Source organism: Aquimarina algicola, assembly GCF_006443095.1.
Taxonomy (GTDB): domain Bacteria; phylum Bacteroidota; class Bacteroidia; order Flavobacteriales; family Flavobacteriaceae; genus Aquimarina; species Aquimarina algicola.
Window position 1 is genome coordinate 1 of sequence record NZ_VFWZ01000006.1, and the last position, 230,686, is coordinate 230,686.

The 230,686-nt window shown below is 33.0% G+C and carries 183 protein-coding genes and 1 tRNA gene; 83 read left to right on the plus strand and 101 right to left on the minus strand.

Annotated elements, in window-relative coordinates:
• The 6 genes from FHK87_RS17970 to FHK87_RS17990 all read right to left on the minus strand — a co-directional run.
• Positions 1-1,675, minus strand: a 1,675-nt coding sequence (locus tag FHK87_RS17970; protein ID WP_140595160.1) for a type VI secretion system Vgr family protein, incomplete at its 3' end; no start/stop codon positions are given.
• Positions 1,676-2,324: 649 nt separating this feature from the next.
• Entirely contained in the window at positions 2,325-2,897 is a 573-nt protein-coding gene (locus FHK87_RS17975; protein ID WP_140595161.1) for a hypothetical protein, read from the minus strand.
• Between the two features lie 3 nt (positions 2,898-2,900).
• Entirely contained in the window at positions 2,901-4,727 is a 1,827-nt protein-coding gene (tssD, locus tag FHK87_RS17980; RefSeq protein WP_140595162.1) for a type VI secretion system tube protein TssD, read from the minus strand.
• A gap of 242 nt (positions 4,728-4,969) precedes the next feature.
• Complete coding sequence (locus FHK87_RS26335; protein ID WP_226294313.1) at positions 4,970-5,143, minus strand: hypothetical protein; 174 nt, start codon at positions 5,141-5,143, stop codon at positions 4,970-4,972.
• 181 nt (positions 5,144-5,324) lie between these two features.
• On the minus strand, positions 5,325-5,606 hold the full coding sequence (locus FHK87_RS17985; RefSeq protein WP_140595163.1) for a hypothetical protein: 282 nt from the start codon (positions 5,604-5,606) through the stop codon (positions 5,325-5,327).
• A gap of 24 nt (positions 5,607-5,630) precedes the next feature.
• The gene (locus FHK87_RS17990) at positions 5,631-5,906 is read right to left on the minus strand and encodes a hypothetical protein (RefSeq protein WP_140595164.1); all 276 of its coding nucleotides are present in this window, start codon (positions 5,904-5,906) and stop codon (positions 5,631-5,633) included.
• Positions 5,907-6,113: 207 nt separating this feature from the next.
• Here FHK87_RS17990 and FHK87_RS17995 point away from each other — a divergent pair, with 207 nt between their 5' ends.
• Positions 6,114-6,512, plus strand: a complete 399-nt coding sequence (locus FHK87_RS17995) for a helix-turn-helix transcriptional regulator (RefSeq protein WP_140595165.1) — start codon at positions 6,114-6,116, stop codon at positions 6,510-6,512.
• Positions 6,513-6,514: 2 nt separating this feature from the next.
• Here FHK87_RS17995 and FHK87_RS18000 read toward each other — a convergent pair whose 3' ends face one another.
• The 3 genes from FHK87_RS18000 to FHK87_RS26340 are packed head-to-tail and all read right to left on the minus strand — an operon-like array spanning position 6,515 to position 7,493.
• The gene (locus FHK87_RS18000; RefSeq protein ID WP_140595166.1) at positions 6,515-6,733 is read right to left on the minus strand and encodes a hypothetical protein; all 219 of its coding nucleotides are present in this window, start codon (positions 6,731-6,733) and stop codon (positions 6,515-6,517) included.
• A 9-nt stretch (positions 6,734-6,742) separates the two neighbouring features.
• Positions 6,743-7,303, minus strand: a complete 561-nt coding sequence (locus FHK87_RS18005; RefSeq protein ID WP_140595167.1) for a hypothetical protein — start codon at positions 7,301-7,303, stop codon at positions 6,743-6,745.
• 28 nt (positions 7,304-7,331) lie between these two features.
• Positions 7,332-7,493, minus strand: coding sequence for a hypothetical protein (locus FHK87_RS26340; protein WP_226294314.1), 162 nt, complete (start codon positions 7,491-7,493; stop codon positions 7,332-7,334).
• 370 nt (positions 7,494-7,863) lie between these two features.
• Here FHK87_RS26340 and FHK87_RS18010 point away from each other — a divergent pair, with 370 nt between their 5' ends.
• Positions 7,864-8,355 (plus strand): hypothetical protein, encoded by a 492-nt coding sequence (locus FHK87_RS18010; RefSeq protein WP_140595168.1) that lies wholly within the window; start codon positions 7,864-7,866, stop codon positions 8,353-8,355.
• Between the two features lie 502 nt (positions 8,356-8,857).
• Here the strand turns inward: FHK87_RS18010 and FHK87_RS18015 are convergent.
• From FHK87_RS18015 to FHK87_RS18035, 5 genes are all read right to left on the minus strand, one after another.
• Entirely contained in the window at positions 8,858-11,557 is a 2,700-nt protein-coding gene (locus tag FHK87_RS18015; protein ID WP_140595169.1) for an ATP-dependent DNA helicase, read from the minus strand.
• 164 nt (positions 11,558-11,721) lie between these two features.
• Entirely contained in the window at positions 11,722-12,249 is a 528-nt protein-coding gene (locus tag FHK87_RS18020) for a hypothetical protein (RefSeq protein WP_140595170.1), read from the minus strand.
• On the minus strand, positions 12,246-12,992 hold the full coding sequence (locus FHK87_RS18025) for a S1 family peptidase (RefSeq protein ID WP_140595171.1): 747 nt from the start codon (positions 12,990-12,992) through the stop codon (positions 12,246-12,248). The genes FHK87_RS18020 and FHK87_RS18025 overlap by 4 nt, the downstream gene beginning before the upstream one ends.
• A 414-nt stretch (positions 12,993-13,406) precedes the next feature.
• Positions 13,407-13,811 (minus strand): hypothetical protein, encoded by a 405-nt coding sequence (locus FHK87_RS18030; RefSeq protein ID WP_140595172.1) that lies wholly within the window; start codon positions 13,809-13,811, stop codon positions 13,407-13,409.
• A gap of 73 nt (positions 13,812-13,884) precedes the next feature.
• Positions 13,885-14,520, minus strand: coding sequence for a hypothetical protein (locus tag FHK87_RS18035; RefSeq protein ID WP_140595173.1), 636 nt, complete (start codon positions 14,518-14,520; stop codon positions 13,885-13,887).
• 216 nt (positions 14,521-14,736) lie between these two features.
• On the opposite strand from FHK87_RS18035, the gene FHK87_RS18040 reads away from it, so the two are divergent.
• The 7 genes from FHK87_RS18040 (at position 14,737) to FHK87_RS18070 (ending at position 18,616) form a co-directional block, all read left to right on the plus strand.
• Positions 14,737-15,684: a 2-hydroxyacid dehydrogenase gene (locus tag FHK87_RS18040; RefSeq protein WP_140595174.1), complete on the plus strand. Its 948-nt coding sequence runs from the start codon at positions 14,737-14,739 to the stop codon at positions 15,682-15,684.
• Positions 15,678-16,307, plus strand: coding sequence for an HD domain-containing protein (locus FHK87_RS18045; protein WP_140595175.1), 630 nt, complete (start codon positions 15,678-15,680; stop codon positions 16,305-16,307). Before FHK87_RS18040 ends, FHK87_RS18045 begins: the two co-directional genes overlap by 7 nt.
• Before the next feature lie 105 nt (positions 16,308-16,412).
• Positions 16,413-16,739 (plus strand): TM2 domain-containing protein, encoded by a 327-nt coding sequence (locus FHK87_RS18050; protein WP_140595176.1) that lies wholly within the window; start codon positions 16,413-16,415, stop codon positions 16,737-16,739.
• A gap of 84 nt (positions 16,740-16,823) precedes the next feature.
• Positions 16,824-17,147, plus strand: coding sequence for an ArsR/SmtB family transcription factor (locus tag FHK87_RS18055; protein WP_140595177.1), 324 nt, complete (start codon positions 16,824-16,826; stop codon positions 17,145-17,147).
• Between the two features lie 19 nt (positions 17,148-17,166).
• Positions 17,167-17,652, plus strand: a complete 486-nt coding sequence (locus tag FHK87_RS18060) for a DUF6428 family protein (protein ID WP_140595178.1) — start codon at positions 17,167-17,169, stop codon at positions 17,650-17,652.
• 19 nt (positions 17,653-17,671) lie between these two features.
• On the plus strand, positions 17,672-18,172 hold the full coding sequence (locus FHK87_RS18065; protein ID WP_226294315.1) for a GNAT family N-acetyltransferase: 501 nt from the start codon (positions 17,672-17,674) through the stop codon (positions 18,170-18,172).
• A gap of 18 nt (positions 18,173-18,190) precedes the next feature.
• Positions 18,191-18,616 carry an arsenate reductase ArsC gene (locus FHK87_RS18070; RefSeq protein WP_140595180.1) on the plus strand — a complete coding sequence of 142 codons (426 nt, stop codon included), beginning with the start codon at positions 18,191-18,193 and terminating at the stop codon, positions 18,614-18,616.
• Between the two features lie 75 nt (positions 18,617-18,691).
• On the opposite strand, the gene FHK87_RS18075 is transcribed toward FHK87_RS18070, so the two are convergent.
• Genes FHK87_RS18075 through FHK87_RS18085 form a run of 3 tightly spaced genes read right to left on the minus strand, consistent with a single transcriptional unit; the run spans position 18,692 to position 22,314 of the window.
• On the minus strand, positions 18,692-20,500 hold the full coding sequence (locus tag FHK87_RS18075; protein ID WP_140595181.1) for a GNAT family N-acyltransferase: 1,809 nt from the start codon (positions 20,498-20,500) through the stop codon (positions 18,692-18,694).
• A 53-nt stretch (positions 20,501-20,553) separates the two neighbouring features.
• Positions 20,554-21,807: an aspartate kinase gene (locus FHK87_RS18080; protein ID WP_140595182.1), complete on the minus strand. Its 1,254-nt coding sequence runs from the start codon at positions 21,805-21,807 to the stop codon at positions 20,554-20,556.
• Between the two features lie 27 nt (positions 21,808-21,834).
• Positions 21,835-22,314, minus strand: coding sequence for a GNAT family N-acetyltransferase (locus tag FHK87_RS18085; protein WP_140595183.1), 480 nt, complete (start codon positions 22,312-22,314; stop codon positions 21,835-21,837).
• Between the two features lie 194 nt (positions 22,315-22,508).
• Here FHK87_RS18085 and fbp point away from each other — a divergent pair, with 194 nt between their 5' ends.
• The 5 genes from fbp to FHK87_RS18110 all read left to right on the plus strand — a co-directional run bounded on the left by fbp (position 22,509) and on the right by FHK87_RS18110 (position 26,983).
• Positions 22,509-23,507, plus strand: a complete 999-nt coding sequence (fbp, locus tag FHK87_RS18090; RefSeq protein ID WP_140595184.1) for a class 1 fructose-bisphosphatase — start codon at positions 22,509-22,511, stop codon at positions 23,505-23,507.
• A 258-nt stretch (positions 23,508-23,765) separates the two neighbouring features.
• Complete coding sequence (locus FHK87_RS18095) at positions 23,766-24,119, plus strand: fructose 1,6-bisphosphatase (RefSeq protein WP_140595185.1); 354 nt, start codon at positions 23,766-23,768, stop codon at positions 24,117-24,119.
• 17 nt (positions 24,120-24,136) lie between these two features.
• The gene (locus tag FHK87_RS18100) at positions 24,137-24,961 is read left to right on the plus strand and encodes a cell envelope biogenesis protein OmpA (protein WP_140595186.1); all 825 of its coding nucleotides are present in this window, start codon (positions 24,137-24,139) and stop codon (positions 24,959-24,961) included.
• The gene (locus FHK87_RS18105) at positions 24,948-25,445 is read left to right on the plus strand and encodes a Rab family GTPase (RefSeq protein WP_140595187.1); all 498 of its coding nucleotides are present in this window, start codon (positions 24,948-24,950) and stop codon (positions 25,443-25,445) included. Before FHK87_RS18100 ends, FHK87_RS18105 begins: the two co-directional genes overlap by 14 nt.
• The gene (locus tag FHK87_RS18110; protein WP_140595188.1) at positions 25,445-26,983 is read left to right on the plus strand and encodes an ATP-binding response regulator; all 1,539 of its coding nucleotides are present in this window, start codon (positions 25,445-25,447) and stop codon (positions 26,981-26,983) included. Before FHK87_RS18105 ends, FHK87_RS18110 begins: the two co-directional genes overlap by 1 nt.
• A 39-nt stretch (positions 26,984-27,022) precedes the next feature.
• Here the strand turns inward: FHK87_RS18110 and FHK87_RS18115 are convergent, their stop codons facing one another.
• Positions 27,023-27,454, minus strand: coding sequence for a TerB family tellurite resistance protein (locus FHK87_RS18115; RefSeq protein WP_140595383.1), 432 nt, complete (start codon positions 27,452-27,454; stop codon positions 27,023-27,025).
• 273 nt (positions 27,455-27,727) lie between these two features.
• On the opposite strand from FHK87_RS18115, the gene FHK87_RS18120 reads away from it, so the two are divergent.
• The 4 genes from FHK87_RS18120 to pdeM all read left to right on the plus strand — a co-directional run bounded on the left by FHK87_RS18120 (position 27,728) and on the right by pdeM (position 33,664).
• Positions 27,728-28,753 carry a ligase-associated DNA damage response exonuclease gene (locus FHK87_RS18120; RefSeq protein ID WP_140595189.1) on the plus strand — a complete coding sequence of 342 codons (1,026 nt, stop codon included), beginning with the start codon at positions 27,728-27,730 and terminating at the stop codon, positions 28,751-28,753.
• Positions 28,750-30,351: an ATP-dependent DNA ligase gene (locus tag FHK87_RS18125; RefSeq protein ID WP_140595190.1), complete on the plus strand. Its 1,602-nt coding sequence runs from the start codon at positions 28,750-28,752 to the stop codon at positions 30,349-30,351. The genes FHK87_RS18120 and FHK87_RS18125 overlap by 4 nt, the downstream gene beginning before the upstream one ends.
• A 42-nt stretch (positions 30,352-30,393) precedes the next feature.
• Positions 30,394-32,925, plus strand: coding sequence for a ligase-associated DNA damage response DEXH box helicase (locus tag FHK87_RS18130; RefSeq protein ID WP_140595191.1), 2,532 nt, complete (start codon positions 30,394-30,396; stop codon positions 32,923-32,925).
• Positions 32,926-33,022: 97 nt separating this feature from the next.
• The gene (gene pdeM, locus FHK87_RS18135; RefSeq protein ID WP_140595192.1) at positions 33,023-33,664 is read left to right on the plus strand and encodes a ligase-associated DNA damage response endonuclease PdeM; all 642 of its coding nucleotides are present in this window, start codon (positions 33,023-33,025) and stop codon (positions 33,662-33,664) included.
• 330 nt (positions 33,665-33,994) lie between these two features.
• Here pdeM and FHK87_RS18140 read toward each other — a convergent pair whose 3' ends face one another.
• From FHK87_RS18140 to FHK87_RS18165, 5 genes are all read right to left on the minus strand, one after another.
• Complete coding sequence (locus FHK87_RS18140; RefSeq protein ID WP_140595193.1) at positions 33,995-34,555, minus strand: hypothetical protein; 561 nt, start codon at positions 34,553-34,555, stop codon at positions 33,995-33,997.
• Between the two features lie 185 nt (positions 34,556-34,740).
• On the minus strand, positions 34,741-35,115 hold the full coding sequence (locus FHK87_RS18145; protein WP_140595194.1) for a hypothetical protein: 375 nt from the start codon (positions 35,113-35,115) through the stop codon (positions 34,741-34,743).
• 563 nt (positions 35,116-35,678) lie between these two features.
• Positions 35,679-35,960 (minus strand): hypothetical protein, encoded by a 282-nt coding sequence (locus FHK87_RS18155; RefSeq protein WP_140595195.1) that lies wholly within the window; start codon positions 35,958-35,960, stop codon positions 35,679-35,681.
• A 2-nt stretch (positions 35,961-35,962) separates the two neighbouring features.
• Positions 35,963-40,579 (minus strand): DUF6443 domain-containing protein, encoded by a 4,617-nt coding sequence (locus FHK87_RS18160; RefSeq protein ID WP_140595196.1) that lies wholly within the window; start codon positions 40,577-40,579, stop codon positions 35,963-35,965.
• 7 nt (positions 40,580-40,586) lie between these two features.
• Positions 40,587-43,982 carry a hypothetical protein gene (locus FHK87_RS18165; RefSeq protein ID WP_140595197.1) on the minus strand — a complete coding sequence of 1,132 codons (3,396 nt, stop codon included), beginning with the start codon at positions 43,980-43,982 and terminating at the stop codon, positions 40,587-40,589.
• Between the two features lie 369 nt (positions 43,983-44,351).
• On the opposite strand from FHK87_RS18165, the gene FHK87_RS18170 reads away from it, so the two are divergent.
• The 9 genes from FHK87_RS18170 to FHK87_RS18210 all read left to right on the plus strand — a co-directional run bounded on the left by FHK87_RS18170 (position 44,352) and on the right by FHK87_RS18210 (position 55,743).
• Positions 44,352-44,615 carry an SET domain-containing protein gene (locus FHK87_RS18170; protein WP_140595198.1) on the plus strand — a complete coding sequence of 88 codons (264 nt, stop codon included), beginning with the start codon at positions 44,352-44,354 and terminating at the stop codon, positions 44,613-44,615.
• Positions 44,616-45,382: 767 nt separating this feature from the next.
• Positions 45,383-46,525: an aminotransferase class V-fold PLP-dependent enzyme gene (locus FHK87_RS18175; protein ID WP_140595199.1), complete on the plus strand. Its 1,143-nt coding sequence runs from the start codon at positions 45,383-45,385 to the stop codon at positions 46,523-46,525.
• A 117-nt stretch (positions 46,526-46,642) separates the two neighbouring features.
• Entirely contained in the window at positions 46,643-48,373 is a 1,731-nt protein-coding gene (locus FHK87_RS18180) for a helix-turn-helix domain-containing protein (protein ID WP_140595200.1), read from the plus strand.
• 119 nt (positions 48,374-48,492) lie between these two features.
• The gene (locus FHK87_RS18185; protein ID WP_140595201.1) at positions 48,493-48,678 is read left to right on the plus strand and encodes a hypothetical protein; all 186 of its coding nucleotides are present in this window, start codon (positions 48,493-48,495) and stop codon (positions 48,676-48,678) included.
• Between the two features lie 294 nt (positions 48,679-48,972).
• On the plus strand, positions 48,973-49,497 hold the full coding sequence (locus FHK87_RS18190; RefSeq protein ID WP_140595202.1) for an RNase A-like domain-containing protein: 525 nt from the start codon (positions 48,973-48,975) through the stop codon (positions 49,495-49,497).
• An 86-nt stretch (positions 49,498-49,583) separates the two neighbouring features.
• Positions 49,584-49,862, plus strand: coding sequence for a hypothetical protein (locus FHK87_RS18195; RefSeq protein WP_140595203.1), 279 nt, complete (start codon positions 49,584-49,586; stop codon positions 49,860-49,862).
• Positions 49,863-49,918: 56 nt separating this feature from the next.
• Entirely contained in the window at positions 49,919-53,278 is a 3,360-nt protein-coding gene (gene mfd / locus FHK87_RS18200) for a transcription-repair coupling factor (RefSeq protein ID WP_140595204.1), read from the plus strand.
• Positions 53,279-53,565: 287 nt separating this feature from the next.
• A complete protein-coding gene (locus FHK87_RS18205) occupies positions 53,566-54,465 on the plus strand; it encodes a helix-turn-helix domain-containing protein (protein WP_226294316.1) in 900 nt (299 codons plus the stop codon).
• Positions 54,466-54,555: 90 nt separating this feature from the next.
• Positions 54,556-55,743 carry a serine hydrolase domain-containing protein gene (locus FHK87_RS18210; RefSeq protein ID WP_140595205.1) on the plus strand — a complete coding sequence of 396 codons (1,188 nt, stop codon included), beginning with the start codon at positions 54,556-54,558 and terminating at the stop codon, positions 55,741-55,743.
• 211 nt (positions 55,744-55,954) lie between these two features.
• Here FHK87_RS18210 and FHK87_RS18215 read toward each other — a convergent pair whose 3' ends face one another.
• The 6 genes from FHK87_RS18215 to FHK87_RS18240 all read right to left on the minus strand — a co-directional run bounded on the left by FHK87_RS18215 (position 55,955) and on the right by FHK87_RS18240 (position 61,471).
• Positions 55,955-56,884, minus strand: coding sequence for an NHL repeat-containing protein (locus FHK87_RS18215; RefSeq protein ID WP_140595206.1), 930 nt, complete (start codon positions 56,882-56,884; stop codon positions 55,955-55,957).
• Between the two features lie 24 nt (positions 56,885-56,908).
• Positions 56,909-57,838: an NHL repeat-containing protein gene (locus FHK87_RS18220; RefSeq protein ID WP_140595207.1), complete on the minus strand. Its 930-nt coding sequence runs from the start codon at positions 57,836-57,838 to the stop codon at positions 56,909-56,911.
• A gap of 79 nt (positions 57,839-57,917) precedes the next feature.
• Positions 57,918-59,039, minus strand: coding sequence for a helix-turn-helix domain-containing protein (locus tag FHK87_RS18225; protein WP_140595208.1), 1,122 nt, complete (start codon positions 59,037-59,039; stop codon positions 57,918-57,920).
• Positions 59,040-59,257: 218 nt separating this feature from the next.
• Positions 59,258-60,157 carry an aldo/keto reductase gene (locus FHK87_RS18230; protein WP_140595209.1) on the minus strand — a complete coding sequence of 300 codons (900 nt, stop codon included), beginning with the start codon at positions 60,155-60,157 and terminating at the stop codon, positions 59,258-59,260.
• Positions 60,158-60,180: 23 nt separating this feature from the next.
• Positions 60,181-60,540 carry a YraN family protein gene (locus FHK87_RS18235; RefSeq protein WP_140595210.1) on the minus strand — a complete coding sequence of 120 codons (360 nt, stop codon included), beginning with the start codon at positions 60,538-60,540 and terminating at the stop codon, positions 60,181-60,183.
• Positions 60,541-60,568: 28 nt separating this feature from the next.
• The gene (locus tag FHK87_RS18240) at positions 60,569-61,471 is read right to left on the minus strand and encodes a S66 peptidase family protein (protein WP_140595211.1); all 903 of its coding nucleotides are present in this window, start codon (positions 61,469-61,471) and stop codon (positions 60,569-60,571) included.
• A gap of 103 nt (positions 61,472-61,574) precedes the next feature.
• On the opposite strand from FHK87_RS18240, the gene FHK87_RS18245 reads away from it, so the two are divergent.
• The 8 genes from FHK87_RS18245 to FHK87_RS18280 all read left to right on the plus strand — a co-directional run bounded on the left by FHK87_RS18245 (position 61,575) and on the right by FHK87_RS18280 (position 73,280).
• On the plus strand, positions 61,575-63,092 hold the full coding sequence (locus tag FHK87_RS18245) for a DUF1800 domain-containing protein (RefSeq protein WP_140595212.1): 1,518 nt from the start codon (positions 61,575-61,577) through the stop codon (positions 63,090-63,092).
• Positions 63,093-63,098: 6 nt separating this feature from the next.
• Positions 63,099-64,730, plus strand: a complete 1,632-nt coding sequence (locus FHK87_RS18250) for a DUF1501 domain-containing protein (RefSeq protein WP_140595213.1) — start codon at positions 63,099-63,101, stop codon at positions 64,728-64,730.
• A 400-nt stretch (positions 64,731-65,130) separates the two neighbouring features.
• Positions 65,131-66,591, plus strand: a complete 1,461-nt coding sequence (locus FHK87_RS18255; RefSeq protein ID WP_140595214.1) for a DUF1800 domain-containing protein — start codon at positions 65,131-65,133, stop codon at positions 66,589-66,591.
• A gap of 5 nt (positions 66,592-66,596) precedes the next feature.
• On the plus strand, positions 66,597-68,210 hold the full coding sequence (locus FHK87_RS18260) for a DUF1501 domain-containing protein (RefSeq protein WP_140595215.1): 1,614 nt from the start codon (positions 66,597-66,599) through the stop codon (positions 68,208-68,210).
• A 196-nt stretch (positions 68,211-68,406) separates the two neighbouring features.
• Positions 68,407-70,461: a methionine--tRNA ligase gene (gene metG, locus FHK87_RS18265; protein ID WP_140595216.1), complete on the plus strand. Its 2,055-nt coding sequence runs from the start codon at positions 68,407-68,409 to the stop codon at positions 70,459-70,461.
• Positions 70,462-70,520: 59 nt separating this feature from the next.
• Positions 70,521-71,951, plus strand: a complete 1,431-nt coding sequence (locus tag FHK87_RS18270) for a hypothetical protein (protein WP_140595217.1) — start codon at positions 70,521-70,523, stop codon at positions 71,949-71,951.
• Between the two features lie 12 nt (positions 71,952-71,963).
• Positions 71,964-72,866, plus strand: coding sequence for a histone deacetylase family protein (locus FHK87_RS18275; protein ID WP_140595218.1), 903 nt, complete (start codon positions 71,964-71,966; stop codon positions 72,864-72,866).
• A gap of 63 nt (positions 72,867-72,929) precedes the next feature.
• Positions 72,930-73,280: a DUF2116 family Zn-ribbon domain-containing protein gene (locus tag FHK87_RS18280; protein ID WP_140595219.1), complete on the plus strand. Its 351-nt coding sequence runs from the start codon at positions 72,930-72,932 to the stop codon at positions 73,278-73,280.
• Here the strand turns inward: FHK87_RS18280 and FHK87_RS18285 are convergent, their stop codons facing one another.
• Complete coding sequence (locus FHK87_RS18285) at positions 73,281-73,751, minus strand: CBS domain-containing protein (RefSeq protein WP_140595220.1); 471 nt, start codon at positions 73,749-73,751, stop codon at positions 73,281-73,283.
• Between the two features lie 183 nt (positions 73,752-73,934).
• Between FHK87_RS18285 and FHK87_RS18290 the strand changes: the two genes are divergently transcribed.
• Together FHK87_RS18290 and FHK87_RS18295 are read left to right on the plus strand one after the other, a co-directional pair.
• On the plus strand, positions 73,935-76,349 hold the full coding sequence (locus FHK87_RS18290; protein ID WP_140595221.1) for a M28 family peptidase: 2,415 nt from the start codon (positions 73,935-73,937) through the stop codon (positions 76,347-76,349).
• A 13-nt stretch (positions 76,350-76,362) separates the two neighbouring features.
• Positions 76,363-77,181 (plus strand): NAD-dependent epimerase/dehydratase family protein, encoded by an 819-nt coding sequence (locus tag FHK87_RS18295; RefSeq protein WP_140595222.1) that lies wholly within the window; start codon positions 76,363-76,365, stop codon positions 77,179-77,181.
• On the opposite strand, the gene FHK87_RS18300 is transcribed toward FHK87_RS18295, so the two are convergent.
• The 6 genes from FHK87_RS18300 to FHK87_RS18320 form a co-directional block, all read right to left on the minus strand.
• Positions 77,178-79,880 carry a TonB-dependent receptor gene (locus FHK87_RS18300; RefSeq protein WP_140595223.1) on the minus strand — a complete coding sequence of 901 codons (2,703 nt, stop codon included), beginning with the start codon at positions 79,878-79,880 and terminating at the stop codon, positions 77,178-77,180. The two genes, FHK87_RS18295 and FHK87_RS18300, sit on opposite strands and share 4 nt — an antisense overlap.
• Positions 79,867-80,637: a GLPGLI family protein gene (locus FHK87_RS18305; RefSeq protein WP_140595224.1), complete on the minus strand. Its 771-nt coding sequence runs from the start codon at positions 80,635-80,637 to the stop codon at positions 79,867-79,869. The genes FHK87_RS18300 and FHK87_RS18305 overlap by 14 nt, the downstream gene beginning before the upstream one ends.
• A 99-nt stretch (positions 80,638-80,736) precedes the next feature.
• Positions 80,737-80,910 carry a hypothetical protein gene (locus tag FHK87_RS26345; RefSeq protein WP_226294317.1) on the minus strand — a complete coding sequence of 58 codons (174 nt, stop codon included), beginning with the start codon at positions 80,908-80,910 and terminating at the stop codon, positions 80,737-80,739.
• Between the two features lie 325 nt (positions 80,911-81,235).
• Positions 81,236-81,982, minus strand: coding sequence for a succinate dehydrogenase/fumarate reductase iron-sulfur subunit (locus tag FHK87_RS18310; RefSeq protein ID WP_140595225.1), 747 nt, complete (start codon positions 81,980-81,982; stop codon positions 81,236-81,238).
• Positions 81,983-82,055: 73 nt separating this feature from the next.
• Complete coding sequence (locus FHK87_RS18315) at positions 82,056-84,071, minus strand: fumarate reductase/succinate dehydrogenase flavoprotein subunit (RefSeq protein ID WP_140595226.1); 2,016 nt, start codon at positions 84,069-84,071, stop codon at positions 82,056-82,058.
• A 14-nt stretch (positions 84,072-84,085) separates the two neighbouring features.
• On the minus strand, positions 84,086-84,745 hold the full coding sequence (locus FHK87_RS18320) for a succinate dehydrogenase cytochrome b subunit (RefSeq protein WP_140595227.1): 660 nt from the start codon (positions 84,743-84,745) through the stop codon (positions 84,086-84,088).
• 321 nt (positions 84,746-85,066) lie between these two features.
• On the opposite strand from FHK87_RS18320, the gene FHK87_RS18325 reads away from it, so the two are divergent.
• The gene (locus FHK87_RS18325; RefSeq protein ID WP_140595228.1) at positions 85,067-86,212 is read left to right on the plus strand and encodes a methionine aminotransferase; all 1,146 of its coding nucleotides are present in this window, start codon (positions 85,067-85,069) and stop codon (positions 86,210-86,212) included.
• A 15-nt stretch (positions 86,213-86,227) separates the two neighbouring features.
• Here FHK87_RS18325 and dinB read toward each other — a convergent pair whose 3' ends face one another.
• Positions 86,228-87,334 carry a DNA polymerase IV gene (gene dinB / locus FHK87_RS18330; protein ID WP_140595229.1) on the minus strand — a complete coding sequence of 369 codons (1,107 nt, stop codon included), beginning with the start codon at positions 87,332-87,334 and terminating at the stop codon, positions 86,228-86,230.
• Between the two features lie 87 nt (positions 87,335-87,421).
• On the opposite strand from dinB, the gene FHK87_RS18335 reads away from it, so the two are divergent.
• From FHK87_RS18335 to FHK87_RS18345, 3 genes are all read left to right on the plus strand, one after another.
• Positions 87,422-88,084: a Rossmann-fold NAD(P)-binding domain-containing protein gene (locus FHK87_RS18335; protein WP_140595230.1), complete on the plus strand. Its 663-nt coding sequence runs from the start codon at positions 87,422-87,424 to the stop codon at positions 88,082-88,084.
• Positions 88,085-88,107: 23 nt separating this feature from the next.
• Complete coding sequence (locus FHK87_RS18340; protein WP_140595231.1) at positions 88,108-88,575, plus strand: CYTH domain-containing protein; 468 nt, start codon at positions 88,108-88,110, stop codon at positions 88,573-88,575.
• A 138-nt stretch (positions 88,576-88,713) separates the two neighbouring features.
• Complete coding sequence (locus FHK87_RS18345) at positions 88,714-89,619, plus strand: hypothetical protein (protein WP_140595232.1); 906 nt, start codon at positions 88,714-88,716, stop codon at positions 89,617-89,619.
• Positions 89,620-89,724: 105 nt separating this feature from the next.
• Here the strand turns inward: FHK87_RS18345 and FHK87_RS18350 are convergent, their stop codons facing one another.
• Positions 89,725-91,671 (minus strand): T9SS type A sorting domain-containing protein, encoded by a 1,947-nt coding sequence (locus FHK87_RS18350; RefSeq protein ID WP_140595233.1) that lies wholly within the window; start codon positions 91,669-91,671, stop codon positions 89,725-89,727.
• A gap of 265 nt (positions 91,672-91,936) precedes the next feature.
• Positions 91,937-94,300, minus strand: coding sequence for a penicillin-binding protein 1C (gene pbpC / locus FHK87_RS18355; protein ID WP_140595234.1), 2,364 nt, complete (start codon positions 94,298-94,300; stop codon positions 91,937-91,939).
• 302 nt (positions 94,301-94,602) lie between these two features.
• Here pbpC and FHK87_RS18360 point away from each other — a divergent pair, with 302 nt between their 5' ends.
• The 5 genes from FHK87_RS18360 (at position 94,603) to FHK87_RS18380 (ending at position 100,561) form a co-directional block, all read left to right on the plus strand.
• Complete coding sequence (locus tag FHK87_RS18360; protein WP_140595235.1) at positions 94,603-95,070, plus strand: hypothetical protein; 468 nt, start codon at positions 94,603-94,605, stop codon at positions 95,068-95,070.
• A 115-nt stretch (positions 95,071-95,185) separates the two neighbouring features.
• Positions 95,186-95,935: a family 16 glycoside hydrolase gene (locus FHK87_RS18365; protein ID WP_140595236.1), complete on the plus strand. Its 750-nt coding sequence runs from the start codon at positions 95,186-95,188 to the stop codon at positions 95,933-95,935.
• 97 nt (positions 95,936-96,032) lie between these two features.
• Positions 96,033-97,505 carry a sialate O-acetylesterase gene (locus FHK87_RS18370; RefSeq protein ID WP_140595237.1) on the plus strand — a complete coding sequence of 491 codons (1,473 nt, stop codon included), beginning with the start codon at positions 96,033-96,035 and terminating at the stop codon, positions 97,503-97,505.
• A 303-nt stretch (positions 97,506-97,808) separates the two neighbouring features.
• Positions 97,809-98,777, plus strand: coding sequence for a helix-turn-helix domain-containing protein (locus FHK87_RS18375; protein WP_140595238.1), 969 nt, complete (start codon positions 97,809-97,811; stop codon positions 98,775-98,777).
• Positions 98,778-98,875: 98 nt separating this feature from the next.
• A complete protein-coding gene (locus FHK87_RS18380; protein WP_226294318.1) occupies positions 98,876-100,561 on the plus strand; it encodes a CocE/NonD family hydrolase in 1,686 nt (561 codons plus the stop codon).
• 137 nt (positions 100,562-100,698) lie between these two features.
• Here FHK87_RS18380 and FHK87_RS18385 read toward each other — a convergent pair whose 3' ends face one another.
• The 13 genes from FHK87_RS18385 to FHK87_RS18445 form a co-directional block, all read right to left on the minus strand.
• Positions 100,699-101,616 (minus strand): bifunctional metallophosphatase/5'-nucleotidase, encoded by a 918-nt coding sequence (locus FHK87_RS18385; protein ID WP_140595240.1) that lies wholly within the window; start codon positions 101,614-101,616, stop codon positions 100,699-100,701.
• Positions 101,606-102,379, minus strand: coding sequence for a 5'-nucleotidase C-terminal domain-containing protein (locus FHK87_RS18390; protein WP_140595241.1), 774 nt, complete (start codon positions 102,377-102,379; stop codon positions 101,606-101,608). Before FHK87_RS18390 ends, FHK87_RS18385 begins: the two co-directional genes overlap by 11 nt.
• A gap of 594 nt (positions 102,380-102,973) precedes the next feature.
• Complete coding sequence (locus FHK87_RS18395; protein ID WP_140595242.1) at positions 102,974-104,374, minus strand: SH3 domain-containing protein; 1,401 nt, start codon at positions 104,372-104,374, stop codon at positions 102,974-102,976.
• Positions 104,375-104,404: 30 nt separating this feature from the next.
• On the minus strand, positions 104,405-109,972 hold the full coding sequence (locus FHK87_RS18400) for an alpha-2-macroglobulin family protein (protein WP_140595243.1): 5,568 nt from the start codon (positions 109,970-109,972) through the stop codon (positions 104,405-104,407).
• 502 nt (positions 109,973-110,474) lie between these two features.
• Positions 110,475-111,545, minus strand: a complete 1,071-nt coding sequence (locus tag FHK87_RS18405; protein WP_140595244.1) for an isoaspartyl peptidase/L-asparaginase family protein — start codon at positions 111,543-111,545, stop codon at positions 110,475-110,477.
• 2 nt (positions 111,546-111,547) lie between these two features.
• On the minus strand, positions 111,548-112,531 hold the full coding sequence (locus tag FHK87_RS18410) for a toll/interleukin-1 receptor domain-containing protein (protein ID WP_140595245.1): 984 nt from the start codon (positions 112,529-112,531) through the stop codon (positions 111,548-111,550).
• Between the two features lie 284 nt (positions 112,532-112,815).
• Entirely contained in the window at positions 112,816-114,132 is a 1,317-nt protein-coding gene (locus FHK87_RS18415) for an ATP-binding protein (RefSeq protein ID WP_140595246.1), read from the minus strand.
• 70 nt (positions 114,133-114,202) lie between these two features.
• Positions 114,203-114,478: a hypothetical protein gene (locus tag FHK87_RS18420; protein WP_140595247.1), complete on the minus strand. Its 276-nt coding sequence runs from the start codon at positions 114,476-114,478 to the stop codon at positions 114,203-114,205.
• A gap of 129 nt (positions 114,479-114,607) precedes the next feature.
• A complete protein-coding gene (locus FHK87_RS18425) occupies positions 114,608-116,302 on the minus strand; it encodes an eCIS core domain-containing protein (RefSeq protein ID WP_140595248.1) in 1,695 nt (564 codons plus the stop codon).
• A gap of 91 nt (positions 116,303-116,393) precedes the next feature.
• Positions 116,394-117,164 carry a ParA family protein gene (locus tag FHK87_RS18430; protein ID WP_140595249.1) on the minus strand — a complete coding sequence of 257 codons (771 nt, stop codon included), beginning with the start codon at positions 117,162-117,164 and terminating at the stop codon, positions 116,394-116,396.
• 68 nt (positions 117,165-117,232) lie between these two features.
• Positions 117,233-118,651, minus strand: coding sequence for a vanadium-dependent haloperoxidase (locus FHK87_RS18435; RefSeq protein WP_140595250.1), 1,419 nt, complete (start codon positions 118,649-118,651; stop codon positions 117,233-117,235).
• Positions 118,652-118,755: 104 nt separating this feature from the next.
• Positions 118,756-119,322, minus strand: coding sequence for a HEAT repeat domain-containing protein (locus FHK87_RS18440; RefSeq protein ID WP_140595251.1), 567 nt, complete (start codon positions 119,320-119,322; stop codon positions 118,756-118,758).
• An 84-nt stretch (positions 119,323-119,406) separates the two neighbouring features.
• Complete coding sequence (locus tag FHK87_RS18445; RefSeq protein ID WP_140595252.1) at positions 119,407-123,750, minus strand: eCIS core domain-containing protein; 4,344 nt, start codon at positions 123,748-123,750, stop codon at positions 119,407-119,409.
• Here FHK87_RS18445 and FHK87_RS26350 point away from each other — a divergent pair.
• Positions 123,749-123,895 carry a hypothetical protein gene (locus tag FHK87_RS26350; protein WP_226294319.1) on the plus strand — a complete coding sequence of 49 codons (147 nt, stop codon included), beginning with the start codon at positions 123,749-123,751 and terminating at the stop codon, positions 123,893-123,895. The genes FHK87_RS18445 and FHK87_RS26350 overlap by 2 nt on opposite strands.
• 75 nt (positions 123,896-123,970) lie before the next feature.
• Here FHK87_RS26350 and FHK87_RS18450 read toward each other — a convergent pair whose 3' ends face one another.
• The 16 genes from FHK87_RS18450 to FHK87_RS18520 all read right to left on the minus strand — a co-directional run bounded on the left by FHK87_RS18450 (position 123,971) and on the right by FHK87_RS18520 (position 148,435).
• Complete coding sequence (locus FHK87_RS18450) at positions 123,971-125,770, minus strand: contractile injection system tape measure protein (protein ID WP_140595253.1); 1,800 nt, start codon at positions 125,768-125,770, stop codon at positions 123,971-123,973.
• Positions 125,771-125,774: 4 nt separating this feature from the next.
• Entirely contained in the window at positions 125,775-132,851 is a 7,077-nt protein-coding gene (locus FHK87_RS18455; RefSeq protein WP_140595254.1) for a hypothetical protein, read from the minus strand.
• A 1-nt stretch (position 132,852) separates the two neighbouring features.
• Positions 132,853-137,688, minus strand: coding sequence for a hypothetical protein (locus FHK87_RS18460; protein WP_140595255.1), 4,836 nt, complete (start codon positions 137,686-137,688; stop codon positions 132,853-132,855).
• Positions 137,689-137,704: 16 nt separating this feature from the next.
• Positions 137,705-138,127 carry a GPW/gp25 family protein gene (locus FHK87_RS18465; RefSeq protein ID WP_140595256.1) on the minus strand — a complete coding sequence of 141 codons (423 nt, stop codon included), beginning with the start codon at positions 138,125-138,127 and terminating at the stop codon, positions 137,705-137,707.
• Positions 138,128-138,137: 10 nt separating this feature from the next.
• Positions 138,138-138,428: a PAAR domain-containing protein gene (locus tag FHK87_RS18470; protein WP_140595257.1), complete on the minus strand. Its 291-nt coding sequence runs from the start codon at positions 138,426-138,428 to the stop codon at positions 138,138-138,140.
• Positions 138,429-138,437: 9 nt separating this feature from the next.
• Positions 138,438-140,228, minus strand: coding sequence for a type VI secretion system tip protein VgrG (vgrG, locus tag FHK87_RS18475; RefSeq protein WP_140595258.1), 1,791 nt, complete (start codon positions 140,226-140,228; stop codon positions 138,438-138,440).
• Entirely contained in the window at positions 140,225-140,932 is a 708-nt protein-coding gene (locus FHK87_RS18480) for a CIS tube protein (protein ID WP_140595259.1), read from the minus strand. The genes vgrG and FHK87_RS18480 overlap by 4 nt, the downstream gene beginning before the upstream one ends.
• Entirely contained in the window at positions 140,932-141,099 is a 168-nt protein-coding gene (locus tag FHK87_RS26355) for a DUF5908 family protein (protein WP_226294320.1), read from the minus strand. The genes FHK87_RS18480 and FHK87_RS26355 overlap by 1 nt, the downstream gene beginning before the upstream one ends.
• Before the next feature lie 12 nt (positions 141,100-141,111).
• The gene (locus tag FHK87_RS18485) at positions 141,112-141,564 is read right to left on the minus strand and encodes a phage tail protein (RefSeq protein WP_140595260.1); all 453 of its coding nucleotides are present in this window, start codon (positions 141,562-141,564) and stop codon (positions 141,112-141,114) included.
• A gap of 29 nt (positions 141,565-141,593) precedes the next feature.
• Positions 141,594-142,061 (minus strand): phage tail protein, encoded by a 468-nt coding sequence (locus FHK87_RS18490; protein WP_140595261.1) that lies wholly within the window; start codon positions 142,059-142,061, stop codon positions 141,594-141,596.
• A gap of 38 nt (positions 142,062-142,099) precedes the next feature.
• Positions 142,100-143,071: a hypothetical protein gene (locus FHK87_RS18495; RefSeq protein WP_140595262.1), complete on the minus strand. Its 972-nt coding sequence runs from the start codon at positions 143,069-143,071 to the stop codon at positions 142,100-142,102.
• A gap of 31 nt (positions 143,072-143,102) precedes the next feature.
• Positions 143,103-144,014, minus strand: a complete 912-nt coding sequence (locus FHK87_RS18500; RefSeq protein WP_140595263.1) for a hypothetical protein — start codon at positions 144,012-144,014, stop codon at positions 143,103-143,105.
• Positions 144,015-144,042: 28 nt separating this feature from the next.
• Positions 144,043-145,440 carry a phage tail sheath family protein gene (locus FHK87_RS18505; RefSeq protein WP_140595264.1) on the minus strand — a complete coding sequence of 466 codons (1,398 nt, stop codon included), beginning with the start codon at positions 145,438-145,440 and terminating at the stop codon, positions 144,043-144,045.
• A gap of 126 nt (positions 145,441-145,566) precedes the next feature.
• Complete coding sequence (locus FHK87_RS18510) at positions 145,567-146,892, minus strand: hypothetical protein (protein ID WP_140595265.1); 1,326 nt, start codon at positions 146,890-146,892, stop codon at positions 145,567-145,569.
• Positions 146,893-146,894: 2 nt separating this feature from the next.
• Entirely contained in the window at positions 146,895-147,530 is a 636-nt protein-coding gene (locus FHK87_RS18515) for a DUF4255 domain-containing protein (protein WP_140595266.1), read from the minus strand.
• A gap of 212 nt (positions 147,531-147,742) precedes the next feature.
• Positions 147,743-148,435: a helix-turn-helix domain-containing protein gene (locus FHK87_RS18520; protein WP_226294321.1), complete on the minus strand. Its 693-nt coding sequence runs from the start codon at positions 148,433-148,435 to the stop codon at positions 147,743-147,745.
• Positions 148,436-148,752: 317 nt separating this feature from the next.
• Between FHK87_RS18520 and FHK87_RS18525 the strand changes: the two genes are divergently transcribed.
• Both FHK87_RS18525 and FHK87_RS18530 read left to right on the plus strand, forming a co-directional pair.
• Positions 148,753-149,829 carry a PA0069 family radical SAM protein gene (locus tag FHK87_RS18525; RefSeq protein ID WP_140595267.1) on the plus strand — a complete coding sequence of 359 codons (1,077 nt, stop codon included), beginning with the start codon at positions 148,753-148,755 and terminating at the stop codon, positions 149,827-149,829.
• Between the two features lie 510 nt (positions 149,830-150,339).
• Positions 150,340-151,557: a S8 family serine peptidase gene (locus FHK87_RS18530; RefSeq protein WP_140595268.1), complete on the plus strand. Its 1,218-nt coding sequence runs from the start codon at positions 150,340-150,342 to the stop codon at positions 151,555-151,557.
• 103 nt (positions 151,558-151,660) lie between these two features.
• Here FHK87_RS18530 and FHK87_RS18535 read toward each other — a convergent pair whose 3' ends face one another.
• The 4 genes from FHK87_RS18535 to FHK87_RS18550 form a co-directional block, all read right to left on the minus strand.
• On the minus strand, positions 151,661-152,314 hold the full coding sequence (locus FHK87_RS18535) for an HD domain-containing protein (protein WP_140595269.1): 654 nt from the start codon (positions 152,312-152,314) through the stop codon (positions 151,661-151,663).
• A 15-nt stretch (positions 152,315-152,329) separates the two neighbouring features.
• The gene (locus tag FHK87_RS18540; RefSeq protein ID WP_140595270.1) at positions 152,330-153,325 is read right to left on the minus strand and encodes an acyl-ACP desaturase; all 996 of its coding nucleotides are present in this window, start codon (positions 153,323-153,325) and stop codon (positions 152,330-152,332) included.
• Between the two features lie 17 nt (positions 153,326-153,342).
• Positions 153,343-154,083, minus strand: coding sequence for a lysophospholipid acyltransferase family protein (locus tag FHK87_RS18545; RefSeq protein ID WP_140595271.1), 741 nt, complete (start codon positions 154,081-154,083; stop codon positions 153,343-153,345).
• A gap of 149 nt (positions 154,084-154,232) precedes the next feature.
• Positions 154,233-154,643, minus strand: coding sequence for a BrxA/BrxB family bacilliredoxin (locus tag FHK87_RS18550; protein WP_140595272.1), 411 nt, complete (start codon positions 154,641-154,643; stop codon positions 154,233-154,235).
• 214 nt (positions 154,644-154,857) lie between these two features.
• On the opposite strand from FHK87_RS18550, the gene FHK87_RS18555 reads away from it, so the two are divergent.
• Positions 154,858-155,595, plus strand: coding sequence for a TerB family tellurite resistance protein (locus FHK87_RS18555; RefSeq protein WP_140595273.1), 738 nt, complete (start codon positions 154,858-154,860; stop codon positions 155,593-155,595).
• Positions 155,596-155,611: 16 nt separating this feature from the next.
• On the opposite strand, the gene FHK87_RS18560 is transcribed toward FHK87_RS18555, so the two are convergent.
• From FHK87_RS18560 to crtD, 3 genes are read right to left on the minus strand one after another with little or no spacing between them, the layout of a single operon-like run.
• Positions 155,612-156,751, minus strand: a complete 1,140-nt coding sequence (locus tag FHK87_RS18560; protein WP_140595274.1) for a lycopene cyclase family protein — start codon at positions 156,749-156,751, stop codon at positions 155,612-155,614.
• On the minus strand, positions 156,752-157,378 hold the full coding sequence (locus FHK87_RS18565) for a carotenoid biosynthesis protein (RefSeq protein ID WP_140595275.1): 627 nt from the start codon (positions 157,376-157,378) through the stop codon (positions 156,752-156,754).
• Between the two features lie 3 nt (positions 157,379-157,381).
• Entirely contained in the window at positions 157,382-158,866 is a 1,485-nt protein-coding gene (crtD, locus tag FHK87_RS18570) for a 1-hydroxycarotenoid 3,4-desaturase CrtD (RefSeq protein ID WP_140595276.1), read from the minus strand.
• A 192-nt stretch (positions 158,867-159,058) separates the two neighbouring features.
• Here crtD and FHK87_RS18575 point away from each other — a divergent pair, with 192 nt between their 5' ends.
• The 6 genes from FHK87_RS18575 to FHK87_RS18600 all read left to right on the plus strand — a co-directional run bounded on the left by FHK87_RS18575 (position 159,059) and on the right by FHK87_RS18600 (position 164,096).
• Positions 159,059-160,537 carry a S41 family peptidase gene (locus FHK87_RS18575; protein ID WP_140595277.1) on the plus strand — a complete coding sequence of 493 codons (1,479 nt, stop codon included), beginning with the start codon at positions 159,059-159,061 and terminating at the stop codon, positions 160,535-160,537.
• A gap of 65 nt (positions 160,538-160,602) precedes the next feature.
• A complete protein-coding gene (locus tag FHK87_RS18580) occupies positions 160,603-161,133 on the plus strand; it encodes a DUF1572 family protein (protein ID WP_140595278.1) in 531 nt (176 codons plus the stop codon).
• A gap of 109 nt (positions 161,134-161,242) precedes the next feature.
• A complete protein-coding gene (locus FHK87_RS18585; protein WP_140595279.1) occupies positions 161,243-162,106 on the plus strand; it encodes a methyltransferase family protein in 864 nt (287 codons plus the stop codon).
• Between the two features lie 15 nt (positions 162,107-162,121).
• Positions 162,122-162,697: a hypothetical protein gene (locus FHK87_RS26360; protein ID WP_226294322.1), complete on the plus strand. Its 576-nt coding sequence runs from the start codon at positions 162,122-162,124 to the stop codon at positions 162,695-162,697.
• 49 nt (positions 162,698-162,746) lie between these two features.
• A complete protein-coding gene (locus FHK87_RS18595) occupies positions 162,747-163,247 on the plus strand; it encodes a YfbM family protein (RefSeq protein ID WP_140595280.1) in 501 nt (166 codons plus the stop codon).
• Between the two features lie 96 nt (positions 163,248-163,343).
• The gene (locus FHK87_RS18600; protein ID WP_140595281.1) at positions 163,344-164,096 is read left to right on the plus strand and encodes a hypothetical protein; all 753 of its coding nucleotides are present in this window, start codon (positions 163,344-163,346) and stop codon (positions 164,094-164,096) included.
• 21 nt (positions 164,097-164,117) lie between these two features.
• Here the strand turns inward: FHK87_RS18600 and FHK87_RS18605 are convergent, their stop codons facing one another.
• The 4 genes from FHK87_RS18605 to FHK87_RS18620 all read right to left on the minus strand — a co-directional run bounded on the left by FHK87_RS18605 (position 164,118) and on the right by FHK87_RS18620 (position 169,319).
• Complete coding sequence (locus FHK87_RS18605) at positions 164,118-164,873, minus strand: LytR/AlgR family response regulator transcription factor (RefSeq protein WP_140595282.1); 756 nt, start codon at positions 164,871-164,873, stop codon at positions 164,118-164,120.
• Entirely contained in the window at positions 164,870-165,919 is a 1,050-nt protein-coding gene (locus FHK87_RS18610) for a sensor histidine kinase (RefSeq protein ID WP_140595283.1), read from the minus strand. The genes FHK87_RS18605 and FHK87_RS18610 overlap by 4 nt, the downstream gene beginning before the upstream one ends.
• A gap of 140 nt (positions 165,920-166,059) precedes the next feature.
• Entirely contained in the window at positions 166,060-166,926 is an 867-nt protein-coding gene (locus FHK87_RS18615) for a DUF4249 domain-containing protein (RefSeq protein ID WP_140595284.1), read from the minus strand.
• Positions 166,927-166,931: 5 nt separating this feature from the next.
• The gene (locus FHK87_RS18620) at positions 166,932-169,319 is read right to left on the minus strand and encodes a TonB-dependent receptor (protein WP_140595285.1); all 2,388 of its coding nucleotides are present in this window, start codon (positions 169,317-169,319) and stop codon (positions 166,932-166,934) included.
• 175 nt (positions 169,320-169,494) lie between these two features.
• On the opposite strand from FHK87_RS18620, the gene FHK87_RS18625 reads away from it, so the two are divergent.
• Complete coding sequence (locus FHK87_RS18625; protein WP_140595286.1) at positions 169,495-170,412, plus strand: DMT family transporter; 918 nt, start codon at positions 169,495-169,497, stop codon at positions 170,410-170,412.
• A gap of 6 nt (positions 170,413-170,418) precedes the next feature.
• Here the strand turns inward: FHK87_RS18625 and FHK87_RS26365 are convergent, their stop codons facing one another.
• From FHK87_RS26365 to FHK87_RS18640, 4 genes are all read right to left on the minus strand, one after another.
• Positions 170,419-170,574, minus strand: coding sequence for a hypothetical protein (locus FHK87_RS26365; RefSeq protein ID WP_226294323.1), 156 nt, complete (start codon positions 170,572-170,574; stop codon positions 170,419-170,421).
• 40 nt (positions 170,575-170,614) lie between these two features.
• Positions 170,615-172,711: a ferrous iron transport protein B gene (gene feoB / locus FHK87_RS18630; protein ID WP_140595287.1), complete on the minus strand. Its 2,097-nt coding sequence runs from the start codon at positions 172,709-172,711 to the stop codon at positions 170,615-170,617.
• A 12-nt stretch (positions 172,712-172,723) separates the two neighbouring features.
• Positions 172,724-172,951, minus strand: a complete 228-nt coding sequence (locus FHK87_RS18635; RefSeq protein WP_140595288.1) for a FeoA family protein — start codon at positions 172,949-172,951, stop codon at positions 172,724-172,726.
• A 102-nt stretch (positions 172,952-173,053) separates the two neighbouring features.
• A complete protein-coding gene (locus FHK87_RS18640; RefSeq protein ID WP_140595289.1) occupies positions 173,054-173,725 on the minus strand; it encodes an SCO family protein in 672 nt (223 codons plus the stop codon).
• A gap of 158 nt (positions 173,726-173,883) precedes the next feature.
• On the opposite strand from FHK87_RS18640, the gene rseP reads away from it, so the two are divergent.
• The 4 genes from rseP (at position 173,884) to FHK87_RS18660 (ending at position 181,062) form a co-directional block, all read left to right on the plus strand.
• On the plus strand, positions 173,884-175,236 hold the full coding sequence (gene rseP / locus FHK87_RS18645) for an RIP metalloprotease RseP (protein ID WP_140595290.1): 1,353 nt from the start codon (positions 173,884-173,886) through the stop codon (positions 175,234-175,236).
• Positions 175,237-175,335: 99 nt separating this feature from the next.
• Positions 175,336-175,409, plus strand: a tRNA-Asn gene (locus FHK87_RS18650).
• 186 nt (positions 175,410-175,595) lie between these two features.
• A complete protein-coding gene (locus FHK87_RS18655) occupies positions 175,596-176,012 on the plus strand; it encodes a hypothetical protein (RefSeq protein ID WP_140595291.1) in 417 nt (138 codons plus the stop codon).
• Between the two features lie 16 nt (positions 176,013-176,028).
• Positions 176,029-181,062: a DUF4132 domain-containing protein gene (locus FHK87_RS18660; protein WP_140595292.1), complete on the plus strand. Its 5,034-nt coding sequence runs from the start codon at positions 176,029-176,031 to the stop codon at positions 181,060-181,062.
• Between the two features lie 68 nt (positions 181,063-181,130).
• Here FHK87_RS18660 and FHK87_RS18665 read toward each other — a convergent pair whose 3' ends face one another.
• Entirely contained in the window at positions 181,131-181,328 is a 198-nt protein-coding gene (locus tag FHK87_RS18665; RefSeq protein WP_140595293.1) for a hypothetical protein, read from the minus strand.
• A gap of 196 nt (positions 181,329-181,524) precedes the next feature.
• A complete protein-coding gene (locus tag FHK87_RS18670) occupies positions 181,525-182,508 on the minus strand; it encodes a fasciclin domain-containing protein (protein ID WP_140595294.1) in 984 nt (327 codons plus the stop codon).
• 375 nt (positions 182,509-182,883) lie between these two features.
• Between FHK87_RS18670 and FHK87_RS18675 the strand changes: the two genes are divergently transcribed.
• The 12 genes from FHK87_RS18675 to FHK87_RS18730 all read left to right on the plus strand — a co-directional run bounded on the left by FHK87_RS18675 (position 182,884) and on the right by FHK87_RS18730 (position 197,953).
• Complete coding sequence (locus tag FHK87_RS18675) at positions 182,884-184,326, plus strand: lipopolysaccharide biosynthesis protein (RefSeq protein WP_140595295.1); 1,443 nt, start codon at positions 182,884-182,886, stop codon at positions 184,324-184,326.
• 59 nt (positions 184,327-184,385) lie between these two features.
• The gene (locus FHK87_RS18680) at positions 184,386-185,795 is read left to right on the plus strand and encodes a glycosyltransferase family 39 protein (RefSeq protein WP_140595296.1); all 1,410 of its coding nucleotides are present in this window, start codon (positions 184,386-184,388) and stop codon (positions 185,793-185,795) included.
• Positions 185,795-187,537, plus strand: coding sequence for an asparagine synthase-related protein (locus FHK87_RS18685; protein ID WP_140595297.1), 1,743 nt, complete (start codon positions 185,795-185,797; stop codon positions 187,535-187,537). The genes FHK87_RS18680 and FHK87_RS18685 overlap by 1 nt, the downstream gene beginning before the upstream one ends.
• A complete protein-coding gene (locus tag FHK87_RS18690) occupies positions 187,530-188,555 on the plus strand; it encodes an ATP-grasp domain-containing protein (protein ID WP_140595298.1) in 1,026 nt (341 codons plus the stop codon). Before FHK87_RS18685 ends, FHK87_RS18690 begins: the two co-directional genes overlap by 8 nt.
• Before the next feature lie 19 nt (positions 188,556-188,574).
• The gene (locus FHK87_RS18695; protein ID WP_140595299.1) at positions 188,575-189,600 is read left to right on the plus strand and encodes an ATP-grasp domain-containing protein; all 1,026 of its coding nucleotides are present in this window, start codon (positions 188,575-188,577) and stop codon (positions 189,598-189,600) included.
• 7 nt (positions 189,601-189,607) lie between these two features.
• Positions 189,608-190,525 (plus strand): glycosyltransferase, encoded by a 918-nt coding sequence (locus FHK87_RS18700; RefSeq protein ID WP_140595300.1) that lies wholly within the window; start codon positions 189,608-189,610, stop codon positions 190,523-190,525.
• Entirely contained in the window at positions 190,525-191,529 is a 1,005-nt protein-coding gene (locus tag FHK87_RS18705; RefSeq protein ID WP_140595301.1) for a lipid II:glycine glycyltransferase FemX, read from the plus strand. The genes FHK87_RS18700 and FHK87_RS18705 overlap by 1 nt, the downstream gene beginning before the upstream one ends.
• The gene (locus FHK87_RS18710) at positions 191,526-192,593 is read left to right on the plus strand and encodes a DUF354 domain-containing protein (RefSeq protein WP_140595302.1); all 1,068 of its coding nucleotides are present in this window, start codon (positions 191,526-191,528) and stop codon (positions 192,591-192,593) included. Before FHK87_RS18705 ends, FHK87_RS18710 begins: the two co-directional genes overlap by 4 nt.
• Entirely contained in the window at positions 192,593-193,342 is a 750-nt protein-coding gene (locus FHK87_RS18715; protein ID WP_140595303.1) for a polysaccharide deacetylase family protein, read from the plus strand. The genes FHK87_RS18710 and FHK87_RS18715 overlap by 1 nt, the downstream gene beginning before the upstream one ends.
• Before the next feature lie 300 nt (positions 193,343-193,642).
• Complete coding sequence (locus tag FHK87_RS18720) at positions 193,643-194,785, plus strand: sugar transferase (RefSeq protein ID WP_140595304.1); 1,143 nt, start codon at positions 193,643-193,645, stop codon at positions 194,783-194,785.
• 39 nt (positions 194,786-194,824) lie between these two features.
• Positions 194,825-195,601 carry a polysaccharide biosynthesis/export family protein gene (locus tag FHK87_RS18725; RefSeq protein ID WP_140595305.1) on the plus strand — a complete coding sequence of 259 codons (777 nt, stop codon included), beginning with the start codon at positions 194,825-194,827 and terminating at the stop codon, positions 195,599-195,601.
• A gap of 21 nt (positions 195,602-195,622) precedes the next feature.
• A complete protein-coding gene (locus tag FHK87_RS18730) occupies positions 195,623-197,953 on the plus strand; it encodes a GumC family protein (protein ID WP_140595306.1) in 2,331 nt (776 codons plus the stop codon).
• Positions 197,954-197,975: 22 nt separating this feature from the next.
• Here the strand turns inward: FHK87_RS18730 and FHK87_RS18735 are convergent, their stop codons facing one another.
• The 4 genes from FHK87_RS18735 to FHK87_RS18750 form a co-directional block, all read right to left on the minus strand.
• On the minus strand, positions 197,976-198,212 hold the full coding sequence (locus tag FHK87_RS18735) for a hypothetical protein (RefSeq protein ID WP_140595307.1): 237 nt from the start codon (positions 198,210-198,212) through the stop codon (positions 197,976-197,978).
• A 323-nt stretch (positions 198,213-198,535) separates the two neighbouring features.
• Positions 198,536-199,498: a Gfo/Idh/MocA family protein gene (locus tag FHK87_RS18740; RefSeq protein WP_140595308.1), complete on the minus strand. Its 963-nt coding sequence runs from the start codon at positions 199,496-199,498 to the stop codon at positions 198,536-198,538.
• A 5-nt stretch (positions 199,499-199,503) separates the two neighbouring features.
• On the minus strand, positions 199,504-200,079 hold the full coding sequence (locus FHK87_RS18745; protein ID WP_140595309.1) for an acyltransferase: 576 nt from the start codon (positions 200,077-200,079) through the stop codon (positions 199,504-199,506).
• Between the two features lie 6 nt (positions 200,080-200,085).
• Positions 200,086-200,685: a hypothetical protein gene (locus FHK87_RS18750; protein WP_140595310.1), complete on the minus strand. Its 600-nt coding sequence runs from the start codon at positions 200,683-200,685 to the stop codon at positions 200,086-200,088.
• A 671-nt stretch (positions 200,686-201,356) separates the two neighbouring features.
• On the opposite strand from FHK87_RS18750, the gene FHK87_RS18755 reads away from it, so the two are divergent.
• From FHK87_RS18755 to FHK87_RS18780, 6 genes are all read left to right on the plus strand, one after another.
• Entirely contained in the window at positions 201,357-202,373 is a 1,017-nt protein-coding gene (locus FHK87_RS18755) for a GntR family transcriptional regulator (RefSeq protein WP_140595311.1), read from the plus strand.
• A 195-nt stretch (positions 202,374-202,568) separates the two neighbouring features.
• A complete protein-coding gene (locus tag FHK87_RS18760) occupies positions 202,569-205,637 on the plus strand; it encodes a SusC/RagA family TonB-linked outer membrane protein (RefSeq protein ID WP_140595312.1) in 3,069 nt (1,022 codons plus the stop codon).
• A 39-nt stretch (positions 205,638-205,676) separates the two neighbouring features.
• Positions 205,677-207,281, plus strand: a complete 1,605-nt coding sequence (locus FHK87_RS18765) for a RagB/SusD family nutrient uptake outer membrane protein (protein ID WP_140595313.1) — start codon at positions 205,677-205,679, stop codon at positions 207,279-207,281.
• Between the two features lie 131 nt (positions 207,282-207,412).
• Positions 207,413-210,778 carry a VCBS repeat-containing protein gene (locus FHK87_RS18770; RefSeq protein WP_140595314.1) on the plus strand — a complete coding sequence of 1,122 codons (3,366 nt, stop codon included), beginning with the start codon at positions 207,413-207,415 and terminating at the stop codon, positions 210,776-210,778.
• Between the two features lie 36 nt (positions 210,779-210,814).
• Positions 210,815-212,581, plus strand: a complete 1,767-nt coding sequence (locus tag FHK87_RS18775; RefSeq protein ID WP_140595315.1) for a glycoside hydrolase family 36 protein — start codon at positions 210,815-210,817, stop codon at positions 212,579-212,581.
• A gap of 3 nt (positions 212,582-212,584) precedes the next feature.
• The gene (locus FHK87_RS18780) at positions 212,585-214,153 is read left to right on the plus strand and encodes a sodium:solute symporter (protein ID WP_140595316.1); all 1,569 of its coding nucleotides are present in this window, start codon (positions 212,585-212,587) and stop codon (positions 214,151-214,153) included.
• A gap of 28 nt (positions 214,154-214,181) precedes the next feature.
• Here FHK87_RS18780 and FHK87_RS18785 read toward each other — a convergent pair whose 3' ends face one another.
• The 3 genes from FHK87_RS18785 to FHK87_RS18795 all read right to left on the minus strand — a co-directional run bounded on the left by FHK87_RS18785 (position 214,182) and on the right by FHK87_RS18795 (position 217,309).
• Entirely contained in the window at positions 214,182-215,195 is a 1,014-nt protein-coding gene (locus FHK87_RS18785; RefSeq protein WP_140595317.1) for a hypothetical protein, read from the minus strand.
• Positions 215,196-215,249: 54 nt separating this feature from the next.
• A complete protein-coding gene (locus tag FHK87_RS18790; protein ID WP_140595318.1) occupies positions 215,250-215,801 on the minus strand; it encodes a hypothetical protein in 552 nt (183 codons plus the stop codon).
• 116 nt (positions 215,802-215,917) lie between these two features.
• The gene (locus FHK87_RS18795; RefSeq protein ID WP_140595319.1) at positions 215,918-217,309 is read right to left on the minus strand and encodes a hypothetical protein; all 1,392 of its coding nucleotides are present in this window, start codon (positions 217,307-217,309) and stop codon (positions 215,918-215,920) included.
• A 90-nt stretch (positions 217,310-217,399) separates the two neighbouring features.
• Here FHK87_RS18795 and FHK87_RS18800 point away from each other — a divergent pair, with 90 nt between their 5' ends.
• A complete protein-coding gene (locus FHK87_RS18800; RefSeq protein ID WP_140595320.1) occupies positions 217,400-217,765 on the plus strand; it encodes a VOC family protein in 366 nt (121 codons plus the stop codon).
• A gap of 69 nt (positions 217,766-217,834) precedes the next feature.
• Here FHK87_RS18800 and FHK87_RS18805 read toward each other — a convergent pair whose 3' ends face one another.
• Positions 217,835-219,412 (minus strand): solute:sodium symporter family transporter, encoded by a 1,578-nt coding sequence (locus FHK87_RS18805; protein WP_140595321.1) that lies wholly within the window; start codon positions 219,410-219,412, stop codon positions 217,835-217,837.
• A 270-nt stretch (positions 219,413-219,682) separates the two neighbouring features.
• Between FHK87_RS18805 and FHK87_RS18810 the strand changes: the two genes are divergently transcribed.
• The 3 genes from FHK87_RS18810 (at position 219,683) to FHK87_RS18820 (ending at position 221,881) form a co-directional block, all read left to right on the plus strand.
• Positions 219,683-220,711: a M12 family metallopeptidase gene (locus tag FHK87_RS18810; RefSeq protein WP_140595322.1), complete on the plus strand. Its 1,029-nt coding sequence runs from the start codon at positions 219,683-219,685 to the stop codon at positions 220,709-220,711.
• A gap of 130 nt (positions 220,712-220,841) precedes the next feature.
• A complete protein-coding gene (locus FHK87_RS18815; RefSeq protein WP_140595323.1) occupies positions 220,842-221,387 on the plus strand; it encodes a hypothetical protein in 546 nt (181 codons plus the stop codon).
• On the plus strand, positions 221,387-221,881 hold the full coding sequence (locus FHK87_RS18820) for a nuclear transport factor 2 family protein (RefSeq protein WP_140595324.1): 495 nt from the start codon (positions 221,387-221,389) through the stop codon (positions 221,879-221,881). The genes FHK87_RS18815 and FHK87_RS18820 overlap by 1 nt, the downstream gene beginning before the upstream one ends.
• Here the strand turns inward: FHK87_RS18820 and FHK87_RS18825 are convergent.
• The 8 genes from FHK87_RS18825 to gdhA all read right to left on the minus strand — a co-directional run bounded on the left by FHK87_RS18825 (position 221,878) and on the right by gdhA (position 230,648).
• Positions 221,878-222,537: an HAD family hydrolase gene (locus FHK87_RS18825; protein WP_226294324.1), complete on the minus strand. Its 660-nt coding sequence runs from the start codon at positions 222,535-222,537 to the stop codon at positions 221,878-221,880. The two genes, FHK87_RS18820 and FHK87_RS18825, sit on opposite strands and share 4 nt — an antisense overlap.
• 18 nt (positions 222,538-222,555) lie before the next feature.
• The gene (locus FHK87_RS18830; protein ID WP_140595326.1) at positions 222,556-224,964 is read right to left on the minus strand and encodes a TonB-dependent receptor plug domain-containing protein; all 2,409 of its coding nucleotides are present in this window, start codon (positions 224,962-224,964) and stop codon (positions 222,556-222,558) included.
• Between the two features lie 4 nt (positions 224,965-224,968).
• Positions 224,969-225,688 (minus strand): DNA repair protein RecO, encoded by a 720-nt coding sequence (gene recO / locus FHK87_RS18835; RefSeq protein WP_140595327.1) that lies wholly within the window; start codon positions 225,686-225,688, stop codon positions 224,969-224,971.
• 62 nt (positions 225,689-225,750) lie between these two features.
• Positions 225,751-226,245 carry a hypothetical protein gene (locus FHK87_RS18840; RefSeq protein ID WP_140595328.1) on the minus strand — a complete coding sequence of 165 codons (495 nt, stop codon included), beginning with the start codon at positions 226,243-226,245 and terminating at the stop codon, positions 225,751-225,753.
• Positions 226,246-226,296: 51 nt separating this feature from the next.
• The gene (locus FHK87_RS18845; protein WP_140595329.1) at positions 226,297-226,821 is read right to left on the minus strand and encodes a DUF4136 domain-containing protein; all 525 of its coding nucleotides are present in this window, start codon (positions 226,819-226,821) and stop codon (positions 226,297-226,299) included.
• A gap of 126 nt (positions 226,822-226,947) precedes the next feature.
• Entirely contained in the window at positions 226,948-227,895 is a 948-nt protein-coding gene (locus FHK87_RS18850) for a DUF5018 domain-containing protein (RefSeq protein ID WP_140595330.1), read from the minus strand.
• Positions 227,896-228,117: 222 nt separating this feature from the next.
• Complete coding sequence (locus FHK87_RS18855; RefSeq protein ID WP_140595331.1) at positions 228,118-229,050, minus strand: DUF5018 domain-containing protein; 933 nt, start codon at positions 229,048-229,050, stop codon at positions 228,118-228,120.
• A gap of 254 nt (positions 229,051-229,304) precedes the next feature.
• On the minus strand, positions 229,305-230,648 hold the full coding sequence (gdhA, locus tag FHK87_RS18860; RefSeq protein ID WP_140595332.1) for an NADP-specific glutamate dehydrogenase: 1,344 nt from the start codon (positions 230,646-230,648) through the stop codon (positions 229,305-229,307).
• Between the last annotated feature and the right edge of the window lie 38 nt (positions 230,649-230,686).

Consider the following 230,686-nt stretch of genomic DNA (forward strand, 5'->3'; position numbering starts at 1 on the left):
CTGCATTTTCTAAAACTTCCTTAGCAACAAGGGTTTTATTTTCTTCAATGGTTTCTGTAGAATTTTTTGCATTTAGGGATAAATCCTCTGTAGCCCTACCAATCAGGTTTGTTCCTGCATTGATCTTTACCTCTTCAGAAGCGTTGATCTCAATATTCTTTGCATTGAAGGTAATGTGTTCTGATGCTGAAACCTCAATACTGTTGTTTGCTGTATCGATACGAATGATGTTACTATTTTTGTCAGTAATGGTGATGTGTTCTGCTCCTTCAATCTCGTTGAACTCTAGGGTATGTCCTGATTTAGTGCGTATGGCTTTGATCTCGTTGTTTTGGGTTTGCCAACCCCCTGCATTGGCTGTACCGGTATATAAACTGCCCAGTACAAATGGTTTTTCGGCATGGTTCCCTTCAAATCCTATAATGACCTGTTCGCCTGTTTCCGGCAGAAAATGAAAGCCCTTGTCTGCTCCTGCATGTGGGGTCATCATACGTAACCAAGGGGTAGTTTGCCCACTCTGTTGCTGCCAGGGGAACTGTACCTTGATTCGGCTTAATCCTTCTGGATCATTGTTCTCTACTACTGTAGCAATTTGCATTTCACTCTTAGGAAATCTATGGAGATCCATTTTGGGATATACAGTAATCTCTGCTGCTACCGCCTCAAAGGTATTCTTATAAATCCCTCCCTCTGTATTGGTATGGGTAATTTTGGTTACTCGATATCTGCCATATCCTTCTACAGTGATCACTTCGCCAAGATGCACCCCGGGGTTATCGCTTTCTCCTTTGGCTAGTACCTGTTTCAAAGCTTTGGCTTTGGTATACTGTTCTACCTGTGTGTCTAATCGTGATTGCACACTCTGATCGGTATATGTGTGATGGTATACCTGCGTTTGTTTGGTAAAGGTATCACTTGATCGTTGATGAGTAAATCCTTGATACCCCTCTGATGGGGGAATAACCTCACTACTGTTTTTGGTATGTAGCGCATCGGTAAGGTAATCGTTGGTAACATATTGAAAGGTATTGGGCACAGTAGTAAGTGCTAAAGTAAAATTCTGTAGATCGGTACCATAGTGTAATTCTGTTTCCTCTTCACTAGGAGCACCAAAAATCAGTTTACTCCCATCATAATAAAACCATTGGTTGTAATAGGCTGCCAATCGACCGGCAAAATCAAAAGCACTTTGGTTGTGTTGTACTGCATAAGGTATGGTATCTGAGGAGGTAGGCAAGAATCGGGTTTCTAGCTTGCCTCTATCATATTCACCAAAGGTATCCTCTAAAATCTCTGCAAGTCCAACATCGGTAAATGAGGCATAATGTGCCCCATCATCAGCGAGGATAGAGATGCTTTTGGCATAAAAGGTAACCATATCACTCTTGCCATACTCTGATCCTTTTGCGCCTTGTACACTGGTAATAATCCCTTTGAACTCTAGCTCTCGATAACTACCTATGTCTATACTCGGCGCAATACGAATGGTAATGGTAGCGCCCAAATGCTCTTTGCTCTCCCCTATCAGTTCGCCTGAAAGCCCATCGACAACATCAGCACGACACACCAATGTAAGGTCGTGGTGGTCGTCTAGGGATTGGGTTAATGTTAAACTTACATAAGAGGGTACAGCCGTACCGGAGATATAGACTTGTGTAGTAGTTTCTAATGCCATTTGAGAGAGGGTGTTTGGTAATTACTATTTTGGTTATAAGCGATTTGTATTAAAAAAGGTATCAAACATACAGCTATGTTTTGGTGCAAACAATAGGCACAACAGGGGAAAAACCACCTTTTTTGAAAGAAAATACATGTTTTTTTGAGTTTTTGTGCGATATCAATTATCATACCTAATTATCTACATGATCAAACTGCTATACATATTCCAATAACAACAGTCGCTTTATATTAATGTCTCTTGTAATCAATTTGTTACCCTTAATACGGGTATTTATTTGTTTTTTTGAAAAGTTAGTACAGCGTATACAGTAGTGAGCAGTGAGAACACGCTTTGTATTTTTAAGCTATTATCATAATGCATTATTGAATTTTTTAGTTCCTGATTTATTGTTAATGTTTTTTGGATCGGCTTGTGCGATGCTGTATCAAGTACAGCATGACGTGTTTTTTATTGATTTTATTTCTCGTTTCATTTTCAGCATGACGAAAAAAGGAAGTAGGGGTATCTATCCATCAAATCAACCCACACAAACTCAAAACATAAACAATGTGGTTGTTCAACAGATAATTATTAGAAGGGTAATAAGGTTATGTAATATCTTTTTTTATTTACCTATTATTCAATGTACATTGAATAATAATTGCTAAAATTCTATTGGAATATTTTTATAAGAAGAAGAATCTAAAGGCATATCATATAAACTAAAACGTATAAAGCCTTTTAGACTATCTGGAATTTTTTTTGAAATTATCTTATTTACATCAATTAAAGGATTAACATCATATACTTCTTTTTTATGTTTTAATTGTACAAGTTTACTCCCTTTCAATAATTGATTTTTTTCTTTATCAGTTAAATAAGTTTGATAGCTAGCATATAATGAAAATACTTGTTTTTCATTCTCTGAAAATATTTGTTTATATGGTGGAAAAACTAAAGAATCTTTAAATGCATATAATCTAGAACCTTTTTCACCATATATATTTGCACCAGATAAGCTTAATCTAGTTTGAACCAACCTTGTTTTGTTACTTCCATTTTTTACTAACAATTTTTGTGGAAGCATTATGTTGACAATAGTACTATCGTTATAGCTTTTAGATATTGAAATTTTAACAGGTAGATCGGTTGGCTGTTTTGTAATCTCGATTTCTTGTGATTGACAAGATGTTACAAATATGTATATCACGAGAATAATTAATTTTATTTGTTTCATTATTTATTGTTTAATGATTGAATCAATTAAAAATCTTTGCTCTCCTTTCACTGTATGAGTTTTAATTATATATGTGTAAAAAACATTGCCTTTGTCATTTCTAGCGTCAATTAATTCACTTAATGTTTTAATTTTACCATTCATTACAGCACAATGATTTTCATGAGAAATATCTGTTTCTAGTGAATAGTTTGATATTTTCGCTCCATCAGTCTGCATAAAAGTTCTAACGGAAGATAAACCATTTTGTTTTGCTTTCTCTAATGCAACTTGGATAAATTCTTTGGTGTCTCCTAATATTTCACTCGCTACTTTATTTGCAATAATATCAGTTGCAAACAATAACGCTCCAAAACCTGTTAAAGCACTTGATAGACCGGGTATCACTTTTGCAGAGGTTGATAATGCGGTGCTAGAGATGCTATATACTGTACTAGGGTTAGGGATATTTAAACTCATACCCTCATCAGGTAATAAATCAAGTACTTTTTTGGGCATCTCTAGATAATCTAAGAACTTTAGTACATCATTTACTTTATTGAAAACAGCTACTGCACCATTCGCTATATCTAAAGGGTTAAAATAATCTGAAAATGCTTTTTTGGTATGCTCTATCCTTTCTTCTATATCAATATAGCTAAACGAATCTTTGATCACATAATTACTGGCTTCTGTTACCTCATATCCAAAACCCTTGCTTATATTGGTTCTAAGATCAATCCGCTCGGTATAGATATGTTTTTTGATCATATTAACCTCTGATATCATCATGGTTTTTGTGGTGATCTTTATTTTTGTGGCCAAGAAGTGAGAAACTTTGCCTGTAATACCATATGCCTCTGCAATATCTTTTGCTGCTCCTAATGCAAACAAGACAAGTTTACCCTCGCTAGTATACATCTCAGGCATCTTTACTCCCTCTACCGCAGGTTTTATAAATAGGTCTTGATTACTATAGGTTACTTTTAATCGGTACTTATCAGTATTAGCCAGTTCTGTAACAGTGCCATTGTAGGTAGCTTTGCAATAGAGTTCTATATCCTCTACGCCTAAAGTTACTTTGTCTTCTTGTTTGATAACAGGCTCCCAACTGTGTTGTAGTTCTATTTTTAAGATTGCCATACCCGTATCTTCTACGGTAACGGTTTTGATCACAGGATCATTAGGAAATTTATCAGTATCACGATCAAGATAATCAGACCAAAAAATCTGATCATAATCAAATAACTGTAATTTGATCTGTGAACCTGCATCAATATCTCTAGTTTTTACACAAAAGTACATGGTATCACCTAAGTGTAAACGGTTCTCTTTTTCTTCATAATATCGATATACGTCTTGTCCTGCCTCATCATATGCCCAATAGCCATCTACAATTCTCGGGGCTCGGGTTTCTTCTTCCTGTTCTTCTGCCACTTGTTCTGTCAATAATGGGGTTACTCGCCAACCGGCTGAGTATTCTTCGGGAGAATTAGAATCTTTTAACCCCGCAGCAGTAATCTGTATCTTTTCGGCAACAGGTGTTGTACCATCTGCTTTATAGATCGTAGTAAACTTTATTACAATCGCATCAATCAAGTATAATGTATGGCTTTTGCCATTCATAGCAACAAGTGTGCGTACCAATTTGCATTGCAAAAGGTTATACGATTTTAGTGCTTCTTCAAAAAAGACGTTGTCTTTACTAGCCTCGATAACCATTTCTAATCCTGCAAAGAGAGGTTTAGCACATGGTCTATTGCTGTAATCAATGTTTTGGTCGATAGAAAACTCGTATTCTAATACATTATACACCTTATCGTGTATATAAAATTTTGTTTGGATACTCATTTAATTTGTCTTCGCTTTTTAGGTTTTAATAGTTATTTGATCATTTACGTTAAAGCTTAGTACAAATCTGCGGGTAGAGCAGCAAATATAGAACAATGCTTGTGATCTATTGCTGTGGTAAAACCGCATATTTTTAAGCTATTATCATAATGTATTATTGAGTTTTTTAGTTTCTGGTCTATTGTTAATAGTTTTTGGATCGGCTTGTGTGATGCTGTATCAAGTACAGCATGACGTGTTTTTCATGGGATTCTGTATTCGTTATATAAACTATAAATTTTAGCGTATAAGATGACTTCGCGAGGCTCATCATTAAAGAGTTTGTGCATAAAATCACCTAGTTCTATATTAAGAACTTTTAAAATCACTTGTAATACCTCTGGCGGTATTCTCGTTGTCGGGTCTTGTATCGGCATATGGTTTTAAGGTTAAAAAATAGGAGCAATCAAAAAATCAACTTAAAAAAACCATGTGATCACTCCTATTTGGGTTGCACTGTTACTATAAAAAAGGAAGCAGGGGTATCTATCATTTTGGCGTAAAAAAACTGGTATTAAACACCCCCTGCACTTCCCTTTTGTATTGACGATATGCTCGCTACGTCAAAGTCGGGGGTATGTACCGTTGTATTGACATATTGCAATCTTTGAATGATAAAGGTTTACCCTCTCTAATCTTATCTATAGATAAGTGAGAGTTTGAGATCATTGTGGCAACTTCGTGTACACTAGTACCTTTTTGATACGCTTCTATAATCCAGTGGCGTAGCAATAATGCATAGCCTCTATGCTCTTGTACACATTGATTAAACTTCGACTGTTTAATCGATAGTAACCGTAATACGTGTTGCTCAAAATCGGGGTTTGGGGTAATTTTCATCTTCTTACTTTTTTATAAATTCTATTACATTGTTTTTATCTTTTTTAGTTCGTCTTCGAGTTGTGTTATTAGCGCTGTACTTGTTTTAATCTTATTTTTTTGTACTCGTATTGATGTTTTGATCATATCCTTTACAATACTTTTATCAGGTTCTTTCTTTTTACGATCTCTGATATTGATAATAGTATTGTGGTGTACATCAAATTTTTCTGCTATTGCCATTAAGTCTGCCCTTGTCAACGATTTTTTGAGCAAATTGGATAATAGGCCACTTATTGGTTTGCGATTATTTATAGACATATGCTAATCAAATAGATTTAAAACATACATTATGAAATAGTACTACAGGTCTTGAAAAGTAAATAGTTATCCTTGTTTTCATATATTTGTGTATTAGTAAAAAACTTATCAAAAATAAGAGTAATTTTACTCTTTTACAACTAAAAAAGAGTAAAATTACCCTTTTAAATATCTAAATAGTTACATTTTAATAGTGTTACATTGGTTTTGAATATAAAAAAGGAAAGAATAGAAAGAGAAATGACACAGCAACAATTTGCTGAATTGCTTGGTGTTACAAGAAAAACTATTGTAAACTATGAATCTGGGGGTAATATTCCTGAAACTAAAGAAAAGTTGTTTAAAAACATTTTAAAAAATTACGATAATAATATTTCATTTTCGGAAGCAAATCATATTAATAAGACAGTTAATGTTCCAAATAATATTTTAGAAAAGTTTAAGGATATTTCAGATGATGAAGTTGCATTATATGTAGATTATAAAAGAGCTTCTTTCTTAAAACACTCTTTAATCAAATCTTTGATAAAAGCAGAAGCATGGAGAATTGTTGAGAACGAAATGAGAGAAGTTATTATTGAAAACAAACTATCGTCTAAGAAATAAATTTAATAGTTTTCCAATCTATAACTAAGTAAATTTAAAAAATTATCTCTTGACATTATATCCTGTGATTTCAAAATATCAATGGAATTTTTTTTTGAGTTCTCTACTTCTTTCCTATTTTTTTCTAGTGCTAGAGCCATTAACTCATTAAGAGTGTCTTTATCAGTTATAAACCCTTTTTTCTTTAACCTTTCTATAATTTTAACCTTATCCTTACTCATCTCATTCTCTTATTTGCTTGTTTTGTCAAGAACTTCCCACATTTCTTTATCAAATACTTCATGATCTAAATGATGTGATTTATTATTTCTAGTTTTGACAATAAAGAAAATTAACTTTCTAATTTTCATTTTAAGACGATGTTTATTGAGTGTTAGCTTTAAATAAAAGAAGTGAAATAATTTTGATATGATAATGAAGTACTCATTGGAGAAAATAATTAGTAAAGACATAACCGCAGCGACACTCCAACCTACTAATTCAGAATAAAAGCCTTCATCTATTTTATCTACAGGAGCAACAATAAAAATTAGCTGATAACAATAAATTAAGAGTGTCGGAAATAAAAAATGCTTTATAGTAATTTTTCTATTTAGAAAATTTATTGGCTTAGGTTTCAAAAAGAATAAACTAATAAAAATAATTGGAGCTACTTTTGATAAAAAAGCAAACAAAAAAGAGTAAGATGAAGTAAAACCATTAAAATCCCATTGATAGCTTAAAAATGTAACTGTTTTAACCTTTGGCAAAAAACGATAGCTATACAAGACAACCGGAAGTATAGCTATCATAGTGTAACAAAAAACACTTTTTAATCGATCACCCTTTCGAACCAGGTTGGACTTCTTCTTTGTCGATTTTATAATATTGGTCTTGTTGTAAGTCTTCGATCGCTGTTTCATCATTAATCTGTTGTGTCTCGCAGCTACTGATAAAAATACCTATAAGTAGCATGCTGCATAGGATGATAAGATTTTTCATTTTGATATCATATTTTAAGATTAGTATCTCCTAAAATACTACTAAATGTGCATTTATATCTTACATCAAATGGATTATTATCACTCTAGGTAAGAATGATTTGGGGAGGTATCATGATGCGCATGATAGAATCAATCTTGCCTTGTATTTGTTTTTTATAATTACCTATGCCCAAAGATACTAAAGAAGGGTGCTTTTTTGGATACGGTTTTGCCGTAAGTAACTGTTTTTGTGCAAGATAAACAATATTACGATATTGATTTTTAACTGTTTATCCCATCAAAAAAAAATAAAAAAAATCGCGAGTCCCGAAAAATGAAACTGTGATGCAGTATCCTTGCAGCATTATTAATTTTAAAACCAAAAACAAATGGCATTAGAAAATCTAATCAGTGTAACTTTTACACAAGAAGAACTCACCAGATTGACCGAAGGGATGCAAATGATCAAAGAGGTACTGGCAGACAAAACCGTTAATTTAACACCCGATCAAAGAGGGCAATATGGGCGTATTGCCAATCAAAACAAATTGATCGTAGACAAAGCCAAAAACTATATGGAGCAACACCCAAGCTGGGTTCCTCGTTTTTTGGACAAAGAAGAGTTTGATCGTGATTATACCACACGAAATCAAATAGAGAGCCATGTACAACAATTGCAAAACCTGTCACAGCAGTTAGTTGATACCAAAACGCTATTGGATCATGATAATTATACCAATGCCTTAAGCTTTTATCGTATGATGCGTTTTTTGGCAGGTGAGAACGAACCAGGAGCCAAAACCGTTTATCAGGATATGAAAGTCTTATTTAAACGAAATGTAACTAGTGATCCTGCTATTGATGATGATCGAGCGGAGTAGTCGATACCCCAAGCAAAGGTAGTTGCACGCTTCATAAAAGTACTTTTGAGCCATAAAGAGGTAGTTGCAACCCTTATTTTGATCCTTCGAGCTATCATACAGATGGTTCGAAGGGTCATAAAGGTACTTCAAGGCCGCGCAAAGGTAGTTCGAACCACCTCTTTTTGGGTCGACACCCCAAAAATTATCAAAAATATCCGTCAATATATGCCCTCGAGGCCATAAATGATCAGAAAAAAGGGTGAATCGATGGCTTCGAAGCGATAAAATATGGGTAAAAAGGATCAAAGTGCGGCCTCGAACTACCTTTGCGCGGTATCGACCCCGTGTCATCAAGAGGGTACCCCCTACCCTGTAAGGGGTAATATTTTTTTGTCAAAAACTACTTCTCAAACTTAATAGTCGACTTTTTAAGCCCTCTGAATTTTACCTCTTAAATAGATCCTAGAAAAATGAAAGGCTTGTGCAACGGTTACCATTCTTATAAGCCGTTTTTATCATTCTACAGACCATACTTTTTCTTCAGCAAAGAATAGTCTTTTCTATTAAATTTTGTTTTGAAACCCCCAAGAATTTTCTTTTCAGATTCTGGTGTCCAATAAATTTTCAGTTTTTCCCTGGCCCTTGTTATTGCCGTGTAAAAAATATTATGCGAAATCATTTCTTCCACTTCGTCAGTGATAACAATTTTCACAGAATTATATTCTAAACCTTGAGCTTTATGAATTGAAACGGCATAGGCAACTTGGAAAGGTATAATATTACTAGAGTCGTCATCGTCATCGTCTGTACTCTTATATTTATCCACTGTGAAACGAATGACAGAGTAACCATTTTCTGCATTATCTAAAAGTTCAAAATCGTACCATTCAGTATCGAATTCATTAAGTACAAGAAATACTTCTATGTCAAACTGAATTTTATCTTCAAGTAATTCGATACCGGAAATTCTACCTTTTAAATTATTATAAATTAAAGGTGAAAATCTGCCCGATTCATTAAAAATGATAGGATCATTTACTTTGTAAGTATGAGTTCCCCAAACAAAAGCCTTATTGTTATTACTACTTTGAAGAAATGAGTTTATGTTGTTAATTCCATAAAGCCCATCATAATTAAGACAAAGAATTATTTCATCTTTTTCTGTACTTTGAAAAATCGAGTTGTTAAGAGTAGTAGAATATTGATGTTTTGTTAAAGTTTCTAAAATCGAGTCTTCAATATTTCTGACTCTTTGCCAAAGACGTAGTAAATTTTGATTATTACTTCTATAAGGTTTTTCAAGCTCAAAAACAGATGATTCTGGAATGAAATATTTAATTAGACTGAACCAATTGCCAAATAGTATTGATTCGATTTGAAAAATGTCACCAACTAGTATAAGTAATCTAAATTTTGCCTTATTAAGTATCTTAAGCATATCAGAGTTACTGACTGTACTACATTCATCAATAATTAGAATATCGTATTCATTCTCATGACTCCAAGAGAATTTTGTTATTGTTTTAAAAGTACAATTTGCAACTTTTATGTTTCTATTTAAATTGTCAACAGCAGGATTCGTATTTGCTAAATACAGTTTACTTTCTTTATCAAAAAAGTTAGAAATATGATTAATCATTGTTGATTTACCTGTTCCTGCTGCACCATAAATCAAAGCAGCTTTAGAATGCTCGAACAAGTTTTTGAGAGCTGACTTTTTTTCATCACAATCTATACTATATGAAGTTGACTGGAGCCAAGATTCTATAGAGTTTTTGTAATTTTTGATTCCATCTGATGATACCTCTTTTAATTTTTCTATGATATTATAAGTGTCGGCTTCATAACCTTTTATGAATGCATGTTTTTTATAAATTTCAATGCGTCTATTTTTGTGTTTCCAATACAAATTATCATTCCACTCATCAATTAGCTCTTCTATATTTTTAAAGTTTTCAATTTCATTAATTTGAGTGTATAATTGTCCCTTTTGCTCAGTATTGTTATTAATATGTCTAGCTAAGATTTCATGTTTTCTATTATCAACATTTATAGATGCAAAAAGATCGCTAAGTTTAGGATTATGATTGATTAAAGCTGAATTAAACGGCATTTGGTCAAAAGGAATGCAGCCATATTCTAGTTTTAGATTTGATAATAACTCACAAGAAGTGTGATTATACTGCTTCTTAATTATTTTATTATTAAGCCTAAGTAGTAAATACCTAATAACATTATAGCCATTACTTGTATTTTTACTCATTTCTCGACATTTATCTAAAAGTTTGAATATGCGAGAAACCCTTGCTTTTTCAGTTATAGTTTTTTTTACGTAATTATAATACCAATCATTCAAGTTTATTACTTCTATCAAGTTTAATCCTGACGATGTTAAGTATTTCATTAGCTCGTATAACTCTTTACCACTACTAATTTTAGAGCTTACTCCAAATATTTTTGCGAAGTTGTCTATTTCACAAGGTCGTATCGAAACTTCCCATTCATCTATTATTTTAATTGGCATTCTTTTATCTAAAATTTCAATGTAGTCTATGCTAATGGATAGTTTAACTGCATAATTACCAAGAATGTCAATATTTGTAAACGCTATAATTCTATCAAACTTGCTAGTGTAATCGTTCGCTCTCTTGAAAGTAACTTCATAATATATTCCACCATTTATAAAAAAAGGTTTTATCTTTTGAATATAATATCTGTCTTTGTAGTCGCTTTTAACTCGATTTTCTTTAGGTTGATTTATAAGTTGAGATATTTTCTCATAATATTCTTTAAGATTTGAATCTGTTTGAATTGGAAATTCTTCAAGATTATATAGGACTTCCAAATTACATGTATCCATTAGGAAGGTTTTTATTTTTATTAAATACTCATAGTATTTTAGTAATAACCTTTCTGAACTTTCTTCATTTAGGGTATAATGAGAAGCTGTAATCTGTAAGAGTTTGTGAAACTTTGATAAGAATTTTAAATCGCCTCTAGCTTTTATATATTCAATAGCATTTTGGATGTTCTCATAATCATTACTTAATTCTGTATTTTGAGCATCTTCAAGAATTTTTAATGCAATGTGCTCAACGAAATTCCTAAGTTGAGATAATATATTCTGTGATAATAATCCTCTTTCCTCTATATCGAATTTCTCTATGTTTTTACATATGGCTTTGTCGATATTGATTATATGAGAGGTTATTTCATTCATCTGCATTGTTTGGTTTGGCTTGTGGCTAACATCTCATATAAGAATAGTAGCGGATTTGTACACACTAACTTTTCGGCTATACACAGACCATTTTTAGATTTACTTACTTTAGTTTTAGCGATAAGACCGCTATTATTTTTATACATTGTTGCCAGTAGTACTTTTTACTTTATAATGCTGACCCATTGATTATTCAGTCCAAATTCATTGTATCCGTTAGAAGAATCACTTTCAAAGTGTCCAATGTATCTTAAATTCAAATCGAAAATACTGTATCCATTTTGTTGATGCTTAACACCAAATCTTGTATTAACTAAATTGGTATTAAATATTTGAATAAAATCATTATTAACTTGGACAATAAATTCAACTGCTGTTAACGACATATTATAAATGAATAGTCCATCGTAATTTCTATTAATATTAGGATTAATCATCCTGTTAATGTTTGGATTAATCATCCTGTTGATATTAGGATTAATCATCCTGTTGATGTTCGGGTTAATCATCCTGTTGATGTTCGGATTAATCATCCTGTTGATATTAGGATTAATCATCCTGTTGATATTAGGATTAATCATCCTGTTGATATTTGGATTAATCATCCTGTTGATATTTGGATTAATCATCCTGTTGATGTTCGGATTAATCATCCTATTTATAGATGGATTTTTAGTTCTTGGTATAATCATTTTACAATAGATTTAGTTTGAGTAATATGACTAATTATAGAATCTAAAGGTACGCAAACAGCATATCCCGAATTATAAAATTCTTCACGAGTAAATTGTCTTTCGTGTTTGTTTTTCCATTCAGTAACAAATGGTATATATCTTGATATTATTCCAATAATTTTAGTTTCTCCATTTTCTAAAGGATAAATAACAGGTCCTCCGCTATTTCCATAAAATGCAGGACAATCGATTATAAAAGTATTTTCTTTACTATGAATTCCAGCAATAATTCCTCTTCTCAACAAAGGTCTATTTATATCAAAAAATTGAAACCCTTCCAAGTAAAGGGAAGATGGGAATCCAACTTGAATAACATTAGAAGCAATTCTTATATCATTTAGAGATAATAGGTCTGATTCTTGGGCTGAAATGATATTATTCCCCTCTTGTTGAATTTTGTAGTTAACATCTTTAATGAGTTGAACAATAATAATATCTTCTCCATTAAATTCATTAATTTGAGATTTTGATAAATCGATAATTATTGTTTTTGCTTCTTCAGGTTCTCCAATACTATTTTGGGAAGTACATAAAAAAGAATCACTTCTTAAATTATTCTCTTTATCAATAATTACGTGTTTTGCAGTTATTAAGTATTCATTATCGTCAATATCAAGTCTAAATCCAGAACCTGTAGAAACTCCAAAGTCCATACTACTCAAAAAAGCGGAATAACTAAAATTTTCTGTTGTTAAACTCATTTTATGTTTGTTATGGTATTACTGGCAACAACAATATATACCCACCTCTACCTAATTAAACATTTGTACCTGTTTACAATCATTTGTATTTGATCACAGATAGTGTATACACTATTGTACAAAATTAATCCTTCCAAAAATCAACAATCTTTTGTTAGGTTTTTTACGGATTTCCACATTTGGGTGAGGTTTTTATGCTTTTTCAGCCTGTAACAAGTGTATCTAATTGGTTATCAATAATTATAGATAAGAAAGATTTCTTGTTAACAGATATTCTAATCGTGGGAGGTGATAGCGAATGTTTTGGGTTCAGAAGATTGTTTGTAAACCTATTTTAGGATGATATTATATTGTATATCACCAGTTGCAAACTGGCGCTAGCAGAGGCTAGCAAGAGTTGTTATCCGTAGTTTTTTAATACGTTTTTAGTTCAGATGATTCGATCCAGCCTTTAGAATAAATCATTGCTTTTTTTAACATTTTCATCGCATCATCTAAAGATTTTGTGCTTCCTCTTGTACGAGCGTTTTCCCAAGGTTCGGATTCACTGGGAACTTTATAATCAATATGATATTCATCTGTCGATGTTGCTATGGTAACAAAATTCTCAGAAAAATCGTCTACATTTTGTAAGTTTAAATGAAGATTAGCAGTGTCTGCCCAAATTTTTGTTTCTTTAAGTTCTTCATTAATTCGCTCAATCCAATGTAACATGAGGGTTGCTGCACCTTTTGTGAACCCATATGGAGTTTTCGTTTTTTCTGTGTAAAATTCAATCAAAGTTTGATCGTCTTGATTCCTATTTCTTTTTATCGGCATTGTTAGTCAAATTTAATACAATAATAAATTCACTCCTGATTTTTGCAAAACACAAATGTATGTATACATTTTTTTATTTTTTCTTCAATAGTATTTTAGAACCATTTTTGTAGTTAAGTAGTAAATAAAATTTTGAGAAGTGTATGATCTCTATGGCTTCATCACTATCAAAAAAGAAAACATTCTCTTTTAGATCAATACGCCAGTTGCTTTGATCAAAGTGCTTCTCTTCTCCTTGCTTACCAAGCAATACTTTTTGATCTGATTTTAAATGAACCCATCCATTTTCTTTGAACAATACATCAAAATCCCCTTCTTTTTCTAGAGCCTTTACAATCCAAATACCATAAAGATCTTTTTTTTGTGGTTTATGTAATCTTCTAAATACTAAGTCTTCTTTTCTGTAGCTTTTTACCATTAACGTGTCTTTATGCAAATGCAACACAGTCATCATATTTCTATATTCTTCATGTTCTTTGTTTTTAATATAAATAGTGTCGTTTTTATATTTCCAAAAAACAGGATTTCTAAATTTGATGATGATCTTATTATCAGGCAAAAACTCTAATAATGGTGGAAAAGGATATTCTTCTTCTGCATCTACATTGTCTATCGTTGCTAATTGCCACTTCCCTAATAATTCAGATTCTTGAGCATACGTTGTTATCGAAAGAAGTGAAACTAGAAACAGTATGTATATTTTTTTCATTAAGAAGAATAAGTTTAAAAAATTATTATTCACACAAAGATTACTGCTCAAAACTAACCATTTCATTATTCTTTTTAATGTCTTTGTATCATTAAATATACTTTAGCTAAAAGAAGGTCGAAAAGATTGTGAATTTTTCTTTTTACAAAGCATTACAGCAAGAGTCCTATAATTATCCTTCATTACCTATCTTTGAAATACTAATTATATTAAAACATGAATATCCTTCACCTCGATACAAATCATCCACTATTAATAGAACAATTACAAGAAGTAGGCTTTCAAAACGATGAAGATTATACATCATCCAAAATTGAAATCGAAAACAAAATCAATACATATGATGGTATTATCATTCGAAGCCGTTTTGCTATTGATCGTACTTTTTTGGACAAGGCAAAAAATTTAAAATTTATTGGGCGTGTTGGTGCAGGTTTAGAGAACATTGACACAGAATATGCTAAAAAACTAGGTATAAAACTGTTTAACGCTCCCGAAGGAAATCGTAATGCTGTTGGAGAACATGCTTTGGGTATGATCTTGTCTTTATTCAATAAACTAAACCTTGCAGATCAAAGTGTAAGAGATGGCAAATGGCTGCGTGAAACACATCGCGGGATAGAATTAGACGGCAAAACAATTGGAATTATCGGCTACGGAAATATGGGGAGAGCTTTTGCAAGAAAGCTTAGAGGGTTTACCGTCGAAGTGATTTGTTATGATATTCTAGAAGATGTCGAAAATAGCGATGCTACCCAAGTTGGACTCAAAGAATTGTTTGAAAAAACTGATATTCTTAGTCTGCACACACCGCAAACCCCAAAAACTATGGGAATAATTAATCAAGATTTTATCAATAGTTTTAAAAAACCATTTTGGTTGATCAATACCGCTCGCGGCAAAAGCGTTGTTACTCAAGACCTGGTAAATGCTATCAAACAAGGCAAAATATTAGGAGCCGGACTAGATGTTTTAGAATATGAAAAATCGTCTTTTGAAAATCTATTTGCTCCAGAAGAACAAACAGAAATACCAAAAACATTACAAGAACTTCTCTCAATGCAAAACGTACTCTTGAGTCCTCATGTAGCTGGTTGGACTGTTGAGTCTAAAGAAAAACTTGCGCAAACTATTGTAGATAAAATCAAAGCTAAATTTTGCTAAAAGAAACTTTCATAGAACTCTGCACTCAATATATTAATGATGCTATATACATTGAATCTTTGTGGATAGATATTGAAAAACAGCATACCCAAAAGAAACGATACTATCACAACCTTTCTCATCTCGAAAACCTACATAAGCATCTTATTCATGTCAAAAATGATATCAAAGATTGGGATATGACCCTTTTTGCTTTATTTTATCATGACTACGTTTACAATATTCTAAAACAAAATAATGAAGAAGAGAGCGCAAAAAAGGCTGTATCTGTGTTAAAAATGATGGGCGTAGCAGAAAACAGAATACAACTTTGCAATGATATTATACTAGCTACAAAAGGCCATACTATAGACAAAAACAAGGATGTTAATTACTTTACAGACGCCGATCTTTGTATTTTGGGTAGTGATTGGCTAGCATATCAAACATACTATAAGAATGTAAGGAAAGAGTATCAATACTACCCTAATTTTTTATATAACAAAGGTAGAATTAAGGTTTTAAATCACTTTCTAAAAATGCCAAAAATATTTAAAACAGTATATTTCTCTACCAAATTCGAGAAAACTGCTAAAGAAAATATAGAAAAAGAAATATTCAACCTCAGTAATATAAAGCCTTAAAACCCTATAGAATTACTAAGTTTTAAATATTCTTTTTGATCTTAATACTCATAATTAATATTTTTTTGTATTTTTCCTCCATAAACTAATCATACATAATAAAATATGAGTGAAGAAAACAACAACACTGGAGACAATATAGGAAACGAAGCAGGAGAAACTGCAAACGACTTTTCATCTGGAGCTCAAGAAGTTCTTAATCAAGAGAATAAGAAAATGATCGCTGGAATCTTAGGTATTATTCTTGGAGGATTTGGTGTTCATAAATTCTACTTGGGATACACAAAAGAAGGTATTATACAACTTATTGTAACGATCGTTACTTGTGGTGCTGGTTCAATAATTGGACTTATTGAAGGTATTATTTACCTTACAAAATCAGATGACGAGTTCTACCAAACCTATCAGGTAGGTAGCAAACCTTGGTTCTAAAAAAAACATAAAAAAGCTGAAATAATATCATTCAGCTTTTTTCTTATCAATTATTATCGTAATATTGCGATATAACAATTATAAATGGGAATTACTAAAACGCAAATATTTGATCAGCAGCAAAATGAACTTGCTCATTTTTTTAAAATACTAGGTCATCCGGCACGTATTGCTATTTTACAATATATCAGTAAACAAAATGCTTGTATTTGTAATGATCTTGTTGAAGAAATAGGCTTGGCTCAGGCAACCATTTCCCAACACCTTAAAGAATTAAAAAGCATAGGACTTTTAAAAGGAGAAATCGAAGGAAAAAGCATCTGCTATTGTATCGATATCGATCGTTGGAACGAAATTCAAGAAAATTTAAACACATTTTTTAATACTACAAAAACAAATTGTTGTTAACACCTTAAAGTATCAACTCATGAAAATATCAGAATTTATATCACTATTAACAGAACATCAAGGAAAATCACTATTATTCGAATATGCTCCGGGTATGCTCGTTGGTTCTAACTATCATATTACAGAAGTAAAACACGTTACTATCGATGCTGTAGATTGCGGAGCTGGTACAGATTTTTGGAAAGAGACTATTATTCAACTTTGGGAAAACCCCGGAGAAATAGGAAAACCAGAATATATGAGTGCCTACAAAGCGCTTGGTATTTTAAAGAAAGTAGAACGAATAAAACCGTATGAAATGGATACCATAGTAAAAATGGAATATGGAAACACTATGTTTCATACTGCTCAATTACATATTACAGATTTTGAAATCAAAGAAAGTAAACTTATCATCAAACTAGCTGTAAACCCTACTGATTGTAAAGCAAAAGAAGCTTGCGGTGTTCTAGAAAATAATGCCCAAGAAACCTCATCTTGTGCTCCTGGTAGTGGTTGTTGTTAAAAAAACAAAACTACACTTTTTGATCTCTGAAAAAGTCAAAATATTATCCTTCGACAAAGTAGACTGGTCTTCTATTTCTAGAATATATCAGCAAGGATTAGATACAGGTATCGCTAGCTTTGAGCTAAAGATTCCTACTTGGCAACAATGGGATATAACCCATCATAAATTTTGCCGATTCAAAGCTGTTATAGAAGATAAAATAGTAGGTTGGGTAGCACTATCCCCTACTTCAACTAGACAAGTATATAGGGGGGTAGCTGAAGTTAGCATCTATATTTCTTCTGAACATAGAGGGATGGGCGTTGGTAAATCTTTGCTGCAAAGACTTATTCAAGAAAGTGAAAAGGAACATATCTGGACCTTACAAGCAAGCATTTTTAATCAAAATAAAGCTAGTATTGCATTACATACTGCTGTTGGGTTTAGAACAATTGGATATAGACAAAAAGTAGCCAAAAGATTAGGAGTTTGGCATGATAATATAATACTCGAACGAAGAAGTAACATCATCACATAACCAAATAATTATAATCACATGAATATTTTAGTACTTTGTACAGGAAACTCTTGCCGAAGTCAAATGGCAGAGGGATACTTAAAGTTTTTTGCAAAAGAAAATGCAACTATTTATAGCGCAGGTGTAGAAACACATGGAGTGAACCCCAGAGCAATCGCTATTATGAAAGAAGATAATATTGATATTTCTAACCATACCTCTAATAATCTTGATGAATATCTTGATATAAAATTTGATTATATTCTTACCGTCTGCGATAATGCAAAAGAAAGATGTCCTTTTTTTCCTGGTAAAGCAGAACGATTACATTATAACTTCTTTGATCCTTCAAAAGTAGAAGGAACAGAGGATGAAATACACAAGGCTTTTACTAAAACAAGAAATCAAATTAAAGCATACTGTAAAAATTTTGTAGAGCAACACATTATCACTTCAACTTTATAATAAGTTACGAATACAAAAAAGAGGCTTTAATTTTTAAAGCCTCTTTCTTACTATCATTTGGAATAGGATAAGCAATTACTTATCCCCATTTTTAAAATATTTTTGCTCTAATTCTGCTTGAAATTCCTCCATTACAGGTTTGACCGTACTGTCAGGAAGGTCTGCAATACGAATATACATTAAACCATCTACAGCGTTATTAAATAAAGGGTCTACGTTGAAGGCTACTACTTTTGCATTTTGTTTGATATATTTCTTGATCAATACAGGTATACGAAGACTTCCCGGCTCTACCTCATCAATAATTTTGTCAAATTTATTCAGGTCACTTTTGCTTTCGTCAAAAACAAAATCTTTATCCGCATCTTTGAGTTTTACTTTAAATTCTTTTTTAGGCCTTACATATTGAGCAACATAAGGATCATAATAATGGGATTTCATAAACTCGATCATCAGTGATTTAGTAAAATTACTAAACTTATTACTGATACTTACTCCCCCTATTAAGTACTTGTGTTCAGGAAAACGTAAAGTGCAATGTACTATCCCTTTCCAAAGTAAAAATAAAGGCATTGGCCTTTGTTGATATTCGTTTATAATAAAAGCCCTCCCCATTTCTATAGATTGGCTCATCATCTTATGTAACTCCGGTTCAAAACGAAATAAATCCTGAAGATAGAACCCATTGATCCCATATTGACTATAGATTTTGGATCCCATACCCATTCGGTACGACCCTACTAACCTTTTGGCATCATTATCCCACAAAAACATATGATGGTAATAATCATCAAATTTATCAAGATCAATAGAATTGTTAGTTCCTTCTCCAATTGCTCTAAAGGTAATTTCTCTTAAGCGTCCTATTTCGTGCAAAACGGTAGGTACTTCATGTTTTTTTGCCAAAAACACCTCATAATTCTTACTTTTCAATAAGCGTTTGTTGTGTTCTCGACAGTATTGAAGTTCTGCTTCGATAAGTTGGGTATTCCCTTCACCTGCAATCTCTTTAGGAGATTTAGGGAGTTTAAGATTTTGAGGAATTGTTTCTCTTAATGTCTTTTTCTCGTAGGGATTTGCCAGCATGTATGTTTTCTTCCGTAAAAAGCTCGACAAGTCTTCTAGATTTTCATGTTCTTCCTGATCTTTTACAGAGATTGGTTTTCCGATACGAACTTTTATGACTTTATTTTCCTGAGAAAACAACTCACTGGGTAGCTTTGCTGTTCTCAAAGTACCACTAATAGAAGCTAATCGATAAAAAAGCCTACTATTACGAGCATGAAAATAGATAGGTATGACAGGAACTTTTGCTTTTTGAACCAGTCGCATAACACTAGGTTCCCAAGTACGGTCAACATAGTTTTTACCCTCTTTGATGGTAGACACTTCTCCCGCAGGAAATATCCCAAGAGGTTTACCATCTCTTAAATGTAAAATCGCTTCTTTGATCCCTTTATGACTCGACTTTGCATTTTTTCTGTTTTCAAAAGGGTTTACCGGTAATACATAAGGTTTAAGAGGCAATAAACTGTGAAGTAAAAAATTTGCTATTATCTTATAATCAGAACGATGTTCAAGCATAAGTTTCAGCAATAAGATACCATCAAGTCCTCCTAAAGGATGATTTGATAGTGTAATAAATGCTCCGTCTTTTGGTAATCTTTTTAGATCTTCTTCTGGTATTTCATAAGTAACTCCATGAATTTCCAGTCCTTTAGTTAAAAAATCCAAATCCTCTAAATGACTAATCTTATCATACTGCCTATTTACCTTTGACAGCCTTGTCATCTTTAGGATTATCCAACCCATAAAGTTCCCTATAAAACCGAGTTTATCTAGTTTGAGCCCTGAGGCTACTTCTCTTGCTGTGACTATGGGCATTAAATATAATTTGCGCTAACTGCAAATATAGCAAAATCCATGAATTGATTTTATTATTTGCGCACAACCATTTGATATGTTTCTCTTGTAATTTGTTTTAACAAAACCTCTCTACCTTCTTCTAAATTTTGAATAGATTCTTGCGTAAAATGTCTAACCGTAAATAATGAGACATCCAAATTATAAAACACTTCAAATTTTGCCTTTAGTATTTCGATAAGCTTTTCAAAATGCCCAAATTTATCATCAAGGCATACAGAAAAACTAATTGCAGAATTCTGAATAAGATCTACTTTAATCTGATATTTATGAAACAGGTTAAAAATCTCACTGATATTATCCTCTACAATAAATGAGAAGTCTAATGAAGAAAGTGATAATAGAATCAGGTTTTTCTTTACAATATAACATGGGATATGAGGGTAAAGAGGTTGGCCTTTTTGCACAGAGGTTCCTTCTTGTTCAGGATGAATAAATGATTTTACATACAAAGGAATCTCTTTGCGTTGCAAGGGTTGAATAGTTTTAGGATGAATAACCGAAGCTCCATAAAATGCTAGTTCTATAGCTTCTTCATAAGAAATATGTGAGAGTAATGTGGTTTTTTCAAAAACGCGAGGATCTGCATTAAGCACTCCATCAACATCTTTCCATATGCTTACACTTTCTACATTCAAACAATACCCCAGGATTCCTGCTGTGTAATCACTACCTTCTCTACCAAGAGTTGTCGTAAAATTATTTTGATCTGAGCCGATAAAACCTTGAGTGATCGTAAGGTCATTTTTTTTTATGGCTTCACCTATATTTTGATGTGTCGTTTCCCAATCAACAATAGCACCCCTATATGTATGATCTGTTTTTATTATTTTTCTCGCATCAAGCCATGTATTGGTATAGTCATTATAATTCAAATATTCACTTACGATAGTAGTTGCTATTAATTCACCATATCCAACTAATTGATCGTAAACAAAATCATATTGAACAGATTTGTTTCTATCCATTGTTGTTTGCATATCATCAAACAATGCATTGACTTTATCAAAAACAATGTGAGAACTCTGTTCAAAAAGTTTATTGAGAATAGTATGATGATAATTCTTTAGATCAAAAATTGAGGACTTGAGATCAGAATCATTCTTAAGATACTGATCTATGATATGTTCTAAGGCATTTGTAGTTTTTCCCATTGCAGAAACTACTATAACTAGATTAGAAGCTCCTGTCGCTTTTAGTACTTTAACTACATTTTTTACCCCATCAGCATCTTTTACAGATGCACCCCCAAACTTAAATATTCTCATGGCTAAAAGCTCGTTCGATTATAGATGTTACAATGTTGCTACAAATTTGTTTACTCCCTCTTTATCCATCTGTACCAAGTACCAGTCTTTTAAGAGTTTTGCTCCACTTTTTTCATAAAAATCTATAGCATTCTGATTCCAATCCAATACAACCCACTCTACTCGCCTTACTCCCTTTGTTTTAGCGTACTTTAATACTTCTGCATACAAAGCACCTCCAATACCGGTACCTCTCATAGATTCTTTTACAATAAGGTCTTCTAAATGGATTGAGCGTCCCTTCCAGGTAGAAAAACGGTAGTATACCAAAGCAATACCTACGATAGTATGCTCTACTTCTGCGACAAAACAATGAAAAAGAGGTTGTTCTCCAAACCCTTCTTTTATCAATTCTTCTACTGTAACCTCAACAGCATCAGGTTCTTTTTCAAAAACAGCCAATTCTTGAATCAAATTCAATACCTGTGGCATATCTTGCTGATGAGCATCTCTTATTATAAAATCCATAACTGTACAAAATTTATCAAAACTATAAAATATGAATTAGAATTTCAGAAATTTTATAATGTTATCATACAATCTTGCAATGTTTTTACAATTCTTGATAAAGTCTAAGAATTTAAACTTACGAAAACCTTATAGTTACTTAAAAAATAATATTTTTACACCAAATAAAGCATTCATAACAAAACTCATCATTAATGCAAAGAAAAAATCAAACTTTAGGAGAATTCATTATCGAAAATCAAAAGGACTTTCCTTATGCCAGTGGCGAGCTTTCTCGTTTGATAAACTCCATTCGTTTAGCAGCAAAAATGGTGAATCATGAAGTAAATAAAGCCGGACTAGTTGATATCACAGGTGCTGTAGGAGAAACCAACATACAAGGAGAAGATCAACAAAAATTAGATGTTCTGGCCAACGAAACTTTTATAAATACGCTTACCAATAGAGAGATCGTTTGTGGTATCGCATCAGAAGAAAATGATGAATTTATTACAATCAAAGGACAGAAAAACGATCATCGTAATAGTTATGTTGTCTTGATGGATCCACTTGACGGAAGTTCTAATATAGATGTAAATGTATCGGTAGGAACAATCTTTTCGATTTATCGTAGAGTGACCCCGGCAGGTACACCGGTTACTCTAGAAGATTTTCTTCAACCGGGCAATCTTCAGGTAGCAGCAGGTTATATTATATATGGAACTTCTACGATGCTAGTATACACTACGGGTAATGGAGTGAATGGTTTTACCCTTAATCCTGCATTAGGAACATATTATCTATCACACCCAAATATGAAATTCCCAGAAGATGGGCATATCTATTCGGTAAACGAAGGAAACTATATTCATTTCCCTCAAGGGATTAAAGACTATATCAAGTATTGTCAGGAAGAAAAAGAAGACAGACCTTATACTTCGAGATATATCGGATCATTAGTAAGCGATATCCATCGTAATATGATAAAAGGTGGCGTATATCTGTATCCTAGCACTTCAAAATCACCTAACGGAAAACTAAGGCTGCTTTATGAATGTAATCCTATGGCTTTTATCACAGAGCAAGCCGGAGGAAAAGCAAGTGATGGGTATAGAAGAATTCTAGATATTAAACCTACTAATCTGCATGAACGAACTCCTTTTGTATGTGGAAGCAAGAATATGGTTGAGAAAGTAGAATCTTTTATGGAATAAATCACAGAAATATAACCCATTAAAAATTATTTCTTTCTAAACTATTTAATTCTTGCCTAAGGTTTTGTTTTGTGGTATATTTATATATCTCCTTAGATATTTACCCCTAAATTTTTAGAGTAAACACATAGAAGCAACTTAATAAATGATGTTTTTATAAAAAAATTAACATTATAGGTTGCAAAGCCCCTATATTTAATGTTACTTGTGTTAACTTTACAGAGAATGTAAATAAAAAATCTAATAAACCAATCTAAAATGGCTAAAGAAAAAAAAGCTGTTGAAGAAAAAGTATCAAACGATCCTTCTTCAAAAATAGAAGCAATCAAGAATTTAATATTTGGTGAAAATATCGCCGCATATAATTCTGAGTTCGAGCAGGTAAAAAACGATATTCAGGTTAAGAAAAAAATACTTGAAGATCTTATAGAAGACACTCGCAAAGAGCTCAATCAAGCTATTGATAATCTAAGTACAGATGTCAATATAAGAATTACAGAACTAGAAGATAACCTCAATGATAAGATAGAAACGCTAGATACCAATAAAGTTGACAAAAAAACACTGGGAGATCTTTTTATCTCATTAGGTGAAAAAATTAGTCAAAAATAATCCAATCTATCCCGGATATGGAAGATAAGGATAAACTTAAAATTCTCAAAGATCTTCTTCTTGATGAGGAAAAAGAATTTACTGGCTCTATTGCAGAAAAAGTAGAAGAGCTTTCTAAAATCGTATACAAAAAAGAAGAGCTTTCGCACAAAGTTGATCCTATAATCGATGACAAACTTGATGAGTTTATTGAAGAAATTCCGAAAACACTTGGTCCAACTATTACGCAAACACTAAAAGAAGAAATAAAGAACTCTCAGGATGCCGTTGTAGAAGCGCTATTTCCTATTATAGGAAAGATGATAAAGAAATATATCGCTCATGAGATGAGATTATTAAGCGAAAATATCAGCCGCAAAACAAAAAGTGCATTCTCTTTTAAAAACTGGTTTCGCAGAACCAAAGCCAGAGCACAAGGCGTTACTGATGGAGAATTAGCGATCTCTGATTATGCAAAACCTAGATTAATACAAATCTTTGTCATCGAAAAAAATTCTGGGATTTTAATATCTGATTACAGTCCATTATCTGATGGCACCATTGATAAAGAGATGATAGCCGGTATGCTTACTGCCATAAAAAGTTTTGTAGAAGATGCCTTTAGAGGTGGTGACCAAAACCTCGAACTTATTGAATACGAATTACATACCATACACATACAAAATTTTTACTCATATTACGTAGCTGCCGTTATTTCTGGAGCCTACACTATGATGTTCAAAGAAGTGTTAGAGGATCAAATTATAGACTTTGCCAAGAATCATATTTCTAACAAAGAATTACAAAACAGCACCTTATTTACTAAAAAGTTAAAAAAATATTTTACAGATGAAATTGTCTAAGAAAGTAGTGCTTTTAGGACCTTTTGGAGTCGGAAAAACGTCACTTTTCAGACGTTTTGTTGACAACGAATTTTCTGAAGAATACAAAGTAACTCTTGGAGTACAAATCAAAAAAAAAGTGGTTCAACTGCCGGATGGCAGAGAACTCTCAATGATTATTTGGGATACCGAAGGTCACTCAGATAATGTAGAAGACACCCGAAAATCATATCTTTTAGGGTCTCACGCTTTTATATATGTTTTTGACCTCACCAGAAAAGAAACATATGCCTCTCTGAATCATGATATTGATTACCTGACAAAAACCTACCCAAAAGTAGTAGCAAAGGTAATTGGCAATAAATTAGATTTGGTAAACGAAAAAGAAATAACCTCTCAACTTAAAGAACATAATATTGAGTTTGATTGTTTAACAAGTGCCAAAACCAACAAAAATGTTCAGGATTTTTTCTCTGACCTGGCAACAGAAATAACAAAAACCTAATGGCAAAACAAGTTAAAAACGATCTATACTTTAACCCGCGAATACAGGTTATCAAAGTCTCTAATGAAGGTATAATACAAGAAACAAACAAAACTTTTTTTGACTGGGATATAAAGACCTCTATCTACGAAGCACACCCGTTTTTTGAAATTTTAAGGACATTTGCAGAAGAAGACACCGGTCAAGAAGAATTAAATTTTCCTTGTATTCATTTAGAAGATGACCAATCAGAACGAATCTGTGATGTTTCTTTTGCTTTTGCCACAAAAGATATCACTATTGTCCTTTTTGATTATACGCAAAAGTATAAGGATCTAAATAAAATTGCGCAGCAAAGAAATGAATCTGTATTACTTGCAAAAGAGCTAGAATTAAAAAACAAATTTTTATTAGAAAAAGAAGAGTTTAAAAATAGCTTTATCGCAAATATTAATCATGAAATAAGAACTCCTCTTACCAGTATTTTGGGGTTTGTCGAAGTGCTTGAAAAAACAAAATTAACATTCGAACAAGAAGAGCTCGCAAGAATCATCAAAAGAGAAAGCTTACATCTTAATGCTTTGATAGATGATATGATTGACCTGTCTAAGATAGAATCAGGAACATTAAAAATTCTAGAAGAACGTTTTTCTTTTCAGGAATTAATCAAAGGGTTTGAAACGTCATACTCCAAAGTAGCAAAAGCACAACAAATCTCTTTTGAAACCCACGTAGAAAAAGGAATACAAGAATATTTAATCGGTGACAGAACAAGAGTATATCAAATCTTGAATAACCTTCTCAGTAATGCTTTCAAATTTACGGAAGAAGGAAAAATATCATTATCAATCACCAAAAACTACCAACGTACCAATAAAGTGAGTCTCACTTTCAAAATTGAAGACACTGGAATAGGTATTTTAGAAGAAAATATTCCTTACTTATTTGAACGTTTTACAAGATTTGATCTCGATAAAAGAGTCTCAGGAACAGGTTTAGGTCTTGCAATCGTAAAAAACCTGGTAGAACTTTTAAACGGAGAAATTAAAGTTGATAGTATCCCCGAAAAAGGAACGGTTTTTACAATTAAGCTCCCTTTTAGATTCGAACTCCTTAAGTCATCGCCAACACAAAAAAAGAAAAAATATACGTTACCTGATACCAAAAACAAATTCAGAGTTTTACTTGTAGAAGACGAAGAAGTAACACAGTATCTTATCATGAAAATTCTGATTTCAAAAGGTAACTTTTATGTAGATGTTGCTATGAATGGTGAAGAAGCCATTAATCATATCGAGAGACGTAAGTATGATCTTATATTAATGGATCTTACAATCTCAAAAATAGATGGGTATCAGGCAACCCGAATCATTCGTAATAATTATGGAGATAAATTTATTTCTGAGGTACCCATAATTGGGATATCCGGAAAAGCAGATGAAACCGAAAGAGATAAGTGTATTCGCTCAGGAATGGATGATTTTATAACAAAACCATTTGAGCAAGAAGAATTCATCTATAAAATCACAAAACAAATCGCAAAAAAGGCTACCCACTAGGTAGCCTTTTTTATATTATATATCCTCTAATCAAAATAATTAGTGATTCATATTTTTTATCTCTTCATAAAACGTATCTGCATCAACACCTTTTTCAACCAAAAACAGCGCTTTGTCTATAATATACTTTGTATTATCGGGATTAAATCCTAGTCCTACGCCAAGTTTTTCTAGTAAAATCACCTGCTCGTCCCCTTTGATATGATCTGCGTATACCATACGAGCCAAATCAAATAGACGTTCTAATCTACGTTCATAGCTCACAGGAGGATTAATAGGGTGACTGTTATAATCTTTTAAGATTTCTTTATAATCATTTTCAGAAATATGCAAATTACGAGCAAGTCTATCTAAAAAAGCACGCTCTTCATCAGTGATAATACCATCACTCATAGCTACTCTTACAATTGCAGCAAAGTGATTTTGATTTCTTTTCTGAAATCCACTATCAAATAAGTCAGATATTGACATCATATACTTTCTTTTAATTTGGCGCAAATATAACCAAACTCTACTCCTTTTGAAATTTATAACAATGATTTTTTATAGTGAAGAATTTTAGGGTAACCCAAGAGGCATTTACAGGAAACTAATTTTTGATTTCGAGGTAAGCTTCAGAGCATTTAAATCTTGATTATCGAGTAAAACAACTCTTAATGTTTTCACAAACACTTTTAAGTACTTTTAACATTTATTAATTTAACACAAAAGTGTTTTTTACTATACAAATTCTAAATATACTTCATGAAAAAACCACTATTAGAATTCACTAATAAAGGCATTTATTGCGCTGCTGCAAAAGTATATTTAGATCCCTGGAAACCTGTTGACAAAGCAATAATTACCCATGGTCATTCTGACCATAGCCGCTGGGGACACAAACAATATATTACACACCATACTAATATTCCTATTATAAGGCACAGATTAGGCGATATTAATGTAACTGGTAAAGAATATGGAGAATCATTTATAATCAATAATGTCAAATTCAGCTTTCATCCTGCAGGCCACATTATTGGGAGTTCACAAATAAGGGTAGAACACAAAGACGAAGTTTGGGTATTTACAGGGGATTATAAGATCGAAGACGACGGTATTTGTACACCTTTTGAACCTATACAATGCCATACTTTTATCACAGAATGTACCTTTGGGCTACCTGCATTCAAATGGACACCACAAAAAGAAGTATTTAATGACATCAATAATTGGTGGCAACAAAATCAAAATGAAGGAAAAACCTCTATTCTTTTTGGTTACACCTTAGGCAAAGCACAACGATTGTTAAAACATCTCGACACATCCATAGGGAAAATATACACACATGGAGCTGTAGAAAATATGAACGAAGTCATACGTACAATCAATACACTTCCTGAAACTATACTGATTACTAGAGAAACAAAAAAAGAAGAACTTTTAGGTAATATTGTGATTGCACCCCCGAGTGCACATGGCAGTACCTGGATAAGAAAAATGGTTCCTTATGTCACTGCCGCTGCAAGTGGATGGATGACCTTTAGAGGAGCGAGACGCAGAAGGGCTATTGATAAAGGTTTTGTGCTTTCTGATCATTGTGATTGGCAAGGGTTACTTACTGCCATCAAAGAAACAGGTGCTACGAAAATTATAAGTACACATGGATATACGGATATTTTTTCTAGATATTTGAGAGAAATAGGATATGATGCCAGAACCGAAAAAACACAATATGAAGGGGAATTATCTGAATTAGAAACAAAAAAAGAAAGTGAGGTTTCCTCATGATACATTTTGCATCACTCATCAAAACCCTAGATAGTACTAACAAAACCAACATAAAAGTAGACGCACTAGCCTCTTATTTTAAAACTGCTCCAGACGAAGACAAAGTATGGACCATTGCGATACTATCGCATCGTAGGCCGCCTAGACCAGTAAATACTACATTGCTTAGAACATGGGCATCTGAGTTGGCAAAAATCCCGCTATGGTTGTTTGAAGAATCGTATCATATTGTCGGAGACCTTGCAGAAACGATAGCATTAGTGATCCCTACCTCAACAGAACAATCTGATAAAAGCTTAACAAAGTTTTTGCAAGAGATGATAGCCCTCAAAAAACAAGATGATGAACAAAAGAAAGCATATCTCTTTGAGAATTGGAAAAAATTAAACTATTATGAGCGTTTTGTATTTACAAAACTCATCACCGGAGGTTTTAGAATAGGAGTTAGCCAAAAACTTATGACCCGGGCATTATCAAAAGCTACCGGAATTAATGAAGATGTACTCGCCTATAAGCTGATGGGCAATTGGAATCCCAATACCATTTCTTTTCACGATTTGGTTATCGAAGAAAAAGAATCTGACTTTTTATCCAAACCTTACCCCTTTTATTTGGCATACGCCATAGAGAATGAAGTCAATGATCTGGGAAATATTAATGACTGGTATGCAGAGCATAAATGGGATGGCATACGTGCACAAGTTATTATTAGAAACAAAGAACTGTTTGTATGGAGCCGAGGAGAAGAATTGGTCACAGATAAATATCCCGAGTTTCAGGAGTTTTTAAAATATATCCCCGATGGAACTGTTTTAGATGGTGAAATACTTCCTTTCCCAGAAGGAAAAATAGGAACCTTTAATGATCTACAGACCCGAATCGGAAGAAAAACAATATCCAAAGCACTTTTACAGAAAACACCGGTAATCCTAAAAACATATGACATCTTAGAATGGGAAAACAATGATATTAGAGCATTGCCTTTTTATAAAAGAAGAGAAATTCTTGAACATCTGTATCAACATTTACAAAAAGAACCAGAGCAAGTCAATGCTATACAATTATCTCAAAAAATGACTTTTGAAAGCTGGCAAGAAGTAGCAAAAGAACGAGAACGATCTAGAGATGTTCATTCTGAGGGGTTGATGTTGAAGAGAAAGGATTCTCCTTATCAAGTAGGACGAAAAAAAGGAGACTGGTGGAAATGGAAGGTAGATCCATTGACCATAGATGCTGTACTCACTTATGCAATGAGAGGTCATGGCAGGCGATCCAATCTATTTACAGATTACACCTTTGGGTTATGGAACGATGATAAAACTGAATTGGTCACTTTTGCTAAAGCATATTCTGGTCTTACAGATGCAGAATTCAAAGAAGTTGATAAATTTATCAAAGCTAATACCCTAGAGCGATTTGGGCCGGTACGCAGTGTAAAAACAGAGCTCGTTTTTGAGATCGCTTTTGAAGGTATTGCCCTCTCTAAACGACACAAAAGCGGCGTAGCAACCCGTTTCCCAAGGATTTTACGATGGCGTCGTGATAAAAAAATCGAAGAAGCCAATACATTAGAAGATTTAAAAATATTAATCAAATAACATTTTAAGAATCGATCAAAGGTTAAATGACATGCATCTATAATGACAAAAAGAGGGAAAACGTCTAATAAAAAAACATCTTCTGCAAGCACAAAAGAACTTTTTGAACTTGCAGAGTCTTGGTTTCAACAACGTGGTTGGAAAGCATTTCCCTTTCAAAAAAAATCCTGGAAAGCTTTTTTGCAAGGTAAAAACGGTTTGCTGAATGCCCCTACAGGAAGTGGTAAAACGTATGCGCTTTGGTTTCCAATAGTATTACATTACATCAAAAACAATCCCGAATATCAAACCAAACATAAAAGAGGATTAAAAGCTATTTGGATTACTCCTTTACGAGCGCTTTCGCAAGAAATCAAGCAAGCAGCAGAACGTGTAGCCGAAGACCTAGACACACAGTTGACTATAGGCATTCGTACAGGAGATACTTCGCAAAAAGAACGTGCCTCACAAAAACGAAACATGCCGGATTTGTTGATCACAACACCAGAAAGTTTACAGCTACTTTTAGCATCCAAAGGATATGACAAAACGTTCAAAGATTGTAGTGCTATTGTTATTGACGAATGGCATGAGCTTTTAGGAACAAAAAGAGGTGTCCAAATCGAACTAGCACTATCAAGACTCAAAACCATATCCCCCAACATCAGAATTTGGGGGATCTCTGCAACCATTGGTAACTTAGAACAAGCGAGAGAAGTATTATTAGGCACCAATTCTCACGCTTTTCATAACTCTCTGTTGATCAAAGCAAGTATCAATAAAAAAATTAAAGTGCAGAGTATTATTCCCGACCAGATGGAGACTTTTCCCTGGAGAGGGCATTTGGGAATACATTTATTAGACGAAGTCATTCCTATTATAAAAAATAGCAAAACCACTTTACTCTTTACCAATACGAGAAGTCAATGCGAAATATGGTTTCAGAAAATACTGGAAAAATATCCTGAATTTGCGGGAGAAATGGCCATGCATCACGGAAGCGTCAATAAAGAAACTCGACTTTGGGTCGAACAAGCAATCCGTAATGAATCTCTAAAAGCAGTGGTCTGCACCTCTAGTCTTGATCTTGGGGTTGACTTTGCACCGGTAGAAACAATTATCCAGATAGGAGGCCCCAAGGGAGTTGCCAGATTCTTGCAACGTGCGGGACGTAGCGGTCATCAACCCGGAAAAGAAAGTGTTATCTATTTTCTACCTACCCATGCTATCGAATTGATAGAAGCTTCTGCATTACAACAAGCAGTGCAGAAAAACACTGTAGAAGATAGAATCCCTTATCTCAATAGCTTTGATGTTCTGGTGCAATATCTTACAACGCTGGCGGTTTCTGATGGATTTTATCCCAAAGACATTTACCCTGAGGTAAAAAATACATTCTGCTATCAAGCATTGCAAGAAGAGGAATGGCAATGGGTATTGAACTTTATTACTATAGGCAGTCAAAGTTTACAATCCTACGATGATTACAAAAAAGTAGAGATTGAAGCTGATGGGCGATTCAAAGTAAATAATAGAGGAATTGCTATGCGTCATCGCTTACAAATAGGTACAATTGTAAGTGATGCTGTATTGAATGTAAAATACTTAAAAGGCGGTTATATCGGTAGTATTGAAGAATTTTTTATTTCAAAATTAACGCCAGGAGATGTGTTTACCTTTGCAGGCAGAAACCTTGAACTAGTTCGGATTAAAAATATGCAGGTACTCGTACGAAAATCCAGTAAGCGCACGTCTAAAGTACCAAGCTGGATGGGAGGACGATTAACGTTGACCTCGCAAATGTCTGAACTGCTCAGAAACGAATTATACAAGGCCTCACCAAGTATGCAAGAATCTGTAGGGGATAAAAAAAGTGTCTCTAGAGAACTTAAAGCACTTTCTCACATTTTTAAACAACAGTCAAAAGAAAGTATTATTCCCGGACCAGATCAATTTTTGATTGAAACCTTTAAAACAAAAGAAGGATACCATGCTATTTTTTATCCATTCGAAGGGCGTTTTGTACATGAAGCTTTAGGGAGTTTATTAGCCTATCGAATTAGTCTGCTCTCTCCTATAACCTTTTCTATCGCATTTAATGATTATGGTTTTGAACTGCTATCTGACCAAGAGGTTGATATGCAACAAGTCATCGATAATGATTTATTTACCACTCGATATTTACATCAGGATTTACAAAAAAGCTTGAATGCCACAGAAATGGCAAAGCGAAAATTTAGGGATATTGCTGTAATCTCAGGTTTAGTTTTTATAGGGTATCCAGACAAAATGCTTAAAACAAAACATCTACAATCCAGCTCACAATTACTTTTTGATGTATTCAGAGATTATGAGCCCGAGAATTTATTATTCAAACAATCCTTTACAGAAACGTTTGAACATCAACTAGAAGAAGGTCGTTTACAGCTGGCATTAGAACGTATTGCAACACAAGAAATCGTATGGAAACCCTGCCAATATACAACACCGTTTTCTTTTCCGATTATTACAGATCGATTACGAGAAAAATTATCCAGTGAAAAATTAGAAGATCGAGTAAAACGAATGGCTGCATTGCTACTGAAAAAAAAGTAATATATCAAAAAACTAATCTTTTCAATAAATGTTCATCTCTATAAATCATTAATTTTGTATTCTTAGCTATATCAAAGAATTGAGAAAAACATCATATTTGAAAACAGTAGATATCGAAATATATCATCAATCTTTTACATTACACCCTTCTGGGGCTATATTTTGGCAAGAAACTCAAATGGTATTGATCGCAGATGTTCATTTGGGTAAAGTTTCTCATTTTAGAAAACACGGCAGTGCTGTCCCGCAGGATAGCATTCAAAAAAACTTTGATCAGTTAGATACTGTGATTTCTTTTTTTGCTCCAAAAGTGGTTTGTTTTCTGGGGGATTTATTTCATAGTTCATTAAATAGTGAATGGTCACTTTTTGAAAAATGGGTGTCTCTACAACAAGATATACAAATTGTACTTGTAGCAGGCAACCATGATATTATTTCTCCTCTTAAATATGAAGCGCTTGATATCCATATTTCTGAAGAATGGCAAATCGGTTCAATATTGCTTACACATCATCCGGAAGAAAGAGAAAATACTTTTAACTTCTGTGGGCATATCCATCCCGGCATAATGCTTAACGGTTTAGGCAAACAGAAATTAAAACTTCCTTGCTTTTTTCAGTCACCTTATCAGATGATTTTGCCGGCATTTGGAGAATTTACCGGTACTTATGTTTTAGAACCTGATCAAGAAGATCATGTTTATGCTGTCACTCAAAATGAAGTGATCCTAATATCATAGTGCTCTTAAAAAAAGAAACTTTCGTAACCCTTTGTATAACAATAGATTCAAGCGGTTTTTATTTTTTGGCACAGCAATTGTTATTATGATAATAGAAACATCATATTAATTAAAAACAATAGGGATATGAAAACTTTATACACATTTACATTTAGATTGAATATTAAGCCATTTATTAACTTTTTAAAAGAATTACCTTCTTCATCTAGCTATGCAATACATAGGTAATCATGGAGGGGTACATCACATATCTTTTTTTTAAGAAAAAAGGATACAAAAAGTAAAAAGCGAGATTGAATATTGATCTCGCTTTTTTTATTAAAAATTGTATTAGTGTATATCATCAGGATAAGCCAACCATTCTTTTGGCACTTCTAAAACCTTATAATAGCCCAAAACCCTCCAATCTTCTCCTCCTGAACCATATTTCATAATTAATGTATCATTAGATACTTCAAAACTTGTTTTAACAAAACTACCACAATTCATAGTTGTATAGTTCATGATTACATTCTTTTTATGATCTATTACAAACCCAATATCTCCATTAACAGGATTAAACGACGCTTTATTAATAATAGGATCATTACCAGTTAATCTGTATATATACATATTACCTGAATCATAAAACCTATAATATGTTTTGCTATTTTTTTTAAAAACTAATGTATCCTCAATTTCATCATAATAATATCCTAAATCCTGATACACTGCATCTGTTCGTATTTCTTTATCATTCGGGTTGATACGCTTTTTTAAATATTTTTTATATAGCTGTTTACTCCTAAGTCCAGTTCCTCCTATGCTTCCTGTATGATCACAAATATTAAAAAAACCACAAGAAGATAAACAAAACATAGAAAACACAACTAAACAAAATTTATTTACCATAATGTAAACTGGTTTGGAGATTTGTATTGGAAATAAGTGGTCGATACCCTTTCTTTTTATTTTCCTATGCATTTGCACAAAATACCAGTTTCATTTTTTTGAAACTGGTATTTTATCATTGTACTTATACTTTATATAACTTTGACAGTACTCGACATAGACAAGCGCTAGCGGGGGAGTTAACTTTATAACTTATGTTTCCATCTTACAAAGGTATAGAAAAAGGTAGAGTTTACAGGTAATTGAAAACCCCAGCATTCTTCAATTAAACCATCTCTATACAGTTTTATCTTTTTCTCATTAGAATCTATCACTAAAGAATCATTTATCCTTATTAAAAATAATCGATTCATAATGACTTCTGCTTTTTTATCTTGTATAATACATAAATAAGATTTATATTCATTTCTTACATCGTATGTGTCTGTATCAGATGTGGAGACATCAAGAGTCACTATTCCAGCACCATTAGAAATATGTATTTTCTCTTTAACTATACCGGAAAAAGAAATATCAAATTCTCTAAAATATTTTTCCTGATTCACAAGTGAAACATTCATTTTATTAAAATAAAAATATAACGGGATTATAATTAATGTAAAAAAAAATAAAACTATAGTTATTATTTTAAAAAATTTCATCATTATTTTAAAATTGAATGATTTAAATGGTTCACTTGCTGGCGCAAGTTTGTAACTTGTGACTAATGTAATCATTTTGATAATCCCAATAACATTACATCACTATCAATTATTAAAGTAGTATGGTTGCCATTATAGTTTCTGGCACTACTATATTTCCAGTCTGTAGGATCAATCACAAAACCAGACTCAACCGGATTGTTATGAATACAATCTATTTTTCTCTAACAAAAACATCAATCTAATACACAGTTGCAAAACTTACAAAGTATAATCCTTACTTGTTATGAAATTTATAATTTCTACTCATCTAAGCAAAATACCAGTTTCAAAAAACGAAACTGGTATTTTTATTCGTAATCATACTATTTCTTATATTGATATAGCACCAGTTACAAACTGGCGCTAGCGGGGGATCTACAAAAAAGAATGATATAAAAAAACCGCCACTTTGGGCGGTTTTCGTTTTTATCGCCTTTAATTTAGAATGGAATTAGTTCCATTTGACCTAAACTATATAAGATTATAATTAAAATAATAGATATAATAATTTCTTTATTGGTTTTAATAAATTTCTTTTTCCAAAACAAAAGGAGAACTCCTAACAATTGGATTATTAAAGGTATTAAAAGAATATAAGGGATATATTTCTCACTTGAAGCACTTGCTCCAATTCCAAATAGGAAAAAAACTAATACACTCATCATTCTTAATACTACAAATAATACTAAGTTGAGCACAACTAATATGATAATCTTTTTCATTATTATTTTTCTTTATAAGTAAATTCAATACCTAAATTCTCTAAGGTCTTTTTAAATTTATCAATAGCTGATTGATTAACACCATCACTACTAGAAACTGCAGAAAGAAAGGCCTTTAATTCTTTATTAAAAGAAGCGTTTTTATGAGACGTTGCGACATTTCCAACCTTTGAATGAACATTATCTGCTCCTTCAATATCATTCCCTGATAATCCATCAGATACGTGACTTATAGCAAAAGTTGAAACCCCATCTACAGCATTAATTGAATTAGATTGATGTGGTGCTAAGTTTAAAGAATACTCGATAACATTATTAGCATCTGCAAATAATTCTGAATTTTCTCGAATATATTCCATAAGTCTACGTGTATATCCTTGTCCAAATGCTCCTCCTCGACTATGGGTGTAAATTTGAATTTTTTCAGTGATTTTACCTGTTTCTGGATCTCTTTCTAATTTTGCTATGATATTATCAATATCTTTCCCTGCCGCAGAATATCCAGCTTGATTTCTACTTCCTGCTGATACAGCGTATTTTTCACCTGTTCTAGGGCCTCTCGCATATTCATAAAAACTAGATTTATAACCTCGATCACCATCAACATAATGAAATTGTCCACCTGGATTCGCTATACCTGATCCTTTTATAGTAGCTATAATTTCGGTGTCCCAATATGATTGATCTCCTCTTTCAGAATCACTACTAACTCTACCATTAATTAAAATAGGTAACTCTCCATCTAAATCTAAATATACAATAGGGGAATTTAACGCATAAACATACTGTGAGGAAGATTCTAAAACATCAGCAGCAGGATCAATATTCATCCAACGACCTATTGAAGCGTTATAGTTTCTAGCCCCAAAGTCCAACCATTCTAAACCAAGTTCGTTCTGTTCCTCTTTCCCATTATATCCGTAAGGGTGTTCGCGTCCAGTAATAGTATTATTATAACCGCGATGTTCCAACCCAAAAGGATAATAATTATTTTCTTCGATAATCTCATCTTGTGTGATTGTACCGTCTTTATCAGCATCTTTATAAGACAATCTAATATTACCTAAGTGATCTTTGTATTGGTAAATGTAGTCAAACCCAGTAGTTGAAGGTTCTATATAGCCTTCGGGATGGTTAAAAAACTCTAAATCTCCATTGTTATAGATATAATTACCCGCATATATTGTGTTACTAGTTCTAGTTCCATTTTCTGTAATAATCTTTTGCAATTTTACTCCAGTGGCATCATAAATATAGCGGATATACTTTCTGGCAGAATCAACATTAACTCGAGTAGGTAAATTCAAATGGTTATATACGATGCCTGTTATATTTTTATTAAAATCCATAATCATATTCCCATTAGCGTCGTAGCGATAATCTTCTTGTTGATCGTTATTTGTTTTATACCCATAGTTTGTATCTCCTAAATCGAATACTTGCTGTAATTGGTTTCCGGCATTGTAATTGTAAAACAAGTTATCCATCAATCCAAAAGCACTTGCCTGATCGTTAATATGCCCATATCGGGTTAATTGCTCGATATTACCTGCCTTATCATATACAATCCCTGAAACAGTATATCGATCGTCACCACTGTCTGCTTTTGTAATTCGATTCAACGCATCATAGTGGTAGGTGTATGATCGTAAAACATTATCATTGGCAGTTTTCCAAATGATTTCACTGATATTACCATTATATAGTGCTACGGCATCAGGTTTTTGAGTAGGTAAGGTATAATTAATTTGAAATGAAAACAAATGATCTGTCAGATTATTTATATCATTAATCCCTTTTAACCAACCTCTTACATTATAGGTATAATCTACCTCTTGTAATCCATTTCCGGTTTGATTTACAGATCCCCCTACTCGTTTAGATATGAGTTGTCCTAATTCATCATATTCATTACTAGAAATTATTTCACCATCGCTATCATTGATAGTTTGAATTTGGGTAAGTAGCCTACCCATATGATCATAGGTAAAAGAGTCAATAGTGACTATAGGTGTATTGCTATCTTTGGTATGAGTAATTTTGGTTTCTTCTAATCTTCCTATAAAGTCTAGCTTATTTTCTGTAATATCAATTGTATGTAGATGCTCATTTTTACTAGCTATATAAATTGGTCTTGCCTTTTTATCATAATACGTTACCGAAGTAATCCAATTATTTGTGTCTAATACTTTTATTTTGCTACCTGTAGCTAGAGATTGGGGTCTGTCATTAATCGTTTCTTCATAAACTGTACTTGGAGTATTAAGTCCTCCTTTATCAAAATTATAATTATCATAATAATTGATGGTTAAAGTTTCACCGGTTGCCACTTTTGGAAACCCGCCATCATTATAATTCATGGCAACACTTCCAAGAGTTATTTCATTACCTTTTTCTACCCATAACTTGCCGGTAAAAGCAGTAGCTTCTGCCTGTATCGTTTCTCTATCTCTAACATCTGTTAACTTTCCTGTATAGGCAACTCTTCTAAACGCATCATATTTGGTATATAGCCAGGTAGATTTTGCCTTTAATAAGGCATCTTGCGTCATAATAGGCTGATCAAGTTTATTATATACAATAAATTCCCATCCCTTGCCCGGGATTTTCTTTTCAATTAGTCGATTTCGATAATCATATTTATATTGGTATGATAATTCATCGAGTTCTTCTTGATTTACCCCATCATTAGTGTTGACTCTTGGAGGTAGTACATAAGTAAGATTATCAAAATCATCATAAACATAGTAGGTGTCATAAGGAATGTTCTCATTATAGGTACGTTTCAAGACTACCCTGTTTTGCTTATCTGTATATTCTTTGGTGGTATGATCATTAGCAAATGCTTGATCCGGTTGCCAATTCTCGTCTTTGGTAATGGTTACGTATAACTGATTCGCTTCATAATCCCCTTGTTTTGTTAATTCAGGTTTTTCGGTATCATTATTTGTAAATGTTACCGTAAAATAAGGAATTTGATTTGCCGCATTGGTTTCCCAATCATATTTGATAGTGTGATCTTTATCACTATTGAGGTTAGCTTTCCATGATTTACCGGGAGCTCCTTGTTCTTTTACTCTATTTAATGGAGAAGGTTCAAAAACATTTTCAGAATAAGCATTAACTTCACCCGTCACCATTCCGATAAAATCATCACCATATTTATTTTTATAATAAGAATTGATATCAGTATTAACATCTACTATTTTATACCCTGCAGAAGGAACATTTCTTCTTTCAAAAGGCAAGTATTCTTTTGACTGTCTACCATAGTTATCATAATCGATATGAGTAACAATATCTTTAATGCTGGGAGATGCTTTAATAGCTATTTGTTGTTTGGGTCTCCCTAAACCATCAAAATAAACAATACTCTCAATTACTTGTTCATGAGAAGTGATTTGATCCGAAGAAATCATAGGTTCTTGAAATATTCTTGTTAGTATATGATTTTCAGGAGAATAAATACACCCTTGGAATTCTCCAAAAACATCCGGACAAACATCATCTGCATTCGCTACATATCCTTGAGGTTGATCACAAGAAAGTATACTATCATTAGGGTTACCAAAACCATCACCGTCTATATCACTATACCATTCTGCAGGAGGAACTATTCTATAATTTATAGCCCTACTTACGCTCCAACATTTATTCGTAGTATTATATGCTCTCAAATAATAAATATTTCCTGAAGTTTTTGTAATGGATTTACTAGAGTTAGAAGTGTCTTCACTATCAGGGGAATCATGCCAATACCATACGATTCCGTTTGGAGGTTCATTTCGAGTTAATACTGTGCTATTACAATTTTCTTTAATAGTAGGTACTTGAGGTATATCAGGCTTATCATTAATCGTGTAGTTTATTCTTCTAGCCCTGCTCCAACAGCCTGTATTATGTTGTCTTGCTCTAAGGTAATAGACATTACCACTTGTTAATGTTATACTTTTTTTTATGTTCCCAATTGGTATTTCTGTTCCTTCAAAAGAATCTTGCCAGAACCATGATACACCACCAGGAGCTGTACCCATAGTTAACACCACACTTTCGCAATTATAGGAAATTGAAGGAGGAGAAGGAATGTCAGGAACTACATTTTCATCAATATCGCCATCACAATCATTATCTACACCATCACAAAGCTCTGTTGCAAAAGGATGGACATTAGGGTTTTCATCATTACAATCTCTTTTGTCTAGTATATATCCAGACGGTTGTGTGCTTGATATTTTTGTAACGTTGACATCTCCATATCCATCTCTGTCTTTATCTCTATACCAGGTTTTAGGTGTTCCTGTTTGGGATACTGCGAGTCCACTTGTAGATCCATTATTACTATAATCAATTAAAACACTTCTTCTATTACTCCCAGAATAGGGCTGGCAGGTAACTTGAATTCTATCAATAGTTACCTGTCTTATCGTTAACCATGAAGGAACATTACTAAAAAATATTTGTCCGATACAGTCATTATTAATATCTAGATATACTGTACCACCTCCATTAGCAAAAGAAACTGTAGATGGGGTTAAAGTACATCTTGCATTTATCTGATGGGTAGTAAATATCGTAATTAATAGTATCCATAAAAACGTATATTTCGTATAAGTATTCATAAGGTAATTAGTTTTTATAGTAGTATTTGTATTCAGTTATTAAGTTATTATTTACATCGCGTACTTCTTTTAGTTGATTAAAATCATCATATATGTAGTATGTGATATATCCTTTGGGATCAGTCAAACTAGTCATGCCAACCAATGGATCATATGTATAAGTGGTGATCATTGCATCTTTTAAATCTTGATGATTCCTTAGATTCTCTAAAGAAGAGATACTAGTTTCATTAAAGTTTTGTAAATCTGATGCTGTAATCCCTAATGCATCTGCCAACTGTGTGAAAGTAGCATTTTCAATTTTTGCCACTGGATACATTCGGTCATAACTCCAAATATAGCTGGTGGTTACCCCATTATTCCTCTTGTGCTGCAATAAGTTTCCGTTACTATCGTATTTTTCATAACGGATGCGTTCTTCAAGGGGCGTATTTGCTTTGGATGTCTCAACCGAAGTTTGAAGGGCTAAATTAGAAGTAGAAGGAGTCGCAGAGTAATTAAGTAATCTTGCAGATTGTAGTATCTCTGTCGAACTTCCCTCTTTTTTAAGATAGTTTTCTGTTTTTATTGGGATGTTAATTCTATACTGTTGGTTAAGTACATGAGATGTAGCAAATAGATCTGGTGGGTATTGACTTTTGGTAATTCTCTCATCATTACCACTTTCTATCAACACTGTCTTAGTAGGCATATAATGCTTATTACTTTCGTAGAAATATTGGGCAGTAGTATTTACTTCTTTTCCTTTAAAATAATCCTTGGTAGTTTCAGATTCGAGTCGCACCCAATCCGGGCGTAGTTGATAATGCGTCATAGGTAAGCCCAGGATAACATTGCTAATTTGGATGCCTCGAGAGATAAAATCTCCAAAAGTAATGGTATAGTTATAGAATTTTTGCTTCAGTAGTGTATTGTCTTCACTATAATAATGCTCGGATAGTAACTTACCTGCTAGTGATGTTTGGATTAAAGGTTTAGGAGGAAAAATCTCAAATCCTTGATATCCGGATGCAGTCGAATATGTTTGTGGTGGTTGATAATTATACTGTGTTTTACCTTCTCCTGTAATTTCTGTTACTTTATTGTAAGCAATATGCGAACCTGCAAAATCCAAAGTAAATGGATCACTCGTTGAAAATAAAAAGAATTTTCCTGAACTATAAAACCTTTTAAATTCAGTTATGGCATCTGCTAAAGCGCCTTCATTTCCAAAGGCGTCGTAATAACGCCAACCAAAAAGATCTCTAGAGATATCATAGTCAAAGTGGTATTGAAATTTGGGGTTAAAAAGTAATGTAGCCTTATCATATTCATAACGGTTTGATTTTAAAATACTCCCATCAGCGTCTAAAAAGTTGACCTGTTTTACTCGTAGCCCCCCTACATAATAATCAGATTCTACAGCAGGTATGGTTTCAAACTTTTCTATCTTTACAGAAGACATATAACAAAGCGAAGCTTTACCACTTACTCCATATCCATACACTTTGATTTTGTAGGTTTTTCCCTGAGTTAAATTCTCTAAGCTTTTTATGTAAGTCTCTCTACCATTATTAATGGCATTGCCTACAGTAGAATATCCATACCCAATTTTAACCTGATTAGTAACCGGATCTATGATTTGAAAGGCAGGACCGGTAGAGGCTCCACAACTTCCAGGACTTGAGTATTCCCAAGTATTCTCTGTAAGTGAGGCGCGAACACGATATTTGGAAGGACTACCTGTCATAACAAAATTAGTTTCCTTTACTATCGAAGTTTCACCATCTGGAGTACCACTACCAGTATCACGCCCCGTTTGAATTACCCAGCCTTCTCTAGTAAAAGTTCGGGTGTCATTTTTATGCACTTCGTAATCAAACATTACACTACCTTTAGTAGGATATACGATCTTGTTTAGTGTTCCTGCTTTAGTGTACTCAGGATATACTTTACGATCACCACTTTTACTAAACGGTTCGTTTTTTTCCGGGTATAAACTTCCATTATTATTTTCTCCATTATAGTACCCCCATTTATCCTTAGCGAATGATAATCTTGGAGGTAATGCATTGGTTTCATCATAAAAGAATTCGTGAGTCTTCTTTTCACCAGTAGTACAAGAAATTTCATCGAGTGAAACTAATTTTAAACGTCTTTTACTGGAAGGGTCTGTTGTATCCCCGTATATATTGGTCTCAATAGGTTCTGTCCCTGATACAAAATAAGAATGGTTAAGCTTGAACCTTTTGACACAATTACCTTTATGGGTCACAATAATTTCATCGATCTTTTGTGGTGTAGCCCCTATATTAAAAACATCTGTTCTGTTTGAAGTGTTAAATAATATCTCTGTGTCACCAGCTATAATCTTCTTAATAACAGGAGATCGATAATTGAGTTGTGTAGTTACTCTCGCCTCATTGCTACTCGTATTTATAAATTGTTCCATTGCCTGATCATAAGCATTTATTGGATTTTCTCCATAAGCACATCCGCTAGCTCCAGAGCCATTATATGTAAAACAAAATTGAAAAGTCCTGCTGGAAACAATAGCACTTCGATACGTATTCTCAATATATTCAAATGATATCGATCTGTTGGTTGCCGGATTATCAATGCGGCTCATATACCATGCATTATCTTGCCAGTTTGTTGGGTTGACCCCAAAATTGGTAGTACAAGATTTTTCAATTGCATTTTCTTGATTTCCATATGTCATCTTTAATCCGTTAGAACCAGTAATAGTCCATTTGGTAAACCTAGGTCGTACAGATGTAGTATAGGTTTCTCTTATTTTATAATCATTAGCATCATGAAGGATTGGGGTACGGTTTTCATCAAAAAAGAATTTTCCTAAATTACCTAATCCACTAAATGAAAATAAATCCGGTTGTGTGTCTAATTGTCCTGTAGCTACATCTTGCGAGAATGGCCCTATAGTTTGACCTGCTTGTATAGGGGATAAAGATTTTAAAGCACTCAAATCTTTAAGTCCATAATTTTGATAATATCCTCTAGTTTCAACAATACCATTTTGTGGTACTGCATAATGATTCCCTTCATCGTAAGTGCCCTTTACAATTCTGGATACAGACCCTCCTACATTCAAAGACCATTTTAGCCCTACATTACTGGCGAGGTCTTCTACTTTTATGCCACTGGCATCATAAGATAGGGTAATAGGAACTTTCATGCCCCCATATTCAATAGTATATATAGGAATTGAAATTTGAGGGGTACCAGTATTCAGGCTTATAGGCAAACTTATATATTTCCCTAAATATGCTGTTTCCGGGGTTTGAGGTTTGAGTAAAAGATCAGGGTTTTCGAAATCATTTTGAGCAACCCCTAAAGTTGTGGTAAGAAGTAAAACAAAGATGATGATGCTTTGATTCCTTCCAATCTTAAATCTATTTTTCATATTGACTGATAGGTGTTAGTTTTTTATAAATAATTGTTACAGATACTTTCTTAAAAAAAGGGAAGGGATTATAGTTTCTCCAATTACAATATTAAACCTTGCGAGTTCCATTTTTCGGGACTCTGATTTTTTTAATGTTAATTTTTTGTTATAATTCTTTAGCCTTATATCGATAACTCTTCTATATAAAATCCAAATGTAAACCTCGCCGCTTTGTCATATACATAGCTTTGTAAGCTTGCATTATACGATATCGGTGCATCCAGCATTTTCATCAAAGCAATGATGCAATATAACTTTGTACGAGAGATCGCTAAGCGTGCTGCCAGCTGCTCAGGGGTGCCTGTACGCTGTAAGTAAAATAATCAGTTGATCAATACGACGGATAAGGTCTATAGTGGCTATAAAAACAGTCATAAAATAGCTGAATATATATCATGTAAGGGTACTTCTTCAGTAGGGTACCCTACTGAAGAAGTACCCCCTCCTACTGCTATACAGGGATGGGGTACACATCTTGTAGGAACACCCGGTAGCTATGCAGGTTGGGGTACTGCATTTGTTAAAGATCCATGTAGATTTGTTAAAGCGCTCAGCGCATTTGTTAAAGAACCCGGTCGTTTTGTACGATGACCCACTGCGTTACTACCTCAGAGGGCAATAATCGCAGGTTTGATAGCAGTTTAAGAGGTGCTTTGTGCATTATCAGCAAGGCTATAATATAGATAGCAATTTTAAAAAATCAATTCATAAAATTTAGAGACGTGTCCTTATAAAAAAATGAAATCACTCTGGGCGAAGACACAAGAATTTGATTAGAAAACAACTTCAATTTTGAGACAAGCTTCGAAGTATTTAAATCTCAATTATCAAGTAATGTTGCTTTGTTCATACATTATTAGAAATGTCGTTTTCCCATATCCCAATAGACATTTTCAAAGCTGTAATCGTTTTTAAAAATTCCCCCGTGATATCACGGGAGAATTTAAAACTGCAAAAAATTCAGCTAATTGCCGAAATAGTTGTGATGAGACTTCCTCATCTTTTCTAACTTCTATACCTGAAATGCCTACCCACGACTTCATACAGAATAAAAGCTAGATATTGTAAAATGTTCATCATTGCAAATTTTGGTTGATCACCAAATCTCATTATTGCAAAACGTTTTCACATGGCAATATTAATACATGCCAGTTTCATTTTTCGGGACTGGCGAAAAAAACTATTTTTTTTTCTTATTCCCATTAATATATGTTAGCAACAGGAGAAATGTTACCCTCTTTTTTTAAAAAAAATATGGACTAATTGTATTTTAATTCACTACATCCCCTAATATCAGTGGTATCAAATATTAAAAATTAGGAGACAAATTTTTATTTTTACTTAATTAAACACAAATCATGCAAAATCAAAAACATCTTTTTGACCTTACTCAAAGTGTAACATATCTTAATGGGGCATATATGTCTCCACAATTAAAATCGGTAACCCAAATTGGTTTAGAGAGTATAACATTAAAATCAAAACCCGAAAAAATAACTCCTGAGGATTTCTTTTCGCAAAAAGAAATTTTGAAACAACGATTTGCTACCTTGATAGAAGCACCTGATTTTAAAAATACTGCGATTATCCCTTCGGTTTCTTACGGTATTGCTAACGCTGCAAATAATGTCCCCATCCATAAAGGAGATGAAATTATATTAGTTGATGAGCAATTTCCAAGTAATGTATATATCTGGAAAGAAGTTGCTAAACAAAATGAAGCTAGTATCAAAATTATAAAACCTCCAATGCAACTAAAAGATAGAGGCAAAATATGGAATCAAAACATACTAGATGCTATTACTTCAAAAACTGCTGTAGTTGCTATGCCCCACATACACTGGGCAGATGGCACTCTATTTGATCTCAAACTCATTAGAGAAAAAACACTTGCTGTGAATGCCATGCTAATTATCGATGGTACACAAAGTATAGGTGCTTTGCCTTTTTCTATACAAGAAGTAGCCGTAGATGCCCTTATATGTGGAGGGTATAAATGGATGCTCGGTCCTTATTCTATAGGTATGGCATATTACAGCGACGCTTTTAATACCGGTACCCCTATCGAACATAATTGGATGAATCGATATAACAGTGAGGACTTTACAGGGCTTACCCAATATGAAGATCGTTATCAAGAGAAAGCTGCAAGGTATTCTGTAGGCGAAAGCAGTAACTTTGTGCTCGTTCCTATGCTCACCAATGCTATTGAACAGCTCATCGAGTGGACGCCTGCTTCAATACAAAAATATTGTCAGGATATTTCTATTGAAACTGTTGAACGGCTAAGGGATTTAGGATGCTTTATTGAGCAAGATCAATATCGATCTCATCATTTATTTGGGATCTATTTTCCTGATACTATTGATATCGAAGCCATTAAACTCAAATTAAAAAAAGAGAATATAATGGTTTCCTTTAGAGGAAAAGCTATGCGTGTATCACCTAATGTATATAATACCGAAGAAGATTTTAAACATTTGATCAACTGTTTTGAATAGAGACATTGATTCAATTTATGCCATAAAATTTGCCTTTTGCTCAAAATCTGGTAGTTAAACCAGATTTTTTTCTTATCTAAATCTGTAGATTTGTTTTTATAAAAATATAAATTTCATATGCTATTTTATTATGGTCTTACTAAAGTAAATGCTGCAAAACATTTATATTTTATACTCATTTTATTATTGAATAGTATATCAATCTTTGCTTTTCAATCTGATAATGATAGTTTGCGTACTAAAAAATATGAGTATCTAACAGATAAAGTATTCCAAAATGCTAAAGACTCTTCTATAGCAATCATATATGCTCGATCTTATCTTAATAAAGCAAAAGAAGACAATGATACTTTAAAAATAGCGAATGGATTTTATTATTTCTCAGGAATTATCAAAGACAAAGAGCTTACTGAAAAATATGTAGACAGCATGTTGCTGTATTCAAAAAATCTCAAAAACAAAACCTTTCCTGCGCTGGCTTATTTTTATAAAGCAAAAATTGAATACAATAAAGGGAATTATAAAAAAGCCTTGGAACTATATCTCAAAACAAATAAAAAAGCAGAAGAATTTGAAAACACCCATATTTTTTATGCCAGTAAAAAAAGTATTGGGATCATAAAAAGTAGAATTGGAGAACATGAAACATCACTATATGAGTTAAAAGAATGCTATCAATACTATTCAAAATTAAAATCAGAAAAACCAAGGACATATCTCAGCACTTTATTTGCCCTATCAGACGTTTATCATTTAAACAATAAACTTGATTCTGCATCAAAAATCAACCGTATGGGGTACAAAGAATCTGTATTTTTTGAGCAAAATGATTTCAGGTATTATTTCACACTAAACGAAGGGATTAATTTATTTAGTAAAAAAGACTTTATAGGAGCGCAAGATAGTTTGTCAGTTGCCATAAAAGAATTTAATAGCAATAACGACAAGGCAAATCTATCTATGGCATATTTTTATTTAGGTAAAACATTAGCTGCTTTAGGAGATGAAAAAAAATCAATTGAATCACATATCAAAGTAGATGAAATATTTCGGGAGACTTATGAAATAATGCCTAATAATCGAGAAAACTATGAGATTCTAATTAATCATTACAAAAAACAAGATGATAAGGATAACCAATTAAAATATATTCAGCAATTATTAAAAGTAGACAGTGTTCTAAACACTAATTACAAGTATCTTATAAAAACTATCATAAAAGAGTATGACACTCCTAAATTATTATCAGAAAAACAAAAAATCATCACTAGTTTAGAAGATAAAAAACAGGTTTCAAATACTACAATACTAATACTACTGGGTGTTAGTATTTTACTTCTTATACTTTGGTTAATCAATAGAAATAAACAAAGGCAATATAAGAAGCGTTTCGAAGACTTATACAACAAACAAACGTCACAAAAAAAAGAACAACAACTATTAGAAAAAGAAAAACCATCACTTTCTATACCTCAAGAAATTATAAAAGACATCCTTAGTAAATTGACTGTATTCGAAAATGAATTAGGGTTTATTCAATCTAATCTTACAGTGCATAATTTGGCAAAAGAGTTTGGCACCAATTCAAAATATCTTTCAAAAATCATCAATACATACAAAAAAAAGTCTTTTAATTACTACATCAATGACTTAAGAATAGAACAATCAATCATACGACTCAAAACCGACTCTAAGTTCAGAAATTATACAATACGAGCAATTGCCAAAGAAATTGGGTTTAAAACTACCGATACCTTTTCTAAAGCATTTTACCGAAAAAACGGGATCTATCCATCATATTTCATAAAAGAATTAGAAAAACAATTAGAAACTGAAGAAATAAAATAAGTTGAACGTTTTTTAACACTCTGTTTTCTGGGAAAACAGGTTTACTTTCCAAAAAAACTAACTATTACTTTTTGTAATCAATTATATTTGAGCTTCACACATTTTAAATTTCAAATACAATGAAAAGAAAAAAGTTGAACCTAAAAAAAATAAAAATTACTCGATTAACACATTTACATACTATCAAAGGGGGAACCAATATGCTTAGTGAAAGTGAATGTTATCCTGAAACTAGACATCCATGCATACCAGATACTAAAACAGATGATGACCTTCTTTTTACAGAAGATGGTAGAGGAGGATAAACAGTGATGTTTTCAAAATATATGACCAAGCATCAAAAAAGTAGGCTAATAATCATTTATTGACCTATTAGCTTAACCGAGTATTGAAAACTATATCTCCTATATTGTGTTAAATACATTAAAAAAACATTATATAAATTTTCAAAATATAAGGGATATTGCCATCTGGTTAACTTTGATATAACCAAAGACTAACACTTTGATTATAAGCAATCGTGATTTTAATTCTACTTTAGCATTTATGTAACACAATTCTGGCCAGAGTTTTTTTAAAAATCTTTTAAAATTAAACTCATGAATCTCTTTAAACTAAAGTATTTTACTCGTTCATTACTTATTGGATTATTAGTCTCGTTATCTTTTATTTCTTGCGAAAAAGATGGTCTTTCTTCTGTAGATGAAATTCAACAGATCGAAAACAGTAACGATTCTTCGATACAACAAAAAGGCTCGGGATTTTTAAGGCAACAAGAAAGCCTTGGCGGGCATACCATAGAACGTCATATTGCAAAATCAACAGATTACCTTCGCAATAGATTAAATACAAGTTCAATAAGTGCAGCAAGTACTTTTTATGAATTAAATCAAGCTGGACAAGTAATTGTAAACGCTATTAATGCTAATAACAGCAGAGTAAACAGTTGGTTAAATAGTGGTAGCAGCCGATTAGTGCTAAGTTACACTCATTGGAGAAATATCGGTGTAGTTTTAAGACGCGGACAAAGCAATCCAACCCCTTCTAGGTCATTTAGAGTCATTTTACAAAAACGATCCAATGCGCCTAACGGGTATTATGTATTAACCTCATATCCTAATTAAAAAATCTATAGTAAAAGAACCTTAAAGCAAGTTATAAATCCTTATCTTTAAGGTTCTTTTACTTGTATAAATAAAACCTTAAGCTAATGCTAGAAATACAATATCCAAATGCGTTTCAATTTCTGACAGGATATTTTCCTGAGGCAGACTTAGAATATAAATCCGACGAAGACGTAGTTACTATTTTTATTGATGAAAATGCTTCAAATATCATAACTGATACCAAAGAAGAATTACAGAAACTTACCAATGACGAAACGATGTGGCAAGAAGCTGCAAACGAAGCCAATCGTCATTTTCAGGATACGCAAGAAATCGAGACTTGGCTAAAAACAATTTTTTCTTACTTTCCAGAAAACTTATAAAAGGCAATTTACCTAAAAGTCTAAAATAGTATATTTGCCAAAAAATTCTTTGCTTCGTGAGTGTGTCTTTAATCTCGCAAACTTTTTCAAAGTCTCTGCCAACTCAGAAACTAGAGAAAGCTATTGCCCAACATCAGGCAAAAATACATCTACAAGGATTATTAGGTTCTTCATTATCTTTTGCCATTTCCAATACTTTTTCGTCTGTAGAAAAGCCTTTTTTATGCATTTTTAATGATAAAGAAGAAGCTGCCTATTACCTTAATGATCTTGAGCAATTGCTTGGTGACAAAAATGTATTATTCTATCCCGGCAGTTATCGCCGACCTTATCAAATAGAAGAAACTGACAATGCTAATGTGCTGTTGCGAGCAGAAGTATTAAATAGAATCAACTCGCGTAAAAAACCTGCATTGATCATTACATATCCCGATGCCTTATTTGAAAAAGTAGTTACACGCAAAGAATTAGAAAAAAATACTTTAAAGATAGGGGTTAACGATACCTTATCACTGGATTTTGTAAATGAAGTGCTTTTTGAATATCATTTTCAACGAGTAGATTTTGTAACCGAACCTGGTGAATTCTCTGTACGTGGTGGTATCGTAGATGTGTTTTCGTTTAGTAACGATCAACCCTATCGTATTGAGTTTTTTGGTGATGAAGTGGATAGTATCAGAACCTTTGATGTAGAAACACAACTCTCTACAGATCAAATCAAAAAGATTACGATCATCCCAAATGTAGAAAACAAAGCCATGCAAGAAACCCGAGAAAGTTTCTTAAAATACATTTCAAGCAAAACCATTGTTTTTACCAAAGATATTGATTTACTATCGGCTCGACTTGATAAAAATTTTGAGAAAGCGCAACAAACTTTTGAAACGCTTTCTAAAGAGATCAAACACAGTTCTCCCGAAGAACTTTTTGCTACTGCCTCCCTTATCAAAAAGCAATTACTCGATTTTACTTTGCTCGAAATTGGAGACCGCCCTGTGACCAAAGCAGAATATGCAGTAAAATACAATACCAAACCCCAACCCTCTTTTAATAAACAATTTGATCTCTTGATCAACAACCTCAACGAGAATCATGATCAAGGATATAAGAACTATATTTTTTGTGTAAGCCAACAACAAGCTAAACGTTTTCATGATATTTTTGATGATGCTGATCTTGATGTAAAACAGTATGAAACTGTAGTTTTCTCAGCTTTTCAAGGTTTTATTGATCATGATCAAAAAATTGCATGCTACACAGATCATCAAATTTTTGAACGATACCACAAGTTTACGCTCAAGAATGGATATGCAAAAAAACAAGCCATTACCCTCAAAGAATTAACCAATCTAGAAGTGGGTGATTATGTTACACATATTGATCACGGAATCGGAAAATTTGGAGGTTTACAAAAAATTGATGTTGAAGGTAAACAACAAGAAGCCATCAAATTGATTTATGGAGAACGAGATGTACTATACCTAAGTATTCATTCTCTACACAAAATATCAAAATATAATGGCAAAGATGGTAGAGCCCCACAAATTTATAAATTAGGTTCTAAAGCCTGGAAAACACTAAAACAAAAGACCAAAGCCCGGGTAAAACATATTGCTTTTAATCTTATTCAGTTATACGCAAAGCGAAAATTACAAAAAGGATTTCAATATGCACCCGATAGCTATTTACAACATGAGCTCGAAGCTTCGTTTATCTATGAAGACACTCCCGATCAAAGTACTGCTACAGAAGCTGTAAAAGCTGATATGGAAAGTGAACGCCCTATGGATCGATTGATCTGTGGTGATGTAGGTTTTGGTAAAACCGAAGTTGCTATAAGAGCTGCTTTTAAGGCAGTAGACAATGGCAAACAAGTAGCAATACTTGTCCCCACAACGATTCTTGCATTTCAACATGCAAAAACATTTAGAGAACGACTCAAAGATTTTCCGGTGACGGTAGATTATGTAAACCGTTTTCGTACTGCAAAACAAAAACGAGAAACACTCGAAAACCTTGAAGCAGGCAAAGTAGATATTATTATTGGCACACATCAATTGGTTAACAAAAATGTAAAATTCAAAGACTTAGGATTACTTGTTATTGATGAGGAGCAAAAATTTGGAGTATCGGTCAAAGACAAGCTCAAAACAATCAAAGAAAATGTAGATACACTAACACTCACCGCTACACCAATCCCAAGAACATTACAATTCAGCCTTATGGCAGCACGGGATTTATCAACCATTACCACGCCTCCACCAAACCGATATCCTATAGAAACCAATGTGATACGGTTTAGTGAAGAAACAATTAGAGACGCGGTAAGTTATGAGATACAACGAGGTGGACAGGTATTTTTTATTCATAACAGAATCGAAAATATCAAAGAGGTTGCGGGGATGATTCAACGGGTAGTACCTGATGCAAAAATAGGAGTTGGTCATGGTCAAATGGAAGGCAAAAAATTAGAAAGTCTTATGCTTTCTTTTATGAAAGGTGAGTTTGATGTACTTGTCTCGACAACAATTATAGAAAGTGGGCTTGATGTACCTAATGCAAACACTATTTTTATCAATAATGCCAATAATTTTGGAGTATCAGACTTACATCAGATGCGTGGCCGTGTCGGACGAAGTAATAAAAAAGCATTTTGCTACTTTATCACTCCACCATACTCTGCCATGACTGAAGATGCCCGTAAGCGTATTACTGCTCTAGAACAATTCTCTGAATTGGGTAGCGGTTTTAATATTGCAATGAAAGACTTAGAAATAAGAGGTGCAGGTGATTTATTAGGTGGTGAACAAAGTGGTTTTATTAATGAAATCGGATTTGATACTTATCAAAAAATACTCAATGAAGCGATAGAAGAACTTAAAGAAAACGAATTTAAGGAGTTATATGAAGAGGAAGAAGGCGAAAAAGTATACCTAAAAGACACACAAATCGATACTGACTTTGAACTATTATTTCCAGATAATTACATTAATAATATTACAGAGCGCCTTAATCTCTATACAGAACTTAATAGCGTCAAAGACGAAGAAGGGCTTCAAGAGTATGAAAAAAGACTTATTGATCGCTTTGGAGAACTACCAGATCAAGCAACAGATTTACTAAATTCTGTTCGAATCAAATGGATTGCTACTTCAATAGGAATAGAGAAAATAATCCTTAAACAAGATAGAATGATTGGATACTTTATAAGCGATCAACAATCTGATTTTTATCAAAGTCCAATTTTCTCAAAAGTACTACAGTACGTACAAAAGCATCCCGGGAAATGTAAAATGAAAGAGAAAGATACCCGAAACGGACTACGATTATTACTCACTTTTGAAAATATCAACACAGTAAATAAAGCCTTAAAAGTCTTGCAACCTTTACAAAATAAAACCGAAACAGTTTCTTGATCATATAATATCAAAATTACGCACGTATCTGTTTTTTGCAGTTTTTTTCATTTTGTGAATCTATTATTATGAATTGAAAACAAGAATACGAATCCATCGCAAAGTGACCATTAATGTTAAAAAGATATTATATTTGGCATTAATCATAACCTGAATACAAATTATTTCTGGCTAAACACAAAAAGTATCAATCTTTCTAAAAGCCTATGTTTATTGATTTGTCGGGCTAATGTCGGGTGAAATACAGACTAAAAAATTTGAGAACCTATTTCTGAAAACTAATATTGATGAACAATTCAACAACAACTTCTCACTCTAATGAGAATCAAAAAAATGTATTCGTCATGAAACAACCAGAATTAGGTCAAAAGATTTCTGAACTTAGAAAATCAAGAGGATTAACCCAAGAAGAACTAGTAGAACAATGTAATATAAGTGTTCGAACAATACAGCGCATAGAAGCGGGTGAAGTATCACCAAGAAGTTATACGATAAAAACAATATTATCAGTATTAGACTACGGTTTAGATCAAATTAAATCTGAAGAATCCAAAGTATCTCAAGAATTTAAAAAACTCTTCTTACTTGAAATTGACAATCAAAAAGAAGCTAGTTTTTTAAATCGCCAATTAACCATAGCATGGATAAGCGGCATTGTTTATTTTGTGCTGGGGTTTGGTGAGCTTATCTTTGATTATTATAGGCATTTTGAGGAGGATATGATTGTTGGTAATACAGTATACAGTACCTTTAAACTCATTATTCTTACTTCTATTATTCTATTTATGAGAGGGTTTATACTCTCAGGAAAAATCTTCAAAAACTACTTACTTAGAATTATTGCATTTGTGATGATATGTATTGGTGTCCTCTTTTACATTTATGATATCATGTCTTTGTATTTTGGAGAATTTAATACCGAAATAATATTGGGTGCACAAGCGATTACTTATGGAGTGATTGGAGTTTTATTTGGAATTTCAATCATACGTTTACAAAATGCCATAGGAACTGTTGCAAAGGTCACCGGAATTTTTGAAATCACAACCTATGCCTGTATGCTTACTATTATATTGGCTTTTTTAGGATATATTCTCTTAACACCTACCATTATTTTAGAAGTTATTGTGCTTTATAAAGTGTCACAAATGCTAAAAGCAAAGCAAAAAGAACTTCATCTTTCATAATTCATTTTTCGACTTTTTAAAAAATCTATAATTCATCAAATTATACTTGATGAACAAGACATCTATGTCTAAATTTTAACATCTATTGCCATGAAAAAAATCTATATAACACTCATAGTTTGCACATTATTGATCCTAAGTTATTTTTTATTCCAACCTATTTTTGATTATACTACAGGATGGATGAATCTTCCCAAAGAAACCAATCAATTAGCCATAAAGCATCCTGATGCCAGATCTAAAAAAGCAGATGATACACTAAAAGAAATTTATAAAGATCTCAAAAGTCCTGCAGTATCAATAGCTGTAAGCTCCAATGAAGGAATCATCTGGTCAAATGCTATCGGTTATCAAGATGTTCAACATAAAATTGCTGCTACTACCGACACAAAATTCAGAATCGGAAGTTCTTCTAAAGCAGTAACTTCCTTAGGTATTGGAGTACTTCTGGAAAATCAAAATTTAAATTTAGATGCAACAGTGAATGACTTTGTACCATATGCCAGTCAAAACCTTAAGTCTATCAAATTGAAAGAATTGGCATCTCATACCTCGGGAATTCGTAATTATAAGACTTGCTTTTGTTTTCCGATATGGGAATATTACAATAACGATGAGTATGCTAATGTAGAAGAAAGTGTTGCTATTTTTAATGGAGATGATTTATTATTTACTCCTGGATCAAGTTTTAGCTACAGTTCTTATAATTATACACTACTAAGCGCAATGATTGAAGGTGCTTCTAAAACCAGTTTTGAACATTTTATGACTGAAAATGTATTCAAACCTCTAAAAATAAAGGATATTCTTTTTGAAAAAGAAAGTATTAGCTCACCAACTATTTCAACATTTTATGAAGTAGAAGGTGTAAAAACCAAAGCATCTTTTAAAATAAACAACAGCAACAAATGGTCAGGAGGTGGGTTAATCGCTACTCCGTCGAGTCTGGTTACCTTAGGAAAAGCATTACTTAATCATGAACTTTTTTCAGAACAAACCACAACATCTTTATTAAAACCTGTACCATTGACTAATGGAGAAATAAATAAACAAAATTATGCAATAGGATGGCGTAATGATACTGTAGTTGATAAATTGGGTGCAAATACTCAAACACAAATTTTACATCATGGAGGTACCGCTTTGGGGGCTACTTCTTTATTGATTTTATTTCCAGAACACCAATTGTCAATTTCTATATTAATGAACAGAAGTGGATCTTCATCAGCATTATTTGATCATGCATATAAAATCGCAAAACTATTTATTGAGAATTAAAAACTATATTCTGCTTCATCTAGTATTCTAATATCAATTTCTTTAAAACCTCAAAAAAAAAATAATGCTAGACAACCGGGGGAGGAATAAAACCGAGTTTCTGATGTATCCCCCGGAAATCTAACATACTTTGAAAGGAATTATGATGTATTACCAATTATAGATGTATGAACTTGCTGTAGTTTACATCTAAATAATGTCTTCCTGATATTTATAATTTGATTTTACGAAGTCCCCCGATTCCTGTGTATTCTGATATATATAATGTTTTGGTATACTTATTTGAAGAAATTCCGTTTGGATTACTAAGTGAAGCTTCTAGCAAAGGTCCATCGACTTGTGCTGCCTCTCCGTTGCCTGCCAAAATTTCTATTTCGCCGGTCATCGATACTTTATAGATATAATTTACTGCAATTCCTGTTGCGTATATTACATCATTGATTACTGTTATATATCCTATCCCAAAATTTTGAATCACAATATCAGGGATATTTGCAATCAAAGAAATCTCTCCGTTACTACTTATTTTATAAATATCTGCTGTTATAAAATTTGCCACAATTACATTTCCTTGACTATCCAAATCTATTCCTACTCCCCCGGCTAGTCTTGGGTCATTTGCCAAAACAATCACTTCGCCATCACGTGTAATTTTATGTACTGTAGGTGCTGTATAATTTGATATATATAAATTATCTTGAGCATCTATCGTCATACTACTTGGCCATCCATCTATAGCAGCAATTACTTTTCGATCTCCGTTTGGCGCAATTCTTAATACTTCTCCTCTAATCGTGTTGTTATCATTATTGACATACAGGTTTCCTCTAGAATCCTTGGCTGTTCCCATTGGGCCGGATAATCCCTGTATCGTATCTAAAATTTTACCTCTTGGTGATACTTTAAAAACTCGAGTACCACTACCTCCTGTATTTACAAATCTACCATACTCAGAAATATAAATAAATCCTTTTCGATCTACAGATACAGCTCCATTTGCAGCAAAATCACTAATTAAAGTTTCTATCTCTGGATCAGGAGTAACACCATCACCATAACACGATGATAAACATACTGAAATACAAAACAAAAAAAATGACCCTACTATTACTGATAAACTATTTTTTAAAAATGATTTCATGATTATATATTTAGTATTGATTGATTAATATTTTAATTTTATTTTTCTTACTGATCCTGAACCTCCAAATTCTGAAATATAAAGAGCCCTTTCGTATTTATCAGAGGTAATCCCATTAGGACCATTAAATGATGCTTCTTCTATTGGACCATCTATAGTTGCCGCATCTCCCGTACCGGCAAATTCTTCGACTTTACCATCTTGTAGTGAAACCCTAAAAATTTTATTTACGGCTATGCCAGTAGCAAATACTGAATTACCGACAACCGTAGAATATCCAATACCAAAACCATTTACAACAATATCCGGAATTGTCGCTACCAAAGAAACTGAACCATCTGTGCTTATTGATAAGATATCTGCTGTACTAAAATTGCTAACCACAAGGTTACCTTTACGATCAAAATCGATCCCTACACATCCTGCTAATCTTGGATCAGAAGCGTATACTGAAACTTCACCATCCGGAGTAATTTTATGTACTGTTGGAGTAGCAAAATTAGAGACATAAATATTATTCTTATAATCAAGTGTAAGTCCGCTTGGCCACCCATCTATAGTAGCTAAAACGATACGGTCTCCATTCGGAGTAACTTTAAGCACATCTCCTCTAGCAGTATTATTGGCATTATTTACATAAAAATTACCTTGATTATCTATTGCATTTCCTAATGGACCTATTAGTCCTGTTATAAATTCAGAGACATCTCCTTGTTTATTTATTTTTAAAATTCGGGTTCCGTTACCACCTGTATTTTCAAACTGGCCATACTCAGATACAAATACATTTCCTCTCCTATCTACGCTTACCGCATCGTTACCTGCAAAATCAGAAACAACTGTTTCTACTTCTACATCAGGATCGATACCATCGCCATGACAAGAGGATAAAATTGTGCAGAAAGCGACTGCAATACAAAAGATAAATGCTTTGATTTTGGTACTTCGTTTCATAATTTAATTGTTTAAGTTATGAGCTCAAAGTATTGCAGAAAATAGTATAAATCGACGTTTTGGATCGTCTCGAACTTATTTATGAGAGTACTTGCATTTGTTTGATGTAGTTACTGGGGGTATCATTCATCTCTAATTTAAAAGCTTTATTAAAAGTCGACTTCGAATTAAACCCAACTTCAATAGAAATGGCAAGAATTGTATGATCAAGATGTTCTCTATTCTCAATTTTTTTCAAAAACTCTTGTATTCGATAGCGATTTATATAATCATAAAAATTACTATCTAATACGGTATTCAAATACCATGATATATTATGTGTTGAAGTATCTAAACGTTCGGAGAGGTAACGTAATGTCAAATCAGGTTTTAAAAAAAGCTTTTCATTCTCCATTACATATTTTAAATCTCTTTTCAGATTCTTAATTTGATCCTGTGGTAATCTTTTTTGCGGCTTAACTTTTATTTTTTCAAAAGATATCCTAAAAAGCTCAGGCTCTTTCAGACTATAATAACCAATGATAAAAATAAAGATAGAAATACTACCCCATACAGTATTATAATTTATAAATTTTACAGCGTAATTAAAGAAGTTTATAGAAATAAAACTGACAATCCAAAAAAGAATAAACACGCCAATAGCAATCTGAAAAAACTTAAGAAAAGAAACCAAATTCTGTTGAAAAGAAACTTTGTTTTTCTGTTCTTTTGAATATCTATTTAGTAACCCAACGTTCAAAATCCAATAATATATATTTGATAAAAGCCCAAGACCTTCTACAATAATAAAAGGAATTGTAAAGTACCCGAGAGCATATTGTTCTTCAAATTGTGTTGTTGTAAGAATCAATATATAAGTTGCAAAAATCACTTGTACTACTGCTGGTATGTAATGATATAACGGAAGTTGAAATCGAGTTTGTTGTGAAAATAACAATCGCCTAAAATAAATAGTACACAAAGGACCAAAAAGAAATATTACTGTATCAATAAGAATAGTAAACTGAAATAATCTAACAGTGAGATATTTAAAGAAAATCATCCTTCCCAAAAGCATTAGTACAGCCATTATTAATATAATAGACAATACTTTGTTTGCTGGTCGATTTTTATTTTTAATAATCTGAATTGTAATCGCCAGAAACACTCCTTGGCTAATGCCAAAAAACAAAATAAGGTCTAAAAATTCGAAAGATTGCATGTATACTATTTCTTTTTTTGATATAAGAAGTAAAAAACCTTTGGAGCAAGCCTACAAGTCATTTACAGGAAATTGATTTCTGATTTCGAGGTAAGCCTCCGGGCATTTAAATCTCGATTATCGAGTAAAACTATCGTAATACCTTCAATTTTTCGACCGAATGGATCGATTCGCACGTGTAAAATGATAAATTTTCTCCTAAAAATATTTCTTCTGTACTATCTATGCAAATCATATGTGTTCGCTTTACTTATTTTATACAACACCTCTAACTCTTCAGATAAAAGTGGGATTGTCTGTAATGTTGCTAAACATTCTTCTAATTGATGAGCTGTTCTTATTCCCAAAACAGCAGAAGTTATAGTAGGTTGTTGAATTACAAATTGTAATGCAGTATTACAAATAGTTTTGTTTGTGGCAATTGATATTTGCGTAAGCTTATCGATAACTTTTTTAGTCTCTGTAGTATTGTAATCCAGATATTCTTTGGCAGGTTTTCCGGCAAGTATTCCTTTTGCTAATCCTCCTCTTGCCAATACACCTATATTATGATCATATAATAATTGCAGACACTCTTCTTCTGCCCTTCGATCCAAGAGACTATATTGCATCATAACACTTACCATATTTGATTGCTTTACATACTCTTTTATCACATTAGGACGTATGGATGAAATCCCATAATATCTGATTTTACCCTCTCTTTTTAATATCTCAAAAGCTTCAATCGTTTCGTCAATAGGATCATCAATCGTTCCGCCATGTAATTGATAAAGGTCAATATAATCGGTTTGCAATCTTTTCAAACTATCTTCTACAGCCTTAAGAATATAGGACTTTCTAGGATTCCAATCCCAGTTTTTACCATCTTCTCTAATTTGGTTTCCTACTTTTGTAGCGATGATAACATCCTTACGGAAATTTTTTATCGATCGTCCCAATACTTCCTCATTATATCCATTTTGATATAAATCAGCAGTATCAAAATAATTAATTCCTTTTTCAAAAGCGTTGTGAATTAATCGTTCTGAAGTGCTAAAATCCTCTTTAAGTGACATGCAACCAAACGATAATTCACTCACAAACAATTCTGATACTCCTAATTGATTGTATTTCATAGATAATATTGTTTTAGAAATAATTAGAAATGATAAAATGCATCTTCAAGATGTTCGGTTCTTGTTCCTAATGTATTTGTTATAATTGCGATAATATCAAATCGTATTTCTACATCGAGGTCATGGTCAATAACATATTGATTTGCGGCCTTAATCAAGGATTGAATCTGCTTTGGTTTTACAAAATCTTGTGGATTGCCAAAATCTGAAGTACTCCGGGTTTTGACCTCTACAATACTAAGGATATCTTCCTTTTTGGCAATAATATCGATCTCATGCCTAAGATATCTATAGTTTGTTTCTAAAATCTCATAACCTTTGCGAAGTAGTGTATCTACTGCCAATTGTTCACCTTTTTTACCAAGAGTATGTTTTTCTGACATTAATTTATGGTTTTATCTGGATAAAAAATTACGATTTTATGTATTGTAATGTGGTTTGATCCTCATCTACTTCTAAGATTGCTTCTGCTCCCAAAATCAATGTATAATTATCTTCAATATGCCCCATAGGAAATTTGAAAGCTACTGGAAAATCATATTCTTCTACAATATCAAGAATAATTCGTTTTACTTTTTTTCCAAAAGGGATCGCATTATCATGCATTTTGGTCATTCCTCCCACAATTAATCCGGATAAATGATCAAAATAACCATTACGTTTCAAGTTATAAAGCATACGATCTACATGATACAAATATTCGTCTAAATCTTCAATACAAAGTATCTTTCCTGAAGTATTTATTGCGGCATCAGAACCACACAAAGAATATAGAATAGACAAATTACCTCCTACCAATTGACCTCTAGCTGTGCCTAAACGATTTTTTTTTGAAGACGCTGCCTCAAAATCATTTATGTTTCCAAAAAGAGTATTTTTAAATGAAAGTATAGCTTCGAGAGTACTTTTATGAAAATCTATTGGCATAGGAGCATGCAATGTACAAATGTCTAAATTATGTACATGTGAATGAAATACTGTAATATCAGAATATCCTATAATCCATTTTGGAAACTTATTAAAAGTAGAAAAGTCTATTAAATCAATAATCCTTATTGTACCATACCCGCCTCTGGCACACCAAATTGCTTTTATATCAGGATCATCGAGCATTTTTTGAAAATCAACAGCTCTTTCTTGATCAGTTCCCGCAAATTGATGATTTTCTGATCCTATTGTTGAACCTATTACAGGAGCTAATCCCCACTCTTTTAGTAACCTAACAGCTTCTCTTATCTCTTTGATATCAATCTTTCGCGCTGTAGAAACGATGGCAATTTTATCCCCTTTTTTAACAAAATCAGGTTTAAACATTTACTAAAATTTAACTTTTATAACACTAATTAACAAATACTTTCGTTATAAACTATTATATTGTGAGCAAAATATCCCTAGAAATCTATTTAAATATACGCCTATGATGTCGGATACTTCGTGTAATCTAGCAACTCTAGACCCATACGTGCCTTCTCCTGCAGATCCATTTGATGTTACAAAAATAAATCATTTATATCGTAGGATCGCTTTTGGTGCTTCTAAAGCAGAAGTACTTGCGGCACTTGCACAAAATGACCCTTCTGCACTTGTAGAACAACTTATCGAAGATGCAAAAATGCTCAATGCTACAATGCTTCCACCGTGGAGCACTTGGAACAGAGACCAATTTGAAGCTGCAGAAAATGCTAATAGAGATAATAATACCGGCTTTTACAAAAGAGAAGGAAAAAATCAAATGGTTAATGATATGATCCAAAATAAGGTGCGTGACCGCCTTACTCTATTTTGGAGTAACCATTTTGTGACAGAAGATGATACGTATAGAAGTCCCGCATATCAAGTGCAATATTATAATATTTTGCAAATGGATGCTATGGGAAGTTTTAGAGATCTCGTATATGATATCGGTATCTGTAATGCCATGCTAGAATACTTGAATGGTGATGAAAATGTTGAAGATCGTCCAAATGAAAACTATGCTCGAGAATTGTATGAGCTTTTTACACTTGGTATTGATAATGATTACACCGAACAAGATATTCAGGAAACGTCAAGGGCATTAACAGGATATGTAGATCGACAAGGTATTCCTTGGGGAGATATTATTCTAGATCCCACAAGATTTGATAATGGTACAAAAACAATCTTTGGCAGAACAGGAAACTTTACCTACGATGATGTTATCGATATCCTTTTTCAAGAAAGAGAGAATCAGGTAGCTACTTTTATTTGTACTAAACTCTACAGTTATTTTGTAAGTCCTACTTGTAGTGAGGCTATTGTTGCAGAAATGGCAAATACATTTATTAGTAGCGGGTTTGACATTTCTGAAGTATTGAAACAGCTTTTCAAAAGCCAACATTTCTTTAATCAAGAAGCTATAGGAGCCATTATAAAGAGTCCTTGTGATCTTATGATTTGCTTTTATAATGAATTAGGTTTTGACCTTGGTATTATGGATATTAATGATTATATCCGTGGTACTGTGCGCATGCTGGGTCAGGATGTACTTAACCCTATCGACGTAGAAGGATGGCAACTTGATGAAGATTGGATCAGTCCGGACCTCCTAATAGGAAGATGGGAAAGTGCACGATTTATTATCAATCGTGCAAAAGAAGCAGACATGAACCAATTTAGAGATTTTGTTGTTGGATTACCAATAGGAACTGCTGCCGATGGAAATCTAGATGTATCATTAAGCGGCCCGGATGTAGAAATTGTGGTAAGAGCTATTGTAAATTACTTTTTTCCAAGAGGGATTCAAGATGATGTTATCTTTAATGAAATATTAGAGGTTTTTAAAGATATTTTCCCTCCTACCTATTACGAAATTGGAGGAAGCCCAACATGGGATCTTGGTTTTGCCGAGGTTTCAGAACAATTTTGTGCATTATTAGACTATATTGTCGATATCCCCGAATTCCAACTCAAATAAAATGCTATGTGTGATACTAATCATTCTCAAAATATAAAGTCAAAAAAAGACGGTTCTTGTAATACCGAAGATCATAAAAAATGGAATAGAAGGTCTTTTCTACAAGCTATGGGTCTTGTAGGTGGAGGCTCTATGATGTTGGCAAATACACCTCTTTCTGTATCAAGACCTTCTCCTCTATCTCTTGCCTTGAGTGAAGTAGAAAATGACAACATACTGGTAATTGTTCGTTTACAAGGTGGTAATGATGGATTTAACACAATTATACCTGTATACGATTACGATACTTACGCTAATGCAAGACCGTTAATTAAAATTCCGCCAAGTGAATTTATAACGCTTAATGAAGATTTTGCTATGCCAAAGCCTATGAACAAGCTTGAAAGAGTTTGGGGTGACGGGCAAATGAAAGTTGTGCATGGTGTAGGATATGATGATTCTTCATTATCACATTTTAGAGGATCAGATATCTATGCTAATACAAACTTAGTCGAAGATGATCGAACAGGTTTTATGGGTAGATACTTTAATGAGATCTATCCTGATTTCTTTTTTAATCCTCCTGCAAGTCCTCCTTCAATACAAATTGGTAGTATAGGAAATTTAATTTTCAGAGGACCTCAAAATGATTTCTCTTTTGCGGTTTCAAGTCCGCAAAGATTAACTCAAATTATAGAAAATGAAACGTTTTATAATTTGAATGGTCTTGCCAATTGTACTTATGATGATAAAGTCCGTTTCTTAAGAGAAGCTACAAATACTACGTTTAATTACGCAGAAGTAATAAGTGCTGCTTTTGAAAGATCTTCTGAATACACAGGAGGCACATATTTGGATGATAGCTTAGGAAGACAATTTCGTATCATATCGAGATTGATCAGAGGTGGTTTAGGAACCAAAGTATATCTGGTAACATTAGGAGGTTTTGACACTCATAACAATCAAATACAAAGACATCAAACACTACTAAATTCATTTTCTGAAGGTTTAAGTACTTTTTATGATGATCTTACTGCTGCAGGCTGGGATGATAAAGTACTTACGATGACAACATCAGAATTCGGAAGACGCTTTAAAGAGAATGGATCATTAGGTACAGATCATGGTACTGCAGCACCCACAATGTTTTTTGGATCTCCACTAAACGGAAATGGTTTTGTAGGAGAACACCCTGATATGTCTAGTCTTACTCGTGGTGGAAACGTTATCGAGACTACAGATTTTAGACAAGTATATGCTACAGTTATGAAAGAATGGTTGTGTATAGACGAAGGCACTGTAGGCAAAGTTCTTTTGGAAGGGAGTCCTCTAGAATCTTTGGATTTAGGTTTTAATTGCTCAGGAACTAGTTCTTCTGGACTACCAACTGACGGAGAGAGCTTAACTCATATCCCTACTTACAGCGATAACCAAACATTTATTACTATTATTTCGCCACAAACTACGCATATAGATGTTGAATTATTTAACGCGGTAGGACAAAAAGTAGCTACATTGAGCAACGATATGTTGATGGAGCGAGCAGAACTCATTATTAATGTAAAAGAGGCAGCAAATACCAAATTAAGTACTGGCCCTTATATATATCGAATCAAAACTAACAGTGGTAACTTTAGTAAGTCTATCATTATTTCTTAAAAGAAAAAAGAAACAAACTATATTAAAAAAATCCTGAATGTACTTCCATTCAGGATTTTTTATGGTTTTTCTATAGTTGAAGAATGGTAATCTTTGACATCATGCAAATTTTAGATTCGTTAAAATACATGACGAATGTAAAAGTCTTCTATACATTTTTTAGCAAAAATTCGGATTAAAGCCTCTGTAAAAGAGTACATTTTTAAAAAAATTAACACTTGAAAAACTAGTAAATACAGAGCACACGCAACATTTAAAAAACAAATATTAACACTTATTAACATTCATTAACTTACTAAAGAATTATCGCACGAAACATTTAAAAAACAAGAGCAATTAAAAGTTAAAGGTTTACGTTTACTATACCAAGATAACCCGTAAACACAAATTTAACACCCTCATGATGCCAACAGACACCTCTTGTAATGTTGCTACATTGTCTATTTATACCCCATCATCATCTAACCCTTGGAATAAACAAAAAGTAAATCACCTGTATCGAAGAATAGGGTTTGGAGCATCCTCAAGTATGATGACAGAAGCTCTAACAAAAACACCTTCTAGTCTAGTTGATCAACTTGTACAAGAAGCTTTAGATTTAGTTCCTACTGCCGCTCCTCGTTGGGGGTATTGGGTTAGAGATCAATTCTTAAGATCTTCTACAACCCCTCCTGAATACAAGAGGATATGGAAAACTCAAATTATAGACGATCTATCAAAAAATAACCTTAGAGATCGTTTAACACTATTTTGGAGCAATCATTTTGTTACAGAAGAACTTGTGTATCAAAGCCCGGCATACATGTTTCAATATTACAATCTTTTACAATTACACGCGCTTGGTAATTTTAAAGCATTTGTAAAAGACATTGGTCTTAGTTCGGCTATGTTGGTATATCTAAATGGTTTTGAAAGCACTAAAAATGATCCGAATGAAAATTATGCACGTGAATTATATGAACTTTTTACGCTCGGTGTTGATAATGGTTATGATCAAAATGATATTATAGAAACTTCGCGAGCCTTAACAGGATGGAATAAAGAAGACAAGAGATGGGGTCCAATCTTATTTGACACAGATAATTTTGATGATGGAACTAAAACTATTTTTGGGCAAACCGGCAACTGGGGTTATGACGATGTCATAGACATACTTTTTACACAAAGAACTGATCAAATAGCAAAATTTATTTGTAAAAAATTATATCGCTATTTTATAAGTCCTAATAGCAATGAAACGATTATAAATCAGCTAGCAACTACTTTTGTCGACAATGATTTTGAAATTGCTCCGGTGATGAAACAACTTTTTAAGAGCGAGCATTTTTTTGATGAAAAAAGTATTGGTGTTATCATTAAAAGCCCAATCGATATTCAAGTATCTTTCTTAAAAGAATTGGATTTTAAATTTGCATCTAGTTTTAATGTCAATAGTATCGTTCGAGGAGGAAGCATCAATCTCGGTCAGGATGTCATGAATCCAATTGATGTAGCAGGGTGGCAAGGTGATACTGATTGGATAGATTCTAGTTCTCTTACTACCCGATGGGACTTAATAAGTAGATATCTTTCTGCCGCATGGGTACATAATCAAGAACAGTTTAGAACCATTGCAAAAGAAATTATAGAAGGTAACTCTAATGATGTTGAGTTGGTATCTCGCTCAATTATGGATTACTTTTTCTCTAGAGAATTAGTTAGTGAAACTGATTATAGCCAAGCCCTAGTTATTTTTAAAGATCAGGTTCCAGAAAATTATTTTGAAGACGGTACCTGGGATTTAGACTGGGATACGGCTCCTAGACAAGTTTTTCAATTACTTAAATTTTTAATCAAAATTCCCGAATTCCAGCTTAAATAGTAACTATGTGTAATACTCATCATAATAAAATAAAACAAAATAACGCAGGTTGTAACCATCAAGATCATAAAAAATGGAACAGGCGTTCGTTCTTACAAGCATTAGGAATGGTTGGTGGAGGAGCTGTTACATTTGCTAATACTGCCCTATCGGTAGTAAAACCTTCTCCTCTATCAGTTGCACTAAACGAATCTGAAACAGATCGTGTGCTTATTTTAATACGGTTAAAGGGAGGTAACGATGGACTCAATACCATAGTACCCATTAATCAATATGATACTTATGCAAACGCTCGCCCATCTATTCGAATAAAAGAGGACCAGTTATTCAATCTTGATAGTAACTTCGGAATGCCTAATTATGCACAAAAATTGGAGCGCATGTGGGGGGATGGAAAAATGAAAGTCGTGCATGGGGTTGGATATAATGACTCATCCTTATCACATTTCAAAGGATCAGATATATGGGCATCTTCTGATGTGACACGTACACAAAATAACGGATGGTTAGGTCGATACTTCGAAAATTTATATCCTGATTATCTAGTGAACCCACCTGAAAAACCCGTAGCAATTCAAATAGGAAGCAATGGTAATCTTATTTTTGAAGGTGATGATCTTAATTTTGCATTTTCTGCCGCAGATCCCAAAAAATTATTTGATATCGCTCAAAATGGAACATTATATGATTTTGACAACCTTCCTGATTGTACATATGGAGAAAAAGTAGGGTTTCTAAAAGGTGTGGCTAATACCACTTTTACATACGCAGGAGTCATTAATGAAGCTTATGAAAAATCTAATGATTATGGTGATTATCCCGATAACAATCTATCCAGACAACTCAGTATTATATCAAGACTTATCAAAGGTAATCTTGGAACAAAAGTATATTTAGTTACCATTGGCAGTTTTGACACCCACAACGATCAACCGAATAGACATCAAGAATTAATTTCACAATTAACTGAAACAATATCTTATTTTTATGAAGATCTTGGTGATGCCGGTTGGGATGACAAAGTAGTTGCAATGACCATTTCAGAATTTGGTCGTCGAGTAAAACAAAATGGGTCTAATGGTACGGATCATGGTACTGCAGCTCCGGTTATGCTGTTTGGAAAAGGACTAGAAGGTAATGGATTTATTGGCGAACATCCTGACCTAACACAACTTACCAAAAACGGGGATATGACACATTCTGTAGATTTTAGGCAACTATATGCTTCAGTAATGAAAGAATGGTTGTGCATTGACGAAAACCTAGTGAAACAAGTATTATTGGGAGAAGAATATGAGTCACTTGATTTAGGATTTTCTTGTAGTTCTAGCATCGAAAACCCTATAACTGATAACGAACAAATTTTTGAGCATTTGGTCACATATTCCGAAAACCAATCTTTCTTACATATCACCAATACAAAATCCGCCCATGTAGATATATCACTTTATAATTTAACCGGGCAAAAAGTAGCAACGCTTAGAAATGAAGTAATGATAGAAGGTAAACATATTATTAATATCAAAGAAGCTTCAAAGACCAATTTGGCAGAAGGATTTTATGCATACAGAATTGTAACCAACAAGAAAAAATACAGTAAACCTGTAATGATTTTATAAGTAATAAAAATTCTAGCTCAACTGTTTTAATTCTTTACAATTTACTTAAAAAGAGCATATTACAAAATTATTGTGTTTTATAATTTCAATATCTCTTATCGATGAGTTTAATGTATCTGTAAAATCTTTTTTTATATCTCAAAATCATATCGATTTATAGCAGTGTTTATTACCTTTGTGCCTTTATTTTTAGATTATGAGCACCACGGGAAGATATACAATTACAGCAGCATTACCATATACCAATGGACCAATTCATATTGGTCATTTAGCAGGTGTTTACGTACCTGCCGATATTTATTCACGCTATCTTAGAATTACCGGCAACGATGTTGCCTTTATTTGTGGTAGTGATGAGCATGGCGCTGCTATCCCAATGCGTGCCAAAAAAGAAGGAGTCTCTCCTAAAGTGATTATTGATAAGTATCATGCGATTATCAAGAAGTCTTTTTCTGATTTTGGAATATCATTTGATAATTACTCAAGAACTTCTGCTCCTATCCATCATGAAACGGCATCGGAGTTCTTCAAAAAAATGTATGAAGACGATAAGTTTATCGAAGAGACTTCAGAACAATTGTATGATCCGGAAGCTAATCAGTTTTTAGCGGATCGTTTTGTTACAGGAACTTGTCCAAAATGTGGTCATGAAGAAGCGTATGGCGATCAATGTGAAAAATGTGGAAGTTCTCTTAATGCAACAGATCTTATCAATCCAAAATCTACAATATCTGGAGCAAAACCTGTATTAAAACAAACAAAGCATTGGTTTTTGCCCTTAGACCAATATGAAGATTTCTTAAAAGAATGGATTCTAAAAGGTCATAAAAAAGACTGGAAACCCAATGTATACGGTCAAATCAAATCCTGGATCGACGATGGATTACGTCCTCGTGCAGTTACCAGAGATCTGGATTGGGGAATCCCTGTTCCCGTAGAAGGTGCAGAAGGTAAAGTTTTATATGTATGGTTTGATGCTCCTATAGGGTATATTTCTTCTACCAAAGAATGGGCTGCTAGAGAAGGAAAAGACTGGGAACCTTATTGGAAAGATAAAGACACCAAACTTGTACATTTTATTGGAAAAGATAATATCGTTTTTCACTGTATTATATTTCCAAGTATGCTAAAAGCAGAAGGTAGCTATGTCTTGCCCGAAAATGTTCCTGCAAATGAATTTTTGAATCTGGAAGGCAATAAACTATCTACCTCAAAAAACTGGGCTGTTTGGTTGCATGAATATCTTGAAGAATTTCCTGATAAACAAGATGTTTTACGCTATGTCTTAACAGCTAATGCACCAGAAACTAAAGATAATGACTTTACCTGGAAGGACTTTCAGGCACGTAACAATAATGAGCTAGTTGCCATATTTGGTAATTTTATCAATCGTGTTGTGGTGCTTACTCACAAATATTACAATGGTATCATTCCTACACCGGATACTTTTTCTGAAGTTGATGAGCAAACTCTAAAAGAACTTAGAGCCTACCCAGCAGTGATTTCTAGTTCTATTGAGCGTTATCGATTTAGAGAAGCCAGCCAGGAATTGATGAATGTTGCTCGCCTCGGAAATAAATATCTAGCTGATGAAGAGCCTTGGAAGTTAATCAAAACCGACGAAGCACGTACCAAAACAGTAATGTATGTTGCGCTTCAGATCGCTTCGGCATTAGCAACTTTATCAGAACCGTTTTTGCCATTTACCAGTAGTAAACTAAAACATATTCTTGATCAGTCTGCAATACAATGGAACGATGTTGCCAAAAAAGAGGTATTACTCTCAGAAGGTCATCAAATTCAAAAAGGAGAATTGTTATTCTCTAAAATTGAAGATTCAGACATCCAAAAACAATTAGATAAGCTAGAAGCCACAAAAAAAGCCAATGAGGCAGAAAACAAAGCAGTAGAACCACAAAAAGATACTGCTACTTTTGATGATTTTACCAAATTAGACCTTAGAGTAGGTATTATTGTAGAAGCAGAAAAAATGCCTAAAACCAAAAAGCTATTAGTACTCAAAGTAGATACAGGAATCAATACCAGAACGATCGTTTCAGGCATTGCAGAACATTTTACTCCCGAAGAAGTGATAGGAAAAAAAGTAACGGTTTTAGTCAATCTCGCTCCTAGAAAATTGCGTGGTGTTGAGAGTGAAGGTATGATACTAATGACAGAAACTCCTCAAGGAAAATTAGTTTTTCTAAATCCTGACGAAGATGATGTAAATGCAGGTGCGGTGATAAGTTAAATTAGCTTCTAAGGTAACATAATCAATATATCATACATTAATAAGAAAATTCTTATTTAATGAAAAAAAATACTTTTGCTATATTCTTAGTTTTTTCAATTATATTTTCTTCTACTTCACAAGAAAAAGTTTTTGAAATACACGAAAGTTCCTTTAATCCTATTGGCAAGTCTAAAGAATCTTTTTCTGTACCTAATCAAAGAAAAACTGACGTAATGCTTCTGATAAAGGAGAAAATGAGAAATATGGCCTATTTACTTGATATAAACTATAAAATCAAGTCAAGTATATTTTCTGAAAAACTACCTAAAAATTATTCTGATTTACTTGGATATAACATACAAGGAAATACGTATTGTATATTTTTTAGTAACAGTAAAAATACCAAATATGGAGTTCAAATCTTTGATTTTGAAAATAAAACATCAAGTATTCAACTATTAGATTTTAAAATAAAAAAAGAATCGTTTGTTGAAACTATTAATTATAATAATAAATTTCACTTAATAACAATCAGTAACAATACTTCTGATTTAAACATTTATACATTCAATCAAAATTTTGAATTTCAAAAAAATACAATCTCACTAAAAGAGTTAGAATATGAAAATTCGATTGATGGTTCAATAGTAACCGCTTATGATAAGCTTATGCAGTATGATATATCCAAAGTTGAAAGTAATGTGCCGAACGCCATAGAAGTAACTTCAAAAAAAATTAAACTATACCTACAAGACGATCAGTTACTCTTAACTTTTGATCACAGAAGTAAAGAAACGCATATTTATCATATTAATCTAGAATCTTTTACATCAACATATCAAGCGATAGCTAAACCTTCTAAGATGGAGAAAGGCTATAAGATTAGTAATTCTTATATTTATTATAATAAGATATTTCAGATAGCGAGCTCTCCAAAAAAAATGAGGTTTACAATTAAAAAACTGGAGACTGGAAAACTTATTAAAGAATATGTGGTAAAACAAAAAGACTCTATTACTTTTAAAAATTCTCCTATTATACAAGATGGTTTTAGTTTCTTCACTGATTCTTCTAATAAGGTTAGGAAAATGGAAAAAACTTCAAAATATTTGAGAAAAATATCGCTTTCCGATATAGGGATTTCTGCCTATAAAATTAATAATAAATTTAACCTTAGACTAGGCAGTTTTAAAGAAGTACAAAGTGGAGGTGCTCCTATGCCAGGATTTCAAGGAATGCCCATTACTTCTGTAGGAGGATTTAATTTGATGTTTAATGGGTATCATAGCTATACTTCTGCTACATCAACATACATAAACTGCTTATTTGATGACAATTTCGAGCACTTAGAAGGAAAAGTTGAAGAAAATGTTTATGATAAGATAAAGAAATTTGAAAATGAGTTAAAGAGTAAACCAAAAGCAATCAATATTTTTACTCATAAAGACCGATTTTACTATGGTTTCTATGATAAGGAAAAGAAAAATTACGAAATATATAAGTTCTGATAATAATTCCTGATGCTCAAGATAGCGTATCATCCTATTTATAAACATCCTTTACCAGAAGGACATCGCTTTCCGATGATCAAGTACGAACTCTTACCAGAGCAATTACTTTATGAGGGTACATGTACTGATGATAATTTTTTTGAACCTGACATTCCTGATGTAGATACTATTTTAGCTGTGCATGACACAGTATATTATAATCACCTAAAAGAACTGTCTTTAGATAAAAAAGCCGCGAGAAAAATAGGTTTTCCATTATCAAAAGAATTAGTTGATCGTGAAGTAATCATTGCTGATGGTACTATAAAAGCTTCAGAGTTTGCGTTGAGATATGGCATTGCTATGAATATCGCCGGAGGCACTCATCATGCTTATACTAATCGTGGTGAAGCCTTTTGTTTACTCAATGACCAAGCCATAGGTGCCAGATATCTATTGCAACACGATTTTGTAAACAAAATACTTATCGTTGATTTGGATGTGCATCAGGGCAATGGTACTGCAGAGATTTTTGAAAAAGATGATACCGTATTCACTTTTTCAATGCATGGTGAAAAAAATTATCCCTTCAAAAAAGAAAAATCAGATTTAGACATTGGCTTACCAAACAATACCGAAGACAAAGAATACCTGAATACATTAAAAAATACACTACCTGACCTCATAAAACAACAAGAACCGGATTTTATATACTATCTCTGTGGTGTAGATATTCTTGCCTCTGACAAACTTGGTAAATTAGGCTGTACGTTATCAGGTTGTTATGAAAGAGATCGTTTTGTTCTTCAAACCTGTAAAGATTTGAATATTCCTGTAATGTGTTCTATGGGTGGTGGGTACTCTCCTGATATAAAAATTATTATTGAAGCCCATGCTAATACCTTTAGACTGGCTCAGCAGATTTTCTTCTAGAAGTTGCCATACTTTTTATAAACAGATATTTATGTATTTTTGAAATCAATTATAACATCTGGAATGCAAAAAGAATGTCCCGTTTGTGGGGAAAAAATTATAGGTCGTGCTGACAAAAAATTCTGTAATGATTATTGCAGAAATGCTTACAATAACAAATTAAATAAAGATAGTAAGAATCTTGTTCGCAATATTAATAACCTATTGCGAAAAAATTATCGAATCCTTTCAGAATTAAATCCAAAAGAAAAAACAAAGACTACAAAGACACGTTTGATCGCAAAAGGATTCGACTTTAATCATTTTACAAGCATTTATACAACTAAAAATGGCAAGATATACTATTTTGTATATGATCAAGGATATTTACCTCTCGAAAATGAGTTTTATGCTTTGGTAAAGAGAAATAGCTAATTATTTGTCTCTCCAGTTTTGTCCCTTTAGCGCCAAAGCTGCTTTCATAACATCTTTTTGACTAATTTGACCTACTAATCTCCCGTTTTCAATAATAGGAAATCGCCTTCTCTTGGTCTGCAAAAATTTATTAGCCGCATCAAAAATATTGAGATTGCCGTCTATAGTCTCAACATCTTTTGCCATAAACTTCTCTACTCTGGCATCATCAATCGGCATATTATAATATCGACTTTCATTTAATTGTTTAATACAATCACCTTCAGAAATAATCCCTAATAATCTATGATTATTGTCTACTACAGGACCACCCGATATTTTATGCTTAACCAGCGTCTCTATAACTTCCATTACCGATTGATCTGGAGTAAATGTTATCAAGTCTCTAGTCATGTAATCTGATACCTGGATTGGCGTATCTTCTCTCTTTTTTACCTTAGGGCGAGCCCCCTGAAAACTTATTATTCCCATAACATTAGTGATTTAGTGAATCTTGAATATAATGATTTTCAATTACTTATTCAAATTATCATGTCCTTTTAAACATAAAATCAAGAGGTATAACTATATTTTAACCTAATTTTTTAAAAGCTTTACAACCAATATTATAAGTTCTTTTCTTATTTATTAACTTTGAGATAAATCTTCATTCATATGCAAAAAGCATCTTCTTCTCTTACTTTCGTACTCATATTTGCTGCTATCTTCTACACTTTTTATACTAGTAAATCTCATGATATCAGCAATCTTGAAACACCTGATCAAGAGTTCTCTACACTACGTGCTCTAGAACATGTAAAAAATATCGCAAAAGAACCACATTATCTCGGCAGCCCTGCCCATGAAGATACAAAGGAATATATTTTTAATGAGCTCAAAAAAATGGGGTTAACCCCAGAAATTCATAAGGGTACTTCGGTATCAAAAACAGGGAGAGTAACGTACCCTCAAAATATTATTGCAAAAATAAAGGGATCAAATACTACAAAATCCCTATTGGTCATGTCTCATTACGATAGTTCTCCTCATTCTTCTTACGGTGCCAGCGATGCCGGTAGTGGAGTAGCAACTATCTTAGAAGGGGTAAGAGCTTATTTAGCTACCAACAAAACACCTAAAAACGATATCATTATCTGTATCACTGATGGAGAAGAACTCGGGCTCAACGGTGCGGATTTTTTTGTAAAAACACACCCTTGGGTAAAAGAGGTTGGTCTTGTTTTAAATTTTGAAGCTAGAGGAAGCGGAGGAAATTCTTATATGCTTCTTGAAACCAATGGCAAAAATGCAAAAATGATTGATGAATTTGCAAAGGCAGACGTAGCATATCCCACTACCAATTCCTTGGCCTACAGCATCTACAAAATGCTCCCTAATGATACAGATCTTACTGTTTTTAGAGAGCAAGCTGATATAGACGGGTTCAATTTTGCATTTATAGATGATCATTTTGATTATCATACGGCTAATGATATATGGCAAAATCTGGATTTAGAAACCTTACAACATCAAGGCAACTATCTTATGCCTTTACTTTTTCATTTTTCTCAAGCTGACTTAAATAACCTAAAGTCAGATGAAGACTATATCTATTTTAATACACCTGTTATTTCACTTATTAAATATCCTTTTAGTTGGATATCTATATTGCTCATTGCTGCCGGTTTGTTATTTGTAGGAGCTTTATTTTTTGGTAAGATCAAACACAAATTGAATTTTAAAGAAGTTGTAAAAGGTATTGGGGTATTTGTAATGACATTATTAATTGTTGGTATATTAACTTTTGGACTATGGAAATTATTACAAGTTATATACCCTCATTATAAAGAAATACAACATGGTTTTACTTATAATGGTTATCTATATATCACAGCTTTTGTTGTACTAGCCATTGCGATTTGCTTTAAAGTCTATGCAAAGTTTACCAAAAATGAGAATATTGAAAATTTGTTTATTGGTCCAATACTAATCTGGCTAATTATAGCTATACTATCTGCTGTATATCTAAAAGGAGCTAGCTATTTTATTTTTGTAGTATTCTTTGGGTTATTCTCTCTTTATGTACTCATCCAGCAAAAAAAACCAAAGCCATTATTAATGGTCATATTTGCACTTCCTACTATTTTTATTGTATCTCCATTTATTGCATCGTTTCCAGTAGCGTTAGGACTCAAGATACTTTTTGTTTCAGCTATACTTACTGTATTAGTATTTGGTGCGTTGCTATCTATCTTTGGATTTTATAAAAGGAAAAACATGTTAGGCAATACAGGAATAATAATCACGATACTTATCCTTGTTATTGCTCATTTTAAATCTGGTTTTACAGAAGAAAGACAAAAACCAAATAGTTTGGTTTATATTCTTGATACAGATCAAAATAAAGCCATTTGGGCAACTTATGACAAAGTTCTTGATTCATGGACCAAAAATTATATCAACCCCGAAGAAGATATTGCCGAAAGTTATAATAACAGTGATTCTAAAAGCACATCGAAAAAAGCTTTTTCATTTACTCTACAAAGTAAATACGGTAAAATGTTTAAGTATGCTAATCAAGCGCCTATAAAAAATATAAACCCTCCAAAAGTAGACATTAATTATGACACTATTATAGGTAATTACAGGCACATCGATCTTTGTATAACACCTCTTAGAGATGTACAAAGAATCGATTTATATACAGAAACACTTTTCAATTTTAAAAATCTTAAAGCAAATGGAATAAGTACAAAAGATTTTATCCATAAAGATGGAAAAACCTATAATGCTTTTACAAAAAGATGGAGTCAAAACCTCACTACACATCTTCTTAGCAACAATGAACCTTTAGAGCTACAAATGCAATTTCATAAAGATTCACTGCCTAAATTTTTAATGTATGAATCTTCTTATGATTTGCTAAAAAGTAAGTATTTTTCAATTCCTAAAAGAGAAAAAGACATGATGCCAAAGCCATTTATTGTAAATGACGCGATTATAACTAAAAAAAGTTTTGCTATAGAAAAGTATATCGAAAAGAAGAAAATTGATACTTTAACAACTGTTGAAAATAATACTGCCATCTAAATAATACCAAAATATGAAACATCAAATTAGTATTCTGGGGTTGGGGTGGTTGGGCCTACCTCTTGCAAGTTCTTTGATAAGAGAAAACTATAAAGTAAAAGGATCTACGACATCATCTAGCAAAACATCAGAATTAGAAAAAAATGGGATTCTTACATTTTTAATTACACTAGAAGAAACTGGTGTACATGGAGATATTGTCGATTTGTTAAAGGAAAGTGAAACATTAATTATCAACGTACCTCCTGGCCTGAGAAGAAATCCGAATGTGAATTTTGTTTCTAAAATTCGAGTATTGATTCCATACATCGAGGCATCTAATATTGAGAATGTACTTTTTGTAAGTTCTACATCTGTTTTTTCGGATATGGAGACATTTCCTTTGATTACAGAAAAAACAATCCCTAATGCCACCTCTAACGCAGGAAAACAACTCATAGAAGCCGAACAATTACTTCAAAAAAACGATCATTTCAAAACAACTATATTACGGTTTTCAGGATTGTTTGGTCCAAATCGTCACCCTGCAACGATGCTATCAAAAAGAAGCAATATCAAAAATCCGAATGCGCCGGTTAACCTTATTCACCTTGACGATTGCATAAAAATTATTCATCGTATTATCAAAACAGAGCATTGGAACGAAGTTTTTAATGCATCGTATCCTGATCATCCGGAAAAATATAAATACTATAGCAACATCTGTAAACAAATGGAGCTACCAATACCTGATTATGATTTTAATACTCCTTCTAAAGGAAAGATAATTAGTTCTGAAAAAGTACAAACTGTTTTAGAATTCAAATACAACAGATCTATTTTATTACTTTAAATTTTATAGTGTAATGTTAACATCAATATTCTTGGAATAATAAAATCTCTTGTATCAGAAATCAAAAAATCAGACCATGAATTATTCTGTCTAAATTCTGCATTGAATAAGTTTGAAGTACTTATTTCAAATCCAAAAGGACTATTATTTTTCTTATATAATAAAGAAACATTTGCAATATCAAAAGTAGTAGTGATATCAGTCTCTAAGTTTCTAAATCTAGTATATTTATAATCAAAAGTGAATGTAAAATTATTAAGAAAAGCATACTGTATATTTCCATAAGGTTCGTTAGTCATAAAATCAGTGCTAACTCCAACAGAATTATATTTATTAAAATTCATTGAATACCCTAATTCAAAATTAGGCCATTTTTTGAAACGAGTTTCTACACTACTCCCGACATTAATATCTATCCTTTCATCTTCGCTGTTGCGATTATTAATATTCTTTTGGAAAGTAGCATATTGCAATCGAGTATTGAGTTTAAAATTAAATTTCTTAATCTTTTTCCGAAGGTTGCCAACCCCACTTACAATGGTTTCTGGAGTATTTTGAAGAATTGGAGTTAAAAACTGGTCTATTTCCTCTATTTGTACTTGATTTCTTATAAATCTAGTTCTCCTCTTATAATCTATCTTAGCATTAATGATAAGACCATTATACATTGCAAATTTTGAATATCGTAAACTTCCGTTTTGATATTGCTCATACTCTAATTCTTCATTACCTCGAACAACTTTATTATAATCAAAAAGTAAAAATTTATTTGCATACTCCGGAGCATCTGTAAAATTATTCAAAAACCTATATTTAAACTTCAGATTCTCCGAAGGGCTAATCTCTAATTTAACATCAATATCTGGTAAAAAAACAAACTCTTGGTTAGAAAACACGTCTTCTTGTTTAGATTTCCAGTTATAATAGTGCAAATAACCACCAGTTTTTACTGTTAAATCTTTGATTTTAAATTTATAATGTAACCCAAAATAAGTATCATTTATTAAAAAATTGAGGTCATTACCAAAACCAAAATCATCAAAACTATTTATAGTGTTATCACTTAAAATTTGAAAATCTTTTGTTTCATATTCCTGATTTAAAAAGTTATTTCCAAAAGTTGTATATAAATGATTTTTGCTATTTAAAACCCAATAATGTTTCGCTACTATATCAAATGTATGGTGCATTAAGTCAATATTCTGACCCAAATTAAACCGTTCTTCTTGTGAAAGAGGAATAAGGCTTCCCAAAATTGGGCGATTAGTATTCCAATTCTGCTTTGGTTTGGTAGTTCCAAATACATTATTAACCACCAAAGATATGGTATGTCTAGCGTTGATTTTTTTATGCCATTCAAAATCCTGATTAATTTCCAAGCCTTTATTTTCAGTCTCAGCAATAAAATCTGTTAATAAAGTATTTATTTCTGTGAATCTTTCTTCAAGTGATTGATTGTCTATAATTTTCACTTGTATATCGCCAAATATTTCCTCTTTAAAGTTAGGAGAATACTCTATAGATAATTTTCCTATACCAAGAATATTATCTTCTTCATGATCAGAAGTGACTTCTTCATTATAACTAAAATCCTCAAAAAAGTACTCGTTTGTTATTTCTCGTCTGTATGTATTATCAACATTGGAGTATATACCATATCCTGATAATGATAGTTTTGCATTGATATCTGATGAAACATTTAATCCTGCAAATCTATTTCTACTTTCAAGGGCTGGCTGATTATTAATTAAATTAGCATACTCTTGTATTGAGTTTTTTCTTGAAGAACCATCCTTTTGTGTAAGCTTACTAGCTCCACCTTCAAAATTTATATAATCGTTTAGGGTAAAACTTTTTTCCCCTGTATCATTTAAATCTCCTATAAAATTCATATTAGTTTTTGGACTGTAATAAAACAGGCCTGCATGAGATTCATATCTCGTATCTTCTCCAAGTCCGCCATTTATGTCTCCAAAGGCAAAATTATTTTTATCCTCTTTGAGTTTTATATTCATTGCCATCTCATCATTATCTGTAAAATTCTTTAAAAACCCTATTTCACTATAATGATCTAAAACTTCCACGTTATCTACTGCATTTGCAGGAATATTTTCAACTGCCAATTTACTATTCCCTCCAAAAAAAGCACTTCCTTCAACTAGCATTTTTGTCACTTTCTTACCATTAACAGTTACCTCTCCATTTTTTTCAACTTCTATTCCAGGTAATTTATTTAAAATATTTTTAAGTTTATATTCTCTCCCTGTTGTAAAAGCTTTTACATCATAAATGATTGTATCTTTTTTTACAATCATTGGAATTTCTTCAATAATAATGACTTCATCTAATTCTTCAGTTGCCTCAGAAAGAGTAATGTTCCTGACATCATCTTTTATTAGGGTTACTTCAAAAGTATATGAGTTATATCCCAAAAAACTTACTGTAACAGTATATGATTTATTTTTCTGAAGAGCTAATCTGTATTCTCCTTTATCATTAGTTATAGCAAATGATAAATTGGTGTTTTTAGTTTTGGGTTTAGCTAAAATATTAACATTATAGAGCGGTTGTGTTTTATCTTTCACAACTCCTTTTAATAATACTTCTTGACTGTAGGATGAGTTAATACCAAAATATAGTATGGTATATAAAACTTGTAATTTTATTAAATAAATTATCGAGACATTAATTTTTGGCATTGTCCATAGCTATATCTAATCGTTTTTTAAAGTCCTCTTCTGTAACCAATTCTCCTTTTTCAGGCTTTTTTATAACGATCTTTTTTTTAGGATGTAAATCAATACGCTTTACTATAAAATCTACAAACTCTCCATATTCTAAAGAGATAATCAGACCTGGTAAATTACCGAAACCAGCAGGTCCAAAACGAACTGGTACTTCTGGAGTATACCAAGCGATGATTTCTTTCTCATATTCTTTTCCTTCATACCCCTTTGTTTTTTCTATATACTTAGCTTTATAACAATTATATTTTCCTATTTTTTTTGTCTCATTAATAAGTATCCAATTTATTTTTTTTGATGTAACTATAAATGTTTGTCCAATAGCTTTCGTTTGATATAGCGATTCCTCTGATGTAGTATTTGTATAATATAAGCCTTCTCCTATGCCATATCGTAACGCTGCTTGTAAAAATCTATTTTTTTCATGTTCTAATGTGTTCTCAACTTCAAAAACAGATTCTTCTTCTTTAAACTGCAAAGCAAATTCCATATTATCTAACAATAATTTCATATTGGTATCCATATTAACTATTGTTTTATAATATTTAGGCTTTGTTTTAGCTAGTTTTTTAGTTTCTTCTTTTTCTGACATTAAACTAGTCATTCTTTTTTGATATGTTATAATGCCTTGATTTTGACCAGTTGAAATTTTATAAGACAACAAAAAAATAAGAAAAAAATAAAATTTAAAAAACTTTAATCTAATTAACATATCTTCATTTTTGACTTAAATATAATACACAAAAATAATAACCATTCTTAAAAGTCGGATCTGAATTTTAAAACTCAGATCCGATAAATGAATAGTATCTTAACAATTACTTTGATAGAAAACATCCATTGCTAAATATGCACTTCCAAAAGCTTCTGCATTAGCTGTTCCGAATGCCCAAGCTTCGTCAAAGCAAGATTGCCCTTTAACAACGCTTTTTTCTTCTCTATTAAGTTTTGTAACTCCTTTAATGTTTAGCACATTTTCTAACATGATATTAAAATTTAAATTAATTCTACCCCTACTCTTTATAGGATTTTCAGGTTACTCCTATTTGTCGCGAACAAATATTTTAATTATACATACAACTTGAAATACAATAAGGTATACTAGAAAACTAAAAATAATCTTCCAATATAAGATATTGTTATGGGTAGGCATCATTTAAAAATGATATAATATCTTGATTCGAAATTAATAAAAAGTATTTAAAAAACCCTTTTTAGTTCTTTAAAAGTTTTATTCTACAGTAGAATATTTGATAAAAAAAAGCCGAAACAATAAATTGCTTCGGCTTTTTGATATAATAAATTTAATATTATCCTTTTAAGCTTGCGCTTAGATATTCACGATTCATACGTGCAATATTTTCTAAAGAAATTCCTTTAGGACATTCTATTTCACAAGCGCCTGTATTGGTACAATTACCAAATCCTTCTTCATCCATTTGATTTACCATAGCAAGTACACGCTCTGAAGCCTCAACCTGACCTTGAGGTAATAAAGCAAACTGAGATACTTTTGCAGAAGTAAATAACATAGCAGAAGCATTTTTACATGCCGCTACACATGCTCCACAACCAATACATGTAGCTGCTGCAAATGCATCGTCTGCATTTTCCTTATTTACCGGTATTGCATTCGCATCGATAGTATTTCCTGAAGTATTAACAGAGATATATCCGCCTGCATGCTGTATCCTATCAAACGCACTCCTATCCACCATAAGGTCTTTTATAACAGGAAAAGCTTTTGCTCTAAAGGGTTCAATATAAATTGTATCTCCATCATTAAACATACGCATATGTAACTGGCAAGTAGTTATTAAACGATCTGGTCCATGAGGTTCTCCATTAATCTGTAAAGAACATGATCCACAGATCCCTTCTCTACAATCGTGATCAAATACTACAGGCTCTTCGCCTTTTGCAATCAAATCTTCATTTAATACATCCAACATTTCTAAGAAAGACATATCACCCTCTATTCCTGATATTTGGTAATCTACCATCTTTCCCTTTGACTTGGCATCTTTTTGACGCCATATTTTTAGTGTAAGATTCATATTATTTTAGTTTTTGGTTGCTAGTTGCAGGTTGTTAGTCAAATTATACGGACTAACAACTATCAACCGTCAACTATTTATAACTACGTGTTTTTAATTCAATATTTTCAAAGTTTAACTCCTCTTTATGTAAAGCTGCATCTTTAGGTTCACCTTTATATTCCCAAGCGGCAACATATTTGTAGTTTACATCGTCTCTAAGAGCTTCTCCTTTTTGTTCTCCATCTTGCTCAACAGATTCTTCTCTAAAGTGTCCTCCACAAGATTCATTACGATCTAACGCATCTTTTGCGAATAACTCTCCTAATTCTAAGAAATCAGCTACTCTCCCAGCTTTTTCTAGTTCAGGGTTCATGCTATCGGCTGTTCCGGGAACTTTTACGTTTTTCCAGAAGTCTTCTCGTAAAGCAGCAATTTCATCAATAGCTTCTTTAAGGCCTTGTTCATTTCTAGACATCCCACACTTGTTCCACATGATTTTACCTAATTTCTTATGGTAATAATCTACAGAGTGTTCTCCAGAGCCACCCATAAGCTTCTGAATTCGGTCTTTTACATCTTTTTCTGCCTGATCAAACTCAGGAGTATCTGTTGGTATTTTTCCGGTACGGATATCGTGAGACAGATAATCTCCTATAGTATAAGGTAATACAAAATATCCATCAGCTAAACCTTGCATCAATGCAGAAGCACCTAATCGGTTTGCTCCGTGATCAGAGAAGTTTGCTTCTCCAGCAGCATAACATCCCGGTACTGTCGTTTGAAGGTTATAATCAACCCAAAGACCTCCCATTGTATAATGTACTGCAGGATAAATCATCATTGGGGTTTTGTATGGGTTCTCATCTACAATTTTCTCATACATTTGGAAAAGGTTACCATATTTATTTTCGATAACTTCTTCACCAAGTTTTGTAATCTCTTCTTTCGAAGGATTCTCTATCCCAGAAGTCAATGCTTTTTCTTTTCCGTAGCGTTGTATTGCTGAAGCAAAATCAAGATATACTGCTTCTCCTGTTTTGTTTACCCCAAATCCGGCATCACAACGTTCTTTGGCTGCTCTAGATGCTACATCACGCGGTACCAAGTTTCCAAATGCAGGATAACGACGCTCTAGATAGTAGTCTCTCTCATCTTCAGAAAGTTGTGTAGGCTTTAATTTACCAGCACGTATTGCTTCTGCGTCTTCTTTTCTTTTTGGAACCCAAATACGTCCATCATTTCTAAGAGACTCAGACATCAACGTTAATTTAGACTGATGATCACCAGAAACAGGAATACATGTAGGGTGAATTTGTGTGTAACAAGGATTTGCAAAGTAAGCTCCTCTACGGTGTGCTCTCCATGCTGCCATTACGTTACTTCCCATGGCATTGGTACTTAAGAAAAATACGTTTCCATATCCTCCTGTTGCCAATACTACCGCATGAGCAGAATGACGCTCAATTTCTCCAGTTACAAGGTTACGAGCAATAATACCACGAGCTTTACCATCAATTTTTACTAAGTCTAGCATCTCATGACGGTTAAATGCTTGTATTTTTCCTCGATTGATCTGACGATTCATTGCAGAGTACGCACCCAATAATAACTGTTGACCTGTTTGCCCTTTTGCGTAAAAAGTACGAGATACCAGTACCCCTCCAAAAGAACGGTTATCTAACAAACCTCCATACTCACGAGCAAAAGGAACTCCTTGTGCAACACATTGGTCGATAATATTTCCGGAAACTTCAGCCAGACGATATACATTGGCTTCTCTGGATCTATAATCTCCTCCTTTAACTGTATCATAAAATAAACGGTAATCAGAGTCTCCGTCTCCTTGATAATTTTTTGCTGCATTAATCCCACCTTGAGCCGCAATAGAATGCGCACGACGAGGAGAATCTTGATAGCAGAATGTTTTTACATTATAACCAAGTTCAGCTAAGGTAGCAGCTGCACTACCTCCTGCTAGTCCTGTACCAACAACGATAACATCAATATTTCGTTTGTTTGCAGGGTTAACGAGGTTAATCGTATTTTTATGTTTTGTCCACTTATCTGCCAGTGGACCATCAGGTATTTTAGAATCTAAAATTGACATAATAGTGGTGTTTTTTAGTGTTTAAAATGAAGTACAATAGCCACAATTATAAATCCGACAGGAATTACAATCGAAAAAGCTTTAGCAAATTTTGTAGCTCCTGTAGAATATTTGTTATTGAACCCTACCGATTGAAAAGAAGAAGCAAATCCATGCCAAAGGTGTAAAGCCAAAAACACAAAAGACAAAGCATACAAACCGGTACGCACAGGGCTTTCAAACCTGTGTAGTAACTCGGTATAATATCGTGTTGGATCCTCTGGAGCAAACTCAACATATTTGTATACCATTTCCGGAACCCAAAAATCATAAAAATGCAACCCTAGAAATGCAAGTACCACAAGACCTGAATAAATCATATTTCTAGACATCCAAGAAGCATTAGCCGCACCATTATATTTTGCATATTTTACTGCTCTTGCATTCTTATTCTTCAATTCCAGGACAAATCCCATTATGAAGTGAAAAATCACTCCAAAAATCAAAATAGGTTGCAATACAAACTGAACCAAGGGATTAGTTCCCATAAAATGCGATAATTCATTAAAAATATCTGCACTAAAAACTGAAGTAAAATTAATTGTAAAGTGTTGTAACAAGAAAAATACTAAGAAAAGTCCTGAAAGTGCCATGGCTACTTTTCTAGCTATTGAAGATCGTATCAATCCACCCATTATATAAAAATGTTTAAAATTTTCGAATAACAAAAATAAGACTCGTGTACCTTTTTAACAACATTTTGGTGTTATTATCCTGTATTTATAATGAATTTAAAGTAGTAAATCGTTTTGTTTAATTTTGATAACGAAATCGTTTGCATAAACTCATTAAAATTCAACAAAAATATACGTTTCTCTTCTATTTTTTGATAATCTTATTGCCGATGATAGTACAACAATCATTTTATCATATTTTTTTGTAGTAATCAATACAGATTCCTTACTCATTTCGATATGTTAAAATACAGTCTCGTGATATTATGTTATTTTTATATCATGCAAAATATACAATCCAAGCTACCAGAAATATCAACAACTATATTTACGATCATGAGCAAAATGGCAAGCGCACACAATGCCATTAATTTATCACAAGGGTTTCCTGATTTTGAGACATCTCCTAAGCTTATCGAGCTTGTACATCAAGGAATGCAAAAGGGATATAATCAATATGCTCCCATGCAAGGATTATCATCGTTACGAGAATGTATTGCAGAGAAAACAACCGAACTTTATCAAAAAAAATATGATCCAGAAACAGAAATCACTATTACTTCTGGCGCAACACAAGCTATTTTCACTATTATCTCTGCTTTTATAAAAGAGGGTGATGAGGTTATCATATTCAAACCTGCGTATGATTCTTATGAACCTTCTATACAACTACATAAAGGAATAGTCGTTCCAATACAGCTAAAAGCCCCAAATTACAGAATAGATTGGAAAATTGTTAAAGAAAAAATCAACCCCAAAACCAAAATGATCATTATCAATACGCCACACAACCCAAGTGGTACTATTGTATCAGAGAAAGATATGCTTCAACTTGCAAAGTTGCTTAAGGGAACTGATATCATTTTATTAAGTGATGAGGTATATGAACATATTATTTTTGATCAGAAAAAGCATCAAAGTGCTGCTAAATTTTCAGGACTAGCTGACCGCGCTTTTATTACCTCCTCTTTTGGTAAAACTTTTCATACTACCGGCTGGAAAATGGGATATTGCCTTGCTCCAAAAGCACTGATGACAGAGTTTAGAAAAGTACATCAATTTAATGTATTTTGTAGTAATCACCCTATCCAGTATGCATTAGCAGAATACCTTAAATCTCCGGAAAATTATTTATCATTACCTAATTTTTATCAGAAAAAACGTGATCTATTCTTGTCTTTAATCAAAGATTCTCGTTTTACATGTACTCCTGCTTCGGGTACGTATTTCCAATTATTGAATTACTCAAAAATCACTCATGAAGATGATGTGGCTTTCGCCGAAAGGCTAACCAAAGAACATAAAATTGCATCTATACCTGTATCTGTTTTTAACTTAAATCATCAAGACGACAATGTATTACGGTTTTGTTTTGCCAAAAATGAGGATACCTTGAAGAGCGCTGCCGAGATATTGTGTAGGATTTAATGCGATTAAAATGGCTTAAAAATCAAATTTTAACTGTATCACTTCAAATTCTTTATGTTCTTTTTCTTTTTTCTTCTCGTGTTGTGTGTTCAAATTTGATAATGATATTCCGAGCAGTCGCACTGAGTTTTTCATCTTATCCTGATATAGTAATTCTTTGGCGGTTTCAAGTAAAATATTGGCATCACTTACAAAATAAGGAAGCGTTTTACTACGCGTTTGTAGGGTAAAATCACTGTATTTGATCTTTAACGTTACTGTTCTTCCTGCTACATTGTTATTTTTTAATCGTTTTTGCAATTCTTCTGCGATATTTTCTAATCGTTCAAGCATATAGATTTCTGAAGCGATGTTCTCACTAAAGGTTCGTTCTGCTGCCAATGATTTTCGTTCTCGATTAGGTTTTACCGCACTCAAATGGATGCCTCTTACTATGCGGTAATAATGACTTCCGGCTTTTCCAAAATGTTGGGTAAGGAATTCTTCTGATTTTGATTTTAAATCTTTACCTGTATAGATCCCCATTTGGTACATTTTGGCCTGTGTTACTTTTCCTACCCCATAAAACTTTTTGACATCCAAATCTTCTAAAAATGTAATCACCTCTTCAGGGTTTACCGTTTTCTGTCCATTGGGTTTGTTATAATCACTAGCTACTTTTGCTATAAATTTATTGATTGATATCCCAGCAGAAGCTGTCAACCCTACCTCATCAAAAATACGTTGTCTAATTTCTTTTGCTACCAGAGTAGCACTTGGGTTTCCTTTCTTGTTTTGTGTAACATCCAAATAGGCTTCATCAAGTGATAAAGGTTCTACCAAATCTGTATATTCAAAAAATATCTTTCTGATTTTACCTGAGATTTCTTTATATCGATCAAACCTTGGGCGTACAAAAATAAGATCGGGGCAAAGTTTTCTGGCCTTAAAACCTGGCATCGCTGATCGCACCCCAAATACTCTTGCCTCATAACTCGCTGCACTTACTACCCCACGTTTTGAACCACCCCCAACAGCCAAAGGCTTCCCCTTTAATTCAGGATGATCCATTTGTTCTACAGAGGCATAAAAAGCATCCATATCAACATGAATAATTTTTCTATGTGATACAATATCTTCCAAAAACAAAAAGAATTAAATACAAATTTATAGCTTCTTTTTCTAAACTAATAATCCACTTTTATACCTTTACAAACAAACCCGTATAGCATGCCAAAGACAGCTATCATACTTGGAGCAACAGGACTTACAGGAAATCTTTTAGTACAAAAACTGTTTGATGATGACCGATATGATAAGATAAAGGTTTTTTCTAGAAAAAGCCTCAATAGTACACATCCAAAACTCGAAGAGCACATTATAGATGTATTAAAACTTAAAGATCATGCTAAAGATTTTGTTGCTGATGATGTATTTTGTTGCATAGGAACCACAAATGCTAAAACCCCTAATAAAGAATTATATCATACTATTGATTACGGAATTCCTGTTAGTACAGCAAACTTATGCAAAGACAATGGTATTGGTACATTGATTATACTATCAGCATTAGGTGCAGATGCGAAGAGTACTATTTTTTATAATCGAACAAAGGGTGAAATGGAAAATGCCGTTTTAGCATTAAAAATTCAGAAAACTCATATTCTACAACCATCACTTATTGGTGGAAAAAGGAACGAAAAAAGAATCGGAGAGTATTTTTTCAAAATTTTTATGAAGCTTCTCAATCCTCTACTACTCGGTTCTCTAAAAAAATATCGATCTATTTATCCTGAAACGATTGTTTCAACAATGATTTGGTTAGCTAATCATGAACACAATCAGATCAAAATACCTTCTGACCGCATTAAAACAATTGCAAAGTATCAATAGTAACACAAACGAACAAATAGTACATGATTGAGATCGAACGTAAATTTTTAGTCACCTCTGATAATTTTAAAAAAGAAGCCCAAAAAAGCACGAGAATCATACAAGGGTTTCTCAATACCGATCCAGAACGAACAGTTCGAATTCGGATCAAAGGAGAACAAGCTTTTATTACTGTAAAAGGCATAGGAAACGCTTCTGGAACATCACGATTTGAATGGGAAAAATCTATCCCTGTAGAAGATGCAGAAGCGTTAATAAAACTATGCGAACCCGGAATTATTAAGAAAACTCGATTTGAAATTCGACTAGGAGATCATACCTATGAGGTAGATGAGTTTGCAGGAACAAATCAAGGTTTAGTGCTTGCCGAAATAGAATTATCAACTGAAAATGAATCTTTTCTAAAACCTGATTGGTTAGGACAGGAAGTTACAGGAATTTCAAAATATTATAATTCTCAACTAAGTAAAAAACCATTTAAACTATGGTAAAAAAGTATTTTTATTACTGTAATATCGTCGTTTAACTTTTTTTAAAACAACTTAACAAAAAGGTAACATAGTAAAATGGTAAGCGATTGATGATATACACGTCTAATCGACCTTATTATTAATCAAAAGTCATAAATTATGTTGCACAAATCAAAGCGAATCCTGATTGGGATTCCTATTCTTTTTTTTCCATTTCTATCGTTATTCGCCCAATTACCTGTAAATGGTTTTTATCCTAAAAAAAATACACTTACAATTGCTCCAAGCTATGCTTTTAAAAACTTTGACCAGTTTTATAGAGGGACTACTTTGGCTGAAGGTAACCCTGCCGGGCAAGGAGAAATCACTTCTGATATCATTAATTTATATGCGCAATATGCCATTACAGATTGGTTATCAGGAACGGTAACATTACCTTATATTAATGTGATAAGTGAAGATAATATTCCTGATCCTGTACAAGAAGTTACAGAAGTAGATGATTTACAAGATTTAGGAATATATTTAAAATCAAGGATTACAGAAAAAAAATTCGAAGATAATTCTAGATTCACATTAGGAGGTGCTGCAGGAGTTTCTTTTCCTGTAAGTGATTATGAAGGAGCTGGCGTACTATCAATAGGTAATCAAGCAACAACTGTCAATGGTTCAGTGCTTGCACTTTATTCTCTTCCTTTCAACATTTTTACAGAAGTACAACTTGGGTATAGTTATAGAGATAGTGATGATTTTGACATTCCGAACGCAATGTTATATAGTGCTAAGATCGGATATCATAATGAGTTTATTTATTTGCATGCTCAATTAGACATTCAAGATTCTATGTCTGGTTTTGATATAGGAACTCCTGAGTTTGCAGAAGCTGGTGCCGCTGCTATACTTCCAGAAACAGAAGTAGATTATACAAATTTGCGCTTTGATTTTTATGTTCCCGTTTATAAAAATAGTATTGGGCTTTCCGCAGGTTATGGAGTAACCTTAAATGGAAGAAATTTTAGCAAAGAAGAGGCTTTTTCTTTTGGTCTGGTTTATAATGCCTATTAAATACATAAAAAAACTGTCTTGGAGATTCAAAAAATCCCCAAGACAGTTTATATTAACCAACTGTAATGTTTAATTCAATATCGTTTGAAAATTTTAATGCTAGACTTATCTTCTAGTAATTGTAAATTTTCTAACTGTAGAAATATTGTTTTCGATGATCTCCATAAAATATGCTCCTTGAGTTAATCTATCTATATCGATAGGTAGCTGTCCGGATCTTGATTCTGTATCATATGTTTTAGATTCTACCATACGACCTGTTATATCAAATATTTTAAAATCTAATGTAACATTTTCTTTTACTTTATATTTTAAATACAATACATTATTTGCCGGATTAGGATACATCATAAATTTATCGGTTGAAGCGTTATTGGATATTGATTTACTACCAGAACTTGCAACTCTGCTTGATCCTACACAAAAGTTACTTGTATCTGCGCTCCCAAAAGAAGCTCCCGAAGCTAGGGTTCCTGATGCATCTGTTAAGGAATACGAACCTTGCCCATAAGTACAACACATTCCATCACCATATGAATCATTAACACTTAATTCGTAGCATCCGGCTGGCAAGCATACATCAACTGCAAGAGTGCTTCCATCAGCTTGACTACCATACGTTCCTCCTGATTCTACAACTGATCCCGAACTATCTTTTATCGTCCAACTCGTTTCTTCTGGATAATTATCAAAATTCAATGTCAGGGTTACATCTGTACAATTATCATTTCCACCACCTGTATCACCAGCAGGATCGTACCCATTTACTACTTGTGTAGAACATCCTGGCGCTAGCCATTGACAGATATTTGGATACGTTACAGACAAGCGGCCATACCAGTCTCCTCTATCATTACCACAGGCAGCATAGCCCCCATGTAATTGCCCAATAATTCTTTTATTTTGATCAAAAAGAGCAGAACCTGACGATCCTCCTTCTGTTGTACCATCATCCCAATCAGAAACTTGCCAATGCGTAGTTCCTGATCCTCCTAGATATCCTGAGACAGTAGATGGATCATTATCAAAAGATATTTTTTTTACATCTCCTGCGGGATGATGAATCCCAGTTGTTCTTGTTGGTGCACTACCTGTAGCATCCCAACCTGAATAATATACATTATAACTAGATGGTGGTGTAGCAGAAAGTCTAAGTAGTGCATAATCTGAACTAGCCCCACTAGCAAGCATTTGAGAACCTGATATCGATTGACTTAATGAACCATCAGAATTACTACATCCAGGAGATTCGTAATTAAAGGCAAACACCCAATTGGTCACGTCTCGACCCGCAGAACAGTGATTTGCAGTCAAGAAATAAGGAGTTCCGTTGTTAGCAGTATTATTAATTAATGAACCTGAACACCATCTGGTTCCGTTGCCTAATATTACCATAGCAACAGATCTGATTTGATCTCTCCATGCATTTCCAACAGAACAGGCAACATTATTATTACAAGAACCAGAGTCTCCAAAAGCTTTAGCTATGCTTAATACTCCTCTGTAATCGTGTGCTACCGTGCTTATTTGTAAAGCTGGTTTTTCTGTAGCCTGCTTAGGTTGATAATATTCTATAATTAACTTATCTCCTACAACAGGTGCTGTACCAAGTCTTCTGGATGTTTTGTTATTGATTTCTGTAAATGCTCCTTTAACATCGGTTTTTCCTTCGTTATAGATAAACAATTTTGCACCTTCTGGGATATAAAAGTCAGAAAATGTCACATTTAAGGATTTAGCTCCTTTAGATTCTAACTTTAAAATCCAAAATTTTCCTCCATCTGCACCGGTAAACCAGTTTCCAGAGTTATTTGGATTCAAATTTACATCATGTGCATACGCAAATCTCAGTGGAACATCTTTTGAAGATTCTGCTTCGTCTTCTTTAAGTAATTTTGCTACATCTACTTTTTTTAATTTAACAGTAGGTATTTTGGCTGATTTTGAGAAGTTTTCATTCCATGAAAGTGGTTCTCCTCCTTGGCTTATTTGGGAATAAGCAACATTTATTGAGCATAGTACTATGCTCAATACAAAAATGATTTTTTTCATTTTAAGAGTTTTTGTGTTTTATATTCAACAATTGGTTAATTACTGTTAAATATACAACAGTTTCCTCTTATTATGACTCATTTTTCACTAATAAATATTTAAAAATGAATTGTTTAATCTAATTTTTTAACAAAATAAGATCGATTTTTAAGTCAAAAATGTAAAAAATCTATATTTTTTATATTCAACATAGATTGTATAAAGCAAGATATATTGAAATGAGCAAGGGGTTTGAAGCACTATTATAATTCAGTTTTGTAATCTATCACGAACTTTTTATTGTGATCCTTCTTTTTAATTCATTTCCTTTTTCATCAAGGATCGTAATTAAATAATTACCCGGTTGGGGTGAGATTGGCATCTCATGAAATTTTTGAGTTACACCAATAAATTTTTCATTGAGGTACCAAAACATTTTACTTTCAGGATTAGTATGTATTGCTTTCAGGATTACTTCATTAATCTTACCATCAAAACCTTTTGGCAGATGCACAATTCCTCCTGCTTTTGGGAAAATAAAATCCATTCGGTTTTGAGACTCTTTGAGACAATCTTGTCTGTAAGGAGGTAATGATCTATACGTTGCATTATTGGTTTTGTAGAAATACTCTTGTAATGGAGGTAGTACAAACCAAGGTTCATGAATAATATTGGCTACAGGTTCGCAAGAAGAATTGACACGATATTGTTTTGTAGGATCTAAATGTATTAACCTATGATGCGGACAGGGGGTTGTTTCTATTCCCGAAGTAGCAACAAGTGCTGTTTTTGAAGGGCAATGAGCTCCTGCAAGAAAACCACTTTCTTTGCATATTGTCGCTTCTAAGAGATCATCATAAGGTGTTGCAAACCATTTGGATCTGGGTAATAGATTTATCACATCAAAAAGTACGGGAGCTGCAGAATTTAATCCGGTAAGTTCAGGCCTACCTTCGCCATCGGCATTTCCGATCCAGACTCCAACAACATGTTTTTTATTAACTCCTATCGCCCAGGCATCTCTATTACCATAGCTAGTACCAGTTTTCCATGCAATTTCTCTAGAAGAATCATAAAATTCCCATGCTTCATCTCCTTCCGGGCGGTTTACCTTTTTCATCGCTTCAAAGGTAAGCCATATACTTCCTGCACCATATATTGATTGTTGTTGCACTTTTTTACCAAAGTCGTAGGTTTGTTCTGCCAGAAGTATCGGTTCTCCAAATTCATTATCAAAATATTCACTAGATGTATCTCGATAATGGTTTAATACCCCTGCAAAACCTGCATACGTTTTACATAAATCCCAAAGGCTCCCTTCTGCCCCTCCAACGATTAATGACAGTCCATAATGATCTGCACTATATTTTAGATGCTTAATATTGAATGCATTTAGCTCATCTCTAAAACGTTGTAAACCATATTGTTGTAACAATCTTACTGCAGGAATATTAAGAGAACGCGCCAAAGCTCGATTTGCCGGGGTAGCTCCACTATAACTTTCATCATAATTTTTGGGACTATATCCCGCAATTACTGTAGGAATATCAGAGACTAACTGCTCTGGTAAGAGCTCTCCTTTATCCAACATTGCTGCATAAAGTAACGGTTTGAGTGTGCTACCTGTACTGCGGCCTGATCGGATGATATCTACATCCTTTTGATGCGTATGATCTGTGGGAGTATTGCCAACATAACTTAACACTTTTCTTGTGTCTACATCAATCACCAAAACAGCCATATTATGAACTTCATTTTGCTTGAGTACCTCATAATGCTGCTTAACGATTTGCTGTACTTGTTTTTGTAAAGTTAGATTGATAGTTGTTTGAACTCTCTGTCCATTGTATGTTTTTGAAATCCGATCTAGCAAATGAGGAGAAACTTGTGGTAAGTCATATGGTTTTTGTGGTAAAGCTTCGCTTAAAGATAACTCATAGGTTAATGAATCGATTGTATGGTTCTGTAGCAGTGTTTTTAATAATCTATTTCGTTTTTCTTTTAGCTGTATTTGGTTTTTCCCGGGATAAATAAGAGATGGCGCATTTGGCAATACGGCTAATGTAGCGCTTTCTGCCCACGATAATTCGTGAGCCGGCAATCCAAAATATCGCCAGGAGGCCATATCGATTCCTACAACATTACCCCCAAAGGGTGCATGAGAGGCATATAATTTTAAAATATCTTCTTTAGAATACCTAAACTCTAATCGAGTTGCCAAAAGAAGTTCCTTTATTTTTTCAAAATAAGTTCTTTTTTTACCTTTTCTTGCCAAACGAATCACTTGTTGTGTAATCGTACTACCACCGCGCACGATTCTTCCTGCCTCGACATTATCTATAATTGCATTACCAATAGCTACAGGGTTAAAACCAAAGTGATTATAAAATTGTTGATCTTCAAAAGCAATAATACATTTTTTGAACTTATCAGGAATACTATCTGTTTTAGGAAAACGCCATTGCCCATCTTTTGCTATTTTGGCCCCCAATAATTCCCCCTTTTGGGTTTCTATCACCGTAGCGATGGGGTCATTAAATAAATCTGATGGTAAAGAAAAATAATACCAAACTACCAAAACCCCAAAAACAATACTCTTTTTGGGATGTGTTTTGACATATGTAGTTACAATACGTATTATTTTTTTCATCAAAGAAAATGGATCACTGTTTTGTAAGGGTTAAAGTATCAACATTTTTTTTGATCTAAAAGGTTTTTGCAATCTATATTGGTTTTCTACTCGTTTATGTTGGACTTATGCCCTTTTTTCAAACATTTCTATGAGACGTATTGTAGTTTTCTATTATATAAATGCACTTTTTATCAAAAGTTTAATTATACAAACTATGAGTTAGTAAACATGATAAATATTGAATAAAAATGTATTCAGATTAAACCTTTATTAGAAAATAGAATCTAATAACCAAGGTAGTTAAGTTTTAAGCATATATAATGACAATTGATAAAATATACATAGTAGTAGCATTAAGTTTTGTAGTTAGTTTGGGATTTACCCAAGAGAAAGAAGAACGACTTACTATGGCTGCTAAATTTATGAAAGTTAAATTAGAGCAAGTAGAGTTAACAGATACTCAATGGGAAAGGTTTTATGTTTTAAGTAGAAAACTAAAAGCAGATTTAATCGATCTGCGAGAAGAGGCAGGCATATCTGATTTAATAAAAAAACGAGACGAAGTCTACAAACAAATCCTTAAAGAAGGCGTACCCAAGAAACAACATCTTGAAGAATTAGGAAAACGAATGTACCTGACACCAAGACAACTTAAAGGTTTTGCAGATACTCCTCTTCTTAAAGAAAATTATAAAAAGGCAATAGCAGAATTTTTATCAGAAGAACAAAAGCTAAAATTAAAAAATGTAAAAAATAAGAACAGAAAAACTAAGAAGAATAGCTATTGATATAAATTTTTGTTTTAGCCACTAAAGTAGAAAATATAACTTTAATACAAAGCGTTAAAACAAGGAATACTACGCAAGACTAAATACTATTGAAACAAAAACTAAACAAACGAATATGAATTTTAAACTACAACTACTTGCTTTTTTAATAGTCCACCTTAGCGTCAATGCACAAGACATAGCTGTAGATAAGTTGCTTAAAGAAAAAGGGACTCTTGTTTTTTATGATGATTTTAACAGAACAGAAGCCCTGCCAAATAAAGAGGACTTAGGTAACGATTGGGTTACGAATACTAAAAGGATATCTGAAGATATTATTCAATGTGATTTAATTGACAATACCGTTGTAATTTCTATGTCTGACAAAGCTAAGCATGGTGTTTCTATGCGGCATGAGGCTCCCTTCAAAAATGGTGTTATTCAATCAAAATTTAGGATTTTTGATAAAAAAGGACTAGGATTCAATATTATTGATCGTAACTATGAAGGCTCTAGTTTTGGCCATATCTGTCAAGTTAAAATAACACCATCAGGCATACATTTTAGAGATGGTAAAATGGGGCAATTCAATTGGGAAGCAATGCGATTAAAAAAAAGCAAAGACCCCAAGGATAAAGCTAAAATGAAAACGCTGTTGAAAGGAACAAAACACGTAACAAAATATGAAACCTCAATAAACGAATGGCATAATATTTCAATATTATACCTTGATGAAACGATAAAGGTTTTTATTGATGATAGATTTGCTGCTGAATATACTTCAAAAGGTTTCGCACATCCTACCAAACAAACTTTTGCTTTTTCTGTATGGGGTAAAAAAGCGCAGGTTGATGATCTTAAAGTATGGAGTATAGATAAGAATTAGTATTGGTTTATTCTGAGATACATCTATTTGATAGTCAAATACTAAATCAAAAACAGACTTGGCTACTTTAGTCAAATCCATTACAACTATACAAATCATGACAATATACAATCAAGGAAAAACTAGCGTATACCACATCCCATTACTACTATTGTTTTTAAGCAGTTTTATTATACACGCAAAAATTGAATTACCTGCAATCGTATCTTCTAATATGGTACTTCAAAGAAATACTACTGTCAAAGTTTGGGGATGGGCAGATAAAGGAGAAAAAATAACAATTACAGCTTCTTGGTTATCCAAACCAGTACAGATTACTACAAATAATGAAGGAGAATGGATAACCAATTTAAAGACAACTAACACAAAAGAACCTCAAACCATTAGCCTAAAAAGTAATGCTTCTGATATTATTTTAAAAAATGTTGTATTTGGCGAAGTATGGTTGTGTTCAGGACAATCTAACATGAATTTTGGTTTAGTGGGCAATCCGGGACAACCTGTATATGGAAGTGTTCAAACAATAGCCAATTCAAGAAATAAAAATCTAAGATTATTTACTGTAAAAAAGAGTCCTTCTCTAGAACCTACAAAAAAACTTCACTCCAAAAATGAAGAATGGACATATGCCAACCCAAATACAGTTCCCGAGTTTAGTGCCATTGCCTATTTTTTTGGTAGTCAATTACAAAAAATACTAGATGTTCCCGTAGGAATGATTCACTCTTCGTGGGGAGCAAGCCCTATCCAAGCCTGGATGAGTAAGGAGGTTTTGGAAAAACATCAACAATTAGATTTTTCGAATTATAATAAAAAACCTAACAAGACAAATACCGTTTTGTTTAATGGCATGATTAATCCAATTACTTCGTATACGATTAAAGGAGCCTTATGGTATCAAGGAGAAGCTAACAGACCAGAACCACAACATTACACCAAATTAATGAGTATGATGGTAAAAGAATGGAGAGCAAAATGGGATATAGGAGATTTCCCTTTTTATTATGTACAAATTGCTCCGTTTTCTTCTTATAAGGCTATTCATGAATATAACAATTACAAAAACGCAGCTTTCTTGAGAGAAGCGCAATTAAAAGCCATGGATATCATTCCTAATTCTTTTATGGCGTGTACTATGGATATTGGGTCTAAAATTTCTATACACCCTCCAAGAAAAAAGGAAGTAGCTGATAGGCTTTTGAATATAGCGCTCCATAAAACATATAATTATAAAACGATTGATTTTTCAGGACCTATTTTTGACAGTATGGAGACAAAAGACAATGGTTTGCTTTTAAAATTTAAATATGCTGAAAATGGCTTATATGCTTTTGAAAGTGAACATATAGAAGGTTTTGAAATAGCGGGAGAGGATAAAGTCTTCTATCCTGCAGAAGCTAAAATCATAAATAAAAGACACCTCTTTATTTCAAACGAAAATGTGGCAAATCCCAAAGCCGCCAGATATGGGTGGCAAAACTGGATAAAAGGCTCTTTATTTGATTGCAGTCTTCTGCCTGCTCCTTCATTTAGAACAGATAATTGGGATAAAGGGCAAAGAAGTCAATGAAGCAATCTCAAATCAAAAATAAGGAGTTTATGATTTGATGATTTGAAACACCTATGATCCAGAACAATTTTGTGCGTAGCAGTTTAAAAATATTAAAAAAAAGCTTCTATAATTATATCAAAGCAGACAATTCACTTTGATATAATTTAAAGGGTTAAAAAAAAACAATAATAGAGTGAATCGGTGTATGCACTTTTTTATGTATTCTTTTTAGAATGAATACTGAGTAATTTCAATATGATGATTGGTATATTTGTCCAAATATTACCTTGGGGTTATATACCTAATTTGTAATCAATTTTGATGAAAGAAATTACATACTTTATTACAGATTCTAGAGATTGGCTAAAGATGATCAATCAACTTATTCCTTCCTCACTTACTGATAATCGTCTTTTGTTACATAAAGAAGCCGGAACAGGATTGATCGAAGTTCATACCATTCAAGAAGGGTTACATATTACTTTTATAGAGGTTATGCTCAAATCTGGCTTAAAACTTACCAGAAATGCGGACAATTCTAATAATTATTTCATTTTAAACTTCTATTTTTCAAAAACAAAGATTCCTCAAAAGATAAAAGATCAAAAAAAAGTGGCTTTTGAGCATTATGGGATATTATTATCATCTGGTATGACCGCTTCAGAAAGTATAATTCCACCGGATTTACCTATAAAAATTTTTAATATTACCTTTTCTAAAGATTGGCTTCAAAAAAATGTTCTAGATAATATGCCTTCTACTGGTAAACTCAATCAGCTATTTGCAAATGAAGAACCAATATATTTGTTTGAAAACCTTGATCATACTTTTCATAATACATATCAATCCCTGTTAATGTCTGAGCAAAATAAAGGGAAAATTTGGCTTGTTGCTGATATTTTAAAAATGATGACTCATTTTTTTAATAAAATAGAATCACGCTTAACTTCTAATTATGATGTAAACGTAAATGCCAAAGACATTAAAAATTTACTCATCGCCAAACAATCTATGGAAGAGAATTGGGAGCAGACACCTTCAAATGAATCTTTGGCAAAGATTGCAAATATGAGCCTCTCAAAATTTAAAAAGTTATTTAAACAAGTATTTCATGAGAGTCCATATCAATATTACCTGGCATTAAAAATGAATAAAGCTATGGAGTTGTTGAAAACCGATGAATATTCTGTCTCAGATGTTGGATATATTTTAGGATATACTAATCTGAGTCAATTCTCAAAAGCATTTAAAAAATTTCATCATATTTTACCTAAAAATGTTGGTAAATAAAACTTGAACTTTTAGGAGTAGTGAAAAGTCTCTTTGGGGTAAAAACTCCGCTAAGCCTAGATTAGTTTTGAAGCATAATGAATTTTAAAATTATATTTATGCGTTCACGTTTTTTAAATCCCTTGGTTTTTTTAGTAATACTCTTATTTTTTGGTAGCTGCTCTCAAGATGACACTACAATTACCGATATTCCCGACACTCCTACCGAAGAATTTACTTTGAAAATTGAAAATGATATTAAAGTAGAAATGAGAGATGGAGTAGAATTAGCTGTTAATATATATAGACCTGATACCGAAGGGACATTTCCTGTAATTTTATCATTAGGCCCTTATGGAAAAGATGATTTGCCAGCAGAGTATGATCCGGTTGAAGATGGAAATATCAATGTATCCGAATATGCAGCTTTTGAGGTTTCTGATCCTGATTTTTGGGTAAAAAATGGATATGTAGTTATCGCTGCTGATAGTAGAGGTACCGGGCAATCAGATGGAAAATTAAACATATTCGAAGATCAAGAAGCAGAAGATTATTATGATCTGATCGAATGGGCAGCAGCGCAAGAATGGTCTACAGGAAAAGTTGGGTTGAATGGCGTTTCTATCTATGGAATATCGCAGTGGAAAGCTGCAGCATTAAATCCACCACATTTGAATGCTATAATCTGCTGGGAAGGTTTTACAGACCCATTTAGAGATGGTTTTTATCATGGCGGTATCCCCAGTGAATTTATAGATGGGTGGTTTCAATTCAGAATACTGGAAAGCCTCTCACCAACCAATGCCGGATATAGAGACTTACCTGCCGAAGTAGCCGCAAATCCTTTAGTATCCGCTTCAATCTATCAAGATTTTAATATTAGTAATAAGTTATCTAAAATTACTGTACCAGCGTACATCGCAGTAAGTATTCAAGATCATGGTTTGCATACCAGAGGTACCATTAATGGTTTTCAGGCAATTTCATCACAGCAAAAATGGCTAGAACTATATGGAAGAAAAAAGTGGGAATTTTATTATAGCGATGATGCATTAAGTAGACAAAAAAGATTCTTTGATTATTTTCTTAAGGACATAGATAGTGGAATTTTAAATCAACCAACTGTACGATACGAGTTACGAGAAGCATACTACAAAGGAGATATTGAAACCGCTTCAAACTGGCCTATTCCCGGGAGAACGCTGTCAAAACTATATCTAGACACAAGCGACAGTACATTAGATTATACCAGTGTAGAAAATGCTTCACATATTTCTTATGATGCAACTCCATTAGAAGATCCTGAATTAATACAAGAGAGTCAACGTGTTATTTTTAAACATACTTTCACAAAAGAGACTAATATTGTGGGTAGTATGAAACTAAAACTTTTTGTGAGTACAGACCAAGCGAACGATATTGATTTGTTTGTAGGAATCCAAAAAGCTGATACAAATGGCAATATCATTTATTTTGAAGGTCCGGGAGGATCAGAAGGACAAGTAGCTTCAGGGTGGTTACGTGTATCAAAAAGAGCTTTGGATATGAGTAAGTCTACAGAAGAAATTCCATTTCATAGTCATAATGTAATAGAACCTATTTTACCAAATCAAATTGTAGAAGTTGAAGTAGAAATATGGCCAACAACAGTAAAATATAAAGCTGGAGAACAATTATTACTTGTTATTCAAGGAAATGATATTGTAGAGTCTCAAGAAAGCCACAAAGACAATGTAAATAAAGGGAATACAACAATTTATTCGAGTGATAAATACCAATCATATTTACAAATCCCAATTTTATAACTCATACTAAGAACTCTAAACTCAAATACCTTTTGTAGAACAAAAGGTATTTGAGTTTATGTTTTAATTATTATATAAAAAGTTATTTATAAATAGAGAGCCTAACAAAAAGAGTATAACTATAAAAGTATAATACATCAAACCTCTATAGACCTTCCTAGAGAAGTTTTATTACCTAAAGCATCAAAATAAAAATCAACCTGCCCCATATACACGCCACTTTTACCACATTGATTAATCAATACTTTTTCTCCAACTGCATTGTCTAAAACTGTAGGTTTTGGTAGTAATGTATGTGTGTGCCCTCCTATAATTAAATCGATATCCTTTGTTTTTTGGGCTAATTTTACATCTGAAACCATATCGTGTTCTGCTTTATATTCGTAACCGATATGAGATAAACAGATAATAAGGTCACATTTTTGTTCTTCTTTTAGCTCTTTACTCATATCCTGTGCAATTTCGATAGGATCAAGATATTTGGTTTCTTTATACAAGTCTTTATTTACTAATCCTGCTAGCTTGATTCCTAATCCAAAAACGCCAATTTTAATACCATCTTTCATCAAAATTTTATAAGGTTTCACATAATTATCAAGCACAGTATTAGTAAAATCATAATTAGCAGAGACAAAATCAAAGGTAGCATTTGGTAATTGCCCAAAAAGTCCATCGATACCATTATCAAAGTCATGATTCCCTAAAGTAGCTACATCATATTTTAACTTAGACATTAATTTGAATTCTATTTCGCCTCCGTAATAATTAAAATAGGGAGTTCCCTGAAAAATATCTCCGGCGTCTAATAAAATTGTATTAAGGTTTTCTTTACGAATTTTTTCTATAATAGAAGCCCTTCTTGCAAAACCGCCTAATCCCGGATATTTGTAGTGATTTGATGGTAACGGATCGATTTGGCTATGCACATCATTGGTATGCAGTACAGTTATTCTTTTTGTAACAGGTTTGCTACAAGACATTATGCTCATTCCACCTAAACCTGTAAACGCCGTAGCCGCAGCTACTTGTTGTATAAACTTCCTTCTATTCTGCATAATGAATTCTTTTATCTAATGTTATCTTTAGCGTATCAACTGATTTAAAATAATCAATCATAGCATTTCTAAGCTTATAGTCTGTACCATAAAGTGCTAATGGATCTTTGAAAAAAATCATATTATCTCCGTTTTTTTGCAGATAATCTGTAGTAAGCACCAAGTACGTTTTATCTTTTTGAAAGGGTTGCTCATTGATCATAAGATCTTTGACTGTATTTAAACTCTTATCGATACTCAATTTCATATTTGATACAGGATGCGCTCGTTTTTGATCTATTAAGTATTGAACTAGCATCTGTATCTTTTCTTTAGATAATTCTACTGCAACCAACTCATTTTCAAAAGGCATTACTTCATAAGCTGTTCTTGATGTTACCCCTCCTTTCAAAATATCAGCTCTCATTCCTCCTTCATTAAGCATTGCAAAATCAATTCTTTTATTATATCGTTTTTCAAAAACAGATTGTGCCTGTTTTAATGCAATATCAGCCATAAGATTTCCCAAAGAACTCTCTAGACCAATACGAGAAGATGTAAAGTTTTCTGCTGCGATACACAATGTAGAGTCCAAAGTTTCATTGAGATGTTTTCTATAAGGTAGAATAAATGAATCTATTGCTTTATCATCAGGTAAAGCTTCGTCTATTTTCTGTTGTTTTGCAGAAACTTTGCTTACCGAAACAGATCGATCTTTGCAAGAAAACAAAAGTGTAGCTAAAAGCACGCCCACTATTATGCCTGTAAAATATTTTGTATTCATTATAAAGTTACCTTTTAGCAATGGTAGGAAAAAATATGATATCTATGGTGATTTTAAGGTTAAAAAAAATACCTAGTCGTCATTTTAAATAAAACCACTTCTGTTCTTAATCTAGAAAAAGTATAGACGTGTAAAAATGTTTGTATTGGTTCTTTCTTTGCTACACATCATAATTCTAATACTTCACTACATCGTGGAATACACGCATAAAATACTAATTATCATAAAGTTAGAAATTAAAATCCCCAATGACACCCTGTCCCTGAAAATAAAAACAAACTTGAACAAATTTACAAATGACCATGCTATACCTATAAATACCATAAGCATTAAAACATAATGATGAACCTTGACTACATGATCATAAGTAGAACCAAAAAACCAATTCACTAAACCAGCTATTCCGAACCCAATTGCGTAAAAAATTAATACGCGTAAAATTCCTTTTCTCATTTTAAAATAACTTTTTGCAATACATAGCTTTTATTAAGATTACATATTTTAATACAAACATCTTGTTTTTATGTTAAAAAAAACATTCCTTTTTTATAAGCAGAATTACCAAATAAGCACCTTGTTCTTACATATATCCTGTTACGCACTACAATCGCAATCATCTACAACCACCAGCCACCAGTGATTATCTAATGCAACAAAATAAAGCGTTTTAATGATCATTTTGTTATGTAATATTACAGCTTTCATTTTCGTTCCTCTATTGTATTTGTCTTGTAGGTCAATTTTCTTATTGGTAAACTCATCAGATAAAATAACATAAGAAGGAAATTCATTTACTGTTGTAAAGTAAACTCCATCCGGGCTTTTACTTTCTTCACAAAATCCGTTTATCGGCATTTTATTTTCAAAGTAAGTGACTTCTGGTATTTCAGGATATTCCTCCTTACGATAACTTTTTGAATTTTCATAGAATTCTATATTACATGTTATCCCAGGATTGTATAAACGGAAATAGCCAATATCCTTATGCTTTAGTGGTTTTACTTCTGAACGATGCATCAACACGTCAAATCTTTTTCCAAAGAAGTATGTTTCTAATACTTCTGCTAAGTAAGTCTTAAAACTTGCAATAGTTTTTTCTTGTTTAATTGATGTTTGAGAGCCAAAAACCCAGCCTTTTTTATTTTTAAAAACAATTTGGTACCAATAATCGGTAATTAATCCTATAGTTTGTCGTTCTCCCTTATCTATAATGCGACAAACATCTCCATCATTAGCAGTGAACACTAATTTCCCCGATATGGGCTCTGAACGAACCCAAATACGGTTTCCCAAAATGGTAAGCTTATCATTTAACCCTTCATCAAAAGTAGTTACATCGTGTCTTTTTTCATTAGCAAAAGGTACTATTTTGTAGTATGGACCATCATCACAACCATCTGCAGAGTGCCATACACCAGACTGCACTAAGAATACATTATGCTTTTTACTGAACCAAACATCATGTAAACTTTGATCAATAGCACAATTTTCCTGACTATCATAATTCCCGGTACAACAAAATCCATGTAGTTCAGATGGGGGCAAACTAAAACTCTCACTCGTAAAAGATTGGCTGTTCAATTTAGCCCTTATAGCAAATGCATTAGAACCTTTATTCTGAATCTGTTCGGGTTTCTCTACTTTTACCAGCGAGTAGTATTTTGTTTCATTCAGTACGTTCTCTACTTGTTTGAGAATGGTCATTTTCTTTTTTGTCGAGAATTCTAATCCCTTTGTTTCATCTGGTGACAAAACAATTTCTTTAACAATTTCTTCGGTATCAGTACTACGTTGTTGTAAAATATTTCCTGTATCCACACAACATGAATATTGATTATAAATGATTAGATAATTCGAACCATCTTCTGAGATTGCAGGAAAATTTTTCCAAAATAAGTGCGCATCCTTATAATAAATTGATGGATGAACTGATTCTTGAGCTGATGAAATAGTATTTATTAGCAATAATAAAAGAAGTACAACCCTAAAATTCATTGATTATGTTTTATTTTTTCTCCTCTCAAACTATTTTACTACTTCTACCCATTTGCCTTGTGTTCTCACTAGATAATTATGATCGTACATAGCTTCGCATTGAATACCCGGTAAGTAATATTTCCCTAGATAAGAAGCATTGAGCAAAATGGTCATTGTTTTACTTTCATTCGGATTCAAATCAAAATAAAAGTTTACTCTGTCATCTCTTATATCTGTATGGGTAACTTTATTAGCTTTAAAAGAACCAAAATCTGTAAAGCGTGTATTAACAACCTCCCATCCCGAAGGAAAGATCTCTGATAATGCTATATCTTTTACTTTGGATCCTGTTGTATTAGTAATTGTTACTTCTGCAACAAAATCTGTCCCTTGCATTAATTGTGTAGGGTTAATAATTTTTCCTTCTTTATTTTTATAATCAACAATAGCTTTAAAATTACTTTGTATTACTTTTTCTTTACCTACAGGAAGAATTCCATTTGTGGCTATTTGAACAAATATGGTATTGTCTTTATTATTTTTGAGCACTAGTGTGTTTTCTTTTGTAATAGTAAGATCTCCAGAAATAGCGAGTGTTTTGTCCGTAGAAGCACTCATGCTTTTACCATTTAAAGAATAGGTGACATTTACTCCTTTACCTCCGACATAATCTGCATATTTTGCCATCGCTATCAATGCATAAGAAGTGCTTTGTGTACTCATCCAATTTTTTGACGAGAGTTCTTTTGCTAGCTCAACCGCTACTTGTTGTGCCTCTGCCTTTTTATCTAAAGCAACCAGCGTTTCTATAGCCATAGCTCGGTTACGGGATACAGAACCATAGGTATAATAATCATTTTTTCTAGGCTGGAAATTGATATTTGCTTTGTTTAACAATTGATCTGCTGCACTTTTTTGACCAATCAGACCATATGCTGCTGCTAATCTTAATTTTGCATCGTTTGACAAGTCAGACATCTCTCGTAATCGATTCATTGAAGATAAATCCGGGCTTTCTGCCAAAGCCAAGGTATATAAACGATAAGCTTGTGAAAGATCATTATCACCACTACGCCATCTTTTGGCTTGTTTTTGCTGATAAATAATCCAATTGCTCTTAAAGCCAATAGGAAGAACATACCCTTTTTTATTTGCTTCTAATAAAAAATGTCCAGCATATGTGGTTCCCCAATCATTTGGATTACTATATCCAGGCCAATAAGAAAGTCCTCCATTTGGTTGTATAAAGCGTTTTAGCTTATACATTGCAGCTTCTATATTTTTTTGAATCTTCTGTTTTTTGTCAGAAGATATGTTAAATACATCTGCCAGATATAATTGCGGAAAAGCCGCAGATGTTGTTTGCTCTACACATCCATGCGGATAACGAATTAAATAACTAAGTCTACCTTCAAAATTCATTGAAGGCAATGACGATAATTCTATTGCAGCACCATTACTACCCTCTATCCCAAACGCGGAAAAACTTACTTCTTGTTGACTATTTGGTTCAAGAATTATAGAAGTAATCTCTGTTGTCATTGGATTGGGATTTACGATATTTATCGGCACTTTATACGATGCTTTTTCACCACCACCACTCGCAACTACTTCGATATCTGTCATTGAAGCTCCTTCTAATACTTCAATTTCAAAATATGTCATTTTTTCATCAGGTTGAGGAAAAGATAGTTTTTGTTGTACTTCTCCAATTACTCTAAATCCTTTATTAGGTTTGAGAGTTACATTTACATTCTTTACTTTTTTCTCCATGGCAAATACTGTTACAGGTACAGTAACTTTTTCACCAGGAGTTATTTTACGTGGAATTGATGTAAGCACCATTAGTGGTTTACGCACAGGAGTTGTTTTATCAACGCTGCCATACGCTCCTTGATTAGCATCAGAAGCTACAATCATTGTACGCACTGATCCGACATACTTCGGAATTTTGATCTTATGACTTCGTTTTTCGCCTTTTTTAAGTTCAAATGGTCCTTCGTATACAACCATAGGTTTAAAACGATTTGCTTTTTTGGATTTACTTCCTCCTGCTGCTGCGTCCCCTCCTATGCTAAAGACCTGACTTATGCTTCCTCCAAAAGCCCCGATAACTTCATCATACACATCCCAGGTTTTTACTCCAAGCGCTTCTCTGGCATAAAAACTTGTCCAGGGATTGGGTGTTTTAAAACGAGTAAGGTCCAGTAGCCCTTCATCCACTATAGCAATAGAGTATGTCATTGGTTTACCTTTTGATTCTGCTACTTTTACAGTAATTGTTTCTTCTGGCCTCAGCACGTCTGGCATTGTTAAACTTGGCTGGATTCTTGTATTTGGATCTTCTACAGAAATAGGTACAACACCATACAAACGAATTGGCAAATCATTTTTTGTAGAGGCATGGGGTTGTAAGAGAGTGATATGAATATATACGTTTGGTGTATATAATTCTTCTATCGGCAATTCAAATTTTGTTTCTCCTTTTTGTGCAGTTACCCATTGCGAGGATAATACTTCGGTACCATTTTCTACAGTAACCAAGGCTCTTCCATTATCACTAGAAGGAAATGTTACTATAGCTTTCTCGCCTACATTATATGTTTTTTTATCTGTAGAGAACACAAGCATTGTAGCGGCAGAAGGATCGTTTTTACGTGACTTTCCTGCCCATCCCGGCCAATCAATATACATTGTTTTTCCGGTAGCGTGCCCCCCATAAGGATCTACTACTCGTACCAGATATCTACCCCATTCAGGATATTTAAGTTCAAACTTAAAGTTAGCTTTACCTGAACTATTTGTAGATACCTTTGTTTTAAATATTTCATCATGATATGATCCACGATTGTATGAAGACAGATTATCCTCTGAAGTATCCCACCACCATCTCCAATCTACTTTATAGATATAGACTTCTAAGTTTTTTACAGCTTTTGGATTTCCTTTTTCGTCAACTGCCACTACTTCAAAATTATGTTCTGTATCCGTAAGTAACATTCCTCTTGCCTTATCTCCCTTAGGAACATTTATTCCTATATATGTAGAGAAAGGAGAAAATTCTTTACTAATAACATCTGTACTAAAATCCCCTCCATTTTCATATACCTTTGTGATAAAAGAAGCTTTAAGCATTCCTGCGGCTTTATTATCAAGTTTGGGTTTTACATTAAAGCTAGCTTTTCCTTCGTTTGATATTTTTCCCTTATAAACTTGTTGTTCTTTTGTTGAAAATATTCGGGTAGGATCATCAAAGATATATCCCGGAAAGGTTTTAAAGCTTGTTTTTGTTGGATTAAATCTTACGTTTATATCTGTTTGCAAATTTTTGGCAATAGCACCATGTAACCATAATACTTCTAGATTTCCTTTAATTGCTTTATTTGTTCCTAAAACTTCATCTTCAAATTGGGTTTTAATCTTTAGGCGATTAGGTTTTATCGTTTCTATTTTTATAGCTTTGGTAAAACTCGCTCCTCCTACATGTACTTTGGCTTGCCAATTTCCTGTTGGTGCTTCTTCTGAGGTATTAACAATAAACTTATAAAAATTATTGAGCCCTTTGGATTGTGTCTCTTGATAGGTCACTTTTCCATAAGGATCACGAAGTTCAAATTTAACCGGATGCCCTTCTGGAAGTTTATTAGCATTATCATTAAGCATAAATGATAAGAATAATGTATCTCCCGGTCGCCAAACCCCTCTTTCACCATACAAATATCCTTTTATCCCTTTTTGCAATTGCACTCCTGAAACATCAAATTTACTCACCGATAATGTATTACCATCATTAAGCTTTACATATGTCTGTTGTTTTCCTGAACTAACAATTGCAAAATACGCCGGCTTATCTGCATCAAAACCTGTAATACCCTCTGCATCGGTTGTTGCAAACCCTATTTCTTGTTGCTGATAATTATAAAACTTTACTTTTGCGTTAGCTACCGGATTCGTCGTAATAATATCGTTTACAGCAATTTTGTAAGATTGGTTCAGTCCTTTTTTTACAACCACACCTAGATTTGATGCTAATACATTAGCTCCTATTTTTTTATCTCGATAGTACGAATCGCTACATGGGTTTTCTCTTTCTTCCCAGTTATAATCATAATATTCATCATAATAGTATTGAGAACTATCCCAAAAACTAGACTCTTCTTCTTCATCATAATTATCAGAAAGTGCCTCTATTGGGTCGTTATTAGCATTTTCTCCATCACATTTATATAGTGAATACGATTTTCTAAAGTTGAGTTCTATTCTATAAATCGCTCCGGGATCGGGAGTAATCAATTCTTTAAGATCAATTGCAAATGCGTTCCATTTACTTAAATTTAAGGAAGCATTTTCTTGTAAATTGATTAGTTTTTTGGCAACTGGCCTGGCAACACTTCTTAAATCACTTGTTCCATCCAGATTATTGTTTTGCAAAAACTGTAATATGTTATTCTCAAATACCTTGATTACTTGTACTTCAACCGCTCGAAGGTTGATGGCTTCAAAATTAAATTTTAGATTATCAGAAGTTGGTAAAATCACTCCACTTTGTAATAATCTTATTTCGGGATTGGGTTGTTGAAAAGAGATATTCTCTCTATAGGTATTTTTTAATCTGTAATTATCTTCACTTTGTATTCCTTCAAAAACTGAAACTTCTAATGTTCCTGTTAATTCTTGTTTTGGATATACTTTTAGAACATTTCCGTTAACTGTATATTTTAAGCTACTTGCTCCAGAAATGGTAACTAAGCCATTAAAATTCTGATTTTTTTTAAGTGGATCAGAAAAATTAATCTCAACATATTGATTATCGGTATTAGAAACGGCTATGCTTAATACTGAAAAATTATTTTTGCCCGGTATTGTCATTGTTTCGCTTCCTTCAGAATCGATATCAAACTCTTTCCCAGACCACTTGATTTCTATTTCAGAATCTTCTTCATAACGTTGTATACTATCTATTCTAAAATTAAACTGGCGACTTTTATCAATATAATCACTGAACTTTATTGATACTTTTTTGCCTTTTTGAGAAACTGAAATCAACTGTTTGGCAATATCAAACTGCATTTGGTCACTTGCTGTAATTGTACCGTCTATATATTGCCACTCTTTACTATATGATTGCAAGTTATCTGTAATTACCGAAAATTGTTGTTTCAATGTTTTTACAGTAAAAACGAATTCATCATCTAGATCTTCATCGAGGTCTTTTACCAAATCTTCTAGATCCAAAGTAAATGTATACGCGGTATCTTCTTCAAAACCTTCTTCTGGTTTAAAAGCAATTGTTCTATTATTTACCGCAAAAACTTTACCTTTTACTCTTGGTGATACTTTAAACACATCATTAGACAGTTCTTGATTATCATCCCATCCTTCTACAGGAGTTTTTAACACTACATATACATTGTCTAAAACCGAAATAACTCCAGAAGAAACATCTGAAATATAATCTTGATACTTATTCAATTGAGATGCATTTGCTTCTGCAATTGATTTATCATCTTGTTTTTTACAAGACAGTATTAGCACTATTGAAAATAGAATAAAAAAAATGCGATATCCAGTAGATCTTGCAAAGATCTTAGAATTGCAATTAGTAAAATGAAGCATAAGTGATTGGTTTTTTTAGTTTCCTGTATAAATGTAAGATTTTTTTGCATGCCGATTTCCCTGAAAACAGTGAATTTTAGTTTTTAGAATTCAACCCCTTATTTATTGAAGTAATCTTCTTATTATCAGGGTATTCAATTTTATATTCGGTATAGTATCACAAAGCACCCCGAAAAATCAGAGTGCTGTGTTACTAAAATGCAATCGATTATAAAATCAAAATACTTGGATTGGTTAGGTAACCTTAACTATCTTTATTTTAACAAGTAGACGTATTACTATTCAAATTGAATGGTATTAAGTAACAAATCTATTTTTTTGTTTTTAGTTATTTCACCTTTATCTTCTGAAGAGGCAATATAAACTTCTAAATCCCCCTTTTGAACTGTTGGAGAAAGAATTTATCTATCGATTAAACTGTTTTTGTAGAGATTTGGATAGATATTATAAATACAAAAGCCTCTTATGCAGAGGCTTTTGTATTTTTTTATAAACTTATATTTTATTCTTTGTAAATTTTTATTGTTAATTCATCATTGGCATTCATTGCAGCTCTGTACATCCCTTCGGTATTAAACTCCATTGTTACATTACCTTTATGATCTATAGCAACAATTCCACCTGTTCCTCCTAACTTAGTTAATTTGTTCTGTATAACTTCGTGAGCAGCATCTTTAAGAGATAATCCTTTGTACTCCATTAATGCAGATATATCATGAGCGACCATACCTCTGATAAAAAATTCTCCCCAACCTGTACTAGAAACAGCACACGAAGCATTATTTGCGTATGTTCCTGCCCCAATAATAGGAGAATCTCCTATACGATTCCACTTTTTATTGGTCATGCCTCCTGTAGAAGTTCCTGCAGCAAGATTACCATTTTTGTCTAGAGCCACACATCCTACAGTACCAAATTTACTATCTTTTATATCAGGATCATAAAAAGCTGTTTTTTGATCAGCTTCTTTTGCTTTAATCGCTTCTTTTACCTTTTTCAAGGATTTCATTCGATTTTCGGTATAAAAATATTTAGGATCAACGATTTCCAGATTTTGTTCTTTTGCAAATTGTTCTGCTCCTACTCCTGAGAGCATTACATGAGGGGAATTCAACATTACTTCTTTTGCAAGATTAATTGGATTTTTTACTATTGTGACTCCTGCTACCGCACCGGCATTAAGTGTTTTTCCATCCATTATAGAAGCATCTAATTCATTTCTACCTTCATTGGTAAATACAGCTCCTTTTCCTGCATTGAATAATGGCGAGTTTTCTAAAACATTAATTGTTTTTTCTATTGCTTCTAAACTAGTTCCCCCATTTTTTAAGATAGTATGCCCAACCTTAATAGCTTCTTCAAGCTTTGCTTTATAAGCAGCTTCTTTTTCCGGAGTCATATTTTTTTTAAGTATTGTACCTGCTCCTCCATGGATAACAATCCCAAAATTGTCTTTTGGCTCTTGAATCTCTTCTGTTGCAGTACTGGGTGTTGTGGCGTCTGCCTGCTCTTTACTTTCCTTCTTACAAGCTAAAAATAAAATAAGCCCTAAAAATATAGCTACTCTTTGCATAATTAAGCCGAATTGTGTTTACTATAATCGATTAAAGCGATTCTTCCTTTGAAAAACCTAAAGGTTAAATATACTATATTTCCTTGATTATCTTCTAAACACAAGGCGTTATTTAACTCAAAATCAAACGGCTGATATTGTCCTTCTTCTATAGCAATGTTATCTGCATACAGTGATAGTTTCTTATTAGGTTTTACGATGGGTTCTATCTTTCCTGAAATTCCAGGTATTTCTCCTGATTTGTTTAAAATAATAGAACCGGAATCTTTAGTTTTTTCTATTGTAACTACAATATCTTCTTTAGGGTTTACTTCTCTAAAAATAACTGCCGGATATTTTGGATGTGCAATAAGTACGGTATATAATTTACGATTGCGTATGATAAAATGAGTTAATCCTTTTTCATCTGTCGATCCTTCTAGATAAGTGGCGTTATTTGCTACTAGAACTATTTTTGCATTGTGAATTAAATCTAGTTGCTCATTCACTACTTTTATTGTAAAAATAAAGGGCTTTGGATTAATCAAAGTCGTAATCTTTGACCATTTATATTTTAGAAATGTCTTATCTTTTTTAAGTTTTTTTTCAATTAATCCTGCAAATTCATCCGGAGTTTTATTTTGTAAATCAATATATCCAACAGTCTTTAATATTCCAGGTATTTCTGTGTCATCAAATCGTGCAGGAAGAATATATTCTCTACTTTCTTGAAATGCTCTTGCTTGCATGGAAACTCTTTCATGATTGGTCCATAATTTTTGATTGTAAAACCCTGATATAAACATTACTGTATACCTAGCTCGATTTTGGTAAATCTCCGATAAGTATTCATATAGGTTTTTGCCCCACAAGTTTGTTTCTTCAAACAAGTCGTAAAAAACCTTAATTCCTCTGCTTTTCAAACTGTTGGCAACTTCTTCTACATATGCTCTATTTTCACCGGCAAAAGAAAGCGCAACATCATATTCATAATTTTTTGCATTCATCACTGACTTCTTTTTCTTTTTGACCTCGAACAACTCTTTCTCTTTTAAAATATCTTACATTACAAAATTACTTTCTTTATTTGGAATATTTCCAATTTTAATAGGAAATATTCCAACAAAATAATTACTTATAAACCGTAATTTTATACACTTTTAAACCATAAAATCATTATAAATACTAATAAAAATGGGTGGCATACTAGCTGTGTTTTCACAATTAGTATGCCACCCAGAATAGTGATCATCAAAATATAAAATGAATAGAATGTAATTGAGAAATAGGTTTAACGAATTACTCTACCTCCTTTTTGATATTCTCTTTGAATTCCTTCGATAACCGATTCATTATAAATTGTTTTTTTACCTTCATTGAGTGTACATAAGCATGCATATTGTACAATATTCATAATTTCTGCACCAGACAGGTCATATCGTTGTGCAATATTTGGTAAATCTACGTCTTGATGTAATCTTACTTTTGAAGGGAAAGCTTTTTGCCATAAAAGTAATCGTTCTGAAGCTTTAGGTAAAGGAAAATGGATTATAGACTGAAATCGTCTTACAAATGCATCATCAATGTTACTTTTTAAATTAGAAGCCAAAATCACAAGTCCTTTATAGCTTTCTATACGTTGTAATAGATAGGAAACTTCTTGATTTGCATATTTATCATGTGCATCTCTCACATTGGTCCGCTTACCAAAAAGGGCATCTGCCTCGTCAAAAAACAAGATATTCTCGGTTTTTTCTGCTTTTGCTAAGAGGTTAGCTAGGTTTTTTTCGGTTTCACCAATAAACTTGGACACAACCATAGAGAGATCTATTTTGTACACATCTCTTCCTGTATATTTGCCTAACAAACTCGCTGTTAATGTTTTTCCTGTACCGGGAGGACCATGAAACAATGCCCTATAGCCCGGTTTTAATTTTTTATACATTCCCCAATCATGTAATAAAGTATTACCATGAGTAACCCAAGTTTGTAATTCTTGTATTTGTGACAATGTGTTTTCATGTAGTACAAGATCATTCCATGTCATTTCTGTTTCAATAATTTGAGCAGGAAATTTCATACTGAACACGGGTTTACTTGCTTTACCCATTAAGAAAAGTTCTACATATTCTTGAGAAAGTATGATTCGTCCGCTCATTTTGGGTTCTCCATCTGGAGCTTCTTCCAGCCAAAGAATATGGTTTTGAGCAAAAAAGTGATCAGCGTCAAAAATTTGATGTACTTCTTTTGTTTTTTCAAAATCATCCCCTGCTGTCAAAAACAAAACAGTTTCTCCTGTAGGCAAAAAGCCTCTAAAGTTTTTACCTCTTACTCCGCCAAGTTGAGGAAAATCACCTGTAGATTGTAATTTGTTTTGTATGATACTATCCAAAAGATTACTTTGTATATGAGGACATAAGGCTAACAACAAAACGGTTCTTTCTAGAGTTGTTAATTTTTGGGTTTTGATGTTTTTTGGAATATGTAATTGCCAATCTTTAAAATCTGGAATTTCTGAAGGTTGCCCACTATTATCTACCTCAAAATATGTATCTAAACGATGCTCTATTAATGCTTTGAGGTAATTAAACTCTTTGGTTGTACTCATAAATTAAACATATAATCTTGTAAATTGAACTTGAAAATCAAAACATTGCTCCTTTTCAAAATACATATTTCTATTTCTCATTCAACTTGATTTCAGAAATTATCCAAGAGACACTTTTATCATCTACAAAACCATCAATCGGCATTATGGGGTACTCTTCATTTTCTCTGTTTTTGGTAAATTTAGCTCTTAGGAGTGCATTTAAATCATCATCTAAGAACTTATATTTTTTAAAGCTAGATTCTAAAATTGTCATATCAATAGTTTTGTCTTCCAAATTTCCTTCTAAAACCTCTATAATTTCACAATTATAAATAGTTCCGTAGGCATTCATTGACTTAGACACTATTTTAAGGACACAAGTTATATCGTTATTTTGAGATTTCATTTTTTTTGAATTTGAGCACGAATTAAAAGATATTATTAGAAAAATGATGATTATTTTTTTATACATGACATACTGTTTTTTGGAAATCTACCAGGTGGGTTCTCCAATTTCTACAACTACTCTTCGAGCTCCTCCCATTGCATTAATCAAAGAAGATGCTGTTCTAATTTTTACTTTATCTACAGTACCTCTAGTATATCTTGTCATATCTGGTGGAGGCCAAAAAGTTAATACATCATCATGATTTCCTGTTGACAAAGCAACATGATTAATACCATTAAAAAAAACTATTTTTCCTTTCGGAATGGGGTCACCGAAAGTATACCTAGATTTGCTTGAGGTCATTGCTTTGGGCCAATCAGACATTGGTGTATTGATGTATAGATTATGAATCCAACTCCACGTTAGCGCACCTGTTCGATAAGCAGATAAAAGAACCATTTCCCAACAATTAATTGTAGTAGAGCTAATAACTTCAGGAGCATTAGATTCACTACTTGCACTTGCCCAGTCAGCAAAATCATTTCCAGAGGTGTCTCCAACCCCAGATGTTCCGCCAGAAGGGTACCAAGATGCCTCTTGCCCAACCAAACTTGTCATTTCATCAGTTACATTATCTGAAGTTGATAATGAAACTAAATTATGATACATATATCCAGTTTTTTGAATATTCTTGTGAAATACTCGTATACGAAGCCAATTTCCAGAATTACTAATTACGGTAACTCTAGTATTTTTAGGAATATTTGCAATAAATTTTCCACTTTTACCGGGAGTTCCTCTTAAAGCAGCACTCCACTTGGTAGTTACAATACCTTCCCAAGGATATGTACTTTGCATATGCCGCTGTATTTTTTTCTTAACAGATTTTCCTTGTTGAATCGTATGTGTCAACTCGTGTGCCAATAACCGTTTGCCTTCTGTACTTTCAGGATGGTATTTCCCTGAGTTAAAATATATATCATTACCATGGGTAAAGGCTTGCGCTCCCAATTCTTTATTCATGGCTACCGATTCCTGATCCGTATGGATATTAACGTTGCTAAAGTCTCTACCAAATGAAGATTCCATTTCGGACCTTGTGTCTTTAGACATTTGCCTACCTGTTCCTGATGTATTCTTAATCCTCTTCGTTAACGTATGACTAGCTGCTGTTTTCTGATTGTTTTTAGTTTGTAAAGCCTCCTCTTCTCCCATTTTTTGTACCGGCTCTTCTTCTTCGCTCATTTGTTGAACAGTACCTTGTTCTTCTTCCTCTTTAGCTTGCACTGCTTCCTCCTCTTCTCCATTTTCCATTTTATTGACCATCTCTTCCTCATCCATTTTTTGCACCGGCTCTTCTTCTTCACTCATTTGTTGAACAGTACCTTGCTCTTCTTCCTCTTTAGATTGTAAGGCTTCCTCTTCTTTGGGAGTTTCCATTGCTTGAATTTCTGGTTTTTCTTGAACCATTTTATCCTCTTCCATCCGCTGTTCTGCGGTACCAAGCTTCTCATCGTCTTGTGGAGTTGCAAGAGACTCTCGTTGAATACTACTTATTTCTTTATTTTGGATATTGGGCTGTTGTGTTTTATTCACTACTCTATCTGCAACAGCATCTGCTTCTTTTTCGTACTTATCACCCGGTTGCCCTATCGTAAGTTTGGTTTGTACAGCTCCTCCTTTGGCAATATTAAAAAACGGTTGCCTATTTTCTTTTTTGAAGAAAGGAGTCTCTTTTTGCTCTTTACCTTCATTATGATGAGGGTTTTTGTTTCTACGAGAGGAAAATACACTTTTCATAGGTTCTAAGTTTTTTAATTTTTCTTTTTTTACGCCATTCTGATGTCTTGAAATTAGAAATTTATCTAATAATCTTTTGTATTAAAAATTACTACATTTTTTTCAATTTTGATAAAAACTCATTTGTTAATTCTAAGTAATCTATCGCCCCGTTTGCCTTTTTATCGTATGAAAAAATATCTTTTCCATCTTGTTGTGCATTGGCTAAAGCAATATTACTTCTGATACGGCTATCAAATACTTTTTCTTTAGAAAATTCTTCTTCTAATAGTGCTCTTACGTGTTCATTCATCTTTTTTCTTTGATCATATTTGGTAAGCACAAATCCCAGCAGTTTTACTTTTTTGTTTAGTTTTTTTACCATTTCAAAATGTTTTAAAAAACTTCTTACGCCTTTTAGAGGTAAAAATTCTGCTTGTAATGGAATCAATACAAAATCACTACTTACCAAAGCGTTTATAGTAAGCATTCCCATCGAAGGAGGGCAATCAATAAACACAAAATCATATCCTTTGAGAGGTGTAATCAATTGTGCAAGAATTTGCTCTCTACCATACACACTTGCTAATTCTAATTCTGCACCTGCCAAATCTAAAGAAGCAGGAATAAGATCAATTCCTGAGGCTTTTACGATGACATCACTAATGTTTGTTTCTTCTCCAAAAGCTTCTTTGCGCAATACTGTATAAACAGATTTTTCTATATCATCTGTAATACCTAGAGATTGTGTAAGATTTGCCTGAGGATCTACGTCGATCAACAGAACTTTTTTATTTTTTGACAGTAATCCTGCAGCAAGATTAATTGCTGTGGTCGTTTTACCTACCCCGCCTTTAAAATTTGCAATTGAGATTACTTTCATCTATTCCTTTTTAGAGTCTAATTAGCATTGATATTGTATGTCAAAAAAACTTAGGTTTTCAAGTAAAACTACTCTCCTAATTCTCCCAAAAAGTATTGATTGACTTTGCTCCATACTGCACAGCCTACTCTATTTCCTAGTTTTCGACCTTCTAGATCACCATCTTTAAAATGTATCCCGCCGTACAGTCTTGACATTCCTGCCTCGTCTGCGGCACCTTTTATGGTTTCCCATTTTATGATTACTTCTTCTGATGGAGTACAATTGGGTTCGATCTTTGACCCTCCTTTTGGGATCACAACTTCTTCTCCATATTTACTGCTTCCACAAAAGCTACACAATACTTCTTCTGCTGCTGCACTAAAGGTACTGTGTCCCGAAACGTATTCTGCAAAAGGAGGAGTTGTAATATAAGGAACCCAGTTTTCGCCTTCTATCTCTTGAGTACCCTCGCAAGGGCCGCCCCAGGCTTTTATTGTTTTTCCTCTATACAAATCCTGTATTGCAGATATTGGACGCACATAATCATAATGTACTTTACTGTCCCATGCTGCAATCCCGGCATCTAATAACGCATTTGATAATGCAAAAAACATTTTGATATCAAATGCATTTTTATGTTTATACATTCTCGAAAGGTATCGGGCTTGCCTACAACATTGTTCCGGTGGTGTTGCATTGCGATTAGAGTCTCCATCTTTGGTGGTATCTACAAATTTATCCTCGTGCATTCCTGCCCAGAATTCTGCAATTAACTTTTGTTCATCGGTAAGGCAGGCGCTGTACTCTAGTACCATATCTGCTTGATGTTTATACTCTTTTTCATCACAAGATGCCGGTGGACATGGCCTGAACTGTCCCGGCCAAGATAGCGCAAATGGTTGCACCAAGCCCCAATGCGCTGTAAGAAACTTTTGAGGTTTCTGATTGATTAATTGTGGTTGCCAGCGGTCTTCATATTTGAGTGGTTGAGGAACGGGAGGGTTTACAGGGCAATAATTTGCAAAATCTGAGTATCGTTCGTCTTCTAGCGTCGCATATTGATTTGCCCGATCTCCTGACCTATAATCGATAACCAGTTTACCGCATAGATTGCCTAAACCAGAAGGATTATCCGGCTCCATATTTTTATCATCGGGGTCAAAATTGCATTGCTGCATAAAATCCCGAAATATATTTTTCTTTTCGGCAGGTAACTCTAACCAAAACAATTCTTGCAATACCGTGTATGCAGCATGACTGTATGCGATTTCACGATTTTTGATCGTACATTCATGATCTGGTCGTTGTAAGCGGTTACCAGTGGTGGTACTCACTTCGCATCCTCCATTATTATAATTGGTCCAGGCATCATACATAGCAGTATGCACCATTGCCAAAGCTCTTGATGCTATGGTTGGCGAAAAACCTACATAATGTATCGCATCACAGGTTAGTCGGTTCCATATCTGGACTTCTGTGGGTGTATAGTCATTGTTTGTTGCCATAGGCTTTATGTTTTAAGTTGTTTATTCTATATTGTTTGTTTTTTTATATTTCATGTTCTTTTTCTTCTTAATTGGTAGGTTTTTAAGAACTAGCTTCAAAGATATTACAACAAAAGGTCTATACCTTTTATCATTGTCTCTGCACTTGCACGAACTTTTTTTGATTCGTCATTTTCAAAAACTTTTACTAAATCCTCTCTAAACTCTTTCCATTCAATGTATCCTAATCCTCCTATAGCAGCTAGTTTCACATTTTCATTAATATCAAATAGTAATTCTCTATAATTTTCATAATAATCATCCTTGAAATTTGAAGGCGAAGCTACCGCAACAAAATAGATATATTGAATTAAATCCGGTATTGAAGTTTCTTTAGAAATTAATTCGAATAATTCTTGTATTTTGAATACTTCTAATTTAGAGTGTATTATTTTAGTGAGCTCATCTAACTGTTCTCCTCTCAAAAGCAAATAATGCACTCCTAAAAGATGATCTTCTATGTAGTGTATGATATTTTTTTCATCTTCTGTTTGGTAAATCACTTCGTAAGGATTTGACTCTGAAGCTTTAATAGTGTCATTCCACAACCAATATTCATTGTAGGCAAATGTATCAACTACATCTCTTGACATATTTCCTTTTAATACTAATCTTTTACTTTTAGTACACATATAATTTATTAAATTAATTTCTATTACAACAACAATTTAAGACAATGCTTCTCAAAACGCTACAATATAAATAATTACTTCTCTTTATCTTAATCCATAAAATCTATATATTTTATTTCTAATATATTGAAGTGCATCTGATCTATCAAGAAAGCCGACATATCCTTCTGCTCTTAAGCTTGATTGTAACCAAGTTTTTATCAAACGGTTTTCTCTGCTAATTAATAATCTTCTTTGTTGTCTAGTCCCAACATCTCTTCTTCCTCGAATACTTCTTCCTGCGTCTATTTCCTCCAAACCTCTTTGAGCACCTTGTGCCCCTTTAAATGATGGAGGGAAAGCACCTCCACCCAATCTATGTCTAGATGTCAATGCCTGTTGCCAAGTCATTTCTCCTCTACCTATTAAATCTAAAATCATTGGACCAGTAGCAATTGTATTTGGAATTCTTACTGCTTCCCTTCCAAACATTAAATACGCAATTCTAGTTAATCTACCTTTAATTTTGGAAGTAATACCTGTTCCTCCACTAGCAACCAATGAACCTGGTATATTTCCTGTGCGGACAATACTTCTCATAGCTGTAGCCATTTGTCTTCCAGTCATACCCCTTTGTGACATAAATTGCCTTATAGTACTAGAAATACCGGCATAATCATGCGGACTTAAATTGACTAAAGCATTCCTTCCTCCAAGTATATTTTCTGAAACAGTTCCAGAATTTCCTACTTTATAATAGGCATTTTGCCCTTGTGGTAATGTATGTCCATGTCGTTGATGAAAACCAAGTGAAGCAGTAAAACCTGCTGATCCATCTATTTGCAATGGTCTATCTTCAGTACCACTACCAGAGTTTCTCATTCTCTGCACAGCTTGCTGCACTCTTGGTTCACTAAGAAGTTGTTGAACTACTTCATTTACTAATCTTCTTAATTCACGCCCTCTAGGCATATAGGCTCTTTGCACATCAGCAGTTGGATTAACTTGTGCTTTTATTTCCGCATAATTCCCAGATCTATCAACCCATAAACGGCGTAGTCTGTACCTAACTCTCCAATATGCTAATCTTGCTCTTAATCGTATTCCACCTATTCCTCTATCCAATAATCTTAAAAGGGGAGGACGAATTCTAGCAATGGCCCTTCTTAAACGAAGTTGATTATTTTCGTCTAAACCATGATCTCTTCTCCGTCTTTCATCTGGCCCATCTGTATCTCCTCTTCTACCTCTGCCACGGCCTCTTCTACCTCTGCCAGTCATTCTGCTCATAACATTCTGGAACCACTCCATTACACGATCAATAAATCGGCGAATACGCTGCATTACCTCCGAAGCTCCTGTACGCGCTCGACCAAAAAGCCCTCCTAAACGTTGGATAAAAGGCCTGATTCTTGGCAAGAAACTCATAATTTGTCTAATGATAGGCATGATACTTCGGGCAACTCTTCTAAGGATATTCGCTACTTGTCTTGCTGCACCCGCAGCTATTGATCCTCCCGCAGTAAAAAATGCCAATACTGCTTCAAATAATCCTTGACCTACCAGATTCCCTAATAATTCTCCTATTTTATTATCAGGTTGTTCCATAAGATTCATTAACCTTTCTGCAATACTAGAACCTATTCCTCTTACAGCATTCATTGCAGCTTCTATTGCTGATCTAATTATCGTTATAATTTGCCTTGGATTTGCCAGTAATTGTTGCAATCTATTGAGCAAGGATTGAAATGTTCCTACTGCATTACCCATAAGTGAGGATATCAGTTGTCTAGCTTCGCTCATCATTTCACTAAACTGACTGCCTAGTCGCCTGACAAAACTCATTACTAATCCTGGCAGTTGGAATAAATCTCGTATCATAATAAATGGCCCAGTAATCCCTTCCCATACTCCCATTGCTAACCCTTTTAAAAATCCAAAGGCAAATGATGGACTTCCTCCAGACATAATGGTAGCCATTTTGTTGGAAGCATTTACTTTACGTTGAGTTTGAAAAGCTAACATACGCTCCAAAAATCCAATCATTCCATTTTTAATAAATGGCCAGAGAAAACTTAAGATCGGATTAGAAGGAATCGCTCTAATTGCTCGAATCAGGATACTTATTATCCAATCAATAATTTTGCCTTTTACAGGATCAGGAAGAGCCCTCCATGCCATTCCTAAAACCAATCCAGCTATCCCAAATGGATTTACAGCTATAGCGATAATTCTACGTACAACTTCCCACACTTTCATCAAGAATTCCCTAATTCTTCGGAAAATTTGGCTTACATGTGTACTAACGTATTTGATACCGTTACGCACTGATGTTACCATATTCCTGAAATGAGTAAGTGCAAAATTAACGATCCCTCTTAATGGGGCTAGAATAGGACTGCCCAAAGATCCTAAAAAATTATTAGCTGTAATTTGGACTCTTCCTAGTATTCTAATCAACCAATCTGAGGCTTGAATCATTCCAGAGCCCACATTTTGCAATCCATTAGTAAGCATTGGCATTAAGGTGGTATTAAGGTATTGCCGGGCTCGAACTAACACATTTCCATCTCTCCATCGCTGACGCACCCAATTAAAGGCTCTTTGTAAATATGGCCATGCTCTAAATAATGCTAGTGCTGGTCCTGCCGGTGAAAGTAATAACAACACTGAGCCAATATTCTGCAAAGGTGCTTTGATAGGTTCTATTCTTTGTTTTATGGTATTCCAAAGCGCTAAAGCCTTTCCTTTGACCCACTCCCATATTCCACCTCCTTCACCGGTACCTTGATCTGCTGTGATGCCAAACCAACCTTTAATTCTAGTCCATGCACCTCCTATTGCATTTTTAACCGAATTAAAAACATTACCGACTCTTTGTATGAACCCTGTAAAGTTTTCCCATACACTGCCTCCAATTCTGCGTAACACATTCATAATTGGGACTCCAATAACCTCATTAATTCCCGTAAAGAAATTTTTGACTCTTCCTGCTACGTTTCGAATGCCACTAAAAACGGGTGTTACTACGCCGCTTATGAATGATCCAACTGAACTAGCGGCTGTTCTTGCCATATTGAAAGTGTTAGAGGTTGCTCCTCCAATAAAAGTCCTCATACTTCCTAATCCATTTGTAATTCGCTGCCTTAAACTACCAAACATTCCTAAAGCACCTCTAATTGGTGTCGACACTCCATTAAACAATGATCTAAATGCTTGACGAATCAAGTTTCCTAAAAAACTTCTGATCCCATCTCTCTCAATCAATCTTGCAAAATCAGGAGCGATTCTTCTTACCGCTGCCATTAATGCATCTTTACCCATCTCTAATGCACTTTGCGCCAAATTGGTAACTCCACGTCCTACAGCTCTGGCTCCTGAAACTACACCTCTTCCAAATGCTCGTGCACCTCGAGCAATGCCTCGACCTGCTCGTCTTGCGGCATCCCATAAACTGAACCGTTGAACTTTGGGTTGTGTGCGTTGATAAGATTTCTGTGGTTTCTGTCGTACTGCCCCTCCTTGTTGTATGGTATGCGTCAGTTCATGAGCCAATAAGTGATTGCCAGAATTTGAATTTGTATCGTATTTGTTTTCATTAAAATAAATATCACTGCCATGCGTAAATGCTTGGGCACCCAAATCTTTATTCATTTGAACGGCATCGCTACCTGTATGGACACGTACACTGCTAAAATCTGCACCAAAAGCAGACTCCATAGAGCTTCTGGTCGTGTCAGACAAAGGACTCCCCTTACCTTTAGATGAATTCAATTGAGATTGGAGCGTTGAAGAACCTGTACTTTCTTCATTACTCTTGGTTTGTACCTGTTTTTTAAGTTGAACGGGGGCTTCTTCCTCTGGTGGTTTTTCTTCAGGTTTTCTAAAGATATTTGGTTTCACTTGCGCATCAGCTTCAGGTACAGCATTACTTTCAAAAATAGGTTTTTGTTGTACTTCGGCATCAGCTTCAGAAAGTTCTTCTTCTTTTTCTTGAATCTGCTCTTCTTGAAGATCTGTATCTGCAGATCGTTGAATTGTACTGATCGAATGCTCTACAAACTTTGCTTGCACATCAGCTTCTGGCTCAGCGTTACTCTCAAAAATAGGTTTTTGCTGTACTTCGGCATCAGCTTCAGAAAGTTCTTCTTCTTTTTCTTGAACCTGCTCTTCTTGAAGATCTGTATCTGCAGATCGTTGAATGGTGCTAATCGAATGCTCTACAAGCTTTGCTTGCACATCAGCTTCTGGCTCAGCGTTACTCTCAAAAATAGGTTTTTGCTGTACTTCTGTATCTGCTTCAGAAAATTCGTCATCTTCTTTCTTTTGTAACTTTTCTTTGCCTTCATCATAGTTAAATTTAGACTGAACAGCATGTGTGGTTTCTGAAACGGGAGTTGTTGATTTTTGAGTGGGCTCACTAAGGCGTTGCACGACTTTGTCTGCCATGGCATCGGCTTCTACCTCGTACTTATCATTAGGCTTGCCTATTTTAAGCTTTGGTTGCAGGGTAGCCGGACTAAAAAATGGAGTAGTAGCCTCATTAGATTTTGAAAAAAAGCCTCCTTCTCCTTCTTTTTTAAAAAAAGGTTGACGCTTTGCCTGAATCTGACTTTGCGTAGTACTCGATTTATGTGCTTCGGCTGTTTTCAGTTGTTATAATTTTAATTTATCTCCATTCTACTTTCAAAATTTCTTCCATCCAAAGGAGCTTTACGATATTGATATTCCATGGAAGTCTATCTAACAAAATATCTAATGCATTATGCTCTACATAGAGTTTCCATCCCGTTTGTTCTTTTTCTAGTTTTCCCTGCCTACCTAAAAAACCTTGTCGTAATCCATCAGGTGAGGTTCCACCTAAAACGCCCCAATGTTCAATAGCTGCTTGTAATAAGTGTTCTGCTTCGTGTTTTTCATCTTCAGTAATCTCTAAGGTATGATCGAGTGGCATATTAACCGGCATTTCACATAAGAACTTCGGTAATACCATGTCATATTCTTTAGGCTTCTCCTCTCCGGTTGCCAAAAAATGTAAGAGTAACACTGCTTTACTTCTTGCACTAAAATTTTTGAAATCTTTTCCTTGAATCAATTCTAATTTTCTGAAAAAAGAATGTAAAAAAGGATGTACTAATACAACCCCGGCATTATTAAAAAATTGAGGTGACTCTAGCTGTTCATTAGTAAACTCCTCCTCTTGTAGTATCCATTCATCTTCTTTTGCAATCGAATCTTCAGTAGTTTTATCCGTATGATCTTGTGATGTTATGATTTCATCTTCCCCTTTTGAATTTTGGTATTCTGCTGAAGGGTTTAATTCTTCAATATCATGTTCTTCTTGGATTTCTGACTGTTCTTCCCGAGGTTTTGAGAGCTCCTTATCGGCGACTTTTTCTTCTGCTGAAGCAGTTTTTTCTTGTTTTTGATGTGCTGACCATTCTTGAGTTATCAATTTGAACAATAAACTATCTTCTTGAACACCTTTTTTGGTATTATCTCCTGTTATTGCATGAATGATAACGGTTTCAAAATCATTTTTATATATCTTTTTGAGATATGAGAGTAATGCGATATGTATTGAAATGCTGTCCTTTTTTTCTCTCTTTAGGATAACCATTTCAAAAATTTGCTTCCAAAGTTTGATCTCTAGTGCTCTAAATGATGTTTTTAGTTTTTCCTGAACAAATGAGGATTTAAAAATTATTTCCAGTTCTTCAAAAAATTGAGAAACCTGTTTTTGTGTCAGTCCTGTATACACTTCGACAATAGATTGCAAATCTTTTCTAGAATGTTGCAAAATTAATCTCTGCAACGCTAAAGGATGCTCTTTTATCTTTTCGGCTAATTTTAATATGGCAATGGTTTCTGTAGCCAGTATTTCTAAGACAGATACGATCCAATCTTCATTGGGTAGAATACTATATGAAGGCAAGTTTCCTTTCTCGAGCCAATGCAACCATGCAGTAAAATGATAGTCTTGTAACGATTGTCGTTTTTCTAACGTTGACAAAGCTTTATCATTTGTTGTCTTATGATCTGTACCGCTTTGAAACCTGTCTTTATGTTTTTTAAAACGGTCTTTAGAGTGATCTTTTACTGAAAAATTATTTCTCGAATGATTAAAAGAATTAGAAATGTCATTGTTTTCTTTTCGTCGAAAAGACCTACTCATCCCCTCCCTAGTAAACAACCGATCTCGTATTTCTTTTTCTAAAAGATCAATGATCGTGTTGATCATCTTTGTCACATCTAGATTTTCTAGATCAAAGTACCCTATATCAATCTCGATAGTATCGAATCTGATCACTTCATTTTCGCCAACTAATGTATCAAAAAGCGCATTGAGTTTTGGGGTAAGTGTTGTCCATACCAATTGACTCATCTTTTGTTGCAGTTCATGAGGGTTTTTAGAAGAATTAACTTCTAAATGCATGATTTGTTTGCCTATAAGATGAGTATTAGCCATAGTATTACTTAACTAGTTTTTTGATTTGCGATAAAGGTTTTGGATTGGCTTTGGTTTTTAAGTCTTCACTTTTCCATTCTTTAAAAAGCGTTGGTAAACTCATTCCTTTTTTACTAAGCGCAGTCAAACTTTTTTGTAATCGTTCTACATCTTTTCCTTTCAGCTCTTCTTTATAACTTAATACAATATGATCAAACAGGTGCCAGGTTGCATTTTTGAGCAATTCTAAAAAGCTTTCTATGTTATTATCTTTTTGTAGACTGTATTTATTAAAAAAGTCAACTAGCCTATTATATCCTAAAACATTGGGGGTGTTTTCTATAAAAAATATGGTACGCTCATAGCTTTTTGTTTTTGCCATAGCCTTATCTGCAACGGCATTTACATTTGCTAAATACTGTGGTTTTCTCTTTCTGATTTTTGATAAAAGATTTGCAGAGCTCTTAGCTGGTTTTTCTTGTTTTGTTGTTTTTGTAGACTTGGTTTTGGCAGATGTTGTTTTTTTTGTTGTACTACTTTTTATTTTGGCTGTTTCCTTAGTATTTTTAGTTTGTACTACTGATTTTTTAGCCTTCGGTTTTTCTTCTTTTACATCTGTTTTTGAAGGCTCTTTTATTGAAAGCGTATCGGTTTCTGAAGCAGTATGATCAGTAGAAGCTTCAAAAGAAGAAGTTTCGAGAGGACAATCATACCAAAATAAAGTTCCTGATGTTTCTTCTAAAGAAATGTCATATGTGTTCGCATTACAATTGCAATCACTTTCTGTTTCTACAACCGTTTCACATACTGGTTCTGATCGTAAGGTTGCAATATCGTTTGTAAATTCACAATTGATTTTATCGCCATCAGAATAATCAGATGTGGTTTCTGATTTTTGTTTCCATTGTAACCACTTTCGATATGTATCCTCAAACTTGCACATGTTTTGCGGGCTTAACCATAGGATATTTAGTCCTACCATAGCAGGAACTTCTTTGTATAAGAATTGTTCAAATGCCTGACGTTGGGTTTTGGTTCTGAATCTTCTATGCCATGATGGTAGTGCTACAGTTGCCCAAAATGAATATGGATCACTACCCGGTATGTATTTTATAGTATCAACATCCGAATCGATACAAGGGTCTCCTTTTTCTCTATTAGGTTGCCATTCTACTGTACAATCTGGTTCAGGGCAAACCGGTAATAGGCATTGAATTTTATTTTCTTGATCAGATGTTGAAGATGAACTTGTTTGCTGATCATTCTGGCAAGCTGAATTGTCTTTGGGTCTTAATAAAATATGTTCTACCAAATGCATTCCTGTATCAAGAATACTTGCTTTTGTTCTTTGAATTGCATTTTTAACCTCTTGAAGGCTTTCATATTGCTGTGGATGATATGCAAGTTCTTTTTTCTTATCTACTATTTGAAATGTATGTGCCCCATATGTTGTTTTTGATATTTCTTCTGTAGTAAACACTTCACTTTGAGCAAAATCGCAAAAGCTTTGGAATGCTATAATAGCTTCTGTAGCGCAACTATATTCATTACTACTGATAAACGGAAATGGATCATTATTCTGCTGAGTAGTTTGAGTACTTTCATCGTCATTGGTCTCGCAACCACAAGCTTGTAATCCATCGGGAGTAGTATCGTTATCATATTCTTTCCAATATATTCTATATCGGTATCCTGTTGCTGTTTTGTATACAGGAAAATAGTTCACCTGCTTATCTAATCTTATATAATCAAATGAATAGCTATCAATAAGGTCAATTAATCTTGTACTTCCTTCGTATTTTTCTAATAAGAAAATCTTGATAAACTCATTTCTATTTAATGTTTCTTTGCTTTGATGTAATGCTTCTTGAATATGAAACCAAAAATCACAAAATGCTTTATTAGAATACCCTATAAACCAATCGGTAATTTCTAATTGCTCTCGCGTTTCAACTTCTTCTTCTTTTTTATTAGTTATAAATTGACTCCAATCAAATTTTTTCAGTTGATCAATCCATTGCGTTGCAGCTATATTTCTTAGTTTTTTAGCATCGTACATAATTGTATGATCCACCAAAAAATATGTGGGAGACACGATCTTAAATTTCCAATAATGTTCATCACATATAATTTGATAATTTTTATCATCTTCTGCTGCATACGTAAATTCTCTTACTCCTCCTGTAACACATTGACCGCATTCATTTGTTGTAGAAGGGTAATTGGTATCCCATGCATCACTATCCGATATAAATTCATTTGCACTTTCTGCCAAAACTTCTACAAATCCTACATAGTATTCATTATGATCACAGAATATTTTACAATTATTTGATGTTCCTGCTAAGGTATAGAAATGTTGATACGCTTTTAAAGCTGCTTCTTTAGTATCATATTTATGTACACTTTCCCAAAGTAAACTATGAGCAGAATCCAAGGTATTAGAACTGCAATCAATTCCGGAAAGTAACGGCTCTCTAGTTTCGACCTTATAAGTATAATAATTTTCGTCTGTAACTTCTGTGCTATGTTTTCGAATCGGAAATAACGCTGCTAATTTTGTATAATATTCGATCACATTTTCTTTGTGATCTTTTCCTTCTATGTTATTTCTTATATTTTCAGGAATTACAGCAACAAAAGAAATAGGGTCACAGGAACTATCCGTTGGTGATTTATAGATTTCATCTACACAGATATTACAATTACTTTCTTGGCCTGTTTCTTCTTCTGAGTTTGTTTGATCAGTTTCTTGTTCTTTACACGTTAAATAATCATTATATTCTTTTGAATATAATGCCATTTCTATTAAGTCCATCCATTTTCCCTTCCAGGCTTCATGAGCTTCTTCATAGGTATCATAACCGTTATAACTATTGAGTACAAATGTATTTTCTTGATCATCTGTAAATGATACTTGATAATGATATTGATTAGGATTTTTTTCAGGACAAATGATTGTCTCTTCTGCTAAAAAGTTTTTTAGGTTTATTGGAGGTACTTGATCACAAATCAGGGATTGAATTTGATTTGATGATTCTTTTTCTGGACATCGATATGGATTTATTGCCAAAGGTGTGTTCTTTTTATAGAAACGCCATTCAAAATTTCCGTTCTGATTCTCGATCATATTTTGATCTATATAGTGCTCTATATCTTTGGTAGTATCAGGATAAATCTCAGAAATGTATTGTAAAACTTGTTTTGCCTTTTCTTTAGAGGCTTTTTCTTTGCCATTTGTGTATTGTACTACAACAGGAGTCCCTTTCTTTTCCTGATACAAAGCAAACTGATATGTTTTGTTATTGATGGGTTGTAGCTTTAGCTTTGGTAATATATGCATAAAATTAACATATGCTTCCTCTGCTTTTTGTCTAGTATTATATGTCTCATGACTAATAAATATGGGGTCTAAATCTTTTTGAGTATTGCTGCATCCATAGATATATTTATACTGAACAGGTGTTGCTACTACACAAAATTCATAACAATGAGGTTCAAAAATGTCATTGTTTTCTTTGGCTACTTCTGCAACAATAGTTTTATCAAAATTTGATTGTGCTCTCGCTTTTGAAGAAAATTCTGTAGAAGAAACTAATAATTCTTCTTCGCAGTGATGTAATGACCAAGTATACCTTCTAGGCTCTTCTTTTACAAAAACAGGTAATGTATTGTTTTTGAGATAACGCATCATTGCATTCAATGATTTGGTACGATCGGGCGCAGTTTCAAAATGTTTTGGAGGTAATGCTAAAAACAGATTATACTGATCTTTCAAAATATAACTATATTCTGGATTAGCCTGATCTCCGGATAACAAGTAATTCTTTTTAAGGTTTCCTAATTTGAATACGGTTTCTATATCCTGTAGTGCTTGTTTTTCTGAATCATAAACGCAATAACTTGTACATAACAATTCACTTTTATCTAAAACCTGAAACCCAAATTTATTTTTTTCCTGATCATATTCTGGTTGCGTATTGATATTGCTAAATAACTCAACGCATGCTTCAATACATTTTTCAAAGCTTGTTTCTTCGGGATTGATATCATTTGAAGTTGCAATAGTAGCCCCTTTTTCATTTTGTATTAGTATTCTAAACTTGTCGTCTATTTCTTCTACTTTATATCTTGGCTGTGCACTCCCTAATACTTTTGCCTGCCGCCATGCTGCAACTGCTCGATAAGGATCGGGGTAACAACTTGAACCTTTAACTTCTAAGGTACCATTAATAGGCAATCTCCATTTAGTAGCGCTATCATGTTGTGTAAGGTAACTTTCCAAATCCGCATCTTGAATCATATTTTGCCATGCTTCGTCTGCAGTTTGAAAAACAGTTTCGCTAGATATTATTTCTTTTGATGTATTAACATCCATATGCCATTTCCATGTAATCAGTGTTTGAATATCACAAGGAAAAACATTGGCATCCAGATAACAATTTTCTCTCTCTAGTGGTAATAATCGATATTCTTTTTCAGGATAAAGGATTTTGTCTTGTGTATTAATATTTTTTACAAAATCTTCTCGTTTTTCTATGGCGACCTTTTCAGACCTCATCTTTGTACTGTTACTTCTTACAATACTTTCTCCATTTGTGTCACATAATTCTTGATGATAGTTGTATTTGGTGACAGTGATATTTTCTTCTCTGGGGTGTTCTGAAAACATACGGCAAATCGTATTGGCATCAAATCCATTTAGATTTTTTTCTAGTTGCTTGTACGAATTTGGATCTTTGAGTTGTTCTATAATTCTTAACGATGCTTCTTTTAATTCTTTGACTGTTTCAAAACCTTTGTTGCTTCTAAAAAGTAAGTTATTTGCCCAATCTTTTAAAACTATTCTGAAACTTTGAACAACTTCAAAATTACAAAGGTTACGCCGTTGAAATGTTTCTATCCCGGAGCGTAATGAAACTCTTTTTTCAAACCCTGAAACATTATTTGTATTCCATGAGTTTTGAAGATAATCAAAGGCTTTTCCTCTATTTCTACTTACCTCAGCAAAATCACTGATGTACTCGGATTGATCATTGATTTCTTTTTGAGCCTGCTCTTCAAAACTCAAATTTTCTTTGTATTGCAGTAGCGTATACTCGGTAAATTCTTCTCCAAATCTTGCCAGTAAGTGATCCAAAAATTGCTTACGTCTAACTACATATTCTTCATCATTTTCTGTAAGTTCTTGAATCAAATCAATATATGACAGTGGCGTATAGGTAATATCAAAAAAGTGTTGATCAGAACGTTCTGTTGATGAAGTTTCTGTTACCAAATGGTAGCTTTGCTGCATTGTAGCAAGAAAGACCGTATGCTTTGCTTCTGTTCTTGCTTCTTGTGTTGTGACATATCTTTTAATCCCTACCAAAATAAAATCGTTAGGTAAGTCTGCCTGTATGCTAAAGAAATATCCTCTTTTATCTTTGAGAATCTCTATGGTATATCTTTCATTACATAAAGAATCAATGAATTGATTGATATAAATATCTCTAATGCCTGATGACGTAAAACTAAACATGCTTATCACATGATCATTCGTTTTACAATATTTTTCTATCATCAACTCAAAAGAAGTATTTGCTTTGAGTTCTAAGAGTATATTCTGCCAAATTTCATCATTTGCAACCGGAACTGCTAATAAAGAATTAGCGGTCAGTCGTCCTTCATTTTGATCATAAAATCGCAATAAATTCTCTATACCGGGAACTGAGTCGGGAATTTGAGTAAAATAGGTTCTTTGCTCTTCTAAAGTCCTCTCATGCTCTGATTTTAATGAAAATAAAGTTCTAAGGTTTGCTAACTGGGCAGTATAATTGGCTAATATTTGATCATAAAATAACAGGTACCCTTTGAATTGTAGTGCTTGCGTTTTTCTTTCTAAGGTACTACTTTCCGGCACTCCGTCTTCTCCTATTCCATAAACTACCGGAAAATCATTTTGAATAGAATAATATTCATCTAAGTCTTTACGATACAAACCAGAATCTACACTGTTATTCAAACTTTCTATAGATAATCTAAATTTTTTGTTGAAAGAAAAAGAGCTACGAATTCTGGATTTATCGAGTATTACTGCACCTTTTGTTGTAAAAAGATCGATACATGTTTTTGCCATTGAAAAAACCGGAACACAATCTTTTGGAATTTTGTTTTCCCAATTAGAAGAAGTATCGTTTACGTCAAACGCTCCTGTAAGTGCTATTTTTTTAATTTTTCGTACCCCTTCAATAGTAAGAATTGTATGATATAAATCAGAGAGGTATATCATCTTTCTCCTATCAAAACTTTCTATTTCTTCTGTATCTACAAATCCAAAACTATCCTTTCTGTAAGGTCTTCCTGCAAAAATTTCATCTATATTTTTTCCTTTATCCAGAAGTTCCTGAAGGGTATAATATCTAATCTCCGGTTGAATATATTGTCGTATTCTCCTAAAAATTTCTTCATATATCTTGCTTTCATCACCTCCCTCATGAAGTTCTACTTCTACACAAGCACCAACTTCAATAGGTTTCAAAACATGAATTGTTGTGTAATCTTCACATAAATTTCTATATGTGTTTACTATTTTTTTGACCTCAGAAATAAGTTCTTGATCATTAACAATATCATTTTCTTTCTCAATATAAATCTTATATAATCCATTTAAAGAGGCTAACGTAGCACGACTATTGTCACTATTACAGGATAAGTCATTATTACTATCGAGGTAAAGGTTCTTTTCTTGATTTGTGACTTCTAACCATGCATTTCTAACCCCTGGTACTTCTAAAAGTAGTTTTCGATAATCTGTAATAGTAACCGGATTATTGGTGAGTATTTCTAATGGAGTTAAAAAATTATCATCATATCCTTGAGATGCTATGATATCTTCAAAAGGTAAGTTGGTTTTATACCCTAAATCCATTAAGGCATATACCAATACTTCTAAAATAGTAACTCCGGGATCATGCACATTATGATCTGTCCATATCTTACCCGAAAGTTCTCCTATATGCTTAAGTCCTTCTCTTCTTAATTTTTCGAAATCCAAATATTCCGGAAGATTAGGGTCATCTTGTTTGATAACAGATATATTATTATTGTCTAATTCTGTCATATCAACTTTGTTCTGATGGTTCATCTATAATTATAGGTGGCAAGTTATCGTTATCTACTTCGCTGTCTTGATTTGATTCATCACATTGCTCTTCTTCAATTCTGATTACGATTTCTCCTGCTGTTAAAATTGATCTGGAAGTAATGGGCTTAATTTCAGATCCGTTTTGATTTTCTTCTCCTCTAAGTTCTAGTTGTGTAATAAAGTCTATATATTCTAAAGCTTCTACAAACCCTACGATATCAGAAAATAACACCGATTGTCCAAAAGCTATTTTTTCTGAATCACCCAGATACCAAGGTGCTAAAAGGTTTGTAATGTCTTCTTTTAGTTTTTTTTGATAAAAACTTCTTGATTTTCCTCTGTATAATTGTACTGATATGGTAACATCAACTTTTTCATACCTTGGGTTCATGACTTTTATCTTTGCAAAGGGAGACGTTTTTTTCCGTAAATGATCCCCTATCTGTTCTAGTACACTTACCGGAGCTTTGGGTTCTAATTGATCTCCTGATTTTAATTTTGTTAAATCAGGAATTACAGTCACTACAACATAACCAGGAGCTAGTTCAAGATCTCTACGATATTGTAGTGCAGATAACCCCATAGTATGACTAATACATTTTACTTTGTAGATATTAGAAAATCCCTCTAAAACTATTTTCTCATAATCATTAAGCATTAGCGCTCTTCCTTTATGCTTAAGATGCTCACTGACTCTTAGATAGTAACGTCCTTCTACTTCGGGTTCTTTTCCTCCAAACGATGGGTAGAGTTGTTCTACTTTTTTTACACTAAAATCAGCTTCAACAAGTTTACTTACGCTTCCTTCTTCTAGGGGAGTGTTCAATCTGTTTAGATCATTATCTTTACTTAACCTTGCAGATGTTTTTGCAGCTTGCGTATGAATACCTATGGTCTCTGCAATAGCCTTTGCATTAGACAGAGTAGAAACTTTGAGCCAATATAAATGGTCAGGCATTAGTGTGTTTCCTTCTGTATTAATATCATCAGGAACTGCAATTGTAACGATTCCTGATACGGTAAGCCCATCTGTCTCATCGGATACAATATTAAAATCCGGCCTCAATGTTATCCATGTATTATGACTTAGATATTGCCATTGTATTTCTGCACGAGGCATTTCAGAATTGGCTGTAGCTTCTGCTAATTGAAATAGTAAAGAAAGTGTACCTCCGGGAGTAAGATTTTCTATCCCTATAAACAAAGTACCTTCATCAACCAACAAAGGAAAAAGCGTTGGTTTTTGTGTAATCTCTTCTCTTTTTGAGGTATTATCATATGGATACAAGTGTATAATATCCATATCATTGCTATCGGCTGTCGCAGTATAGTCTAAGTGTAACCCTTTTATAGTGGGTGTCCAAGGTTCATTAGGAATCAATGCCTGAGAGCCGTCTTTATTGAAGAATTTTAAAATATTAGATTTTTTAAATATCTCATCAATATTTTTAAGACTATCACTTATCGTTCTTACGAGTGTATAGATATCACCTCCTTCTCCTAAGGTGGTTAATAATACTGTTACAAACTCAGTAAACTCATCATTTATATCACTTCCTTTTGCTTCTAATTCTCCTTTAAATATTATGAATTGTCCTCTGATGGAAGCAAATCGAGACACTAATTCTCCCATCACCTGTATTAGAGAATCACTTATATACTGCTGTAAATTTGTTCTAAAAGTGTCAAAATCATTTTCTATATAACTTCTTATTCCGTTTATAAATGTAATGACTTCATCAATTTTGGCCTTTATACTATCACTGTTATTAGGTGCGTCTGCATTATCTACAATAGTAACGACATCATCAATTCCATCTTTAATATCTGTTGCAGGCCCTATGAGATCATTCTTTACTGTCGCCAAATCTCCACTGGCATTATTGATGGCATCTATAAGGTCAGCGCTTATTTTTTGAATTCCATCTGTAGACCCAGACCCTAATAAAATAGCAGTAAGATTAGTAATAATAGTCTGCATAGCACTCTCGATTGCATTGACTCTATTAACTAATTGAGGAGTATTTCTATCATACAATGTATCTCGTATGGTACTTAATGTGGTTAAAAAATTATTTAGACCAGACAATCTACCCGTATTAAAATTACCTAAGTCGACATTAAATGGGTCTACGTCGGTATTGATATAATTATCGATATCACTTATAATATCGTTTATCGCAGTAATAATACCATCTATTTCGGTTTTATTCTCTTGTACAAAAGTCTCTAAATCACTAATCTCAGTAATCAATGCATTAGAAGAATCGATGGCATTTTTCAAGCTATCCGTTATCCCTTCTCCTGTAATAGAAAGGTCATCTACTGCTCTAATAATAATTTTATTAGAAGTAATGTAGATAGCATCCGTTAATTTTTCTCCCTGAGCGGATAAGGCATACGCTAGCATTTGCCTACCTAAAACAAAAGGATATTCTTTATGCAAAAAATCTTGACCATATAGTGTAAATCTAAGGAAACCATTTTGTGCACTTTTAAAGTTTTCTATATCTTCATCAAAGTCTACATAGGTATCCCCCTCAAAATTTTGCACTTCCCAACCATAAACTGTTCTATTACATTTTAAGGTATTAAATTCTTCTGTTGTATTTGTAAAAAGTTTTTGTGCTTCTTCTATCAGAGGTTTCCAGTCTCCTTTTTCTAAAGTATCGATCTTGATTTTAAATTCTTCTTCATTAAGGCCTAGATTTTTTAACTCAATATTTTTCTCTTCAATATTATTTGGCTCCTTTAAGTATGCCTTGTAATGATCGTTAAAATTATTTGGTTTTTCTTTCCATTCTATATTTACACGAACAGCTTCCCATTTTTTGAACAACACTTCTTTACTACCTATATAAAAACTAGGACCTAACAAAGAATTTGGATCTACAGGAACGATAACTTCATCTGGATCGGCTTGGTTTGTAATTTGATTCATTGGATCAAAACCCGGTACATTAGGTCTCAAACCAAATGGAAACATCTGACTATTCGGGTCTAAGGCTCCATCATCATTGTGTGCTATTATGTTTTTAACTCCACAAACATTTACAGTTATCTTGGCGTCTGTAAGTTGTAATCCTTGCAAGACATCATATGGAGAAATGGCAATATTTTGGTGACTGTTTTCTCTCTTCAAAAAACAATATGGGTCAGAATTAGTAGAAAAATTACCATCTATTTCTACAGCATCATTAAGTTCAATTTTGACTACAGGAAAATTTTGCCTAACATTAATCTTCTCTTTAAGTTTTTCTTCATCATAGAAAGTGACCGGAGGCATGTCTAATGAAAGTGTTATCTCAAATAAAAATTGAATTTTATTCTGATCAGTATCTAAATCTGGTGTTGTAACCTTTGGAAGTACTTCTATCCATTCATCTGCCCCACTAAGCCATACTTTGAAGAATGAAGAAACATCATTACCAAACTTTGCTATAACTTCTGTACTAGGTTTTTCTGGATGGTAACAATCTAAAACAATATTTATAGATCGTTCTCCTTCTTGGAGCAATAATACCGGAGACGACAATACGAACCCTAATCGAGCTTTTGGATGCTCTTGTATGATTTCTTCTTTGACATATTTACTATATTTTCCTCCTAAAGTTGCCCAGTTTTTGGATTGATCTTTTGCAAATGCTTTACCTAAACCATCAAGAGAGTTGGCTACCGGTGCGGTATATATCCCTTCAATATATTCTTGTACAGGGGTTTTATTAATGAGTAGTGTTCTTAATTCTGTGATTTGAGCTTTATCTAGAATAATTTCATGATCCAGCCCAAACTGTATATCCTGTTTGTTATTGTCTTTTCCATTTTTGAGCAATACATCTTTTGGTAAAGGATATTCATTAAGATGCTTTGCTACCTCAAAAACAATATGAGCTTTATCTGATACTGCCGCTCTAGGCGTAATCTTTAATATGTTTTGATAAAAATAATCCAAATGTTTTTTACCAAGCTCATTAATATTGTGCTGTAGATAGTCAAAGAGTTCTAAAAATGTAAACAACAAAGCCAAATGGGGTTCGTGTCTCTTTTGTTGTGATGCTTGTAAGGGTCTTAGACTTTCTTCTATGTATGTAGGCGCAATTGTAACAATTTCTGTAAATCCACTTAATGTTTTATAAAAAATTGTACTTATGTTTTCTGCAATTTTTAGATATGCTTCTTCTTTTCCTTTTTTTACATTTTGGATATCAGTTTGTAATCCATACACATCTTGAACTTCTAATTGCCAAGGCTTTCTGAGATAAGCCGTAAAATTTTGTTTTTTTGTGCATAGAAAAGTAGCACTTGCATTATGTAATGCAATAAAAGACTTCAAAGCATCAATAAAAGAAGACTTTATAATCGTTTGTATTGGTGTACTAAAACTATTTTGCTCTCTTTCTATTGCTTCAAATAAAACAGTAATCGGTGTAATGATTTTATTGAGAAAAAAATTAAATAGTGACTCTAATGATTGTTTGGATTGCTCTCTTTTAATTTCGTCATATAAAACTATAAATCCTTGATCAAGTACCGATGTAGAACGTTTACTTATTGCTGATAACTGAAATGGAAGACTGTCTTCAAAAAATGCAGTCCAATGATCTAACTCTTGATATTCTTCTCCTGTATTATCTCTTATATACTCATAGTAATTGATTTGCAAAGCATATTTACTGATGATACTCAATCGGTCTGCAAGTGTTTTACCATCTATAGGTGCAAAATCACTCTGCAATGCTTGTATTCTACGAGTTCTTTGGCTTGTCCCTGTTCGACTTTTTAAGGGATGTGATATTCTTGATGGTGTCTTCATCTATATATTGATTTTTTTATATCCCTTGATCTGCTTCTCTTAAATAAAAATCATAAACGTAGTTGTATCTGGTATTGGTTCCTTCAATCTCATAATGTACGGTAATCTTTAGTAATCCCTCAATAAGTTCAAAAGCGTCTGCTTCTGTTATATCGACTCTTTCTAGTTTAATTCTGGGTTCGTAGTATAGAATTGAGCGTTCTACAAGATCTTTTAAAAAACCAATTAATGAACTATCCAAGCTTTCGAACTGATAATCTTTAAGATTACAACCATAATCAGCTTGCATTACTCGTTCTCCCAAACTTGTAGAAAGTAATATCTCGAGGCTTTGTTCTATATCTTTTTCGGCACTTACCATAGTTACGGTTTTGCTCTTTTTTTCAAAAGCAGGTGGAAATGACCAACCTGTGCCTAAGTATTCTTTGCTTGAATTCATTTGTTCTTTTTTATCCTCCTATCATAACTGTTGGGTTACCTTGTATGATAACTCCTCCATGAGCAGTGGTATCGCCCATTCTTGCTGCTGGTTTTCCTCCAATAAATACGGTAGAAGAACCTTTTACAATATTATCAGGTGGTCCTGTACATATACAAAGGTCTCCTACAACTGCTGCGGGTTGTCCTCCTATCATAACTGTAGGTATTGATGGCCCTGTAACTGGCCCTCCTACATGAGGTACCGGTCCATTTGATAATGGGCATGTATGCATATCTCCTAATCTTGCTGCTGCTGGCATTGCTTTATTTTAATTTATGTTTACCAATGATCCCTTTACTTCTGTAATACCATCTGCCGAAACAGATGTTGATGCCCCCTTTACTTCCATACTGGCACTTGCTTTTGCAGATATTTGTGTGGCTTCTAGTGTCATATTCATTCCTGCTTTGATATCAATATTTCCTGAAGCTTCGATTTTTATATCTCCCGGACTACTTAATGCTATTCCTTCTGGATTCATAATTGCTTCATTATCATTTTGATCTTTGATGGTAATAGAAGTTGTATCTTCATCAAGTGTAATGCTATTACCTGCAGGTGTATCGATAGTTATGGTTTTTGTTTCATCATGAAAGAGTAATCTCATTCCTGATCGCGTGACAAATCCTTTTTCATGATTCACATCTTCTGCTTCTAGAGGGGCAGGCTTAGCACTACTATGTAACATCCCCAAAATAACTGCATCTCTAGGGTCGTCATTAATAAAACCTACAATAACCTCATCTTCGATCTCGGGAAGAAAAAAAGATCCTCTACCTGCTACACCGCCATCTGCACTACCCGCATCTAATGTTGCTACTCGAGCCCATACTCCCCTTGCAGAGTTATCAATAATTGGTAATCGTACCAATATTCGATTTTCTCCTTCGGGGTCATCTTGTAATTGAACAACTTTACCTATTTGAATACCATTGATTGCGGGAACTAATCCAGATGCCTGGACATCTACAATATCTTTATTGACATGCGAAAAACAGTCTGGTTTTAATCCAAATTGTACTTGTGTGTACCATGATCCGTTATATACATCTTGTCGTACCGCAGATACATATGCTTTGCCTGTAAATCGTGTTCCTAATCCTTGTAAGTCGATTAATTGACCGGGTTTGATATCTCCAAATCCGATAAATTTTGCTCGCCCACGAATTTTGGACAACCTACTTTTTTGCATCGTAGATTTTGTCCATTCTTGCAATTCTTCTGCAATCGCCTGACCTGAGTGTCTGAGTTCTAGTCTATCAGGACTTATGGATGCTGCTAGTTCCTCACCATTTACATCTCCCAATTCATCGATAGGGACACTGTCTGTAACATGCTCAAACATCTCTTGACCTCCATAATCCCAGGATTTTGCTTCTACAGAATTCCATTGATATCTGGCATCCATTTCGGCTTCAAAATCAAGCAACGTAGAACCAAACAGTACAGCTACTGCTGCTTCACTACTAGTATCGGGAGATTTGATACTGACAGTACCATCATCTACAATCACTAGTTTTGCATTTGCTTCTGCACGCATTAACAAAAAATCCCAGTCAGTAGCGTGATATTGAACCATTTCTAAATGGCTAATTGAAGTAGCTTCTACATCATTTGTTAGTCCCGAATACCTACCTATCACTTCTTCCATAATTTCACTATCCCGACTTTCTTCGTAATAGTAATTATGTCTACCAATAGTCATTTTTACAGCCTCATCTCTACAATCAAGGATCAGTCGTGTTTCTCCGCCTTCGATCACTTTGATCGCATGTTTTATGATCACACCTTTGAACAGCTGTTGATTTTCGCTATCTCTACCGATTTTGATGGTTATAGACTTCCCTGGAATGAATTCTTCTTCTTCACTGATCGTAAAGGTTTCTTCTGAAGCATCTCCATCCTTAAGCACAATTTTTGCTGTAGGTATTCTATTGATTTCTTTTGTTGTAGAAATCGATAATACCTGATATCCTTGATCAACGACTTGCCCATCTATCAAAATATCAAAAGTTGCTACGTTATAAGAAGACTCTACTGGTATTTCTCTATCTTTCATGTACTTGTCTTATCTAATGGTGGAAAAATCAATTCTTTACCCGGTGTTATTTTCCTAAAGGAACTTAATCCATTTACTCTGGCAATTTGTGTAACATACTTGGTTTTGTTATAGATATCATGTGTCATATTATCTAGTCGATCTCCTGCTTTAATTTGTCTGGTGTGAGTAAGATCAGGAGATTTTTTACCCTCTCTTGCGACACGTTCTCGTTGCGACAGGTATTCTACAAAAGTTGCACTAGCTTTAACCCTAAGTGGATCGCCATTGGGTTTAAATAGTGTATAATTGAGATCTAGGTTTGTAAGCACACATTTAAAATTAAAATCACTGCCCCACAAAACTTGCAAGAAATGAGGTTTATGAATCGATCCATTCATATTGTAAACAGCTGCCAGAAAAATATCAATCTGGTCTTTTACGGGCTGTTTTCCATCATTATATTTATATCCTTGAATAGTATTGGTACCATCAAATATAAAATCAAGTTTTAATTCTTTTGGTGGTGTTTTTTTAAAATCAGAATTTGTCCCTTGACTACCATGCCCTTGATCAGCAGTTACATCTACTTTATAATTCTTAGTAAGGCTTTCTGGGTTTACGGGCAACGAAATCGGATTTGGGCTTATTTTTGCCGGTCTCTGAAATTCTTTGTCTTCATAAACCTTGATCAAAACTTTTACTAATTGTCCTCTATCATCCATTATCTTTCGGATTTTTCTTTCAAGATTTCGAATACTCTTTCTGCAATCTCATTGATATTAGCTTCTTTGGCTTTTCCGCCTTGAGCTCCACCTGCACCCCCAGCATTACTGTTACCAGTATTATTGACCGTGGTTTTGATAATTAATTCTCGAATTTCTAATGGCATAATTAGATCTGATTAATTTTGATTCACCAGTTTAAAATAGTTGTAATTAAGTTCTAGTGTTTCTATAAGCACTTCTCCTTTTTCTGCATTTAATTCTCCTACTTTCCAGCTTACGGGCCAGACATGAGAGAGTTCCCAATGCATGAGTACACTATGGTTTTCATTAAGCAGTTCTACATTTACTTTACCAATGGGTTCTACTACAAGATTTTGAAAAGCTTCCTGACACCACCTTGTCAAACCAGAATCCTTAGGTTTAAGAATCCCTCTCTTCAAAGTGAGTGTGGTGTATTTTCTTCTTCCCGGAAGGCTGTGTTCGAACCTATTTTCTCCTCCTTCTTTGAAAGCTTCTTTTTCGATTTGTACATCTAATCCACTAACTGATTGAAATTGTACATCTACTTCTTTACTTTCTGGTAGATTCAAAAAAGATACTTTAAAATGAAAACCAACGATTTGATACATAGTAACTGATCTCAATATTTAAAGGTGAATTACCTTGCTTCTAGTATAGTAAGCCCTTCATGTACCAGCTCCATAGTTTCGATAGCTACTTCATTAGCATCTGCTTTAAGATCTGTAGATTGTACTTTGCTAGGCCATGCGTTTTCCAAAATCCAAGTGATGATCGGTTCGTGATTTTCGTCTAGTAGTTTGATAGTAACTGTTCTTCTAAACATTGAACCAGTATCATTTCCTTCTTGAAAGAAATATGTTTTTTGCCATTCTTTGAAATAATCAAAATCACCTTGAAATGTACCTCTTTTGAGTGTTACATTACTATATTTTGATAAGCCTGGTTGTTTACTTTTGTTATATTTTTTGCTGCTTCCTTCTCGGTATTCTATAACTTCTGTTTCAAAATCTAATCCACTAACTTCTGTGAATCCAATACGAAAATTGTCACCCCATTCTACTTGAAAATGAAACTTAGGTAGTGGATAATCTCCTATTGCTGCCATATTTTTTTCTTTTAATATTTTTGTTTAAGGATTTAAAATCATTTTGTACTTTCTGCTGATTCTGCATTTTTGATTGCTTCTCTAAGACTGTCTCTTTCTGATAAATGTTTATCGCTTACCTTTTTACAATCTATCCAATCATTTTTTAAACTTTCTGTTTTGTGTAACGCTCGTTCTAAATCTTGCTCAATTTGAATGTAATAATAGCTTTGATTAATAGGGAGCTGAGGCATTGGTTGTACAACAACATCATTACAGGGATAGGAGTAATTATTATCTAGAATAGGTTTTTTTCGACCTTTTGACTTCTCCTTACTGTCTTCTTCTTTCTCTACTTTGCTTGTCGCAGCATAGGATGGGTTACCTCCATTTGAACTTCCTTCAAAGACATCAAGCATTTCATCGAGTTTGGCTTCAAGTCCATAACATCCACCGATAGATGAGTGTAAAAGGTTTGTATATTTAAATGTTTCCAGAAGCTGTTTTAAAACAGTGTCGGTCATATCGCAAACCATGATTATTTTTTCTTCGTATACTTCTATACACTGGATCACTTCTGCCTTGTCTTCTTCACTAACATTCTTGAGACATTCTATTTCTTTCTTGAACCCTATGATCTTATGCTTTAACCCTTTTTCACCGTTGTAATCGTAGAAAGTATCAAAAATTGATTTTACAAGCCCTAATAATCTTTTGAAAGCTTTTACCGTTTCTGCAGAGTTATCACAAACGATGCCTGTTTGTTCTATAAAGAAACTGAGTTCTTTTACGATAGCATCTGCGTTTTCGTCGGTTTCTTTAATAATATCATTCCAGTTTTTAAGCTTCATTTGCCATGCTAAAGAGCTTTGATATTCTGCATGCGCCTTAATGGTATTTGCACTGGATATATTGTATTTGTTGCTAACGGTTTCTAATCGTCTTTTCCACTTGGATAAGCAGTCTTTCCCTTCAGGGCCATCACCACCTCCATCTTGGCAGCAAGTATTATCTTTTAAAAAATGTATCATGATTAATTCTCTTTGTTATAAAAATGTCTAATTAGTCTTGATCAGATGTTACGCTATGTTGATGTCTGCGTTTTTTTCGATCACCATACCCACTATGCTCAGATTCGTAGCAGTTATTGGTTTCTTTACAAAGATCTAGTAGGCTATCGTCGTGCTGCTCATCACACACAAAATGCCTCACTTTTTCTAAAGCTTCTTTTTTAATACCTTCAGCTTTTTTATCACAGGTTATTTGTGCTAGTTCTTCTGCAATGGCATTAAGTTCTTCTCTACATTTGACTGTTTCTGTCGTTGTTGATTGAATATTGTCACTCACAGTAGATTTAAACTGATCTGTAGACATATTCAACTTTGTCATAAAATCTTTGAGACTTTGGGTATTTGTAAAGGTTTGAATACCTGCTATACTCACCACAGAATCAAATGCATTTTGCCCTTTTTCATCCAGAACTTTAGTGATATCAAGAATTTCATTTAGACTTGTATGTGTATTTGCCTTTTTACCGTCTTTTGTTGATTTACCCGTTTTTGGTAATACTTTATTTTTAAAACAGTTTGACATTGCACAAGCTGCATTATGAGCTTCTTCTATTTTAATACGCATCTGGTTCAAAAGCTTTGATGACTCTTGTATACGTTTTTCTATCTCATCATCTTTTGCGATGTACTCATCAATATTTTTTTTGATTACTTCTGTAGTTTTTGAAGTTTTAATTACTACATAGCTCATTATATCCTGATATAGATCGTTTGATTCTTCTGCTTTGTTAAGACTACATATCTTATATCGTTGAACTGTTTCTTTTGAGGATCGAAGTGTCTCTTTGGAATCAAACATACTAGTTGCTGTTTCCTTATCATTTTTTATGACCTTGAGACTTTCACATATCACTGTGTCCGCAGTTCTGGCATTGCTATTCTCAGCATTATTTTTATTTGCCATATTGATTTTTTTTATGGTTTATGATTTTTTATTCAGAAAGCATTTTATGACTAAATCTCAGAATGATAAATTCTGCAGGTCGTACTACCGCCATACCGATTTCTACAATCATTCTACCCTCCCAAACATCGACTTCATTCATGGTTTCGTTAAGACCAACTTTTACATAAAAAGCCTGTTCTGGTGTAGTACCCATAAGTGCTCCTGCTCTCCATTGCTGTACCAAAAAGTTATCAATCATTGATTTTACTCTTGTCCAGGTATTGAGATCATTGGGTTCAAATACGAACTGAAGCGTAGCTTTTTTTACGGATTCTTCTACCATATTAAAGAATCGTCTTACCGGAACATATCTCCATTCATTACTATTACCTGCAAGTGTTCTTGCTCCCCATAATATTGCAGGACCTCTACCGGCAAACGAGCGAATTACATTGACCGATTTACCTGCATTAACATCAACATTCAAGTCTTCTTGTTGCTGATCGGTAACCCTCATTTTGGGTTGTATCACAAAATCCATACTTACATTTGCAGGTGCTTTCCATACCCCTCTTGAAGCATCAACACTTGCATATAATCCTACAACTCCCGGTGATGGAGGCATTTCTAAAGGAAAATCTCTGATTGTACCTTGCGCTCTAAAATAGGTGGCATTATTAGCCTGTTTTAATTCTTGTAAGGTCCCGCTAAAAGATCCTGTTACGTTTACATTAGCATCACCTGTGCCTTCTCCTCCATAATAATAATTGATAATCGTATCTACATTAGGAAAATACGTTGCTCCATATTTTAATATGTTTTCTTCTGCACCTATAGGAGCATCACGCATCGTATTAATATTAGCCAGTAAATTAGATTCTGCAGGATCTTGCCAAATATCCATTACTGTAAAACGGTCTTTTAATTTGACACACATATCCAACGACGCCTTAAAAAGATTATAGAAATTGGACGATAATTCTATACCTTGTGCATCAGGATATACATATAGTGTTATTTCATCAACTTTTTCTGTAGCATTAAGTCCTGCCAAAAGTGTATCAAAATCAACTAATTTTGTAGTATAATCCCCAACAGAAACTATCCAACATGGTCCTCCCCCATTAGCAAAAAACATTTGTAATGCATAATGCATTAGATACTTGGATCTATTTTCTATTGAAGCTAAAACCGAAGTAGGGTTATTTACATCTCCTGTAATATTTACTGTCAAACCAGTTTCTATATCCGGAGCACCAAAAAAACGTTCGTATTCTAATAAAGAAGTAATTCTTTTTGGGTCATTGGTAAGAGAATTACCTCTTTCATCCAATGCTTTTTCTGTATAACCAATAAAAGCAGGAATAGCTGTTTCTACCTGAGCTATCGATGGTGGAAGTTTCGGAATTTCTTCTATATAAACTCCTGGCGTTTTGTAATTCATAATGTCATTTTTATAAAAGTTTAATTTTAATTATTCGAGAAGCTTCTTTTAATTTGTTAACACTTAATCATAAATTATATAAGCTTACTTGTCAAAGACTTTTTGTGATTGATTTACATAAAAAACTCATGACGAATTCAATAATCGGTTTGATGGATTAATAAATATATCTGAGTATATTTTTTCTTGTTCTACTTTTATTGCTGTCTGCTGAGGTGGCGGTAATAGCAATGAGTTCCCATTTTTAAAAGGCACCAAAGTACTAGTCAATCCTTTTGGTTTAATCGATGTTAACCGTTTGCCATTATGTTGTAAAAAAGCAGATGTTGCTGTGATTTCTGATGCATTAAATGCTACTTCTTTATTATATCTCCAATAAGTTTTTCTATTTGTGAATCTAAGCTCAAAAACTGGGTGCGAGACTTTATCTCCGTTTGCGTTTATTTTGGCTTTCAAAAAACCATTAGTATCTAATAAACTAAAAGGACTGTTTTGCTCGTCTAATCTTATGTCAATAACCCCTAATTGATTTCTGTCATATAAAGAAGAATTAAGATACAAGGGATAGATCAGCTCTAAACCGGAATCTCCTGTAATCTTGAGCGTATAAAACCCATTAGGGATTAAAGCTGCCGTACTATTGTTTGTTTCTTTTTCAAAATCCAATACTACATCTCTTGTAGTTGTAGTGATCGTTTTTTGTAATGTCTTTACTGTTGAGTTTCCTGAATCTAGTAGCTGAAACTCTAGTTGTGTATCGTTTTGCGGTTCTTGTATTTGATATTTGAATACGTGTGGTAGAAGGATTTTATCAGCTTGGTTTACAAACCTTTTATCATCTGTATCCTCCCAATGATCTGCTTGATTACTATTTGTGTTTTGTAATGCTTCTTTTGTAATTCCCCCAAAATTTGCTAAAGCCCCCATTTCATAGTTTCTGCCTTGTTGGAATTGAAGTATCGTATTAGAGAGAGGGTAAGAAGTATGAGGAGTTTGTGTCGCATTGACAAATTCTGTTTTACCTTTATTCGTAAAATAATAGATTGATGGTAATATTGATTTTAACCCAATATTTGTAATACTATTAAACAAAGTAACCACAGGTCTTATATTAAAGCTTACGTGCAAATCTGTATTCAACTCAAAACGTGGCTTGTACCGTACCTCTCCTGATAAGTTTTCAGGAATCACTTCTATACCTACTATAAAGCCTAATGCAGTTTTTGCAAATACCAATTTATTTCTTCTCAGATTTTCTTTTGTAACTGTATCTGGTTCAATACTTAGTATGTTACTAACATCATACGACCGATTAAGAAGTTTTTTTGATAGTATATTTTCTTTATCAGATTGATTTCTGTCATAGAAAGAAGTTCCATCTCCCGTAATAAGATAGTAGTCATGAAATACTCTAATTTCAAATAGCCTTTTAAAAATTATACTATTACTCATATTTAGTTAATATTTGTAACATTTTGGTTATTGACCAATTCTTCTACGAGTGGAGCAGATATTCCTGAATTTTCTTTTATACTGATCAGCCTTATTTTGTACATCGCAGATGGTACTTGTTTACCTCCAAGAGATCCCCATAGGTGATTAATTTGTTCAAAGGTTAATGTATATAGTTCTACATTAAGCTTTATTTCTTCTTTTACCTCTTCTGAAATGTTACTATCGCTAGAAATTGAACTGAATGGAGAATTCTGAACTGTAAAGCTTTTTTTGGCTTGAAAAAACTGAATAACAAGTGATAATCGTTCTAATGCAAATTCGTATGCATCTTGCAAATCTTGGCCTAAGGTTGCAGAAACAAGAATATAAAGATTAAGAAATACAGGAGGCTCAACATACTTTACTCCATTTGGTGTTCTAAGAATATTACTACCATTTTTTAAAGTACTTTCTTCTTCGGTATTTACAAGAGTAATGACCACCTTATTATTTAGATCAGTTTGGCCATCATTATCCATCAAGGCAATATTATGTAGAATAACATCACTTTGAATAATAGAATCTCCTTGACTTTTATTTTGAACAATGTAATTACTTAGCTCATCCCTGAGCAGTTTCAATACTAACCCTATCATGTGTGAAAATTAATTTTAAGAACACAACTTGATCCCTATCACAAATACAAGTTATTCTTAAAGTTTTGCTGTTTATAAGTGTGTTACTATAAACAAAAGCCCCAGTTTTTGGATTGTCTAAGTTTTTAAAAAAAGGAAGGCAAATCAATCCCCATTTTTAGGGATTTTGAGATATAGTTAATTATTTAACAAAAAGTTAATCAATTCTTAAATTATAAGTCCAAAACTTTTGAAGCTTCTTTAATAAGCTGTGCCGTGTTTTTTACCCGAAATTTTTGAATAAGATGTTTGCGGTGTGATATTGCTGTATGATTACTTATAAAAAGTTTATCTGCTATCTCTTTAGAAGAAAGTCCATCTGCGATAAGTTTAAGAACTTCTTGTTCTCTTGACGATATTTGACAAGGGTTATTATCCAAAGGGCAAACTCTTCTATATCCTCCATTAACTTTAATACATTTTTCTATTTCTTCTTTTTCGGATACATCAAAAAATAGATTCAAAGCAAACATCTTACGTTTTATCTGATATATAAAGATTTCATGTTTCAGAAAAATTTCTTGTTCATGTAATCCTCTAACATGATATTGAAGCGTAATAGAATCACTAATAGGTGGTGTTTCAAGGAACTCAAAAATTTTATTTCTTATTTTTTGAACCTCACAAGATCTAATTAATGAAAACCAAAAATCCCAACCTCTATCCAAAAAAACATCAGTATCAAAACCTAGTACTTTTTTAAATATCTTGTTTGAATACAAAAACCTATTTTCCTTGATCAAATAGATACTAATCATAAGATCTTTGAGATCATCACATGTATTTACTATTTTAGAAATTTCAGGAACAAACCCTTTTTGGCTTAAACATTCCGGAGGGGTACAAATATTTTGATCAGGTTTCATAGAGTACACTTTTAGAATAAAAATGATTGTATTTGTGAGTACTTAAAATTCACAAATTATTTTCATAGAAACAATAGGTGCAACAGGGGGTTTTACCCCTTTTTTTTGCTAAAAAACTCTACCGAAATCAACTTGTATATTCGTATTTACAGCATATCAGACAATTACAACAAAAAACTATGCTTTAACCATAAATATTTTGTTTTTTTACCATAAAAAATAAACATCACAATTTCATTTTCATTCAAAAAACTATTCATTATATTGAATCTATACTCACATTATTTCACTTCTTAAACAGACTATATTATAAATCAATGCACAAAAGAGAGAAACATATAAAAGGAAGAGGAGCGCAAGAGAAGGTACAGAATAGATTCTCAAATCACTATCATGAAAACCGTGATGATTTTTTAAATTATTGTTTCTCCCAAAACGAACCTATAGATAAAATTAAAACAACATTTATTGAAACTTTTCCAAAAACTATTGTAAACAAGGTTACAAGTCCTGATGTACATATGGCTTATTCCCTCAATCCATACCAAGGATGCGAACATGGTTGTATTTATTGTTATGCTAGAAACTCTCACGAATACTGGGGATATGGTGCAGGATTAGATTTTGAAAGTAAAATTCTAGTCAAGAAAAATGCCCCAGAGTTATTAGAAAAAAAATTAAAAAGCAAAGATTGGAAAGCTGTACCAATTTCACTTTCGGGGAACACAGATTGCTATCAACCTATTGAAAAACAGTTGGAGATCACTCGAAAATTACTTAAAATCTTCTTGAAATACAGACATCCTGTTGGTATCATCACCAAAAATGCTTTGATATTGAGAGATATTGACATTTTATCACAATTGGCAAAACATCACCTGGTTTCGGTATACATTTCAATAACCTCTTTACATGAAGAAACGAGAAGAATTCTAGAACCAAGAACAGCCAGTAGCATCAAACGTCTTAAAACTATTGAAGAATTAAATCTGCATGGTATTCCTACTCATGTAATGATGGCTCCAATTATACCATCAATAAATAGTCATGAGATATTACCACTAGCAAAAGAAGTGTCATCAAAAGGTGCCAAAAGCATCGGGTATACAATTGTAAGATTAAATGGTGCAATTGGAAAATTATTCACAACATGGCTGGACAATACATTGCCGGACAGAAAAGATAAAATCTTAAATCAAATCATGCAATGCCACGAAGGTTCATTAAACGACAACCAATATGGAAGACGCATGAAAGGCTCTGGAATCATTGCAGATCAGATACACCAAACATTTGCTCTAGCAAGAAAAAAATATTTTTCTGAAGATTATAAGTTTCAATTTAATTGTGGGTTACATCAAGATTACAAGAACTCACAATTAAGATTATTTTGATGTTATGCAATGTATAGTGCTCTTCTTCCACATTTTGTTATTTTAAGTTAAAATAGCATATATAAAAATCCCAAAGCCTATCGAATGGATTTTTCTCATTTCCAGCACACAAAACATTCAAAAAGAATAATTTTACTCCCAAAAAATTAAAATTAAAGCTAATTTTTAACGGTTTTTTTACTAAACTAAAGTTAATTAACAATTAAAAAAAAGTTAATATCTATTAATTTCTGTTTAATTTATTAGAGTAAATTTTCCCTTATTTTAACATCTTTATTTTTCTGTTTAACCCTTTGATTCTCAGTAATGCAATAGTGTTGCATTACTGAGAACAAAAAGTGTTTTACTCTCGTTACGAGTGTGTAAACCAAATGTAACCTTCTGTAAGTTACGTTTTTGCCGTATTTCTTTATTAGAATTAATCTCTACTTTTGGGTGGCAAATTATTATGAGATCTCAATATTTAATTTTAACCTAAATCAATATGTTTAACACTAAAATCAAAAATTAATGAAAACTCAACTTAGGATTTTAAGTACAATCACGGCTTTCTCATTTCTATTTTATAGTTGTGAGAATGACACAAATGAAGTTCCTGAAGCAGAAACGGGAATAGAAAATGTAGAGAACATAGGTGCTGATCAGGCAATACCTGGAGAGTATATCGTAATTTATAACAAAGATGAATCGATGTCTGGCAAAAGTGCCAAAATGGAATCGAAATCTCAAGAAACTTTGTCAAAATATGCAATAGCAAAAAGCAATATAAAGCAAGTCTACACTAATGCTGTTCAAGGTTTTGCTGTTGAAAACCTTTCGGAAGAACAAGTAGAAATGCTTAAAAATGATGCTGATGTAGCATTCATCGAACCAAACTATATTCACAAATTGGATATAGATATGGGAACACCCGTTAGTTCGCTTCCTGCAACAGTAAAAAATGAAAGTGGTGCTAAGAATTCTCAACTTCCTAATGGAGAATTTTTACCTTGGGGTATCGAACGAGTAGGTAGAGCAGATGGTAGAGGTAGAACTTGCTGGATTATTGACAGTGGTATAGCACCTCATAGCGATTTAACTATCAACGCTAACCGAAGCAGAAGTTTTGTAGGTGGATCTTGGCAAGATCAGAACGGACATGGAACTCATGTAGCAGGAACTGTTGCTGCAAGAAATAATGGTTCTGGAGTTATTGGTGTGGCTTATGGAGCTACTGTAATTTCTGTTAGAGTTTTAAATGCTGCAGGATCTGGTGCTACTTCAGGAATTCTTGCTGGTGTAGATTATGTAGCTAATAATGCAGGAAATGGAGATACGTGGAACTATAGTGTAGGATTCCGTAACCGAGCTACTTCTGCGGCTATAGATAATGCATTTAGAAACCTAGAAGCAAGAGCGATTGGAGCTATGGCAGCAGGTAATAGTAATGATGATACACAGTTTTATTCACCACAAAGATTACAGACTAGCAGATCTTGGTGTGTAGGTAATATGGTTCGAGGAGATTCTCCTGCTGGTGGTTCAAACTTTGGAAGAAGTGTAGATCGTTGGGCTCCTGGTACTGCAGTATGGTCTACTTGGTTAAACGGTCAGTTTAACAATATCTCTGGTACTTCTATGGCATCGCCACACGTAGCAGGAATATTATTATTAAGAGGTAATAGTACAGGAACAGATGGAACTGTAACCAAAAGAGGTTTTACAGCTCCTATAGCTACCTTAAACTAAATAAAAAATCTTGTATTTTGAATTTGTTAGAGGCTGGAATTACTCCAGCCTCTTTTCTTATGAATATTTTTACACTTTTATCAAATTTGATAATGGTATGAAGTTAAGATTTCCCCTCCCACTCTTTATAAAACTGTTCTAAGAACTGTCGCATAAACTCATGACGCTCTATTGCTAAAGCTTTACCTGTCTTGGTATTCATACGGTCTTTGAGTAATAATAGTTTTTCATAAAAATGATTAATCGTTGGAGAAGTCGATTTTTTATATTCCTCTTTTGTCATAGATAGATTAGGTTTAATCTCTGGGTCATAAAGAGCTCTATTTTTAAATCCTCCATAATTAAAACATCTTGCGATCCCTACTGCTCCGATAGCATCTAGTCGATCTGCATCTTGTACTACATCTAATTCTGGAGATGTAAACTCCTGAGCAACATTACCTCCTTTAAAAGATATATTCTCAATAATTTTTACGACATGATCGATTATTGTATTTTCTAGATCAAGTTGTTTGAGAAATTCCTGAGCAATTCTGGGACCTACAGTTTCATCTCCATTATGAAATTTTGAATCAGCAATATCATGAAGCAGAGCTCCTAGTGACACAACCAGAGTATCAACTTCTTCATTTTCAGAAATCAATTGTGCATTTTTATATACTCTATAAATATGAAACCAATCGTGCCCTCCTTCTGCCCCTTTTAATGTGTCTTTTACAAAATCAATAGTATATGCTATGATTTGATCATCTTTCATCAAAATAAAATATTTTTATTTCGTAAGAGCAGGTTCTACCCATTTAAATTTGAATATTTCTTCGGAAATTACAAGTCGTTCACTTATACGTTGCATTCTTGCCGGTAGTTTCATTACAAAATCACGAGCTTTTTCGGCTTCGTCAGTAAGGTCAACTAATTTATCTATTTCCCATTTATCAATTAATCGCTGCATGATATCAATATAATCTTGAGAAGTATAAACGCCCAAACGCTGAGCCGCATTCGAGAATTCTTCAAAAGCAGTTCCTATAGCATCTCCTGATTCTCTTAAAAAATGAGCAGGCATTACGATTTTCTTTTTCATCATATCGCTAAACGCAATCATCATTTGGCTAGGGTCTACTTCAAAGATATTACTTACAAACTCACTATAAGCATTATAATGCCTCATTTCGTCTCCAGAAATAATCTTACACATTTTTGCTAAAGACTTATTAGAATATTCTTTAGCTAATTTTGCAACTCTGTTATGAGAAATATAAGTAGCTAACTCCTGAAAACTTGTATATACAAAATTCTTATACGGATCACGATCTGTACCAATATCAAAACCATCATTAATCAAGTGTTGAGTTGTTCGCTCTACTTCTATCATGTTCACTCTTCCTGAAAGGTAAAGATATTTGTTTAATACATCTCCATGTCTGTTTTCTTCGCTAGTCCAATATCTTGTCCAGCGTGACCAGCCATTGCCTCCTTCTTGCTGGTTAATTCCTTCGACATCCATCAGCCACGACTCATAGGTTGGCAATGCTTCTTCGGTAATAGTATCACCTACTAAAACTACCCAAAAATCATATGGTAATTCTTTTGCTAATTCTCTTAATTCTTTGACTTCTTCAAAAAAAGTATCTTCATTCTGAGAGTCCGGTAAAAAGTCTGTAGGTTGCCAAACCTTATCTATAGGGATCAAAAATTTATCAATAAAAGAATCTACTTTTTTCTCTAGTAATTGCATTACTTCGAGTCTTATATTATCCAACGCCATTTTGATTGTGTGTTTTGTTAAGTTCTTATCGCTAAGGTAACGCTTTCTTCAATCTTTTCTAGTAATAATTCAGGTTCTTTGGTAATAGAAAATGGTTCGTGTACCTCTAATGTCAAACGCATACCGATACCCATAGGGAAATTACCATATTTTACCAGTTTCCAACTATTATTTATGGTGAGTGGTACAATAAGTGCATCGGGAGCATTTTTAAATAATATCTTTAATCCTGTGGCTGCAAATTTTTTGGGTTTTCCGTTTCTACTTCTTGTTCCTTCAGGAAAAATAACTGCAGAAAAATTATGTGCTGTGATAAACTTTCCAAATTTTGATAATGCAGGAATAGATTGTTTTGGATTTTTTCTATCGATTAGAACATGTCCTCCATGCCTTAGATTGAAAGATATACTAGGAATTCCTTTGCCCAACTCAATTTTTGAAATAAACTTTGGTCTGTTTTTTCTCAAGAACCAAGATATTAAAGGAATATCAAACATACTTTGATGATTCGACACAAAAATAAGAGGTCGATCTTTTGGAAGAGTAAATGTATTTGAAAAGCTAAATGTCACCCCAAGAATGTGCAAACATCTCAGTATGCTTAAATTAAGGTAATTTACTGCGGTTCTATGTCCACTAGCTCCACCCAGTTTTAAACTTGTCCATTGTATGACATGAAAAACAACGAGTACTAACCCAAAAAATAGATAGAAAATTACAGAAAGAGGATAACTTAGTATCTTTTTTACTGCTTCCATTGTATTAATTATTTAAAATATTTTGATACCGTATAACAGCTATGCAATGTCTTACATTATTTCTAGTAAACCAATATATTTTTAAAATAAAAACCGTTGGTAGTTACCAACGGTTTTTATCATTCTCTGTAAGAGTATGTTTAGATTTTTTAGCAATGCTCATTATAAGCATCCTTAAGGTTTTCTGCTATCATTTCTGCAGGTCTACCTTCTATATGATGACGCTCTAACATATGCACTAATTCTCCATTTTTAAACAACGCCATAGAAGGTGAAGATGGAGGAAAAGGAATCATATATCCTCTTGCTTTGTCTGTTGCTTCTCTATCTACTCCTGCAAAAACAGTGACTAAATTATCTGGTTTTTTTTCGTTTACCAAAGATGCTTTTGCTCCTGGACGAGCATTGGCTGCTGCACAACCACATACAGAATTTACAACCACAAGTGTTGTTCCTTCTTTTGATAATGCACTTTCTACCTCTTGCTCTGTATGTAATTCTTCAAAACCAATATTAGTAAGGTCTTCTCGCATTGGTTTTACTAAATCTGCTGGATACATATTTATTTTCTTTTATTTTCGTTTAAATTTTTCGTGCAAAGATACGAATAATAGCCATTATAATAGAGGTATCGTTGCAAAACCAAAGTCAAACTGACGTTAAAAATTTTAAAACATAAGTAACAAGACAAAACTAAAAGCTACTTATATGGTATACTCAAGAAAACTGTTTTAGATAATTACAGTTATCTTTACAACATAAAAATAAGACTAAATGATTAAATGGTTTGCCGCTGTATTAGGTTATATTTTTTTCAGGTTTCCCGGAGCTGCTTTGGGGTTTATAGTAGGTAGCTTGATAGATGCCTCTACTGGCAAAAATAGTAATGGTGGGTTCAAAGCCATTTTTTCTAAAGAGCAAACAGTAACTCCTGCAGATTTTGAGCTTAATTTATTATCACTTTCGTCTATAGTGATCAAAGCAGACGGGGTAGTAAATCAAACAGAATTAGATTATGTAAGACGATATTTTGTAAGTGCTTACGGAAAAGAACGTGCAAATGCTACCTTCAGAACTTTTAATGAAATCATAAAAAAAAGACAAATTTCTGCACATCGTATCTGTCTATTTATCAGTCAACATACCCAATACCCTGCTCGATTGCAAATCTTACATTTTTTGTTCGGAATTGCTAATTCTGACGGGCATGTAAGTGAAGCAGAAGCGAAAGAAATACAGAGTATTGCCGGCTTTTTGAGAATCACTGTAAGAGATTTTGAAAGTATAAAAGCTATGTTTTTCAAAACCGGAGATCATGCCTATACCATTTTAGAAATTGATAAAAGTGCAACTGATGCCGAAGTAAAAAAAGCATTCCGCACTATGGCAAAAAAGTATCACCCTGACAAAGTACAACACATGGACGAAGTGCATGTAAAGGGAGCAGAAGCTAAATTCAGAGAAGTACAAAAGGCCTATGATCAAATTAAAAAAGAACGAGGTATGAGTTAATTGCTTCGAAATACTATTAAAAAATTCTTTTGAAAAGGGTTTTCATAAATTTCAGAGAAGGCATACTCCACATAATTTTGAGATCTTCTGTAAAAGAGGTTTCTTCATCCAAAAATTTGAGAATCGTAACCGCGCTGTTTTTTTGAAATAGTTTTGAAAATAATGCAGATCCCAAATGGTTCTCATTATACAGAACGTCTAGAAATAGTAAATCGTAATACCAAAATTTTGTTTTCTTAGAAAACGATATCATTCTTTCTCCACTTTTCAGAAAAGGAATTAACTGTTGTATTTTTTTGTTGGTTGCACTAAACGTATATCCTGTACTAGCTTTGGTCCATCCTCCTGCTGTTCCTATATGCAGAATATTGGCTGAATTTTGTTTTTGAAACTCATAACATGTCATCGGGATGCATCCTTTTTCTTTTTCTACAATCTGATACTTATGAATTCCTCTTTCTTCTAAATAGCTTTTGATAGCTTCTTCATATTCATGATCAGGAAGTAATTTTTCAGAAAATAATGTATACTCAAACAAGGCTTCTGTATTAGAAGTAGGCAATACATACATAAACCTCGTGTTTCCTCTTTGAGCTACCGTAAAATCCATAAAAGTAGCGACCGTATCATCAAAACAAGGAGTATCTGTCTTAACAAACCACCCTATAAAATGCTGATTTAGAACAGGGTATTTTTTTTGCACTTTATACTCAAATGACTGCGGAATACTATTAAGCGCTCTATTGCCCAAATAGATTTGCTGATCTGTTTCTACTTCAACAATCTCTTTATTATCACGTAATGCTATTAGGCTTTGCTGTACAATCGTAATATTTGATTTTGTTTCTAAAGTATTTAATATGAATTCATAGAAATCTTTACTGCGAATAAGCTTGTATTGATATGGAGAAATGTTTAATTCTTCTGACAGGTCTTTACTTCCAAAAAAAATAGTGTCCCAACGCTTATTGACAATGCTATCCCAAGTACCATTTCCTTTTTCCCAAAAACACCAGGTGCGGTCATTTTGATTCTTAATTTCTTTATCTATCAACAAAATTTTCTTCTCATCAAAAAAAGAATCCATTGCCATGTGGTAAGCAAGCATCAAGCCTGATGCTCCCATACCTGTTATAATGTAATCATACTTTTGCATCTAGAAGAATAGAAAAACAGTAAAAAAGACTAAAATAGCAACAAAGATATGTATCGAAAGGTTATAATTATAGGTTTTAGATAGTTTTTGAAATACCATATGTGCCACAAAAGCAGTACCAAACCAACCTACGTAATTTTGTAGCGGCACTATATTATTTTCGAATTCCCAAAAATCAAATCTTGGTGCTGATACTTCTAAAATTACATCCATAGCAACCATTAAAATTGATGCCAGCAAAGAAGAAACCCATAATCCACTATGGATTTTTCTGGCAATCGCAGCACTACTATAGGTTAGTATTGCCCAATTTACTCCAATCATAAGAGGTACACCAAACACTTTATATCCTAGGTTTTCACCATACTCATAATTTCCAAAAATCAACCCAAAATTAACTCCTAAGCCCTCTGCTATCATCCCTACACAAAACGGTATAGATAGCATCAAAATAAGTTTTGGATTAAAGTTTTGATTCCATAAAATCAAAAACAAATAGATTAATAAATTAAGAGGAGTCAACCTAAGGAACCAATCTTCATACCCTAACAAAATTCCGATAATCCCAGAAATATTAAACAGCCATATGACACCTATCGAAATATTATTTTTTATCTTCTCTGTCATAGGTTATCGTTTCTTATCATTTTTAATCAAATCCGAGACTATTTTGCCTGATAACAAGCATAATGGAATCCCTCCACCGGGATGAACGCTGCCACCACAAAAATAAAGATTTTTGATTTTTCTTGAGAAGTTCGGATGTCTCAAAAATGCTGCATATTTATTATTACTAGAAGATCCATACAATGACCCTTGATAGGATTGTGTTTTGCTTTCTATTGTTCTAGGGTCTAAAATTTCTTCAACCTCAATAAGGTCTTTGAGTTCTACTCCCAAAATTCTAGAAAGTTTTTGAAGAATATTAGTTCGAGATGTCTCAATAATAGTGTCCCAATCTTGTCCTTGATTACCAGGAACATTGATCATCACAAACCAATTCTCACAATTTTCGGGAGCATCGTTTGTTTCATTTTTTGATGTAATATTAATATATACTGTTGGATCATTGGTAACGTCTTTTTTAGAAAAAATAAAATCAAACTCTTTCTTATAATCTTGAGAGAAAAAAATATTATGTAAATCCAACTCTGGAAATTTATGTTTCACTCCCCAATAAAAAATTAATGCAGAACTCGACCTAGGTTGTTTTAGAGTTTTTTGTGGTGCTTCTTGATCACGCAGTAGTGTTTTGTATGTGGGTACAATATCCATATTAGAAACGACAACATCAGCATCTATAACTTCATCATTATCCAACATGATTCCTTTGGCGATTTTGTTTTTTACAATGATTTGACGGACTTTGGTTTCAAAGGTAAAAGTGACTCCTAAATCCAATGCTAGTTGGTATAAACTCTTTGTAATATTATACATCCCGCCCTCTGGGAAAAAAGTACCATAATATTGTTCCAGATGTGGAATCATAGACATAATACCCGGTGTTTGATAAGGAGAAGACCCATTATAGGTTGCAAAACGGTCAAAAAGCTGTATTAATCTAGGATCTTTATATTGTTTTGTATTTACCTTATGTAAAGTGCTATTGATATCTAGCATTCCTATTCGAGCAATTGCCTTTACAGTATCTTTAGATAAATATGTTGAAAGCTTGTGTAGTGATTTTTCTAAAAACAAAGAAGCTGTAAGATCATATTTGTGCTTACTACGATCAAAATAAGAGGTAACTTCTTTTGCAGACACATCAAAAACTTGTGAAGCCGTTTCTGCAAACTTAGCCTCGTCTGCAAATGCAGTAAACCGAGTTCCATCTTCGTAAAAATAATTACAAACAATATCTTTTCGTTTGTACTTGAAATAATCTGAAATCTTTTTTTTGGAATCTACAAATAGTTCTTCTACAAATTGAGGCATTGTAAATAGTGATGGACCACAATCGAATCGATATCCTTTGGTATAGATTTCAGACAGTTTACCCCCCGGATACGCATTGGCTTCAAAAACATGAACTCCAAAACCTTGATTGTGTAATCTTATGGCAGTAGCAAGACCTGCAATTCCTGACCCTATAACAATGGCTTTTTTGCTTTTCATTTTATCTTAAAAGGCTTCTATTCTCAAAAATCATCAATATGAAAGTATTTACAGATATATACTATAGTTTTTTGTATTTCTTTAACATATGTTTTAATGAGAACTATAACTTTGTTTAGTGTTAGAAATTTTTAGCGAAAGATACTTCGAATCTAGATAAAGTATTAAAAACAAAAAATATAATCACATCAAATGAAAATAAAATCTAGTATAAGAATTTTTATACTCCTTTTTCCTGTAGTCACTTTTAGTCAAAAAAAATTGACACAAAAACAAGCTTTAGAAGATTATACAGTTTTTAAAAATGTGATCACAACCGGTCATCCAAGTTTATATGAATACACTTCGAAGGCCGTTTGGGATAGTCTGTTTATTCATTTTGAAAACCAAGAAATCAACACGATCAAAAACAGTTCAGATTTATACAAATCTATCACACATTTATCTGACTATATTAGAGATGGGCATTTAATTGTAATGCGTCCCGCGCTCGAATCTATTCCCAAAATGTTTCCTCTTTTATTAAAAATAATTGATGATAAATTTTATACAGACACAGATGACTTTGGGATTCCTGTGGGTTCAGAAATCGTTTCTATAGATAATATTAAAGGGACTGAATTAAGAAACAAACTATTGAAATATGCCCCTTCAGACGGTTATAATACAACAAAAAAAGACCGGCAGATAGAAAGAGAGTTTGGCATCCTGCATTTTTATGAATTCGGTACCAAAACAACTTATCAAGTTGAATATAAAACTCCTACAAATGAAGTATTTACCAAAGATATTAAAAGTCAACCTTTTGAGAGTATCGGCAATAGGTTTGCAAACAGGCATTCTTATTATTCAAATTATCATAATGCCAGAAATAAACGCGAATTTATAAAAAGTACACTAGGAAAAGAAGAGCCATTCTTATATTTTGTCGATTCTCTCCATACTGCTGTTTTAACAATGAACTCCTTTGGTTTAGATATCAGTACATTCGAATCGAGCTTAAAAGACATTTTTAAGAAAATCAGACAAAAAAAAGCAGAACATCTTATCATTGATATCAGGCAAAACAAAGGTGGATATCCTCTGAATGCTATCCATGCATTTTCTTATATCGCAAATAAGCCTTTTAAGCAACGTATATCACAGCATATTATTACATCTAGCTTGCCAGAAGAAAAGTATAGCAAAAACATTGTTAATGGATATACGTATGAAACGTTTTTTGAAAAGTATTTCAAAAATGCTTCAAAAAAACGAAACGAATGGATATTAGAGACCGATGAAAATGAATCATCTATGATTCCCCATAAAAAAAGATTCAATGGTAAAACATATGTTATGATTGGAGGGAAAACATTTTCTGCAGGATCAGGTTTTGCGCTAAACTGTAAAAATGAAGGGATCACACTAGTGGGTCAAGAAACTGGAGGAGGGTATTATATCCAAACAGGTCAATATCCTATGATTTATGAATTGCCAAATTCAAAAATTAAAATACTGATCTCATTTGTAAAAGTAAAAAGGTATGTAAAAGATAATACGATACAGAAAGGAAGTGGGGTCTTACCTGATCTTACAATCACATTGAGTGTTCAAGATCTAATAGATGGAAAAGACAGTCCACTAGATTATCTATTGACACATATCAGTAAAAATAAAGGTAATCAATAAGTTAACTTGTCTATACAAAATATCACTACTTATAGTAAAGACAATAGAAATCTATATCACAAAAAATGATAAGCGAATATTTAGAAAATATAAAGAAACAGTTTGAATCTTATAAAGAAGTGGCAGATAAAACAATTTCGCAATTAACCGAGAAAGATTTATACTGGAAATATGATGAAGAAAGTAATGATATCGCATGCATAATGATGCATATGTCTGAAAATATGTTGTCTCGATGGACAGATTTTTTTTATAGTGATGGAGAAAAATCATGGAGAGATAGAGACCAAGAATTTACAACTCAAGACCTAAGTTATGATGAGTTAATCGAACAATGGGAAAAGGGATGGAACTGTCTCTATACTGCATTAAATACTATTAATGAAAGTAATTTTCATAAGCCCATTTTAATACGTAATAAAGAAGTAAAATTAATTGAGAGTATTACCAGGCAAATTGCGCACTATCCATATCACATCGGTCAAATTGCTTTTATAGGAAAAATGATTTTAAAAGAAAAATGGAAATCTCCGTCAATACCAAAAGGGAAGTCTAAAGAATATATTCAATCAGAGTTTGAAAAAAACTCTAAGTAGACTAGGTTACATAAATTCGTTAAAAGATGTAAAAAAACAGTTACATTTATATGAAAATTAAAGAAATGCAATTTTTATGTTGTTGTATTTCTTTTAAACAAAATTTAATTTGAAAGGAACTGCGTATTTAATACAAGCAACATTAATTCTTTTTTGGTGGCTTGGTTTATCCTTGAGCTCAACATTTTTTCAAGCATTTCAATTTCCTAATATTGACAAAATAGCATTTAATTCTTTTTTTGCTCCCGATATTATTATTATCACTACACTATCTATAATTAGAGCATATAAACCTTTGAGAGACCTAGAGTTTATTATACTTGGTGGTTTTGCATATGGTAGCTTTTACTGTCTGAACGCTTCTATATTGACCGGTGGAGGTTATCTAGCTACAACATTAATGGCATTAGGACTATTCTATAATTTATTTCTTGTATATCAAACTAAAGCTTTTAGAGAATCTCAGTCTTCTAATATTATTATTAATGGGTGTAAAACATTTATACAAATCATCTGCGTTTGGCTAATTGCATTAGTGGTTTTTCCTTATATAATCATTAATGAATTTGATATCCCTATCCATTCAAATAACATCTCGACTATAATTAGTATCACTTTGTTCGTGATTTTTAGCAGTATCGGGCTTACAAGTGCCTTTGCTATTATATCCAAAGGAGATGGGACACCATTACCAATTGACCAAACAAAAAAATTAGTTGTAAGTGGTCCTTATAAATATGTGAGAAACCCTATGGCTATTGCAGGTATTGGCCAAGGTATCGCAATAGGTATTTATTTTTCTTCAGTTCATTTGATTATTTATGCATGTATAGGAGCGGTTATGTGGCATTTTGTTGTTCGACCCATTGAAGAGAAAAATATGGTCAATCGTTTTGGAGAAGAATACGAAAATTACAGAAAAACTGTGTATTGCTGGATTCCTAGATTAAAGACCACAAGACAACAAATCTAATTCATAAAATCAAAGATGTTCAAACTACATAAAAGAGACAATAAGAACACTTTATTATACGCCGAATGTTGGGTCTCAAATAATAGCACAGGCGTCGTACATACCGGAAAAGTTGGAAAACATGGAAATACCGAAGAATATACAATAGGAGAAAAATTTAAATCAAGTTCAGAATTTTTAAATCATTACGAAGAGTATTTTAAAAAATCCGGTTTTTCTGAATTTGACACTGCTGATTTAACTTGGCTAGTTGTACAATTTGAAATGAAAAGTCTAACGGGAAACAAAAGAGATCATTGGCTAAAAGAAAAAGTCATAGAATACCTAAATGAAGAATTGGGCTGGAGAGGAATCGGAAATGTTGATGGATTTGATATGGGAGAACAAACTGCTTTTAAGGGAAAATACGCATTAAATATATTTTGTGTAGTATATGACGAAGAAAAAGGAATTGCTTCAATTAAAAGGTGTCTAAAAGAATATCGTCTCGATTATACAAGGATCAAAATTGCCTCACGCTCCAATTCTTCAGATTCAAATTTTCAATTAAAATATTCTGCAAAAAAGAAAGACCAAACATTTAGCATCTAAAAAAAACAATTATATTTTTAATTGGTAATAATTAAAATAAAAAACTGAAATGGGGTTATTAGCAGTATACATTAAAGTAGATGATCAAAAATTAACAGTATTAAAAAAACTTGAGGGAGAAGATCTAATTGAAGAACTAGAAGAATTCCAAGATGATGATAATTGTAAAATGGTAGACATTGATAAAACATGGGATGGATTACACTTTTTGCTGACTAATGTTTCGGCCTCCGAACCAATTCCAAACAATAAATTAAGCGAATTTGTAGTTGGAGTCAATGTTTTTTCTGAAGATGAAAATGCCGATTTTATCAGCTATTCATCTGCTAATGAGATTAAAGATATACTTAAAGAAATTAATAAAGTTAACCTTAGCGAATTAGAGCACACATTTAAGCCCAACACATTCGACAAAAATGGAATTTATCCAAATATTTGGAATGACAATGACAAAGAGTTACTGTGGGATGAATTAAAAACTTCCTTTAATCTTTTGAAAGAATTTTACACAAAAAACAAAGATTCTAACATAATTGTATCAATATATTAAACTGTCTGTTTGAAGTTTTTGAATAATACAATAAATAACAATTTATACATAAAAATCAAAATCATGTTGAATATCATCTAAAAAGCACACAAATTGATGGATAATTTAGACAAAAAACCTAAAACTATTCTTTGCATTCCAGGAAACTGGAATGATCGACAAGAAATTGTAACTAAAATTGCAGAGAGCAATATCAATGATTTTATTTTTGCTGGGATGCTACTTTTAAATCTGAAAACAAATAAAGGGTTTGAGTTAGAAATTTGTGAGAGAGACGATAGAATGAGAGAATCTTTTAGATACGCAGGGATGGTTAATCGAGTTTCAGAAGATTTTTTAGACGAGATTGATAAGCACAAATATGTGATTTACCTATCAGCAGAAACCGGAGATATCCAAAGTGCAAAAGCTATTGCTGATGCAGGAAATGCAATTTTAAAATCCGGTGGAACAGGAATTAAAGTTGAGACAACCGGAAAAGCATTTACAAAATCGCATTGGTCTGAGTTACTATCTAATTTTGAAGAATCAAACCTATATCAAATGTACGTTGTCGATTCAATAAGTAATGGAAAAGGAATGACATATTCTTGTGGGATGCACAATCTAGGATTTAAGGATAGTATCGTCTATGATGAAGAATTTCAGCAGTCTGTAAACTTAATTTCTATTTTTGGCTACTATCAAATAATAGACAAGCCACAAATTAAAAATGGACATACGTTTAGTACCGATGTCGATTCACCTATTTTTGAAATCACAGAAGAAGCAAATCAACCCTATAAAGGAGATGAACTATTTGAAAATCCATTTGGCATGTGGAAATTAAAGAGGAAATCAAATACTTAAAAAACAACCTAATATCATAGGTCATACAGAAAGCCATTTTTTGAATTTACTTACTTTCTCTAAGGCTACCAAAACAACTGCACTATCTTTTTCATTTATAGGACTTAGATACACCCTAATTCTTGATTTTGATGTATAGTACATCTTATCAATACTTTTGGGACTAATGATATATTTTTTATTAATTCTAAAAAAAGTAATTGGGTCTAAAAGTGATTCTAGCTGTTTTAATGAATAATCCAAAGGATAACATTTCTTATTCCATAATTTTATAAAAGTTACTTTATCTTCAAAATAGAAATATGAAATCTCACTAACATCTACAACAGTCAAAGCACTATTTGTCTTTACCAAAAACCTCATCTTATAAGAAGGTTTGGTCATCATTTCACTCAATAATGAATAATTTATTGATGAAGTATGATTGTACTGCTTATACTTTTTGATTGCTTTTGTAAGAGCTTCTTCTTCTATTGGTTTTAATAAATAAGAGATACTATTTTGTTCAAAAGCCTTGATTGCATATTCTGAATATGCAGTTATAAAGATTATGGGTTGTGTTACTTTTATTTGTTCAAAAATTTCAAAAGAATATCCGTCTGATAAATTTACATCCAAAAATATAAGATCAGGAGACTCATTATGTAAATATAACACAGTCTCTCTTACAGATGGAAAGACATTATCAATATGAATTTCAGGATCTATTTTTTCTATTAGACTTTTTAATCTAATTACAGCTATTTCTTCATCTTCTACAATTATAGCTCTTATCATATTTCAGGATGGATTAAGGGTATACCGGCAATATAGGTATTATCTATGATTTTAAAATATGGTTTTTTGTGATGAATCAGTTCTAACTGATCTGATAGGTTTTTTAAGCCAATCCCTAACGAATTTGATCTATATTTTTTGATATCCTTTGGTTGATAATTATTCTTTACCAAAACAAGATCATCCTTGGTACTTATGGTAACTGTAAGAGGTTTTGATTTTTCGATAACATTATGCTTGATCGCATTACTTACCAACAACTCAATTGTCATTGGAGGCAGCAGCATGTTCATTTTATCATTTTCAATTTCATTTTTAAGAATCAAATGGTCACCAAATCTTATTTTTTGAAGATAAAAATACGATTGTATCATTTCTATCTCTTTTTGTAAAGGTACAACCATCTCTTCATTTTGAGTCAGATTATATCTATAGACATTAGATAATTCTCGAAGAAAATACTCTGCTTTTTTTGAGTCTATAGCAATAAGTCCCATAAGGCTATTAAAGCTGTTAAATAAAAAGTGTGGATTTAATTGTTTTTTGAGTGCCAGATACTTTGCAATAGTTTTCTCTTTTTCATATTGAAACAGTGTAAGTTCTATGTTTTGTTTTTCTCTTTGGGATTCAAAAAAATGTTCTAAAAAATAAACAAACAATGTAATAAAAAAAGTAGCGATGATAATGGCCCAGAAAATAAGGTCAAAAAATACAGGATCAGGGTCGTCATTAAACAAGAATTGTGTTATTGCCCTTGTAATCAATGATAATACTATTGTTTGAATACTAATAACACTACTCCAAAATACGATACGCGTAAATTTTGAATACGAAATGGCATACATCAGTTTTTTGAAACCTATAAAATATTTTCTTACAAAGAAAGTCGCAAAACACAGTAAAAAAATTACCGGAAACAGGACTAAAGTCTCATAAACAGCTTCTGAAACAGATTCATCCTCTATCTCCTTCAAAAAGTTTAGTAGATTAACTAATACACTTATAATGAGATAAAAATATATTCTATTAATTTTAGAGGAATTCATCTTTTTTGTTATTACCTTTTATAGATATAATCTGGATTAAATATTTCTCATTTGATCTTTAATTTAATACTATTATATCAAGTTATTTATTTTTTAAAACATCTTTTTAGTATAATTCTTTTTTTGGTCCCTTAATTACATTATTCTTCGACTTCTATAGTATCTTCTTCTACATCAACTGCATAGAAAAAACCAAGAGCTCTTTGTTGTGGGTTTGTTACATTTATAATATTTCCCCGTATTGAAGCCGGTGGAGGATTACCAATAAAAGAACCTCCTTGACCTGTTTGTATAAATAATTCATAAAGAAAATCATAATATTCTTCTGAAATACCTAATTGCTGACCTGTTGCAATATCCCCTATTTCAAAAACTACTTCTTCATTAATGGTTACTCCTAACCGTTGTTGTCCATCAAAAAACTCATCTGTCTCGACCAAAGTAATACTATTACCAGGATCGGCCACTATAAAAAACTCTCCGTTTTTAAAAATTCTATAGTAATAAAAATTCTCAACCCCTACAGGATCACTGCTATCAAACTTAAGAAAATATCCTTCATCGGTAAACAACGTTTCTTCTTCAAATACTACAAACAACCGATCAAATAAGGGAACCTCATTTAAGGTATCTGATCCTTCGTACGTATCGCCATTCCATACAATAGAGACAGTATAACTGACTCCTATTTGCGGTTCTATAAGGTCATTTACGTATACTCCGTTACTGGTATGAACAAAATCGTACGTCGTAACACCATTGCTTACTGTTACCGTAGCATCGTCTACAGGCGTAGGGTCTTCTTTATCCAAAAATCCAATAGTAGAAGTTAGTCTAAAACTTTGTTGGGGTAATGGCGTGGTTATATTGCGCTCTAGACCACCATCTATAACTAATCTTGGTGCAGAACCATTTAATGTAATATCGTCGGTAACATTGGTTTCGCAACTAGTGAGTATAAAAAACACTAATAATGCACTAATATATAATTGGGTTGTAGTTTTCATAAGTCCTAAAATTTAAATTGATAAGTAACACTGGGTACGATGCCAAAGAAAGAGAGTTTTGTAGCTTCTGTCTCTCCGGTTGCAATTTCCTGATCCCCTACTTCACTGATCTCTCTGAAAAAAATAGACGCTGCATTTTGCCTGTTATACACGTTTGCCAAACTAAAAATCCATTTTCCTTTTTTTCCTTTTTTGGGATTCAGTGTAGCAGAAATATCAAGTCTATGATAGGCGGGTAGTCGATCTCCATTTCTATTTTCATAATCTGCCACAACCAATCCGTTTTGTTCGTATTGTCCTGTTGGATACGTAACAGGTCTTCCTGATCCAAAAACAAAATTAGCTCCAAAATCCCATCGATCATTAAGCTTATATAACCCTACCAAATTAAGCTCATGTAATTGGTCACTATTACTGGGATAATATTCATTATTATTGATCCCTAATATTTTACGTTCTGTTCGCGCCAAAGTATAACTTAACCATCCTGTTAATGCTCCTTTATTTTTATTAACTTGTAGTTCAAACCCATAGGCTCTGGCATCCCCTTGTACAGTTTCGGTTTCTATTTCTTCGGTAAATAACAGATCTGCACCATCAACAAAATCAGTAACATCATTCATTGATTTGTAATACACTTCTGCATTAAAATCATATGCATTATCATTAAATGACCTAAAATAACCAAGTGCAATTTGATCTGCATATTGTGGATCCAAGTATGTACCACTTGGTGCCCATACATCTAATGGAGTTGCTGATGTAGTATTAGAGATCAAGTGAATGTATTGATACATTCTGTTATAACTCAACTTAATTGAATTATAATCATTAATCAAATACCGAGCAGAAAACCTTGGTTCGAATCCATAAAAATCTTGTATTGTTTTTCCTGATCCGTATGAAATTTCATCAATCACCTGATTCGTTTCATATCTATCTAGTATTGGATTATAGGTTAGCGGAGTCCCATTTTCATATATTCTTACATTTTCTCTTCCCAGTCTTTTAAAATTTGATACTCTAGCCCCGTATTGAAAACTTAGTTTATCTGAAATCGTTTGTTTAAAATCAACATATGCTGCTGATTCTAAGGCAAAGTTTTCTTGAAATTTCTCGGGGTTTACATTCGACCCATTTAAAGATTTGATCTCTCCGGGCTCAAAATTATAGTACGTAATATCAAGGCCTGTAGTTAACGTATTGTTTGAATTGATAAACCAATTCAATTTGGGTTTAAGGTTATAATTAAGAATATTTGAGTTCCATCTAAACTCAGAACCCCCTCTAAGGTTGTCCAGGCTATAGTCATAATTACTAAAAATAGCAGAAGTTTGTAAAAATAACTTTTCGCTTAATATACTTGTCCATCTAAGTGTTCCAGAAGCATTACCCCATATAGTTCCCAGAAAATCATCGATCTCAAATCGATCTCTACCAAAATAACCTGATAAGAATAACCTATTATTATCATTTATCGAATAGTTTGCCTTTAGGTTAAGGTCATAAAAAAACAAGGTTGTATCATCAAATTCACTTGATAAAAAAGTAAACAAATCTACATACGATCGTCTTCCCGCAATCATATATCCTCCTTTTCCCTCTTCATTATCTCCTTTGAACAGAGGTCCTTCTATCAAGCCTTTGCTTGAGATCAATCCTATACCTAATTCGCCATTAAACTCTTTTCTATTTCCTTCTCTTTGTCTAATATCCAATACAGAAGAAAGACGCCCTCCATATACAGAAGGGATACCGCCTTTGTACAATTTAATATCCTTAATCGCATCTGTATTAAACACAGAAAAAAAACCAAATAGATGTGAGGCATTATAGATCGTAGCCTCATCAAGCAATATTAGGTTTTGATCTGCTGACCCTCCTCTTACATTAAATCCTGATGAACCTTCATTAACACTGGATACCCCGGGTAATAACTGAATCGATTTTAGGATATCAGGTTCTCCTAATATGGTAGGTAATTTGTTTATCGTTTCAGATTTTAAAGAAACCACACTCATTTCTGTAGATTTCACTGCCTTGCTTGCTCTATTAGAAGTAACGACGACTTCGTCTAGGACTCCGATTTTTTCTTCGAGCATAAAATCAATCTTTTGATTTTTATCAAGAACAACTTCTTTTGTAATGTCTTCAAAACCCAAATAACTTACTGTCACAGTATACGTGCCTTTTGGCAAGGTAATCGAATAAAAACCATAATCATTTGTTACTGTACCTCGATCAGTTCCTACCAATACTGTTACACCCAGTAAATCTTCACTATTTGCTCCATTTTTGACATAGCCACTTAACGTAGCGCTCTCTTGTGCGTAAATAGAGATAAAACCACACAGAAAAAGTATGAATAACCATCTTTTCTTATAACATTTCATAATATAAGTTTTGATCAAAACTATAGGAGTCACAAGGTGTTCTTCTTCTAGAATTGACAAAACCCAAAAATCCAGAGATAAACCTCTATTTTTTAAGGTTTATTATTTTTGAGACGATAAGAAATCTTTATTGGCAACCAATTTTTGAGACTATAAGTTTTACTACCTTAGCGTAATGGTTTCTAATAAAACAAAAGCTCATCTTGCACTGCTGAGTGTAAACATGGTATACGGAGCGAATTATCTAATTGCAAAAGGTTTAATGCCGAATAAAATCGAAGCTTCTGCCTTAGTTTTTTTGAGAATCAGTGGGGCAGGCTTGTTATTTTTGTTCCTCAAGTTTTTTATCAAAGAAAAAGTTGACAGAAAAGATATTCCTCGTTTGGCATTGTGTGGTTTTTTGGGAGTAGCGACCAATCAGTTTTTTTCTATGAATGGGTTGAGTTTGACCTCTCCTGTAGATGCTGCGATTATCATAACGGCAATGCCAATTTTTACAGTGATTATTAGTCGTTTTATACTCAAAGAACCTCTAACTATTCAACGAATATTAGGAATATCAATAGGAGGTGCAGGAGCTGTTCTATTGATTTACTTAGGCAATTCTGGTTTGGGTACAGGCTCTTTATTGGGAAATTTATTTATCTGTATAAATGCGCTTGCCTTTGCTTTTTACCTTGTTATCGTTAAACCAATGATGGCAAAATATAAACCTATTACAGTAATCATATGGACATTTTTGTTTGGGTTTATATTTATGTTTCCTTTTTGTGTAGAAAAGTTAATTAAAACCGATTTTTCAACTTTTGAAACTACTCATTGGACCTCTCTGTTATATGTAATTGTAGGCCCCACTTTTATTGCCTATTTACTCAACATGTTTGCATTACAATATGTAAAACCTACTGTTGCCAGTAGCTATATTTATGTGCAACCTGCTGTTGCTATGATTTTGGTAGCAATTGTATCATATATTGTTATTGATAGTCAATATAAGGGAGACATAACGGTCTACAAATTGTTAGCTTGTGTATTAATCTTCGTTGGAGTTTATCTTATAAGTAGTACTCCATTAAAATGGTTTAAAAGATAACATCTCTTAATGGCACCCACAACCAGAACTACCACAAGATTTTGAAGATTTCTTTTTTGAAGAAGAAAATAATGCAGGGCTCCATATAAATTTTTTTATAAGAAAACCCACAGCTATAGAGACTACTATAATTACTAATATGTTTTGTATGATTAAATTCATATTATTATTTGTCGTTTAAAGATACTAAAACTTAAATAATTTATTTTAAGATTTGATATATTATTAACGCAGCAACGTACGCTAAAGCACTCATTGAAACCAATTGAATAGTTGGCCATTTCCAACCGTTGGTTTCTCTTTTTACAATTGCTAATGTGCTCATACATTGCATAGCAAAAGCATAAAACAACAATAACGAGAGACCACTAGCAAGGTTAAATAAAGGCCCTCCTGTGACCAAATTTACTTCTGATGCCATTTTATTTTTAATCGTACCTTCATCATCACTACCTACACTATAGATTGTTGCCAAAGTACCAACAAATACTTCTCTCGCTGCAAAAGAACTTATAATACCAATCCCAATTTTCCAATCATATCCCAAAGGGGCAACTATCGGTTCGATAGCTTTCCCGGCATATCCGATAAAAGAGTATTCTAATTTATGAGAAGCAATTTTATTTTCTAATTCTTCTTCAGAGAGATCATTATATTGTTGAGTAACTGTTTCTTCTGCTTTGTTGAACTTATCGTTTGGACCAAAACTTGCTAATACCCAAAGTACAATTGAAATCGCGAGTATAATTTTACCGGCATCAAATACAAAAGCTTTGGTTTTCTCGATGACATTAATAGCTACATTTTTGAATAATGGAACTTTGTATCCTGGCATTTCGACAACAAAATACGACTTACTTTTAATTTTTAATATTTTATTTAATAGCCATGCTGATCCTACGGCAGTAATAAATCCAAGAAGATATAAAAACATTAAAGTAAGGCTCTGGTAACCAAACACCCAACCTATTTTTTCATCAGGAATTACCAACGAAATAATAATCAAATATACCGGTAATCTCGCGGCACAAGTTGTAAATGGTACAACAAGAATTGTTATGAGACGCTCTTTCCAATTCTCTATATTTCTTGTTGCCATTACCGCTGGAATAGCACAGGCTGTACCAGAAATTAATGGCACAACACTTTTACCACTTAATCCAAATTTACGCATTAATCGATCCATCAAAAAGACAACACGACTCATATATCCACTTTCTTCAAGAATTGAGATCAATAGAAACAAAAACGCAATCTGAGGAATAAAAATTACTACGCCACCCAATCCCGGTATAATCCCGTCGGTAATCAAATCTACAAATGGTCCTGAGGGCAAATTAGCTTTGGCAGTTTCGCTTAACCATGCAAATCCTTCATCAATCAAATCCATTGGATAGGAAGTCCAGCCATAAATAGCTTGAAAAATTAATAAAAGGATCATAAAAAATATGATATAGCCAAAAACTTTATGAGTTAATATTTCATCTAATTGTGCACTAAAACCAGTTGCCGTGGATTTGTCGATCGTAAACCCTTTTTTAAGAACAGCATTGATAAACTGATACCTCTTGATGGTTTCTTTTTGCTGAAGTCTCTTTAACTCACTTTCTGTTTTTATTTTAAAATCAGGATCTATAGTAATTTCTTGCTTGTTAACTTTTCTAAAATTAACATCCTGAGTAATAACCAGCCATAACTTATATAAAGATTGGTTTGGAAATGCTTTCTGTAATCTACTAAAATAATCCGGCTCAAAAGATAAAGGGTCTAAGCAAGGAGCCTGAGACAATGTTGCATACTGCTCAATACATTTTTTGAGTTGTTCTATACCTTGTTCTTTACGAGCGCTGATCAAAGCAATTTTGGTATCTAATTCTTTTTCAAGTGTAGGAATATCCAATGAAATCCCCTTTCGACTCATTCTATCAGCCATATTAATGACTAAAATTGTAGGGATTTCTAAATCTTTAATTTGTGTAAATAAGAGTAAGTTTCTTTTCAGATTTTCTACATCTGTAACCACTACTGCAACATCAGGAAAGTATTTATTCTTTTTGTTAAGAAGTACTTCAATAACTACATTTTCGTCTAATGATGATGCATTAAGGCTATATGTACCGGGTAGATCCAAGATATGAGCCTTTGTGCCATTATTTAACTTACAAACTCCTTCTTTTTTCTCTACAGTAATACCAGGATAATTTCCTACTCGTTGATTTAATCCTGTGAGTAAATTAAAAACAGAGGTTTTACCAGTATTTGGGTTTCCGATAAGTGAAACTTTAATTTGCTTTGCCATAAAGAAAACTACTTAAATAATCTGAACTTCAATCTGTGCTGCAATTTCTTTACGGATTGCTAGATGACTCCCATTTACGACAAGGTACATTGGACATTCGAAAGGAGCTGTACGAACCAACTTCACTTCATTTCCCGGCAAACAACCCATTTCTAATAACTTAAGAGGAATATTATCTGAAGTAATTTCTTTGATCAAAGCACGTTGTCCCCTCCTAAGTGTAGCAATTGTAGTCTTCAAGTATTTATTTAGATTAATTTTAAACAAAGCAAAAATAGTAGAAAAAACTGTATTGAAGCATTAAATTGTCATAATAAAAAACAAAAGCGCTATAGATAAGTCCTATCTTCCTTCATTTTTCAAAACATTAATATCCTCCATAAGTTGATCTATAGCTTCTGGATCAGTACCATCATAAAACCCTCTTATTCTCTTTTTTTTGTCGACCAACACAAAATTTTCGGTATGTACCATATCATAGGGGCCGCCATCTCCATCAGATTTGGCTGCCAAATACGATTTTCTTGCCAGATCATAAATTTGCTTTTTATCTCCTGTTACAAGATTCCATCTTGTATCATCCACCCCTTTTTTAATTGCATATTTCTTTAACCGGTTTACATCATCTATTTTAGGTGTTACAGAATGTGATAGTAGTAATACTTCTTGATCATCTTTTAATCGATCTTGAATCTCTTTCATATGCCCCGTCATAATAGGGCAAATGGTTTGACAAGTAGTAAAGAAAAAATCAGCTACATAGATTTTATCTTTATAGTTTTCTTGAGTAATTCTTTGTCCGTTCTGATTGATCAAACTAAAGTCTGCTATTTTATGATATTTTCTGATGTATTGTACTGTACTATCTACCAATTCAGTATTAACCATATCCGGTTCGTATACAGGTAAAGTTCTATTGGGTTTAAGAATTGAATAAATAATTGAAATGATAATTGCAGAAAGTATAAAAAGTACAACTGCAAAAAACTTGTATTTGGCAAAAAATTGAAGCATAATCCTTAATTCTGGATGCAAAATTAAAAGGTTTATCCATGATTATAACTATCCCTTTGATTAAAAAAATACTAAATATACAGAACTGTACAGCACTTTTTTTTTATATACACTTCTAAAAGGTTACTTTTGCGTGATTTAATTTTGAAAAACGACCTATGAGTCCATTTTTTATAAAAGCTACACAATTATTGTTAAGTTTATCAATCCTGATCGTTCTGCACGAATTAGGACATTTTATTCCTGCCAAACTTTTTAAGACAAGGGTAGAAAAATTTTACCTGTTTTTTGATGTCAAATTTTCTTTATTCAAAAAGAAAATAGGTGAAACCGTTTATGGTATTGGATGGTTACCTCTTGGTGGCTATGTCAAAATTGCAGGTATGATAGACGAGAGCATGGACAAAGAGCAAATGGCCGGACCCCCGCAACCCTGGGAGTTTAGATCAAAGCCAGCCTGGCAGCGTTTAATTATTATGCTAGGAGGAGTAACTGTTAATTTTATACTTGCCATTATCATTTATATTGGTATTGCTTATACATACGGAGATCGTTATATCAAAGCAGATAGTTTAAAGGACGGATTTCATGTATCTAATACAGAAATTGGTGATAAACTAGGCATCCAAACAGGAGATAATATTATTGCTGTAGATGGAGAAGCTGTCGAAGAATTTAGTAAACTTCCTCTAGAGATTATAAATGGTAATACACTTACTATTATTAGAGATGGAAAAACGATAGAACAACAAATCCCTGTTGACTTTATTGCAAAATTATTAGAAATTGATGATAAAACTTCTTTTATAGAACCACGTGTACCTTTTATCATTCAAGAAGTACCAAAAGAATCTCATAATGTTGGGATTGATCTTAAAGAAGGTGATGAAATAATAGGGATCAATGGTAAGAGCGTAACATATCTTGATGAGATGACCCCTATAATCGATCAAAATAAAAAAGGTTCAGTAAGTTTTCTAGTGCGAGAAACTAATGGCACAGAAAAAACAATCTCAGCCAAAGTAAATGAAGATGGAAAAATAGGAGTGATCAGAAACATCAACCTCGAAGAATTAGACAAAAGAGGTTTTTTGGATATCGAAAAAATAAATTATTCATTTTTTGAAGCCATCCCTGCCGGGGTTGACAAGGGTATTTCTACGCTAAGTAGTTATGTAAAACAGATGAAAAAAATCTTCAACCCAGAAACCGGAGCATACAAAGGAGTTGGTGGTTTTGGAGCGATTGGTGGATTATTTCCTGACCAATGGAACTGGGGTGCTTTTTGGAGTACAACTGCTTTTATCTCTATCATATTAGCTTTTATGAATATTCTACCTATTCCTGCATTAGATGGTGGTCATGTAATGTTTCTATTATATGAAATAATAGCTGGTAGAAAACCAAACGATAAGTTTATGGAATATGCGCAACTTGTTGGTTTTGTAATTTTGATTACATTGTTATTATTTGCCAATGGTAATGATATTTATAAAGCGATATTCGAATAAAATTTTAAAAAAGTAAAAAAAAACTTTTTGAGATATAAAAAATAGTATATATTTGCACTCGCAAAAAGAGAAAAACACTTCTCGATTGTAAACATAAATTCCTCCTTAGCTCAGTTGGTTAGAGCATTTGACTGTTAATCAAAGGGTCCTTGGTTCGAGCCCAAGAGGGGGAGCAAAACAAAGCCTTAACTTAAATAAGTTAAGGCTTTTTTAATGCTATATTTTTCACTTTTCAAAAGAATTACTACAAACGATTTTATACTACACATACACCATTTAACCTCTTTTTAAGATACAACAGCACTTTTATATTTTTTAAAAACCTTACCTTCAACAAAGAAAAATTGTCTTTATTAAAAATGCAAGAGTTCAAAATTAGTTTAAAGCGTCTCGGTAAAAAGAAAGTATACACCTCTAGTATAGAAGTCAAAGAACCAATTAACACCCTACAGGATTTAATAGTAGCATGCGTTAAAAGCGAAATCGCACGTTTTAACAAAACAAGAGAAGACAATCAACTACTCCCTTTTTTAACCCCATCAGAAATCCAAAAGCAATCTGAAACCGGCAAAATTGGCTTTAATGATAAATATAATTTTGATCAAGCGGATATTAAAACGCATGCAGAAACAGCGATACAAGGGTATAGAGATGGATTATTTTTAGTATTCATAGATGATCAAGAGATCAAATCACTCGAAAAACAAATTACACTTACCCCAGAGGATACAATTACTTTTTTAAGAATGACATTTTTAACAGGAACTTATTATTAGGTAAACAAAAAACACAATGATCAAAGAAAAGCAGGCTCAAGCTTTTATAGAAAGCAAAAAAACACCTAAAATAAAAATTAGTGATCTCGAAAGTTTTAGTGAAAAATATAAAATACTTGGATTGATCATCACGCAGCTATACCAAAAATATAAAAGAATCAACTCTCCTTATGCCTCAGGTGTTACTGACTTTGTTGAAAAATTCGGAGATAACCCTTTAATAAATCCCTGGAAAGAGGCAGAGGGTAAAAAACTAGCAGTATTACTTTTTGGAAAAGAACAAGCAGATCTTATTCCTCATATTTGGGATTTAATCCTTATCACCCCCTATCAAAATAGTTACACGCGCAGATCATTTAGATCCAAACCTACCCAACGATATACGACCAATCAAATCAGTAATCTCCAAAATCTATATCTCACAGGAATTCAAGGGTATTCTGGCCTTACTATTCTAGAACTTGCTCAATATGATGTATACAATCCGTCATATTATAGTAATAACGCATACGTCTTTGCTTCGTTTTTAAACCATAGTAGCAGATCAGAAGAATTATACAATCTTATCAAAGACATTTTTCAGGGAGAAGATGAGATTGGTGGTGTCACCAGAAGTTTGATCAAAGGATTATTATTGACTGAAGATCCTAAAAACTGGAAATTAGTAGAAGATCTTCTTCTCGCAGCACAACGCCAAGAGGGCTTAAGACAAACCATACTAGAATCTCTAGACGAGACTTCTGTAGGGGCGCTTCAACATTTTATACATGTGATTTTAGAACACAACTTAATGCGCTTTAGTAGTGTAATACGAGCTATCGACACCTGGTTTGGATTTGGGTGGGAAGCCCCCAAAAGTGCAACTATAAAAAGAGTATTAGAATTATGTATAGCTTTTTTTAATGATCAAAAATTGATAGAAAATGCTTTGCAAAGTGAAGATAATCTCCAAGTTTATGTCGCATTATGGTGTATTGCACTAGTAGATGTTGATCAAGCAAACTTAAAAGCTATCGATATTATTTATAATGGCCCTAAAGACAAAAAAATTCTTGCCTGCATGTTTATCTCTCAAACAGAAAGAGCAAACTCTAAAATTTGGAGTTGGATCAAAGAAAACTTTGGAAATGATCTAGAAATTGATTTTTGGGTACTTCATACTGTTCCTCAAAAACCAGATATAGATACTTCTCTTTTCACAAAAATTAAAAAACATGGAGATGATTTACCTTCCAAAGGAAAATCAATACAAGGCCAAATTTTTTCTTGGATATCATATACAATCAATCCCGGGTTTTTCTATAATTTCTTAATCTCCTATGCGAATACAGAACAAATCAAACTACTCTCAAAAGACATAAGTCAAATCCCTTCAGAAAACAGGCAGACATTTATCAACAAGGTATTTCCAAATCATTATAGATGGTATTATAACCAAACACACAATAATGAAAAGATCAAAAAAATAGATCTCAAAAATGAACCCTGGAAAAGAGACTTGATCTATCAAACTATCAAAGACAGAAATGAATCGGTTATGTCAACAGGGATTCATCTTTTTGAATCTCTGGAGCTCAATAATACCGATATGCAAGTGCTCGAAGATCTTTTGTCCAGAAAAGGCAAAGCATTACGAGAAAGTATTATTCGATTGATCCTAAAACAAAACGAACAAAAAATACAGACTACTACAGACACTCTTATTGATTCTTCTAAAATTGATCAAAGACTAGCAGCACTTGAGATATTGACCGTATTGCATGAAGAACAAAGAATGACAGCATTTGTAACAGACAAAGTAGATACCTATAGTAAAAAATCGAAGCTGTCTAAAAATGAGAATGTTTTCTTAGATAAATTCTCTAAAAACAATACAAATTCGTCATTCGCAAATGGTTTTGGAGTTATCGATTATGCCAATTTAAAACCCTTGATAACTCCGCAAATTATCTTTGATAAGCACAAAAAATCCTTACTTTCTCAAGCAGTTTCAAAACTATCACAAAAACAACATTTTCTTTTCGATAATTTGATAGACAGTAACAAAATAGCTAATGCTGTAAACAACCTTATCGAGCGCTTTACCGGCAATCAAAACTTTGAATATGAAGTATTTTATGGAGGCGGTTCTAAACAAATCGTATTATTGAGCAATGCTGTTGGTTTGACTAATCCTGATGCCTATACAATGGACCCAAAAGACAAGGTCAAATACCTACCTCTAGCATCAGTTTGGCAAGATTGGTATGAGAAATATAACCTTAATGATTTTGAAATGTTAGCAGCTATGCATTATTGTTATCATTTTACAAATCCATTTGGTAATTATAAAGATTTTGTTCCGTTTGCAAAACAATACATTCCTGAAGTCAAAGGCTTACATCTTGATACTTCTTATAGATGGGATACTATAAATAAAAAAATTCATACCATACTATCCTTTTTATATGAAGCATATGCTGATCACACTACGGCTTTTCAATTTAAAATTGATGTATTAGAAGACATGATCGCAAGAATGCCCAAGGAATTAAAGACTAAAATAGTTCACAAAGACCAATGGAGTCAAATAGAAACATATTGGTTTGATATTATCGAAAATTTAGGCATAACAACATCAACAAGACTTACAGAGTCATTACGACATAAAATAGATGACAAATTACAAGAACGGTTTTGGAATCTAAAGATGTACCTTATGGCTAATAAGATTGCACATCCAAAAAAAGTCGAAGATATTGAGACCATTGCCAAGATGAACCCTAATACCTTCGAATTAAATACTCCTGACACACTGATGACGGTGGACTTATATAAAAAAGGGATGATTAATGATGATGATTTTAAGTATCAGATTCTAATCAATTCTGAACTTTTAAGAGCATTAGATGGTAGTTTTGACTATAGAACAAAAATGTTGGAACAATATGATTTACCCACTACTCCACTAAAAGAAATTAAACAAAGTCTTCTGGCTGTAGAATTAGAGAGAGGAGATTTGAATACCGAAGCGACACTGTATATGACTTACTTTAAAAAAGTAGAAGGCAGTTTTTATTTATTTAAACTTTTAGAAAGATTAGGTAAAGAAACTTTTCACAGAGGATATTACTGGAGCGGACATGACTCAAAGAAAAACACATTCAGTAACTTGATCAAAAAATGTATCCCCAATGATACAGAAGATCTCTCCAGTTTTATCGCAGAAGCAAAAAAATCTAAAATACCGAAAAAAAGATGGGTCGAAACAGCATTATATGCGCCACAATGGGCAAATTGGATTGAAGAATTTCTAAACATTGAAAAACTCGAAGATGCTGTATGGTGGTTTCATGCTCATGCTTCAGATTATATGAATGCCGAAAAAGAAACTCTTATTTCAAGATACTCTAGTGTAGAACGAATGGATTTTGCCAAAGGCGCTATAGACATCAATTGGTTTTATGATGTATATCCCGAATTAGGAAAGCAAAACTGGAAATTACTTCATGATGCCGCAAAATACATTTCAGATGGTAATGGGCATCGTTTAGTAAAGCTTTATTCTGGAGTAATGCTTGGTGAAATCAAAATTAGAGAGACACTTGCCAAAATAAATGACAAAAGAGACAAAGATTATGTACGCGCACTGGGATTGATCCCATTAAGCAAAACCAACCCACAAAAAGACCTACTAAACCGCTATAATACTTTACAAGATTTTTTAAAAGAAAGTAAGCAGTTTGGAGCCCAAAGGCAAGAAAGTGAAAAAAATGCAGTAAGTATTGCTCTAGACAACCTTGCTCGTAATGCAGGGTATGACGATAGTATCCGTTTCTCTTGGGCTATGGAAGGAAAAGCTACCCAAAAAATCATGGAAAAAGCAAACCTTACTATTGATAATGTAAATATTACACTAATTGTTGATGAACAAGGAAAAGCAGATTTAAAAGTTACAAAAGACAAAAAAACGCAAAAATCTATCCCGGTAAAACTTAGAAAAGACAAAAGAGTCAAAGAATTACAAAAAAATAAAACGTATCTAAAAAAACAATATTCAAGAACACGTGTTTCTCTAGAAAATGCCATGCTACAAGAAGAAGAATTCAGTAGTGAAGAGATCACAAATATTATGCTTCATCCTGTTGTAAAATCTATGTTGTCTAAATTGGTTTTATTTGACAAAAAGAATAAAAAATCAGGATTCTGGAAAGATGGTCATTTAGAAAATATAAAAGGCGAAAAAATTAAGGTTAATACTAAGGATACTTTTGTCATTGCCCATCCCTCACACCTCTACCAAAATGTTGAATGGGACTTATATCAAAAATATGCTTTTGATGTGAAGTTAGTACAACCCTTCAAACAAATTTTCAGAGAGTTATATGTCATTACTCAAGATGAAATTGAAACACACACAAAGTCTGAAAGATATCAAGGCCATCAAATTCAACCTAAAAAAACGATTGCTTTATTAAGATCAAGAGGATGGACAGTGAGTCACGAAGAAGGATTACAAAAAGTATATCACAAAAAAGGGTATATCGCAACCATGTTTGCTATGGCAGATTGGTTTTCGCCGGCAGATATAGAAGCCCCTACTCTAGAATATATCAGTTTTTATTCTAGAAAAGAGTACAAAGCAATTCCTTTGAAAGAAATTGATCCTGTAACCTTTAGTGAAGTAATGCGTGATATCGATCTGGTCGTGAGTGTAGCTCACGTGGGAGGAGTCGATCCAGAAGCTAGTCACTCTACCATGCAAATGAGAGCTGCCCTTGCCAGAGAAACAGCAAGGTTATTTAAGGCAGAAAATGTAACCATACAAGAGCGCCATATCACCATAAAAGGGAAACTTGCTGAGTACAGTATTCATTTAGGAAGCGGTATTGTAAGTAAAAACGGATTACAACTATCGATTATCCCCGTTCACAGTCAACATAGAGGTCGATTATTTTTACCCTTTATAGATGACGATCCTAAATCAGCAGAAATCATTTCTAAAATGAAATTATTAGCAGAAGACGATAAAATAAAAGACCCAACTATCCTAGCGCAGATCAATGGTTAAGAGGTAAAACAGCCATAAAATATCTAAATATGCATATGTAAGGGTACTTCTTAAGTAGGGTACCCTACTTAAGAAGCACCCCCTCCTGCTGCTGTACAGGGATGGGGTACAAATTTTGCAAAAACACCTAGTAAATATGTCGGCTGGGGTACTGCATTTGTTAAAAATCGAGGTAGATTTGTTAAAGCGCTCAGCACATTTGTTAAAGAACCCGGTAGTTTTGTACAACTGCCCACTACGTTACTACTCCAAAAGGCAATAATCACAGATTAGATAGCGGTTTATGAGGTGCTGTCATACTATCGTGTTATTTATAATGAAGAAAAAGCTGTACTCAACAATCGAGATATAAACGCTTAGGAGCAAAAGTCTAAATTGTTTACATATATAAAATAGAGAATGCCTTGAAGTGAAATCACTTCAAGGCATTCTTTTATTAATTACGATTTTTTTACTCTTTGATTATGGTATCAAAACAGCATCAATTACATGAATATATCCGTTAGAAGCTTCTATATTCGAAAGGATAATTTGTGTCGTTCCATTTACAAGAACCAGAGTTCCATTACCATTAAAATCAATAGTAATATTACTATTTTGTAATTGCGTTTGTAAAACTGCATTATTTATGATAGCTCTTGTATCAAATTTTCCTGCTACTACGTGATTGAGTAATACATCTCTTAATGCATCTCCATCAGGCAAAGTAGCCAGGGCATCAAAAGCAGTATCCGTTGGTGCAAATACAGTAAGAGGAGACGTTCCACTAACCGTAGATGACAAACCTGTTGCCTCTAATGCTGCAACTAATGTTGCAAAAGAAAATCTACTATTATTTCTCAATAAGTCTAATATTGTATCTCCCGGAGCAGCAACGTCTTTTATATTAGCGATCCAGGAACCTTTATTTTCTTCACCATCTGTAGTAAATAACGAGAATCTACCTGTAATTCCACCATTCTCAGGATTTTCTCTACCTACACCATATACTAATACACTATCAGGCAATTCTAATATTAGATATACAGTACCATCTGCAATAATGGCTCCTCTTGCTTCAGAGACTTCGCCAGAGCCCGATACAAAACTTCCTCTTAAGACTCTAAAGACATCTCCATAAAAAGTAACGGTAAGATTAAGTTCACCACTTAGGTTTGTTCCTGCTCGGCTTCCTTCTCTTACATTTCCATAAAAATAATAATTGATATTCTCTTCATTTTTTGCAACTGTAGAAGCGTTTAATGCTTGTTTGTTATAAGCAGTCTCACCAGGTATGATACCAGATGTCATTTTTTCGATTTCATCAAAACTAATGAGCTTGGATTCAGGAAATTCTATATTGTTTTCTTCGGATATTTCTTCTTGGGAATTATTTTCGCAGGATACAATCATCATACCTACCATACATACCAAGAATAAGATTGGGATTTTGAATACATTTTTCATGATTAACAAATTAAGATTTAGATAAATTAGTGTTTGAGTAATTTTCTTAGCATATCTTAAATTGTAACTATTTGGGTTTCAAAAAATGTTTTTAGATATTAAAATTAGTAAATGATTTAATTTTAATGAATTTTTAACATCAGTTTGTGACATGTACGAATTATCTGTTACATAATAACTTAAAAACATAAAAAAGTCTTAAAAATTGTATTTCTTCTAAAATATTGGTGAAAAATAATCGTTTATGGATTCTGAAATTTACACTGCTCAAGATAGTATGATGCTACCAAAATAAGCAGTAATTTCTTAACCAACTATAAGTTTGATAAAGGCTATTTTGAATAAACAATTTATCATGAAAACATTCTTTCTTAAGTGAGTCATTTAAAAAAGAAAGCTGCCAGCGGGGTCATTTGGAGTAGTATAGACAAGTCCTCCACAATGCTCATTCAATTTGTATTTGGGATTATTCTCGCAAGATTGCTATTGCCAGAAGATTATGGTCTTATAGGGATGATCACTATTTTTATAACAATTTCTCAAGCGCTGGTAGAAAGTGGTTTTAGTAGAGCATTAATACAAAAAAAAGATGCTGATCAAGTAGATTATTCAACTACATTTTTCTTCAATTTTTTAATCAGCCTCGTCATTTACGGGATTCTATATATTTCTGCTCCATTGATAGCAGATTTCTATAGCGAACCCTTGCTTATCGATTTGGTAAAAGTAGTAGGGCTTAATGTTATTATTTCATCTGCAGCTATTATACAGCGCACCATACTCATCAAAAAAATTAATTTCAAAAAACAGGCAATCGTTAATATTCTTGCCGGACTTGTTGGAGCATTAGTAGGTATTGGTTGTGCGCTCGCTGATTTTGGTGTTTGGGCACTTGTACTACAGTACTTATCCAGAAATTTTGCGACTTCAGTGCTGTTTTGGATATTGAGTGATTGGAGGCCTTCTATGATTTTTAGTATTCCTGCTTTAAAAAAGCTTTTTGAGTTTGGTTCTAAAATTTTAGCTTCTACATTATTATACTCTGCTTTCCAAAACATATACCTTGTTGTTATTGGTAAGGTCTATAAATCCGAAGAGCTGGGATATTATACGAGAGCAACTTTATTCAAGCAAATACCAGCTACTCTTGTTACAACGGTAATGCAAAATGTTACTTTTCCTGTGTTGGTAAATGTAATAGATGACGATACCCAAGTAAAAAAGGTAATGAAGAGAAGTATAAAGCTCACTGCCTTTTTGTTATTTCCTATGATGACCGTACTCATTGTTTTTGCAGAGCCTCTTGTCATGGTTTTACTAACAGAAAAATGGTTGCCTACTGTTATTTTACTTCAGATTTTGTCTATTGGGGTGATATTTTTTCCTATAAATGCAATCAACAGTAATTTTATAAATGCCAAAGGAAGATCAGATCTTTTTTTGAAACTCGAAATCATCAACAACATACTTACCATCATCGCTATTGCAGTCACCTATCGTTTTGGAATCAATACCATAGCAATAGGATATGTGTTTGCTTCCTTTATCGGTTTTTTTACCTATGCCTATTATAGTGGCAAATTCATCAAGTATTCTGGTTTTGTACAATTGATAGATATGTTGCCTTATGCATTGGTAAGTGGCATTGTTGTTTCAATAAGTTACTATTTATGGCGTTTTATAGATGACCAGACATTATATCTGGCAATGGGGTTAATAACAAGTGCTATTGGGTACATCATATGCGCTTATGTATTAAAATTCAAAGAACTGGATGATATCAAGGAGATAATCCAATCAAAACTAAAGAAAAAATAAGCTTTGAACATAGAGCATCATATAACAATCAAAACAAAATTAGATCAAATCACCTTATCATGATCTGGACAAAAGCATACTCGGCTATATCTATTGCTTTTGCTGTTCTGGTATTGGCACTACATCTCGTATTGTTTCCCGAATATACAATGCCACTCCTTATTCTTTTAGGTGGAATAGGCGTTATTTTTACCTTTTTTATTTTATTATCATATTATTCAAAGACATGGTTATATCAACCATCTTTTACAATACGTCTTTTTGCACATAGTATTTTTTATAGGGTATTAGGAGTAGTATTCTTGTATGTCTTGACGATGTTTTTTGATGCTGAAAGTTTGCCTTTTGAGATTAGTGCTATCGACTCTGTAAATTACCACACATCAGGAAAATTGGTTGCCGAGGCTATAGAAAAAGGAGATGGTATTTTTAAAACATTATCACTATTCTGGAAAGGAGAATCAGACTACGGGTTTTCTATTGTTATCGGATTTCTATATTATGTATTTGGCTCATACCCTTTGGTCATAAAACTTTTTAATGTTTTGATTGGTAGTTTTGCCGTAGTTAGAATATATCAGGTTGTACGATATATTTATGATGAAAAAAGAGCGCGACTCACAGGAATATTAATGATGATCATGCCGCCAATCCTTTGGTTTGGTGCAATGGTACTAAAAGAAACACTGGTTATCTTTATCATTATCAACATTGCATATTTACTAACAAAGTTGATATATGATGCTAAATTTTCTCTTGTATTACTGGGACTTATTGTATTTCAAATCGCGATCACGCTATATTTTAGAACTGTTCTTGCTCCTTTATTACTCATCTGTATTTTGCTACAAATTGTTTTTCTAAAAACAAAAAAGAAACATTATCGTTTACTTTCCATTTTTGTATCGATACTACTGGTCTACGGAAGCTACATTGTTATCGATCAATTAGGGATGAAGGAGAGCGTAGATTCAATTATCGAAGCCAGTCAAAATCAATTTGAAAACGAATTAGTGCATGCTGCCGAATCCAGGGGAATATCATATACACAAGCCATTATAGCACCTCTTTTGATTGCGGGGGCAATTGTAACACCTTTTCCTTCGTTATTAGATTTTGAAGAAGCACAACTTGGGATATTTGCACATTTTCAAAATGAGCTAATTCGTAATAGTCTATACTTTTTTGTGTTTTTGGGATTGTTTCGAATCATTAGAGAACGAAAAAAAGGAGTGATTTTCTTATCCAGTTTTGCAATAGGGTATATCTTGATTTTGGCCATTTCAGGAATTTCTTTTCAGGATCGGTTTCAAATTTTGGCATTACCTTTTTTACTTGTTTTTATGGCAGATGGTATTAGTGCCTCTTATCCAAAAAAAACAAAACATTGGATGATCTATCTGTGCTTTATATTCTTGGCAATCCTTATGTGGAATTTATTTAAACTATCTAATCGAGGGCTTTTATAATGATGACTCATTTTATCATATCAAAATCAAACAATACCTCTGGTCAATACCAGATCCCACTTACAGCTAATTGGGTATTATCGTTACAAAACGATCAATATACCGAGTATATCGATAATGATATAAAAATCATTATTATTGGAGATTATATAGGAGATAAAGCCACGCTTTTTAGTTGTGAACTGGATGACATCCCAAAACTAAAAGGTAACTTTTATGCTATAATTGTAAAGCGAAATAATATTCGGGTATACACTAGTTTTTTTAATGTCATGCCTATTTATTATACATTAGACAAAGCATATATCTCTTCTTCAATTGCTTACATTACAGAATATTCACAGAGAGATTTCTCGGTTGACAAAAAGTTTATTTTAGAGAGCCTTCTATTTAACTACGGTTTCTTTAATAGAACTTTTTACAAAGAGATTCAACTCTTACCATGTCATCATTTTTTGACGCTAGATGATACCGAAGTATCATTACAATCTCACTTTGAAACGACATCTTTATACACAAAGCATCCCACAAAAGGTTCAAAAGTAGTAGATCACTTAAGTGATCTCTTTATTAAAACTACAAAACAATATTTACCAGACACCCATTTTGATATCGCTTTTACCAGTGGATTTGATGGGAGAACCTTGGTGAGTTGTGCAACACATTTCAAAAAAGACTTTAAAACATTTTCTTTTGGGAAACCAGAAAATGCAGATGTTGCGGTTCCTCGGGCAAATGCCAAAGAATTAAATATTGAGTATCGATATTTTGATTTAAGTCATGAGGAATATGTGAAAAAGTATTTTCATACTAATGCCAAAGAATATATACATCATGCTCCTGGCGGTAATGGATTTATCTATGCACATTTTTTACACAGTACAAAAGAGATTGCAAAAAAAGCAGACCATCTCTTATCTGGTGTTGTAGGCAGTGAATTATTTAGAGCGCTACATCTTACGGGGGCTGTAACTTCTCAGGCACTTGCAGATATTTTTACGAGTAAATCTGCTTCAGAATTAAAAGACAACATCACCAATTCTCCAACATTAGAGGTCATCCAAAAAGAAGAATTTGCTGTAGAACTAGAAGAACTCATAGAAGAATTGATTGCATACAAAGATTCACTAGACAAAGAGCTCACGCTGAATCAGCAATTTTACATTTTTGTATTCGAAGAAATCTTCAGAAAATTCTTTGGACAATGGATTAGTACTCAAATGCAATATATCAAAGTGAGGACTCCATTTTTGGATTATCATTTTATAAAAGCGCTTTTGCAAACTCAATATGCAGGGGCAAATAATGATTTTTTTACAGAAAACCCTTTAAAAAGAATAAAAGGACAATACCTGTATACTGATATTATCAAAAAGACTAACAAAAAAATCTATCATCAAAAAACCGGTAAAGGATACCGACCAAAAGATGTAAGAGAATCTATATACCTTTATAAGATCATTCTTCCGTTTGTGTTAAAAAGATTTAAGCGTAAAGTAAAAACGCCAAACCTGGATAACCTGGGGATCATATCGGGTGTTCTGGCACACAAAAAGGATCACCAAAGCCTTTTGGATCATGCTTCTTATTTTGATCAAGACAAGCTTAAAAAGATGCTCAATACTTTGTCTCCTTACACCAAAGAAAAGGAAAGAGATACACTATTAATGGTCCTTTCTATTCTTTCCGGATTACAAAATAAAGCCGAAACCAAATCTAAAAACAGCTACCACTATGAATAAAATAATTGCCTTAACCGATTATAAAAAGAAATTTGGATCAAAACATTTTGATACCCCTTACCGAAGTGGTATGGATAAAGAAAAGCTATCGAATTATTTTAACGATTTGGGGTACAAAATAGAATTCAAATACCTAAGTGAAGTACATCTTGATGATCCAGAATTGAAAAATACAAATATACTATACACCTCTTCTGAAGATATAGGGTATCGTTATAAATCCTATATAGAAGATATTGTGTTTGGGTTAGAGCTAGCCGGTGCTCATATGATCCCTGCTTATAAGCATCTAAGGGCAAATAATAACAAAGCTTTTATGGAGCTTATGCGAGAAGCAAAAGAGATAACTCCATACCTAAAATCAAGAGTGTTTGGCTCTATGGCAGACCTTCAAATGAGGGTAGATACATTGACTTTTCCTTGTGTATTCAAAGAGTCTGAAGGGGCCTCAGGGCGCGGTGTCGCTTTGGTAAAAAGTAAAGAAGAACTTTACAAAAAAGTAAAAACCTTTAGCAAACCCAGAAACTACTTCGAAGACTTAAAAGATTATGGAAGAGCGTTAAAACATGATGGATATATCAAAGAATCAATTTATAGAGATAAGTTTATTGTACAAGATTTTATCCCTGATCTAAAAAACGATTGGAAAGTATATGTTTTTGGAGAAAAGTTATACACTTTTAAACGCCCTATTCTAAAAGGCAGAGGCATCAAAGCAAGTGGTGGTGGATACGACAACTATCTCTACGGCCTCGAAGCAGAAGCTCCCATAGGGATGTTTGATTTGGCTATGGATGTGTTTAATACACTAGATGTACCCCATGTTTCTATTGATTTTGCATACGATGGGAAACAATTTTACGTTTTAGAATTTCAGTCCTTGTACTTTGGAACTGCAGGAATACCCTATTCTAAAGGATATTTTACAAAAAGAAATGATAATTGGGAGTTTATTGAAGAAAAACTGGAAATCGAAAAAGTATATGCCGATAGCATCGTAGCATATGTAAATCGATAACCTAAAGAAATGAATAGTTTTGAAAAAAATCCTGGCACTTACTGATTATAAAGACAATTTTGGTTCTAAGCACTTAGACCAACCCTACAGAAGTGGTATGGACAAAGGTAAATTAGAACAATATTTTAACTCATATGGTTTTCAGGTCACGTTTTCAAAGTTTTCAGAAATCGACTGGCAATCAGAAAGTTTGAAAGACAATATTGTAATCTACACCTCTTCTGAAGATCCAAAATATTTTTATAAAGATTTTATAGAAGATATCATCTTAGCATTACAATTATCAAACATTCAAGTAGTTCCTTCGTATCAATATCTAAGAGCGAACAATAATAAAGTGTTTATGGAACTGCTAAGAAATGTAGAACTACCAAATCAGTTTTGTCAGTTAAAAACAATACAATTAGGAGTTTTAGAAGATGTAAAAAGTCATGCAAAAAATATCAAATATCCTGTCGTTATCAAAGCTTCTCGTGGCGCTTTAGGGAGCAAAATATACCTTGCTAAAAATGAAAACGACTTAGTCAAAAAAATCAAAAAAGCTTCCAAAACATTCTATATCAAGGATTATTTGTGGGATTTGGGCAGATCGTATAAGCACAAAGGATACCTTAAAAATTCTATCTACAGAAAAAAATTTATTATCCAAGAGTTTATTCCGGATTTAGAAAAAGATTGGAAAGTTCTCATTTTTGGCGATCGCTACTTTATCCTTACTCGATATAACCGTAAAAATGATTTTAGAGCAAGTGGTAGCAAAACCAACTATAAAGCAGGAACCCAATCAGAATATACGTATCAAATATTGGATTTTGCCAAACAGGTTTTTGAATATCTTGACATTCCTCATGTCTCACTTGATATTGCTTTTGATGGTCAGCAATATTACCTTCTTGAGATGCAGGGAATATACTTTGGCACCTCTACCATCAATATGTCTGATGCCTATTTTGTATTTGAAAATAACCAATGGATACCCAAAGAAATTAATATTGATTTAGAGAAAATTTACACCGATAGTATTATAAACTTTTTAAGCAAATAGCATAGATATGAATATATTATTTGTAAGTAGTGGCAATTCAAAAAATGGAATCTCAAGCCTGACCAAAAATCAGGGAAAATCCCTTATCGACTTAGGTCATAAGGTTACTTTTTTCACCATTAAAGGAAAAGGGCTTAAAGGATATTTTCTAAACATTTTTAAGCTGAAAAAGTTTTTGGCACAGCAAAAATTTGAAGTTGTTCATGCACATTATTCTTTGAGTGGCATGGTAGCTTCTCTGGCGGGAGCACAACCATTGGTCGTATCATTAATGGGTAGTGATGTAAAGGCCTCAACACTTTTAAAATATATAATCAGGGGATTTAATACCATATTCTGGAAAAATGTAATTGTAAAATCTCAGGATATGAAAGAAGACGCTGGCCTCAAAGAAGCTCATGTAATCCCAAACGGTGTCGATTTCAAAAAATTTAAACCTATTGCAAGAGAAGAAGCAATACAAGTAACCGGTTGGGATCCTGATCAAAAACATATCCTTTTTGCAGCAAACCCAAATCGACCGGAAAAGAATTTTAAGCTTGCTAAAGCTGCTTTTGACCATATCAAAAATGATCATTTGCAACTACAAAAACTTGTAGATATCCCTAACGAAAAAATGCCTTATTATTTTAATGCGGCAGATGTGATTCTATTGACCAGCCTATGGGAAGGCTCTCCTAATGTGATCAAAGAAGCAGTAGCCTGCAATTGTAAAATTGTAGCTGTAGACGTGGGAGATATCAAAAAAGTGATTTCAGAAATCAAAGGTTGCTATGTAACAGGTTTTGATGAGAAAGAAATCGCACAAAAGATACTAGACTGCCTTACTCTTGAAAATAAGACGACAGGTAGAAATACTATATCCTATCTGGATAGCGTTACCATTGCAGAAAACTTAACCGAAGTATATAAAAGCACAAAATAGTGACTCAATCTCATATCATACATACTGATTTTAGCAAAATATCGGCGCAACAACTCAAAACGCTGTTACGATCCCCAAATGCCAATTTTTTTCAAACTCCAAAAGTAGCAGATTTTTTCAAAACTACAGGTTTAGAACATTTTGTATTTGCAATAGAACGAGACGAAGAAATTATGGCATTGATCTCTGGTATTATTCAAAAAGAAAAAGGAGTAAAATCCTCTCTAACAAGAAGAGCTATCATATTTGGAGGACCTGTTTTTTCAGAAAATGCAACCGATGAAGATATCACACAAGTATTAGAACACACAGTCAAAACACTAAAGAAAAAAGCGATATACATAGAGCTTCGTAACTTAAACGATTATAGCAAATACAAACATTTGTTTGAAAAGTGTGGATTCGACTATGTCCCTCATCTTAATTTTCATCTAGATTGTTCTGATGATCAGGCTATGCGAAAAAGAATGAGTAGCAGCAAGCTTAGACAAGTGAAAAAAAGTTTGAAAACGGGAGCAGAAATTAAAGAAGCTACACACCAAGATGAAATTACTGCTTACTACAACATTTTGCATCACTTATACACTACAAAAGTAAAAACCCCTCTACCCGATCTTGATTTTTTCATGAATATGTGGAAAGAAAAAGCTGCCAAATTTCTTTTGATTCATTATCAAAATGAAATTATAGGAGGTATCGTTTGTCCTATTTTAGAAAATCAGGTGATCTATGAATGGTTTGTTTGTGGTAAAGATGGTCAATACAAAAATGTATACCCAAGTATACTGGCTACCTGGGCAGCTATGGAGTATGCTTCTACACATCAAATCCCTCGATTTGATTTTATGGGGGCAGGAAAACCAGACGAAGATTATGGCGTAAGAGATTTTAAATCAAAATTTGGAGGAGAACTGGTAGAACACGGTAGATTTCTGTACGTAGCACAACCTCTTCTATATCAATTAGGAAAAACCGCAGTCAAAATTTTAAAAAGTACCTCATGAACATCTTAATAGACATTGGCCATCCCGGTCATGTACACTTATTTAAAAACTTTGCTAAAGAAATGCAGCAAAAAGGGCATCATTTTTTGTTTACATGCAGGCAAAAAGAGTTTGAAATAGAGTTATTAAAATCTGAGGGATTCGAATATGTATCCTTTGGTAAAAAATATAATACTACTATTGGAAAAGTCTGGGGACTTGCCAAATTTGACTTTATGATGTTAATGCAGGGGCTTAAGTTTAAACCGGATATTTTTATGAGTCATGGGTCTCCTTATGCTGCACATGCAGCAGCAGTATTAGGCAAACCTCATATCTCTATGGAAGATACCGGTAATATGGAGCAAGTAAAACTGTACCTTCCTTTTACCAAAAGCGTACTCACTTCGACGGCTTTTCACAAAGACCTTGGAGAAAAACAAATTCAGTATGCGGGATATCATGAGCTAGCGTATCTACACCCCAATTATTTTACACCCAATGATCAGATTTTTGATATTCTAAATATAGAAAAAGGTACACCATATGTGATTTTACGATTTGTATCCTGGAATGCCAGTCACGATGTAAATCAATCGGGACTTACGATAGATGAAAAACGCGAGCTTATTGATGTACTCAAAAAAAGATACAAAGTATTTATTTCTTCTGAAGGGAATTTACCTGAAGAATTTGCTACATATCAAATTAAAATCCCGCCCGAAGAAATGCATAATGCGTTAGCATTTGCCCATTTATTTATAGGAGAAGGAGCTACAATGGCTTCAGAATGTGTAGTTCTGGGTACTCCGGCGATTTATATCAATAGTATTATGGCAGGAACAATAGATGATCAGGTTGAGTATGGATTGCTATTTAACTACCAAAAAGGCGAAGGCGTACTAGAAAAAATCAAATCACTAGAGCGTATCCCTAATCTAAAAAAAACATTTCAAGAAAAAAGAGAGCAATTGCTAGAAGATAAAATAGATGTTACTGCCTTTATGGTTTGGTTTGTAGAACATTTTCCTGAAAGTCATAACACGATAAAAAATAACCCCAAACACCATCTTAGCTTTAAATAATGGATTTTACAGTAAAAAAATATGAAGCTTTGTTAGAAGCACTTATAGCGCAAAAATATACATTTCAAACTTTTGAAGAGTTTATTAAAACTCCTGAAGCAAAGACGATAGTCCTAAGACATGATGTAGACTTATTACCAAATAATTCACTGGCTTTTGCCAAGATACAGGCAAAGCACAATGTAAAGGGCACATACTATTTTAGAGCAGTACCAGAGAGTTGGGATGAGAATGTAATTCTAGAAATCGCAGCTCTAGGGCATGAAATAGGATATCATTATGAGTGTTTGACAACTTGTAAAGGAGATCTCAAAAAGGGGATCGAAGATTTTACCAAGCATCTAGAAAACCTTAGAAAATTAGCTCCTGTATCTACTATATGTATGCATGGTAGCCCAATGTCAAAATATGATTCTAAAGATCTTTGGAAGACATATAACTACAAGGATTATGGGATCATTGCAGAACCTTATTTTGATGTAAATTTTCAAAATGTGTATTATTTGACAGATACCGGCCGTAGATGGGATGGTCATAAAGTAAGTGTAAGAGATAAAGTGGAAAGCTCTTATACCCAGACTTTTCATACTACAGATCAAATTATCGATGCTGCTTCAAACTTACCCGATCAAATCATGTTTACATTTCATCCTCAACGATGGAATGATAATAATGCAATGTGGATGAAAGAGCTAGTCCTGCAGAACACAAAAAATATTGTCAAAAAGTACTTTTATGTTCAGAAATAGTGTAATCTAACATCACAAAACCCTTATTATTTTTATGTTAAGTACAGACGTATAATCTTAATCTAATATTGATTACGTATTATGAAGATGTAAAATTTATGATATATGTATTTTTTTTAGCTCTATTTTAATAAGATTAGAAAAACTACATATAATATTAAAGAAGTATAATCGTTTATAATAGGCATATTTAATTGATAGTCAGAACGTTTTTTGTTAACCCCTTGTTAAATAATTAACAAACATTTTACAAATACCAACTTTAATCATTATTAAATATATACACAAAGCATCAAAAAAATGATTACAAAATTTGCCCCCTTTATTGACAAACAGATCGAAAAACTCCTGAATCCGGACAACTCAAAAGAGACGGTTACTATTTCTGATCAGGATTGGAATGATGACATAAGGAAACTTATTATCAAAGAAGTCGGCACAAAGACTTTTAATTTTATTGATAACCATGTTATGAATCCCTCTGATCAAGTTTTTGTAGCTGCTACAAGAACTCGATTTAACATAGATAAATTACAAGAAAATCACCAAAATACGATCGTCAACTTAAAGCGCGTTAATGATTTTAGAAGAATCAACAAATACTTTGAATCTGTAAATGCAAAGCTGGTTGATGGGGGTATCTTTATCAATCATGTAGAAACGCATGCTGTCAGAAAGAACAGGATTCTAAAAAAACTCCCTAAACCTCTGAATTATGTTTACTACTTAGGAGATGTAGTCCTTACCAGGGTAATTCCTAAGCTCAAATTGACTAAGGCACTATATTTTCATATTACAGGAGGAAAAGGTAGAGTTTTGACAAAAGCAGAAACATTTGGCCGTTTATATTCTTGTGGTTTTGAGATTATTGCAGAAGAAACCATCAACGACAATCTTCACTTTGTCGCCAGAAAGATCAAACAACCTGCATTTGATGAGGATCCTACTTATGGGCCGTTAATCAAATTGAGACGATTAGGCAAAAATGGTAAGATCATAAAAGTATATAAATTCAGAACTATGTATCCTTTTTCTGAATATTTGCAAGCATATATTTTTGAGAAAAACAACTTGCAAGAAGGAGGAAAAATAAAAAATGATTTTAGAATATCTCATGAAGGTAAAATCATGAGAAAATATTGGATCGATGAATTGCCTATGATTATCAATTTTGTAAAAAATGAGATGAAATTAATTGGTGTTCGCCCACTAAGTAATCATTATTTTGGCTTATACCCCAAAGAATTACAAGAAAAAAGAATAAAAGTAAAACCAGGTCTACTCCCCCCATTTTACGCAGATATGCCAAAAACTCTGGATGATATTGTGGCATCAGAGATGCGTTATCTTGAAGCTTATGAAAAAGCACCTCTTAAAACAGATATAGAATATTTTATCAAAATTGTAAAAAATATTGTTTTTCGCGGTAAAAGAAGCTGCTAGAACATCATATTTTACATTTTAAAAAGATTATTTAACTTGATGATAATTAGAAACTTGAAAAAACTTTTTTCTTTCATTTTATTTTTTGCAATAGTTTCATGTGCTTCCAAAAAAGATGTAGTCTATTTTCACGAAATACAAGATGCTTACGAAAAAGAGATCAAAATAGATTACAATACCACATTTCAACAAGATGATTTATTAGCGATAACGGTATCATCATCGGATATGACAGGGCTAGAACCTTTTAATCTACCTGCGGTATCTTTTAATGCCGTTCCCGGTAGCGTTGTTGGAGAGCAAAAACAACTTACATATCTTATCAGAAAAGATGGAACTATTGATTTTCCTGTTTTGGGCGTAATAAAGCTTCAGGGATTGTCCAGAATCGAGGCAACACAATTACTTAAAGAAAAATTATCTTCATATATCAAAGAACCGATAGTACATATAGAACTTGTAAACTTTAGAATAACAGTTCTTGGAGAAGTAAATCAACCTGGTACATTTACTATACCCAATGAAAGAATCAGCATTATTCAAGCTTTAGGATTGGCTGGCGACCTGACTATTGCAGGAAAACGAAATGACATATTAGTCGTTCGAGAAGAAGAAGGGAAATATAAATACCATAGAGTAGATATTACCTCTGATTCTATTTTTAACTCGCCCGTTTTTTATCTAAAACAAAATGATGCAATATACGTTACTCCTAATAATGCACAAGTAAAATCAGCATCATATAATAAAAATGCACCGATTTGGGTATCTGTTGGGTCTGTAATACTCTCATTGGTAATTTTATTAACTCGATAAATTATAATATTGAAATTGGATATGGATTACCAATACGGACAAGATACAAGTAATCTTACCTTAAAAGATCAGCTCCAAACCTATTTAAAGTATTGGAAACTATTTTTGTGTTCTGCAATTATCTGTATTCTTTTGGCAGTAATATACCTCAAATACACCGCTGTAGAATATAAAGTAACTTCAACAATACTGATCAAGGGAGAAAAAGGAGGAATACTATCAGAGCTTTCTGCTTTTGAAGATCTAAGTATTGTCGAGTCTAATAGCAAAGAAGTAGAAAATGAAATCGAAATTCTAAAATCGAGACCACTCTTTGAAAATGTGATCAAAAAGCTAAATATACATCATAGTTATTTTGCAAAAACAAAGTTTTCAAAACGTCTTGTAGAACTTTATGAAAATAAACCTATTACTGTTTCTTTTCTCAAAGATTCTTTACTTATTGACGATACAGCAGAGTTTATTATCACAATCAACTCTAAGACAGGTTTTACAATACGTGAAGAAGAAAATGAATTTCAAAAAGAAGGCGTTTTTGGCGAACCTTTAAACACTCGACTGGGTAATTTGGTTATCACTCCTAATCCAAAGTATTTTGATGCATTTCTTGAACATGAAATCTATTTTTCGGTCCATCTGATAGAAGATATGGTAGAGGAATATAAGTCTAGAATAAGCATTGGGCTCGTAAATAAAGATGCAAACGTAATCTCTTTAAAACTTAATACTACTATTCGAGAAAAGGCAAAAGATATACTAAATGGGTTGGTCGAAGAATACAACATAGATGCTATTCGTGACAAAAACTTGATTTATGAAAATACAGCTAGTTTTATAAAAGAAAGGTTATCGATTATTAACTCTGAATTGTCAGATATAGAACAGGGTGTAGAGGTTTTCAAAACTTCAAACAATCTTACAGATGTCGGTTCTGAAACTGCTCTTTTTTTAGAAAATGCTTCAGAAAACAAAAAAGGTGTTTTGGAGACCAATACTCAATTGGGGTTAGTCGATTTTATGAATGATTATCTGCAAGAAGATAAAAATGGCTTATTGCCAGTAAACCTTGGTTTTTCTGATGAAGGAGTGACCGGTATTATTACTCAATATAACGAAATTGCACTTAAAAGAGATGAAGTGCTAAAAGGAACTACGCCTCAAAACCCTATTGTATTAAGCCTTACTGAAAAATTAAAGAGTCTTAGAGGAAGCCTTAAACAAAGCCTAAACAATCAAAAAACAGCCTTAAAAATAAGATTAAAAGACTTAAAGCGGCAAGATGCAAATATGAATGCCAAAATCGCTTCTTTACCTAAAAAGGAGAGAGAACTTAGAGATATCGTAAGACAACAAGAAATTAAAGAAACACTATACTTATATTTATTACAAAAACGAGAAGAAACAGCAATATCTCTAGCAGCAACTGTAGCAAATGCCAAAATCATTGAAAGAGCTTATAGTTCTAAATTTCCTGTAAAACCAAAAAAGAGAATTGTTTTTCTAGTCGCTTTTTTTGGCGCAATTTTGTTACCTGTTATATTTATCTTTTTTAAAGATCTATTTGACGTTAAAATAAAGGATAAAAAAGAAATCCTTAACCGTTTAAAAATACCTGTTGTTGCCGAAATTCCAAGTACAGATACAAAGAATAACTTTATTATATCTACAGATGACCGTTCTCTGGTAGCAGAAGCATTCAGAATTTTTGAAAGTAATCTAAAGTTTTTACTTTCTGATAATGATCAAAAAGGTAAAACTATTTTAATCACTTCTTCTGCAACAGGAGAAGGTAAAACTTTTATTTCTTCAAATTTATCAATTGCCCTTTCTGACCCTGATAAAAAGGTAGCGTTATTAGGCCTGGATTTAAGATCTCCTAAAATTTTAGAATATCTTAATTATAATGAATCCAAAGGCATTACCAATTACATAAGAGACAAACAGGTAACTCTAGATGATATTATCATTAATCTTGATCATACTCCTAATCTTGATATTATAAGTTCTGGCGTAATCCCGCCCAATCCTATCGAATTACTAAAAACGAATCGTTTTAAAGAACTTATTTTAACATTGAAACAGAACTATGACTATATTATCATTGATACCCCACCAATAAGTCTTGTTGCAGATGCATTATTATTAAGCGATTACGTAGATTTATGTATTTATGTGATACGACCTGGGTTATCTGACAGAAGACTTTTGCCTGTTGCAGAAACATTATACAACGACAAGCGTTTTGATAACATGGCAATATTAATTAATGATGCAAAAAATCACCATAAAAAATATTATGGATATCATTATGGAGGAGAACAGAAACCAAAATCAAGATTGAAATTTTGGTAACTCACTAAAGTTTTGGTTATAATTAGTTTAGAGAAATATCTTCAAAATTCGGGGAATTTTTCTCTTCTTTTTCAGAATCAGAAACATCTTCTTTAACAACCACTTTATTAAAACATGGATTTTCTACAGGTTTTTTTCTGAATATTTTTTCTCGAATAAAATCCCAGACTATTGCATATAAAATGACAAATACTCCTCCAATAAGAGTAAGTATACCTACAAAAAAACGAAATATAAAACCTGCAACCCGGCTTATCATAGTCATTGTTATTAATAAAATGTCATATTGACGATTTACCATTATTATCATAATATCTAAAATTTTATTTAGATTTTAGATAATATAACCCACATATAAATCCTTTCAATATGCTTCTCAAGTCTCCCCCAAGACTTAAAAATATAATTAAGTGTTCAGTGCTTTGCTCAAAAATACATAATTTTTAGAATACGTACATCTCTCCATGTTTTTTAACACAATTGACAAAAAAAGCCATATCAAGTTGATCATAAATGTTCAACTTGATATAGCTATATTTCATTGAGGTAGAAGCTATATTTACTTCTTAAAATCTATTTTCTTTATTGTTTTAGATCTAATTGTTTTGAAAGCATTGGGTGATAATCTCCCTGTATTGGGGATATTGCTGCATTTCTAATATCATGAACAATTTGTATAGATTGTTTTGCATCTTCAAGACCATATCCATTACCGTTCAAAATATCTTTGTAGCTTTTGGTATGTAATTCTGTAAAACCACCACTAAACTCGATTTCTTCGCCATCTACAGTTATTGATCTATATGTTCTTTTTCCTTCTAGTTTGGCTGTTTCAGGAATATTATCATAATTTACAGACAAGAACCAACGTACTCTTGCCTTTTCGAACTCTAAATACCCAGCAGCAGTATCTTCAGTAAGTTTATGTACTTTGTTTTGGGTAACTTCACCAAATATCCAGGAAAGCATATCATAAAAATGAACTCCAATATTAGTTGCGATCCCACCCGATTTGGCAATATCTCCTTTCCATGATGTGTGATACCAATTTCCTCTAGAGGTTAAGTATGTAAGGTCTACATCATAAATCTTGTCTTTTGGTCCGTTATCTACTTTGTTTTTTAAAGCAATAATACTCTCATGTATTCTAAGCTGTAATATCGAATACACTCGAGAATTTGATTCTTTTTCGATCTCTATAAGTTGATCTACGTTCCATGGATTGATTACAATTGGTTTCTCGCAAATTGCATGAGCTCCTCTTCTTAGAGCCATTCTAATATGGGCATCATGTAAATAGTTAGGTGTACAAATACTTACATAATCCAAATTGATTTCCTTTTTTCTCTTAAGCTTTTCTATATGCCTATCAAAACGTTCAAATTCAACAAAAAAATGAGAATCAGGAAAATAACTATCCATAATTCCTACACTGTCAAATTTATCTAACGCTGCAATAAGGTTATTATTAGTATCTTTTATAGCTTTTAAATGTCTCGGAGCTATATAGCCTCCTACACCGATAATAGCAAAATTTTTGTTCATGGTTTTTATAATTTGATGACTGTATTATTTTTTAATTGGTATTGTTCTTTACTCTCTTCACAGGTTGCCATACCTTCTTCATTAAAATTGAGCCTTACCCCATATTCGCTCATCCAACCAATATGCTTTGCGGGATTTCCTACCACTAGAGCATAAGGCTTAATAGTTTTTGTAACCACCGCACCTGCACCTATAAAAGCATATTCACCTATATCGTGACCACACACAATCGTTGCATTTGCACCTATTGTTGCTCCTTTGCCTACATGTGTTTTTGCGTACTGCCCACGTCTATTGACAGCGCTTCGAGGATTAATTACGTTGGTAAACACACATGAAGGTCCTAGAAATACATCATCATCACAAGTTACTCCAGTATATACGGATACATTGTTCTGAATTTTTACATTATTTCCGATAATAACTTCTGGAGAGATCACTACATTCTGACCTATATTACAACCATTACCTATTTGGCATGATGACATAATATGAGAGAAATGCCAGATTTTTGTGTCTGTCCCGATAGAACAATTATCATCTATTACAGAAGTTTCGTGAGCAAAGAATTGTTGATTCATAAAAAATTAATTGAATTGTGAGTCTTGAAGTCTAATGATAAGTCCTAAATTATAATGTATATAATTACTCCCTTGCGGACTATTATCTACAGATATTTTACCCAAAGCTTGTGCATTGAGCCTTACACTTTCTGAAATAAAGAAGTTAATCCCTGCACCCAGATTTGCAGTTGCTGCTCCGGAGCCATCATAAAAACTACTTCCTCCTCCTATTGTCAAATACCCTTCATATATTGCCCTGTACTTATTGAGATAAGTATTGGTGATGTAATACTTAAACATCCCATCAATAGCGAGAAAATCAATATCTTCTTCTAGTTCTACGCTATTAATGGTTTTTCCTTTTAAAAATTTATTAAAATTAGCAGAGACTTCGAATCCAAAATCATCTTCAAATCTTTTTTCAATAGAGAATCGAAAAGGACTATTATAATTGTAGTTGTCTTTTATATCAAAAAGCCCACCAATAATATCACCAGAGTCGTAAACTACATTAATACCAAAACCAATAATCCAAGGGTTATCTTGATTTTGGTAGGTTTGGGCTATAGCTGATTTTGAAATCAGTAGTACAAAAAGACAATAAAAAAATTTGATGAATTTCATTATCTTGTTTTAAGAGATAACGCTATCAAAATACTTATAGTATGTATTTCATAAATTACTAGTAATCAATACTTTAAATGTTAATTGTATCTAAATAAAATGTTATTTTTTGTTAAATTCATTATTAAAAACAAAACATATTGTGATTCCCAAAACATCCAAATCACTACTTTATGAAATCCTACAGGCGATTTCTCATCATTTCATTCAAAACAAAAAAATACAACTTCTTACCATATCTTCTAACTACAATTGAACCATATATACAATCAAAAATTTAGTTCCAAAAAGGATTAAAAATATATCAGAAATTAATATGTAGATTAACACATAAAAATCATTCAAAAAATAAGCGACACATATGGATATTGCTTATTAAAATGAGAAACAAAGTACATGCTATTTTGAGTAGAAATTATAGCAAAATAGATTTTGAAGAATTAAAGTTATTGTCTAATACATTTACAATACTTAAATTACACGCTCTTTGTAAATACAACTACAAAGAAAAATTGGATACTTGTAATTTTAGACAAATAAGATCAAAAGGGGCTTATCATATAAATAAATTTGATCATTAAATATATTTGAAAATTACATTAATCACATAATTTTAAAACACATCTCATTTTAAAGTTATTGGTTATAAATTATTGGAAAACAAAATAGTTATGTCACCTCTTTTAAAAAAGATTTATGAGCTTCAGGATATACATACCATATCCAAGCATGAGCAAATAGTACAGGGAATAATTGCTGCAATAGACGCAGATATTCTTAAAGTTGGTGATAAGTTGCCTTCTATAAATGAAATGGTTGCCGAAGTAGGGTATGCGAGAAAAACATTTGTAAAAGCATATACCGAACTTAAAGAGAGAGGTTTGGTAGAATCCAAAAACCTAAAAGGGTATTATATCATAAGTAAAGAGACAAAAGTTACACTAAAGGTAGCTTTGATCTTATTTGCATTTCATAGTTTTCAAGAAGATTTTTACAACACTCTAAGAAAAGAGTTAGGAAAAAAATACCACATAGATATTTTCTTTCATCATAATAATCTTGCACTTTTTAAAACTATAATGGACAATATATCCCGTAAATACGGCATGTATGTTATTGCTCCGGTTCAAGAAGATGAAGTTATACCTCTTTTAAAGACAATTCCTTCAGACAGGTTAATATTGATTGATCGATATTTAAAGATGCCAAAAGAATATTCTTACGTAACGCAAGAGTTTGAAGATATTACCTATAATAAATTGGTAGAATTAGCTCCTCAAATAAAAAAATATAAAAAGTTTGTACTGTTTTTTAAACCAGATACAGATTTACCTTTAGAAATACTCAATGCATTCAATCGCTTTATAAAAGATCATAATGTCGATGGAAAAGTAATTGAAAGCTATGAACCTGATGTTGTAAAAAAAGGAACAGTATATTTTTCGATAAGCGACTCATATCTTTGGAAAGTACTAAAAGAAGCTAGAAAAATGGAATATAGAATTGGTTCTGATATTGGGATTATTGCACATGATGACAACATTATAAAAGAAATCGCTTTTGGCGGTATCACTACAATTTCAACAGATTTTAAAACAATGGCTCAAAAAGCAGCAAAATTTGTTAAAAACAGAAAACACATACAAGAAACTATACCTACTTATTTAAGACGACGCAACTCTTTATAAGCTATCACTATAATAAAAAAGTTTTGTAACCACAAAACAATTATTAGTATTATCTTTATTTTTTAACCTTTTTTTTATCTTTTAGTCGATTTTTAATGCTAAAAAATAAAATTATGTGAAAAAATCATTTATATTTGTCGAGTAGCATAGTATATCATATCACATTTTTTATAAAAATTAATAAACACAAATCATATGAATCAGAAGACATACATTACTTTTTTGGTGTTTTTTCTGGGGATTATCACAATTGCTTCTGCACAATTATCTGTTTCTGGTACAGTAACAGAAAGTCAGGGGCCACTTCCCGGAGTAAATATTTTAGTTAAAGGAACACAAAATGGTACAACGACAGATTTTGATGGTAAATATTCAATATCAAATGTTCCTGAAGATGCTATTTTAACCTTTAGCTATCTAGGTTTTGTAACTAAAGAAGTTTCAGTAAATGGTCAATCAGTTATAGATGTAGTTTTGCAAGAAGATGCTGCTGCTCTAGATGAAATTGTCGTAGTAGGTTATGGTACTCAATCAAAAAGAGAAGTAACCGGAGCAATTTCTCAGATCAAATCAGATGATATTGCCCAAATAGTTACGGCAAATCCAACAGCTGCTCTGCAAGGTAAACTTGCTGGTGTACAAGTAGAAACAGCAGGTGGAGCCCCAGGTAGTCCAGCAAATGTTTTTGTGAGAGGAATTAGTTCATTAACAAATTCTTTCCCATTGTACGTTATCGATGGAACTATTGTAGATGATATCGTTTTTCTAAATCCAAAAGACATCATCGACATACAAGTATTAAAAGATGCTACTTCTGCCGCAATATATGGATCTAGAGCTGCAAATGGAGTAATTATCGTTACTACAAATAGAGGTAAAAAAGACACATCTCCGACTGTAAATATAGATGTTCGAGGAGGGATTAACACACAGCCTAAAAAATTAGATTTACTTAACGGTCCAGAATACATTCAATTCTTAAATCAAAGGAGAATTAATGATGGGCTTCCAGGTAATATTGCAGATCCTGGAATTGATACGGATTTTCAAGATTTAACCATTAATTCTGGTTCAATACAGGATTACGGTTTTAATATTTCCGGAGGAAATGAACAATCATCATATTTTTTCTCTTCAAATTATTATAAAGAAGAAGGGTTGCTGATTAGTGAAGATTTTCAGAGAATTAATACACGTTTAAATAGCCAGTTTGAGATTGGTAAATTCAAAATCAAAGAATCATTTTCATTTGCAGAAAATACGTTTACACAAAATCTCGCTTTTGGTAACCAAGGGCCTACATTACCTATTTTAAATCCTTTTAACCCAAATAATGAAGGAGGTTTTGAAGCTGTAGATGGAGACCGTTATCCCGGTGTAGGTGGAACCAACAAATTTGCGCAAGCAAATCTGCTTGATGATGAAAATACAGAACGTAATCTTTTAGGAAATATTAATATTTCATACGAGATTCTCGAAGGACTTACTGCAAAACTAAACTTAGGTGTAGATTATAAAAATATTTACAGAAATACTTTTCTCCCTACTTTTTTTCAGAGTAATACTGATGCTACAAACAACTTGAATGAAGCTAATGACTTGACAGAAGTAAGAGCAGAAATCTTATCAACCAACGTAGAACCAACACTTAATTACAAAAAAGTATTTAACAACCATAGTATAGATGTATTAGTTGGTGGGGCTCGTCAAGAAGTAGACAACAACACATTAGCTGTGTATGCACAAGGATTACCAAGTAATGACATAAGAAATATAGGAAATTTTACAGAACTTGTAGAGAACACAGGTGGTGGTAGATTCGAATCAAGATTGTTTTCATATTATGCAAGGCTCAATTATAAGTTCAACGATAGATACTTATTTTCAGGAATCATTCGTAGGGATGCTACTTCTAGATTTTCTTCAAAAGATGATCTTAATGCAGATGTTTTTCCTTCATTTTCGTTAGGTTGGGTAGTGAGTGAAGAAAATTTTTGGCCAGAAGATAGCTTTATCAACACTTTAAAACTTAGAGGTGGTTATGGTGAATTAGGTTCTCAAAATATTGGAGATTTTGTCTTTCAATCGGTACTCAACCCTTCTTCTAATGTTGCTTTTGCAGACAATCCAGCTCAGGGATTTGCCATTACATCTTTAGTCAATGAAAATATTAGTTTTGAAACTTCTATCACTACTAATTTTGGTGCAGACATTTCTATGTTTGACAATTCATTAAAGGTAAGTCTTGATTATTTCAATCGGGATAATGAAGATGTCTTACTAGCACTAGCAGTACCATCAACTTCTGGTTCTGCAAACCCTATCATACAAAATGCAGCTTCAATTAACAACAAAGGTTTTGAACTCGAAGCTACGTACAGTTACAATACAGAAAGTGATTTCAAATTTGATGTTGGAGTCAATTTTGCAGCAATAGATAATGAACTTACCTCTGCTGCCAATCCAATTTTAGGACCTGTAATCAACGAAGAGCAAACCAGAGTCAATAGATATGAAGAGGGTAATCCTTTAGGTTTCTTTTTTGGGTTTCAAACTGATGGTATCTATACCAGCCAGGAGCAAATCGACAATGACCCTTTCTTAGCTAATGATCCGGAACGTAGAGGAATTCTTCAACCCGGAGATTTTAGAAGAGTAGATACAAATGGAGATGGTAGAGTTGATGAAACCGATAGAGTCAACTTAGGAGATCCTACACCGGATTTTACTTACGGAATCAATTTTACAGGTAGCTATAAAAAGCTTGACTTTGGACTATTTTTTAATGGCGTTCAAGGAAATGAAATTTATAATGTTACCAAGTTTTTTGGAGTTTTCTTTGCAGATGATAACAAGTTTGGTTTGGTTAGAGACGCTTTTACTCCACAAAATACCAATACCAATATCCCAAGAGTAACAAATCTTGATCCTGCAGGTAACCAATTGCCATCAGACTTTTTTGTAGAAGATGGTTCTTTCTTTAGATTAAAAACATTAGAGATTGGATATGACCTTACTGACATTATTGGTTCAGAATGGGTAAAAAAGGGAAGAGTCTTTTTTAACATGCAAAACGTATTCGTAATTACTAATTACTCTGGATATGATCCAGAAGTAGGCTCTACATCAGGAGCGCAAGCTGATGCTGATACTGGCTTTTTTGGTTTTAGAGGAGTTACTAATCCTATTTTTGGTAGAGGGTTGGATGTAAGGGCACAGCCTAGGCCAAGAACTTTTATTATGGGGCTTCAATTTTCTTTTTAACAAAAACCGTATCAAACAAAACATTAAAATTATTGAATCATGAAGTATAGAAATAATTTTTTTTACATCACTATTTTTATAGGAATTCTACTGGTAATCAATGGCTGTAATGAAGATAAATTAGAAATTACAAATCCAAACTCAGTAGCAGAATCTGAATTTTTTCAAACAGAAGCTGATTTTAGGCTGGCAGTAAACGGAATGTTTCATCCGATAACGGCAGTATTCTTCTGGGGGAGAGTAGTTCACACAGGACCTTTATTACGATCTGACGCCTACAATATTGTTCCTTTTCAACAAAATACGACTATGTCTACTTTAGAAGGGCAACCAGGTATAGCAAGATGGTCTTCTGATATGTTTCCACAATTATATCAAACAGTCTCAAGAGCAAATATCATTATAGAAAAACTTAATGAAACAAATGTACCTGATGAAAGTGCTCGCAATGAGATTTTAGGACAAGCCTATTTTATGAGAGCTTTTGCATATTGGTACCTTGTAAACTTTTGGGGTAATGTTCCTTTAGTTCTAGAAACACCTGATCCACAAAATCAAGAAGACTTTTTTCCTTTTCAGGAAACACCAGATAAAATTAATGAGACGATCATCAATGATCTTACAGAAGCAGCTTCATTATTACCTAGATCATGGTCATCAGAAGAAGCAGGACGACCTACTTCGGGATCGGCATTAGCACTTAGAGGAAAAACACATTTATATACAAAAAATTATAAAGCTGCAGTAATTGATTTTACAAATATCACAGAAAACTTTGCATATCAATTATTACCATCAAGCGAGTATAAAGATAATTTTACAATTGCAAACGAGAATAATGTAGAATCTGTTTTCGAACTTCAATTTCTTGGTCAGGCGAATTTTATCTGGGGTGCAGATATCCCGGGAACCGGAACACAAGGAAATTACTTTATTGATTACTCTCCACCAGAATTAAGCCCTGATAATGGACATTTTATCAATCCACATATCTTACAGGTATTTGAAGATAATGACGATACTGTAAGAAGAAATGAGACTATAGCCTTTGATTATCCCGGGGCGACAGGTTATGGCGGAGTTCCTTTTGTTGAAGATTTTGCAAAAGATATTGAGTTAGCCAATTCGATTACATTACCTGACGGCTCTGTGGGTGTTCCTGCATTATTCTCTAAAAAATATGCCGGTTTTGATGAAGGCACCAGAGATCAAATACCTGTTTTAGGAAACACCGTAGGGAATAATTGGAGAATTATACGATATGCAGATGTTCTGTTGATGCTTGCAGAAGCTCTAAACGAAGATAACAGAACTGCCGAAGCAATACCTTTTATTAATCAAGTAAGAGCACGGGCAGAGATTGATCCTCTCTCCTCCTCTCTTGATAAAATGCAGCTAAGACAAGCTATTATAGATGAACGTATTATGGAATTAACAGGAGAAGGTCATCGTTTTCTCGATCTTGTTCGTTGGGGAATTGCAGACCAAGTTCTTGGAGCTGGCTCTACTATTGCGGGAGGTAGACATCCCAAATCACTGGCAGGACCTACAGCAGTTTTTACAGTTGGACAGGATGAACTGCTATGGATACCTGTACCAGAATTACAAGCTAACCCCAATCTGAGACCTAATCCAGGGTATTAATTTTAGTTTTGTTTGTTATCATTATACTTTCATGTTGAGTCTTGATAGATGCCCGTTAGACTCAATATGAAAGTTTATGTAAAGCTACATCTTTATTAACCCCAACCTTATCTTTATACAAACTGTCTTCTTTGAAAAAACATCTATTTCATATTATAAGCATATTATTGTTTTACAGTTGTACCTCTAAAAAAGAGAAAAATCAAACATTTACCTATGTTTCTAAGGACACTTCGGGTATTGATTTCATAAATTCAATTACAGAGAACGATACTATTAATGTTATTGATTTTCAATATTGTTATAATGGCGGAGGTGTAGGAATTGGTGATTTTAATAATGATGGGTTACCCGATTTAGTTTTTACAGGAAACCAAGTCTCAAGTAAAGTATATCTCAATCAAGGTAACATGAGTTTTATTGACATTTCTGAGTCAGCAAATTTTATAACAAATACCTGGGTAACAGGAGTAAGCATAGTAGATATTAATTTGGATGGCTTAGACGATATATATTTAAATGTTGGAGGACCGGATTGCAGAGACCTTAGCTGTAAAAACTTATTATTCATTAATAATGGCTTAGACACTAATGGAACTATACGTTTTACAGAACAGGCTAAAGCCTATGGCTTAGATGATGGTAATTATAGTCAACAGACTCTTTTTTTTGACTATGATCAAGATGGAGATTTAGATGCTTATATTGCTCACAATGGTAATACAAATAAAGAACGAAACACTCCTGTTCCTAAAAAGTATTTTCCTGATATTTTGGTTGACAAACTGCTAGAAAATGTTACCCAAAAAGATACTGGTCAACCTTATTTTGTTGATGTATCCGACAGTTTAGGCATCGTTCATAAAGGATTTAGTCTAGGGATAGCTATTTCTGATTTTAACAATGATCATTTACCTGATATTTATGTAAGTAATGATTTCATTACCAATGATTTAATTTACATAAACAAAGGGAAAGACGATAACGGTATTCACCAAGGGTTTGAAGAAAAAAACAACACTATTGTTTCAAAACAAACCTATAATGCTATGGGAGTTGATATTGGTGACCTAAATAATGATGAGTTACCAGATATTATGATAGTAGATATGTTACCAAAAGACTATGAAAGACAAAAAAAAATGCTTGGAATTCATAATTATGACAAATTTTTACTTTCTCAACGTAATGGATATACACCACAATACATACATAACACATTACAAATACACAATGGTTTTGTAGGTCAAAATATATTACCTACATCAGAAATAGCATATGCCGCAGGAATAGCAAGTACCGATTGGAGTTGGGCTCCTCTTATTGCTGATTATGATAATGATGGTAATAAAGATATTTATATCACAAATGGATATGTAAAAGACATTACAGACCTTGATTTTATTAATTACTCTGATCAAAATACAATTTTTGGCTCTCCTCAAGCTCGAAAAAATAAACTAAAAGGCTTTGTAGATCAACTTCCCGGTATACATTTATCGAATGTTTTATATAAAAACATGGGTAAAACTCGATTTCAGGATGTTTCTAAAGAATGGATACAACCTAAAAAATCATTTTCTAATGGTGCAGCATATGCCGATCTTGATCTTGATGGAGATCTTGATCTGATCGTTAATAACATCAATCAACCTGCATTTATTTTAGAAAATCATACCTCAGAAAAAAGTAAAAACTATCTAAGGGTAGCTTTATCAGGAAGTCCTAAAAACAAAAAAGCAATTGGTGCAAAAGTCACTATTTGGCAAAATAATACTCCTCAAACACAATATCAGTCTACAATCAAAGGATATTTATCTTCGGTAGAATCAATTCTTCACTTTGGAGTAACCAAAGACTCTATTGAAAAAATAAAGGTAGATTGGCCTGATGGAACTGTAACCATCAAAGAAAATGTAACTGCAAATCAGGTAATACAAATCCACAAAACAGATCCAAAACAAGATGTAACTTCTTACAAAAATCCACTTCTATTTCAAAAGACAACAAATTACTTTTCGTATAAGCATCAAGAGAATTTTTTTAATGACTATACATATCAATCTTTATTACCACATCAATTTAATGCCAGTGGTCCTTGCATTAGCGCCTCTGATGCAGACAATAAAACAGGTGATGAAATCTTTATTGGAGGGAGTAAAGGATATCCTGGTCTACTCTTTACAGAAACCAAGGACAAAAAATATAATGTGGTTCAAGAATTTGATTCAGAATTTGAAGATACTTCTGTACTTTTTGTTGATATTGATAATGATGGTGATCAAGACTTATATTTAGGTAGTGGAGGAACAGAAACCATTACTAACCCACAACTACTTCAGGATAGAATATTTATAAATGATGGTAAAGGAAAGTTTGACCGATCGCAAGCTAATCAGCTTCCTAGAATAGAAACCAATACTACCTGTAGTATCGCAAATGATATAGATGGTGACGGATACCCTGAAATTTTTATTGGGGGAGGTGTACAGTCCGGTAAATACCCTCTTGCAACATCTAGTTATTTGCTTAATAACGATAGTGGAAATTTATCAATAAATACACATGTCTCTTTTACTCATCAAGGTATCACTACCGATGCAAGTTGGGCTGATATTAATGGAGATCAAAGCAAAGAATTAATCATAGCAGGGCATTGGATGCCCATAACTATTTATCAGATCACAAAAAATGAAGCAAAAGAAATACCAATACAATGGCAAAATCCTCAAGGTAAAAAAATTAATATTTCTGGCTGGTGGAATAGTATTGCCATTGCTGACTTTGACAATGATGGAGATAATGATATCATAGCAGGTAATCAAGGCATAAATGGATTTGTAAAACCTGTTTTTGACCAACCTGTATATGTGTATAAAAAAGATTTTGACAATAATGGAAGTATTGACCCTATACTTGCTCAATACTTTGAAACACAAGAAGGAACAATACTAAAACCCATACATACTCGTGATGACATTATGAAACAGTTAGTAACGCTCAAAAAGAAGTATACTACCTATGATGCTTTTGCAAAAACGTCTTTTACAGCATTACTCGACATAACAGATCTTGATAAAGAAACTTTGAGCGCACATACTTTTAATTCTATATATGCAGAAAACATTGGTAATAATACTTTTGTAGTGTATAAGCTTCCCAGTGCCTGTCAATGGTCACCTATCAATGATTTTCTTGTAAAAGATTTTAATAATGATGGGTATAAAGATGTTCTAACAATTGGCAACAATTATGGCTCAGAAGCAAATTATGGAAGGTATGACGCTTCTCTAGGCACATACCTTCAGGGTTCTGCCAATGGTTTTAAAATAATTCCTAATCACGCAAGTGGTTTTTGGATCACCAAACAATCTAATCACATCATCACAACACAAAATAGCAACAAAGAATCGCTTATACTGACAACACAAAACAATGACAGTATTTGCGTCTTTACAACAAAAATTAATGAAGAAACAGGTTTAGTACAAAATTAGGATACTAAACACAAGAAGGAATAAAATTTTGTTTTAATGAAAGATATTATTACCAACACTTTGGAAATTATAGGACAAACCGAAGCGTTTCAAACCGAAGTTACGCTAGATAGCCAAAAAGAGAATATTTCGATATATACCATTCGTTTTTTTGCAAACACTACTTTTAAACCACATCCAATCACTATAAGATTTAAAACTCCGGCTATCAATGTAAAAGGAATGTGGAAGCCCACAACTGATTTTGCAAAAAGAATCATGGATGATTGGGAATTAGATCATATGGAGTCAAGAATATCAGTAGATGCTCCTGTAATTTCTCTTTTTGGACATGATGATACCAATGTGATTACATTTGCATGTTCTGATGCTATAAATACAACTCAACTTAATGCACTTTATCGAGAAGAAGATAATTGTATTTATAGTCATATTTCCTTTTTTACAGAAAGACACCATCCTATCAACGATTATACGGTACAATTACGTATTGACCAGAACAATTGGTCATTTTCTAAAGCCTTGCAACATGTAAGTTTATGGTGGAGTAGTTATGACACCCTAGCTCCTATCAAAACTCCTGATTTGGCAAAGGTACCGGTTTATTCTACATGGTATCAATTTCATCAAGAATTAGATACACAAGAGCTACTAAGAGAAAGTAAAATTGCCCTAAATCTAGGATATGAGTTAATGATTCTTGATGATGGATGGCAAACCAAAGATAGTAACAGAGGATATGATTATACAGGTGACTGGGAACCAGAGAGAATCCCCGAAATGCAGGATTTTGTGGCATCAATTCATCAAACAGGGATGAAAATAGCACTTTGGTACTCTGTGCCATTTTGCGGAAAAAAATCCAAAGCCTATCAAAGGTTTAAGGGGAAATTTCTTACAGAAACCCATCGTTGGGCACCTGTTTTTGATCCAAGATATCCAGAAGTAAGATCATATCTTGTAGAATTATACACCCATGCCTTGCAATACTGGAAAATAGATGGTTTCAAGCTAGATTTTATTGATGAGTTCAAAGTATATCCCGATACTGTATTGACCCAAGAAAATGGAAGAGATTTTTCTTCGGTAAATCTCGCCGTAGATAAACTCATGACAGACATTATCAAAACATTACAGGTTATAAACCCAGAAGTTGTTATAGAATTCAGACAAAAATATACTGGCCCTGCAATGCGTAAATATGGGAATATGTTTAGAGCTTTTGATTGCCCTGGCGATGCTACAATGAACCGAGTTCGTATCGCAGACACCAAGATGCTGTGTGGCCAAACTGCAGTACATAGCGATATGTTTACCTATCATCATGAAGAACCTTTAGAAATCAAAGCATTACAGATAGTAAACACCTTATTTGGAGTACCACAACTCTCTATTATGCTACAGCATGCTACGCAAGACGAATTATCAATGCTGAGCTTCTATACACAATATTGGAAAACAAATGCTGAAGTATTATTACAAGGGACTTTTGTTCCGCAAAAGCCTTTGGCAAATTACCCTATCATAACATCTTTTACGCAAGAACTCACAATTATAGGTGTATTTGATCATTATATTATAGATATTGAAACTGAATCAAATAAAATTGATATCATCAATGCGCAAATAACAGAAAGAATTGTAATAAATTGTAATCAAAACCATGGCGCATTTCACTGTGTTGTATATAATTGCAAAGGAGAGATCGTTCAAGAACAAGATATGATGCTTCTGATAGGAGTAACACAAATCAAAGTTCCTGCATGTGGATTAGTGAGATTAGAAAAGAATATTAATATTTAGATTATGGAACATCAAATAAGTAATATTGATCTTATTGTTATTGGCGTTTATTTTATAGCTGTTATGGCCATAGGGCTTTATGTTGCAAGAGGTACAAAAACAGGAGAAGACCTTTTTTTAGGAGGTAGATCTTTTGGCTGGGCTCTTATTGGGTTTTCATTGTTTGCTTCTAATATTTCTACATCTACAATTATAGGACTATCCGGTGCAGCTTACAAATCAGGAATCGTACAATCTGTATATGAATGGATGACGGGAATCCCTTTGATTATTGCTGCATTGATCTTTATTCCTCTTTATTTGAAGTCAAAAATCACTACAATTCCTGAGTTTTTAGAACTTCGTTTTGATCGAAGATCAAGAATGATTTTTTCAACAATTACGATTATAACAAGTATTCTGGTAGATACGGCAGGAGGGCTATATGCGGGTGCTATTGTATTACAAGCATTTTTTCCAGGACTAATTATTTGGCAAACTTGTTTAATCTTGGCAGTTGTTGCAGGATTGTACACTGCTTTTGGTGGTCTCAAAGCAGTTGTTTATACAGACACCATACAGGCTATTATTCTTATTATGGGTTGCTCAATCTTATCATATATGCTATTCGAAAAACTAGATTTTTCTTGGGATAATGTTTTAGCTTCAACTCCAGAAGGTCATTTATCAATTGTGCGTCCTCTAGACGATCCTTCGCTGCCCTGGCCGGGGTTGATTATGGCTGTTCCGATATTAGGATTTTGGTATTGGACCACCAATCAGTATATCGTACAACGCGTTTTGGGGGCTAAAAACATCAAAAATGCCCGCTGGGGAGTTATTCTAGCTAGTTTTTTGAAAATTATACCGCTATTCATTATGGTAATTCCCGGTACAATGGCAATTAGTCTTTTCCCCGGACTAGAGAAAGCAGATCAAGTATTTCCTACTGCCGTAATGCAAGTATTACCCGTTGGGTTAGTTGGATTGGTTCTCGCAGGATTAATCTCTGCAATTATGTCTAGTGTAGACTCTACTCTCAATTCTGCATCTACCTTGGTTGTCGTAGATTTTGTAAAAACATTAAAGCCTGATATTACCGACAAAGAAACCATTAATTATGGAAGAATAACCACCGTAGTTTTGATGGCAGTAGCCGCAATATGGGCTCCTTTTATAGTCGATTTTGGAGGCATTTGGGATTACCTTCAAGAGATGTTTGGTATTATCGTACCTCCAATAGCTGTTATTTTCCTTGTTGGAGTATTTTATAAAAGAGGTAATGGTGATGGTGCTTTTTGGACATTAGTTCTAGGAACCATAGGGGGAATATTATTTTTTACCCTTAGGCAATTTGATATTTGGCCGATGCATTTTACAATAGACGTAGGGATAATGACAATAATAAGTGCATTATTGTTTATTATTATTAGTAATATCACTCCTGCACCTGATCCTGAAACAATTAAAATATATACCTACAATAAATCTTTATTACAAAATGAAGAAAAAATAGTTTGGTACAAAGACTATCGCTATCATATTGTTTTATTACTAATATGTATAGGGATTTTATTAACTAAATTCTGGTAATGATAGACAAGTATATAATCTATTTTTATTAGTTATCTGTTGTTATGCCAAAAGTATTCGCTTGTTGATATATGATTTTCCAAGTATTATGATACCATAATGCTTTACATCGTATGCCTTCTTTTTGATTATTTTTGGCTAAAATGATATTTGCTTCCAGTAAAATTTTTCCTTTTCCGAGTAACTCGTTACGAAAATTCTGTATTCTAAACTCAATATGATCTATGTTTTCTTCAGAAAATTGATTTTCATTTACATAGTTAGATATCCTATGAATGCCTTCTAGGAAATAGCTTTTATAAAATTCTTCAGGAGTATCTTTAACTTGTTTTTCTATTTTGGTTATTTGCTCCAAATCTCCCGGTGATTTAATTTTTGCTTTTTCCAATACCTCTAACATTGAAGGGATATAGGTTTCTTTATATTCATCTAATGTTACAATAGTTGTAGAGGTATCTACAGTTGAAGATGAAAAAAGTTGCTTTGCGTACTCTTTTATAAAAGATAAAGGGTCAGGAAAACAGTCATCCTTTTTATCTTTAGAATAAGAAAAAGCATTAGTTTGATTCAGATTAGGATAAAACTTTTGGTCATCTGTAATCCAATTATTACTTACAAACTGTTCACTATTTTTTCTTGGGTTGATTAAATTAAAAAAGTCGCTTTCGATCTTACGTAATGTCCATAATTCTTTATTTTTTGAAGCTTCTATTTCTATCGCAACAGTATCTTTTTTACTTTTAAAAACAAGATACAAGTCATAAACATCAGGTTCTATATTTGAAGTCAAAAAATAGGTCTTATAATACGTATACTCAGGTGCAGACACATTATGAGTTTTGGCTACATCTGATAAAATATTCCACTTTTGAGCAACCTCTTCTGTATAAAAAGGTTCTTTTGTAATATCTTTCTGTTCAAGAAATACTTGTCCTAGATATCTACCAAAACCATCAGGAAAAATAACACAAGAATCCTGTGCACAAACGGTTTGAAAACAATACAGAACTATAAGAAGTAGAAATTTATTTGATGAAATCATATTTTTGAGAGTATTCTTTATAAAAGGTAAAATTAATAAACTCAAAATAAACTGTCATCGAATTGAGACAGAATCAATTCCTAAATAATCACTGACCGAAGGATCAATGTAATGCTTATCTCCTGTAATGATATGTTCTATAACTACAAAATCATGATCTTTGAAAAAAGGAGACTCAAAGTAATCATGCACGTTGACATTCAAAAAATATAACTTTGCTATATGCGTATTAACATTCCATTCTTTTGAAAGACCGTGTTTTTCAATTAAATAATTACAAACCGATGCATAAAAATTGGCATACCCTATACAATTAGTAGCTTTGCTTTGTATCAATCTATTAGGGTCAAGGTCACATTTGTTATATGTAAAACCTAATGTTGTATTTGTAACTTTTTTTGAGGTTGTGAGAATATTTCCTATGTTGAAATCCTTAGGATTACCATAAGTATTTTCAATGGTCTCGATTAATTTTTGATTTGTTATCTTATAACTTTTTCTTGTGCCTACAGTATCATATTTGATAAAAAACCTATAAATAAAGCCTTTACAAATGATGATAACCACGAGAAAAAGAAGAAAAATATATCCTCTTCTCCACTTCATTGATTAAATAATTATACATAATAAATATATCTTTTTTATGTTGAATTCCTGCTTTCTCTATATTTCTATCCATTACAAAAACTTCTTACTACTATTAATTTATATATATTCTGACCTTAACAATTCTTATCAATCCAAGAATTAAAATCTAGATATCCCAATACAGTGTCTGGTATTGGATCATTTACAAGTTGCTTTTTGAGCCTTTTAAAAGCTTCTTTTTTTGAAAGCGATTCATCCTCTACCGTTTTTACTAAAAATTTTAATATAATCTTCTCGTAGGAAGCTATGTTTTTATGTTTTTTAATGATTTTTTTAATAGTATTGATCAGATATATTAATGTAGACCCGTTTCCTAGCTGGTAGTGAATTAAAAGATTAAGCCAATGTGTGTAAAGAATCAAATCTTTTCGATCTTTTTTGGTTTGATTATTAAAAATATCATTAACCCATTGCAAAGCATTTCTATACTCTTCCTTTTGAAAATATAATGCCGCAAACTGAAAACAAAAAGACAATCTATAGGTCTCTGGAACCAATGATTCATAATCCTTTATAAAGCTAAGGATTTCATCAACAATAGTATGTGTAGCTTGCAGTCCTTTTAAATTTCTATGAATTTCTAGCTCTAGATTATAAAGCCTAAGCTTTTCCTTTATAAGAGCTGCAGAAACATTATGTATAGCATTCACTTTTTGTTTGAGCAAAAGAATTCTCACAAAAGCTTCTTTATACTGTTTACTGTGTACTAAAAACCCAAGAAGATTATTATTTACAGAAAAATACATTACAAAATACTCTTTAAGCAATTCTGGGTTTTGCTCCCATTCTTTTACCAATTCTTCAAGCGTATGCTTTGCCTTATCAGAGTGCTCTGCAAGAAGTTGCTTTCTATATTTATGTAATATTTTTAATGTTCTGTTTTGTAATGTGGCGCTTTTTTTGTGTGATAATGAAAAACTTGCAGGATCCACATTTGCAGACAATAGACGTACATACTCATTTGCCGAAGCCAATGTGTTTTTTTGTTGATTTACTATTGTCATAAAAGTATCAAAATCCTGAGGATACAATGCCTGATGAACTTTTCTCTTCCAATCTTGAATATAAAATAAAATTATATTTTGCTGAAAGTTATACGCTTTCTTCTCCGCTCTTTTTAATTCACTTTCGCAAACAGAATATAATCCTTTCCGGTATAAGATCTCGACATTACGAACAATATCCATAAGCTCTGCATTTTTAGAAGCTTTAGCATGATAATTTCTCAATGATTGTAGAATACGCAGTTTCAAATAGTTTTTAATAGTTGTCAATTGATTTACAAAAGCTTTGTCTTTGAACAAAGTTTTGATTGCTGCCTCATCATATTTTTTTTGAGCTTCAATGGCATTAAAAAGTATCAGATACTCTGTAGCATCACTTGCTGGCATACTAAGCTTGAAATACCGTTTTTCGCTTTTACTTAAAGACTTAATAAGATAGAATAATTCTTCGTTTTTCTTCATTATAGAAAGCTATGTTTTTTCAAAAATAGAATTTTTTAATAGCAAACCATCTTTTACATTTGAAATTTAATAATCAATAACATACAAATTATGAAATCAAATGCTATTAACTGGTTTGAAATACCCAGTACTAATTTTGACCGAGCTGTAAAATTTTACAACGAACTTTTAGAAACCGAGCTTCAACCTATGGAAATGGATTTCAAAATGGCCTTTTTTCCTTATGAGAGCGGAGGTGTTGGTGGATGTGTTACTCATGGCAATGGTAACAAACCATCTCAAGAGGGAACATTCGCATATCTTAACGGAGGAGAAGATCTTGCTATTCCTCTAGCTAGAGTAGAAAAAGCAGGAGGCAAAATAATAATGCCAAAAACATCTATTGGAGAAAATGGATATATGGCTGTTTTTTTAGATACTGAAGGAAATCGAGTAGCTTTCCATTCTATGAAATAAAGAACTACAGCATTACATCAGAAACAGGGTTTTAGAAAGTATGGTTTTATCATTTCTAGCTCTGTTTTTTTATGAAAAATAGATATAAACTCCGATAACGATAGCACATACGACTCCTCCTACTGCATAAGCGCTTTTCCAAGGGGTAATATCTACTTCTTTTGTATATTTTTGTTCATACGGAGTTTCTTGAGGATATAGTTTTCCAATAATCAACATTAGTGCAATATTAAACACAAAAACCATAGCCATAATATGTAAAAAGTGAGGAAATGCTCCTTTTAAAATTGTACTATCCAGAATTACATAGGCCAAATAAATCAATGCTCCAGAAATGATTGCCACCTTTGCAGCTATTGCAGGTACCCTCTTTGTCAAATACCCAACTACAATTATGGTAAGTATAGGAATACTGTAACAGCCATTTGCCTTTTGTAAGTAACTAAAAATACTCTCGGTATAATATAAAAATGGTGCAATAAGCATTGCAAAAAGAGCTAGAAAAATACCAAAACGTTTACCTGCATTTACTACCTCTTTTTCAGAAGCACCTTTTTTGACATACTCGCTGTAAATATCGATACCATAAAGTGTAACAGAACTATTCAAAGCACTATTAAATGAACTGAGTATTGCTCCAAAAATAACTGCTGCAAAAAAACCGACTAATGATAATGGCAATACTGCTTTGACTAGTGTAGGATATGCTTGATCTGCTTTGGTCAATGTATCCCCAAACATATGAAATGCAATAATACCCGGAAGCACCACAATTATAGGACCTAGAATCTTAATAAAAGATGCTAATAATAATCCTTTTTGACCTTCTTTTAAACTCTTGGCTCCTAAAGCTCTTTGTATAATTGCTTGATTTGTACCCCAGTAAAATAACTGAACTAACATCATTCCTGTAAAGATCGTTGCAAAAGGTATTTTTGATTCACTAGAACCAATAGCATCAAATTTTTCCGGGTTCTCTTGCATTAAAATTGTTAATCCATTTGTAATACTCCCATCACCTATTGCCATAAGGCCCAGTACAGGAATGATAAGACCTCCTATCAACAATCCTAATGCATTAATTGTATCAGATACTGCTACTGCTTTTAGTCCTCCAAATACAGCATATATAGAACCAATGATCCCAATACTAAAGACACAGATCCAAATTGAAGCAAATTCTGAAACTCCCAACATTTCAGGCACATCAAACATAGTATTAATCGCTACTGCTCCTGTATATAAAACAATCGGTAATAAAATAATTGCATATCCAGAAAGAAACAAACCAGATGTTATCGCCTTTGTAGTAGTATCATATCTACGTTCTAAAAACTGCGGAATGGTTGTTAATCCTCCTTTTAGATATCTAGGTAATAAAAAAATTGCCGTTATTACCATGGCTAAAGCCGCAAGAGTCTCCCAGGCCATAACCAAAATACCATCTGTAAATGCATCTCCGTTAAGGCCTACAATTTGTTCTGTAGATAAATTAGTTAATAACAAAGATCCTGCGATAGTTACTGCAGAAAGACTTCTTCCTGCTAAAAAATATCCATCCGAAGAATTTTCGTCTGTTTTTCTTGTGGCAATAAAAGAAATCACTGCGACTAGTAATGTAAAGCCTAAAAAAGAGATGATACCCATAATTTGTGTTTTATAACTTTTTTAAGAAATAATATTTAAATCTTAAAATTAACATTTGATTTTGTGTGACTTATAACAGCTAGACTGCAAGAAGTTAATTTATTAAAACTTTTAGATCTGTATAACATCTACATGATTAAAACCTATATTATAAAGCCCGATATTATAATTCTATGTATTAAAAATATGTTAAATTTTATTAAAAAAATAATAACCTGTACGTTTTAAGGTTACAACAAATATATTATTTACAAATACAAACTCAACAAAATGAAAACAACAAAAACCGCACTATTGCTTTCAATAGCAATAGGATTAGTCGCGTGCTCAGAAAGTGAACAAATTTCTGATGTAGAGGCTTTACAACCACAAACAAACCAGTTTAACCAATCAGAAGTCGCTTTTCCCAAAGAATCCGGGACTATTGAAAAAGGGTATTTTCAAGGACTAGAAGTTACTTACGAAAAAATTAATGGTAAGAATGTTTTTGAAGGCGATATTATTCTTGATCATGTTGAAACCGATAACACAAATTTTGTATTAGAAGCAGGACAAAATCCTGCCTTAAGCAAAAGTGTTGGTCGAACTTCTGGAAGATGGCCTAACAATACTGTTTATTACACCATCAGTAGTAATTTACCTAATAAAGCAAGAGTAACAGATGCCATTGCCAGTTGGGAAAATAATACCAACGTAAGATTTGTACAAAGAACTAACCAAAGAAACTATATCAATTTTAGACCAGGTGGAGGTTGTTCTTCTAGTGTAGGAATGGTTGGGGGTGTACAATACATTACACTTGCTAATGGATGCAGTACCGGGAACACCATTCATGAGATAGGACATGCTGTTGGATTATGGCATGAACAAAGCCGTGCAGATAGAAATCAATATGTCACAATTAACTTTCAAAATATTGAATCAGGAAAAGAATTCAATTTTAGAACCTATGTAGAGCAAGGTAGAGATGGTGATGAATATACCAGTACATTAGATTTTGGATCAATAATGATGTATGGAGCTTATTCTTTCTCAAAAAACGGACAGCCTACCATTACCAAAAAAGACGGTAGCACATACTCTGTTCAAAGAAATGCGTTGTCTGCCGGAGACTTACAAGGGATCAATCAAATGTATCCTTCAGGAAATACTGGTGGCGGGTCTAATTATCAAAATGGACAATATTATACAGTTAACGGTCTGAGAGTATATCGCTATAATGACAAATGGTATTATTATACTTCTAGCAATGGCTGGAGAGAAGTGGTATATCGTAATGGAGCATGGTATTATGCATAGATATTAATTACCCTGAAACTTGATCTATTACTAATTATGCATTTATGAACCTCAGGTAGAAATCTATCTGAGGTTTTTTTGGCTACAGTAATAAATACATTATTTTTGAGTCTTTAGAAAAACGTCTTGAATGAGAATATTTATTTTTTTAGGAATTGTGTTGTGTTGTGTTGGCTGCCAGAGCAAAAAATCTGAAACTTCAGAAAACAATGTTCTTATTGCTAAACTAGATAGTCTTTCTAAAGACAAAATAAAAATCGACCTTCTCAAGTTATCTTCGGATGCAGAGAAAAACCTCGAAAGTTTTGACGATTTTCAAAATTTACGGAGTATTATGACAAGTATGCGTAATGGCAATCCTCACTTTGTAAACAAACACGCAGATAGTGTAGAATTATTAATAAGCATTTTTAAAGAAAACCTATCTAATGACCTTGATGTAAACACCATCAATTCACGTATTGCTGTACTTACTACAGAAATTGGATTACTCAAATTATTAACCGAGCAAAAAAATCCGGATCCAAAAGAAATTTTAGAAGCAAATACAAAACTGGCAAAAGCATATAACAGTTTAATAATTCAACTCAATGAATTATCGTTGGCTATTCCTGAAAATATAGAAAAAGAGCTTTTAAGAGATCTTGAACTTGGAGACGAAGAAGATCCAAAATAATGAAAAAACAAACTATACTATTATTTGTATTGATATGCAATATTTGCTGGGCTCAACAAAGCAAAGAGATTGACATCGTATTAGAAAAATGGCATAAGGCAGCAGCACAAGCAGATTTTGATTCCTATTTTGGAACAATGACTACCGATGCTATATTTATTGGAACTGATCCAACAGAAAATTGGGCTTATGATGATTTTAAAGCCTTTGCCAAACCGTATTTTGATAAGGGTAAAGCATGGAGCTTTTCTACCTTAGAAAGAAATATTTTTTATAAAAAGGGGAATACTTTCGCTTGGTTTGACGAGTTACTAGATACCCAGATGGGAATCTGTCGAGGTAGTGGCGTACTAGAAATCACCTCCGAAGGGTGGAAAATAAAGCATTATGTGCTTTCAATAGCAATCCCCAATGAAAATGTAAAAGAAATTACCGCACTTAAAAAAGACTTTGACACAAGTCTTATGAATAAAATCAAAGCTCAGAAAAATTAAACTAACCATTTTTTGAATTCCATAAGATCTTCAAAACAATGTTTGGCTCCTTTATCTTTAAGTTGAACTCGATTTCTGTTTCCTATTCCAACAAAATCTAATGACAGGTTTTGTGCCGTTTGAAAATCCCAAACACCATCTCCAATTGATATAATTCGATCAAAGTTTTGTCGGTTATAAAATGTTTTAGCTTTCTCTATAGCTTTTAAAACAAACCCTTCACGAGATTCATGTGTTTTTGAGGTTGCCAACAGGTCTTCATGATACCAAATCTCACACTGATTCAGTTTTAAAAAACTTGGTTTTGGCAATGCTCCTGTAGCAAAGCAAAATGGAGTATTAGTATTTCTGAAATGGGTAATCAAAGATTTAGCTCCTTTAATTTCTTTAGTCTGACCAATTGTACTCATTTGACGAACAATTTCAGTCTCAAAACGATCTAGAAAACCTTTGGGCATATTTGTGTCGAAATTTCGCTCATAGTTATATCTCAATGCATAGCTATCAGTATGATGTTTATAATTATCATAGTCGGTATCTATATCTGAAATACCTAATTCAAGTAGCGACTTTGTTACTGAAATTAGATAGTTTGAAACACTATCGGTTAATGTACCATCTATATCAAAAACGAATAATGTATTGTTTAAAGCCAATTGTTTGTTATTTATACTTTACAGAGAATATTTTAAAGACATAATAAAGTTTCTTCCTGCTGCCGCAATTCCCGAAGAATATGGACGATATCTCTGATCAGTAATATTTTCTATAGAAAGTATTCCTTGTAATTTATTAGTTAATTGATACTGCGTTCTTAGATTGAGTGTGTACCAAGAAGGCGAGTAAGGATTACCATTTTCATCACTTGCATACAAAAAATCATTATTTTGTTGTGATGGTGCAAGATCTTCAAAATCAAACTCTCCATTGTACACTGCAAATGCATCTATTTTTAACTTTGGCAATGCATAAATGATTCTTGTTGTACCAAATTGAGGAGAGACATGTCTTGAAGGCACAGAAACATTGTCTTCTGACTCTTCTTCTCCCCCTACAAATGTGTATTGAGAATTCAACTCAAAATTTTTAGCAAATTTATATTGTAACCCCGCTTCAAAACCATAAACTTTTGCATTTGCAGCATTTTGGATCGCTTGAACATTACTTAATTCTCCTCCAAATTCAATTTCACTCTCTCCATTCAAATTAAAATCTCTGCGTATTAGTGCGTCTTCGAGATAGGTATAATAGGTTGCTAAATCTAATGAAAGGTTTTTTGTAAAATTCAATTTCACTCCTAATTCTGCATTATACGCATATTCTGATTCAATTTCAGGATTTGGAACAACGACAGAACCAGGCTCAGAATCAAATATTTTGCCCACATCATCAATATTTGGAGCTCTAAATGCGGTAGAAAAATTAAGTTTCCATTGTATTTTTTCATTTGGCAACCAGCTTACCCCTGCTGTACCTGTTACTGCATAGGTATCTATATTTGCTTCTGTAAACGGAAAATCAAAAAAGGTATCATCAAACTCTGAATACAAAATGATTCTATTGTATCGCAGTCCTCCTTGAAAATTTAGTTTATCATTAAGTCTATGATGTACATTCATGTAAGCAGCTATAGATTGCCATGTAGATCCATCAGGATATCTTGAAGGGGCATCTACAACAGTATTTTCTACAATATTACTTTCTGTTCCGTCAGAATACACTTGATTTAATACATACTCTAAGCCATAATATAACGAGGTTTTATCAGTATATTTTTTTTCAAAATCTATATTAAAAGAGTATGCATCTACCTGCTCTTTGGTTCTTGCCAAAATTGAACTCCCAAAATTTCTATCATTTCTACTTTCTTCAAAATACTGATAAGCAGCAGTAATTTTCATCTTATCATACAGCGATCTTTTGGATTTATGTGACACCTGTAGGTTACCCATAAACCATTTTTGAGGGCCATAATACCATTCAGCAGATCTTAAATGATCATCACTACGTCTTATTAATCGATCATATCTAGGATAATCTGAAGTTGTTGAATAAATCAACCCCGCATTAAAATCCCAATTTTCGTTAGGCATAAAATGTACTTTTTGTAAAAAATTAACCTGATCATATCCTGTGAACACCTGTTTCTCAGGGTCATCATTTTCTACTATCACATCTTCGCCATTAATCCTTTCGACAAACTCATTTCGCAGGTAATCATCCGGACCGTGACTTCCCATTTTTAGATCATCAAAATCAGTATAGCTTATACTGGTTAAAAAAGCCCATTTTTCAAAACCAAGATTAAAATCTACGTGACCTGTTTTTTCATTACTGGCACTAGAATAACGTACTAATGCATTACCATTCAATCTATTCTTACCGCTAATTGCAAAACTAGGTTGTTTGGTGTAAAAATTCATGACTCCACCCACAGCATCACTACCATAAACCACTGAGCCGGGTCCTAGTATTACTTCTGTTCTGTCTATTGTAAAAGGATCTACCGATATTATATTTTGTACATTGCCTCCTCTAAAGATTGCAGTATTCATTCGTACTCCATCTACTGTTATCAATAACCGATTTGTAGAAAAACCTCTTATTATAGGGCTTCCTCCCCCTAATTGACTTTTTTGTACAAACACCTGACCACTATTTTGTAATAAATCCGCAGAGGTCTGAGGGGTCGTCATTGCGATTTCATTTGAGGATATACTCACAATTTTTTGAGATATATCCTTTTTATTCTGCTCCCATTTTGAAACCGAAATTACAACCTCGGATAGTTGATTTTCATCAATATCAAGATAGACTGATTTAGATTTTAATACTTTGGATTTAGGTATTGATCTATTAATATGCGCCACATGATCAAAATGTAAAATGGCGTTGTCAGAAAATATTGAGATATCAGCAATGCCATCAAAATCAGTAATTGCACTTTTTGATTTTGTATCATTATAGATAGTAACATTAGGAACAGGTAAATTATCTGAAGTACTATATACAGTAATTTGTTGTGCGTTACCAAAGAACGAAAAGTATAATGTAAAGAATAAAAAAGGTAAAAATAAACGCATTATCTTATTTGAAAATTTCGTTCAGAACAGAAAGTGATTTAGGTTTTTTAAAGCCGTGCAAATGTAGCTCAAAATATACTAATAACATAGCTATGATATCACTTCTGGTCTTCTTGGTTAGTTTAATTTTCATATTTGCCTCAAATGTTGTGCCTAAAAACTCTTTAAACTTAAAAATATGATCCCCTTCTACACAATATATATTGTCACTATCTGATTGAAACACTCCGTCTTGCATATTAAAATACGTTGAATCCAATTGAGAAAGGTCTGGAAAGAAACCTAAAAACTTACTCAGTTCTATTAAAAAGGCAATATGAAAATTATATATATCATCATGATGATCTAACCATAGCAATGCTGTTTCTAAAAATGTAAACAGGTCTATATTTGCTTCTTCTTCTAGGATAGAACTTTTCAGCACATCAGAAATAAAGAAAACTATTGCACTTTTTACAAAATCAGTGTGTAAGGTTTGATAGTGAGACACAAGCTTAACGTCTTTAAGACGTTCTAGCGTACCTTTATTTCTATGCACTGCTTCTACATCAAGAATAGTTAAGGGTTGAAAAAAAGAAGATCTGATTTTTCCTTTTCTTGATTTCAGCACTCCTCTTATCAAATAGGTTTTTAAACCACTTTCTTTTGTAAACAAGGTAACAATAAGATCGGCTTCACCATATCGAATAGAGTGTATTACTATTGCAGTAGTATTTACTATCATATTGAAACGAAAATAGCTAAAAAGCAGCTATATTTCTATCTCAACATAGATAATCTAAAAAACTATATCAATTCTTGCTTCATTTTACATCTATCCAAAGAATCTTTTGCTCGAGTTAATGTATTTTTATCCAAAGTACTTAGCGCACATTTTTTATAAAATTCTATCGCTTTATCTAATTCTCCCTGTTGTTCATACATAATTGCATATTCATTATAAATTGTTGATTTCACAATTCCGGGGATATTAAGAGCAATATCTAATAACTCTTGTAATTCTTTCCATTTTCCTAAAGTAGATAATAAAATAGAATAGTTATAGTAAACACTTGGATACATTGGGCTTTTTTCTAAACAAAGCTTATACAATGTTTCTCCTTTTTCATACTCTTTGAATTTTACTTCGTAAAGATATCCCAAATGATTATATGCCTTACCAAAATTAGGATCTATATCAATAATCTTTTCGAGCTTATTAGTAGCTTCATCATAAGATCCGTTTTTAATATCATCATTTGCTCTATGAAGCATTTCTTCTAATTTTGTTAAGTGATCCATATACTACATCATTTTTTTTACTAAAGTTTATATATTATTTCAATTAAAAAATCATCTTCTTTTGGGTGGATATTTAGCTAGAGCTTTTGCTACTATTCTTTGAAAAAATTGAGTTCTCGTATTTGGAGAAGCGTTAGGATAAAACTGTTTTTCAGAAACGGCTTGCCATATTAACTGATCTTTGCTAGCATCTACAAAATCCATCGTAAGTTTCAGATAGGTTTGGGAACCTCCTATAGGAATCGCTCCGCCGATACCTATGTTTACTCCTCTGCCACCACTACCAACTCCTACTCCAATACTATTGCGAGAAGAAGTTTTGTTTCTTTCTGTTTTAAAATTCACAAAGATATCTGGAGTATTAGAAAATACTAAACCTTTTGCATTCATTGCTTCTTCTGTTACTGCTAATAGTCTTTTTTGATCTAGCTCGCTCAGTCCAGAGTTCATTTCTGGATAAAAAGCAAACGTCTTATACACCGAAAAATCTTGTTGTTCATCATAATCATAAACAGTTTGTGTACTTCCACAAGATACCATCATCAATGCAAGAAAGAGAAATCCAATATATTTCATGTAGACAATTTATTGTAAAAATACACAAATTTACAGGAGCTCTACTTTCTAATCCTCTATATATTATAAGACAAAAGCCATTTTGAACGTTCAAAATGGCTTTTTATACGGCTATTAATTATCTATCTATTGTTTCCCTTCTATCCTAAAGTTAAAATACCAAGAATGCTCGAACCAAGTATCCCAATCTTCTAAAGAAGTACCATCTTTTTTCCGAGATTGACCACTATATCCAGGTCCATTATGTATCCCATCAATAATTTGTTCAGTATTTCCTGTAGAACCTGTTGTTACAGCAAGTGATTCTCCATCTATTAAATACCAGGTAAAATAATAATCTGTATTATTTTTTAAGAGCAGATTTAGGGATGATAAATCAAAATCTACCCAGCCCCCCTCAAATGAACCTTCGACCAAAGTTGTTGTAGATGCTAATATACTCCCATCTGCATTTCTAATATTTAATTTTAATTCTACATCCTCTTTGTATAATCTCCCTATACTGCTGAATCTAAATCCTCCTCTGAAATATACTCCAAAGGAAGTAGGATACAAATCTTTTACTAATCTGATCGTTTGCCCGGTACCAACGTTTCTAGGTTCTATTAAAGGATTATCTGGACTCTCTCTATCGTCTCCGCCAAACCACTTAGATGCATCATTAACATCGCATTGTGCAGCATAATTTTCATCCATTATTCCGAATGTCACGATATATTCCTTTGTGTTACCATTCTCTGCAGTTACAGTAAATGTAACAGGTTTTGTATAATCATTAATTGTTTCGGGATTCGGGCTGATTGAAGCATTTTCAGAGATAACAACCTTTGTATCAAGAGAAGTCAAATCTGTATCAGGTAGTAATCTTTGATTAATACTATTGCCTGCTTCATTAATGTCTGCATTAACTTTTAATACTCCTGCAGCAATTTCGAAAGAGATAATACTATTTTCTCCACTTAATTCTTCAACTATTTCTTCTCTTATTTCATCATCATCACTACTACAAGAGATTGTTGTGATTAAAAGTACAAACAATATTAGTTTACCTACTAAAGTAATTTTTTTATTCATTTTTATTTATAATTGAGTTTTTATGTTAATGTATTATGGAGTAAAAATGTTACCCTATTTATTCAACTAAATTTTTAGAAACAACTCCCTTTAATCCTTATTTTTTATTAAATATTAATCAAAAGCAATCTTAACAGGGTATTATTACTTCCCAAAAAGGTACTAAAAAGACAAAAGCCATTTTGAACATTCAAAATGGCTTTTTATACGAAGATTAATTATCTATTGTTTCCCTTCTATCCTAAAGTTAAAATACCAAGGATGTTCGTACCAAGTATCCCAATCCTCTAAAGAATTGTTTTTTGATTTTCGAGACTCCCCACTATATCCAGGTCCATTATGTATACCATCAATAGCTGGTTCAGTATTGCCTGTAGAACCCGTTGATACAGCAAGTGATTCTCCATCTACTAAATACCAGGTAAAATAATAATCTGTATTACTTTTTAAGAGCAGATTTAGGGATGATAAATCAAAATCTACCCAACCCCCATCAAATGAACCTTCGACCAAAGTTGTTGTAGATGCTAATATACTTCCGTCTGCATTTCTGATGTTAAGTTTTAATTCTACATCTTTTCTATACAAATCACCTGTACTATCAAATCTAAATGCATCTCTAAAATATGTACCAAATGAAATAGGATGTAAGTCTTTTACTAATCTAATCGTTTGTCCGGTACCAACATTTCTAGGTCCTATTTCTGGATTATCCGGATCTTCTCTATCGTCTCCACCAAACCACTTGCTTGCATCACTAACATCACATTGTGCTGCATAATTTTCGTCCATTAAATCAAATGTAACGAGGTACTCTTTTGTATCTCCATTTTCTGCGGTAACAGTGAACATAATTGGTTCTGTATAATCATTAATTGTTTCTGGATCTGGAGTTACTGTAGCGCCATTAGAAGCAATAACTTCAGAATCAATAGAAGTTAAATCAATATTTGGTGGCAACCTTTGGGTAATCGTTTTTTCTCCTTGGTTAATATCCGCATTAATACTAAATGATCCAATAGTGATTTTGAAAGCAACAATGGTATTTCCTGAGCTTGATCCTCCCGTTATTTCATCATCACTACTACAAGAGATCGTTGTGATGAAAAGCACAAACAATACCAGTTTACCTATTAAAGTAATTTTTTTATTCATTTTTATTTATAATTGAGTTTTTATGTTAATGTATGTTGGAGTAAAAATGTTACCCCATTTATTCAACTAAATTTAGGGGCGCAAGTATAATCAATTTATTTTTTTGAGAACAGGGTAAAAATCCCCTGCTCACTCTTATTTTTTTGTTAAAAATTAGTCAAAATTAATATCGGAAAAATGTTATTATATCTAGAAAAGCAAAAAGCCATTTTGAACGTTCAAAATGGCTTTTTAATATTTATAGAGATACTATATTAGATCACTCCTTGTGCAAGCATCGCATCTGCAACTTTTACAAAACCTGCGATGTTAGCTCCTTTTACATAATCGACATATCCATCTTCATCAGTACCATACTTAAGGCAAGATTTGTGGATATCATTCATAATTTGTTTTAATTTTTCATCTACTTCTTCCCGAGTCCAGTTAAAACGTAAAGAGTTTTGTGTCATTTCTAATCCAGAAGTAGCAACTCCACCGGCATTAGATGCTTTACCCGGAGCAAAGAAAATCTTTGACTCATGAAACGCAAGAATTGCTTCGGGAGTACTTGGCATATTAGCGCCTTCACTCACACATACACATCCATTAGCAATAAGTGTCTTAGCATCATCACCGTTTAATTCATTTTGCGTCGCACATGGTAATGCAATATCACATTTTTCTCCCCAAGGTGTTTTTCCTTTATGAAAAACAGCAGAAGGATATTTGTCTACATATTCGTGTATACGACCTCTTCTTACGTTTTTCAATTCCATTACAAACGCTAATTTTTCTTCATCTATACCATCTTTATCATAGATGTATCCAGATGAGTCAGAAAGAGTCACTACTTTTGCTCCAAGTTGAGTTGCTTTTTCTGTAGCATATTGCGCTACATTACCTGAACCAGAAACAGTAACTATTTTTCCTTCAAAAGATTCTCCTTTGGTTTCTAGCATATTCTGTGCAAAATACACTGTACCATATCCTGTTGCTTCAGGTCTAATTAATGATCCTCCCCAGGTAATACCTTTTCCTGTAAGTACTCCTGTAAATTCATTTTTCATTTTACGGTATTTCCCGAACAAGAATCCTATTTCTCTGGAACCAACCCCAATATCCCCTGCAGGAACATCTGTATCAGCACCAATATGTCTATATAATTCGCTCATAAAACTATGACAAAAACGCATAATTTCGTCATCAGATTTACCTTTAGGATCAAAGTCAGAACCTCCTTTTCCTCCTCCCATTGGAAGGGTCGTTAAACTATTTTTGAATACTTGCTCAAAAGCAAGAAATTTAAGTATACTCATATTTACAGAAGGATGGAAACGCAATCCTCCTTTGTATGGGCCTATGGCAGAGTTCATTTGTATTCGGTATCCTCTATTTACATGTATTTCTCCTTTATCATCTACCCAAGGTACTCGAAACATAATTGCTCTTTCTGGCTCTACCATTCTTAAAAGAATGTTTTTTCCATTATAAATCTCATTTGAAGCTATATAAGGAATTACAGTTTCTGCAACTTCTTGTACAGCTTGTAGGAACTCAGGCTCATGAGCATTACGAGCCTTTACTTCTTCCATGAATGCATCTATTTTTGCTTGCATATATTGATAATATTAATAGATTCTTATATAAAGGTTGA

Excerpts from the sequence above, each read along its gene's own strand:
- FHK87_RS18125 (WP_140595190.1), top strand. The coding sequence starts at position 28,750 with ATGATACATTTTGCATCACTCATCAAAACCCTAGATAGTACTAACAAA.
- FHK87_RS18070 (WP_140595180.1), top strand. The coding sequence starts at position 18,191 with ATGAATATTTTAGTACTTTGTACAGGAAACTCTTGCCGAAGTCAAATG.
- FHK87_RS18190 (WP_140595202.1), top strand. The coding sequence starts at position 48,973 with ATGAATCTCTTTAAACTAAAGTATTTTACTCGTTCATTACTTATTGGA.
- FHK87_RS18460 (WP_140595255.1), bottom strand. The coding sequence starts at position 137,688 with ATGAAGACACCATCAAGAATATCACATCCCTTAAAAAGTCGAACAGGG.
- FHK87_RS18840 (WP_140595328.1), bottom strand. The coding sequence starts at position 226,245 with ATGGATCACTTAACAAAATTAGAAGAAATGCTTCATAGAGCAAATGAT.
- FHK87_RS18505 (WP_140595264.1), bottom strand. The coding sequence starts at position 145,440 with ATGAATTACAAAACGCCAGGAGTTTATATAGAAGAAATTCCGAAACTT.
- FHK87_RS18225 (WP_140595208.1), bottom strand. The coding sequence starts at position 59,039 with ATGCAATCTTTCGAATTTTTAGACCTTATTTTGTTTTTTGGCATTAGC.
- FHK87_RS18050 (WP_140595176.1), top strand. The coding sequence starts at position 16,413 with ATGAGTGAAGAAAACAACAACACTGGAGACAATATAGGAAACGAAGCA.
- FHK87_RS18315 (WP_140595226.1), bottom strand. The coding sequence starts at position 84,071 with ATGTCAATTTTAGATTCTAAAATACCTGATGGTCCACTGGCAGATAAG.
- FHK87_RS18140 (WP_140595193.1), bottom strand. The coding sequence starts at position 34,555 with ATGGTAAATAAATTTTGTTTAGTTGTGTTTTCTATGTTTTGTTTATCT.
- FHK87_RS18415 (WP_140595246.1), bottom strand. The coding sequence starts at position 114,132 with ATGAGTACAACCAAAGAGTTTAATTACCTCAAAGCATTAATAGAGCAT.
- FHK87_RS18310 (WP_140595225.1), bottom strand. The coding sequence starts at position 81,982 with ATGAATCTTACACTAAAAATATGGCGTCAAAAAGATGCCAAGTCAAAG.
- FHK87_RS18220 (WP_140595207.1), bottom strand. The coding sequence starts at position 57,838 with ATGAAACGAAGTACCAAAATCAAAGCATTTATCTTTTGTATTGCAGTC.
- FHK87_RS18725 (WP_140595305.1), top strand. The coding sequence starts at position 194,825 with ATGATAATTAGAAACTTGAAAAAACTTTTTTCTTTCATTTTATTTTTT.
- FHK87_RS17990 (WP_140595164.1), bottom strand. The coding sequence starts at position 5,906 with ATGTCTATAAATAATCGCAAACCAATAAGTGGCCTATTATCCAATTTG.
- FHK87_RS18680 (WP_140595296.1), top strand. The coding sequence starts at position 184,386 with ATGATCTGGACAAAAGCATACTCGGCTATATCTATTGCTTTTGCTGTT.
- FHK87_RS18160 (WP_140595196.1), bottom strand. The coding sequence starts at position 40,579 with ATGAATACTTATACGAAATATACGTTTTTATGGATACTATTAATTACG.
- feoB (WP_140595287.1), bottom strand. The coding sequence starts at position 172,711 with ATGGCAAAGCAAATTAAAGTTTCACTTATCGGAAACCCAAATACTGGT.
- FHK87_RS26340 (WP_226294314.1), bottom strand. The coding sequence starts at position 7,493 with ATGAAAAATCTTATCATCCTATGCAGCATGCTACTTATAGGTATTTTT.
- FHK87_RS18740 (WP_140595308.1), bottom strand. The coding sequence starts at position 199,498 with ATGAACAAAAATTTTGCTATTATCGGTGTAGGAGGCTATATAGCTCCG.
- FHK87_RS18425 (WP_140595248.1), bottom strand. The coding sequence starts at position 116,302 with ATGAAAAGTGTATTTTCCTCTCGTAGAAACAAAAACCCTCATCATAAT.
- FHK87_RS18545 (WP_140595271.1), bottom strand. The coding sequence starts at position 154,083 with ATGGAAGCAGTAAAAAAGATACTAAGTTATCCTCTTTCTGTAATTTTC.
- FHK87_RS18855 (WP_140595331.1), bottom strand. The coding sequence starts at position 229,050 with ATGAATAAAAAAATTACTTTAATAGGTAAACTGGTATTGTTTGTGCTT.
- FHK87_RS18610 (WP_140595283.1), bottom strand. The coding sequence starts at position 165,919 with ATGAATTCCTCTAAAATTAATAGAATATATTTTTATCTCATTATAAGT.
- FHK87_RS18255 (WP_140595214.1), top strand. The coding sequence starts at position 65,131 with ATGATGCCAACAGACACCTCTTGTAATGTTGCTACATTGTCTATTTAT.
- FHK87_RS18130 (WP_140595191.1), top strand. The coding sequence starts at position 30,394 with ATGACAAAAAGAGGGAAAACGTCTAATAAAAAAACATCTTCTGCAAGC.
- FHK87_RS18335 (WP_140595230.1), top strand. The coding sequence starts at position 87,422 with ATGCCAAAGACAGCTATCATACTTGGAGCAACAGGACTTACAGGAAAT.
- FHK87_RS18565 (WP_140595275.1), bottom strand. The coding sequence starts at position 157,378 with ATGACAGAGAAGATAAAAAATAATATTTCGATAGGTGTCATATGGCTG.
- FHK87_RS18210 (WP_140595205.1), top strand. The coding sequence starts at position 54,556 with ATGAAAAAAATCTATATAACACTCATAGTTTGCACATTATTGATCCTA.
- FHK87_RS18390 (WP_140595241.1), bottom strand. The coding sequence starts at position 102,379 with ATGAATACAAAATATTTTACAGGCATAATAGTGGGCGTGCTTTTAGCT.
- FHK87_RS18450 (WP_140595253.1), bottom strand. The coding sequence starts at position 125,770 with ATGGCTAATACTCATCTTATAGGCAAACAAATCATGCATTTAGAAGTT.
- fbp (WP_140595184.1), top strand. The coding sequence starts at position 22,509 with ATGCAAAGAAAAAATCAAACTTTAGGAGAATTCATTATCGAAAATCAA.
- FHK87_RS18370 (WP_140595237.1), top strand. The coding sequence starts at position 96,033 with ATGACAATATACAATCAAGGAAAAACTAGCGTATACCACATCCCATTA.
- FHK87_RS18275 (WP_140595218.1), top strand. The coding sequence starts at position 71,964 with ATGCTCAAGATAGCGTATCATCCTATTTATAAACATCCTTTACCAGAA.
- FHK87_RS18830 (WP_140595326.1), bottom strand. The coding sequence starts at position 224,964 with ATGCGTTTATTTTTACCTTTTTTATTCTTTACATTATACTTTTCGTTC.
- FHK87_RS18015 (WP_140595169.1), bottom strand. The coding sequence starts at position 11,557 with ATGAATGAAATAACCTCTCATATAATCAATATCGACAAAGCCATATGT.
- FHK87_RS18625 (WP_140595286.1), top strand. The coding sequence starts at position 169,495 with ATGGTTTCTAATAAAACAAAAGCTCATCTTGCACTGCTGAGTGTAAAC.
- FHK87_RS26345 (WP_226294317.1), bottom strand. The coding sequence starts at position 80,910 with ATGTTAGAAAATGTGCTAAACATTAAAGGAGTTACAAAACTTAATAGA.
- FHK87_RS18765 (WP_140595313.1), top strand. The coding sequence starts at position 205,677 with ATGAAGTATAGAAATAATTTTTTTTACATCACTATTTTTATAGGAATT.
- FHK87_RS18025 (WP_140595171.1), bottom strand. The coding sequence starts at position 12,992 with ATGAGTTTAACAACAGAAAATTTTAGTTATTCCGCTTTTTTGAGTAGT.
- FHK87_RS18055 (WP_140595177.1), top strand. The coding sequence starts at position 16,824 with ATGGGAATTACTAAAACGCAAATATTTGATCAGCAGCAAAATGAACTT.
- FHK87_RS18605 (WP_140595282.1), bottom strand. The coding sequence starts at position 164,873 with ATGATAAGAGCTATAATTGTAGAAGATGAAGAAATAGCTGTAATTAGA.
- FHK87_RS18595 (WP_140595280.1), top strand. The coding sequence starts at position 162,747 with ATGGGGTTATTAGCAGTATACATTAAAGTAGATGATCAAAAATTAACA.
- FHK87_RS18020 (WP_140595170.1), bottom strand. The coding sequence starts at position 12,249 with ATGATTATACCAAGAACTAAAAATCCATCTATAAATAGGATGATTAAT.
- FHK87_RS18165 (WP_140595197.1), bottom strand. The coding sequence starts at position 43,982 with ATGAAAAATAGATTTAAGATTGGAAGGAATCAAAGCATCATCATCTTT.
- FHK87_RS18095 (WP_140595185.1), top strand. The coding sequence starts at position 23,766 with ATGGCTAAAGAAAAAAAAGCTGTTGAAGAAAAAGTATCAAACGATCCT.
- FHK87_RS18100 (WP_140595186.1), top strand. The coding sequence starts at position 24,137 with ATGGAAGATAAGGATAAACTTAAAATTCTCAAAGATCTTCTTCTTGAT.
- FHK87_RS18455 (WP_140595254.1), bottom strand. The coding sequence starts at position 132,851 with ATGACAGAATTAGACAATAATAATATATCTGTTATCAAACAAGATGAC.
- FHK87_RS18800 (WP_140595320.1), top strand. The coding sequence starts at position 217,400 with ATGAAATCAAATGCTATTAACTGGTTTGAAATACCCAGTACTAATTTT.
- FHK87_RS18185 (WP_140595201.1), top strand. The coding sequence starts at position 48,493 with ATGAAAAGAAAAAAGTTGAACCTAAAAAAAATAAAAATTACTCGATTA.
- gdhA (WP_140595332.1), bottom strand. The coding sequence starts at position 230,648 with ATGCAAGCAAAAATAGATGCATTCATGGAAGAAGTAAAGGCTCGTAAT.
- FHK87_RS18780 (WP_140595316.1), top strand. The coding sequence starts at position 212,585 with ATGGAACATCAAATAAGTAATATTGATCTTATTGTTATTGGCGTTTAT.
- FHK87_RS18260 (WP_140595215.1), top strand. The coding sequence starts at position 66,597 with ATGTGTAATACTCATCATAATAAAATAAAACAAAATAACGCAGGTTGT.
- FHK87_RS18600 (WP_140595281.1), top strand. The coding sequence starts at position 163,344 with ATGGATAATTTAGACAAAAAACCTAAAACTATTCTTTGCATTCCAGGA.
- FHK87_RS18710 (WP_140595302.1), top strand. The coding sequence starts at position 191,526 with ATGAACATCTTAATAGACATTGGCCATCCCGGTCATGTACACTTATTT.
- FHK87_RS18660 (WP_140595292.1), top strand. The coding sequence starts at position 176,029 with ATGATCAAAGAAAAGCAGGCTCAAGCTTTTATAGAAAGCAAAAAAACA.
- FHK87_RS18280 (WP_140595219.1), top strand. The coding sequence starts at position 72,930 with ATGCAAAAAGAATGTCCCGTTTGTGGGGAAAAAATTATAGGTCGTGCT.
- FHK87_RS17985 (WP_140595163.1), bottom strand. The coding sequence starts at position 5,606 with ATGAAAATTACCCCAAACCCCGATTTTGAGCAACACGTATTACGGTTA.
- FHK87_RS18620 (WP_140595285.1), bottom strand. The coding sequence starts at position 169,319 with ATGAAATGTTATAAGAAAAGATGGTTATTCATACTTTTTCTGTGTGGT.
- FHK87_RS18580 (WP_140595278.1), top strand. The coding sequence starts at position 160,603 with ATGATAAGCGAATATTTAGAAAATATAAAGAAACAGTTTGAATCTTAT.
- FHK87_RS18575 (WP_140595277.1), top strand. The coding sequence starts at position 159,059 with ATGAAAATAAAATCTAGTATAAGAATTTTTATACTCCTTTTTCCTGTA.
- FHK87_RS18325 (WP_140595228.1), top strand. The coding sequence starts at position 85,067 with ATGCAAAATATACAATCCAAGCTACCAGAAATATCAACAACTATATTT.
- FHK87_RS18465 (WP_140595256.1), bottom strand. The coding sequence starts at position 138,127 with ATGAATTCAAGCAAAGAATACTTAGGCACAGGTTGGTCATTTCCACCT.
- FHK87_RS18340 (WP_140595231.1), top strand. The coding sequence starts at position 88,108 with ATGATTGAGATCGAACGTAAATTTTTAGTCACCTCTGATAATTTTAAA.
- FHK87_RS18105 (WP_140595187.1), top strand. The coding sequence starts at position 24,948 with ATGAAATTGTCTAAGAAAGTAGTGCTTTTAGGACCTTTTGGAGTCGGA.
- rseP (WP_140595290.1), top strand. The coding sequence starts at position 173,884 with ATGAGTCCATTTTTTATAAAAGCTACACAATTATTGTTAAGTTTATCA.
- FHK87_RS18285 (WP_140595220.1), bottom strand. The coding sequence starts at position 73,751 with ATGGGAATAATAAGTTTTCAGGGGGCTCGCCCTAAGGTAAAAAAGAGA.
- FHK87_RS18035 (WP_140595173.1), bottom strand. The coding sequence starts at position 14,520 with ATGAAAAAAATATACATACTGTTTCTAGTTTCACTTCTTTCGATAACA.
- FHK87_RS18685 (WP_140595297.1), top strand. The coding sequence starts at position 185,795 with ATGATGACTCATTTTATCATATCAAAATCAAACAATACCTCTGGTCAA.
- FHK87_RS18365 (WP_140595236.1), top strand. The coding sequence starts at position 95,186 with ATGAATTTTAAACTACAACTACTTGCTTTTTTAATAGTCCACCTTAGC.
- FHK87_RS18075 (WP_140595181.1), bottom strand. The coding sequence starts at position 20,500 with ATGCCCATAGTCACAGCAAGAGAAGTAGCCTCAGGGCTCAAACTAGAT.
- FHK87_RS18540 (WP_140595270.1), bottom strand. The coding sequence starts at position 153,325 with ATGGCGTTGGATAATATAAGACTCGAAGTAATGCAATTACTAGAGAAA.
- FHK87_RS18080 (WP_140595182.1), bottom strand. The coding sequence starts at position 21,807 with ATGAGAATATTTAAGTTTGGGGGTGCATCTGTAAAAGATGCTGATGGG.
- FHK87_RS18790 (WP_140595318.1), bottom strand. The coding sequence starts at position 215,801 with ATGAAGTGGAGAAGAGGATATATTTTTCTTCTTTTTCTCGTGGTTATC.
- FHK87_RS18290 (WP_140595221.1), top strand. The coding sequence starts at position 73,935 with ATGCAAAAAGCATCTTCTTCTCTTACTTTCGTACTCATATTTGCTGCT.
- FHK87_RS18195 (WP_140595203.1), top strand. The coding sequence starts at position 49,584 with ATGCTAGAAATACAATATCCAAATGCGTTTCAATTTCTGACAGGATAT.
- FHK87_RS18405 (WP_140595244.1), bottom strand. The coding sequence starts at position 111,545 with ATGCAAAGAGTAGCTATATTTTTAGGGCTTATTTTATTTTTAGCTTGT.
- FHK87_RS18655 (WP_140595291.1), top strand. The coding sequence starts at position 175,596 with ATGCAAGAGTTCAAAATTAGTTTAAAGCGTCTCGGTAAAAAGAAAGTA.
- FHK87_RS18805 (WP_140595321.1), bottom strand. The coding sequence starts at position 219,412 with ATGGGTATCATCTCTTTTTTAGGCTTTACATTACTAGTCGCAGTGATT.
- FHK87_RS18785 (WP_140595317.1), bottom strand. The coding sequence starts at position 215,195 with ATGATTTCATCAAATAAATTTCTACTTCTTATAGTTCTGTATTGTTTT.
- FHK87_RS18555 (WP_140595273.1), top strand. The coding sequence starts at position 154,858 with ATGATTAAATGGTTTGCCGCTGTATTAGGTTATATTTTTTTCAGGTTT.
- FHK87_RS18040 (WP_140595174.1), top strand. The coding sequence starts at position 14,737 with ATGAATATCCTTCACCTCGATACAAATCATCCACTATTAATAGAACAA.
- FHK87_RS18815 (WP_140595323.1), top strand. The coding sequence starts at position 220,842 with ATGAGAATATTTATTTTTTTAGGAATTGTGTTGTGTTGTGTTGGCTGC.
- FHK87_RS18270 (WP_140595217.1), top strand. The coding sequence starts at position 70,521 with ATGAAAAAAAATACTTTTGCTATATTCTTAGTTTTTTCAATTATATTT.
- FHK87_RS18175 (WP_140595199.1), top strand. The coding sequence starts at position 45,383 with ATGCAAAATCAAAAACATCTTTTTGACCTTACTCAAAGTGTAACATAT.
- FHK87_RS18005 (WP_140595167.1), bottom strand. The coding sequence starts at position 7,303 with ATGATAGCTATACTTCCGGTTGTCTTGTATAGCTATCGTTTTTTGCCA.
- FHK87_RS18525 (WP_140595267.1), top strand. The coding sequence starts at position 148,753 with ATGCACAAAAGAGAGAAACATATAAAAGGAAGAGGAGCGCAAGAGAAG.
- FHK87_RS18535 (WP_140595269.1), bottom strand. The coding sequence starts at position 152,314 with ATGAAAGATGATCAAATCATAGCATATACTATTGATTTTGTAAAAGAC.
- FHK87_RS18205 (WP_226294316.1), top strand. The coding sequence starts at position 53,566 with ATGAACAATTCAACAACAACTTCTCACTCTAATGAGAATCAAAAAAAT.
- FHK87_RS18810 (WP_140595322.1), top strand. The coding sequence starts at position 219,683 with ATGAAAACAACAAAAACCGCACTATTGCTTTCAATAGCAATAGGATTA.
- FHK87_RS18250 (WP_140595213.1), top strand. The coding sequence starts at position 63,099 with ATGTGTGATACTAATCATTCTCAAAATATAAAGTCAAAAAAAGACGGT.
- FHK87_RS18700 (WP_140595300.1), top strand. The coding sequence starts at position 189,608 with ATGAATATATTATTTGTAAGTAGTGGCAATTCAAAAAATGGAATCTCA.
- FHK87_RS18010 (WP_140595168.1), top strand. The coding sequence starts at position 7,864 with ATGGCATTAGAAAATCTAATCAGTGTAACTTTTACACAAGAAGAACTC.
- FHK87_RS18845 (WP_140595329.1), bottom strand. The coding sequence starts at position 226,821 with ATGAAATATATTGGATTTCTCTTTCTTGCATTGATGATGGTATCTTGT.
- FHK87_RS18760 (WP_140595312.1), top strand. The coding sequence starts at position 202,569 with ATGAATCAGAAGACATACATTACTTTTTTGGTGTTTTTTCTGGGGATT.
- FHK87_RS18115 (WP_140595383.1), bottom strand. The coding sequence starts at position 27,454 with ATGTCAATATCTGACTTATTTGATAGTGGATTTCAGAAAAGAAATCAA.
- FHK87_RS18715 (WP_140595303.1), top strand. The coding sequence starts at position 192,593 with ATGGATTTTACAGTAAAAAAATATGAAGCTTTGTTAGAAGCACTTATA.
- FHK87_RS18500 (WP_140595263.1), bottom strand. The coding sequence starts at position 144,014 with ATGGCAAATAAAAATAATGCTGAGAATAGCAATGCCAGAACTGCGGAC.
- FHK87_RS18380 (WP_226294318.1), top strand. The coding sequence starts at position 98,876 with ATGCGTTCACGTTTTTTAAATCCCTTGGTTTTTTTAGTAATACTCTTA.
- FHK87_RS18735 (WP_140595307.1), bottom strand. The coding sequence starts at position 198,212 with ATGATAAGCCGGGTTGCAGGTTTTATATTTCGTTTTTTTGTAGGTATA.
- FHK87_RS18435 (WP_140595250.1), bottom strand. The coding sequence starts at position 118,651 with ATGGCAACAAACAATGACTATACACCCACAGAAGTCCAGATATGGAAC.
- FHK87_RS18145 (WP_140595194.1), bottom strand. The coding sequence starts at position 35,115 with ATGAATGTTTCACTTGTGAATCAGGAAAAATATTTTAGAGAATTTGAT.
- FHK87_RS26335 (WP_226294313.1), bottom strand. The coding sequence starts at position 5,143 with ATGCCGATACAAGACCCGACAACGAGAATACCGCCAGAGGTATTACAA.
- FHK87_RS18755 (WP_140595311.1), top strand. The coding sequence starts at position 201,357 with ATGTCACCTCTTTTAAAAAAGATTTATGAGCTTCAGGATATACATACC.
- FHK87_RS18690 (WP_140595298.1), top strand. The coding sequence starts at position 187,530 with ATGAATAAAATAATTGCCTTAACCGATTATAAAAAGAAATTTGGATCA.
- FHK87_RS18030 (WP_140595172.1), bottom strand. The coding sequence starts at position 13,811 with ATGCCGATAAAAAGAAATAGGAATCAAGACGATCAAACTTTGATTGAA.
- FHK87_RS18510 (WP_140595265.1), bottom strand. The coding sequence starts at position 146,892 with ATGAGTAATAGTATAATTTTTAAAAGGCTATTTGAAATTAGAGTATTT.
- FHK87_RS18120 (WP_140595189.1), top strand. The coding sequence starts at position 27,728 with ATGAAAAAACCACTATTAGAATTCACTAATAAAGGCATTTATTGCGCT.
- FHK87_RS18745 (WP_140595309.1), bottom strand. The coding sequence starts at position 200,079 with ATGAATCAACAATTCTTTGCTCACGAAACTTCTGTAATAGATGATAAT.
- FHK87_RS18640 (WP_140595289.1), bottom strand. The coding sequence starts at position 173,725 with ATGCTTCAATTTTTTGCCAAATACAAGTTTTTTGCAGTTGTACTTTTT.
- FHK87_RS18360 (WP_140595235.1), top strand. The coding sequence starts at position 94,603 with ATGACAATTGATAAAATATACATAGTAGTAGCATTAAGTTTTGTAGTT.
- FHK87_RS18410 (WP_140595245.1), bottom strand. The coding sequence starts at position 112,531 with ATGAATGCAAAAAATTATGAATATGATGTTGCGCTTTCTTTTGCCGGT.
- FHK87_RS18795 (WP_140595319.1), bottom strand. The coding sequence starts at position 217,309 with ATGAAGAAAAACGAAGAATTATTCTATCTTATTAAGTCTTTAAGTAAA.
- FHK87_RS18085 (WP_140595183.1), bottom strand. The coding sequence starts at position 22,314 with ATGGATTTTATAATAAGAGATGCTCATCAGCAAGATATGCCACAGGTA.
- FHK87_RS18470 (WP_140595257.1), bottom strand. The coding sequence starts at position 138,428 with ATGCCAGCAGCAGCAAGATTAGGAGATATGCATACATGCCCATTATCA.
- FHK87_RS26360 (WP_226294322.1), top strand. The coding sequence starts at position 162,122 with ATGTTCAAACTACATAAAAGAGACAATAAGAACACTTTATTATACGCC.
- FHK87_RS18530 (WP_140595268.1), top strand. The coding sequence starts at position 150,340 with ATGAAAACTCAACTTAGGATTTTAAGTACAATCACGGCTTTCTCATTT.
- recO (WP_140595327.1), bottom strand. The coding sequence starts at position 225,688 with ATGATAGTAAATACTACTGCAATAGTAATACACTCTATTCGATATGGT.
- FHK87_RS18730 (WP_140595306.1), top strand. The coding sequence starts at position 195,623 with ATGGATTACCAATACGGACAAGATACAAGTAATCTTACCTTAAAAGAT.
- FHK87_RS18060 (WP_140595178.1), top strand. The coding sequence starts at position 17,167 with ATGAAAATATCAGAATTTATATCACTATTAACAGAACATCAAGGAAAA.
- FHK87_RS18215 (WP_140595206.1), bottom strand. The coding sequence starts at position 56,884 with ATGAAATCATTTTTAAAAAATAGTTTATCAGTAATAGTAGGGTCATTT.
- FHK87_RS18180 (WP_140595200.1), top strand. The coding sequence starts at position 46,643 with ATGCTATTTTATTATGGTCTTACTAAAGTAAATGCTGCAAAACATTTA.
- FHK87_RS18495 (WP_140595262.1), bottom strand. The coding sequence starts at position 143,071 with ATGATACATTTTTTAAAAGATAATACTTGCTGCCAAGATGGAGGTGGT.
- FHK87_RS18345 (WP_140595232.1), top strand. The coding sequence starts at position 88,714 with ATGTTGCACAAATCAAAGCGAATCCTGATTGGGATTCCTATTCTTTTT.
- FHK87_RS18820 (WP_140595324.1), top strand. The coding sequence starts at position 221,387 with ATGAAAAAACAAACTATACTATTATTTGTATTGATATGCAATATTTGC.
- FHK87_RS18720 (WP_140595304.1), top strand. The coding sequence starts at position 193,643 with ATGATTACAAAATTTGCCCCCTTTATTGACAAACAGATCGAAAAACTC.
- FHK87_RS18400 (WP_140595243.1), bottom strand. The coding sequence starts at position 109,972 with ATGCTTCATTTTACTAATTGCAATTCTAAGATCTTTGCAAGATCTACT.
- FHK87_RS18000 (WP_140595166.1), bottom strand. The coding sequence starts at position 6,733 with ATGAGTAAGGATAAGGTTAAAATTATAGAAAGGTTAAAGAAAAAAGGG.
- FHK87_RS18155 (WP_140595195.1), bottom strand. The coding sequence starts at position 35,960 with ATGAAAAAGATTATCATATTAGTTGTGCTCAACTTAGTATTATTTGTA.
- FHK87_RS18240 (WP_140595211.1), bottom strand. The coding sequence starts at position 61,471 with ATGTTTAAACCTGATTTTGTTAAAAAAGGGGATAAAATTGCCATCGTT.
- FHK87_RS18320 (WP_140595227.1), bottom strand. The coding sequence starts at position 84,745 with ATGGGTGGATTGATACGATCTTCAATAGCTAGAAAAGTAGCCATGGCA.
- FHK87_RS17975 (WP_140595161.1), bottom strand. The coding sequence starts at position 2,897 with ATGAAACAAATAAAATTAATTATTCTCGTGATATACATATTTGTAACA.
- FHK87_RS18245 (WP_140595212.1), top strand. The coding sequence starts at position 61,575 with ATGATGTCGGATACTTCGTGTAATCTAGCAACTCTAGACCCATACGTG.
- FHK87_RS18445 (WP_140595252.1), bottom strand. The coding sequence starts at position 123,750 with ATGGCAGACAAAGTCGTGCAACGCCTTAGTGAGCCCACTCAAAAATCA.
- FHK87_RS18775 (WP_140595315.1), top strand. The coding sequence starts at position 210,815 with ATGAAAGATATTATTACCAACACTTTGGAAATTATAGGACAAACCGAA.
- FHK87_RS18110 (WP_140595188.1), top strand. The coding sequence starts at position 25,445 with ATGGCAAAACAAGTTAAAAACGATCTATACTTTAACCCGCGAATACAG.
- FHK87_RS26350 (WP_226294319.1), top strand. The coding sequence starts at position 123,749 with ATGGCATCGGCTTCTACCTCGTACTTATCATTAGGCTTGCCTATTTTA.
- FHK87_RS18750 (WP_140595310.1), bottom strand. The coding sequence starts at position 200,685 with ATGAAATTCATCAAATTTTTTTATTGTCTTTTTGTACTACTGATTTCA.
- vgrG (WP_140595258.1), bottom strand. The coding sequence starts at position 140,228 with ATGAAAGATAGAGAAATACCAGTAGAGTCTTCTTATAACGTAGCAACT.
- FHK87_RS26355 (WP_226294320.1), bottom strand. The coding sequence starts at position 141,099 with ATGCCATTAGAAATTCGAGAATTAATTATCAAAACCACGGTCAATAAT.
- FHK87_RS18515 (WP_140595266.1), bottom strand. The coding sequence starts at position 147,530 with ATGATAGGGTTAGTATTGAAACTGCTCAGGGATGAGCTAAGTAATTAC.
- FHK87_RS18305 (WP_140595224.1), bottom strand. The coding sequence starts at position 80,637 with ATGTTAATTAGATTAAAGTTTTTTAAATTTTATTTTTTTCTTATTTTT.
- crtD (WP_140595276.1), bottom strand. The coding sequence starts at position 158,866 with ATGAAAAGCAAAAAAGCCATTGTTATAGGGTCAGGAATTGCAGGTCTT.
- FHK87_RS18850 (WP_140595330.1), bottom strand. The coding sequence starts at position 227,895 with ATGAATAAAAAAATTACTTTAGTAGGTAAACTAATATTGTTTGTACTT.
- pbpC (WP_140595234.1), bottom strand. The coding sequence starts at position 94,300 with ATGAAAAAAATAATACGTATTGTAACTACATATGTCAAAACACATCCC.
- FHK87_RS18375 (WP_140595238.1), top strand. The coding sequence starts at position 97,809 with ATGAAAGAAATTACATACTTTATTACAGATTCTAGAGATTGGCTAAAG.
- FHK87_RS18615 (WP_140595284.1), bottom strand. The coding sequence starts at position 166,926 with ATGAAAACTACAACCCAATTATATATTAGTGCATTATTAGTGTTTTTT.
- FHK87_RS18235 (WP_140595210.1), bottom strand. The coding sequence starts at position 60,540 with ATGTCAGAAAAACATACTCTTGGTAAAAAAGGTGAACAATTGGCAGTA.
- tssD (WP_140595162.1), bottom strand. The coding sequence starts at position 4,727 with ATGAGTATCCAAACAAAATTTTATATACACGATAAGGTGTATAATGTA.
- FHK87_RS18550 (WP_140595272.1), bottom strand. The coding sequence starts at position 154,643 with ATGTATCCAGCAGATTTAGTAAAACCAATGCGAGAAGACCTTACTAAT.
- FHK87_RS18300 (WP_140595223.1), bottom strand. The coding sequence starts at position 79,880 with ATGCCAAAAATTAATGTCTCGATAATTTATTTAATAAAATTACAAGTT.
- FHK87_RS18520 (WP_226294321.1), bottom strand. The coding sequence starts at position 148,435 with ATGAAACCTGATCAAAATATTTGTACCCCTCCGGAATGTTTAAGCCAA.
- FHK87_RS18385 (WP_140595240.1), bottom strand. The coding sequence starts at position 101,616 with ATGCAGAATAGAAGGAAGTTTATACAACAAGTAGCTGCGGCTACGGCG.
- FHK87_RS18440 (WP_140595251.1), bottom strand. The coding sequence starts at position 119,322 with ATGTGTACTAAAAGTAAAAGATTAGTATTAAAAGGAAATATGTCAAGA.
- FHK87_RS18295 (WP_140595222.1), top strand. The coding sequence starts at position 76,363 with ATGAAACATCAAATTAGTATTCTGGGGTTGGGGTGGTTGGGCCTACCT.
- FHK87_RS18430 (WP_140595249.1), bottom strand. The coding sequence starts at position 117,164 with ATGAAAGTAATCTCAATTGCAAATTTTAAAGGCGGGGTAGGTAAAACG.
- FHK87_RS18480 (WP_140595259.1), bottom strand. The coding sequence starts at position 140,932 with ATGGATGATAGAGGACAATTAGTAAAAGTTTTGATCAAGGTTTATGAA.
- FHK87_RS18230 (WP_140595209.1), bottom strand. The coding sequence starts at position 60,157 with ATGAAATACAATCAATTAGGAGTATCAGAATTGTTTGTGAGTGAATTA.
- metG (WP_140595216.1), top strand. The coding sequence starts at position 68,407 with ATGAGCACCACGGGAAGATATACAATTACAGCAGCATTACCATATACC.
- FHK87_RS18490 (WP_140595261.1), bottom strand. The coding sequence starts at position 142,061 with ATGGCAGCAATAGGAGATTATCCACTACCTAAGTTTCATTTTCAAGTA.
- FHK87_RS18485 (WP_140595260.1), bottom strand. The coding sequence starts at position 141,564 with ATGTATCAAATCGTTGGTTTTCATTTTAAAGTATCTTTTTTGAATCTA.
- FHK87_RS18350 (WP_140595233.1), bottom strand. The coding sequence starts at position 91,671 with ATGAAAAAAATCATTTTTGTATTGAGCATAGTACTATGCTCAATAAAT.
- FHK87_RS18670 (WP_140595294.1), bottom strand. The coding sequence starts at position 182,508 with ATGAAAAATGTATTCAAAATCCCAATCTTATTCTTGGTATGTATGGTA.
- FHK87_RS26365 (WP_226294323.1), bottom strand. The coding sequence starts at position 170,574 with ATGAATTTAATCATACAAAACATATTAGTAATTATAGTAGTCTCTATA.
- FHK87_RS18395 (WP_140595242.1), bottom strand. The coding sequence starts at position 104,374 with ATGAATTTTAGGGTTGTACTTCTTTTATTATTGCTAATAAATACTATT.
- FHK87_RS18560 (WP_140595274.1), bottom strand. The coding sequence starts at position 156,751 with ATGCAAAAGTATGATTACATTATAACAGGTATGGGAGCATCAGGCTTG.